The 230,686-nt window shown below is 53.0% G+C and carries 181 protein-coding genes, 2 tRNA genes and 5 pseudogenes (2 of these 188 cut by a window edge); 114 read left to right on the top strand and 74 right to left on the bottom strand.

Annotation, left to right across the window (positions count from 1 at the left end; genetic code table 11):
- The 3 genes from N909_RS0108255 to N909_RS0108245 all read left to right on the top strand — a co-directional run.
- Positions 1 to 500: the 3' end of a tetratricopeptide repeat protein gene (locus N909_RS0108255; protein WP_029913961.1), read on the top strand. Its footprint begins 823 nt before the window's first position; 500 of the gene's 1,323 nt are visible here — the last part of the coding sequence; its start codon lies off the left edge, out of view; its stop codon occupies positions 498 to 500.
- Between the two features lie 775 nt (positions 501 to 1,275).
- Positions 1,276 to 1,416: a hypothetical protein gene (locus N909_RS25930; protein ID WP_169739559.1), complete on the top strand. Its 141-nt coding sequence runs from the start codon at positions 1,276 to 1,278 to the stop codon at positions 1,414 to 1,416.
- Between the two features lie 94 nt (positions 1,417 to 1,510).
- Complete coding sequence (locus tag N909_RS0108245; RefSeq protein ID WP_245613585.1) at positions 1,511 to 2,455, top strand: DMT family transporter; 945 nt, start codon at positions 1,511 to 1,513, stop codon at positions 2,453 to 2,455.
- A 70-nt stretch (positions 2,456 to 2,525) separates the two neighbouring features.
- Here N909_RS0108245 and ppc read toward each other — a convergent pair whose 3' ends face one another.
- From ppc to N909_RS0108200, 9 genes are all read right to left on the bottom strand, one after another.
- Positions 2,526 to 5,162: a phosphoenolpyruvate carboxylase gene (gene ppc, locus N909_RS0108240; RefSeq protein WP_029913957.1), complete on the bottom strand. Its 2,637-nt coding sequence runs from the start codon at positions 5,160 to 5,162 to the stop codon at positions 2,526 to 2,528.
- A 179-nt stretch (positions 5,163 to 5,341) separates the two neighbouring features.
- A complete protein-coding gene (locus tag N909_RS0108235; RefSeq protein WP_029913955.1) occupies positions 5,342 to 6,361 on the bottom strand; it encodes an ATP-binding cassette domain-containing protein in 1,020 nt (339 codons plus the stop codon).
- Positions 6,358 to 7,044 carry a GTP-binding protein gene (locus N909_RS0108230; protein ID WP_029913953.1) on the bottom strand — a complete coding sequence of 229 codons (687 nt, stop codon included), beginning with the start codon at positions 7,042 to 7,044 and terminating at the stop codon, positions 6,358 to 6,360. The genes N909_RS0108235 and N909_RS0108230 overlap by 4 nt, the downstream gene beginning before the upstream one ends.
- Entirely contained in the window at positions 7,041 to 8,276 is a 1,236-nt protein-coding gene (locus tag N909_RS0108225; protein WP_029913952.1) for an ABC transporter substrate-binding protein, read from the bottom strand. Before N909_RS0108225 ends, N909_RS0108230 begins: the two co-directional genes overlap by 4 nt.
- 118 nt (positions 8,277 to 8,394) lie before the next feature.
- Positions 8,395 to 8,604, bottom strand: a complete 210-nt coding sequence (locus tag N909_RS0108220; RefSeq protein ID WP_029913950.1) for a TOBE domain-containing protein — start codon at positions 8,602 to 8,604, stop codon at positions 8,395 to 8,397.
- A gap of 262 nt (positions 8,605 to 8,866) precedes the next feature.
- Positions 8,867 to 9,916, bottom strand: coding sequence for a molybdenum ABC transporter ATP-binding protein (gene modC, locus N909_RS0108215; RefSeq protein ID WP_029913948.1), 1,050 nt, complete (start codon positions 9,914 to 9,916; stop codon positions 8,867 to 8,869).
- Positions 9,913 to 10,599, bottom strand: coding sequence for a molybdate ABC transporter permease subunit (modB, locus tag N909_RS0108210; RefSeq protein WP_029913946.1), 687 nt, complete (start codon positions 10,597 to 10,599; stop codon positions 9,913 to 9,915). The genes modC and modB overlap by 4 nt, the downstream gene beginning before the upstream one ends.
- Positions 10,596 to 11,363: a molybdate ABC transporter substrate-binding protein gene (modA, locus tag N909_RS0108205; RefSeq protein WP_029913944.1), complete on the bottom strand. Its 768-nt coding sequence runs from the start codon at positions 11,361 to 11,363 to the stop codon at positions 10,596 to 10,598. The genes modB and modA overlap by 4 nt, the downstream gene beginning before the upstream one ends.
- A 322-nt stretch (positions 11,364 to 11,685) precedes the next feature.
- On the bottom strand, positions 11,686 to 12,447 hold the full coding sequence (locus tag N909_RS0108200) for a TOBE domain-containing protein (RefSeq protein WP_051689611.1): 762 nt from the start codon (positions 12,445 to 12,447) through the stop codon (positions 11,686 to 11,688).
- 302 nt (positions 12,448 to 12,749) lie between these two features.
- Between N909_RS0108200 and N909_RS0108195 the strand changes: the two genes are divergently transcribed.
- Positions 12,750 to 14,510, top strand: a complete 1,761-nt coding sequence (locus N909_RS0108195; RefSeq protein ID WP_029913940.1) for a hypothetical protein — start codon at positions 12,750 to 12,752, stop codon at positions 14,508 to 14,510.
- A gap of 70 nt (positions 14,511 to 14,580) precedes the next feature.
- Here the strand turns inward: N909_RS0108195 and N909_RS0108190 are convergent, their stop codons facing one another.
- Positions 14,581 to 15,666, bottom strand: coding sequence for a lipid A deacylase LpxR family protein (locus tag N909_RS0108190; RefSeq protein ID WP_084167595.1), 1,086 nt, complete (start codon positions 15,664 to 15,666; stop codon positions 14,581 to 14,583).
- 349 nt (positions 15,667 to 16,015) lie between these two features.
- Here N909_RS0108190 and N909_RS0108185 point away from each other — a divergent pair, with 349 nt between their 5' ends.
- Entirely contained in the window at positions 16,016 to 16,660 is a 645-nt protein-coding gene (locus N909_RS0108185) for a YceH family protein (protein WP_029913936.1), read from the top strand.
- 71 nt (positions 16,661 to 16,731) lie between these two features.
- Here the strand turns inward: N909_RS0108185 and N909_RS23755 are convergent, their stop codons facing one another.
- The 11 genes from N909_RS23755 to N909_RS0108130 form a co-directional block, all read right to left on the bottom strand.
- On the bottom strand, positions 16,732 to 17,679 hold the full coding sequence (locus tag N909_RS23755) for an ABC transporter substrate-binding protein (protein ID WP_029913933.1): 948 nt from the start codon (positions 17,677 to 17,679) through the stop codon (positions 16,732 to 16,734).
- A gap of 15 nt (positions 17,680 to 17,694) precedes the next feature.
- Positions 17,695 to 18,477, bottom strand: a complete 783-nt coding sequence (locus tag N909_RS0108175; protein ID WP_029913932.1) for an ABC transporter ATP-binding protein — start codon at positions 18,475 to 18,477, stop codon at positions 17,695 to 17,697.
- Between the two features lie 2 nt (positions 18,478 to 18,479).
- The gene (locus tag N909_RS0108170) at positions 18,480 to 19,346 is read right to left on the bottom strand and encodes an ABC transporter permease (RefSeq protein WP_084167593.1); all 867 of its coding nucleotides are present in this window, start codon (positions 19,344 to 19,346) and stop codon (positions 18,480 to 18,482) included.
- Positions 19,343 to 22,372: a DUF5714 domain-containing protein gene (locus N909_RS0108165; RefSeq protein ID WP_051689609.1), complete on the bottom strand. Its 3,030-nt coding sequence runs from the start codon at positions 22,370 to 22,372 to the stop codon at positions 19,343 to 19,345. Before N909_RS0108165 ends, N909_RS0108170 begins: the two co-directional genes overlap by 4 nt.
- A 10-nt stretch (positions 22,373 to 22,382) precedes the next feature.
- Entirely contained in the window at positions 22,383 to 23,342 is a 960-nt protein-coding gene (locus tag N909_RS0108160) for an ABC transporter substrate-binding protein (protein WP_029913926.1), read from the bottom strand.
- A 378-nt stretch (positions 23,343 to 23,720) separates the two neighbouring features.
- Complete coding sequence (locus N909_RS24520) at positions 23,721 to 24,449, bottom strand: TIGR04282 family arsenosugar biosynthesis glycosyltransferase (RefSeq protein ID WP_029913924.1); 729 nt, start codon at positions 24,447 to 24,449, stop codon at positions 23,721 to 23,723.
- A gap of 31 nt (positions 24,450 to 24,480) precedes the next feature.
- A complete protein-coding gene (locus N909_RS0108150) occupies positions 24,481 to 24,855 on the bottom strand; it encodes a hypothetical protein (RefSeq protein ID WP_029913921.1) in 375 nt (124 codons plus the stop codon).
- A gap of 101 nt (positions 24,856 to 24,956) precedes the next feature.
- The gene (gene moaA / locus N909_RS0108145; protein WP_029913919.1) at positions 24,957 to 25,937 is read right to left on the bottom strand and encodes a GTP 3',8-cyclase MoaA; all 981 of its coding nucleotides are present in this window, start codon (positions 25,935 to 25,937) and stop codon (positions 24,957 to 24,959) included.
- A 77-nt stretch (positions 25,938 to 26,014) separates the two neighbouring features.
- Positions 26,015 to 26,611 carry a flavin reductase family protein gene (locus tag N909_RS0108140; RefSeq protein WP_029913917.1) on the bottom strand — a complete coding sequence of 199 codons (597 nt, stop codon included), beginning with the start codon at positions 26,609 to 26,611 and terminating at the stop codon, positions 26,015 to 26,017.
- On the bottom strand, positions 26,608 to 27,417 hold the full coding sequence (locus N909_RS0108135) for an MBL fold metallo-hydrolase (protein WP_029913915.1): 810 nt from the start codon (positions 27,415 to 27,417) through the stop codon (positions 26,608 to 26,610). Before N909_RS0108135 ends, N909_RS0108140 begins: the two co-directional genes overlap by 4 nt.
- Positions 27,414 to 27,902, bottom strand: a complete 489-nt coding sequence (locus tag N909_RS0108130; protein ID WP_029913913.1) for a GNAT family N-acetyltransferase — start codon at positions 27,900 to 27,902, stop codon at positions 27,414 to 27,416. The genes N909_RS0108135 and N909_RS0108130 overlap by 4 nt, the downstream gene beginning before the upstream one ends.
- 779 nt (positions 27,903 to 28,681) lie before the next feature.
- Here N909_RS0108130 and N909_RS0108125 point away from each other — a divergent pair.
- The 13 genes from N909_RS0108125 (at position 28,682) to N909_RS0108060 (ending at position 49,251) form a co-directional block, all read left to right on the top strand.
- A complete protein-coding gene (locus N909_RS0108125; protein WP_051689608.1) occupies positions 28,682 to 30,838 on the top strand; it encodes a sigma-54 interaction domain-containing protein in 2,157 nt (718 codons plus the stop codon).
- 610 nt (positions 30,839 to 31,448) lie between these two features.
- A complete protein-coding gene (locus N909_RS0108120) occupies positions 31,449 to 33,692 on the top strand; it encodes a molybdopterin-containing oxidoreductase family protein (protein ID WP_029913909.1) in 2,244 nt (747 codons plus the stop codon).
- A gap of 1 nt (position 33,693) precedes the next feature.
- Positions 33,694 to 34,236 (top strand): 4Fe-4S dicluster domain-containing protein, encoded by a 543-nt coding sequence (locus N909_RS0108115; protein WP_029913907.1) that lies wholly within the window; start codon positions 33,694 to 33,696, stop codon positions 34,234 to 34,236.
- 15 nt (positions 34,237 to 34,251) lie between these two features.
- Positions 34,252 to 35,178, top strand: a complete 927-nt coding sequence (nrfD, locus tag N909_RS0108110) for an NrfD/PsrC family molybdoenzyme membrane anchor subunit (RefSeq protein ID WP_029913906.1) — start codon at positions 34,252 to 34,254, stop codon at positions 35,176 to 35,178.
- 275 nt (positions 35,179 to 35,453) lie between these two features.
- Complete coding sequence (locus N909_RS0108100; RefSeq protein ID WP_029913904.1) at positions 35,454 to 36,749, top strand: radical SAM protein; 1,296 nt, start codon at positions 35,454 to 35,456, stop codon at positions 36,747 to 36,749.
- Positions 36,750 to 37,775: 1,026 nt separating this feature from the next.
- Positions 37,776 to 40,040 carry a molybdopterin-dependent oxidoreductase gene (locus N909_RS0108095; RefSeq protein ID WP_029913902.1) on the top strand — a complete coding sequence of 755 codons (2,265 nt, stop codon included), beginning with the start codon at positions 37,776 to 37,778 and terminating at the stop codon, positions 40,038 to 40,040.
- Between the two features lie 127 nt (positions 40,041 to 40,167).
- Complete coding sequence (locus N909_RS0108090) at positions 40,168 to 40,503, top strand: 4Fe-4S dicluster domain-containing protein (protein WP_029913900.1); 336 nt, start codon at positions 40,168 to 40,170, stop codon at positions 40,501 to 40,503.
- A 539-nt stretch (positions 40,504 to 41,042) separates the two neighbouring features.
- Positions 41,043 to 41,198 carry a hypothetical protein gene (locus tag N909_RS25650; protein WP_155005899.1) on the top strand — a complete coding sequence of 52 codons (156 nt, stop codon included), beginning with the start codon at positions 41,043 to 41,045 and terminating at the stop codon, positions 41,196 to 41,198.
- A gap of 578 nt (positions 41,199 to 41,776) precedes the next feature.
- Positions 41,777 to 43,117: an MFS transporter gene (locus N909_RS0108080; RefSeq protein ID WP_029913898.1), complete on the top strand. Its 1,341-nt coding sequence runs from the start codon at positions 41,777 to 41,779 to the stop codon at positions 43,115 to 43,117.
- A gap of 616 nt (positions 43,118 to 43,733) precedes the next feature.
- Positions 43,734 to 44,483 (top strand): IclR family transcriptional regulator, encoded by a 750-nt coding sequence (locus N909_RS0108070; protein WP_029913895.1) that lies wholly within the window; start codon positions 43,734 to 43,736, stop codon positions 44,481 to 44,483.
- A 584-nt stretch (positions 44,484 to 45,067) separates the two neighbouring features.
- Positions 45,068 to 47,323 (top strand): molybdopterin-dependent oxidoreductase, encoded by a 2,256-nt coding sequence (locus N909_RS0108065; protein ID WP_029913894.1) that lies wholly within the window; start codon positions 45,068 to 45,070, stop codon positions 47,321 to 47,323.
- Between the two features lie 97 nt (positions 47,324 to 47,420).
- Positions 47,421 to 47,756, top strand: a complete 336-nt coding sequence (locus N909_RS26335; protein ID WP_084167591.1) for a 4Fe-4S dicluster domain-containing protein — start codon at positions 47,421 to 47,423, stop codon at positions 47,754 to 47,756.
- Positions 47,757 to 47,862: 106 nt separating this feature from the next.
- Positions 47,863 to 49,251 carry an SLC13 family permease gene (locus N909_RS0108060; protein ID WP_029913893.1) on the top strand — a complete coding sequence of 463 codons (1,389 nt, stop codon included), beginning with the start codon at positions 47,863 to 47,865 and terminating at the stop codon, positions 49,249 to 49,251.
- 77 nt (positions 49,252 to 49,328) lie between these two features.
- Here N909_RS0108060 and N909_RS0108055 read toward each other — a convergent pair whose 3' ends face one another.
- Complete coding sequence (locus tag N909_RS0108055) at positions 49,329 to 50,009, bottom strand: hypothetical protein (RefSeq protein WP_051689607.1); 681 nt, start codon at positions 50,007 to 50,009, stop codon at positions 49,329 to 49,331.
- A gap of 795 nt (positions 50,010 to 50,804) precedes the next feature.
- Here N909_RS0108055 and N909_RS0108050 point away from each other — a divergent pair.
- The 9 genes from N909_RS0108050 (at position 50,805) to N909_RS0108005 (ending at position 63,142) form a co-directional block, all read left to right on the top strand.
- On the top strand, positions 50,805 to 52,820 hold the full coding sequence (locus tag N909_RS0108050; RefSeq protein WP_051689606.1) for a methyl-accepting chemotaxis protein: 2,016 nt from the start codon (positions 50,805 to 50,807) through the stop codon (positions 52,818 to 52,820).
- Between the two features lie 478 nt (positions 52,821 to 53,298).
- Positions 53,299 to 54,318, top strand: coding sequence for a molybdopterin-binding protein (locus tag N909_RS0108040; protein ID WP_029913890.1), 1,020 nt, complete (start codon positions 53,299 to 53,301; stop codon positions 54,316 to 54,318).
- Positions 54,319 to 54,323: 5 nt separating this feature from the next.
- Entirely contained in the window at positions 54,324 to 55,538 is a 1,215-nt protein-coding gene (locus N909_RS0108035) for a molybdopterin molybdotransferase MoeA (RefSeq protein WP_029913889.1), read from the top strand.
- Between the two features lie 27 nt (positions 55,539 to 55,565).
- Positions 55,566 to 55,928 (top strand): molybdenum cofactor biosynthesis protein MoaE, encoded by a 363-nt coding sequence (locus tag N909_RS0108030; protein ID WP_029913887.1) that lies wholly within the window; start codon positions 55,566 to 55,568, stop codon positions 55,926 to 55,928.
- A gap of 81 nt (positions 55,929 to 56,009) precedes the next feature.
- Positions 56,010 to 56,519: a molybdopterin-guanine dinucleotide biosynthesis protein B gene (gene mobB / locus N909_RS0108025; RefSeq protein ID WP_029913885.1), complete on the top strand. Its 510-nt coding sequence runs from the start codon at positions 56,010 to 56,012 to the stop codon at positions 56,517 to 56,519.
- Positions 56,520 to 56,708: 189 nt separating this feature from the next.
- Positions 56,709 to 59,261 carry a bifunctional lysylphosphatidylglycerol flippase/synthetase MprF gene (gene mprF / locus N909_RS0108020; protein WP_029913883.1) on the top strand — a complete coding sequence of 851 codons (2,553 nt, stop codon included), beginning with the start codon at positions 56,709 to 56,711 and terminating at the stop codon, positions 59,259 to 59,261.
- A gap of 144 nt (positions 59,262 to 59,405) precedes the next feature.
- On the top strand, positions 59,406 to 60,851 hold the full coding sequence (locus N909_RS0108015; protein WP_029913880.1) for a DUF294 nucleotidyltransferase-like domain-containing protein: 1,446 nt from the start codon (positions 59,406 to 59,408) through the stop codon (positions 60,849 to 60,851).
- Positions 60,852 to 60,914: 63 nt separating this feature from the next.
- Complete coding sequence (locus N909_RS0108010) at positions 60,915 to 62,291, top strand: MFS transporter (RefSeq protein ID WP_029913877.1); 1,377 nt, start codon at positions 60,915 to 60,917, stop codon at positions 62,289 to 62,291.
- Positions 62,292 to 62,389: 98 nt separating this feature from the next.
- Positions 62,390 to 63,142, top strand: coding sequence for an NlpC/P60 family protein (locus N909_RS0108005; RefSeq protein ID WP_245613583.1), 753 nt, complete (start codon positions 62,390 to 62,392; stop codon positions 63,140 to 63,142).
- 27 nt (positions 63,143 to 63,169) lie between these two features.
- Here the strand turns inward: N909_RS0108005 and N909_RS0108000 are convergent, their stop codons facing one another.
- Both N909_RS0108000 and N909_RS0107995 read right to left on the bottom strand, forming a co-directional pair.
- On the bottom strand, positions 63,170 to 63,589 hold the full coding sequence (locus N909_RS0108000) for a hypothetical protein (RefSeq protein ID WP_029913867.1): 420 nt from the start codon (positions 63,587 to 63,589) through the stop codon (positions 63,170 to 63,172).
- Positions 63,590 to 63,992: 403 nt separating this feature from the next.
- Positions 63,993 to 64,772, bottom strand: coding sequence for a cytochrome c3 family protein (locus N909_RS0107995; protein ID WP_051689605.1), 780 nt, complete (start codon positions 64,770 to 64,772; stop codon positions 63,993 to 63,995).
- Positions 64,773 to 65,303: 531 nt separating this feature from the next.
- Between N909_RS0107995 and N909_RS0107990 the strand changes: the two genes are divergently transcribed.
- The 7 genes and pseudogenes from N909_RS0107990 (at position 65,304) to N909_RS0107955 (ending at position 74,761) form a co-directional block, all read left to right on the top strand.
- Entirely contained in the window at positions 65,304 to 66,575 is a 1,272-nt protein-coding gene (locus tag N909_RS0107990; RefSeq protein ID WP_029913864.1) for a four-carbon acid sugar kinase family protein, read from the top strand.
- Positions 66,568 to 67,617 carry a 4-hydroxythreonine-4-phosphate dehydrogenase PdxA gene (gene pdxA / locus N909_RS0107985; protein ID WP_036682999.1) on the top strand — a complete coding sequence of 350 codons (1,050 nt, stop codon included), beginning with the start codon at positions 66,568 to 66,570 and terminating at the stop codon, positions 67,615 to 67,617. Before N909_RS0107990 ends, pdxA begins: the two co-directional genes overlap by 8 nt.
- A 380-nt stretch (positions 67,618 to 67,997) precedes the next feature.
- Complete coding sequence (mrcB, locus tag N909_RS0107980; RefSeq protein ID WP_084167586.1) at positions 67,998 to 70,238, top strand: penicillin-binding protein 1B; 2,241 nt, start codon at positions 67,998 to 68,000, stop codon at positions 70,236 to 70,238.
- 59 nt (positions 70,239 to 70,297) lie between these two features.
- Positions 70,298 to 70,636, top strand: coding sequence for a tetratricopeptide repeat protein (locus N909_RS0107975; protein ID WP_051689604.1), 339 nt, complete (start codon positions 70,298 to 70,300; stop codon positions 70,634 to 70,636).
- Positions 70,637 to 70,679: 43 nt separating this feature from the next.
- Entirely contained in the window at positions 70,680 to 71,585 is a 906-nt protein-coding gene (locus tag N909_RS0107970; RefSeq protein WP_029913856.1) for an AEC family transporter, read from the top strand.
- Positions 71,586 to 71,987: 402 nt separating this feature from the next.
- Positions 71,988 to 73,340 carry a type II toxin-antitoxin system HipA family toxin YjjJ gene (yjjJ, locus tag N909_RS0107965; RefSeq protein WP_051689603.1) on the top strand — a complete coding sequence of 451 codons (1,353 nt, stop codon included), beginning with the start codon at positions 71,988 to 71,990 and terminating at the stop codon, positions 73,338 to 73,340.
- Positions 73,341 to 73,597: 257 nt separating this feature from the next.
- A pseudogene (locus tag N909_RS0107955) lies at positions 73,598 to 74,761 on the top strand (IS3 family transposase).
- A gap of 164 nt (positions 74,762 to 74,925) precedes the next feature.
- On the opposite strand, the gene N909_RS0107950 reads toward N909_RS0107955, so the two are convergent.
- The 3 genes and pseudogenes from N909_RS0107950 to N909_RS26030 form a co-directional block, all read right to left on the bottom strand.
- Positions 74,926 to 75,933, bottom strand: coding sequence for an SDR family NAD(P)-dependent oxidoreductase (locus tag N909_RS0107950; RefSeq protein WP_029913848.1), 1,008 nt, complete (start codon positions 75,931 to 75,933; stop codon positions 74,926 to 74,928).
- 58 nt (positions 75,934 to 75,991) lie between these two features.
- On the bottom strand, positions 75,992 to 76,927 hold the full coding sequence (locus N909_RS0107945) for an alpha/beta fold hydrolase (protein ID WP_029913847.1): 936 nt from the start codon (positions 76,925 to 76,927) through the stop codon (positions 75,992 to 75,994).
- Positions 76,928 to 77,027: 100 nt separating this feature from the next.
- Positions 77,028 to 78,095: pseudogene (locus tag N909_RS26030) on the bottom strand (aldo/keto reductase).
- A 228-nt stretch (positions 78,096 to 78,323) separates the two neighbouring features.
- On the opposite strand from N909_RS26030, the gene N909_RS0107935 reads away from it, so the two are divergent.
- Positions 78,324 to 79,304 carry an AraC family transcriptional regulator gene (locus N909_RS0107935; RefSeq protein WP_211253935.1) on the top strand — a complete coding sequence of 327 codons (981 nt, stop codon included), beginning with the start codon at positions 78,324 to 78,326 and terminating at the stop codon, positions 79,302 to 79,304.
- Between the two features lie 163 nt (positions 79,305 to 79,467).
- On the opposite strand, the gene N909_RS0107930 is transcribed toward N909_RS0107935, so the two are convergent.
- Together N909_RS0107930 and N909_RS0107925 are read right to left on the bottom strand one after the other, a co-directional pair.
- Positions 79,468 to 80,199: a transglutaminase-like domain-containing protein gene (locus N909_RS0107930; RefSeq protein ID WP_051689602.1), complete on the bottom strand. Its 732-nt coding sequence runs from the start codon at positions 80,197 to 80,199 to the stop codon at positions 79,468 to 79,470.
- Positions 80,200 to 80,795: 596 nt separating this feature from the next.
- Entirely contained in the window at positions 80,796 to 81,521 is a 726-nt protein-coding gene (locus N909_RS0107925) for a hypothetical protein (RefSeq protein ID WP_155005896.1), read from the bottom strand.
- A gap of 675 nt (positions 81,522 to 82,196) precedes the next feature.
- Between N909_RS0107925 and N909_RS0107920 the strand changes: the two genes are divergently transcribed.
- From N909_RS0107920 to N909_RS0107830, 19 genes and pseudogenes are all read left to right on the top strand, one after another.
- The gene (locus N909_RS0107920) at positions 82,197 to 83,774 is read left to right on the top strand and encodes an AAA family ATPase (protein WP_029913843.1); all 1,578 of its coding nucleotides are present in this window, start codon (positions 82,197 to 82,199) and stop codon (positions 83,772 to 83,774) included.
- A 480-nt stretch (positions 83,775 to 84,254) separates the two neighbouring features.
- A complete protein-coding gene (locus N909_RS26550; RefSeq protein WP_425415850.1) occupies positions 84,255 to 84,404 on the top strand; it encodes a transposase in 150 nt (49 codons plus the stop codon).
- Positions 84,405 to 84,865: 461 nt separating this feature from the next.
- The gene (locus tag N909_RS0107910; protein ID WP_029913835.1) at positions 84,866 to 85,114 is read left to right on the top strand and encodes a hypothetical protein; all 249 of its coding nucleotides are present in this window, start codon (positions 84,866 to 84,868) and stop codon (positions 85,112 to 85,114) included.
- Between the two features lie 339 nt (positions 85,115 to 85,453).
- Positions 85,454 to 87,496, top strand: a complete 2,043-nt coding sequence (zorA, locus tag N909_RS0107905) for an anti-phage ZorAB system protein ZorA (RefSeq protein WP_029913834.1) — start codon at positions 85,454 to 85,456, stop codon at positions 87,494 to 87,496.
- The gene (locus N909_RS0107900; RefSeq protein WP_029913833.1) at positions 87,493 to 88,242 is read left to right on the top strand and encodes an OmpA/MotB family protein; all 750 of its coding nucleotides are present in this window, start codon (positions 87,493 to 87,495) and stop codon (positions 88,240 to 88,242) included. The genes zorA and N909_RS0107900 overlap by 4 nt, the downstream gene beginning before the upstream one ends.
- Complete coding sequence (locus N909_RS0107895; protein ID WP_029913831.1) at positions 88,232 to 89,725, top strand: EH signature domain-containing protein; 1,494 nt, start codon at positions 88,232 to 88,234, stop codon at positions 89,723 to 89,725. Before N909_RS0107900 ends, N909_RS0107895 begins: the two co-directional genes overlap by 11 nt.
- Positions 89,726 to 89,729: 4 nt before the next feature.
- Entirely contained in the window at positions 89,730 to 92,768 is a 3,039-nt protein-coding gene (locus N909_RS0107890) for a DEAD/DEAH box helicase (RefSeq protein WP_029913829.1), read from the top strand.
- Positions 92,769 to 92,820: 52 nt separating this feature from the next.
- Positions 92,821 to 93,588: a hypothetical protein gene (locus N909_RS0107885; RefSeq protein WP_029913827.1), complete on the top strand. Its 768-nt coding sequence runs from the start codon at positions 92,821 to 92,823 to the stop codon at positions 93,586 to 93,588.
- Complete coding sequence (locus N909_RS0107880; protein ID WP_029913826.1) at positions 93,585 to 94,571, top strand: hypothetical protein; 987 nt, start codon at positions 93,585 to 93,587, stop codon at positions 94,569 to 94,571. Before N909_RS0107885 ends, N909_RS0107880 begins: the two co-directional genes overlap by 4 nt.
- A gap of 123 nt (positions 94,572 to 94,694) precedes the next feature.
- Positions 94,695 to 96,166, top strand: a pseudogene (locus N909_RS23740) (type I restriction-modification system subunit M).
- A complete protein-coding gene (locus N909_RS0107870; RefSeq protein ID WP_029913825.1) occupies positions 96,163 to 98,274 on the top strand; it encodes a DUF262 domain-containing protein in 2,112 nt (703 codons plus the stop codon). The pseudogene N909_RS23740 and the gene N909_RS0107870 overlap by 4 nt, the downstream one beginning before the upstream one ends.
- Before the next feature lie 28 nt (positions 98,275 to 98,302).
- Positions 98,303 to 99,218: pseudogene (locus N909_RS26545) on the top strand (IS3 family transposase); the annotation flags it as partial.
- 526 nt (positions 99,219 to 99,744) lie between these two features.
- Positions 99,745 to 100,998: a group II intron reverse transcriptase/maturase gene (gene ltrA / locus N909_RS0107855; RefSeq protein WP_029913820.1), complete on the top strand. Its 1,254-nt coding sequence runs from the start codon at positions 99,745 to 99,747 to the stop codon at positions 100,996 to 100,998.
- 68 nt (positions 100,999 to 101,066) lie between these two features.
- Positions 101,067 to 101,251: pseudogene (locus N909_RS25220) on the top strand (IS3 family transposase); the annotation flags it as partial.
- Positions 101,252 to 101,533: 282 nt separating this feature from the next.
- Positions 101,534 to 103,054 carry a hypothetical protein gene (locus N909_RS0107850; RefSeq protein WP_029913818.1) on the top strand — a complete coding sequence of 507 codons (1,521 nt, stop codon included), beginning with the start codon at positions 101,534 to 101,536 and terminating at the stop codon, positions 103,052 to 103,054.
- A gap of 180 nt (positions 103,055 to 103,234) precedes the next feature.
- On the top strand, positions 103,235 to 105,997 hold the full coding sequence (locus N909_RS0107845) for a class I SAM-dependent DNA methyltransferase (RefSeq protein ID WP_029913816.1): 2,763 nt from the start codon (positions 103,235 to 103,237) through the stop codon (positions 105,995 to 105,997).
- A gap of 2 nt (positions 105,998 to 105,999) precedes the next feature.
- Entirely contained in the window at positions 106,000 to 108,066 is a 2,067-nt protein-coding gene (locus tag N909_RS0107840) for a DEAD/DEAH box helicase (RefSeq protein ID WP_029913813.1), read from the top strand.
- Positions 108,059 to 109,273, top strand: a complete 1,215-nt coding sequence (locus N909_RS0107835) for a GIY-YIG nuclease family protein (RefSeq protein ID WP_029913810.1) — start codon at positions 108,059 to 108,061, stop codon at positions 109,271 to 109,273. The genes N909_RS0107840 and N909_RS0107835 overlap by 8 nt, the downstream gene beginning before the upstream one ends.
- 168 nt (positions 109,274 to 109,441) lie before the next feature.
- Positions 109,442 to 110,119 carry a hypothetical protein gene (locus N909_RS0107830; RefSeq protein WP_029913808.1) on the top strand — a complete coding sequence of 226 codons (678 nt, stop codon included), beginning with the start codon at positions 109,442 to 109,444 and terminating at the stop codon, positions 110,117 to 110,119.
- On the opposite strand, the gene N909_RS0107825 is transcribed toward N909_RS0107830, so the two are convergent.
- The 9 genes from N909_RS0107825 to moaA (N909_RS0107790) form a co-directional block, all read right to left on the bottom strand.
- Positions 110,108 to 111,277: a hypothetical protein gene (locus N909_RS0107825; protein WP_029913804.1), complete on the bottom strand. Its 1,170-nt coding sequence runs from the start codon at positions 111,275 to 111,277 to the stop codon at positions 110,108 to 110,110. The genes N909_RS0107830 and N909_RS0107825 overlap by 12 nt on opposite strands.
- On the bottom strand, positions 111,274 to 112,194 hold the full coding sequence (locus N909_RS0107820) for a protein kinase domain-containing protein (protein WP_029913803.1): 921 nt from the start codon (positions 112,192 to 112,194) through the stop codon (positions 111,274 to 111,276). Before N909_RS0107820 ends, N909_RS0107825 begins: the two co-directional genes overlap by 4 nt.
- Positions 112,187 to 112,924: a PP2C family protein-serine/threonine phosphatase gene (locus N909_RS0107815; protein ID WP_029913802.1), complete on the bottom strand. Its 738-nt coding sequence runs from the start codon at positions 112,922 to 112,924 to the stop codon at positions 112,187 to 112,189. The genes N909_RS0107820 and N909_RS0107815 overlap by 8 nt, the downstream gene beginning before the upstream one ends.
- A gap of 43 nt (positions 112,925 to 112,967) precedes the next feature.
- Positions 112,968 to 113,942: a tyrosine-type recombinase/integrase gene (locus N909_RS0107810; RefSeq protein WP_029913799.1), complete on the bottom strand. Its 975-nt coding sequence runs from the start codon at positions 113,940 to 113,942 to the stop codon at positions 112,968 to 112,970.
- Between the two features lie 129 nt (positions 113,943 to 114,071).
- Positions 114,072 to 114,167 (bottom strand) — tRNA-Sec (locus tag N909_RS25640).
- Positions 114,168 to 114,240: 73 nt separating this feature from the next.
- Positions 114,241 to 115,458, bottom strand: a complete 1,218-nt coding sequence (locus tag N909_RS0107805) for a molybdopterin molybdotransferase MoeA (protein WP_029913797.1) — start codon at positions 115,456 to 115,458, stop codon at positions 114,241 to 114,243.
- Between the two features lie 262 nt (positions 115,459 to 115,720).
- The gene (locus tag N909_RS0107800) at positions 115,721 to 117,112 is read right to left on the bottom strand and encodes an SLC13 family permease (RefSeq protein WP_029913794.1); all 1,392 of its coding nucleotides are present in this window, start codon (positions 117,110 to 117,112) and stop codon (positions 115,721 to 115,723) included.
- A 39-nt stretch (positions 117,113 to 117,151) separates the two neighbouring features.
- Positions 117,152 to 117,586 carry an MOSC domain-containing protein gene (locus N909_RS0107795; protein ID WP_029913793.1) on the bottom strand — a complete coding sequence of 145 codons (435 nt, stop codon included), beginning with the start codon at positions 117,584 to 117,586 and terminating at the stop codon, positions 117,152 to 117,154.
- A 1-nt stretch (position 117,587) separates the two neighbouring features.
- The gene (gene moaA, locus N909_RS0107790) at positions 117,588 to 118,565 is read right to left on the bottom strand and encodes a GTP 3',8-cyclase MoaA (RefSeq protein ID WP_029913780.1); all 978 of its coding nucleotides are present in this window, start codon (positions 118,563 to 118,565) and stop codon (positions 117,588 to 117,590) included.
- Between the two features lie 640 nt (positions 118,566 to 119,205).
- Here moaA (N909_RS0107790) and N909_RS0107785 point away from each other — a divergent pair.
- From N909_RS0107785 to N909_RS0107765, 5 genes are all read left to right on the top strand, one after another.
- Complete coding sequence (locus N909_RS0107785; protein ID WP_342672702.1) at positions 119,206 to 119,463, top strand: c-type cytochrome; 258 nt, start codon at positions 119,206 to 119,208, stop codon at positions 119,461 to 119,463.
- A 56-nt stretch (positions 119,464 to 119,519) separates the two neighbouring features.
- Positions 119,520 to 121,103, top strand: coding sequence for a DUF3373 family protein (locus N909_RS0107780; protein WP_029913775.1), 1,584 nt, complete (start codon positions 119,520 to 119,522; stop codon positions 121,101 to 121,103).
- A gap of 113 nt (positions 121,104 to 121,216) precedes the next feature.
- Positions 121,217 to 122,575 carry a tetrathionate reductase family octaheme c-type cytochrome gene (locus N909_RS0107775; RefSeq protein ID WP_029913772.1) on the top strand — a complete coding sequence of 453 codons (1,359 nt, stop codon included), beginning with the start codon at positions 121,217 to 121,219 and terminating at the stop codon, positions 122,573 to 122,575.
- 270 nt (positions 122,576 to 122,845) lie between these two features.
- A complete protein-coding gene (locus tag N909_RS0107770) occupies positions 122,846 to 124,303 on the top strand; it encodes a TrkH family potassium uptake protein (RefSeq protein WP_029913770.1) in 1,458 nt (485 codons plus the stop codon).
- Positions 124,304 to 124,984 (top strand): potassium channel family protein, encoded by a 681-nt coding sequence (locus N909_RS0107765; protein ID WP_029913768.1) that lies wholly within the window; start codon positions 124,304 to 124,306, stop codon positions 124,982 to 124,984.
- A 74-nt stretch (positions 124,985 to 125,058) separates the two neighbouring features.
- On the opposite strand, the gene N909_RS0107760 is transcribed toward N909_RS0107765, so the two are convergent.
- On the bottom strand, positions 125,059 to 125,409 hold the full coding sequence (locus N909_RS0107760) for a GFA family protein (protein ID WP_029913765.1): 351 nt from the start codon (positions 125,407 to 125,409) through the stop codon (positions 125,059 to 125,061).
- A gap of 236 nt (positions 125,410 to 125,645) precedes the next feature.
- Between N909_RS0107760 and N909_RS0107755 the strand changes: the two genes are divergently transcribed.
- Positions 125,646 to 126,665: an omptin family outer membrane protease gene (locus tag N909_RS0107755; RefSeq protein WP_029913763.1), complete on the top strand. Its 1,020-nt coding sequence runs from the start codon at positions 125,646 to 125,648 to the stop codon at positions 126,663 to 126,665.
- 48 nt (positions 126,666 to 126,713) lie between these two features.
- On the opposite strand, the gene uvrB is transcribed toward N909_RS0107755, so the two are convergent.
- Positions 126,714 to 128,720, bottom strand: a complete 2,007-nt coding sequence (uvrB, locus tag N909_RS0107750) for an excinuclease ABC subunit UvrB (RefSeq protein ID WP_029913760.1) — start codon at positions 128,718 to 128,720, stop codon at positions 126,714 to 126,716.
- 98 nt (positions 128,721 to 128,818) lie between these two features.
- Between uvrB and N909_RS0107745 the strand changes: the two genes are divergently transcribed.
- Positions 128,819 to 129,682: a YitT family protein gene (locus tag N909_RS0107745; protein WP_029913758.1), complete on the top strand. Its 864-nt coding sequence runs from the start codon at positions 128,819 to 128,821 to the stop codon at positions 129,680 to 129,682.
- Between the two features lie 623 nt (positions 129,683 to 130,305).
- Here N909_RS0107745 and N909_RS0107740 read toward each other — a convergent pair.
- Both N909_RS0107740 and N909_RS0107735 read right to left on the bottom strand, forming a co-directional pair.
- Positions 130,306 to 131,166 (bottom strand): M23 family metallopeptidase, encoded by an 861-nt coding sequence (locus N909_RS0107740; RefSeq protein WP_245613580.1) that lies wholly within the window; start codon positions 131,164 to 131,166, stop codon positions 130,306 to 130,308.
- A gap of 15 nt (positions 131,167 to 131,181) precedes the next feature.
- On the bottom strand, positions 131,182 to 134,766 hold the full coding sequence (locus tag N909_RS0107735) for a DUF748 domain-containing protein (RefSeq protein WP_029913754.1): 3,585 nt from the start codon (positions 134,764 to 134,766) through the stop codon (positions 131,182 to 131,184).
- A gap of 422 nt (positions 134,767 to 135,188) precedes the next feature.
- Between N909_RS0107735 and N909_RS24515 the strand changes: the two genes are divergently transcribed.
- On the top strand, positions 135,189 to 136,418 hold the full coding sequence (locus N909_RS24515; RefSeq protein WP_051689599.1) for a GGDEF domain-containing protein: 1,230 nt from the start codon (positions 135,189 to 135,191) through the stop codon (positions 136,416 to 136,418).
- Positions 136,419 to 136,448: 30 nt separating this feature from the next.
- Here N909_RS24515 and N909_RS0107725 read toward each other — a convergent pair whose 3' ends face one another.
- Positions 136,449 to 137,561, bottom strand: coding sequence for a membrane-associated sensor domain-containing protein (locus N909_RS0107725; RefSeq protein ID WP_051689598.1), 1,113 nt, complete (start codon positions 137,559 to 137,561; stop codon positions 136,449 to 136,451).
- A gap of 655 nt (positions 137,562 to 138,216) precedes the next feature.
- Here N909_RS0107725 and N909_RS0107720 point away from each other — a divergent pair.
- The 5 genes from N909_RS0107720 to N909_RS0107700 all read left to right on the top strand — a co-directional run bounded on the left by N909_RS0107720 (position 138,217) and on the right by N909_RS0107700 (position 143,796).
- Positions 138,217 to 139,809 (top strand): ABC transporter substrate-binding protein, encoded by a 1,593-nt coding sequence (locus N909_RS0107720; RefSeq protein ID WP_029913743.1) that lies wholly within the window; start codon positions 138,217 to 138,219, stop codon positions 139,807 to 139,809.
- Between the two features lie 73 nt (positions 139,810 to 139,882).
- The gene (locus tag N909_RS0107715; protein WP_029913739.1) at positions 139,883 to 140,893 is read left to right on the top strand and encodes an ABC transporter permease subunit; all 1,011 of its coding nucleotides are present in this window, start codon (positions 139,883 to 139,885) and stop codon (positions 140,891 to 140,893) included.
- 10 nt (positions 140,894 to 140,903) lie between these two features.
- Positions 140,904 to 141,809 carry an ABC transporter permease subunit gene (locus N909_RS0107710; protein ID WP_029913738.1) on the top strand — a complete coding sequence of 302 codons (906 nt, stop codon included), beginning with the start codon at positions 140,904 to 140,906 and terminating at the stop codon, positions 141,807 to 141,809.
- Complete coding sequence (gene dppD / locus N909_RS0107705; RefSeq protein ID WP_029913734.1) at positions 141,809 to 142,810, top strand: dipeptide ABC transporter ATP-binding protein; 1,002 nt, start codon at positions 141,809 to 141,811, stop codon at positions 142,808 to 142,810. The genes N909_RS0107710 and dppD overlap by 1 nt, the downstream gene beginning before the upstream one ends.
- Positions 142,807 to 143,796 carry a peptide ABC transporter ATP-binding protein gene (locus N909_RS0107700; protein ID WP_029913733.1) on the top strand — a complete coding sequence of 330 codons (990 nt, stop codon included), beginning with the start codon at positions 142,807 to 142,809 and terminating at the stop codon, positions 143,794 to 143,796. The genes dppD and N909_RS0107700 overlap by 4 nt, the downstream gene beginning before the upstream one ends.
- 94 nt (positions 143,797 to 143,890) lie before the next feature.
- Here N909_RS0107700 and N909_RS0107695 read toward each other — a convergent pair whose 3' ends face one another.
- Positions 143,891 to 145,000, bottom strand: a complete 1,110-nt coding sequence (locus N909_RS0107695; protein ID WP_029913730.1) for an ABC transporter ATP-binding protein — start codon at positions 144,998 to 145,000, stop codon at positions 143,891 to 143,893.
- 258 nt (positions 145,001 to 145,258) lie between these two features.
- Here N909_RS0107695 and ugpB point away from each other — a divergent pair, with 258 nt between their 5' ends.
- From ugpB to N909_RS0107675, 4 genes are all read left to right on the top strand, one after another.
- Positions 145,259 to 146,587: a sn-glycerol-3-phosphate ABC transporter substrate-binding protein UgpB gene (gene ugpB, locus N909_RS0107690; RefSeq protein WP_029913727.1), complete on the top strand. Its 1,329-nt coding sequence runs from the start codon at positions 145,259 to 145,261 to the stop codon at positions 146,585 to 146,587.
- Positions 146,588 to 146,687: 100 nt separating this feature from the next.
- Complete coding sequence (gene ugpA, locus N909_RS0107685; protein ID WP_029913724.1) at positions 146,688 to 147,578, top strand: sn-glycerol-3-phosphate ABC transporter permease UgpA; 891 nt, start codon at positions 146,688 to 146,690, stop codon at positions 147,576 to 147,578.
- Between the two features lie 7 nt (positions 147,579 to 147,585).
- Positions 147,586 to 148,506, top strand: a complete 921-nt coding sequence (locus N909_RS0107680) for an ABC transporter permease subunit (protein WP_029913721.1) — start codon at positions 147,586 to 147,588, stop codon at positions 148,504 to 148,506.
- Positions 148,503 to 149,843: an iron-containing alcohol dehydrogenase gene (locus N909_RS0107675; protein ID WP_084167575.1), complete on the top strand. Its 1,341-nt coding sequence runs from the start codon at positions 148,503 to 148,505 to the stop codon at positions 149,841 to 149,843. The genes N909_RS0107680 and N909_RS0107675 overlap by 4 nt, the downstream gene beginning before the upstream one ends.
- 126 nt (positions 149,844 to 149,969) lie before the next feature.
- On the opposite strand, the gene N909_RS0107670 is transcribed toward N909_RS0107675, so the two are convergent.
- The 3 genes from N909_RS0107670 to N909_RS0107660 all read right to left on the bottom strand — a co-directional run bounded on the left by N909_RS0107670 (position 149,970) and on the right by N909_RS0107660 (position 153,335).
- On the bottom strand, positions 149,970 to 150,329 hold the full coding sequence (locus tag N909_RS0107670; protein ID WP_029913717.1) for a nuclear transport factor 2 family protein: 360 nt from the start codon (positions 150,327 to 150,329) through the stop codon (positions 149,970 to 149,972).
- Positions 150,326 to 151,753 carry a diguanylate cyclase gene (locus N909_RS0107665; RefSeq protein WP_051689873.1) on the bottom strand — a complete coding sequence of 476 codons (1,428 nt, stop codon included), beginning with the start codon at positions 151,751 to 151,753 and terminating at the stop codon, positions 150,326 to 150,328. The genes N909_RS0107670 and N909_RS0107665 overlap by 4 nt, the downstream gene beginning before the upstream one ends.
- A gap of 166 nt (positions 151,754 to 151,919) precedes the next feature.
- Positions 151,920 to 153,335: a diguanylate cyclase gene (locus tag N909_RS0107660; RefSeq protein WP_051689872.1), complete on the bottom strand. Its 1,416-nt coding sequence runs from the start codon at positions 153,333 to 153,335 to the stop codon at positions 151,920 to 151,922.
- A gap of 262 nt (positions 153,336 to 153,597) precedes the next feature.
- Here N909_RS0107660 and pyrC point away from each other — a divergent pair, with 262 nt between their 5' ends.
- Positions 153,598 to 154,635, top strand: a complete 1,038-nt coding sequence (gene pyrC, locus N909_RS0107655) for a dihydroorotase (RefSeq protein WP_029913711.1) — start codon at positions 153,598 to 153,600, stop codon at positions 154,633 to 154,635.
- Positions 154,636 to 154,731: 96 nt separating this feature from the next.
- Here the strand turns inward: pyrC and N909_RS0107650 are convergent, their stop codons facing one another.
- Positions 154,732 to 155,373, bottom strand: a complete 642-nt coding sequence (locus N909_RS0107650; RefSeq protein WP_029913709.1) for a LysE family translocator — start codon at positions 155,371 to 155,373, stop codon at positions 154,732 to 154,734.
- Between the two features lie 54 nt (positions 155,374 to 155,427).
- The gene (locus N909_RS23730) at positions 155,428 to 155,655 is read right to left on the bottom strand and encodes a DUF1127 domain-containing protein (protein WP_036682993.1); all 228 of its coding nucleotides are present in this window, start codon (positions 155,653 to 155,655) and stop codon (positions 155,428 to 155,430) included.
- 167 nt (positions 155,656 to 155,822) lie between these two features.
- Here N909_RS23730 and N909_RS0107640 point away from each other — a divergent pair, with 167 nt between their 5' ends.
- The gene (locus tag N909_RS0107640) at positions 155,823 to 157,271 is read left to right on the top strand and encodes an aminotransferase-like domain-containing protein (RefSeq protein ID WP_211253932.1); all 1,449 of its coding nucleotides are present in this window, start codon (positions 155,823 to 155,825) and stop codon (positions 157,269 to 157,271) included.
- A gap of 120 nt (positions 157,272 to 157,391) precedes the next feature.
- Here N909_RS0107640 and N909_RS0107635 read toward each other — a convergent pair whose 3' ends face one another.
- Positions 157,392 to 158,336, bottom strand: a complete 945-nt coding sequence (locus N909_RS0107635; protein ID WP_029913696.1) for an aldo/keto reductase — start codon at positions 158,334 to 158,336, stop codon at positions 157,392 to 157,394.
- A gap of 316 nt (positions 158,337 to 158,652) precedes the next feature.
- On the opposite strand from N909_RS0107635, the gene N909_RS24510 reads away from it, so the two are divergent.
- The 12 genes from N909_RS24510 to N909_RS0107570 all read left to right on the top strand — a co-directional run bounded on the left by N909_RS24510 (position 158,653) and on the right by N909_RS0107570 (position 168,342).
- On the top strand, positions 158,653 to 159,171 hold the full coding sequence (locus tag N909_RS24510; protein WP_051689596.1) for a DUF309 domain-containing protein: 519 nt from the start codon (positions 158,653 to 158,655) through the stop codon (positions 159,169 to 159,171).
- Positions 159,172 to 159,209: 38 nt separating this feature from the next.
- On the top strand, positions 159,210 to 159,410 hold the full coding sequence (locus N909_RS0107620) for a DUF2905 domain-containing protein (protein ID WP_029913691.1): 201 nt from the start codon (positions 159,210 to 159,212) through the stop codon (positions 159,408 to 159,410).
- A gap of 7 nt (positions 159,411 to 159,417) precedes the next feature.
- Positions 159,418 to 159,882, top strand: coding sequence for a pyridoxamine 5'-phosphate oxidase family protein (locus N909_RS0107615; protein WP_029913687.1), 465 nt, complete (start codon positions 159,418 to 159,420; stop codon positions 159,880 to 159,882).
- Positions 159,879 to 160,904 carry a nucleoside recognition domain-containing protein gene (locus N909_RS0107610; RefSeq protein ID WP_029913683.1) on the top strand — a complete coding sequence of 342 codons (1,026 nt, stop codon included), beginning with the start codon at positions 159,879 to 159,881 and terminating at the stop codon, positions 160,902 to 160,904. Before N909_RS0107615 ends, N909_RS0107610 begins: the two co-directional genes overlap by 4 nt.
- Positions 160,898 to 161,413: a dihydrofolate reductase gene (locus N909_RS0107605; RefSeq protein WP_051689595.1), complete on the top strand. Its 516-nt coding sequence runs from the start codon at positions 160,898 to 160,900 to the stop codon at positions 161,411 to 161,413. Before N909_RS0107610 ends, N909_RS0107605 begins: the two co-directional genes overlap by 7 nt.
- Complete coding sequence (locus N909_RS0107600) at positions 161,410 to 162,162, top strand: SIMPL domain-containing protein (RefSeq protein ID WP_029913678.1); 753 nt, start codon at positions 161,410 to 161,412, stop codon at positions 162,160 to 162,162. The genes N909_RS0107605 and N909_RS0107600 overlap by 4 nt, the downstream gene beginning before the upstream one ends.
- A gap of 54 nt (positions 162,163 to 162,216) precedes the next feature.
- On the top strand, positions 162,217 to 163,425 hold the full coding sequence (gene pncB, locus N909_RS0107595) for a nicotinate phosphoribosyltransferase (protein ID WP_029913675.1): 1,209 nt from the start codon (positions 162,217 to 162,219) through the stop codon (positions 163,423 to 163,425).
- On the top strand, positions 163,425 to 164,675 hold the full coding sequence (locus tag N909_RS0107590) for a BaiN/RdsA family NAD(P)/FAD-dependent oxidoreductase (RefSeq protein WP_029913672.1): 1,251 nt from the start codon (positions 163,425 to 163,427) through the stop codon (positions 164,673 to 164,675). The genes pncB and N909_RS0107590 overlap by 1 nt, the downstream gene beginning before the upstream one ends.
- Before the next feature lie 112 nt (positions 164,676 to 164,787).
- Positions 164,788 to 164,862: transfer RNA gene (locus N909_RS0107585), tRNA-Val, on the top strand.
- A 278-nt stretch (positions 164,863 to 165,140) separates the two neighbouring features.
- Positions 165,141 to 165,593, top strand: a complete 453-nt coding sequence (gene slyA / locus N909_RS0107580) for a transcriptional regulator SlyA (RefSeq protein ID WP_051689594.1) — start codon at positions 165,141 to 165,143, stop codon at positions 165,591 to 165,593.
- 15 nt (positions 165,594 to 165,608) lie between these two features.
- The gene (locus tag N909_RS0107575) at positions 165,609 to 166,775 is read left to right on the top strand and encodes an HlyD family secretion protein (RefSeq protein ID WP_211253931.1); all 1,167 of its coding nucleotides are present in this window, start codon (positions 165,609 to 165,611) and stop codon (positions 166,773 to 166,775) included.
- Entirely contained in the window at positions 166,768 to 168,342 is a 1,575-nt protein-coding gene (locus tag N909_RS0107570) for a DHA2 family efflux MFS transporter permease subunit (protein WP_029913666.1), read from the top strand. The genes N909_RS0107575 and N909_RS0107570 overlap by 8 nt, the downstream gene beginning before the upstream one ends.
- A 63-nt stretch (positions 168,343 to 168,405) precedes the next feature.
- Here the strand turns inward: N909_RS0107570 and N909_RS25045 are convergent, their stop codons facing one another.
- The 10 genes from N909_RS25045 to N909_RS0107510 all read right to left on the bottom strand — a co-directional run bounded on the left by N909_RS25045 (position 168,406) and on the right by N909_RS0107510 (position 180,841).
- The gene (locus N909_RS25045) at positions 168,406 to 168,582 is read right to left on the bottom strand and encodes a hypothetical protein (protein WP_063336413.1); all 177 of its coding nucleotides are present in this window, start codon (positions 168,580 to 168,582) and stop codon (positions 168,406 to 168,408) included.
- 316 nt (positions 168,583 to 168,898) lie between these two features.
- Complete coding sequence (locus N909_RS0107560) at positions 168,899 to 171,031, bottom strand: alpha/beta hydrolase family protein (RefSeq protein WP_155005893.1); 2,133 nt, start codon at positions 171,029 to 171,031, stop codon at positions 168,899 to 168,901.
- A 210-nt stretch (positions 171,032 to 171,241) separates the two neighbouring features.
- Complete coding sequence (locus tag N909_RS0107550) at positions 171,242 to 173,293, bottom strand: S-layer homology domain-containing protein (protein ID WP_029913659.1); 2,052 nt, start codon at positions 173,291 to 173,293, stop codon at positions 171,242 to 171,244.
- A gap of 341 nt (positions 173,294 to 173,634) precedes the next feature.
- Complete coding sequence (locus tag N909_RS25635) at positions 173,635 to 173,847, bottom strand: hypothetical protein (RefSeq protein WP_155005892.1); 213 nt, start codon at positions 173,845 to 173,847, stop codon at positions 173,635 to 173,637.
- Positions 173,848 to 174,461: 614 nt separating this feature from the next.
- Positions 174,462 to 175,796: an MFS transporter gene (locus N909_RS0107535; RefSeq protein ID WP_084167573.1), complete on the bottom strand. Its 1,335-nt coding sequence runs from the start codon at positions 175,794 to 175,796 to the stop codon at positions 174,462 to 174,464.
- Positions 175,797 to 175,897: 101 nt separating this feature from the next.
- The gene (locus N909_RS0107530; RefSeq protein ID WP_029913653.1) at positions 175,898 to 176,782 is read right to left on the bottom strand and encodes a helix-turn-helix transcriptional regulator; all 885 of its coding nucleotides are present in this window, start codon (positions 176,780 to 176,782) and stop codon (positions 175,898 to 175,900) included.
- A 209-nt stretch (positions 176,783 to 176,991) separates the two neighbouring features.
- Positions 176,992 to 177,780: an SDR family oxidoreductase gene (locus N909_RS0107525; RefSeq protein WP_029913618.1), complete on the bottom strand. Its 789-nt coding sequence runs from the start codon at positions 177,778 to 177,780 to the stop codon at positions 176,992 to 176,994.
- Between the two features lie 229 nt (positions 177,781 to 178,009).
- Positions 178,010 to 178,897: a fumarylacetoacetate hydrolase family protein gene (locus N909_RS0107520; RefSeq protein ID WP_029913613.1), complete on the bottom strand. Its 888-nt coding sequence runs from the start codon at positions 178,895 to 178,897 to the stop codon at positions 178,010 to 178,012.
- A 12-nt stretch (positions 178,898 to 178,909) separates the two neighbouring features.
- Positions 178,910 to 180,079, bottom strand: coding sequence for a pyridoxal phosphate-dependent aminotransferase (locus N909_RS0107515; RefSeq protein WP_029913650.1), 1,170 nt, complete (start codon positions 180,077 to 180,079; stop codon positions 178,910 to 178,912).
- A 105-nt stretch (positions 180,080 to 180,184) separates the two neighbouring features.
- Positions 180,185 to 180,841 (bottom strand): GntR family transcriptional regulator, encoded by a 657-nt coding sequence (locus N909_RS0107510; protein WP_029913647.1) that lies wholly within the window; start codon positions 180,839 to 180,841, stop codon positions 180,185 to 180,187.
- 405 nt (positions 180,842 to 181,246) lie between these two features.
- On the opposite strand from N909_RS0107510, the gene N909_RS0107505 reads away from it, so the two are divergent.
- The 9 genes from N909_RS0107505 to N909_RS0107465 all read left to right on the top strand — a co-directional run bounded on the left by N909_RS0107505 (position 181,247) and on the right by N909_RS0107465 (position 190,461).
- Positions 181,247 to 182,317: a TRAP transporter substrate-binding protein gene (locus tag N909_RS0107505; RefSeq protein ID WP_029913644.1), complete on the top strand. Its 1,071-nt coding sequence runs from the start codon at positions 181,247 to 181,249 to the stop codon at positions 182,315 to 182,317.
- A gap of 30 nt (positions 182,318 to 182,347) precedes the next feature.
- Entirely contained in the window at positions 182,348 to 182,827 is a 480-nt protein-coding gene (locus N909_RS0107500) for a TRAP transporter small permease (RefSeq protein ID WP_029913641.1), read from the top strand.
- 132 nt (positions 182,828 to 182,959) lie between these two features.
- Entirely contained in the window at positions 182,960 to 184,282 is a 1,323-nt protein-coding gene (locus tag N909_RS0107495; RefSeq protein WP_029913636.1) for a TRAP transporter large permease, read from the top strand.
- A 29-nt stretch (positions 184,283 to 184,311) separates the two neighbouring features.
- Positions 184,312 to 185,670 (top strand): dihydroorotase, encoded by a 1,359-nt coding sequence (locus N909_RS0107490; protein WP_029913633.1) that lies wholly within the window; start codon positions 184,312 to 184,314, stop codon positions 185,668 to 185,670.
- Positions 185,671 to 185,765: 95 nt separating this feature from the next.
- Positions 185,766 to 187,004 (top strand): Zn-dependent hydrolase, encoded by a 1,239-nt coding sequence (locus tag N909_RS0107485; protein ID WP_051689593.1) that lies wholly within the window; start codon positions 185,766 to 185,768, stop codon positions 187,002 to 187,004.
- A 7-nt stretch (positions 187,005 to 187,011) separates the two neighbouring features.
- Positions 187,012 to 187,923 carry a MurR/RpiR family transcriptional regulator gene (locus N909_RS0107480; RefSeq protein ID WP_029913627.1) on the top strand — a complete coding sequence of 304 codons (912 nt, stop codon included), beginning with the start codon at positions 187,012 to 187,014 and terminating at the stop codon, positions 187,921 to 187,923.
- Positions 187,920 to 188,813, top strand: coding sequence for an NAD(P)-dependent oxidoreductase (locus tag N909_RS0107475; RefSeq protein ID WP_029913625.1), 894 nt, complete (start codon positions 187,920 to 187,922; stop codon positions 188,811 to 188,813). Before N909_RS0107480 ends, N909_RS0107475 begins: the two co-directional genes overlap by 4 nt.
- A gap of 20 nt (positions 188,814 to 188,833) precedes the next feature.
- On the top strand, positions 188,834 to 189,499 hold the full coding sequence (locus N909_RS0107470) for an AroM family protein (protein WP_029913623.1): 666 nt from the start codon (positions 188,834 to 188,836) through the stop codon (positions 189,497 to 189,499).
- 62 nt (positions 189,500 to 189,561) lie between these two features.
- The gene (locus tag N909_RS0107465; RefSeq protein WP_029913621.1) at positions 189,562 to 190,461 is read left to right on the top strand and encodes a dihydrodipicolinate synthase family protein; all 900 of its coding nucleotides are present in this window, start codon (positions 189,562 to 189,564) and stop codon (positions 190,459 to 190,461) included.
- Positions 190,462 to 190,672: 211 nt separating this feature from the next.
- Here the strand turns inward: N909_RS0107465 and N909_RS0107460 are convergent, their stop codons facing one another.
- From N909_RS0107460 to N909_RS0107405, 11 genes are all read right to left on the bottom strand, one after another.
- Positions 190,673 to 191,461 carry an SDR family oxidoreductase gene (locus N909_RS0107460; protein WP_029913618.1) on the bottom strand — a complete coding sequence of 263 codons (789 nt, stop codon included), beginning with the start codon at positions 191,459 to 191,461 and terminating at the stop codon, positions 190,673 to 190,675.
- A 151-nt stretch (positions 191,462 to 191,612) separates the two neighbouring features.
- Entirely contained in the window at positions 191,613 to 192,500 is an 888-nt protein-coding gene (locus tag N909_RS0107455; protein WP_029913613.1) for a fumarylacetoacetate hydrolase family protein, read from the bottom strand.
- Positions 192,501 to 192,549: 49 nt separating this feature from the next.
- Entirely contained in the window at positions 192,550 to 193,737 is a 1,188-nt protein-coding gene (locus N909_RS0107450; protein WP_029913610.1) for a UxaA family hydrolase, read from the bottom strand.
- Positions 193,734 to 194,027, bottom strand: coding sequence for a UxaA family hydrolase (locus tag N909_RS0107445; protein ID WP_051689592.1), 294 nt, complete (start codon positions 194,025 to 194,027; stop codon positions 193,734 to 193,736). The genes N909_RS0107450 and N909_RS0107445 overlap by 4 nt, the downstream gene beginning before the upstream one ends.
- Positions 194,028 to 194,171: 144 nt before the next feature.
- Positions 194,172 to 195,440 (bottom strand): nickel pincer cofactor-dependent isomerase, group 22, encoded by a 1,269-nt coding sequence (locus tag N909_RS0107440; RefSeq protein ID WP_029913602.1) that lies wholly within the window; start codon positions 195,438 to 195,440, stop codon positions 194,172 to 194,174.
- A 29-nt stretch (positions 195,441 to 195,469) separates the two neighbouring features.
- Complete coding sequence (ilvD, locus tag N909_RS0107435; protein ID WP_029913599.1) at positions 195,470 to 197,131, bottom strand: dihydroxy-acid dehydratase; 1,662 nt, start codon at positions 197,129 to 197,131, stop codon at positions 195,470 to 195,472.
- 232 nt (positions 197,132 to 197,363) lie between these two features.
- Positions 197,364 to 198,020 (bottom strand): fumarylacetoacetate hydrolase family protein, encoded by a 657-nt coding sequence (locus tag N909_RS0107430; protein ID WP_029913596.1) that lies wholly within the window; start codon positions 198,018 to 198,020, stop codon positions 197,364 to 197,366.
- 202 nt (positions 198,021 to 198,222) lie between these two features.
- A complete protein-coding gene (locus N909_RS0107425; protein ID WP_036682985.1) occupies positions 198,223 to 199,758 on the bottom strand; it encodes a tripartite tricarboxylate transporter permease in 1,536 nt (511 codons plus the stop codon).
- An 11-nt stretch (positions 199,759 to 199,769) separates the two neighbouring features.
- The gene (locus tag N909_RS24505; protein ID WP_051689591.1) at positions 199,770 to 200,279 is read right to left on the bottom strand and encodes a tripartite tricarboxylate transporter TctB family protein; all 510 of its coding nucleotides are present in this window, start codon (positions 200,277 to 200,279) and stop codon (positions 199,770 to 199,772) included.
- Positions 200,280 to 200,334: 55 nt separating this feature from the next.
- Positions 200,335 to 201,318, bottom strand: coding sequence for a Bug family tripartite tricarboxylate transporter substrate binding protein (locus N909_RS0107415; protein WP_029913585.1), 984 nt, complete (start codon positions 201,316 to 201,318; stop codon positions 200,335 to 200,337).
- Between the two features lie 537 nt (positions 201,319 to 201,855).
- Positions 201,856 to 202,779 (bottom strand): 2-hydroxyacid dehydrogenase, encoded by a 924-nt coding sequence (locus tag N909_RS0107405; RefSeq protein WP_029913582.1) that lies wholly within the window; start codon positions 202,777 to 202,779, stop codon positions 201,856 to 201,858.
- 181 nt (positions 202,780 to 202,960) lie between these two features.
- Here N909_RS0107405 and N909_RS0107395 point away from each other — a divergent pair, with 181 nt between their 5' ends.
- Together N909_RS0107395 and N909_RS0107390 are read left to right on the top strand one after the other, a co-directional pair.
- Positions 202,961 to 203,641, top strand: coding sequence for a GntR family transcriptional regulator (locus tag N909_RS0107395; protein WP_029913579.1), 681 nt, complete (start codon positions 202,961 to 202,963; stop codon positions 203,639 to 203,641).
- A gap of 187 nt (positions 203,642 to 203,828) precedes the next feature.
- Positions 203,829 to 204,728 carry a dihydrodipicolinate synthase family protein gene (locus N909_RS0107390; RefSeq protein ID WP_029913576.1) on the top strand — a complete coding sequence of 300 codons (900 nt, stop codon included), beginning with the start codon at positions 203,829 to 203,831 and terminating at the stop codon, positions 204,726 to 204,728.
- 210 nt (positions 204,729 to 204,938) lie between these two features.
- Here N909_RS0107390 and N909_RS0107385 read toward each other — a convergent pair whose 3' ends face one another.
- Positions 204,939 to 205,844 carry an AEC family transporter gene (locus N909_RS0107385; protein ID WP_029913573.1) on the bottom strand — a complete coding sequence of 302 codons (906 nt, stop codon included), beginning with the start codon at positions 205,842 to 205,844 and terminating at the stop codon, positions 204,939 to 204,941.
- A 152-nt stretch (positions 205,845 to 205,996) separates the two neighbouring features.
- Entirely contained in the window at positions 205,997 to 207,223 is a 1,227-nt protein-coding gene (locus N909_RS0107380; RefSeq protein WP_029913570.1) for a hypothetical protein, read from the bottom strand.
- Positions 207,224 to 207,481: 258 nt separating this feature from the next.
- On the opposite strand from N909_RS0107380, the gene N909_RS0107375 reads away from it, so the two are divergent.
- Positions 207,482 to 208,348 carry a DUF748 domain-containing protein gene (locus N909_RS0107375; protein WP_029913568.1) on the top strand — a complete coding sequence of 289 codons (867 nt, stop codon included), beginning with the start codon at positions 207,482 to 207,484 and terminating at the stop codon, positions 208,346 to 208,348.
- A 117-nt stretch (positions 208,349 to 208,465) separates the two neighbouring features.
- Entirely contained in the window at positions 208,466 to 209,086 is a 621-nt protein-coding gene (gene rpsD, locus N909_RS0107370) for a 30S ribosomal protein S4 (RefSeq protein ID WP_029913565.1), read from the top strand.
- A 100-nt stretch (positions 209,087 to 209,186) separates the two neighbouring features.
- Here the strand turns inward: rpsD and N909_RS0107365 are convergent, their stop codons facing one another.
- Positions 209,187 to 209,546, bottom strand: a complete 360-nt coding sequence (locus N909_RS0107365; protein WP_029913562.1) for a winged helix-turn-helix transcriptional regulator — start codon at positions 209,544 to 209,546, stop codon at positions 209,187 to 209,189.
- 151 nt (positions 209,547 to 209,697) lie between these two features.
- On the opposite strand from N909_RS0107365, the gene N909_RS0107360 reads away from it, so the two are divergent.
- The 16 genes from N909_RS0107360 to N909_RS0107275 form a co-directional block, all read left to right on the top strand.
- The gene (locus N909_RS0107360) at positions 209,698 to 210,699 is read left to right on the top strand and encodes a YhdH/YhfP family quinone oxidoreductase (protein WP_029913558.1); all 1,002 of its coding nucleotides are present in this window, start codon (positions 209,698 to 209,700) and stop codon (positions 210,697 to 210,699) included.
- 170 nt (positions 210,700 to 210,869) lie between these two features.
- Positions 210,870 to 211,643 carry a TatD family hydrolase gene (locus tag N909_RS0107355; protein ID WP_029913556.1) on the top strand — a complete coding sequence of 258 codons (774 nt, stop codon included), beginning with the start codon at positions 210,870 to 210,872 and terminating at the stop codon, positions 211,641 to 211,643.
- A 53-nt stretch (positions 211,644 to 211,696) separates the two neighbouring features.
- On the top strand, positions 211,697 to 212,410 hold the full coding sequence (locus tag N909_RS0107350; RefSeq protein WP_029913553.1) for a tRNA threonylcarbamoyladenosine dehydratase: 714 nt from the start codon (positions 211,697 to 211,699) through the stop codon (positions 212,408 to 212,410).
- A 394-nt stretch (positions 212,411 to 212,804) separates the two neighbouring features.
- Positions 212,805 to 213,929: a substrate-binding domain-containing protein gene (locus tag N909_RS0107345; RefSeq protein WP_084167564.1), complete on the top strand. Its 1,125-nt coding sequence runs from the start codon at positions 212,805 to 212,807 to the stop codon at positions 213,927 to 213,929.
- Between the two features lie 15 nt (positions 213,930 to 213,944).
- Positions 213,945 to 216,056, top strand: a complete 2,112-nt coding sequence (locus N909_RS24500) for an ATP-binding protein (protein WP_051689590.1) — start codon at positions 213,945 to 213,947, stop codon at positions 216,054 to 216,056.
- Between the two features lie 318 nt (positions 216,057 to 216,374).
- Positions 216,375 to 217,130, top strand: coding sequence for a sulfite exporter TauE/SafE family protein (locus tag N909_RS0107330; RefSeq protein WP_029913543.1), 756 nt, complete (start codon positions 216,375 to 216,377; stop codon positions 217,128 to 217,130).
- A gap of 164 nt (positions 217,131 to 217,294) precedes the next feature.
- Positions 217,295 to 217,819, top strand: a complete 525-nt coding sequence (gene def / locus N909_RS0107325; RefSeq protein ID WP_029913540.1) for a peptide deformylase — start codon at positions 217,295 to 217,297, stop codon at positions 217,817 to 217,819.
- The gene (fmt, locus tag N909_RS0107320) at positions 217,809 to 218,750 is read left to right on the top strand and encodes a methionyl-tRNA formyltransferase (RefSeq protein WP_029913538.1); all 942 of its coding nucleotides are present in this window, start codon (positions 217,809 to 217,811) and stop codon (positions 218,748 to 218,750) included. Before def ends, fmt begins: the two co-directional genes overlap by 11 nt.
- Before the next feature lie 94 nt (positions 218,751 to 218,844).
- Positions 218,845 to 219,672, top strand: a complete 828-nt coding sequence (gene htpX / locus N909_RS0107315; protein ID WP_029913535.1) for a zinc metalloprotease HtpX — start codon at positions 218,845 to 218,847, stop codon at positions 219,670 to 219,672.
- 605 nt (positions 219,673 to 220,277) lie between these two features.
- The gene (locus N909_RS0107305) at positions 220,278 to 222,770 is read left to right on the top strand and encodes a plasma-membrane proton-efflux P-type ATPase (protein WP_051689589.1); all 2,493 of its coding nucleotides are present in this window, start codon (positions 220,278 to 220,280) and stop codon (positions 222,768 to 222,770) included.
- Between the two features lie 72 nt (positions 222,771 to 222,842).
- Positions 222,843 to 223,292 carry a universal stress protein gene (locus tag N909_RS0107300; protein ID WP_029913524.1) on the top strand — a complete coding sequence of 150 codons (450 nt, stop codon included), beginning with the start codon at positions 222,843 to 222,845 and terminating at the stop codon, positions 223,290 to 223,292.
- 199 nt (positions 223,293 to 223,491) lie between these two features.
- A complete protein-coding gene (rsmB, locus tag N909_RS0107295) occupies positions 223,492 to 224,847 on the top strand; it encodes a 16S rRNA (cytosine(967)-C(5))-methyltransferase RsmB (RefSeq protein WP_029913522.1) in 1,356 nt (451 codons plus the stop codon).
- A gap of 108 nt (positions 224,848 to 224,955) precedes the next feature.
- A complete protein-coding gene (rpe, locus tag N909_RS0107290) occupies positions 224,956 to 225,630 on the top strand; it encodes a ribulose-phosphate 3-epimerase (RefSeq protein WP_029913520.1) in 675 nt (224 codons plus the stop codon).
- Between the two features lie 12 nt (positions 225,631 to 225,642).
- A complete protein-coding gene (locus tag N909_RS0107285) occupies positions 225,643 to 226,062 on the top strand; it encodes a hypothetical protein (protein WP_029913517.1) in 420 nt (139 codons plus the stop codon).
- Between the two features lie 237 nt (positions 226,063 to 226,299).
- Entirely contained in the window at positions 226,300 to 228,324 is a 2,025-nt protein-coding gene (locus tag N909_RS0107280; protein WP_029913514.1) for an FAD-dependent oxidoreductase, read from the top strand.
- 92 nt (positions 228,325 to 228,416) lie between these two features.
- Positions 228,417 to 230,686, top strand: the 5' portion of a protein-coding gene (locus N909_RS0107275) for a molybdopterin-dependent oxidoreductase (RefSeq protein ID WP_029913511.1). It continues 277 nt past the right edge of the window; only the first 2,270 of its 2,547 coding nucleotides appear in the window; it begins with the start codon at positions 228,417 to 228,419; the stop codon falls past the right edge of the window.

The raw sequence follows: 230,686 nt of genomic DNA, 5'->3' as shown, positions 1-230,686 counted from the left end.
AAGAAGCCCTGGCGGCATTGACCATTTACCGGTTTCTGTCCCCGTTGTCCGAAAATGAGAAAAAACTTTGGGCTGATCTCAATCTGCAGCTGAATATTCCCAGCCAGGCCTTGGCGGAATATCACCGTCTGCTGGATGAACAGCCAGATCCGAAAATTCTTCGTAAGCTGGTTCTGGCCTATCGGCAGCTGGGCCAGGAGACCCGTGCCTTGCAACAATTACAGCACTATGCTCCCACCACTGAAGATGGTGATTTACTGATGGCAAAAGCGGACCTGCTGTATTCCCTGGGACGCTATGCCGAAGCGGCAGCCACTTACCGGCAAGTTGCTCGCCAGCAGGGCCAATATGTCGGCCAGGCCTGGCTGATGGCCGGTTATGCTGCCTGGCAGAGCGAAGATCTTACGGCCAGTTTGAGCGCATTTGACAATGCTGCCGCCAATAAAGATCAACGGCAGGCGGCATTGGCCGCAATAAGTAAGCTGCAGGGGTTGAATTGACGGCATTGTGATGGTTCGGGACGGAATGCGCTGGCAAAAGCGGGGCGACCAGAGGCGGCCAGAGCAAACTCAAAATGAGACGCTGCTGCCCTTTCGTCCATATATGAAATTGGTTCAGGGGTAGGGTTGACCGGTGTGAAGGAAAATATCGTTGCAGGGGATCCAAGTCCAGTTGAAAAAGGTTTGCTGGCGTACCGGACAGCTCCTGGCTCAGTTTGGATCGAACCCTGTAAGATGCTGAATAATAATGAGAAAAGATCTGTTATGCGGTGGTCTGAACGACCTGTCCGGACTTGGGCTGTTAAGACGGGGGCATCCGCTTTGAAAAATGATGAAAGCCGTCCTTTTTAGGATCGTCCGGGTATTGTGGCATTCTATTTGCTTTATAGGGATGGCATGTTGTCGTGTAATCCGCCGGGGTTTTGGTTTCCTGTCGGATTTAACTGGTTTTCATCCGGAAACGGCCCTTTTCCGCTGTGGCGGTGCCAATCTGCGGGTTTTCTTGCCACAACGAAAAAGTGCTCGTTTCCAATCTGAGAACTTAGCCGTTGCCCTTCGGCAGTTTCCGGATGGCAACTAACTGGGATGTTTTTTGGAGTGAATTCCGGGATCCTTCGAGTCCGCCGAAAGATCTCGGAAATCGCAGGTTGTGACTGCCCGCTCCGAACCGCTTTCTTCTCTCGCTACCACTACACAGAGAGCGGGCAGTCACGCTTATTTTCATCAATCGATCGAATCGATTGCAATCTAATCGTTATCAGCCAAGGAGATCATTATGTGTTTTCGCCCAGGTGGAGTTGAGAAGGCCCAGGAATGCCCTAAATGTGGAAAGAAACTTGCTTCTTTAGGTGGCGTGAAGCAAAAGATTTGCCCGTTCTGTAAAACCCCTCTTGATCAGAAAAAAGAAGACAAATAATCTCGAGTGGATGAATTCGGGAATATGAAAGAGGCCACCCTGAGAGCATAGCGGGGTGGTCTCTTTTTTTCTGTATTGGCTCGGAGGATGGGGTATGCGGCGGCACACCGAAATGAAGCTGGTCGGCAGGGACGGGATGAATGTTGCCTTTGGCAATCGGTTCTGCGGCAGTGCCGGTGGCCCCTGGCTGGTGCTGGCGGCAGCGATGCTGTGGGGAACCACGGGAACGGCCCAGGCGCTGGCCCCGCCAGCAAGTACCCCGGTGGCGATTGCCGCGCTGAGAATGAGCGTGGCCGGGCTGGCTTTGTTGAGTGGCTCCCTGTGGCGCGGTGGCATCCAACTGCGTTCCTGGCCGGTGCGGATCACCCTCTCCGCGGGCCTGTTCATTGCCCTTTATCAGCTCAGCAGCTTCTGGGCGATGAACGCGACCGGCGTCGCAGTCGGGACCATTGTCGCCATGGGCTCGGCACCGGTCTTTGCCGGCTTGCTCGAGTACCTGCTCTGGCGGCGTACTCCGGAGCGGCGCTGGTATCTGTCGACCGCCCTGGCTTTCAGTGGTTGTCTGCTGCTGGTGCTGGACTCCGGCAACCTGCAGGTTGAAGCCGTGGGTGTGCTGGTTGCACTGGTGGCGGGGTTTTCCTATGCGTTTTATACCCTGCTGATGGGGCTATTGGTGCGGCGGCAGGCTCCGGCCGACGCGACTGCTGCGGTGACCTGCCTGGGAGCTATTTTTTTGCTGCCGCTGCTCTGGCAATGTGATCTGCAGTGGCTGATCCAGCCGAACGGCTGGCTGGTGATTCTTCATTTAGGTTTGATTGCAACGGCTTTGTCCTATTGGCTGTTTGCCAAGGGGCTGGCCGGGGTGAAAACCTCGACAGCGGTGACTCTGACCCTGGCCGAACCGCTGGTTGCAACCCTGCTGGGAATTCTGGTGGTTGGTGAACGGATGACGATGCTGGTGAGCTGTGGCCTGGTGCTGATTTTTGCAGCGCTGGCACTGCTCCTGTTTCCCGCTACGAAACGCTCTGCCGGGCAGTAACCTTTGGGCCTGATTTTATTACGTCCGGGCAGGCGGCCGAGAACCGCCTGCCCGGAGGATGGAGCACCGCTTAGCCGGTATTTCTGACCCCTGCGGCAATGCCGGCGATGGTGATCATCATCGCCTGGGTCAGGATGTGCTGATTGTCCATTTCGGGGACCGCCCGGTAGCGTTTGAGCAGCACGATCTGCATCATGTGCAAGGGGGCCAGGTAAGACGCCCGCCGTCTGATGGAGGCCAGATTCCAAGGTGCGTCATGCATCAGTGAATCGCGGCCGGAGAAGTTGAGCAGAAAATCGAGATCCGCTTGATATTGTTTACGCAGGGCCGCGCCGATGTCATGCAACGAGGCTTCAACCAGGTGCTTTTCGTAGATCGCCGAAATCGTGATATCGGCTTTGGTCAGAACCATTTCCAGCATGCTCAAACGGCTTGAAAAGAACGGCCATTGCCGAGTCATCTCCTGAATAGTCTGCCCTTCCCCTTCCGCGTCCAACTCCTTGATCGCCTGAGCTGCTCCCAGCCAGGCTGGCAGGACCAGCCGGTTCTGTGCCCATGCAAAAATCCACGGAATCGCTCTCAGGCTTTCAATACTGTCATCTTTTTTCCGCTTTGACGGACGGCTGCCGAGGGGCAGCTGGGCGAGCTCCTGCTCTGGGGTGGCCTGGCGGAAATAACGGACAAAGTCCTTGTTGTCGCGGACATAGCTGCGGTAGTGCTGGCAGGCCTTGGCCGACAGCTGCCGCATGATCTGACGCCATTCCGGTTTGGGCTGCGGGGGCGGCATCAACAGCGCTTCAAGGATCGCATCGGCATACAGCGCCAGACTCTTCTGCGCAACTTTGGTAGTGCCGAATTTCATTCGGATGGTCTCGCCCTGCTCGGTGACCCGGAAGCCACCCTTGAGGGAGCCGGGCGGCTGCGACAAGATCGCCGAGTGGGCCGGGCCGCCGCCGCGGCCGATGGTACCGCCGCGGCCATGGAACAAGGTCAGTTTGATGCCGTGTTGGGCACAGAGTCGGACCAGGTTCTCCTGGGCTTCATACTGGGCCCAGGCTGCTGAGAGGACCCCGGCGTCTTTGGCCGAATCGCTGTAGCCGACCATGACATACTGGTGTTCCCCCATGTAGGTCTTATAGTCGGGGCAGGCAAACAGGTCGGCACAGACCTGCTCGGCATGGTTGAGATCGTCCAGGGTTTCGAAGAGCGGGGCAATGGGCAATTTGAAAGGGACCCCGGCCGCTTTGAGGAGCAGCTGCACCGCCAGCACATCGGAAACTTCACTGGCCATGGAGATGATGTAGATTCCCAGGCATTCCCGGTCCTGGTGGGCGAGCAAGCGCAGGGTCTCAAGAACTTCACTGGTTTCCGGGCTGGGCTGCCAGTCGATGGGCAACAGCCGGCGATTGCTTTTCAGTTCGTTCTTCAAAAATTCCTGCTTCTGCTGTTCGTTCCAGTCCAGATAACGTCCCAGGCCGATAGCCTGAGTGATCTCATCAATGGCCTGGGCATGCAGTTCCGAATGCTGACGGATGTCGAGACGGACCAGGAAAATGCCGAAACAGCGGGCGCGAATCAGGGTGTCGAGGAGGCGGCCGTTGGCGACCGGGGCCATGTTGCATTCAATGAGGGAACGATAGAGCAGCTCCAGTGGCTCAAGGAGCTGGGCGTTACTTTTAATGACCAGGGATTCATCCCATTCGCCGGTTTTCAGTCTTTTTTCCAGTTCATTGCGGCTGTCGTTCAACAGGGTTCTGAGCTGTTTAAGGACATAACGATACGGTTCTTCGGCCTGCTCGGTTGCGGCGATGAGTTCCGGGCTGGCCTTGGACATGGACATTTCGTCGATGAGCAGGCGCAGGTCGCGCAGAAAGAGTTCGGCCGCCTGCCAGCGGGCGCGCAACAAAACCGTTTCGGTGGCTTTGGCGGTGACAAAAGGATTACCGTCGCGGTCGCCGCCCATCCAGGACGAAAAACGGATCGGACAGAAGCTTTGCGGCAGGCTGATGCCGAGTTGTTCATGAATCTTGTTTTTGAGCCCTTTGACAAACCGTGGCACGGCATTCCAGAGCGGTTGTTCGATGACGGCAAAGCCCCACTTGGCCTCATCCACCGGGGTCGGACGCTGGGAGCGGATCTCGTTGGAATACCAGCTCTGGGTCAACAGGTCTTCCAGTCGCCGGGTGGTGGTCGGATTACTGGTGCCGAAGGGTTTTTCACGCAGGCAGTGGTTGATCTCGTTGTATTTCTGGATCATGCTGCGGCGGAGGATCTCGGTCGGGTGGGCGGTCAGCACCAGGTCGATATGGAGGTCCTCAATGGCCTGACGAATCCGCACCGGATCGATCCCGCTGCCTGTTAATTTGCTGATCAGCCCGGCGCCGAAGACATTGGCGTCATTGGTGCTGGCCAGCAGCTTCTCCCCCTCATCAGTATTGAAAAATTCCTGTTCGGCAATATTGGCCAGGTTGAGAAATTTGGAGAAGGCCCGGGCGAACACAAACAGATCCTCATCGCTGCTTGCTTCGAGTTTTTGCAACAACGGCTCAAAGGCTTCAACCTCTCCGCTGCGCGAGGATTTTCCCAATTCCCTGATCTGTTCTATTTTTTCAACCATGTCCCGGGTTTTGTCGCGGGCGATGGTTTGCCCCAGCAACGCTCCCAGCTGTTGAATCTCCTGGTGTAAAGGGTCCGGCGATTTGAACATAAAAAGCATCCTTCCTGTTGGTGATGAAGATAAAACCAGTCCAGACGGTTCCGGGGGTGGTGGTCATGCGGTTGTTCCCCGAAGGAGTGTTGTACCGATAAATTATGGCACAAGTGGAAGAATGATGGGGGCAAAACCCATATTTAGGGAAAAGCTGGAGGGAGCAGCAGTTTTCCGGATCAGTTGCCGAGTTCCTGGAGGTCGAAGACGATCCGCTCGCCATGCCGGACCTGGTTGCGCAGGCGGGCCAGCTTCCGGTCGAGGGCCTGCAGCTGGGCAACCCCGGCTCGTTCCTCGGCACTGGTCGCAATAATCGCGGCGATACCGCCGTTGCGGATGACCAGGCGGCGATCTCCGGACAGGGCCAGGAGCGGGTCGTGGGTCGCCATCAGCACGATCTTTTCTTTTTTGACCAGCAGTTCCAGGGCGCGTAGCCGATCCACCCCGGCATTTTCGATTTCATCAATGAGCACAATGGGCGAAGCGCTGAGGCAGGCGACATCGGCGATCATCAACGCTCGCGATTGACCGCCGGACAGGGCGGTCACCGGCGTGTCCAGGGTAAAGGGCTCCCCGGCCAGGTCGACGGCGGTGGTGAAGATCTGCTCAACCCGGTCGGCGACATCAGTGATCAGCCGGCTTTCCGCGTGCATGGTGATAAATTCCCGAACCGTTAGATCCATGACAAAGTTCATGTTCTGGGATAGCTGGGCGATCAGCTGCTGTTCTCCGGACAGGCGCAGCTCTTCGTCGGGAACCGCCCCATCAATGAGGATCTGGCGGCCGGACGGGGTATCCCGTTGCGCCAGGCATTCGATGTCGGCGAGCAGGCGGCTCTTCCCCGAGCCGGTCGGACCGACCACGCAGACCACCTCGCCGGCCTGCAGTTCCAGGTCCTGCTGCTCCGGACAACCGCTTTTGTCGCGACCGGCCTTGACCGTGATCCGGCGGATGCCGGCCTGCTCCTGTTGTTGCAGCTTCTCCATCTGGACAAGAAAATCGAGGCACTGCTCGCGCAGGGTTTCTGGAGTCAGGGCGAATTCCGCCAGATGATCCATGGACTGGGCGGCCAGAAACTCATCCAGGCAGACCTCCTTTGCTGGCAGCGGAATCGCCAGGGCAGCGAAAAAATCGTGCAGATAGGGGCGTTCGCTGAGCAACTGCTGCAGTGGTTGGTGAAGCAGGGCAGTACGGTTCATGAGAAATCCATGGTTTTGATGTTGCCGATCTGGCAGTCGGGGCCGATGCGGGTTTCGCCGAGACAGTAAGAGCAGAGCGCTGCCGGCATGGTAAAGCGCAGCCGCATATCGGTCAGGGTGGTGGTTTCGGCAGCGTTTTGGAGGTGGCGTTGGAGCAGCAGGTTGCCCTGCCCGGTCAGCCCGTTGACCGGCAAAACCGCGGCCTGGGGATTGACCTGGCGGACCCGGAAGGCGAAGACTTCGCGTTCGGCCTGGGAAACGATGTCCCCCTTGGTCAGGACCACGACATCGGAATTTTTCAGCATCGGGCCGATTTTTCGCGGGGTATGGACGCCGCTGAGATGATCGATGACGCAGAGGGCCAGAACCCCTTTGATGTGCGGCGAGCAGCGGTTGCAGAGGCCCGCACTTTCGCTGAGCAGCAGATCGAAGCCTTGGCGCTGCCCCCATTGGACGGCTTCTTCGATATTGGCAATGAAGAAATGATCAGGGCACAGCCCTCCGGCCAGTCCGGTTTTGACGGTAATGCCGGCCTTGCTGTAGCGCAGGTGATCGTCGCTGCTCAGGCAGTCGAATTTGATCACCCCGATCTTCATTCCTGCCGCCCGTAGCGGTTCCAGAGTGCGCAGGATAATCGAGGTCTTGCCGCAGGACGGTGGTCCGGCAACGGTCACCAGTTTCATTGTGCCGCAGCTTTCTGCAGCACGCTGCCGACCAGGGGCAGAAAGACCCGGTCGATCTCCGCGTTGACGGTCAGCAGATCATTGCCACGTAAGAAATCCCAGCCCAGCCACTGCAGCGGTTGTTCCTGAACCTCGCCGTCGATCTGTTTGAACGGCACCGGGAAGCGGGCTCCGTTTAAAGCTGCGGCCAATTCCGGGCCGGTCAGGTAGTCAAGCACCGGTTGCAGGTCCGCAACCCGTGAGCGTTTGACCTGCAGGGTAACCGGACTGGCCAGGGCGCCGTCAGCAGGCCAGATAATCTTGATACGTTGCTGATTCTTCACCCGATGGGCAAAGAATTCCGGCATCACATAGATGGCGCCGGGAGCACCGGCATCGATCTGTTTGACCATTTGGGCTGGGTGCAGGCCGCGCAGGACATTGGCGGCCAGCTTCCTGAGGCCCGCCTCCCCATGTTTTTGGTAAAAGGGAAGCAATACCGCGTGGCAGTAGAAATCATTGCTTCCACGCAGGGTCAGGCTTTCATTCCAGCAGGGTTCGATAAGATCCTGCCAGGCACTTGGCAGAGGGCGATCACCGATTTCATCAAGGTTGGCGACCATGACCAGCGGGTTGACGCCCAAAACCGCATATTCCCCCAGCGGATCAAGGATAGCGGCCTGCTGAAAAGCGGCCCCGGGGTCGGGGGTGCCGTAGCCGACCAGAGTTCCATCAGCAACGAAGCGCTGATAAAAGCGCTGCCCGTAAAAAGCGTTGAAGTCGGCGGAGACGATGATGTCGGGCAGTTCGTCGACGGTTTCCAGGGTATTGATGTACGGGTAGTAGGAGAGTTCCTGGTTGACGTTCCCCTCGACAGCATAGCGGATCGCAAGACCACGGGTCTGTTTCAGCTCGGTCAGAAAAGCGCTGATCGCCCGTCCGAAGGGGACTTTGAGTCCGCAGGGCATCAATGCCAGCAGGGTCAGTTCACCCTGTTCGGCAACCGAGTCGAGGCCGGGTGCTTCAAGGGGCTGTTCAGCCTGGACGGCTTCCTCCAGCAGCTTGAGAAAAGCCTGCTGATCCATGCCGCGGCTGCGCAGAGCGGTGGCCAGGGTTAAAAAAGGGGCCAGCACGCGCAGCCCTTCTTCACTGACCAGTGAGGCAAGGCCGTGGGCCGTGAAGACCTGCCGGGTGGCCGGGTAATGGTCGATGATTTCAGCAATTTTCAGATCCATGCCGAGAGCCGGTTGCATAGTTTTCTCCTCTTCACAAAGGGTGATACGGTTAGGTTGGACGGCGTCAAACGGCAGGAGCACTCCCGGTTCGGCCCCTTGGCGGGGTGAACCGGGGGTGCGCATGGCTTCAATCGGGTCAGTCAGTTCCCAGCATGACGTTCGATGCTTTGATAATGGCGTAGGCTTCTTTGCCAACTGCCAGACCCAGGCGTTCACAGGACTTCTTTGTCAGGATTGAGGTGATTTCCTGCCCGGGCGCGATTTCAATGGTGACTTCGACATTGATGGCGCCGGTATCGATGGCTTTTACGGTTCCTTTGATAACATTACGTGCACTCAGTTCCATAACTTATACCTCATCTTTCGGTTGGGTTGAAGTCACTTGTCTGTGCTGACAAGTTATTGAAAAAGCCCATCCCTGGTCTTTTTCAAGCCCGGTGGAGAAAAGCGCTGTTTCCTCCACCTTGCAAAATCAATAATTTAGGAAGGCGTCATTGATTTTGATCGCCCATCCATGGGCTCGGAAGGCTGTTTTTCAACCGCCTGCCAAAGCAGCGCGACAAGTGAAAATGAACTACTTTCTTGGAAAAATCCGCCTTCGGCAGCGCTCAGAAGGTCATGGAAACGGCCTTGACCAGCAAGAAAACGTCTTTGCCGATGGCCAGTTGCAGTCGATCGGCGGAGGCTTTGGAAATGCGCGCGGCAATCGGAATCCCGGCGTCGGTGTGGACCAGAATGCTGCGTGTGGTCGATTCTTCCAGCTTGACAATCTTGCCGCAAAAAATATTCCGGGTGCTGATTCGGCTCGGTTTTTCCAGGGAGACGGTGACATCCGAAGCCCTGATCGCCGCGCGGATGGTTTTTTCGACAGGTCTTTCTCCGGCCAGGATGAAGACGCTGCCGCCGGGAAAATCAGCCTTCACCACGCCATACTCGGGGTTGTAGTCAGCGATCCGGCATTCAAACACCGACAGGTATTCCCCCTCGGTTTCAGCGGTCCCCAGGCCCAGGTATTCCCCGGTCGGTTTGCCGGAGCTCTGGATGCGCCCTTTATCGATCCGGATCAACTCGTCGCTCAGGCGGAGGATTTCACGCCGCGAGTGGGTGACATAAAAGATTGGAATATTGAAATGCTCCGGCAGCCGGGCAATATAGGGGAGCAGTTCGTCCTTGCGTTGCGGATCGAGGGACGCGAGCGGTTCGTCCATGAGCAGGACTTCCGGGCGCATCAGCAGGGCGCGGCCGATGGCGACGCGTTGTTTTTCACCACCGGAGAGTTTGCCCGGCATCCGCTCCATCAGGTGGGCGATGCCGAGTAGCTTGGCGATTTCCGGTAACCGCGCAGAGTCGCTATTCTTGGCGTAGAGCAGGTTGCGCCGCACACTCATATGGGGAAACAGCCGACCGTCCTGAAAGATGTAACCGCAGCGGCGCTGCTGGATTGGGCAATCGACCTTGGTGCTGGAATCGAAAAGTAGCCGATCATTGATGAAAATATGTCCCGAATCTGGTTTGCTCAGACCGGCAATCATATTGATGATACTGGTTTTTCCAGAGCCTGAGGGGCCGGCCAGAACAGTAATGCCGGTGGCTTCAGAGGTAAAGGCGACATCAATGTTGAACGCGCCGAAGTCTTTTTTCAAACTGACATCGATCATCCGCTGATCCTTTTGGCTGCCCGGCGTGCGATGACCTCGGAACAGGCCAGGGCAGTGACGGAGATGATGATGGCGATGACACAAAGGCGGGCGGCCATCCCCTCGCCGTCCGGAGTCTGGGTAAAGGAGTAGAGGGCCAGCGGCAGGGTCTGGGTTTCGCCAGGGATATTGGAAACAAAGGTGATGGTGGCGCCGAATTCGCCCAGGCTGCGGGCAAAGGCCAGCACGCTGCCGGTGATGATACCGGGAATCGACAGCGGCAAGGTGATGGTCAAAAAAATCTTTAAACGGCCCGCACCAAGGGTGCGGGCCGCTGATTCAAGACCGGTGTCGACGGCTTCGATAGAGAGTCGGATAGCGCGGACCATCAGCGGAAAGCTCATCACCAATGAAGCCAGGACCGCGCCTTTCCAGTTAAACGCAAATTGCAGACCGATGGCTTCGAAGAATCCGCCGAGGACGGTATTCCGGCCCAGGGCGATAATCAAAAGATAGCCGGTCACGACCGGTGGAACCACCAGCGGAAGATGAATCGCCGCATCGACCAGGGTTTTGCCCTTAAAACTGCAGCGGGCCAGCAGCAGCGCACAGAGCACTGCGGGAATGATTCCCATGGCGACGGCCCAGAGGGCAACCCTGATACTCAGCCAGATGGCATCCAGTTCTTCCGCTGATAAGGTCATTGAGCGACAAATCCGTACTTTTCAAGAATTGATTTGGCTTTGGCGGTTTTCATGAACTGCAGGAACTTTTCCGTTTCAGCAGTTTTTTTGTCTTTAATCGCGCAGATCGGGTAACGGATCGGCGTATGGGATTCAGGGGCGAAGGTATAGACGATCCGCGCTTTTTTCGACTGCATGGCGTCGGTTTTGTAGACGATCCCGAAATCGGCCTGGGCGGTATCAACAGCGTTCAAAGCAACCCGCACGTTGGGATATTGCGCCAGCTTTTTGCGGATTTTATCCCATAACCCGTAATAATCAAGGGCTTCTTTACCATACATGCCTGCGGGGACGTGGGTCGCATCGCCCATGGCCAGGTACCCTTTGTCCAGCAAGTCCGGTAGCTGCTTGATGTCGCTGACGGTTGCGTGGTTTTCCGGCCCGGCGATCAATACCAGGGCATTGGCCGCCATGATGGCATCCGTTCCCGGTTCGACCAGTTGTTTCTCTGCCAGCCATTTATACCATTTGACGTTGGCTGAGATAAAGATATTGGCATCGGCGCCGGCATCGATCTGACGAGCCAGGGTCGAGCTTGACGCAAAAGAGGTCAGGAACTCGGCGGTCGTGCCACTCTCCTGGCGATAGGTGGCGATGAGTTCCTGAACCGCATTGGTGGTAGACGCAGCGGCAAAGACGTAGACTTTTTCCTGAGCGTAAAGCGGAGAACTGCAGAGCAGGGTCAGTAAGGCGGTCAGCAGCAGGTAGCTAAGTTTTCGAAACATTTCAAGGCTCCATTTCAGGTTTGATGGCTACAGAGAATTTCGATATTTCGAAAGGTATAACGTCAAGAATAGCGATGTCAATAGAAATGTTGTTGTTTCCAGGGTGCTCAATCCCATGAAAAGGGTCGGCAATAAAAACCTAATAAAAAAAGATAATTGGAAGGATGTTACCAGAGGGTCCGGCAGTCGCGGTCACAGAACCCCGCGACCACGCCGGGCGGAGTTTCCGGGGCGAATGAGCTGGAATGGGAGGCCACTTTGGCCGGGGAGCAATAGCGGCCGCCGAGGAGGCTGCCAGCAGCGGCTGTTGGCAGGTGGCGGTCTATTTGAGAATCATGACGTTTTGGGCTTTAAACAGCGCCGTGACCTCGTGATCCTCCTGTAGATCCATGGAGTCGATGCTGGCTGCGGTCATGGTGATATAGATGTTCTGACCGCCGGGCAGGCGGATTTCGACTTCGGCGGAAACGCCGGCGGAGGTGATCCTGCTGACTTTGCCGAACAGCCGGTTGCGGGCGCTGACCGCAAGGTTGCGGCCATCCCCTTTGAGCAGGGAGATACTGCTTTCATGGACCAGAGCATAGGTCCGATCGCCCTGGTTCAGGCCCAGTCGCTTGACGCTGTCCCGGGTGACGACGGCCGCGAGCATATCCCCACCGCGTAATTTCAGCCCCACCGTGGCGTTGACATCGCCGGACACAATCGACTGAACATGACAGCTGAACAGGTTCTTGGTGCTGGCCATGAAGAAACTGATGCCGGTGCGTTTTTCGTCTTCCAGCTGTTCCAGGGTCCGGTCCCGGGCCTCGGCCAGGTTGTAAAAGGTTTTGATCAGTTCCCGGGCAAACGGGGTCAGGGTCGAGCCGCCCCCCTGCCGGCCCCCGGTCACTTTGATCACCAGCGGTTCTTCGGCCAGGTTGTTCATCTTATCGATGGCATCCCAGGCTGCCTTGTAGCTCATACCGACCACCTTGGCAGCTTTCGACATGGAGCCGGTTTCCTCGATTTTCTCCAATAATTTGATCCGTTTGGCATCAAATGAGCTGTATTCGCTTTTCAGCCAGAGTTTGACGTCAGTTTTCATGAACACTCCTGCAACAGTATTGATCCGGCGCTCGAAGAGACGATCTTATCATGTTGAGGCGAAAACGGAAGCCCTTGATTCGCAGTGTTCCAACTGCGGCGGTTGCCGGAAAACAAACAGAATCCTCACCGAAACCTCACAAAAACCCTCCATACAGGCCCCACCATTGTGACATTGGCTTGTTTATTTTACCTGATTAGCACTGATCTCCCGTTACAGAAGAATCTCCCCTTTTGCAAAGGGGGAGCCGACTTTGCGGAAGATTCGTATTAATCAGTTTATTATTTGCTGGAGAAAACGTTTTGCCGAATCAGCTTGCTGATCAGAATACCGTTGCGCAACGCGATCTGTTCATGATTGATGGTGCTGCCCCCTTCTTTGCTCCTTTTATCGATGGGACCAGGAAAAACTGGTCGAAAGCTCCGTTACATGCTCTGCAGCAGCACGGTCAGATCCCGGCTGAAATTGCCGAGCGAATCTGCACTGAGCTGACCGGTTATTGTCAGCGGGTGCGCGAGATCGGCTATACGGCCATCACCTTTGACGATCTGGCTCATCTCACCCTGTTCGATTTTTATCCTTACCTGCTCAGCCGGACTGTCCATGCCTACCAGCAACTGTTCCGGCGGGTATTTGCCATTGCCCGCGCCGCCGGGTTGCAGATTTTTATTACCACCGACCTGATGTTCTGGAACCGTTTTATCGAAGCCCGGGTCCGTGGTCGCGGGGCTGACCGGCGTCTGCGCGAGCTGTTTGTCGAAGCGCTGGAGCGCCTGTTCGACCTGTTTCCCGAGGTGGCCGGCGTGGTGACCAGGATTGGCGAGGCGGATGGTGTCGACGTGGAATCGCTGTTCAAAAGCCGCCTCCATATCCGCACTCCTCGGCAGTGTAATCGCTGGCTGAAGGAAGCGCTGCCGGTTTTTGAAGCGCACAATAAATTACTCGTTTTTCGAACCTGGGGCCTGGGAGCCTATGCCATCGGCGATCTGATCTGGAATGAAACCACTGAAAAGCGCGCGTTCGCTGCTATCGATTCCCCCGCGTTCGTGGTCTCGCGCAAATTCGGCACGGCCGATTTCTTCCGCTATCTGCCCCTGAATCCCCGCATTGTTGAATCGCAGCATCAGCAGATTATCGAGCTCCAGGCCCGGCGTGAATATGAAGGGTTCGGCGCCTTCCCCAATTACGTCGGTCACCAGTATCAGGCCTACCGGGATCAACTGGCCCGGTGCGAGACCCTGCGCGGGATCAGCGTCTGGTGTCAGACCGGGGGCTGGTCCCACTTTGACCGGCTGACCTTTCTGGAGAATTCCTCCCCCTGGAACGAATTGAATGCCGTCGCCGCCCTGCAGTTGTTTACTTCTTCGGCATCGGCAGAAGAGATCCTCCGGCGCTTCTGTCAGCAGCGTTTTCCCGTCCAGGATGTCGAGGGGGTGATCGAACTGGTCGGGCTGTTTGATCAGCTGCTCGACCAGCTCTGGTACTTTGCCCCCTTTGCCTGCAAACCAATCTGGTTCCGGCGGCTGCGGGTGCCGCCCTTGCTGTGGATTTTCTGGGATACGGTGATCGTCAACCGGGCTTTGAGGCTGGTGTTTCGGGCCTACCTGGACGATCCCGAAGAGATCCGTCGCAGCGATAAACAGCAGCGGGTCCTGATCGGTCAGATGCGCCAGTTGATCAAGCAGGTTGGCGTTGAGCAGGACGGGCTGCAGTTGGGAGTGGACAGCCTGCGGATGCTCTATACGTTACGCCGTTTCTACCTTGGCAAGGGGGGACCCAAGCGAGAGCAGAAGATCGCTGCCCGGTTGCAGAAATATCACGCTCAGCATCCGACCGGTTTGCAGGTGGAATGCGACTTTTCCCCTTTCCGGCTGCGCTGGGTGACCACCGGCGCCCTGTTCGGTACCTTCATGCGGCGCCAGGCCCACTATCGGCTGGTTGATCGGCTCCTCCTGATTCCCCTGACCGGCTGGTTCTTCCCGGTTCTCAAGCGTTGGCAGCGCCACAGGATTCCCGACCTTGCCGATCGCCAGGCTTTGGGTTTGGAACTATTCTTTCGCTAGGCGAATCAGCAGCCATGCTCATGAATTTTTGGCCAGGTTTTGCCCGGCTTGAGCTGAAGGTCATTACTGACTAACAAAAGGCCCAGGAAACAGTCAGCGAACCGTATCTTGGATTATCTTTCTGAGTGGTAAATTCTTTACTTCGGTAGACATAAGCATAGGTCACTCTGGCTCTTCCGACCTGCCAGGAAAATCCACCTGTGAATTCGGTCACAAAATTTTTCTTGTCGACGCTATGACTGTTCCGGAATGTGTTGCCGTCAAGAAAAATATCCCGGGCAACGGCTTTTCCGTCCACAGTGATGAAAAAATGGAAGCGGTTTGTCTGGGGAGCCGACAGCGTTGAGGTGCTGTCGATCTCGCAACCCTGCCCGGCGGATGGGCAGCTGGCAAAATTATTGGCGAGGTTCCAGCCCAACTGCAGCTCAGTTCCGGCATTAAGATAGGTTCTGACTGTGCCGAGTCGAACTCCAGCGTGGGGAATCAGAGCGACGCCGAGAGCATGGGCGGGGGCACATGACCAAAGCCGCCATTGACTTTCGAAGGCTGCATCAACGGTGACTTCATTGCCGAGTTGATGGTCCCAACCCATGGTGCGGTCGACACCGAGCAAGTCATGAGTCATGTTCTGAATGTCCTCGGCCTTTGATGCCGGTCCGATGAGGCCGAGGATAAACAACCAGGAGTCTTTACGCTCCGCCCTGCGGGCATGAAAGCCGGCACTGAGGTACGTAAAGCCGGCGTATGGTCGGTCATCCTTGATCAATTCGCTACGGTCGGTATCGTCAGGATTGTAAATCTCCTGTCCGATCGCCAGGCTCAGTGCGCGCTGGCCTCCTGCAGTTCTGAGTACCGGAAGATGTTCGAAAACCGGATAGCTCCAGGGGGGCAGGCTGGACTCTTCCAAATGACCAAAAGGAGTGCTCACGGCCACCTTGAAGCCGTTGGTATAATCCTTGTCGGTTCCGACCACCGCATCGTTTTCCCAATTGACAGACCAAATATCGAAGTAATCGTAGTGTTGCAGGGGGGCACGCCGATTTGCGGCCTGTTGGTCCGGCTCTGCTGTCGCAGCCCATGTCATGGCTGAAAAGACACAACAAAAACTGGCTGCGACGATGGTTCTCCGGATAGCGCTGCGAACTGGAAACATCATTGCTCTCCATTGAGTAAAGCCTCTTTGCTAGGAATTATAACTGTCTTTGAGTCATAATCAGAGCTTTGGTTGAATTATTGGCAGTTTCTTGAAAAAGCCTATCCTGGAACTTTTTCAAGCATGATGAGGAAAACGCGATTTTCCCATCTTCACAAACTCAGTAAGTTAGAAACGTGTCATTGTCTTTGATCGCCTGCCGATGGACTCAGCAGGTTGTTTTTCAACAACCGATTCGGTGAACTTGTGGCTGCTAAAGGACATGTTAGGTAGCGCTTTAGCTAAAATCCAAGCTATTGTAAGGCATAATAACAGTTTCAGTTGTCACCATATTGTCACAGGGAGGTTTGCCATGGACTATGATCTTTCCCCCCATGCGGCCCGGGTGCTGGGTTGCCTGGTTGAAAAAGAGCTGGCCACACCGGAGTATTATCCGTTGACCCTCAATGCCCTGGTCAGCGCCTGCAACCAGAAATCGAATCGTGATCCGGTGCTGAGCCTGACCGATGACGATGTGCTCGCTGCGTTGGAAGAACTGCGCCAGGAACAGCTCAGCTATAAATCTTCCGAGGGGGTGCGGGCGGTCCGTTTTTGCCATAACCTGCCCGGGGCGCTGAAAGTAGAGGAGGAAGAACAGGCGATTCTCGCGGTCCTGCTGCTGCGCGGCCCGCAGACCCCGGGCGAACTGCGGACCCGCTGCGACCGCTTGCATAATTTTGCGGATCTGGCCGCTGTGGAAGCGGTGCTGCAGGGGCTGCAGGAGCGCACCCCTGCGCTGGTGATCCAGCTGCCGCGTCAGCCCGGGCGCAAGGAGCATCGTTACGCCCAGCGGCTCAGTGCGCTGGAAACGCTGCCGGAAAGCCAGGTTGCAGGGGACATCGTGACCGGCAGTCGGCAGGACCGACTCACTGAGCTGGAAACGGAACTGGCCGCGGTGAAAGCGGAACTGGCGGACCTGCAAGAGCAGTTTGCCCGCTTCCTGGCCCAGTTTGAATAGGCCGGCCGGCTGGAATAATCACCAGCCGGTCGGCACTGGTGGCGCGTGGGTTAAGCTCTGGCAAGTGCCCGCTATAAAGCGGACTGTTGGTGTGCCGCGGCCAGATATTCCTGAGCGCTGCGTTTGATCAGATCCGGCAGAGCGGGTATCTTGCCTGCATTGAGCAACATCTGGCCGGTTTTCTTGAGACTGGCCAGGGTGTTCGTATCCAGCTTCAGTGCATAGACGTGTCTTTGCATCGCCCGGTCGGTCAGCTCTTCGCTCAAACCGGTTTTGCGGGCGACGATGGTGGCCGCCTGGCGGGGATTGTTGTTGATAAAGTCGACGGCTTTGGCCATGGCCCGGAGAAAGTTGGCAATTTGCTGCGGGTGCCGGCTGGCATAGCTGCTGCTGGCAAGCAACAAAATGGGGTAGTCGTTGCCCAGCCCGGCGAGATCGTCAAACGCGTGGCCGCCTTGCTGCTCAGCCAAAGACGGTGTCGGCTCGCTGGCACAGATGATGTCCACCGACCCTGCGGCCAGAGCCGGAGCCATCTCACTCGGTCGCATGTCGACCAGTTTCAGCGAACTTAAGGGGAGCTGATGAGCCTGTAGATAGCTGAGCAGACCACCGTAGGTTGAAGTGCCTTTTTTGACTGCCAGGGTGAGACCGGCCAGTTCCGCCGGGCTGTGCAACTGCAGGTCGGCACGGGTGACAAGCCGATGGCGGCCTTCGCCGCCGCCATGGCTGGCCAGAATCGTCAGGCCGGGATTGCGGGCCAGCAGGATCAACGCGGCGGTGTCACCCATGGTGCCGATATCGGCCGCTCCTGAATAGAGGGCTTCTGCGGTGGCGGCGCCGCTGGAAAAGCGGTACCGCTGGATAGTAACGCCGAACTCTGTGAAAAATCCCTGGTCGACCGCAATGATGCTGGCGGCATCGGCAATGCGATCCTGATAGGCAAAGCCCAGTTCTTCAGCGGCCTGGGCGCTGTGGAGCAGGCCGAGACTGAGCAGCATGGTTAACAACAAACGTTTCATTTCAAAAATAACCTTTCAATAATCTGTTTCTTTTTGTTCCGGGACAAACCTCGCCAATTCCTTGAGGGTGGTGCGCAGGCGGAGAATGGTCATGCTCAGCTCTTTGGCCGTCCGGCTGCGCGGCTGGTCGCGCGGGATACTGACTTCGCTGTAGAGGCTGGCTGGAGGTTGGGCCATGATAATGACCCGATCAGCCAGGTAGGCGGCTTCCTCCACGCTGTGGGTGACGAACAGGACCGTCTGTTGCTGGTTGGCGCAGATCTGCAGAAGCTGGTCCTGAAGGTGCTCGCGGGTCTCGGCATCGAGGGCGCTGAACGGTTCATCCATCAGCAGCAGGCGGGGTTTGAGGGCCAGCACCCGGGCCAGGGCCACTCGCTGCTTCATGCCGCCGGAGAGTTGATGGGGATAGGCCTCCCCGGAGCAATTCAGATCGACCTGGGCCAGGCTGTCCGCGACGATCTGCTGGTGCCGGGCGCGCGGAATGCCGGCGGCTTTCAGTCCCAGTTCGATATTCTGGCGGATATTCAGCCAGGGGAACAGGGTTGCCTCTTGAAAGACGACGCCGCGCTCAGGACCCGGGGTGCGGACCGGCTGCCCGGCGAAATTAATTCTCCCCCGGTCCGGTTGGATGAATCCGGCAATCAGGTTGAGCAGGGTCGATTTGCCGCAACCGCTCGGGCCGAGGATACAGACGAACTCCCCTGCGGCGATGCTGAAGGAAATGTTTTCAATGGCTGGCGCCGGGCTGGCTTGCTGCTGCGGATAGGCTTTACTGACGTCAGCGACCTCAATCAGCATGTTCAGCTCTCCCTTTTCAGTCCCCAGAGTTCAACAGTTCTTTTCTCCAGGGGGATAAACAGCACGCGTTCGACGATCAACCCGATGGTGCAGATCACGGCAATGCAGACAAATGCCCCGGCATAGTCGAGGGTCCAACGCGACTGGATGATGGCGTAACCCAGGCCGGTGCCGCTGCCGACAATCATTTCCGCTGCAACCAGCACCCGCCAGCTGTTGCCCAGGCCGATGCGCAGCCCGCTCAGAATATGCGGCAGGGCACCGGGCAGCAGAACATTGAGAAACAGCATGCGATTGTTCAGACCGAGCATTTGTGCGGCGCGGATATACATCTCATCGACCCGTTTGACACCGCCGGCCACGTTGATGGCGACCGGCGCCAAGGCGGTGACCGCAATCATGAACAGGGTGGCACCGTCACCGAGGCCGAAGATGAGAATGGCCACGGGAATCCATGCCAACCCCGGAATTAACTGCAGAACATGGATCGCCGGCATGAACAGCCGTTCAACCGCATCCCACCGGCCGCAAGCCATACCCAGCAGTGCTCCGCTGCTGCCGCCCAGCAGAAACCCGCCGATCCAACGGGCCAGGCTGGTGCCGATATGGCTGTAGATGGAATGATCGAGAAACGGCTTTCCTGCCAACATGGCGAATAACTTCAGCAGGGTCTCGAGGGGAGTGGGGAACGGCACCCCGCGCAATCCGGTCACCAGCAGGGCAACGGTTTCCCAGCTCAATGCCACCAGCCCCAAAGCCGCGCAACTGAACAGCAGGTTCCGATAAGAGCATCGGTTGCTCGGCTTTGACCGCTGCAGCGTCGGAACCTGCAGCAGCCCGCCGGGAGTTTTGTCGCCGACCGTACTCATGGGAACAGCGGGCAGCGTTTGCCGGCGCAGTGATCCGTGTTTCTGAACTGTTCACATTGCAACACCGCCTGGGCGGGAATGGGGTGTTCCAACATCTCCCCAGCGATCAGTTCCGCCTCCTTGAGAGCCGTCCAGCAGTCGCGCTGACAACAGCGGCTGAACGGCTGCTCGGCGATTTTCTGCGCAACCCGGATAACGATTTTCTGCACCGCCTGGCGGGTTTCTCCTTTAAACGGAGACGCTTCAATAATCACTGAAAATGCAATCCCGACCCCTACGGCGGCACCGTCAACGCCGAAGAAGGAGCAGGACGCACCCGGAACCAGAATTCCGCGGGAAATCCCGGTGATGATCTGTTCGTCGCTGATCTGGCCACCGTTATTGCGATAAGCGGCCAGCAGGATCCCCGGAATCATCGGGTGATGATGGGGGCCATGGGTCGGAAAATCAGGATGGGCGCGCAATTCCTTAAAAATGGCGATGACATCCTTCTCTTTGGTGGTCAGGCAGGCCTTGGTGATAATATCGGCAGCGGCATGAATATGGCACTGATCGCAGACGAAATGACCGTCTTCGCAACAGCTCTCCACCCGTTTTTCCTGGCCGCAGTACTGGCAGGCCAGGACCTTCGGCTCGGTCAGAATCACGATCGGTTTGCCGCAGATCATACAGCCGGACTTGTGGCTGCTTTTGACCTCCGGCCGCGACGTGGTCGCAGCGTTGCAATCGGGCAGACAGCAGCAACTCATCTCCTGTTCCAGGTTGGTGACCCGGCCTTTATCATCCAGCAGCATGAAGTCATCGCTCAGCCGGGTGTGGGGGGCCAGTTCTACCCGAGTGGTCTGGCCGCGGCTGATCAACTGGCCGCTGTCGGTGACCACCCCGGCAAAGGGGCCACGATAAATCAGGCTGGTTGCGGTACTCGGCCCCGGTTTGATCGCCTCATAGGTCAGGGAATAAAACGGGTAGCCTTTGACTTCGCGATAGAGGAAACGTTTGACGATTCTGACCTCTGTAAAGCCGAAGTCGCTGAGGATTCCGAATAGATCATTTTCATGCATGGCGCCGCCGATACATTCGCCGCGCAGTTTCTCGTTGATACGGATGTGCAGGGGGATATCGGTCGCGGTGACGATGTCCGAGATCAGGATGCGTCCGCCGGGTTTGAGAATCCGGAAGATTTCCTGGAAGGTGCGGCGTTTGTTGATAGACAGGTTGATGACACAGTTGGAAATCACCACATTGCAGTGCTCAGCGGGCAAGGGGATCTGCTCCAGAAAACCTTTTTTGAATTCGACATTGGCATAACCCAGATTTTCGGCAACCTGCCTGGCGGCACTGCGCGCCCGGGCCAGCATGGTGTCGGACATATCGATACCGTAGACTTGGCCGGTTGCGCCAACCTGGCGGGCGGCAATAAAACATTCCACGCCGGTTCCCGAACCGAGGTCGACCAGGGTTTCCCCGGCCTGCAGGCGACTGTCCATGACCGGGCTGCCGCAGCCGTAACTGCGTACCCGAGAACTTTCCGGGATATGCTCGATCAACTCGGTTTCATAATGAACCGGGTTAACGATATCTTCATTTACCTCGTCCGCGGCCTGGGAATAAAAGGATCTGATCGAGGCATGGCCGTCACGGTCCGAAAGGGAGAGCACGCAGTTGGAATGGGTCAGGCCGACTTCGGAGCCGCTTTCGTCGCATTCCTCGATCCGTTCTCCCATCCGGGCGAGCAGACCGATGGCGCCAGCGGCAGCGCTCTGTTCCGCCTCCCGGCTGAGCAGGTACAGGGCCAGCTGGCGGTAGAGGGGCAGGTAGGGATCCTGGCCGACGAATTCTCCCGCGTAGATATAGCTGTGATCCAGATCGCCGCCGCCGATCAGGAACCTGAGCGGATCGTCGGCCAGGCTGTTGCAATTGACCACGGACAGGGCGCGGATCTGCTCCATGAGCGGGCTTTCCGTCCATACCCGGCGCAGGCCGTCGGCCAGGCGGCCGCAGCACAGGGAGGATTCATAGACGCTGGCCGGGGACGGATAGATGTTGCCATCAGGCCCGACGGTCAGGCTTTCCCAGCAGGAATTGCTCAGATCCATGCGGATGCCGGGAAAATTGAAAACCTGGCTTTTCATGATATCGAAATTGTCGATGGTAACGTCCAGCCTGGTCGCCAGTTCGTAGGCGGCACAGGCGTGACGGAAAATCTCCTGCGGTGGCACAAACAGGCTCTGCTCCGCCTTCCCCTTGATGAACAGCCACATGAAATGCAGGTTGCTGATCCCGTGTTCGGCCGCAAAGCGGACGACTTCGACCATCTCCTCAACATTATTGCGATTGACGGACATGGACAGGGTTGCGTTGAGCCCGGTTTGCTGCAACTGGTGCAGGGTCTGCTCCAATTCGGCAAAGCTGCCCGCGCCACGCAGGGCTTCATGGTTTTCCCGCAGGCCGTCGATACTGATCTGAAAATGCAACCGGGTGCGATCCTGGCGCGAAAGCCAGGAGTCCAGGGAAGACAAGGCCCGCCCGTTGGTGAGAATGACGATATGGCAGGCGGCATCTTGCAGAATCCGTTCGCAGATCTCGCTGAAACGGGGGTAGATGAGGGGCTCGCCGCCGGTGAAATAAAAAATCCGGCAGCCCAGAGCATAGGCCTGATCGACCGCCGCACACAAATCCTCATAGGGCAGTTCGGCAGCATCTCCGTCGCCGGATGCGAACAGGCAATGGCTGCACTGCATATTGCAGCGATTGGTGATATGCAGCCAGCATTCTTTCAGCTCCGCCAGTTGCTTGACCTCGGCCCGGCCGCGCAATGGAGTTTGCTGCTGGTGGGAAAAGCGTTCCTGCAGCTGGGCAAATGCATAGCTTTGCGCCTGATCCAGGACTAACGGCTGCTGCTCCAACTCAGCACTGATGGCTGCGGTCGCCTGCTCGGACGCGATAAACCAGTCCGGTTGCAGCGGGTCGACAAAGATGGTTGTCCCCTCGAATTCAAGGGGTTGATAACGGGAAAAATAGCTCATGGTCTGATCCTTACGGTTGAGCTGCGGCGGTCTGTAAGTAGGCGCTGATTGCAGGAATACGATCGATTTTGCCCAGGCTTTTCAGATCGCGGGCGGTCATCAGCAAGCTGTTATGATCCTGTTGGGTGAAGCCAACCCCCCAGGCCAGCTGATAGGTACAACGACGTTGCTGGGGCTCCGGCAGGCCAATGGCGGCGGCGAGGATTTTGACCGCCTGGTCCGGCTGCTGTTCCATGAAACGGACCGCCTTGGCCAGCGCCCGCAGCAGGGCATCCAGATCATCCCGGCGTTGCTCCAGGGCGTTTGCCGAAGCGGCCACCAGCAGCGGAAAGCTGTTGTGCAGAGCACTGAAATCGGTCAGTTCATGAACTTGAGCGCCGGCCGTGGCTTCGACATTGCTGGGCCAGGGTTCGCTGCCGGCCATGGCATCGAGTTGTCCGGTCTGCATGGCCTGGGGCATATCCAGCGGACTTAAGGACACAAAGTGGATTTTGCCCGGTTCCAGCCCGACCTGTTGGCACCAGGCCAGAAACGCTCCGTAGGTGCTGGAGCCCATCTGAATGCCGACCCGGGCTCCTTCCAGCTGCTGAATGCCGGTGATGTTGCGGCGGGCGATGACCCGGTGCATTTTACTGCCACCGCCATAACTGGACAGCAACCGGACAGTGTTACTGCGGGAGGCGGCGATCAGAAAAGGAGCATCGCCCATGGCGGCCACATCCGCGGAACCGGTCAGCAGACTTTCCGCCGCCAGGATGCCGCCGTTGACCAGTTTAACCTCGACCTTGAGCCCCTCTTCCGCAAAATAGCCGTTGGCCTTGGCAATAATGAAGGGTTCGTAACAGACTTTGTGGGAATAGACCAGTCTTAGCGCTTTTGGGCCTGTGGCGGCACGGGCGGCTGGCGGGGTGCCGGTCAGGAGTATCCCGAGCAGGCCGGCAAAAAGCAATAAATAGTGTGAATTTTTCATGGCGTATCCTTTTCAAGGCGGTTGTGACTGCTATTGCGCAACCGGTTCGCAGAATCGATAAGTCGGCTGCGGCCGGCCGGGGCTAGTCTGCACCCGCGTATTCAAGATCAGCATGGCGCTCGCTGAGTTTTCAACCTGGCCTTGGGTTCGCTGCCGGTGAATTTGGCGACCAGGGCCTGCTCGCCAGTGCGGGTCATGAGCGTGACGTGACCGATAGCTGGTTGCTGTTCACTGAAGAGTTGCTGCAATGGCCGTTTAGGTAAACGACGGGCTGCTTGCGCGCACTCATCCGTTTGCCGCAGACCGTTGCAGGCACTCTCCTGGGCAAACTTTAAACAGGGCGCAGGGCGGGGAAACGGATCCGCGGCAGAGAAAATTTCAGTGGGGCAAAAAGTTCAGCGCTGGTGGTGGGAGGGAACTGAACAGCGGTTCGGGAATGCGATTGGGAGGAAACAGGGTCTGGTTCAAGGCATGGCACCGCCGGCGATGTGCAGCTGCGCCACACCACTGGCGGACCAGACGGATGAGCAGGCTGGCGGTCCGTCGTGCATCGGCGATGCGGTCGATATCACCGCGCCTGGTCAGCTGGTAGGAAGGCCGGGCAGAGGTCTGCAGCCTGTTCAGCAGTTGTTCGAAAAGATTGGGCTGCCGCCAGGGGAGGTGATCGAACAGGGGGATATCTGCCCGGGTCAAGGCGGCCAGGTAAAAACCGCCGTCAAAGGTCGGCCCGATAACCAATTCTTCCCGCGCCAAAGCCTGGCGGATATCGCCAGCCGTCAGGGTTGGGATATCGCCCCCGACGGCGACAATCCGCTGGTAGCCCAGCGCAAAAGCGTCCTCCAGGGCATATTTGAAGCGGCTGTTAAAATCATGGCCGCGTTCCGGCAGATCAATGGCGTTGTCCAGGAGCGGGACCGTGCCGTTCTTGACGACGAGGATATCGACGTCTTGGAATTCGCGCACCACAGCAAAGGTCCGGGACAGCAGCGCTTGATGGATGGAACGGTCCATCTGGCTGCCGAAGCCGAAACGTTTCCGCTCCTTGCGATACTCCTGAACGAACAGCAGGATCGCTTGGCGGTTGGTCACTGGGTGCTGAATGGACATGTGTTTGCCGATCCGTGTCTTCCTGATGCAATCAGTTCAATTTTGACGGGTCGACAGCAGGTTGCTGGTTCGGTTCGGCACCGGACTGAGCCAGATTCACCTTGGAGCCTTTGGGCATGCTCGGCATCTCTTTCGGAGTCATTTTGTTGAGATTGACATCCAGGACGTCGATATGGACTTTTTTGGCTTCGTGATCCCAGGTAATGGTGATGTCGATTGTGGCCTGAGTGTCTTCGTTTTCCATCCGCAGTTCGGTGTCTTCCCTGGTGACCAGGAGCTTCTGGGCAAAGCTTTCGATCAGACGGAAAACTTCGACGTAGTTGATCCCGTTCTGGGTGAGCTGTTCAATGGTTTCTCTCTTCATTGAAATATCGACTTCGTTGTCCTCAAATTTACTTTTAAACATCGACTGTCCTTTCTTAAGGCTGCGAAGAATAAGCTAACAAAAACTCTAGCCGGCGGCGAAACCAACTCTTGCTCCGACTGTTACGGATGGTTGAGGGGGCATCAGCCCCCGATTTGTGACATGGCAAAATTATGGTGCTCATACCCTTCCAGGGACATGCCATGCTGTTTCGGTTTTTTCAGGACCGATTCTTCCAGCAGGTGGCTGATCATGGCGCGGTCGCCCCGCTCAAGCCAGGGATTGAGGTCGATTTCCTGGTCGGAGAACAGGCAGCCCTTGGCCTTGCCCGTCGAGGTAATTCTGATCCGGTTGCACTGGGCACAGAAATGTCCGGAGACGGCGGTAATGATGCCGATGGTCCCTTTTGCGCCGGGGATGCGAAAATCCTTGGATGGCCCGGCGTAGGCCCCTTTGTCGGCTTCTTCGAGGGGGTAGCGGGTGGAGATCCGATCAAGAATTTCCTGGCCGGAGATCCATTGCCGCTGCCAGCCGGGTTGCTTCAGGGTCGGCATGTATTCAATAAAGCGGATGGAATTGCCACGTTGCCGGGTCAGTTCCACAAAGTCGAAGATCTCGTCGTCGTTGATGCCGCGCATCGCGACGATATTGATTTTCGGTGCCGGGAAACCGGCTTTTTCTGCAGCATCCAATCCTTCCAGCACCATTTTCAGTTTGCCACCGCGGGTAATGGTTGCGAAACGGTCGTCCTGCAGGGAGTCAAGGCTGATGTTCAAGCGTTGCACACCCGAAAAATAAAGATCCCTGGCCATTTTGGGCAACAACAGGCCGTTGGTCGAAATGGCCAGGTGATTCAAGCCGGGGATGCCGGACAAGCGGGCTAAAAACGGCACGATTCCTTCCCGGACCAGCGGCTCTCCGCCGGTAATCCTGATTTTTTCAATTCCCAGACCGACGGCGGCTTCGGCAATGAGGTGAAGTTTTTCATAGGAGAGGATGTCGTCATGACTGCACGCGCCGACCCCGGATTCCGGCATGCAGTAGAAGCAGCGCAGATTGCAGCGGTCGGTAACAGAAAGGCGCAGATAGTTAATTTGACGTCCGAAGGAATCGATCAGTTTCATGTTGTACCTCTTTTCATGCTGCGGCCCGACGGGAATTGGCGAACGAGCCGACCGAGAGAGGAAAGGTTCAAATTATTTCAATCATTCTCTTCTTCCAGCTGTGGCTCCAACAGACTGCCACCGAGCAAACGGGTTTCTTCCAGGTACTCACCGAGGGCGTAGTAGGCTCTTTCGCAGGCACTCCCGATCAGCGGATCGATTTTTTGTGCGCAAGGGAGGCCGTTCTCGCCAAGGGTATGTTCATCCGCTTTGACATCCAGAATCTGCCCGATGAATTGGGTATGCGAGCCGATGTCGAGCATATGCAGCAGCTGGCATTCCAGAATCAGGGGAAAGTCCTGCACATAGGGAGCATTGACCACGGTGCTGTGCGCCGCGGTCAGGCCGCTCGCGGAAAATTTATCGGCCGTGATCCCTGATACCATCCCGGCAAAGTCGGTTTCAACCAGGTGGTCGCGGGAGGGAACGCTGATGGTAAAGGCTCCGTGATCCATGATATTGGCGTAAGTGGCACGGGTCTTTTTTACCGAAATGGAAATGCAAGGTGGCGTGGTGCAGCAAATCGCTCCCCAGGCGACAACCATGATGTTGGGTTGTTCATTGCTGCCGTAACTGCCGACAACCCAGACCGGAGAGGGGATTGCCAGCGCTTCTGCTCCAAGAGATATCTTCATACGCCCTCGCTTATCGGCTCAAACTCAAAGGTTAAGCCATCGGTCGCCAGCCGGACCTGAGGCTCGGCAGCGATCAGGCTGTTTAAATCGCTGGTGGTGACCGGTTGACTGTAATGCATGGCCAAATGGGTCAGGACGGTTTCTTGGGCGCCAAGATGATTGCCGAGAGCGATCGTCTGCGCCAGCGACATATGGCTGTCCGGAAACCAGTTTTCGTGGCTGAACGTGGCATCGCAGACGAACCAGTCGAGGTTGCCCAGCAGCTTTTGGGGTGTATCATCTAGACCAGCGGTGTCAGGGAAGTACGCCAGTTTGCGTTGCCCGCTTTCGATCAGAAAACCGGCGGTTTCAATACCATGCCGTGCCGGCAGGGGGGTCAGCGTGAAATCGGCAAAACGACAGGGCTGGTAAAATTGCCAGGGGGTGACCGCAAAGATCTCCTGAATGTCGGGAAAAGCCTCGGAGAATCTGCTGACCGCGCTTGGCGGCAGATAGAAGGGGATCGGCTCTTTGCGGTCGAGTTTGACATAATATTCCAGTTCGCCCAGACCGCCGAAGTGATCAAAATGCCAATGGGTCAGAAAAATCGCATCGATGCGGACGATCTGTTCCCGCACCAGTTGGCTGCGCAGGTCCGGAGAACAATCGATCAAGGCACACTGGAGCCCGGAGCGCAGCAACGCGCCGCTACGGGTTCTGGTCAGGTCCGGATTCTGCCTTGCTTCCCGACAGGCACAACAGTCGCAGAAAAAAGAAGGTACGCCTGGTCCGGCACTGGTGCCGAGAATGGTTATTTCATTGTTCATGCTGTTCCCGTTGTTGTGCTGTTGTCGTGAACAAAGATCATTGCTGCGGACTGGCAGCTGCTGTCGTCCGGACAGCTTTGACACTGGCTTGCAAAGGGCTGCTGCAGCTCCCTGAAGGAGCAGGTTGAAAAGCCGTTTTTCAAATAAAAGTTTCGACTGCTGCCCCGGGCCACGGTGGTGACCCGAAAGTGGGCGGTGTCCGGTTTGCTGCCGCCGTAGCAGTATTGCCAGGGTTCGTGCAGTAGCCTCTGCAGCAGTCGGCTGCCGAGGCCGGCACTCCGTTGACTGCCGTTGACCGCAATGGTCAGCAGATGGAACAGGTCATGGTCCAACTGATAGAGCAACGCGCCGCCGTACAGTCTGGTTGCATCACGGATGATGACGTGGTCTTCGATATCGCCGACCAGATCCATGTCGCTGGCAAGCATTATCTCCTGAAGAGGGAGTTCGTCATCGTTGTCAGCCAGTTTTATTTCATAAGCCATATGCTGATTCCGTTGTTGGTGTCTCATCAATACCAGCGAATGTCGCAACCTGCGATCATTCTCAAGCCGCCTGTCTGCTCCGGTTAGATCGCTTAACATGCTGATAATAAATGTAAAAAATCGTCCTTCCCGATTGTTCCATAGGTTTCGGCCAATGTTCATGGAGATTGATTCAGCAAAAACGGTGCCACTGTCTGCAGGCACAATGTAGACAGTTGCCTGGAGAGGTCTAGTCGCTATGGAAATCGTTTCCCGGAGATCGGGCTGAGGCGAAAACGGCGGGGGATTTTGTATTATTTTGAGACGTTCCTGATGCTGAAGTGTCAATTTGCAACGTTGTGACCCGTTGGTGGATTTGCCTGGGGCCAGGCAAAAAGCTGGTCCAGCTGTCAGCTGTTCGGGGGAGAATTGTCCTGGGCGGCGTTGCAACGGTTTTCATCGGGGATCTCCGGCCGGCTGGTGCTGTTCGGCCATGGCGGCTACCTTAAACAATGGTTGAATTCAGGGCCGACAGGAGGCGTTTTCGCACAAATAGAAGTGTTACTTTTCTTATTTTGGTATAGAATTCCCGATATGATATGATGTCACGCGAGTTAAGGTATAATGTTTGCTTATGAGTATATCTCTTTTACTTATTTTATTTGGTTGAATGTGTTGTTGGAGGGAGGCTGGCTAGGCGCTGCTGTTGGTGCAGATTCCAGGCGTGATGTTTGCAATTAGTTGAATAGGTGGGATCAAAGGCGAAACCCAAGCGCTTCATAGCGGAAGGAGAGCTGCAAATGGATTTGAAAGAACAGATTTCTGATATCCTGGGAGCGCAGATTCTTTTTGCTCACGCCGGCAGGGAAAAACTGACCAAAGAGCGATGGCAGGCGATTCTGCGTTGCAAGGAGGACTTCTTCAACAACCGCATGGATGATCCCAGTCAGAACCCCTGCATGGATCAGGAGGTCGCCGCTTCGTGGATGCGTTCCCGCAAGCTCGGCGTCAATCCGCATAAAGTTGCAACCATTCCCTGTACAGACAAACTCTCCCCGGTGCAGGACAAGCATCATCAGCTTATCGACGTCACCAGTTCCCTGATTGATCCCTTTAAAAAGCAGATGACCGATTGCGGTTATCTTTTTTACCTGTTCGATAAGTCAGGGCTGATCCTTCTTCATGAAGGGGTCTGGGCGGAAGAGCCGGAAATCCTGGCGACCGGGTCGCGCATCGGCATACTGGCCGATGAAAAGAACGAGGGCACTTCGGCTCATGAACTGTGTTTTCGTCTGAAACGGCCGGTCCAGTTGCTGGGGCCGGAAAATTACTGTATCCCGCTGCAAAACCGCATTGCCTCCGCAGCGCCGATCATGGAGGCGGACGGAAATGTCGGGGCGGCTCTGGTGATCTTGAGTCCGCCCCTGATCGACTCTTTGGACGACGACAATATCAACCATCTGTATCTGCATACCCTTGGTTTGATTGCGTCCCTGGCGTCTTCGGTTGAGACCAAGCTGAAGCTGATCAATACCGGCCGGGAATTCGAGAAAGCCTGTCATGATATCGATCGCTTGAAAGACAATCTGCAGACCGCCAAGGAGAAGATGGTCAGTGTCCACAAAACCCTGACCGCGTCCTTCGCTTTTATTGACGAAGGGATGGTGGCGGTCGATAAAAACGGCCGGATTCTGCAGATCAATAACGAAGCGATTCGGATCTTCAAGGTGCGGCCGGAAGATATCGGCAATCGTAACATCAGCGAATTTTTAAGTCCGGAATCCTCCATCATGGAGCGCTCCGCCAAGGGTGATAATTTCACCTTGGAGGAGTGCGTCAAAGTCGGCAATAACAAGGCCAAAGCCTACCGTATTTCGGCACGGCCGGTATTGAATCAATATACCAAGAAGCTGGACGTGGTCATTCTGAAGTTTATCAGCTGTGAAAAATTGACCAACCAGCTGAGCAACCGGACGGGGCGCACCGCGACCTATACTTTTGAGGATATCCTCGGGCAAAGCCCGGAAATTAAAAATGCGATTGGCCAGGCTCGGCGCTTTGCCGAATCACCGGAAAATATCCTACTGATCGGTGAAAGCGGCACCGGCAAAGAGTTGTTTGCCCATTCGATTCATAACACCTATCGTCCCAACGGACCGTTTATGGCCGTCAACTGCGCGGCCCTGCCGCGGGAGCTGGTTGGCAGTGAGTTATTCGGCTATGAAGGGGGCAGTTTTACCGGGGCCGAGCGCTGCGGCAAGGCCGGTAAGATTGAATTATCCCATGGTGGCACCCTGTTCCTGGATGAAATCGGCGATATGCCTTTAGAACATCAGGCTATTTTGCTGCGCACGCTGCAGGACAAAAAGGTCATGCGGGTCGGTGGCAACCGCTATAAGGAAGTCGACTTCCGGCTGCTTGCGGCCACCAATAAAGATCTGATGAAAATGGTTGAAGAGAAGACTTTCCGTGAAGACCTTTATTATCGGATTTCGGTGCTGACCGTTTATATCCCTTCCCTGCGCGAACGGCAGCGGGATGTTTCCATGCTGGCCCATGTGTTTGTCCAGAATTATTGTCAGCGGCAAAATTGGGAGGTTCCTGAAATCAGCCCGGAAGTCGATAGGATCATCAATGAATACCGCTGGCCGGGCAATATCCGCCAGCTTCAGAACGCCATGCATCATGCCATCAATACGGCCTCCGGGAAAAGGATCGAACCGCATAATCTGCCGCGCTATGTCCTGATGGACTCCAGTCCGGTCAAAGCCGAGGAAATCGCTCGTTTCGGTGGTTTCGGCAACGATACGCTCTGTTTGAAAAATATTGAAAAGGCTGCTATCGAAGCGGCTTTACTGCGTGCCAACAACTGTATTCCGACGGCTGCGGAAATGGTCGGTCTGAGCCGTTCGACCCTGTATCGAAAACTCAAGGAGTATAAAATCGAGGTGGTTTAGGCCGATTTTCTTTTTTGCAACTCACACTTTTATTAAATGAGTCAACCCCGTTTAAGCTTTACGCTTCGGGGTTTTTTGTTTTTTGTGGAAAGCCTCTTTGCTGGGCTCCGTCATTCTGTTGCGGCGCGAAGAGGGAGACATAAGGCAATGATATAACTACTGAAATTTTGCGATTGTTGAATTTATGAGAAGGAGCCCAGGTTTTTCACCGAAGTCTTTTCCGGCAGGCTTGATAGTTCTCAAAATGAAACTTTGATCGCAAAAAAGGATTTTTTAGCGAGACCTCCGTCACCCCTCCTTTGCTTCCTGGCGAGGTTCTCTTGTCCCTTGCGGAAACTTCCGGAACGGCTTTTCCTCCGCTGCAGAACGGCTTTGGCGTTCTTGCTGAAACCGATCTCAAAAACCTCAAATCAGTTTGGCCTGCATGTTGCAAAAATTAGCTGCTCGGCGGGTCGAAGACGCAGCTGAATGATCTCCGGCCCTTATTTTGGGACTGTCGTTTCTCCCCAATTTGTTGGTTTTTAAATGGGAACTTCCTGGCGTCTCGAGTTTGCGGCGAACAGCGAAGGATCATTTTTTATAGAAACCGGATGAGCTGAAGAGAGGGCCTATGAGTACAAAAATCGATTTGGATCAAGAAGGCGTGGAAGTAAAAAAGTCGGCTTGTTATTTCTGCCATCAGAACTGCGGGGTGCTAGCCTACGTCAAAGACAATAAAGTTCTGAAAATTGAAGGTGATCCCGAATTCCCAACCAACCAGGGCGGACTCTGTTGCCGGGGGAATATCGCGCTTAAACACCTGAATCACCCAGATCGGGTCAACTATCCGTTAAAACGGGTCGGGAAAAAAGGTGAAGGCAAGTGGGAACAAATTCCCTGGGATCAGGCGATCTCGGAAATCGCCGCGAAACTGTCGAGCATTCGTGAACAGTTCGGCGCGGAAGCGGTGGCCACGGCCGGCGGAACCCAGCGTACGGATGACTGGGCGCGGCGGCGGTTTATGAACCTTTTCGGCAGCCCGAACGGTTTTCACAATGCTCATCTGTGCTGGATTCCGACCTTCATGGTCGAAACTGCAATTTATGGCTGGTGCCCCTTCGACCTCGACCTCGGCATGAGCCGCTGTATTGTCCTGTGGGGACAGAATCCCGGTGCTTCGGGAATGCCTGAGGCTCACCATATCCACGAGCTTCAGGAAAAGGGCTTGAAGGTTATTGTAATCGATCCGCGGTTCACTGAAACGGCAGAAAAAGCCGATCTGTGGTTGCCGCTGCGGCCCGGTTCCGACCTTGCCCTGGCGCTGGCCTGGCTGCATGTCATTATCTATGATGGCCTGTTTGATCAGGAATTCGTCACCGAATACTGTGAAGGTTTTGGCGAACTGGCGGATCATGTCGCCGAGTTCTCTCCGGAATGGGCGGCACCGTTGACCTGGCTGACTCCGGAGCAGATCCGGGCTGGCGCTCATATGTACGCTATGAACAAGCCCGGGAACATTCAGTGGGGAACCTCTGTCGACCAGATCGGCCGGCCGGCTGGCGCCACCATGCACGCTCGTGCGCTGCTGCGCGCCCTGACCGGGAACCTGGACTGCCCGGGAGCCGACCTGCTGACCGGGCCTTCGCAGGATTATCTGACCGACGAAGAGCTAGAAGGGAATCAGTTCCTGCCGGAGGAACAGAAAGCCAAACAGATCGGTTCCGACCGCTTTAAACTGGTGACCTGGCCGGGCTATTCCAAAATCTCTGAACTGACCAAAAAAACCTGGGGCAAGGCACCGACCGCAGAATGGATGTGCGAAGCCCACCCGCCATCAGTATTCCGGGCCATCGCGAATAGCGATCCCTACCCGGTCAAAGCCCTGCTGATTGCAGCGACCAACCCGCTCGCTTCCTACGGGGAGACCCCGGTGGTTCTGGAAGCACTGCGCAAGGTCGAGTTCATGGTGGCCTGTGACTACTGGATCACCCCTTCGGCAATGTTCGCTGATTACATTATGCCGATTGCCGGTGCTCTGGAACGACCGATTATTACCAACAGCTACGGTTGTGCCGACTTTATGCTGGCTTCGCAAAGGGCGATCCAGCCGATGTTCGAACGGCGCAACGATTTCAACTTCTGGCGTGATCTCGGCGTGGCCCTCGGGCAGGAAGAGAACTGGCCCTGGAAAACCGTCGAAGAAGCTTATTTCAGCGCTATCGCGCCGATCGGCTATGATGTCGAAAACTTTGATGAGTTCGTGGAGCGTTATCGTTTCCACTTCCCGGAGCGGGAATATTACAAATACCAACGGCAGGGCTTTGCAACACCATCCGGGAAGGTCGAACTTTATTCAACAACACTGAAAGACCTTGGTTATCCGCCCTTGCCGGAATACGTTGGTCCGACGGAGAATGAGATCGATCATCCGGAACTGGCTGAAAAATTCCCGCTGGTGCTCACCACGGGTGGCGGCTTCATGCCCTTCCACCATTCCGAACATTACCAGATCAAGGATATGCGTTTTATCAAGCACTCCCCCTATCTGGATATCAATACCCGGACCGCAGCGGAAATGGATATTCATGATGGCGACTGGCTCTGGGTTGAAACGGCACGTGGGCGTATGAAACAGCGGGCCAACCTGACCGAGGCGATTCATCCCAAGGTTATCTACACCCAGCGCTGCTGGTGGTTCCCGGAAAAAGATATGCGCGATATCCCGCTGGGCGGCGAACTTGGCGGTGCATTGGAGTCGAATGGAAACATGCTGACCAGTACCGCTGATGAGCATTGTGACCCCTATAGCGGGTCCTGGGCTAACCGCGGTCTGCTGTGTCGTGTCTACAAGGTTGACACTAAGGAGGTGAAATAAAATGGCTCGCTACGTCATTGTCATGGATACCCGGCGCTGTATTGGTTGTCACTCCTGTACTGTCGCCTGCAAGGTTCATAATGAACTGCCGACCGATATGGTTTACAACCCGGTTGTGCAGGATGGCCCCCATGGGACCTTTCCTAATCTGCACTCACGGTTTCTGCCGCTGATCTGCATGCACTGTGATAATTCTCCCTGTGTCGATGCCTGTCCGACGGGGGCCTCTGTCCAGCGTGCCGACGGGATCGTTCATGTTGAGGACAAAAAATGCGTTGGCTGTTTGTCCTGTGTCATGGCTTGCCCCTACGGCGCTCGTTACCATAACCACGAAACGGGTGCGGTCAACAAGTGTAATTTCTGCATGGACCGGGTTGACCAGGGAATGGTTCCGCACTGCGTAGCGACCTGTCATCAGAAAGCCCGGATCTTTGGTGATCTGGACGATGAAACCAGTGAAGTCTACAGGCTGATTAAAGAGAACCAGTATATTCAGCTGTTACCTGAGCTGAATACCGAACCTGCTGTTTATTACCTTATTTAATAGAGGAGATTCGCGATGAGCGAGAAACATCAAACCTGGGGCTGGATGCTGGCCGTCGATTTCTTCTTTGCCGGTATGGGTGGTGCGATGCTGGTCATTGCCGGATTGACGGATCTGTTTATGGGGCCTGAAACGTCATCATTGCTGGGCAATATCGTCGGACCGTTGTGCATGTGTGTCGGCTGTGGTTTTCTGATTCTTGAGTTAGGCCGCCCTATGCAGGCCTGGAGAGTCTTCATGAACCCCAAAGCGATTCTGACCTTTGGGGCCTGGATGATGACCTTTGCCATTATCTCCGGTCTTGTTTATGCCTCTTTCGGGATTCCTTCCGAGCTGATTTTCTGGCGTGATTGGAGCGGTTTGCGCCATCTGCTGGTGATCGTCAATATTGTTACCGGCCTGGTGGTTGCCACCTACCCCGGGGTTCTGCTGGCCCGCCACAAAGGGCGGCCGTTTTGGACTGGCCCCGGCCTGATGGGGCTGTTCTTGCTGTCCTCGCTGGTGACCGGTTTTGCTGGTCATTTCCTGTGCGGACTGATCCTGCCGCCGGCTGCTGCCACAGTACAGGGCCATTTGCCGGTCGTGCTGGCTGCTTTGCTGGCGGCCCAGGCGCTGCTCTGGATCGGCTATCTCTGGATCAAACGGACCGGGACCACAGCTGCCGAGGCGGCCAGCGCACAGCGTTGGATTAATGGTGACCTGTCGGGAGCCTTTAAAATCGCCTTTATGGTGCTGGGGACCGTGGCAGCGTTGATCATGGCCCTGATTCCGGTTGCTGTTTTTCAGGGGATTGCTGCCGTCCTGGCTCTGTTCGGCGGGGTCACCATGCGGATGCTGACCGTGCGCAGTGGCACCGACCGGACTTTCCTCCCCGGCGAGCAAAAGTATCGTTCCCGGTTGCCGCAGGGAGAAGAGAAGTTCCTTAAGAAAATCTGGCTGTAAACTGTTTCATCTTGCCGGGGACGACTGGTGTTCTGTTTCCTGAGAGCATCTACCTTACGGAGCTCAGTCGTCCCCGGCAAACCTCTCAGGCTGTTGAAAGCAGTCTGCTAAGCCCATGGCTGGGAAATCACAATCAATGTTGACCTGTGATTTATCGATTTGTGAGATGGGGAGAATCATCTTTGTCTTGCCCTGCTTGAAAAAGTCGCGGAAAGGATTGTTTTCAACAATCCGCTCTTGCGAAGAGTCTTTACCTTGCTGGAAGTAAAACGGAGATCAATGTGAAGCTGCTGGAAGCGACCCAGAGCGTTTGCCCGACATGTCTTGAGGTTGTCGAGGCGCGTATTGTGGTGAATGACGATAATACTGTCTCTATGGAAAAGGAGTGTCCCCGGCATGGGTCTTTTTCCTGCTACCTGTGGCCTGATGCAGCACATTATCGCTGGCTCAAGGATTTCAAGTTTCCTCATCTTCGTCCCAAAGTCACTCACTGTGTCGATCGTGGCTGCCCTGACGATTGCGGTTTGTGCGCCAGCCACCGTCATCATCCGCGGCTGGTTGAACTGGAGTTGACGCAACGCTGCAATCTACGCTGTCCGGTCTGTTTTATGGCAGCGGACGATAATCAGGAAAATTATTCGACCGATCTCAGTTTGGACGATATCGCCCGACGCCTGGAGACCATTCTGGAACAATGCGGGCCACAGGTCAGCCTGCAGTTGACCGGCGGCGAACCCACTGTTCGTAAGGACCTTCCCGAAATCGTCGCCCTCTGTCGGCAGGCCGGATTCAGTGCCATCGAGGTCAATACCAATGGTGTGGTCATCAGCCGTGATCCGCAGTTTCTTGAGCAGTTGATCGCGGCCGGCATCACCGGGATATATATGCAGTTTGACGGGCTGTCCGATCCGGTTTATCAGCAGATTCGCGGTGCCAACCTGCTCCAGACCAAACTGCAGGCGATTGAGAACTGCCGGGCCGCCGGCGTGCAGGTGGTTCTGGCCATGGCGGTCATCCAGGGGATCAATGAGCATCAGCTTGGTGATCTGCTTGATTTTGCCCTGGATAATCGGGATGTGATTGTCGGGGTCGCTTATCAGCCGGCCTTCGGATCGGGGCGTTTTGACGTCGCGGGAAACCAGCCGCTGACCATGGGCAATGTGATTTTCAAACTTGCCGAACAAAGTCATGGAATTCTTAAGCCCTATGATTTCTGGCCCACCGGATGTTCACACGCGCTTTGCGATGCAACCACCTATATCGTACGGCAGCCACGGGGGGATGAGCCTTTGAGCCGGACAGTGAGTGTTCAGGATTATCTCCACCATTTTGATCCTTCCAGTCCACAAGGGTCGGTGCTTCCTGATCTTGCAGCCAAAATCTATCCCGAGTTGGACCCGGGGCTCTCCATTCTGATCATGAACTATATGGATGCCATGAGCATGGATCTTAAACGGCTCAAGCAATGCAGCATGACCGTATCCGGTCCTGAGGGGCATTTGATCCCTTTCTGCTCCTATCAGCTGACCAATTGTGATGGCCGTAAAAAAGCTGATTTAACCTTCAGCTAGTTGGCATCCGGAAACTCCGGATACCAACGCATAAAGTTTTCAGATTGGAAACGAGCAATTTTTCGTTGTGGCTAGGAAATCAAGGGCTTCTGCGGAGGCGTAGTTCTTGACGCCGCACAAATAAGCCCGCAGATTGACACCACCACGGCGGAAAAGGGCCGTTTCCGGATGATAACCAGCTAGAACCGCCGGCAGGATGGCAGAAAAGGTCATCCTGAACCAATTTCAAGCAAGCTCTGGAAGAAGATGATTGACCCGACCCTGATGATTTGGCATCGGCCATTGATTCTTGCCATCTACGGACACAAGGGGAGGACTCAACTTTTGAGCCCGGCTTGCCTCCGCTTGACGGGTTGATAACCGGCTGTTTCCTTGCCAGGATTTTGCATAGCCCCATCGGGGTGATGAGATAGCGCAGATTTTGTAAAACCAACCAAGTTATAGCTTGGCGGATGATCCTCTCCCCGGATTGATTTTTGCGGCAGCCTTTCCAACCTCTCCCGAGTTTATTCAGTTCCGTTCAAGACGTCATTTTTTTGCCTCCAGCTGGGTTCTTCCCGGTTTTTGGGGAGGCGTCCCGAGGGTTTTTGCGCAGATTTTTTTTGTTCCTAAAATGATACCCAGTTTAAAAATAAGAACTCAGTCATTTCAGTATGTTGTGCCTAATAGCCGGTTGTTGACCTATGAATCCCATCCCAAAAAGAGAATTATCACCGATTTTTAGTAAAATGGAAAAAATCATTAAAATTAGATAGTTATGAGAACGTGTGAGTTTTATTTGAGTTGGCACACAAGTCGCAGAAATATCGATCAGACATAACCGGGGCAGTGTTGTCCGCGCGCTGCTGCCTGCCGAAGAACCGAACAACAAGCAGGCGTGAATCAACAGCTGCAACCCGAACAAACAGAACAAAAAAAATAATTTTCTAGAAGGAGGTGCGAAAGAGAAGAAAGACAGCGGATTGTTTTTGTGTATTCACATTCGAGAATGAAAGGATGGGTAATTCAATGGCAATGGAAGATCGAATGAAGAAAGAATGGAAAACAGAAAATGAAGACGGTTCCGTTACAATAAGAACTTGTGGTTGGTCGCCTCCAGGAGACCACCCGGTTGGCTGTGGTATGAAGCTGACCGTCAAAGGCGGAAGACTGGTTGAGGTCGAAGGTGACGAAGAACATCCGATTACCAACGGCCGTCTGTGTGTCAGATGCCTTACCCTGCCTGAGTATGTGCACCACCCCTCGCGGATCACCACCCCGATGAAACGGGCTAAAGAAGATCGCGGCAAAAATAAATGGACCAAGATCTCATGGGACGAAGCATGGGATATCATTGTTCCGAAAATCAAAGAATTCAAAGAGAAACATGGTGCCGAATCAATCATCGTGTTCGGTGGTACCGGTCGCCAGGCCTGTCTCTATTACTATCCGCTCGGGTTTGCCTCAATCGGCACCCCGAACGTCTGCTACCCCCTGAGCGGTTGGTCCTGTTACGGACCGCGCTGCGCTATCACCGACTATATCCTCGGTGCCGGATACCCGGAGATCGACTACGCCGGTTACTTTGAAAAACGTTATGACGACCCCGGGTTTACCCTGCCGGAAGTTATTGTTGAATGGGGTAAGAACGCTCTGTATTCAAACCCCGACGGTTTCTTCGGCCATGCTTTGATCGATATGATGAAGCGTGGGACCAAAATCGTTCACGTCGATCCGCGGATGACCTGGCTTGGTACTCGTTCAGAATATGTCTGCCAACTTCGCCCCGGTACCGACTCTGCCCTGGCCCTGGCTTTCCTCAATGTCATTATCAATGAAGAACTCTACGATAAAGACTTTGTTGAAAACTGGACCTATGGTTTCGATGAGCTCAAAGAGCGCGTTCAGGAATACCCGCCGGCCAAAGTTGCCGGGATTACCTGGGTTCCGGAAGAAACCATCATTGCTGTCGCTCGTCTCATCGCCAAAGCGAAACCCTGCTCCATCCAATGGGGCCTGGCAACTGACGAAAACCCCAACGGCGTGCAGATGGGCCATGCCATCCTGTCGATTGCCGCAATCACCGGCAACCTTGACGTTCCGGGTGGTATTACCCTTGGACCGCCGGCTGCCCTGCTGGGTAAATGGCGGGTTGAAACCCGTCGTAACCTGTCTGACGAACTGTGGGACAAGCGGATCGGCGCCAAGGAATGGCCGGCCCTCAGTACTGCTCTGGCAACCACCCACCCGGATGAAACTCTGGACACTCTGGAAAGCGGCAAGCCGTATCGTCTGCGCATGGGCTGGTTCAACAGTAGTAACTTCATCACTCCGACCTGTGCCGTTCAGTGCGACCGCTGGTATCATGCACTGAAAACCCTCGAGTTCAACGTCGTTCAGGATTGCTTCATGACCCCGACGGCCATGGCTTTTGGTGATGTGTTCCTGCCGCTGCCGACCTTCGCTGAACATGATGGCGTCGTCATCACTCACTTCGGGCGTAACTCGGTGACCCTCGGACCGATCAACCAGGCGCTGCGCGTTGGTGATACCCGTTCCGATATCGAAGTTTGTATCGAATTGGGTAAAAAACTGCACCCGGACATGTGGCCCTATGACAATGTCCAGGATTTCTTCAGCCAACAGCTTGAGCCCGAATTGGGTGTCGACTTCAATGGTTTGAGAGAAATGGGTGTCTACACTCCGAAGTATACCTATAAAAAATATGAAAAAGGTATGCTGCGGGGTGATGGAGAGCCCGGTTTCAACACTGTTACCGGGATGGTTGAATTGTCTTCGACCCTCTTTGAAGCTTGGGGCGATGATGCCCTGCCGTACTTCAAAGAGCCCCCTTACAGCCCGGTCAGTACTCCGGAGCTGTGGAAGGAGTACCCACTGGTGCTGACCACTGGTGCTCGTAAGGTGACTTCGTTCCACTCCGAACACCGCCAGATTGCCACCTTGCGTGAGATTGACCCCGATCCGGTTGTCGAGTTGCATCCGGAAACCGCGGCAGATCTTGGTATCAAAGAAGGCGACTGGGTCTTGCTTGAGAACATGTTTGGCAGGGCTAAAATGCGCGCAAAAGTGACGCCGACAATCCATCCCAAAGTTGTTCATGCAACTCACGGTTGGTGGTTCCCCGAGCAGAATGGCGAGGAGCCGAACCTGTTCGGTGTGTGGCAGTCCAACGTTAACAACATGGTGCCCCACAAGCATATCGGAAAACTTGGTTTCGGTGCTCCGCTCAAACAGATGATCTGCAAAGCTTCGCGCTTGCAGAACTTTGATGACGTTGTCATCACTGCTTGATTAAGGAAGTCGCTTAGCAAATGAAAGGCCGGTCACAGACAATTGTCTCGTGGCGCTGTGACCGGCCGAGCTTGGGGTATGCGAAATATATTCGCAGCCGAAATCAATGAATGATTGGAGGAACGAAATGTCCAAAAACGGATTGTTGATTAACTATCAATACTGCACAGGCTGCCATAGCTGCGAAGTTGCGTGTAAAAACGTTCTGAAGCTTCCACGTGGCCAATGGGGCATCAAGCTGCTTGAAAATGGTCCCTGGGAAGTGACTCCGGGCAAATTTGAATGGGATTACATCCCAACTCCGACCCAGCTCTGCGATCTTTGTGCAGATCGGGTTGCTGCAGGTAAAAAACCGACCTGTGTCCACCACTGCCTCAGCCAGTGTATGGAATACGGGCCGCTTGAAGAACTGGCCCAAAAAGCGTCAGAGATGGGCAAAAAAACAGTCATCTTCGTCCCTTAACGGGGCATTGACCTGGAAGCCCCAAGGGGCTTCCAGGGTCTTTTTTTGCTGACAAAAAGGGCTTTTTCAGGATCTTTGAAAATTAGAATTATTTTGAATGTTAAATCCTGTCCGAACATAAAGGAAGGGTTCAATCGACCGGGGTGTGCCATCTGCAGTAAGGATGAGCTTCTTGGTCCGGCGTTTTTTTATGACGCTGGCATGGATTGGCGCACATCTGGCCAATGTAAAGGCACATGACCGGTTTTGGTGGCTCTCTTTCCGGTAAAAGTTTTTTGTATTTTCTGCAGTTTTTCAGATCAGAGAAGTTATAGGTGCCACAGTGCTCACATTTAAGCGGTTTCGGCTTAGGCGGTTTACATCAGCCACAATAGGGGTTACATGACCAGCACATTATATTTCTCTTGAAAACTGTATATGGTTTTGTATCTGACAATAAAATAACTACTCAAGATACAAAATAAACTTTTTATTTTTATATTTTTAAGTTTCTTAGTTTGTAAAAAAATAAGCTACCGATCAAAAAAAGGAGATTAATCATGTCAGAAGAATCTAAACCAAAAAAAGTTAAAAAACCTATCGATCCCCTTGCAATGAAACCTGGTCAAAACTATGGATCGACAAAATTTAAACCTTCAAAAGAATATGATAAAGGGAATATCACATTCAAAGAAGAAGATAAAAAAGATAATTAATATAACACTTATCCCTTGAGGATGTTATTTCCAGCCTGAATGAGCAGTTTTTCTGATCTGGCTTTCTGTTAGCTCAGGCTGGAGATTTTTTTACAGTACGAAGCTTGATACTTTTTTTTGGACAGGATTAGTTGATATTTTTACTGGGGAAATGCTGGCGATGCCGGAGAGATATTTAATGCTATTTCTTTTTTATGAAATTTTGAGTAGCTGTTTCTAGATAATAGAAAATTTTTAAAAGAAGGTTTTTAATTATATTTAAGAGAACAGTTTTGTTGAATATTTCTATTACTTTTTGAATCATTAATATTTAATATTGAGTTCTCATTTTAATCTCGAAGATGAGATTTATACAAATGATTATATTAAATTCAATTTTGCTCATTTTTTAGGGCTTCCTGCTGGTGATTTATGAAAACCTTCTGAGCTGGTTTTTCTCGGTCAAAACGGTTCTTATTCGACCTTGAAAGAAAAGAAATTGATTCAGGTTATTTCTTTATGCAATAAGAAATTACTTTGGCTTCAGTTCGCTCATTCAATGAAATGAAGTCCAGCTCTCAACCCAAGGAGGTTTGAGTATGAGTGTAAGTAAGACCCTTGATGTCAATGAAGTCTTCGATGATCTTCCCTTTTCTGCCTATCAGATCGGTATTTGTGTTCTTTGCTTTATAGTCGTTTTTTTTGATGGATTTGATTTGACTGTTATTGGCGTTGCTATTCCGGGGATGATGAAGCACCTGGGCGTGTCGCCAGCTGAGATTGGAGCTGCCGTCAGTGCCGGCCAGTTGGGGCCGATGATCGGAGCTGTTGCCCTGGGGATGGTTGCCGATAAATATGGACGTAAGAAAACCATGTTCGCTTCTGCCCTTGTATTTGGCTTTTTTACTTATATGACCGTCCATATTAGCAGTTGCACAGAGTTGGGTGTGTATCGATTCTTGGCCGGTCTTGGCATGGGAGGTGTTATCCCTAATGCCTTGGCGTTCGGGAGTGAGTACGCACCTTCACGCTTACGTGCAGGACTGTCCCTCTATATGTGGGCCGGAATGCCTACAGGTGCAATGATCGCTGCCTTTGCTGCATCTTATCTGCTGCCTCATTGGGGATGGCAATCGGTATTTTATGTCGGCGGTCTTGCTCCGGTAGCGATTGCCTTTTTGGTCCTGATAATTCTCCCTGAATCTATTAGCCATCTTGTCAAAAGTGGAAAACCTGAGGAAGCAAAACGAATAGTAAGAAAAATAGACAAATCTTCAACTCTGGACCTTTCTGCAGACCTGCGGGTTCAGCACCAGGGCAAGGAAAAAAGCGGTGGCGTGAAATCCTTGTTTTCAGGTGATTATGCCAAAACCACTTCTCTGCTCTGGCTGTTGTTCTTCTTGAGTTTCTTCCTTCTCTGGATCCTTTTTTCCTGGGTTCCGACCTTGCTTAAGCAGGCAGGAGCAACAACCGAGCAGTTCAGCATTGGGTTTGCTTTTATTCACATGGGATCTGTTATCGCTTGTCTCTGTATTGGCACATTGATGTCAAAATTCAATAAATTGAATGTTGTCAAGTACTTGTTCCTTGGCGCTTTTGTTGCGATGATCGCGTTTGGATACTTTGCTACCCACGCCTTTACCATCATTCTTCTTGTTTCGATTTTTACCGGTATGCTGGTTAATGGTGGAAACTCTTCTTTGATGGGGCTGGCCTCAGCCGTCTACCCTTCTGAAATGCGTGGTAGTGGTATCGGTTGCGCTTACGGAATAGGGAAAATCGGAACCCTGATTGCTCCGTTGGTTGGCGGATTATATCTGGAGTATGGCTGGAGTGTCCTGAAAATCTGTGCAGTCAACAGTGTGAGTGCCTTGATTATCTTTGGAATCGTTATGATCCTGCAGAAACATATGCGTTCATCTGCAGGAGGCGAAGTTTAGTTTATTTCGTTCATTAATGTTTTTGAAAGCCTCGAAGAGATTCGAGGCTTTTTTTTTACCAAAACTGACCATTTTGCTATTAAAATGAGCCTTAAGCATCATCTGTTACGATTGTCTAAGTTAGTTGTCATCCGGAAACGCTGGATGGCGATAACTAAGTTTTTAGCTTGGAAACGAGCAGTTTTCCGTTGTAGCAAGGAAATCAAGGGCTTGCGCGGAGGCGTACACCGTTACGCCGCACAAGTAAGGCTGCAGATTGACGTTGCTACAGCGGGGAAAAGCCGTTTCCAGATGGAAACTAAGTTAAAATCCGGCATAGAAAGCACCCCATGCCCGAATGGCGCTAGCGCTGGCAGCAAAACCGGGACTGTCCCCGCACGGGGGCTGTCCCAGGTCTTTGCGGTGTTAACCGCGACAGTTTCATGGCTCGCAAACTCTTGGGACAGCCCCCGATGACCCTGGGGACAGTCCCGAGTTTACTGCAAAGTTGCTTAAACTAGCGCATTCCCCCACGGCCACCTCTGCAGGAAGCAGGGAACAAAGAGTTGCTGGGAACGTTTGCCATTGCTCAAAATTATTGAATAAATACCTGTATGTGCAGGAGAGGAAATAAATTATGCCCATGTCGTCTTCGGAGAAACTGCTCAAGGTCTTGGAAAAGTTGTGTCTTGACGGACCGGCAAAAGCTGTTTCTTTGAGCCATGAGTTGCATTTGAATAAAAGTTCTGTCCATCGGTTTTTGAATACCCTGATAAGCCTTGGTTATATCAATCAGAATCCTGAAACCGGTTTTTATAGTGCAGGACTGAAGGTTTATGAAATGGGCGTCCAGGTCAAAGGGCGGTTGGGGATTGCCAAAATAGCAGCTCCGCTTTTGAGGCGCTTGCAAGTTGAAGTCAATGAGGCCGTCAATCTTGGTGTTTTGCATAATAACGAAATGTTGACCATTGAACGGTTTACGCCAGATGATGAAAATATCAAAATTGTTGTTAAAACCAAGCTACCCGCCTATTGTACCGCGCTGGGAAAGGTTTTGCTGGCGGGGCTCGATCAGCGCAGTTTTGAACGCTATCTCACTGAAACGAAATTCACTGCATTTACCTCCAGAACCGTCACTGACCCGGCAGCACTCAGACGTATGATTATTGAAGTTCGAGAACTTGGTTATGCTATTGATGACCGTGAACTTGATAATAATATCCGCTCTGTCGCGACCCCTCTGCACGATGACAGCGGGATGGTGGTGGCAGGAATTTCAGTCAGTGCCGCAGTCACTCGTTTGGATGAAGAGCGTCTTGATGCTGCAAAGCAAATGCTATTGCAGGCCACCGAAGATATTGAACTCGCACTGGGGCACAAGTCTTAAACGAAATCCTCTTCCTTGAATTCCCTTCTCATTCTGATCCGTGGAACCTTGTGTTCTTGCCACTGAAGTATCTATCTTTTTCCCATGTCTGCTGATACGAACGACCCACCAAACTATCCGATCAAAAGTTCTTTCCAGCAAAATTGATGATCGCCTAACGCTCAAATGATCTGAAAATCGACGGAGTGTTCTTCCTGCCGAATTTCACATTGAGAAACCTGTCTAAAAATAAGATTCGCCAACTCCTCCTTAATGGCTCCTGATCTGCGACCAATTCAATTGTTATTGAGAATCAATTTGAGATGACAGGTGGGCCCTAGCGCGCCGATCTCTTATTTCAGATTTCAATGAAATCAGTATGTTGAAGATTATTCGTCTTGTGGAAGTGTTGGCTTGCTTGTTGCAGTCCAATATATAGACTGACGATTCATATAGTGAACTTGGACCCATCCTTGATCTCGAATATTTATGAAACCAACAGAGTCATGCTGGGCACCGATATTCTGTTTTCGGCAGGGACAGAACGCGTAACTCAGCAATGGGTGATCTTTGGCCTTCAAACAATAGGGGAAGGATAAAATCGTATGAAGAAAGAATGGAAAAGCAAAAACGCAGACGGCTCATATACGGTAAGAACCTGTGGTTGGTCACCTCCGGGTGAGCACCCGGTTGGCTGTGGAATGAAGCTCACGGTCAAAGATGGTCGATTGGTGAATGTCGAAGGGGATGAAGAGCATCCCATCACCAATGGTCGACTTTGTGTCAGATGTTTATCTCTGCCTGAGTATGTCCACCATCCGAAACGCATTACGACACCGATGAAGCGAGCCCGCGAAGACCGTGGTCAGGATAAATGGGTACCCATTTCTTGGGATGAAGCCTGGGATATTATCATTCCCAAAATCAACCAGATTAAGAAAGACCATGGCGCTGAATCGATCATTGTTTTCGGCGGGACCGGCCGCGAGGCATGTCTCTATTATTACCCGCTGGCTTTTGCGTCAATCGGAACTCCAAACGTCAGCCAACCGATCAGCGGATGGTCATGCTATGGACCGCGTTGCGCTATCACTGATTTTATTCTGGGTGCCGGTTATCCGGAAATTGATTTTGCCGGGAACTACCCCGATCGTTATGAAAACCCCAACTTCAAACTTCCTGAATACGTGGTCACTTGGGGTAAGAATCCTCTTTACTCCAATCCCGATGGATTTTTTGGTCATGCCATCATTGACATGATGAAGCGCGGCACAAAAATCATCTGCATTGATCCGCGGATAACCTGGCTGGGAACCAGAGCAGAACATGTCTGTCAACTGCGGCCTGGCACCGATACCGCTTTGGCTCTCGGGTTTCTTAACGTCATCATCAATGAAGATTTATACGATAAAGAGTTCGTTGAAAAGTGGTGCTACGGCTTCGATGAGCTTAAGGAACGCGTTCAGCAATATCCGCCGGACAAGGTGGCAGCCATTACCTGGGTGCCAAAGACCCTTATTATTGAGGTCGCCCGCAAGATGGCGTTGGCTAAACCGACTTCGATTCAGTGGGGCTTGGCTGTTGACATGAATCCGAACGGAGTCCAGCTGGGCCATTCGATTCTTGCTCTGACCGCAATTACCGGCAACCTTGATGTTCCGGGTGGTTTGACTCTGGGACCACCCTCGTCCCTGCTTGGCAAGTGGCGGATGGAGACCCGTCGCAACTTGACTGATGAACTTTGGGAAAAGCGGCTCGGCGCCAAAGAATGGCCGGCTGTCGGTGCTGCAATGGCAACGACCCATCCGGATGAAACCCTGGATACTCTTGAGACAGGAAAACCCTATAAAATTCGTATGGCCTGGATCAACAGTACCAATGTTCTGGCTCCTTCAAGTGCGGTCCAGCCTGCGCGTTGGTATAAAGCATTGCAAGAGATGGAGCTGATTGTTGCACAGGACCTGTTCCATAATCCGACCACCATGGCCCTCGCCGATATCTTTCTCCCGTTACCGACATTCGCTGAGCACAACGGCGTTGTGATTACCAATTACGGACGCAATGCCATAACTCTGGGCGCCATGAACGAAGCGTTGCGGGTTGGGGATACCAAATCTGACCTGGAAGTCTGCATGGAGTTGGGAAAACGTTTGCATCCTGATATGTGGCCTTTTGAGACAGTTCAGGATTTCTTTACCAATCAGCTCAAACCGGAACTGGGAATAGACTTTGAAGGGCTGAGCGAGCTCGGCGTCTATCAGCCGAAATATACCTATCGCAAGCATGAAAAAGGCCTGTTGCGGATGGATGGTGAGCCTGGCTTCAATACCGTCACCGGGCTGGTAGAGCTTTCATCCACCCTGTTCCCCAATTGGGGTGAGGATGCGCTTCCCTATTACCAGGAGCCCCCCTATGGTCCGGTTTCAACGCCTGAACTGTTTAACGAATATCCGCTGATTATGACTTCAGGAGCGCGTAAAACCACCTCGTTCCACTCCGAACACCGACAGATAGACTCCTTGCGTGAGATTGACCCTTACCCGGTCGTAGAATTTCACCCAGAAACAGCGCAGAAGTTGAATATTAAGGAGAAGGACTGGGTCGAACTGGAAAACATGCTGGGCAAATGTCGGATGCAGGCACATTTGACCCCGACGATTCACCCCCGGGTCTGTCATGCGACTCATGGGTGGTGGTATCCGGAGAAAAAAGGTGAAGCACCAACCTTGTTTGGTGTCTGGGATGCCAACTTAAATACCATGATTCCTCACAAGACAATTGGAAAATTGGGATTTGGTGCACCTTATAAACAGATGATCTGTAAAGCCAAACGCGTTGAAAGTTCAACGATAGAAAATTGACGTGTCCGCACTGCGATTCGGCAGAGATTCTCTGCCGAATCGCTCATTTCTAAAACCAAAGATTTTTTATCTGGGTTTATTCGATAGAGAGGAAGTCATGGCTAAAAACGGTTTACTTATCAATTACCAGTACTGCACTGGCTGTCATAGTTGCGAAGTCGCTTGCAAAAATGTTCTTAAACTTCCGCGTGGACAATGGGGAATCAAGCTCTTGGAAAACGGTCCATGGGAGGTGACTCCGGGCAAATTTGAATGGGATTACATCCCGACACCAACCCAGCTCTGTGACCTTTGTTCCGATCGGGTTGCGGAGGGTAAAAAGCCCACCTGTGTCCATCACTGTCTTAGCCAATGCATGGAATATGGGCCAATTACGGAGTTAGCGGAAAGAATGTCCGAATTGGGCAGTAAAACCGCTTTGTTTATCCCTTAAAGAAATGAGCCCGGCTCGTTGAGGATGTCACATGTGGGATGTCTTGAAGGCAAAACTCTTGCGCTAGGTTGACAACGAAAAATCAACGGAATTAAGAGGATTTCATATGAATAATAAGAAGTGGGTTGGCCTGATAGCCGCAATCTTGGTTGTTGTTCTCGCTTATTTTCTGCCAACAGGGGCAAATCTTTCGCAGCCTGGCAAAATGTCTTTGGCGATTTTGGTTGCCGGAATTGTTCTCTGGGTTATGGAGGTCATGCCGCTGGCTGTGACAGCCTTTTTGCTGATGGTGTGTCTGCCTTATTTTGGAATACTCGATTGGCATACAACCTGGGCGAAATTCATTAGCCCGGTTATCTTTTTTGTCATCGCAACCTTTGCCATAACTGTTGCGCTGCTAAAAACCAATCTGGCAACCCGTATTGCCGGCATCCTCATCCGCTGGTCCAAAGGGGAGTCAAAAAAGCTCGTGCTTGGATTTATTGTCGGAACCGCATTGCTTTCGTCCGTCTGTAACAATGTGCCATCGTGCTCGCTGTTTATGGGACTGGCATTATCGATTCTGTCGGCAAATGGCTCTTCTCCCGGGCAAAGCAATTTAGGCAAATGCTTAATGATTGGTGTCCCGTTCGGCGCTATGCTGGGAGGCGCCATGACCCCGGCAGGAACGTCCATCAATATTATGGCGATGGGGCTTTTGAAACAGGGCGTCGGGATAGACATATCCTTTCTTGACTGGATGCTTTTCGGGGTTCCATTCGCGATTCTGATGATTCCTTTTTGCTGGCTGTCTCTGGTCCTTATTTTCAAGCCGGAACCGGTCAGCAAAGAAGCGATCGATTCAATCAATGAATTGGTTGCCAAGACCGGGAAATTAGAGAAAAACGAGAAAAAAATTCTTGTCATTATCATAGCGTTGCTGGTGCTCTGGATAGCAAGCACATGGATTTCCTGGCTTGATGCGACCGGGATCGCGGTGATGGGCCTGGTTGCCATGTTCTTCCCTGGGATCGAAGTGATTACCTGGGATGAATTCGTCAAGGGCGTTTCGTGGGAAGTAGTGATTATGATTGGCGGTGTCCAATCGGTGGCATCCGGGATTTTGGCGACAGGTGCCGCATCCTGGCTGGTCCATACCGCCCTTGCTGATTCCGCCGTCTGGGGTGGAACGATACTGGCAGGGGCCGTTGCTACTGTTGTGAGTATTCTCCATGTCGTGTGTCCGGTCGGGCCGGCCATTGCCGGCATGGCAACCGTGCCTATCGCGGAGCTGGCGAAACTGGCTGGAGCTAGCCCGATCGTATTTACGGTCATCGTTGGTTTTGGTGCGGCAATAACCTTTATCCTGCCGCTGGATTGTGTGCCGCTGATCACTTATGGAAAAGGTTATTATCGGATGGGAGAGATGGTCAAGGCAGGTCTCTTCCCAACCCTCTGTCTGATTGTCATCAGTGCGCTGCTAATGCCGCTGATCGGGCAGATGGTTGGATTATAAAATTGTGACGATAAGGTTGCTGATTATCCGCGCCGGGAATAAATCCGGCGCGGAAATTTTCAGGAATCTGTTTGGCTTTAGGCCGCTTCGCTCTGAACCGTGGCATTTCCACGGGTTTTCAGCTTACTGGCTCCGGCCAGAATCAAGCCGAGGAAGATCGACATGAAGGCTGCGCAGAGAATGCGGTATTCAGCCGGGACCATAAAGGTAATGAAGTTCGCGAAGATCCAGAAAAAGGTCAGGGTCTTTACCATGACAAAACCAACCAGATTGACATAATCAATTTTGGTCAGAACTTCTGTCAACGAGAGGCTGATTTTCTTGGGTCCGAAACGATGATCAATATAGGTATCGGTGCAGCGATGAAACAGCATAAACGTAGGACCAAATGCATAGGTTGCAATAAAACTGGTGTAAAAGGCTTTGAGAACTTGAGAGCCTTCGCCAGGGAGGATGCCTGACTTCATGAGAAATATCGTTCCTGCAACAAAAACATTAAACATGACCATCATGCAGATGCCGATGAAGCCCCAGACGCAGATTCGTGCCGTAAGACCATCAGGTTTGATCCAGTCTCCAGCCAGAATTCTTCTTCCCAGAAGTTCACCCATGGTTGCCAGAAGGCCATACTTGATAAAAGACATGATGTAGGGATGGGCGTGGGTCGTATTGACGAAAATTGCATTGGTGTTGGGAAATAGTAAAAACAAAATGACGCCAGCAATAATTAAAATCCAGATAAAATCACCTTTTTTCATTCATTCCTCCCTGTGGCTTAGATAATTAAACGGGTGTATGGAGCAAAACAGTTTCATCTTTATGGAAACAGGTTGTTGGAAGATTTAGCTGGTTTGGCAATCAGGGTTGTGATTCTGTGGAATCACTAAATTCAGGCCCTTCTTCAGCAATAAAAATGCCATTTGACTCTTCCATACGCTGAATTTTTCTGAAGGATAAAAGTCTCTATATCCTGAATAGGGAGTTTTCATCTGAAACAACTCTTTTCCGTTGTCGTGACGTCAATTGGCAGGCTTTCTTTTGCGGTGAAACGGTGTACGCTTCTGCACAAGTTCTTGATTTCCTTGCCACAACGAAAAATTTCTTGTTTTCAGTCTGAAAACTTAATGATCGCAGCAAGAGTTTGAGGATGGGCAACTCGGGAGAATTCTTTTGGGAATTTGTTGGCGCTGCTTTCAGGTGGGATGACCAGCGGCATGTAGTAAAAAAAGATTTTTGATTTTTGTTTGTTTCAGAATGAGAAAAATCAGGCCTTTGGAAAAACCTCCGAAGAGGTGAATGAATGGTTATTATTATTTATAAAATTTAATTGACAAAAACTATATTTTCTTCTAGGCTGAACTCCTCTTTCTGTCGGTTTCCATCCTTTCATTCCGCCCAGAAACGTTGCTGCGGATCCGTGTGTCTTTTCTCAGATACCAAAAATAATCATCTGAAAATCAGCAAATAGCTCAATTTGATACCGGCCATCGGCTATTGGATATGGCGGATTTGAACGCATTTTTGCGTTAACCAGCATTGCAAGGAGATGGAAGATGAGATTGAAATTAGGTATTCGAAATAAATTACTCCTCCCGATAACCTTTATCATGATTGCCGGAATGTTGATTTCGGCGATCATGTCTTACAATTATACGAAAAACGCCATCACCTCGGCCGTGGGCGCAAATATGCTTGATACCGTTGATTCCAGCCGGAAGCAGGTGGCTGCCTGGGTTTTGAATTTGGAATCTGATTTGCACACCTTTTCCTTGAATCCTCTGTTTGAGCAAGTGCTTGATGATCCGAGCCTGGATACCAGACTGAACAAAATCCTTCAGCAGATCAAACAGGTTGCGCCCCAGTATGAAAATCTGGGATTGCTGGATCACACCGGGTTGCTCATTGCCGGCAGTAACCCCGCCATTGTTGGCAAATTAAGGTTGAACGAACGGGATTACTTTAAAGGTGCGATGAACGGAAACGCTGTGATTTCCCAGCCGGTTGTCAGCCGTGATACGGGGAATCCGATTTTTGTCGTATCGGTTCCACTGAAAAAGGATGGGACGATTCAGGGTGTCCTCTTTGCAGCTGTTGATTTATCCGGATTTTCGAAGACTTTTATCGATCCAATAAAAATTGGCGAAAAAGGTTATGCTTTCGTGACAGATAAAAGTGGTGTGCTGATCGCCCACCCTGACAAAAAGCGGATTCTCAAGGTTAATACCCGTGACTACACCATCGGCCAAAAAATGACCGACAAAACGAGTGCCAACAAAATCGTTTCTTACATTCTGGATGGAGAAAAGAAAATTCTGGCTTTTGCCGTTGATGAGATCACGGGCTGGACGATCGGAGTGACCGCTTCTCCTGAAGATATTTATTCGGCAGTGCTGAAAATACGCAATGTGAACGTGATCATGACCATTATTCTGGTGGTTGTCATTGGTTTGGTTCTTTTTATTCTGGTGACCCCGATTGTTAACGCCTTAAAAAAAGGCGTTGCTTTTGCTGACGCGGTCCGCTCTGGCGACACATCCATGCGGCTGGGAATGCAGCGTTCCGATGAACTTGGTCAGCTTAGTTCCGCACTGGATGCGATGGCCGATGGATTACAGGCCCGTGCAGAAAGGGTCGAGCAAGTCGCTGATGGGGATTTGAGCGTGAACATAGCCCTGCAGTCCGACCACGATACCCTTGGTCATGCACTGGTCAAGATGATCAAAAATCTCAATCAAAGCCTGGCCGAGGTCAATATGGTTGGTGAGCAGGTTGCTTCGGGAAGTACCCAGATTTCAGGAGCCGCACAATCGCTGTCCCAGGGTGGTTCGGAGTCGGCTGCGTCTCTGGAGGAAATCACCGCATCGGTGACGCAGATGGCCTCACAAAGCGAGGCCAATGCTGAAAATGCCTTGCAGGCGAAGAAGCTTTCCGCTTCCGCACAGGCATTTGCCGATCAGGGGAATAGTCGAATGAAAGATATGGTCCAGGCCATGACGAAAATTCAGGGGTCGAGCCAGAACATATCTAAAATCATCAAGACCATCGATGAGATTGCCTTCCAGACCAATTTGCTGGCGCTGAATGCGGCAGTTGAAGCGGCTCGGGCCGGTCAGCATGGCAAGGGTTTTGCCGTGGTTGCGGAAGAAGTCCGTAATCTTGCCGCACGCAGTGCCAAGGCCGCCAAAGAAACCGCCGAACTCATCGAAGGTTCGGTGACCTTGACGACAGATGGAGCGAATATCGCAAATCAAACCGCGACAGAGCTGGAAAATATTGTCAACGAAGTTCACAAGGTTACTGATCTGGTCACGGAAATTGCGGCGGTTTCCGAAGAGCAGGCGCAGGGGATCAGGCAAGTCAATGTCGGCCTTGGACAAATCGATGCGGTGACCCAGCAGAATATGGCTATGGCCGAAGAGAGCGCAGCATCTGCCGAAGAACTGGCGTCCCAGGCCGATCGTTTGCAGGCCATGTTGAGGCAGTTCCGTTTGACGGCCATAGAAGAGCAAAATTCAACCCGCTTGGGTGGTGGGGCATTAACGAAATCCGTGCAAAAAAGCATCGCATGAGCATAATATTGCAATAACCAATGGCGTTCCGTGTCCGCTGTCGATGGATACGGGACGCTGCCTTCTGCAGGCCGGTCTCAATATGCTACAGCACGTTTTAAATTGAGAGTCATCCCGGCAGGCTGGATTTCTTTCTTCCCTGTCCTAACCGTCGCTTCCATTTTGTTCCAATCACAAAGGCGATGATAATCGGCCCTGATAGCGGCGCTTTTGCCGGGTAAGCCCGTCGGCAATGAGCGGATTCCAGAGTTGGCATGTTTATCGCTTTATTCCCGGTTACGGAAAATACACTCCCGGGGTTTTTGCCAGGACTTGAGCGACAATGATAAGAATCTGTCGTTTTGCCTTTACGATCAGCAGTCTGAAGGAGGGTTTTGGCGTGACCGATTCAGGGCTTCGCGGACCGAAAAATGTTTGCCAGATGATTCTTGGCCCGGTGAAACTGATTATTCAATGGTGATTTGTCAGGAGCAGCGCGATGATCAAAGTTCCTTTAGGAGAAGCAGAAGGCCAGGTTCTCGGTTATGACATAACCGTTGTCGATGTGCAGAAAGGGCTGAAGGGAGTTGCCTTCAGTCGCGGCCATACGATTCGCAAGGAGGATCTGGCCGTTTTGGAACGCCTTGGAAAGCAGAACATTTATGTTTGGGAAGGCAGCGAAGAAGAAATCCACGAGGAAGAAGCCGCGCTGACCGTGGCACCGCTTATTGCCGGCCCCAATATCCGTTATGACGAGGCTCCCAAAGAAGGGAAGATCGGCTTTTATGCAACCTGCGCCGGGCTGTTCGAAGTTGATGTCGAGCGGCTGGAGCGGATCAATCGGCTGGCTATCCCTTCACTGCCGACCATTCATACCCACTTTCCCGTCCAAGCCAACAAACTGGTTGCCGCTTTCCGGATTATCCCGCTGACCTGCAAGCGCAAGCTGCTGGAACAGATCACCGCTGAACTGGATCGCCCCCTCTTGCGCATCAAACCCTATGTTGTAAAAAACGCTGCAATTCTGGTGACGGGAAGCGAAGTTTATCATCAGCGGGTCCGCGACGGTTTTACCCCCAAACTGACCGCAAAGCTTGCTGCCCTGGGAATCTCAGTTACCTCTGCCGAGGTTCTTCCCGATGATAAAATGATGATCAGCCGGGCGATTCGGGCTGCGGCGGAGAGTTGTGAACTGTTGTTGATCACCGGCGGGACCTCGGTCGATCCGGATGATATTACAACTGTGGCCATGCGTGAGGCCGGGGTGGTCTTCCCGCAGAAGGGTAATCCGGTTCAGCCGGGGAACAACCTCACGATCGGCTATGCCGACCAGAGTACGGTTTGCGCCATTCCGGCTGCGGCATTGCATTATGCTGCAACCGCCTTCGATATTTATCTGCCGCGGCTGGCCGCTGGGCAGCGGATCTTACCTGAAGAACTGGCTTTGACCGGTCACGGAGGGCTCTGTCATTTTTGTCCAGTCTGCCATTTTCCGATTTGTCCGTTCGGGAGAAACTGATTGCCATGAAGCGAGAATGTCAAAATTTATCCTGTTCCGAAGCCCTTGATCGCCTGTTGACAGTGGTCAGCCCGGTCAAAACCCAATGCCTGGAGATTGCGGAAGCCTGTGGTCATGTTCTGGCGGAAACAGTCAAAACGCCCCGTCCTTTTCCAGATACCCGGCGGAGCGCGGTCGATGGCTATGCTCTCGGGTCGTTGGCCGCTGACGATTTTGCATTGGTCGATACCTTGGCGGCTGAGGATATTCCACGTTCGGCGCTAAGTGGCAATGCTGCCGCAGCGGTCATGACCGGCGCGACCGTGCCGGCAGGTGCGCAGACCGTTGTTCGGGTGGAAGACGTGTTGCTGAAAGGGCATCAGGTCGAGCCAAAAGTCGAATTGGTTGCCGGTGCCAACATCAACGGGATCGGTGAAGAGGCCGAAAAGGGGCTGCCGGTTCTGGCCGCAGGGGAGCGGATGAACGCGGTTTCCCATAGTGTGCTGTGCTACCTGGGGGTGGACCAGGTCCAGGTCTTTCGGCGACCGCGCATCGGCATTTTGATTACCGGCAATGAGCTGCTGCGGCCGGGGCAACAGCACCGACCGGGGATGGTCTATGAGTGCAACAGTTCCCTGTTGCGGAATATGCTGAACAGAATGGGCATCGATGTTGTGGTCCGCGGACCGGTGGCCGACTCTCCGGAGGTCTTGTCCAAGGTTCTCGACCAACTGGCCTGGCAAAACGATCTGGTGGTCACGTCCGGCGGGGTGTCGATGGGGAAATTTGATTACATCCGGCCGCTGCTCAAGCAGAGTGGCTTTGAATTACTGGTCGATCGAACCAAAATAAAGCCGGGTCGACCGATGTTGGTCGCCCGTCGGGACCAGCAGCTGTTTTTCGGCATGCCAGGTTATCCGGCAGCCTTCCTGGTCAACCTGTTTGTGTATCTGGTCCCGGTGCTGCGCAAGCTGAGCGGTCTGCGCTCTATTCATCCGAGCTACCGTACTGCCCGCTTGAAAACAGCCGTGACTGGTCGAACCGGCCGGAGCGATATGATCCGCGTTCAGTTGGAGCAAAATGGTTCGGTGACTGAAGCAACCCCGTTGGAAAGTCAGTTAACCTCACACTTTATCAATATGGCCGACTGCAACGGATTGGTGGTTCTTGATGAGGATTGCGCAGGGCTGGCCGCCGGGACGGAAGTTCAGGTGCTGGACTTTGCTGCTGTTATCGGTTGAATTGCTGAGCTATAATAAGGAGCTACTATGAATATGCAAGAGCAGATCAACACCTGGAAGAAAGATCCGGAGTTTGTCAAAAGAGTCGGTATGATTCTTTGCCACAATGGAATTGTGCGTGGAACGACCCGTGAAGGGGGGAAGCCGGTCACTCGGGTCAGGGTCACTCCGGATCAGGACAAGATTGCCGTCCTGCGCGCCGAATATGAGCAGGCGCCGGGTATTTATCGGGTTGCCGTTGAGGCCCATGGCGGTGAATTGAACCCCGGTGATGATTTACTGTTCATTCTGGTGGCTGGCGATATTCGTGAGAATGTCAAGGCAACCCTGGCAGAATTGCTTGATCGCATCAAATCGGAAGCGGTTAAAAAAGAAGAATTTCTCGCCTGATCTGCGCGCTCGGCATGGGGATCTTGTGTTCCCGTGCCGGCTGGCTTTTTTACCTGGCAGCAGGCCCAACAGGAAATCTGTATGAGCAAAGCGATTGCTTTTGTCGCCCGTTTGTCGGGGACTGGCAAAACAACCCTGGTCGAAGCGGTCATTAGAATCCTGGCCGCACGCGGCTATCGGGTCGGGGCCATCAAGCATGACGCCCATGATTTTGAAATCGACAAGCCGGGTAAGGACAGCTACCGTTTTACTGCGGCCGGTGCCGCAACGACGGTGGTCGCGTCCCGCCGAAAAACCGCCGTAGTCAGGCAGAATCCGGATGCTCCCAAACTTGAATTCCTGCTCGACAGTTACTGTCGTGATTTGGATGTCGTCCTCGTCGAAGGGTTTAAGGGAGGATCTCTGCCCAAGATAGAAGTTCACCGGCAAGGGTTTTCCCCATCCCCAACCCTTGCCGAATCAGGCGCTTTGAGTCAGGTCGTCGCCATTGCCTGCGATGGTGATTGTAGCGAAACCGGTTTACCTCATCTGGATCTGAACGATCCCGAGGCGGTAGCGGATTTTGTCCTGCAACATGCCAGGTTGATTTAAACCATTTTTACCCGCCTTTTTACCGCCGGTTCTCGCTGATTTTCAACCTTTTTCAGCCTTATTCGACTGCAATGTCCTGCCTTTTGCCCTGCCCGGATCGAGCCTTTGTCATTGACTGACAGAGGATTTACGTTAAAGTGGCAGCATTGAAATAATCCCTTTAGTAAGCAAATGTTATTGAGAAAACTGATGTCGAAATTCAATTCCCGGATTTGGGGCTCCTTGTTGGCCGTCGCTTTGTTTGGCGCCGCACTGTGGGTGTTGCATCGTTCCCTTGGTGCGTTTCATTATCAAGATATTGTCCGCCAGTTGCATACCATCCCTGCAAACAGCTTGATGATGGCGCTGGTGCTGACCGGCTGCAGCTATCTGGTGTTGACCACTTACGATCTTTTGGCCGTCCGCTATATCAACCGCAAGTTGGCGATACCGAAAGTGATGCTGGCTTCCTTCGCGAGCTATGCTCTGAGTAACAATATCGGCCTGTCTCTGTTGATGGCGGGTTCGGTCCGCTACCGCTTTTATTCGACCTGGGGTTTGTCGGCCGAAGAGATTTTGCGCCTGGTCGGATTTACCGTGGTGACCTTCTGGATGGGCCTCTTGACTGTGGGCGGTGGGGTCTTTGTTTTCAGTTCCCTAAGCTTGTCACAAGTGTCAGGTTTGGCATTTATATCTGTCCATGCGCTGGGCTGGATCTTTCTTGCTTTGGTCTTTTCCTACCTGCTGGTCCTTAAGGTGCGAAAAACTCCGCTCCGTTTGCGATCCTGGATCTTCAGTTTGCCGACCTTCTCTCTGGGGGGAGCCCAACTGGTCATCGGAACCCTTGACTGGATTCTGGCCGGCAGTGTCCTTTATGTGCTTATTCCGCCTTCCTCACCGGTGACGTTTGCCCAGTTTCTTGGGGTTTATCTGCTCGCTCAAATTGTGGCTCTGATCAGTCATGTGCCGGGTGGGTTGGGGGTGTTCGAGTCGGTTATTTTGCTCTTTCTCCCGGGAATTCCCGCTGCTGCGCTGCTTGGCAGTCTCCTGCTTTACCGGGGTATTTATTACCTGCTGCCGCTGGCGCTGGCCACTCTGGTCCTGGTCGGCACGGAAATGTACGCTCGGCGGCGCGTTGTCAGTCGCCTGGTGAAGGCTGCTGGTCAGTGGGGCGGGCTGATGGTTCCTCAGCTGCTGGCTCTTTCCACCTTTGTTGCCGGGGCGATCCTGCTGTTTTCCGGCGCGACTCCGGCGGAACCCCAGCGACTCCACTGGTTGAAGGAATTTTTGCCACTCCCGGTCATGGAAATTTCCCACTTCTTAGGCAGCCTGATCGGGGCGGTCCTGCTGTTGCTGGCCAGGGGGATTCAGCGCCGGCTGGATGCAGCGTATTTGTTGACCGCGGGATTGCTCGCGGCCGGGAGTGTGTTTTCACTGCTCAAAGGAGTGGATTACGAAGAGGCCTTACTGCTTGGAGGGATGCTGCTGGCACTGCTGCCCTGCCATCGGTATTTCTACCGCAAATCTTCGCTGCTGGGGGAATCGTTCAGCCTGGAATGGATCGTGACCATCCTGATCGTGTTCAGCTGTTCGGCCTGGCTCGGTTTTTTTGCTTACAAGCACGTCGCCTATTCCCATGAACTATGGTGGCACTTCTCCTTCCACGGAGATGCGCCCAGGTTTCTCCGGGCGGTCGTCGGGGCCGGCGCCTTTCTCCTTCTGTTCGGCCTGGTCAGGCTGCTCAAGCCCGCCAAAGTTGAACCGCAACTGCCGGATGCGGTAGGGTTGGAGCAAGCCCGCCAGGTTATCGACAGCGTTCCCGAGACTGCAGCCAACCTGGCCCTGCTGGGAGATAAAGCTTTGCTGTTCTCAGCGCAGCGGGATGGTTTTGTCATGTATGGCATTGAGAAACGCTCCTGGATTGCCCTTGGTGACCCGGTTGGATCTCTTGATGTGGCCCGTGATTTGGCTTGGCAGTTTCGTGAGCTGGTGGAACAAAACGGTGGGCAGACCATCTTTTACGAGGTCGGTCCAAAGCTGATGCATATCTATCTGGACATGGGCTTGATGCTGTTCAAGCTTGGCGAAACCGCCCGGGTCCCCTTGGCCGACTTTTCTCTGGAGGGGAAAAAGCGCAGCAGTCTGCGCTACACCAAACGGCATCTGGAAAAAGAAGGGTACTGTTTTGAGGTTATTCCGGCTCCGCCAAGCGGCGCACTGCTGACTGAAATCAAAGCGGTGTCCGATGCCTGGCTCGGGACCAAGAATGTCCGTGAAAAAGGGTTTTCCTTGGGGTTTTTCGATACTTCTTACCTTGCTAATTTTCCCCTTGCCGTGGTCAGGCGGCATGATGAAATCATTGCTTTTGCCAATTTATGGCCCGGGCCCGACCAGGAAGAATTATCCATCGACCTGATGCGCTTTCGCCCGGAGAGCCCTAGTGGGATCATGGATTTTCTCTTTGTTAATCTGCTGCTGTGGGGGCAGGAGCAAGGTTATCGGTTCTTCGATCTGGGCATGGCTCCTTTGTCGGGGATGGAAAATCGCCCCTTTGCACCGGTCTGGCATCGGATCGGCGCTTTTGTTTTCAGGCAGGGCGAGCATTTTTACAATTTTGAAGGCCTGCGCGCCTATAAACAGAAGTTCAATCCGCTCTGGGAGCCGCGCTATCTCGCCTGTCCGGGCGGACTGGCGCTGCCGCAGGCGTTGCTGAATGTGTCCACGTTGATCAGCGGAGGGATCAAGGGGCTTATCGGCAGGTAGCCAGGAAAATCGTGCCGGACACGAATGATGGACAACTTGGGTAAAATTGATAAGAGCCAGGTGCAATCGGGTTGCTGAAATTATTTGTGCATTGCTCTTTTATCGCCAGGGCTGCTGCCGGAAGCTATTGCAAGGGAGGTCTCTATGTCCGAAGAATCGATTTTTTTTCTGCCGGTCAAGGACTACTGTCACCGCGGTTTGATCACCTGTCAGCTCACTGATCGAGTGGTTGACGCTGCCCTGATGATGCGCAGCAAAGAGATCTCCAGCTTGATCGCTTGCGACGAGCATGGGCAACCGATCGGAATCATGACCGACCGCGATCTGCGCAGCAAAGTGGTCGCCGAAGGCAAGGATCCTGCCACCTTAACGGTTGCCCAGGTCATGACCGCTCCGGTGATCTCCGTGACGGAACACGACTCCCTTTTTGACGTCCTCTATTGTATGTCCCGGCACCGCATTCACCGGGTTGGGGTGGTCGATCAGCACAATACCCTGGTCGGGATCATCAATGAATCGGATATTATCCGCCTGCAGAACCGTTCCCCGCAACGTTTGCTGCGGGCCATCGATGAAGCGGGAAAGATTGCCGAACTGAAGACCATTCATGGGGAAACGCAGCAGCTGGTGGTGTTTTTAAGCCGCAGCGGGGTGCCGACCAATCAGCTGATCCGGCTCATTTCACTGTTGAACGATCAGTTGTCCGACAAACTGGTCAAACTGCTCAAACGCGGCCGTTTCGCAGAGATGGGGCGGAACAGTGCCTTCCTGGTTCTGGGCAGTGAGGGGCGGCGTGAGCAGACCCTGAAAACCGATCAGGACAATGCCATGATCTATGCCGATGACGTCACGGCCGAAGAACTGACTGACATCGAAGCGTTTTCCCATTTACTGATTGATGCGCTGATCGAAATCGGGGTGCCCGAATGTCCCGGCGGAATCATGGCGCGCAATGACTTCTGGCGGCGTTCGCTCAGCCAATGGCAGGATGCCATCGACGGCTGGATCGCGTCTCCCAGTGGCAAAAATATCCTCAATTTCAGCATGTTTTCAGATATGCGGACTCTCTGTGGTAATGTCGCCCTGGAGCGGGATTTGCGCGCTCATGTGATCCGCAGGGCTGAAGAAAATACCATTTTTCTGGCCCGGATGGCCGCTAATGTCTGCCGTTTTGTGCCGCCCCTCGGCTGGTTTGGACGGATCAAGACCGAATCCGGTGGGAAATATGCCGGCCAACTCGACCTGAAGAAGGCGGGGATTTTTGCCCTCACTGAAGGGGTTAAGACCCTGGCCTTGAGCATTGGTGTCCTGGGCGGGAATACCCATGACAAATTATTGCTTTTACAGGACCGCGGGGTTCTCAGCCAGCAGCAGGTTAACGATATCGATGCCAGTTTTTATTTGCTGACTTTTTTACGTCTGCGCAGCCAGGTTGCGGATCATGTCGCCGGGCGGGAAATCAGCAATCATATTTTTCCTGCGGCCCTGGATCGGGTTGAGCAGGGCCGGCTCAAGTTGGCCCTGGAGGTGGTCGATTCTTTTGAAGGCATGCTCAAACAACATTTTCAACTCGATATGCTCAGAGGGTAGTGTGCCGGGCATTCCCGCCTTGTCGGGAATCCCCTGCATGTCTCCTTCTGGCTGCGACCAGCCATGAGCGATTTATCCAAACCGCCATTTGCCATCCGTAACGTCCGTTTGTTCCTCGCTTTTAGGGTGCTGTTCAACGCGCGTTTTTACTATCCGGTCTTCTCCGTCCTGTTTCTCGATTTCGGCCTCACCCTGGCCCAGTTTGCCCTGCTGAATGTGGTGTGGGCGGTCAGTATTGTGGTTTGTGAGGTTCCTTCCGGGGCTCTGGCCGATATCCTCGGTCGCCGAAATCTGCTCGTCCTGGCTGGCGGGTTGATGGTGGTCGAAATCATGCTTTGGGCCTTTGTTCCGCGTGACAATCTGCACCTGCTGTTCTGGGTGTTCGTCCTTAATCGGATCTTGAGTGGAATGGCCGAGGCGGCGGCTAGTGGTGCCGATGAAGCACTGGCTTATGACAGTTTGGTCCGCTATGGCAATCCGGCCGATTGGAGCCGGGTTCTGGAACGGCAGATTCAGTTGCAGTCCGCAGGGTTTGTCATGGTCATGACCCTGGGGGGCTTGGTTTATGATCCGCATTTTGTGCAAGGGGCTCTGCACCTGGTCGGTTTTGATGCGACCGTCACTCGGGCCGCGACGTTGCGGTTACCGATTTATCTGACCTTGGCGACGGCCGTACTGACCTTGCTGTCCGCGCTGGGGATGCAGGAGGTGTCCGACTCTCAGCAGCGAGCGGCGGCAAGCCCGTCCCTGCTGGCCGAGTCATTGAAGCTGATCTGGCAGGCTGCCCGCTGGATCTTTCGAACGCCGCTGGTTCTTGGGCTGATGCTGTTTGGTTTGTTGTATGACAGTGTGGTGCGGATGCTGCTGACCATGGCCAGTCAGTATTACCGTCTGATCGGGGTTCCAGAGGCCTGGTTCGGAGCGCTGGGTTCCCTCCTTGCGCTAAGCGGTCTGGTGATGCCTGTTTTGGCCAGACGGCTGGTCACCAGGTGTTCCCTGGCTTTCAATCTGCTGCTGATCGCCGGAATCATCCTGGCTGGGTTGGTCGGGATGGCGCAGCTGCAAAACTATGCCGGTCTGGCGCCGGCGCTGTTGCTGTTTGGCAGTTTCAACCTGGTGGGGTTTTTCTTGAGTTACTATCTGAATCGCTTGACTGACTCAGCGCAGCGGGCGACGGTCCTCAGTTTCAAAGGCTTGTTTCTGAATCTTGGCTATGGGATGATCGGGCTGCTTTATTCTTTCCTGCTCGCTTTGTTGCGCGGGCAAGTTCCGCCAAGCGTTGGCGCTGTTCAGGAAGAGCTGCTGAAAAACCGGATCTTTGCCGAATCATTACCCTGGTTCGGCTGGTATTTCGGCATTTGTTTTTTGCTCTTGCTCGGCTGTTTTACCAGGACTTTTTATCGCAGCCGGTCTTTTCGCGAGGCCTTGAAAAGACCCTGATGTTAAACACTCATCGCGATGCCCGGGTGAGGCTGATGATGTCCCAATGTAGCTCTGTGCTTCTACGTGTTGTTTTATTTCTATTTGGAGCTGCCTGTGTGCTGCTTCCTGCCTGTACTCCCCCCGTGGAGACCTCGGCTCCTGAGCCGGTGGCCGACCCGATTGCGGCATTGATCGATGAGCCCGCTCAGGTGCAGCCATCCTTACGGCATATGGGGTTTTCCGTGCAGGTCGGAGCCTTCAGCCAACAGGAAAATGCGGTCCGTCTGGAGCAAGCTCTCAAAATGCAGGGTCTGGACGCTTATTCCTTTCTTCACGAGTCGGGCCTCTACAAGGTCCGTTTCGGTGATCAGCAGGATTATCAGTCGGCACGGCAACTCGCCGAAAAAATGCGCGATCAGGGGATCATTGAGCGATTTTTTATTGTTACGCCGGCAGATTATTCCGTGGCCCGGATGGGGGCCGATAAACCTGATGCGTTGCGCCTGGAATTGGTCCGCACCGCGAAGCGATTTCTCGGTGTTCCTTATCGCTGGGGCGGCGAGGACAGTACCAATGGTTTTGACTGCAGCGGGTTGACCATGGTCAGCTATCGCCTGAACGGCCTGGATTTGCCACGCAATTCCAGGGCTCAGTTTCAAGCCGGGCGAGCGGTTGAGAAAGCTCGCTTAAAGCAGGGCGACCTGGTGTTTTTCGCGACCAAGGGCGGGACACGGGTGACTCATGTGGGGATGTATGTCGGGGATGGAAAATTCATTCATGCCCCCCGCACCGGACAGACGATTCGGATCTCCAGCCTGTCCAGTCGATATTTCCGACGGACCTATGTCGGCGGACGGACATACCTGTAGCCAGCAGTGGGTTTGGCTGGAATCGGTTTAAGGGTAGGCCTGTACCCAGGCCACAGCCCGCTCCAGGTCTGAAAACAGCCTGATGTTGAGCCCTTTATCGAACAGAATCTTTTGCAGCAGCAGCTCATTCCTTTGGTACGCTATGGCTGTGACCAGCGCCATTTTGCGCAAGGGCGAGCGGTTTTTGTAGCGCAGGATGGTTTCCGCGACCAGGTCCAGACTCATTTTCTCAGCGGCACAGGAAATCCCCCGTTTATCAATGACCAGCCCGGTACACTGGGCATCTTCCAACTTGCTCAGGATGGGTCGGTAAAGGCGATCAATGCATTTTTCGCAATGGGACGTGCCACTGCAGGTGACAAGCATGCATTCATCCAGGATTTCGTAGCGCCAATGGAAGGAAGGATGGCCTTCGTTGGAGGTATCTGTCTGCTGAGAAATATTCATGAGGAGTTCTTTCCGATCCGCATGGCAATAATTCTTTCCCTCGCCTGATAGCCTTACTCCTGAAATATAACTGAGTTTCCGAAAAGACTACAAGAGCTTGCCTGCGCGGAGAAAAGGGAGGTTTTCTCTTTTCAGGCTTGAGTTCCTGGTGGGGAGTGCTCGTTGTTCCAGCGGTTACTATAAAAAGCACTGTGAAAATAATCATTTGTGGTTCGGTTTTGGATTCGTCGGCGGTGTTTCCAAAAACTCCATATCACACAGTTATCAGGTGCGCTAATCAGGGTATTAGAAACTTTCGTTAAAAACCTGCAGGCAATGTCAATCGAGGGATTCAGAATGGGACGGAGGCTCGCTATCACGGTGACGTCCGGAGCTGTTTGAGCAGCTCCGGACGACGCAGGTATTACTTGAGATTGTCGAGATCATGGGCCGTGTTATGACAGTTTCCGCACAACGGGAATTTGGCGTGAATTCCCGGCGCATGCGGGGTACCATGACAATCACTGCATTGCGGGGTGGTCTGATGCTTGTCCTGGTGGCATTCGACACAGTTGAGACTGTGATGTTTGGTTTTGGTTGCCATGAGCTGATCATAGGCATTGCTATGGCAGGCCGCGCAGAGAGTGCTCGGGGTTGATTCCGGGTAAGCCAGGACAGTCGGAGCGTGAGCCGCATGGCAGGTCGCACAGTCGGCCTGGGCCATCTCTGTGGAATGCGGGTCGTGACAGGACGTACAGGCGGGAATTTCACCATGTTTTTCGGCATGGCAGAAGTTGCATGAAAACTCGCTGTGACGACTGGGGTTGGCCTCCATTTGCGCATTTTGTTCGCTGTGGCAGGTCAGACATTCGGCTTTCAATTCTCCGCTGAGGTTGATCTGGAGCGGCTGGTGCGGGTTATGACAATTGCTGCATTCCGCCAGGGCATAATGATCACTCCCCTCATGACATTGGCTGCACGCCGGAATGTTGTTGGCGCTGGCCGGTCGGTGACCGCTGTGGCAGTCGAGACAGTCCACCTGCTTTTTGTGGGCAGCACCGGCGTCAGCGATTTGTTGTGATTCAACCTCATGACATTTGCCGCAGTCGTCAACGGAAAGGGTCGGGGCTGCAGCAACCGGATGGCCAAAGCCGAATAGCAGGGCTGAGCTTAGAATGAACAGGGGCAGGCAGCGATTTTTCATTTCAAAGTCACCTCCAGGTTGGGAATATGGCAATTTGGCAGCTTAGTATTTTTGCTGCATCACAGTTGACATGGTCCTTCAGGGGGAGGTGGCCAAAAAACAGAAATAGCAATCACCCCGGCCCTCGAATAAATGAAAAATTATTGTTATCTGCAAGAAACAAACCAAGGAGGATTGAGAAAAATATCAATGATATTAGTATATTGAATCCATGATAATGGAGTTTTTCTGAGTGTTTTCCCGGTAACTATGGATATGGCCAGATCGGACCTGGTAAAATCCCCAGAGAGAGAGTTATTTTTTCAGGTATGATTAGTGTTGGATTGATTGTCGGGCGGTGGGTTATTGTCCTGCCATGGTTGTGATGAGATGGGGGTAACCACAATTCGATTTCATTGGCAAGGTTGTCCTTTGTTCTTGTGCTCTTCTGACCCTTAGATCTGTGGGGCTATAGCAAGCCGGCACAATCTGGAGGTGTGATCTTTTACCGATTGTGTTGCTCTTTTTACTACGGTCTTTGCGGATAAAAAGATGAACAAGTTTGCAATAATCGCTGACGATCAAACCGGGGCAGGCGATTCCGGCGTGCACTTTGCCCTGGCTGGCAAGCCGCTGGCTTTGATTCTGGATTTTGCGGCTATGGAGGGGGAGTTAGCCGCCTTCAACAGGGTTGTTATCTCGACCGACAGCAGGTTTCTGGATGGTGTGGCTGCGGCCAGGCAGGTCGAGACGGTTGTTAAACGTTGCCTTGCGGCCGGTTTTAACAAATTTTTCAAGAAGATCGATTCAACCATGCGTGGCAATACCGGCAGCGAGATCACGGCAATGCTTGCTGCGACTCAATGCACTGCCGCCTTGATTTGCCCGGCAATTCCAAAACAAGGGCGGATCTGTCGCAATGCCGAGATCCTGGTTAATGGTCTGCCTCTGGCTGAATCCGCCATGGGACAGGATCCGTTTCATCCCCTGACGACTTCGGCCATTGCCGAGTTGCTCGGCCGGCAAAGCAATTTACCCAGTTGTCACCTCTCGCTGGCGGATGTTCGCGGCAGCGTAGAAGCATTACTTGCCAAAGTGGATAGTGCTCTGGCCCGCGGTTGTCGTTTGCTCATTGCTGACGCGGTGGAGCAAAACGACTTGCACAAATTGGCCGAACTGCTGGCAATTAAGACTGAATTGTTGCCGGTTGGAGCGGCGGGATTGGCTGAGGCGATCTCGGCGCAGGAAATAAGCGCGGGCTGCATAGCGGATTGCGCGGAACAAGCCGAAGGACGAATGCTGGCAGTGGTCGGCAGTTTGACGGATATCTCCAGAACTCAGGCAGATATTGCCGGCACCAGCGGAGCTTTTCAGGTGCTTGAGTTTGATGCTGTTGCTGGCCGGGCCGACCTGGACAGGGAAATAAATCGTTTAATCGCTGAAATTCAGAACGCCCCGCGAAAACATCTGTTGTTGCGGACTCAACGCCCGAATGGCAAGGAAGGCCAGACGACAGTGGACGGAGAACTGGTTGCCGAACTGCTGGGGCAGGTCGCCCGGGCAATCTGTCTGCAAGGGGCCTGTCGCATTGTCTTCGCAACCGGGGGGAGTACCAGTATGGGGGTCGCGAAAGCGTTGGGAATCAATGCCGTGACCATTGAAAGAGAGTTGTTGCCGGGGGTTGTGCTCGGCTCCTGTCGCGCTCCGGGAATGCAGGTGCGTTGGTTTATTACCAAATCCGGCGGCTTCGGCCATGGCCGAACCTTGCAAGAGTTGGCGGAGTGTTTTGTACTGCAGACTGAGGATAAAAATAACCATGAGTAGCAGACCCAGATTGGGAATTACCATGGGTGATCCCGCCGGGATCGGCCCGGAAATTATTGTCAAGGCCCTGAGTGAAAAACGGATTTATGATCTGTGCGCACCGATCGTGATCGGTCATCCGGACATTCTCCAACTGGCCGTTTCTGACGTGGTTAAGGCCGACCTGCAGATCAATGTCATCACTGCGGTGGAACAGGCTCGTGGAACCTTTGGCACCATTGATGTCTTGCCGGTAGGTCGCCTTGAGCTGGCTGAATTTGTTTACGGCAAGCTCAGCGCTCAGTGTGGCGAAGCAGCTTTTCGTGCGGTGGAAACGGTTATCCACCTGGCCCTGGCTGGGAAACTGGACGGCACGGTCACTGCGCCGTTAAACAAAGAAGCGATGAATCTGGCCGGCCATCACTATGACGGGCATACTGAAATCTACGGGAAACTGACCGGAACCGACAAATATTCGATGATGCTTGCCGATGGGGATCTGCGGGTCGTTCATGTGACTACCCATATGCCCCTGGTCAAGGTTAGCGAACAGCTCACCATTGAACGGATTCTTGATGTCATTCGCCTCGGGCATAACGCCTGCCGCCAGCTCGGTTTTGCCAAGCCGCGGATCGGCGTCGCTGGATTCAATCCCCATGCCGGGGAAAATGGTCTGTTCGGTCATGAAGAACAGACAGCTATCGCTCCGGCGATTGAGACGGCCCGTAAGGAGGGGATCGATGCCCAGGGACCGTTTCCACCAGACACGGTTTTTTGCAAGGCTGCCGGCGGCGGTTTTGAACTGGTCGTTGCCATGTATCATGATCAGGGGCACATCCCGCTGAAAATGAAGAGTTTCATTTACGACGACAAAACCAAAACCTGGTCCGGGATGACTGGGGTCAATGTGACCCTCGGCTTGCCCATTGTCCGTGCTTCGGTCGATCACGGGACTGCTTTTGAAAATGCCGGAAAAAATATCGCCAGCGCCCAGAGTATGATCAATGCGATCGAATATGGAGCCATGATGGCCAGAGGGCGCCAAGCTGAGAATTCAGCTTAACCAGGTGTCTTAAAATATTTTCTTAATTGAAAGCCTGGTTCCCTGGTAGGGCATAACTAAGATCTTTTAGATCTTTTTTTGTGCCGACTATTTGGGGCGTTCTGATCGCTCGGTGGCCCGGCCATTGGTCAAGGGTTGGATGTGATCCCGATTGGTTATAAGGTACGCTCCGTTTCTGTACCGCTTTGCTGATAATGTCCCTCCGCTTGTGATTAACTTCTGACAGTTCATCATTTTTTCTGTTAAAATCACCGTTTGCAAGTTCGTCCAACAGAGCTGAATGCTGTTTATGAAATGAAAAGAGACCAGTTGTGAAACGTCGAAAAAAGTCTAAAAAAGTTAACCGGTTTCCTATAAAGAGAGTGCTCCTTTTCGGGACAATGGTTTTTCTCCTGGTTGCCGTTGTCTACACTCTTTACCTCGATTATTCCGTCCGCTCTCGGTTTGAAGGTAAGCGCTGGAAAATACCGGCCAAGGTCTATGCCCGGGATCTGGAGCTTTACCCGGGCCAAGCTTTGAGCAAAGCGGCTATGAACGCCGAGCTGGCGCTGCTCGGTTACAAAGATACTGCTGAGCCGCAGGCTCCGGGAACCTTTCACTGGCAAAACCGGACCCTGGATCTGGTGCTGCGCCCCTTTACTTTTGGGGATGGTTTTCGTGATCAAATAAGTTTGCGCGTGACTTTTGCCGATAGCCGGGTGCAGACCCTGGAACAGAGTGCCACGGGGAAGGATCTCAGCCTGGTGCGTCTGGATCCCCCGTTGATCGGCGGGATTTATCCAGGGAAGAACGAAGACCGGCTGCTGGTGAAATTGGCAGAGGTCTCCCCCTATGTGATCAACGGATTGCTTTCCGCCGAAGACCGGCGTTTTTATTCCCATCACGGCATTGACCTGCGCGGCATCGCCCGGGCGTTGATCTCAACCCTCAGTGGCGATGGGGTTCAGGGAGGCAGTACCCTGACCCAGCAGCTGGTCAAAAATTTTTACCTGAGCCCTGAACGCACCCTGCGCCGTAAATTCACTGAAATGGTGATGGCCCTGTTGCTGGAGCTGCATTACGATAAACAGGAGATCCTCGAAACCTATCTGAACGAGGTCTACCTTGGTCAGGATGGCAATCGCAGTATCAACGGGATCGGCCTGGCCAGCAGGTATTTTTTCAACAAACCGGCTAGCCAGCTGGATCCGGCCGAAGCGGCTTTGCTGGTGGGAATGCTCAAAGGGCCATCCTATTACAATCCCCGCACTCATCCCGAACGAGCGTTGGCCCGGCGCAATCTGGTTCTGGAGCAGATGGCGGAAGAAGGGTATCTCAGCCCGCAACAGCTCTCCGCTGCGCAAGCGGAACCTCTCGGGGTGATTGAGCGACCACCGCGGGGAACCTCGCCTTACCCGGCTTTTCTAGCGCTGGTGCATCGGCAGTTGCGGCAAAATTATCGTGAAGAGGACCTTCGCTCGGAAGGGCTGCAAATCTTTACCACCCTCGATCCGCAGGTTCAGCATGCGGCAGAAAGCGCACTCAGCCAATCCCTCAAACAGTTGGAAAAAGACCGGGGCATGCCGGCGGAGGTGCTGGAGGGCGCGGTGCTGGTGACCAGTGCCCAGAATGCCGAGGTCGAGGCCGTGGTGGGGGGGCGTGATCCTCGCTTTAAAGGGTTCAATCGGGCGCTGGATGCGTTGCGCCCCATCGGTTCGCTGATCAAGCCCATCGTTTATCTGACCGCACTGGAACAGCCGCAAAAATACACTCTGGCCACCCAATTGGATGACAGCCCTCTGCTCCTTGAGCAGCCGGGGACGGCGGACTGGGCTCCGGAAAACTATGATCACCAGTTTCACGGGGAGGTTCCCCTGTTGACCGCGCTGGCGGATTCCTACAACGTCGCGACGGCGCGGCTGGGGCTGGAGCTTGGGGTCGACAGGGTTATGACCAATCTGCAACGGCTCGGACTCAGTCGGGACCTGCCCGAATTTGCGGCCAGTTTGCTTGGTGCCAACAGCCTGTCCCCCCTGGAAGTGACCCAGGTTTATCAAACCCTGGCTGGTGGCGGGTTTCTCACCCCGTTGCGGGCCATTCGGGAAATCCTGACCGCCAATGGCGAGCCGTTGCAGCGTTATCCACTGGACGTTAAACAGGTGGTCGATCAGGATGCCGTTTATCTGACCACCGCAGCCATGCAGGAAGTGGTACGCCGGGGAACCGGCAAGGGGCTCTCCGCCTATCTGCCGGAAAACCTGGCTGTCGCCGGGAAAACCGGAACTACCGATGATTTTCGCGACAGCTGGTTTGCCGGGATGACCGGCAACCGGGTGGCGGTGGTCTGGGTCGGCCGGGATGATAATCAACCGACCGGCCTGACCGGCGCGAGCGGAGCGCTGACGATCTGGGGTAAGATGATGGCGCAGCTGAGCAACGAACCGTTGCTGTTGGCGGAGCCGGATAATATCGAGCAGGTCTGGATCGATCCGGATTCGGGGCTGCTCAGTGCAGAAGGCTGCCGCAATGCTGTTCAGCTGCCATTTATAAGCGGATCCGCACCCACGGAGTCGGCCCCCTGTGGCCCGAACTCGGTCGGCGGATCGATCAAAGGCTGGTTTAAGAGGTTATTTGGAAAATGAAAGAAATGCGCTGTACTATCGTTGTTTGCTTGCTTCTGCTGATGTCTGGATGTACGGTCATGACCTCCGCCCCCTCGCGGAATCCGGCGGTGACCGCCCTCCTTGAAAAGGCCGAAGTGCAAACCTCTGCCGGGCAATTGAATCAGGCCGACGCCTCGCTGGAACGAGCCCTGCGGATCGAGCCCCGCAACCCGGTCCTGTGGCAGCAGTTGGCGCGGCTCAGATTTGAGCAGGGATTATTTTCCCAGGCCGAAAACCTGGCCCGTAAATCCAATTCCCTGGCGGCTGGTAACCGGCCGTTGCGCAAGGAAAACTGGAACATCATTGCCCAGGCGCGACAGGCTCTTGGTGATGTGCAGGGGGCGCAACAGGCCTGGGACAGGGCGGCTCGGGAATGAGCGCTGGAGCCGTTAAGAATTTTGCAAAAGTAAGGATGTTGTTGTGGATCTCAATGTAATCAATCAGGTTTTCAGCCTATTGCTGATGATGGCGGTGGGCGCACTGCTCAGAAAAAGAAAAATTGTCAATGACGCTGTGCTCAAGGGGTTTTCCGAAACCCTGATGTTTGTCACCCTCCCTTTCATGATCCTTTATTCCTTCAACTTTTCCTTTTCCAGGGACATGCTTGCCAATGGCATCGTCATGTTTTGCTATTCCGTTGCTGCGCATCTCTTTCTGATCCTGCTCAGCCAATTGCTGTACTGGAAGTTTGATGCATCGAAAAAGTACATTTTCCATTTCTCCACGGTTTTTTCCAACTGTGGTTTTATCGGTTTCCCGCTGATCTTCGCCCTGTACGGTAAAATCGGGGTTTTCTATACGTCGATCTTCGTGATCGCCTTCAACCTGTTTGCCTTCACCTATGGCATCATGCTCTTTACCGGCCGAAGCAGTATGAAAAATATGCTGAAAAGCTTGGTCAATCCGCCACTGATCGCCACTTTTCTGGGCCTTCTGATCTTTCTGTTTTCCATTAAATTGCCGAGTCCGATTCTGAACACTCTGGAAACGGTCGGCAGCATGACCACTGTGCTGTCCATGTTCATCATCGGGGCAATGCTGGCCGATGTCAGCCTGAAAGAGGTGTTCAAAGGCCTCGATGTCTATTATCTCAGCCTGATAAAATTGATTGTTGCGCCATTCCTCTGTTATTTGCTGTTTGTCCCCTTTACCACTGACACTCAGGTGCTTGCCATTGCGGTGATTCTGGTCGCCATGCCGACGGCGTCACTGGGCGGGGTTTTTGCCGAAAAGTTCAATGGTAACCGGGCGGCTATATCCCGCTGTACCTTTCTGACCACGGTGCTTTCCATGCTGACCATTCCCCTGGTGGTTTCCGCTTTATAAGAGTTCTTGTCTGAGCGGCGGTTGATTGTTTTTGGGTCGTGATCAACCTCTCCGAAACCTGCCCCTTGCCTCACGCATACCAGCGAAGATTGGGCTGGCCACCTCTTTAGGGAAGGCTTCGGGGAGTTTGGATCTTCAAATTCATCTTCAGCATCTTTAACACCAGACTTGAAATTCCTCAGACCCTGTCCCATTGCAATACCAATCTGCGCGAAAAGTTTTTTTGCGCAAATTTTCAACTTAAAAAAGACAGAATTTTATAAAATTTCTACCCACTTTCTTCATTGTTTTTGAGTAGAAAAGTGGAATTTTATTTTTTATAAAAGATATTTACAAGAAATATATCTATGATAGTATCTACCCACTATCTATTCATTTACTGCGTATCTACACGAGGTCATTATGAGTCGTGCAGAAGGTCAAGACACTCAACTTCGACAGATACTGAGCATGGGGAGCCAAACAAGCTCCTTCCTTCAACAGCACCTTAACCTCAGTCAGTCTGCTATCTCTCGGGCAGTCGAAAGACTTGCGCCTGACGTTATTCTTTTGGGGGCAGCCCGATCTGCCAGGTATGGCCTGAAGAAACAAGTCCATCCGAAGCTTGAGACTGAAATTTCCCTTTACCAGGTAGATACCCGCGGCGATGTTAGCCCTTACGGGAAACTTTTTACTCTTGCAGCCAATGAATACGGCTTACAACTTCATGAAAGCTCTAAAATCAATTTTCTTGACCACGTACCCTATCCTATTCAAAACATGAATCCTGAAGGATTTATGGGTCGCTCATTTGCTCATAATTATGCAAGAGAGCTAGATCTGCCAAAAGACTTAAATGTATGGACTGACGTGCATGCACTGGTGGCCCTAACATCTCGTGGTGAAGATATGCCTGGATGTTTGATAATCGGACAAGGATCACTTGAACGCTATTGGGAAGAAGTGGCAACTGATCCGACTATTCTATCATCTGAAGACAGATTCAAAGCTTATGATGACTTAGCAGCCATGGCGATTGAGGGAGAAGCCCCCGGGTCCTCTGCCGGTGGAGAACAACCCAAATTTACAGCTATTGTCGAGGGGCCAGATGGGCCTCATCGAGTTATCGTCAAATTTGCTTCAAGAAATTCAGATGAAGGAATAAGGTGGTCAGATCTGTTAATTTGCGAAAGCATTGCATCAGAAACCCTCTTCAATAACGGGTTCAACAGTGCTGTCACCAGAGTTTTACAAACTGAAAATTGGACCTTCTTAGAATCGGCAAGATTTGACAGAACAGGACTTTGGGGTCGGATTCCTCTTTTCTCAATGAAGTCCCTGGAAGCGGAATTCATTGGCGGTTGTGATACCTGGACGGAATGCGCAGAAGAGTTCAATAGAAACAAGTATATATCAGATGAAGATAGGACCCGTATTCAGCAGCTTGAGGGCTTTGGAGCTTTGATTGGAAATACCGATATGCATTTAGGAAACTTGTCATTTTATCCAAATATTGGCGGGTTTGACTTAGCACCGATCTATGACATGACACCGATGATTTACCGGCCAAGGTCTGGTGGCATCATGTCTTCTGACCCCATCAGCTTTAAGGGCCTCCCGCCGACCGCCTCTTCCAAGGGGATAAGAGCTCTTGCAAGGAAGTTTTGGGAACGTGCTGCAAATGAAGAACTTTTGTCAGATGACTTCCGAGAATTATGCAAAAGAAATCTAAAAACATTTCAAAACCTCGAAAATCGTCCAGTTTTGAAAATGTAATTTTAAATTCCCTTTTTCTACAAGAAAGAGGGGATTTCTTTGAACTAGGAGATAATAAAAGTCAGCGAGCAGCGTCTTCGCATGCTTCGAATGTTTTGACTTGTTTCGGCCCACCCCGACGTCTGATTTTAACCCGTCACTGATACGGTCCGCATTTGTTGATGCCAAAATACTCTCCCTGAAAAACAGAGGTGGTCCCCAGAATTCGGACAGTGTAGTAAGGTGGATAGCCGTACACTGACAAAGGAGAATCACCCATGAGCAAAACCAAGCGGAAGCGGTATTCAGCAGAGTTCAAAGCCAAGGTTGCCCTCGAAGAGATCAAGGGCGAGCAAACATTGGCGGAGCTGGCAGCAAAATACAGCCTCCATCCGAATATGATGACCCCCTGGAAACGGCAGGCCATCGAAAACATGGCCGTTGCTTTTTCCAGCAAATCTGAGCGTGACACCAAGGCTGACGAGGCTCAGATCAAGGAACTACACGCCAAAATCGGCCAGCTCACCGTCGAACGCGATTTTTTGGCCAAAGCCTTCGGTCGCTGAGCCACGCTCGAAGGAAAAACCTGGTCGAACCCGGCCATGTCGCTGGCCCCACGCATTGCGAGACAATGCGAACTGTTAACCGTCAGTCGCTCGTCCTATGACTATGAAGCGACCGGCGAGAATCCGTTCAACCTGGAATTGATGCGCCTAATTGACGAGCAGTTTCTCGAAACACCTTACTGCGGAGCCCGGCAGATGGCATGCCATCTACGCCGCCAGGGCTACGCTGTCAGTCGCAAGCGGATTGGCCGACTGATGAGGCTGATGGGCCTTTCGCCCATCTTTCAGAAGCCGAACACGTCGAAACCGCATCCACAGCACAAGGTTTATCCTTATCTGCTGCGGGGGCTGACAATTGATAAGCCGAATCAGGTCTGGTGCACTGATGTCACCTACATCCCGATGCGGCGCGGCTTTCTGTATCTGGTGGCAATCATGGACTGGGCCGCCCGCAAGGTTCTCTCCTGGTGGCTGTCCAATACCCAGGATGCTGATTTTTGCGTTGCCGCCCTTGAAGAAGCATTGCAGCGCCATGGCAAGCCCGATATCTTCAACACCGATCAGGGCAGCCAGTTTACCAGCTATGCGTTCACCAGCGTGCTGAAGGATGCCGACATTAAAATCTCGATGGACGGCAAAGGACGCTGGATGGACAACGTCATGATCGAGAGACTCTGGCGGTCTCTCAAATACGAATGCATCTATCTCAACGCATTCGAAACAGGAAGCGAGGCAAGGGCCGGAATCGGCCGCTGGATTGATCGTTACAACAGCCAGCGCCCCCATTCCAGTCTGGACGACAGAACACCGGATGAGGCATATTGGCAAAAACCCCGGCCCGGCTACGCCGGACCGACCATCCGACTGGCGGCATAACCATGAAGGCTTTCCACCTTATTTCCGCCGCCAACCTGTCCAGTCAACGGGGCCACCTCTTTCCGATACGACCAGCGCAGAGGTGCCGAGGCGGCGCATTTTCATCTTCCTACTCCTTTCACAAAGAGAGATATAAAGGCAAAGTTATCGTGCCACCCTTGGCGTTAAATGCAAACGTTGGTCATTTCCTCGCTCCTGCGCCAGAGTTCTTTCGCCGCGGCCGAGTCGATGGCATAGGCCTCAACGCCAGTAAGGCGGCGGCTGCGATCCTCGGTGGATAGATCAACGCCGTTCCCCTGCGGCAGCACGGGCGTGATGTCGGAATCGGCGCAAAACACGCCACCCTTACCGTCGAGCTGTGGACTGACTGCGCACCAGACATGGGTGGCTGCGCCCTGCGGCACCGATTTCAAGTCCCTGTCCAAATCGACGATCGGTCGGTCGTTCTCGTCAACGAACCCGGTCTTTTTCAACATGTCCAGACCGACGTGCGCGCCGAGATTCGTGCCTGCGATACCACCGGGATGGAGCGCGAACGCGCGAATACCTTCGCCCTTGCCCCGTTGGTCAAGCGCGACTGTGAAAAGGACGTTGGCCGTCTTCGATTGTCCATAGGCTAGGAAGGGATCATAGTCGCGGCGCTCGAAATTGATGTCGTCGAAAACGACCGGCGAGAAGCGGTGCCCAGCGGACGAGACCGAGACGACGCGCGCACTACGGGCCCGTTGGAGCGCTGACCAAAGTCGCAGGGTCAACCGAAAATGGCCAAGGTGGTTGGTTGAAAACTGTAGCTCATTGCCCTGCGCGTCGCGCTTCAGTTCGGGCAACGCCATAATGCCGGCATTATTGATGAGCATATGAAGTGGCAAGCCTGTCTCAACGAAGTTACGGGCGAAATCATCAATCGAACGGGGATTGGTGAGATCCATCGTTTTAACCTCCATACCACTGCCTGCTTCGGCAATGGCATTGCGCGCACGTTGAACGTCACGCGCGGGCACAATGACGCGCGCGCCAGCTAAAGCGAGCGTCCGCGCGGCTTCAAGACCTAAACCCGAGTGGCCTCCCGTAACAATCGCCACTTTACCGACCAGATCGACCCCCCTGATGATGTCGGAAGTCGTGGAGGCTCGGCTGAAACCTGAACCGATGGGTGTTTGAGCAGTACTCATTGCTATCTCTCCTTTTTCTGAATCGGAGTAAGTTTGCGGCTATTTAATGGATAGTTTTCTAACTGATTGCATCCAGAAAACCGAGCAGCGCGGCATTCGTCTGTGCGGCGGCTTCAAGTTGGGGCCAGTGGCCGATGCCCGGGAGCTCGACGAACCCTCGCAAATCCGCGAGGACACGTCGCAGGGCTTCCTCGGTGACGGGGTGCAGTTCATTCAGACCATCCGCCGCGCCGACCATGAAGAAGGACGGTACTTGAATCCTGCACCCAGTGAAGGCAGAGGCCATGTTGAGAGAGGACTCAAGCGCACGGTAATAGTTAAGGGGACGGTGAAATCCGTTACGTTCAAATTGACCGACCATGACATTGAAATCGGCGGAATCCACAAAACTTGGTGGTCCGGATGGCACGGGCCGAAGCAGGCCAAGATTGATATCCATCGGATGCCAGCGTTCTTCCTTGGGAGCTTCCCCGGACGTCCAGTAGAAAGCCGCCGGGAGCGTTTTTCTCGCCTCGGCCCACTCGTCGTCAGCTGCCGGTCGCATCTGTCTAAACATATAGAAGTCGTACTGACCTCTTTCCCGCAAATCCGTCAGGAAGTTCCCGGCACCGAATTCAAACGGCGGCACGCTCAAACCGAAGACCGCACGGAATCTGTCGGGTCTTGTCAGGGCTGCGATCCACGCGGCTACTGCGCCGAAATCATGGCCGACAAGTATCGCCGTATCGCAACGCAAGGCATTCAGGACGGCGACAAGATCGCCCACGATATGAAACATCGTATATTCGCCCGCACCGTCCGGGCCGGAGCTCTCGCCATACCCTCTGGTGTCCAATGCGATCGCACGATAGCCCGCATTGGAAATAGCCTTCATTGGACTGCGCCAGCTACGCCAAGTGTCAGGGAACCCGTGACAGAACAGCACCGCAGGCCCTTCGCCACGCTCAGCAACATGCAGCGACACGCCGTTGGCGACGATATTGTGTTCCTTCATATTATTTCTTTCATTTGGGGTATGTTATAAATGATCGTTTAGCGCAGCCTCGTTCTTCAGCTTGCGAACGCTCCTCCACCGGCTTACCTGCCTGCTTTACTCAGGTAGAGAGCCGCGCCTGTGAAGGAGCTGTTTTGCCGTCAATCGTCATGCCGGGAAAACCGAGCATAAGCCCCAGGGTCTCGTTGTTTTCGGCCGGGAAATTCAGCTTTGGCCTGGAGACGTCGCTGAGCCTTCCGATCTGCTCGGCAGACAGCGTCACTTCAAGGGAATCGAGATTGGCTATGAGCTGATCAATCCGCCTGGCACCAATTAGAGTGGAGCTGACGCCTGCCTGCGACCTGACCCAGGCCAGCGCCACCGTCGCGGGGCTCACGCCCAGTTCCGAAGCGACGTCCACGACGACTTCGATGATGTCGTAGTCCGCTGCGCTCGGAAGGCCGACCATGCCTATGCGCCTGGTATCGACATTGCCGTCGTCGTTGCGTCTGAACTTGCCGCTCAAAAATCCGCTTTTAAGCGGCGACCACGGCATGACTCCCATTCCCATCGCTTGTGCCATCGGAAACAGTTCACCCTCACTGGTCCGCTCCAGGAGTGAATATTCGAGCTGCAGCGCGATAATCGGCGTCCAGCCGCGGAAGTGTGCGATCGTCTGCGCTTCGGCTGTTTTCCAGGCGGGAATATCGGAGAAGCCGACGTAACGGATTTTGCCGGACGCGACGAGATCGTCGAGCCCCCGCAGGGTCTCCTCTATCGGCGCTGTCCGATCCCAATTGTGCAGTCAGTAAATGTCTATATAATCGCTCTGAAGCCTGTTCAAAGAGGCTTCGCATTGCTGGATGAGGGCCTTGCGTCCTGCTCCACCGCCGTTCGGGTCGCCAGGAAACAGGTTGCAATAGAACTTTGTGCTCAACACGATTTCATCACGCCTGACCTTGTTCTGCTTGAGATAGTCACCGACAATCTGTTCAGAATGGCCCGCGGTATAGATGTTGGCCGTGTCCACGAAGTTTCCCCCGCGACTTCGATATTCGTCGAGCATGGCGAACGAATCTTCAGGGCTTGCGCCCCAGCCGAAATCTTCGCCGAAGGTCATGGTTCCCAAGCAATACGGGCTGACACGCAAACCGGAACGGCCGAGGGTGACATAGTGATTGAGAGGCATTGGTTTCTCCTGATCGGGTTAGAGGGCACTCGAAATGTTTTCCAGTGAATTGTTTGCCTTTTGCCATGGACGACAGGCCGCGAATAGCTTCCTCAGCGGTGAAAGCCACACCGAAACTTGAGTCGATAGAGGGTTGAGGGGTAGGCGTGGTGGTTCTCCAGGGCACATCGTTTTAAAACATGGTATATTACATAGGATGTACAATGAAGATGTCCCCGTTCAATTTTTATGCGTGATAGTTCAAATATGCTCGTTGATCCCTTGTCAAACCTGCTCGACTTCCTTCAGGTGCGATGTGACTTGTCAGGACGATTGGTAGCTGGCGGTACATGGGCTCGCCGGTTCACTAATCTGGATGCGATAAAATTTTGCGCAGTAACTGAGGGGGGCTGTTGGTATTCTCTTGATCGCATGTCTGAGCCAGTCCGAGTGGACGCTTGCGATGTTCTGATCACCAATGGCACACGCACACTGACGCTGGCCAGCGCCGCAGACTTGATTCCTGGCGCGACGACCTCGCCAGCCGTTCGGGACAGCAATGATGTATATCAGCTTGGCCAAGGCTGCGACTTCGCCATGCTGGGGGGCATAGTGCAAATCAATGCTGACCGGAAAGCGTTGCTCTTGAATGGCCTGCCGCCGCTCATCCATGTACGGGGAGCCACAGACGAAGCCGAGCCGATTTCCTGGGTGCTTAAACAACTGGTGACGGAAATGAAAGGCGGACGACCTGGGCGGGCTGTTGTCATATCGGGGCTGACACAATTACTATTCGCTCAGACATTGCGGGCTTATTTGGCTCATGCACCGAACGGCGATGAGGGGTGGTTGAAAGGCTTTGGCGATCAACGGTTGGCCATCGTACTCAGTAGCATTCATGGTGAACCATCTCGGAATTGGGGCCTAAAAGAACTCGCAAAAAAAGCAGGGATGTCGAGAACATCGCTCGCGATTCAATTCCGTGAAATGATGGGCATTCCTCCTCTCGCTTATTTGACCCAATGGCGGATGTATCTGGCGCAACGTGAACTTCGAGCGGGTGCTTCGGTTTCGGAAGCTGCATCTGCGGTCGGGTACTCTTCCGAGAGTGCTTTCAGCAGCGCATTCAAGCGCATAATGGCTATTGCGCCCGGTCAGTATCGACGGACTGTGCAAAGAGGGGCTGAGGTTCCACAGGCATCCAGCAAATCCGACACGCACGACTTCTAAGTGAGCAGCGGGGCGATGGGGCGGAGACATTCTATAATTTTTATGGCAACTTGGGCACAGCTAACACCAAGTTGATATCAAGCTGGCAAGTTTATTCGGCCGCTCCGCGTTTAAATTTGGAACGGAACTTTCTTCTCTTTGAGATAGATATTCTTTGCGCCAATTATAGGCTTTTTTGAAGTGTCTGTAAATTCGAGGAAGTCCCCTCTTCACCCTCGAAAATACGTGTAGAGATCGGCCCCCTCCTCTTAGAGAATAAGCTACTTGGATAGACAGCGCTAAAATCATTTACCACACGTGCGAACGGGAAGTCAGACCAAATGCCGTGGTCAACAAGATATTCCATATGACGGCGATCCAAATTGTCGTATTCTTGGAACAAGGCATGATTTTGACCATCAAATTCAGTTGGTGTCACTCCAAAGCGATTACATAATTTAATATTAAATGCAGGTGCAGCCTTGACCCATTTCCCATCGATATACAACACAGCATAGCCATGATGGTGAAACACTTTATTTCCCCCCATTTTTTTCCTTAAGCCCTCAGAACAAAGGTGATTAACCACGTCAGAGAGACCGATCCCAGCAGGAATCCCCACCGCACGGGCTGATGCGATAAGCAAATTGGCCTTTGGTAAGCAAAATCCCGCTCCAACAGTAAGAAGATTGCTAGCATGGTAGACATGTCGATCGAGACTCACACGATACGGATCATACATTATAGAATCACGCACAGCGTAGAAAAGACAGACACTTTTCTCTACATTTGTTTCAGCATGCTCAACACACTTCTCTGCAAAGGACTTTACTTTTGGATTATCCCAGTCGAAAAATTCAGTCGGCTCCAGATATCGCTCCGAAAGCTCCGGCACTCCATCTTTTGTATGCTCCACCGAACATTCCTTTCCATAAATGCCATTAACTCAAAATCTTTACCTGAATTTCAATATAACACAAAAGCAAACAACGTAAGATAATGTTCAATTCCAAAATGGGCCAAGTTGACTAACAACCTTGAAAGCTAAACTGGCACCACTTGGCACCACTTGCCGCCAGTTGGCACCACTTGGTGACACTGAATGAAAAGACAAGGAACATCGAGGTTTATCTGAGGATTTGTGATGGCAAGACAGGCCCTATCGATCTCAAACACGATGCCTCTGAAGTCAATACACTGAAAAATATAGGTTTTTTTACTATCGAACATTTAAAGGTCTACTTAAATTGACCGATCTTCACTTTGAAAGTATCCCGGAATACCCGTTTATGGGCTGGCAAACATCGCTTCAAAAAACGGCACGAAAAGTCATGCAGTAACACTTTCGACGTTGTTAAAAATCACCTTCATTTTTCCATGCAGTAACATGGGGAGTCGGTATAGTTCCTACCGAAAAAAAAGTCATGCAGTAACACTTTGGAACATGCACAGCTTCCGGCATACAAACGAGCCGACTCCCCATCATCTGGATCACCTATAACTTTGGCCGATCTAATGACCATATCGGTCAATCACCTTCGTGATCGAGGTGGTCACTTTATCGTAATAGTTCTTCGCAACTTTCGGATTTTCGACAGCATAGATTCCGACAACGAAACCGGTAATCACGCCGACGACAGCACCGAACAAAATCATTTGAGATGCCCAGATGGTTACTTTGGTGATCCAATTCCGTTTGGCTTTGCCGGCCACCTCCACGAGTTTCTTGGTGATCCTTTTTTGTTTGGCCTGACTCAAACCGGAAAGGATCGAATCGATCTCTTGGGCATAAGCCCTACGAGTATCGATGTTCAAATTTTCCAGTTGGAGTCGATTATTTTTGGCAATAATCTGCGGTTCCTTATCGTAGTGATTGACCGGAGAGGTCTTGTACTTTTTGTCCAGATCCTTGAGTTGATCCGTAAGAGTTTTCTTGCTGGCCTCGGCATTTTTGAGGGCAAACTTATCGGCCCCCCCAGCTTTAAGTTCATCCAGAAAGAGTGTAGAGTCGGTCAAAGTCTTGAGTATGCGGAATTGCTGAATATGAGCAGTCGCCGGGTACAAGATTTTATTGGTATCAGGATTATAGGCGTCCCATAAGGTATCGCATCCGACCTCATCCACATTGAAATCCCGACACATATCGAGATAGACAAACATTTGGTGCATCACCATGAAAGGGGCAGATACTAAATTTTTCCAGTTTGCCCCCAGGTATTTGATATAGACCTTCTCCAATTTAGGGACCACCCTTTCGAGCTTACCCTGAATGGAAATTTGGACACCCAAGAAAGTAAAGTCCTTCGGGACGATCTTTTTGTAAAAGATGTTCCTGTCGGTAATGTAGATCCGATTAGGGTCTCTTTTTGGGGGAATAAATTTTGAGTGTGTAGAAATGATTTCCTCCTATTTAATTTTTAAAAATCCTTAAAAATATAAAAAATTCTTTTTAGATAGTTAATTGTAATTTTTTATTTTGAAATATGCCAATAGGTAAAATAAGAAAATATGATGTTATTTTAAAAAAACAGCCATTGAAATTATTAATAATACTTTTTGAGCAACCTAATTTTGAAAAATCACTAATTTTTTGAGATAAGTTTTAACTTTGGTGATTAAATCATTCTTCTGAAGTTAACTTTTACGCATTTTTGAGAGTGTTTTTTAATCTTTAAGTAAATTAGTTATTTAAAAAGATGTTCTCCACAGTGGATTAATAATTTAAATATTCTTTCTTTGATAACGGCAAGTTCTAGGAGTGTAATTAAAAAAATAATGAAATTTTTTGATTTTCAGTAAAAAAAACAATCTCCACGACTAGCACAAACAGGATTTGTGCCTCACAATGGATCATCAAGCGCTATCCAAAAAGTAAGTGCCGCTAGGTAATTTGATCCAATAGTGAGGGAACGTATGGACGACTTTTCTCAAAATGTAGTTGGCCGAATAATCAACGTTATTAAGCACCTTCCACCTCAGTACAGGGTGCATGAAGGGGAGGTCTATAAGAGGACTGTTTGGACCGAGTTTGTTGCGTGTGCTCAGCAAAACCAGTTGGGTGAAGAAGTCTTTTGCGTAAACATTGTCAAGGACGTCATTGCGGAGGGTTTAAAAAAACTCAGACCAGGTGAGATCAGGGCCGTAATGACAAACATTAGCCCAATTGGGAGGGCCCCTGTCGATTGTGCCTGTGAGTCTATTTTTGAACAAATCGCAAGGATTGCTGCTGCTAAGCGGTCCCAAAAACCATATGTCAGAGTCCGTGCACTGAAGGATTTAGATTTTTTGAAAAGGGCACTTTCTGATGACTGGAAAAGCAAGTGGGACTGGCTTGTACTTGATGAGTCTGGAAGAATTGTTTTTGAAGTTGATCAGAAATCCGAATGTAGAAAAGCGTGCAAGGGAATTTTGCAAGAGGCTATGCTGCCTCAAGTCATCGAGAAAGCAATAAATAAAGCCCAGCAAGCTACAGATTTTAAAGAAATAGTATCATTCGTGAAGGAATTTTATCGAAGCAAAAAGTTTCTGGAATCCAAAAAAGATATGGCTGGTTTATCCGAGGAGCTTGCTAATATCGACCCCGCATTATTTTTTTCATTTGCTCGTAAATCGATCCTGACCAATGATGATGCAAATGAATTTGTCGAGAGAGTATACAGTATCTTGACGAAAAAATGCCCTAATCGTGAGACTCCTATTGCTGAATTGCTACTGACTGTTGTTCGCCGCCTTTTGGGTGACCAGGATGCAGTTTATCCTCTTTTGTACGGCCCCCCAGGAACAGCCAAAACATTCATCCTTGAACAGCTTTGTGATGTATTCAATGAAGCAGGTATTAAGACAAATTATATCTTGCAGGCGATGACGCAGAATGGTGGATATTCTCTTCAAAACAATGAAGTGGCCATGAGTCTTCAAGGAATAAGCAGTAAATGGGGGACTGGCAGAAGTGGTCTGATTTATGCGAATTCCTTTCGGGAAGATGTCGATTTGACTCTGGTTGCTTTGGATGAGGTTGACAAGTGTGGACTGCAGGATTATCTGGTGACTTTGCTTGACCCACGGCAGCCGCTTCAGGACAGCTTTTGGAGAGAATTGGTACCAAGTATCGATATGCGATCAAAGGTATTGTTTTTCGCAACCTGCAACGATGTTGAGATTATTCGAAAGGGTGGCAAATCGGCATTGTGGTCCAGGATGACTCCGGTTGAAATGGATGGCTACAGTCATAAGGAAAGTATCGACCTTGTATCCAACCTGGTTGGGAATAGAACTGTTGCAGGAAAAGCTGCGTCACCAGATGAGATTTATAAAATAACTGCTCAGGTTGTCAATAAATATAGACATCGGTCTTTGCCAAGTATCAGGAGTTTGATTGATCAGGTGAATCGGCAGCTTTATGTAAAGCGATTCCCGTCTCTGAATAAAGTATTGGGCGAAAGTCAGAAAGAGTATTGTCTGGCCCCGGGTATTGGGTTTGGGGCACAATAAACTTTAGCTTTCACCTCTGATATTAAATATCATGACGAAATGAGACAGTTTTTCGGCCATTTTCTGCACTACACTTCCCCTCTTGTTGAAAGAAAGGTTAATTTTATTAGTTGTGACCAACTCACTATCAACTTTTGAGGTGGTTTGGCTCAGCGGGAGTGAGAGCTTCTTTTCGGATGTACTACATCAGCTCTCTAAGCTATTAAAGATCTTGGGGATGTCTTGGGTAGCCTCAAGAATCAAACGAAAGATGCAGTTGCTAAGGGCGGCTCATGGGGATGGGCGCAAACCAGTTGAGTGCAGATGAGTTTGCTGGAAAGGTCGCCCCGATTATCTATAGCCTTGCCTCTGAAGGCTTGAACCTGAACCAGATTGCAAAGGGGCTGAACAAGGCCAACATGCTGACTACGAGGGGGCGGGCTGATAGCTTGGCCCCTCTATGTCTTAACATCGATGTCGCCTCAACTGATGAAGGAATAGATAAGATACACACGCGCAGTCAAGGTTGGTGTCTTGCCGTCTGAGAATCGAAGCATACCGGAGGTCGGTCGAGACATAGGAGTTAATGATCAAGCAATCAGGAATTGGATTAAGCGGTATAAATCTGATGCTTTTGACGATGTGAACTAAGAAAGTTGCCCTCGTTTCATGGCGGGCAAGGAGATGTGTCAAATTCTTCTCGATGTTTCAGGACCGGATGAAGACGAGCGTGGTGGTTATCTGCGTGAGCGGGGAATCAACTCGGAACATCTCGTCGAATAGGACCAGGAGATGCGTTAGATAATGGTCAACAAGCCTGATCCAAAGGATCAAGAGTTTCGCGAACTCAAAAGATTTTCAGAGAGGACCTCAGCGAGAAGAAAATGTGTGGCGAAAACTCGTTTGCCTTGGACAGCTACTTTCTGGAAGATGAAGCTATTATCTAGGGCGCTCTTAGTCTACCCGACCCATCCAGCGAATTCGATAAAGACGTTATCATGGGCCAGGAGTTAGGACACCCGGTGAGTCGGCAGTTCTTCATTTTGCAACCGGGAGCAGAGAGGAAATACTTACAACCTGGCAGAACGGCTATCAGAGAGTGAGCGCTCTCAATGCATAACGTGCAAGTTGACGTTCATGACCTGGGCGGCGAGACGCGCCGTCGTTGCCGTCGCTTGCGCTCAAAGAGTCAGGAATACCAAAAGAAAAACCTCCTGCAGAATATCGCCAAGAAACGGACAATGCCGATCCACAACTGGCGATCGGCACTGAATCAATTTTCGATTATGTTTGAAGAACATATGCCATTTTTTTGGCCGGCGGGTTATTTACACAATCTTCTTTACGGGACCGCTCGTTGATTTGGATAATTACTGAACTTGTTCTGTTTTGCTTGACTGTCGTAATGCATTAATTTTACTAGAAAGGTTTGTCAATTTTCGGTATCGTAAAACATATAGCATCATGGAAGGGGTGGGCTTTGATGTTTTTTACTACTTGCTATCTCCAATTCCCCTTTCTAACTGATTAAATTCTTTAAGAACCAACCTAAAAATTATTCCAGTTGGCATATGTCAACTGGAGTTTTCATAAGCCGAAGATGATAGGAGCATTCGTTGGATCATATTTGGAGACTTTGAAGATTCAAACGGAGCCATAGAAAATTTTAGCTGCACCATAAGGTTAGCTTGGAGGGTTATATGCAGGAAAATATCTTCAGTCTCGCGAGGCTTATTCCTGATTTTTCAGAAATATTTAAAGGCAATATAGATACGCCTCATGGACTAAGTGCTTTTATTGTGGCGATATTAATTGTTCTTACTTTTGGCTTTCTCTTCTTTTCAATTTCGAAATATCTACAAGCTAAAAGGCATATCAATTTTTATACAAATTTATTGGATGGCATAACACAGGATGATTTAGCCAGTAGACAAAGGGATATCACTCAAAAAGCTCTTGAGCATAAGTACTTCGGTAAGCGATGGAAAGAATTTGATGAGACACTCGTTCTCTCGACAGACGGAGAGAAGCTTTATAATACTCTTGATGCAGAGCATTTTTTTAATACTTCGACTTTATCGCGTGGACTTACTGAGAATCGTTTGCTCGCAGCAGTTCCTGGTTTTTTGACAGCAATTGGCGTTATAGGAACATTTGCAGGACTTCAGATGGGCCTTGCTTCCTTGGAGCTTAGTCAAGACGCTGGCGTCGACGTTTTACGACAAGGGATTGGTAACATAATTAGTGGTGCTTCAATCGCTTTTTTAACTTCAGTGTGGGGTGTTTTTACCAGTGTAAGTTTTAATTTTATTGAAAAGTCGCTTGAAAGAGGCATCCGAAGGAGAATTGTTAATCTTCAAAATCATATCGATTATCTTTATCCACGTATTAACCCAGAACAATCGCTTGTCACCATAGCTGATTTGAATCGTAGTTCAAATGAGACACTTCAGGGTCTTGCAGAGAAAATAGGCGATCGACTACAAGAGGCTCTTGTTCAAACAACGAATTCTATACGCACTGGTTTGGAGGATAGCCTGAATCAAATTATGGCTCCGGCCATTCAATCTTTGGTTGATAATGCGCAAACGGGTTCACAGCAAGCATTGGAAAGTCTTCTGGACAGATTTCTTGCTGGAGTCGGTGATGCCGGGAATGCGCAGAAAGAGATGATGCAGAGTGCCTCGAATGATGTTCGCGCTGCGGTTAGCGATCTTGGCCAACAGATGACAGGGTTTCTTTCTCGCATGGATGAACAGTCTAGGCAGTCAGATTCAGCAGCAAGGGAGCGACAGCAGTTGCTTGAAAAGCAACTTGAATCTTTAGGTGCAGAGCATCAGGGCAGACAGAAAGAACTCAGCGCAACTTTTCAGACCATGTTTGAAAAGCTGGTTGGCCAATTGGGAGCGCAGCAGCAAACGGCTGATCTTAGAGAACAGACTCGGGCAGAGAAGTTGGATGAGCAATTAAATAGGCTGTCTGCTCGTAATAATGAAGTGGTTAATTCGATTGGGCAGAGTGTTAGTCGGCAACTTGAAGACCAGCAAAAAAGAGACGAAAAAAGACAGCAATACTTCTCTGAGAGTATCGAAGGGCTACAGTCATTACAAGGGGACTTAGCCGTTCGGGTCGAAAGTTTGATGTCTACTCAGCAGCAAACTTTCGACTCCATGCACCAGAAGTTTACATCTTTACAAAATCAATTTGAGGCTCTTTCTGTTGCTAATGGGAATGCTGGTAAAGAGATCTCCCAGGCTGCAAAAGAGATGCAAAGTGTTTCCAATCAATTGGGAATTCTTTCGATGAACATAAAACAAGCTGCTGAGAAATTGGGTGAGGATGTTTCTGCCGCTGCCAAGGCAACCGTAACTTTGGCAGAAGATAATCGTCTGGTTAGTTTGGAAATGCAGGATGCTTTGCAAGGCTATCAAGCGTTACGAAACGATATGTCTAAGTTGGTAGAGGACCTTAATAGTGCAACACAACATGCTGAAAGTGGATTTTCGGCTGTCCATAAACATCTCAATGCTTTCCAGCAGGCACTCAAAAATAACATACAAGAACTCGAAGACCAACTGCAAAAATTGATGAACAGTTACGCTGACCAAGTTCAGAGTCAGACAGAACAACGCCTTGGTGTTTGGAATGTAGAAACTAGCAATTATATATCTCAAATGACAAACGCTGCTCGTGCGATGGCGAATGTTGTCAATGAGATGGAAACAAAGTGTAGCGTCGCATGAGACGATCTGGTTCTGTAAGAAAATCAATACAGGTGGATGAAGAGAACCCTTATTGGATTTCATTCTCGGATATTATGTCTGGTTTGTTGGTAATCTTCATCTTGGCATCTTTGGCTTTAATTCTTGAACTTACACACACCAAAATGGAGGTCAATGATGCTATTCGAGAAATTGCCAAAGCCGAACAAGTGCGCAGGGATATTTTGCGTGAGGTTGAAACCGAGCTGAAAAATAAAAACATTCCAATAGAAATAAGCGACAATGAAACTGTTTTGCGAATCCCAGAAACCCTTTTGGCCTTTGAAACGAATCAATATCGAATTCCAAATACTAAGGAAGTTTCAGAATCAGTCCTTGAGATTGGTCGAGTTTTACATGATGCAATCTCTAAAAAAGAGCGGTGGAAGTATCTGGACACTATTTTTGTGGAGGGGCATACGGACAATCGTTGGAGTTCACGAAATATGGGCAATTGGGGCTTGTCCACATTTCGAGCAATTTCGGTGTGGAATTACTGGAACAAGCACCTTCCAGAAGAAGAAAGTCTAGAGCGCCTTGTGAATCATGACAATAGGCCTCTTTTCTCCGTGAGTGGATATGGAGAAACACGTCCGACACAACTTGTGCAAAAGACCGAGGAGGATTACCAAAAAAATCGCCGCATTGATATCCGTTTTACTGTACGCAGGCCGGCTCTTGAAGAATTCGAGAATGTTAGAAAGTTGATGGACAAGAATGAGCCTTAGAAAACTTGGACATATTTTGTTTGACCTCCCTGAATGGACTAGTGCTGATTTCGCTGTTATCAGGAAGAATCAAGAAGAAATTTCTAAGTTAGCATCCAGAGCTGCTAATAGCTCTGATCGTTTCAAAGATGCATGTCACTTGTTATGGCGACTTGCCAAAAATGGGCAATCCCATGCCATCTCCGCCGAAATTAAAAGCTCTATTGAGGTTCGAGCTCTTTCTTTTCTCCTCTGTAATGACATGTTTCTTGAGCATGTATCATTTACGAAAGAGCTGCTAGATAGTCTTTACAAGCCTAGCTCAAAACTTGGCAGGTTGAGCCTGCTGCAGTTAGTTGAGGCTTTTTTTAAGCAATTTGACAAGCTGGGGGAGGGAGAAGACCTTGAATATTTTGCAGGTTTGATTCGTTTTGAGCTGCAGCGTGTTAAGGGGAGTGATAGCTCTGATGAGTTGACTCGGCTAGGGCAACACCGAGACATGTTGTTTGCACTCAAGGGCCCAAATAATGTCGTTGATTTTGCACGCAAAAAAAAGCTAGATCTTGATCAGGCTCTTGACACACTGGCCTTGCATGGCTTTCACGGTGGCAGGTTTCAAGAACTTTGTCGCTATTATTATTACCTCGAAACCCTACGCGCACTTCCCGTCGGGAAAGATCACCCTGTCCTATCAGAAGTTTGCAAGTCAGATGTCTATAATGCTCCCTCAAAAGACGGTCGTCTTATGGGGCATGATATTCTCCAAATTCTTATAGATAAAGCGTCTCAACAGGAAATTTCAGACCCTTGGCGACACGTCATAATGACCATTGCTGGCGACCCACGTGTTCCTAAATCAAATCGCAGATATCAGCAATGGTGGTATCTTCTTGGAGAAAAACGCATTCAAAAGGTTAGAGGTTGGCTTTCTCGTGTCGATCTTCTCTTGTTTCTTGATATCCTTGAGGATTATGGCAGATCAACCGGGCAAGATGATTTAATAAGAATGTTTCCTGCTCGTAAAGCTTTTCTCGAAGGGCTTCATCGGCAAGGGCTTATTTACGAGTCTAGACTCTTTATTAGCAATAGTGCGGAAAGGTATGTCAGAAGGAAATACCAAAGACAGGACTTGCCTGAATACGCTAGGGTTAATGATTCCTACCGATCTATGATTTACCTTAAAGTTGGTGACTTTCACATAATCGAAGGAAGCCACAGCTTCAAATTTTGGATATTTAGGGATATCCCATCAGAAGCAAGCATTTTTGATTACGCAGTTAAACGATTTACAACTCAAGAGCTGAGCTCAGATTTAAAATACTTGAGTTTGAAAGAAGCTCCAACCTACGGGCAGAGACCTGTAAGTATTAGGCACAATCCTCATGGCTTTGCTTGGCAAGCAGAGGCCATTGCTGCGTTACGTCGGCTCGGGCTGCGTCTAGACTTAGAGCAATTATTCTCAGCCGCGGATTACCGTGGGTATAAAATGAGACACGGGCTTTAGCGTTATGGCAGTTTCCGATTTTATCAAAAATCTTATTTCTAAAAATGAGCAAGAGAAACGCTTCGAGTTGGTTATCGACCGCGATGGTCTGAACTTTGTATTGCCTAAGAGCGAGTTCGCACTTTGTGAAAAAGGCGAGGGTAGTGGCTGGTTGCTACATCAGTATGTTTGTTTGCAAATGTTGGAAGAGCAGGGTTTTGCTTATCGTATTGTAAATGGGTTTACTGTTCCTTCTGAGAATGCCGTTCTTCTTGAGCCAGATATTCACGCTCTTCTGGAACTGCCTCCCAGCTATCAGGGCCGTTTCGAAATTAAGGTCGATGGTCAAACCGGGCAAAGTGCTTTTTCTGTGAAGCTTATTCCGGTTTTACCCGGCGGTGATCGGGTTCCTCTCTACCAGTTAAAAGGTCCTTGCCTGCAACTCAGTGAGAAGGAGATTTTCCTTCTTAGTTCATCAGAGTTGACGGGCCTCCAAGCTGTTGAAAATCACCACAATCTTAGTTCGGAGGATAAGTCCGAACATCGAAACATCAACCTAGTTGGTTGCTTACAGCACTCTCAAAAAGAAGGCATGCAGGTTGATCTGGCACATTTTAATAAATTGAGAGTTGTTCAACCTGATAGCGTTGGCCTTACAGCTACGGAGCAGTCTGACGGTAGTCTCTTATTGACTCCCTCCTACGGAACAGGTGCGGCTCCTGATGATATTAACAATCGTCTGGGGCAATTGAATGGTGTAAATGATCTTGGCACATTGCGTATCAAGGATCAGATTGTGGTCCTTGACGAAAAACGCTTGCAAGCGACACAAGAAATATTAACCAATCAGAGAATACCGAAAAGCCAAGTCCAGGAATTTCTCAAGGCTCCTTCAGCCTTTATCGATGCCTCTCTGGTAGATCTTGATACCGGTTTTTCTATCAGGGTTAAAGGGGCAACTCGCTTTCAGTTTATGCAGTTTGGTGAAACCGATGCTTCAGGGATCGATTGGTTTCAACTCGGGTGCGCTCTCGCTGAGAATAGTAATGTGATCAAAGAGGTTGTCGTCAGTAAGGAAGATCTGGCGGCTCTGCGCGAAAAGATAGCTTCAGCTCAGAAGCAGGGAGCTGAAATCGTTACCTTTGAAGGCAGAGTGATAGACATCTCGGACCCCTTAACGGTTGAAAAAACTTTAACTGAAATCGAATCCACGTTAAACGATGCGCAATTACCGCACCTCGAAGAGAATGAACCGATTGTAGAAAAACCAGAAGCTAAAGAAGAGCGGTCGACCGTTTCACTCGATGAAGTTACAGATAGCAGTGACAATCTTTTGAAAATCGCAGAAGTGTCTGATTTTTCTGGCCAGATAGACTTCGCTGCCTATTTACGCCAGCCATATCCCCATCAGGATGAAGGCATTCGATGGATGCTCGGTTTAGCTAATATGGGTTTTGGCAAGGATATTCAAGAGGTTGGAAGCATTCAGGGCGCATTATTGGCTGACGATATGGGTTTGGGGAAAACCTATATGGCTTTGGTCGGCATCGGTGAATATTACAATCGAATAAAAGATAAGGGGTTAACCGAAAAGCCAGTATTGATCGTCGCGCCTCTCAGTCTCATTGAAAATTGGGAAGATGAGGTCGCCAAGACTTTTGCAAAGAGTCCTTTTCGCGACATTGTTGTTCTGCAGTCTGGTCGTGACCTCAATAAATTCAAGATTAGCGGTGCCCAGCCAGAAACCCGGCAAAGTCTAGGTGAGCAGGAACTGCTAGATGCAGATGCCATCCGATATGCATTGAAAATTGGCAAGACTTATGGTGCTGACCGTCTTGATATGCCACGTAGGCTGGTTTTGGTGACCTATCAAACGCTACGTGATTATCAGTTTTCCATGTGTCGAGTTGACTGGAGTGTGGTCATTTTTGATGAGGCTCAGAATATCAAGAATCCCAATACCCTTCAAACTCGTGCCGCCAAAGGTCTTAAAGCACATTTCAAATTGTTGGCGACTGGAACCCCAGTGGAGAACAGTTTAGCCGATTTTTGGTGTTTGATGGATACGGCTCAGCCGGGGTTGCTAGGAACCTGGGCGCAGTTTCGAGACCAATACGTTCGACCAATCAACCAGGCCTCTGTCGAAGAGCAGGCAAAAGTTCGGTTGGAGGTTGGTCAACAACTGCGGCTGAATGTCGGCAAATTCATGTTGAGACGTCTTAAAGAAGACAACTTAAAAGGTTTGCCTGCCAAGAGAATTTACACCGGTGTGCCAGTTGATTCTCAGGATAATTGGTCCTATTTGCCAGAGATTGCCAGCCAGATGCAATCCCAGCAACTAGCAAAATACGATGAAATTATAGAGAGCTACAATAGCGAACGACAAGCAAGTCAGGGACGTGGTCAAGCGCTTGGTGCACTAATGCGGCTCAGAGAAACTTCATTGCACCCCAGTCTAAGCGATGAACAAGGGTTGTTTTCCAAAACCAGCAAAGAAGCGATGAGTATCCTCTGTCGTTCAGCCAAATTGGAAAACCTGGTTGCAATGTTGGAAATGATCAGACGGCGACAGGAAAAAGTTATTATTTTTGTGATGACCAAGAAACTGCAAAGGTTTTTGAAGATTTGGTTTGAGCAAATTTTTGCAGTCAAAGTCAACATCATCAACGGTGACACCAAAGCAGTAGCCAGTAAAAAGGATTCGCTTACACGCAAGGGAATTATCGAGAATTTCGAAAGCCAAGCAGGATTTGCAATTATTATCATGTCTCCGGTCGCTGCTGGTGTCGGTTTGACGGTAGTCGGAGCCAATAACGTTATCCACCTAGAGCGACATTGGAACCCTGCCAAAGAAGCCCAAGCAACAGATCGTGTCTACCGAATTGGTCAAAAGAAGGACGTAAATATTTATCTACCTGCGTTGCATCACCCAACACTGACTTCTTTTGATGTCAATCTAGACAGATTGTTGCAGAAGAAAATGACATTGAAAGATGCGGTGGTTACTCCTCAGGCAGTGACTGCTGAAGAAATGGAAGGCCTGTTTGTCCAGCCGGTTAACTGAAATACCCTTGTCGCTCGGCGATGGATATGACGTAGCAAAGGGAAGCTTATAAATGTTCTGGAAAAAAAAGCAGAATAAGAGCCTCACTGGTCATCTTGAAAAAGAGAACAGAAGAGTTCCATCTCCAGAGCAGAACCTTTTAAATCTCAGCATACGTCGCCAGATACTAGATTGGAAAGATAAGCATTCCACTCAAGTCGAAATGCATTTACGGCGGGAGCTTTCCACCCTATTGAATGCAATGGACAAGGAGTTGGATAAGTTGAGTTTGCTTGAAGGAACCTTCAGGATTAAAAAGATTACAAACGAGATTATACGACCTATGTATGAGAGCTGGGCCTTACAGGAAAGTAGTTATCTGATGCGTGAGGCACAGGCTGAGTTACTGTTAATTAAGGATGTTGCTATAGAGCAAGCAAATAATGTAGGAGATATTGAGAATCCATATAACGGCGGTTACATATTGGATGCCTTTTCTGCTACGACCTTAAGTGTGATTGGTCTTGCTGTTATACCCACTGTCGCGTCTACTGCTGTTGTCTCTACAGGGGGGGTGATGGGCTTGTTAGGGATAACGACAGTTAGCTTCCCGGTCTTGCTGACCGGTTTATCCATTATTGCGATATCAGTTTCTATTGGTGGAGTCAGGATGAGAGGCGTAAAAAAGCGCGCCATCAAGCGATATCGCGAGAAATTACATAAGTTGATCTATGAGACAGTTCTTAGTGATCCTGATAACAGTAAATCCTGTCTATGTGATCAGTTACAGAATGTTATTTTTCAAACCTGTAATGGCATTATAAGGGAGATAACTGCGTGACAGGACCTATCCCATTTTATGTTCCGAATGAATTTGCCGCTGGTATTGCAAATCATAGTCTAAATCGTGTCGGCACTCTGATAAAAGATGCGAGCAGCGGCCGAATTGTCGCCCATGTTCAGGAGACTGGGTTAGCACAAAAAGTTGTTGGCAGTGCCATCAACATTCCCTTTGCTCCGCTATCTACAGTCTCTTCCGTTGGTGCAAATATACAATTGACAGTGCTTCAGAAGATGATGGTGACTATGCAGATTCTGCAGTATGCAAGCCTCGGCGCGACCCTCGTCGGTATAGGAGTTAGCGTTGTTGGTTTCAAGGTCATGGTTGGCCGATTTAATCAAATGCAGTCACAGATTGACGATCTGGCCAACACTATGAATCAGCAGTTTCGAGACCTTGAAGCACGCAGTTTGAGAGAACATCAATCCCGCGCTGTTTCACTATTTGACGAAGCTGAAATAGCGAGTTCCTTCTCTAGCCCGAGAACCGAATGGATAAGGCTTTCTCATTCCTTGGCAGAAGAAGCCGCCTTTTACCGCGGGGAGGTTGAGTACCAATTATCCTTACCGCAATTCAATAATCGAGCATTTCTGCCTCTCGTTCAGTTATACGCCGGATGTAATTCCGCTCGCGTTAAATGTCTTATGTTGGCCGATGAGCTGTCTGCTGCACAAGAGGTCTCTTGTTTAATTGCTGATAAATACAACGCGTTGTTTGATCCCTTATCACCCATTACTCTAGCAAAGAAATTTGTGAAAGAGGAGGGACCAGATCTGAAAGAGGCAGCCAACACAGACCATGCGCTAAGAGAAAATTTGGAGCGGACCACACCATTGATTGCAAGTCTAAGAGATGCTCAAGAAGCCGCACAGACGAGGCCAATGCTGATAGATACCTTGATCAAAAAGGGCATTTCAGGCAGAGATTTTATAAAAAGGTTAGAGAGTGAAAAAGAGCAACCAATCCTCTGCCTGGTCCCATGAAATAGCCGGGTTTAAATTGTTATTCCAAGGTTGCCAGTAAAAATACAAATCAAAATCGCTTTTAAAAATAACGAAATTAGACGTTTAAGTGATACTGCTCAAGAAATACATTGAAGGAAAGAAATGACAATTAGAAAAGTAACACTCTCCCAACTAGAGCAATATTTGTCGAAAGCCGCGTGGATTTTAAAAGGTCCAGTTGATGCATCTGACTTCAAGGTCTATATCTTCCCGCTATTGTTCTTCAAGCGGATCTCTGATGTTTACGACGAGGAATATCGAGTCGCGCTTGCGGAATCAGGAGGTGACGTCGAATATGCCTCTCTGCCGGAGATGCATCGCTTTGAGATCCCGGAGGATTGTCACTGGCAAGATGTGCGGGAGAAGACCGTCAATGTTGGCCAGGCGATCGAGCATGCATTGCGTGGCATCGAGCAGGCCAACCAGCAATATCTCTATGGAATCTTCGGTGACGCTCAATGGAGCAACAAGAACAAGCTCTCGGATCGGTTGCTGATCGATCTTATCGAACACTTCTCTCAGTATACGCTGGGCAACGAGAATGTCGATCCCGACATGCTCGGCAATGCCTACGAGTACCTCATCAAGCACTTCGCTGATTTGACCAACAAAAAGGCGGGCGAGTTTTACACGCCGCGTTCGGTTGTCCATCTGCTTGGCCTGATTCTCGACCCGCATGAGGGCGAAACGATCTACGATCCAGCTTGTGGTACAGGCGGTATGCTGTTGGAGTGTGCCGGTCATCTCAAGGACAACAAAGAGGATTACCGGACACTCAAACTGTTTGGCCAGGAGAAGAACCTGACTTCCAGCGCAATTGCCCGGATGAATATGTTCCTGCATGGGATCGAGGACTTTCAAATCGTTCGTGGTGATACCCTGCGAAATCCGGCCTTCTTTGAGGCGGACGGCTTGAAGACCTTCGATTGTGTCATTGCCAATCCCCCGTTCTCGCTCAAAAACTGGGGGTCAACGACCCCTATGGTCGGAACATTGCCGGTGTGCCGCCTCAGGGGAACGGCGACATGGCCTGGGTGCAGCACATGGTCAAGTCGATGAATAGTACGGGCCGGATGGCGGTCGTGTTGCCGCACGGAGCGTTGTTCCGAAAGGGGGCCGAAGGAAAGATCAGGCAAGCTCTGCTGGAGATGGATCTGCTTGAGGCCGTCATCGGTCTTGGTCCAAATGTCTTCTATGGAAGTCAGCTCGCCGCCTGCGTCATGGTCTTTAAGCAGAACAAGGAGCCGGAGAAAAAGCGGAAAGTTCTCTTCATCGATGCCTCTGAGCAGATCTGGGTGGGTCGGGCGCAAAACTATCTCGAACCGGAGCATGTGCAGCAGATCTTCACCTGGTACCGGAATTACGCCGACGTTGAGAACTACGTCAAGGTCGCCAGCATGGATGAACTGAAGGAGAACGATTTCAACCTCAACATCCCGCTTTACGTTGAGAAGATCATTGAGGACGACCTGCCGAGCGTTGAAGAGGCGATGGCCGATCTGAAGCAGGCCTGGCAAGAGAGCCTTGTGGCGGAAGAAAAATTTAAAACGATATTGAACGGGTTTATCTCATGAAAGAGCTACAGTCGCTAGACGACGTCTTCAATAAGAGAATATTCAGAATCCCAGATTACCAACGAGGTTATGCGTGGGGTGAAAAACAACTCATAGAGTTCTGGGAAGATTTGGTGAGCCTCGATAAACATCGGTCGCACTACACTGGTGTCCTATCAATAAAAAAAGTGCCAGAAGATGTTTGGTCATGTTGGCATGAAGAGAAGTGGTTGATCGAAGGTAGAAAATATACGCCGTTCTTTATCGTTGATGGGCAGCAACGCGTTACCACGGTGTCCATCTTCCTACAATGTCTCATTGATGCGGTAAGCAGGCACCCCGATCATAAGGGTATGAACAAGAGAGATATCTATCTTGGGGCCTATGGCATCGATGAGATAATTGAAAAATATATAGTCATCGATGAACCAAAGCACCGCACAATTAATACATATAAGTTTGGCTATGAAGTAGACAACCCATCCTTCAAGTTCTTGCGGCACCGCATTTTTGATGAACCCAATGAGGGGACTCTTGGCGAAACTTTTTATACCCTCAATTTGGAAAATGCGAAAAAGTTCTTTGCAGATAATATAGCCACATACGTTGCTAAGAACGGACTAGGTGCCCTCGAAATAATCTACGAGAAATTGACACAGAGATTTCTATTTAATCTCTATGAAATAGATGACAATTTCGATGTTTTCGTTGCCTTCGAGACTATGAATAACAGGGGGAAGAAACTTTCTGATTTGGAGTTGCTAAAAAACAGACTTATTTATCTAACAACACTTTATCCACCAAATGAAGTGGCTGAAGACGTTAAAGAGTCGACTAGAATCAAGATTAATGAAACATGGGGTGAGATCTACAACCAACTTGGACGGAATAAAAAATCCCCACTAAATGATGATGAGTTTCTTAGAGCGCATTGGATTATGTACTTCAAGTACAGTCGAGTTAAAGGGAATGATTATATTCGCTACCTTTTGGACGACTACTTTTCGCCCAAAAGGATATACGAGAAACTAGAAGTCAGTGTTAGTCATGTTGACCACGTTGAGGAACTGATTGATGACGTAGATTTTGAAGATGACGAGGCCGTAGAGACAGAGGTTAGCAATAACATTCGCTCAAAACGGTCTATTAATGAAATTTGCGCATATGTAGATAGCCTGAAGGCTTCCTCCAAGGTATGGTATTCTACTTTTTTCCCGGCAGAAAGTAATGATCTCACTAGTGAAGAACAAGTGGCGATGGACCGTATTAATCGCGTTAAGATTGCCTACTTTAGGCCCTTGATAATGGCAGCGCTGATTCAGTCGAAGCCCGGGGACTCGGATAGGCTCCAACTTCTGAACGAAATTGAGAGGTTTATTTTCATCTGTTTTCGCATGTGCCGCACTCAAGCAAATTATGGGAGTAGTCACTTCTACCGATCAGCAAGGGGGGTCTACCTGGGTGAAAAATCGCTTGGGCAGGTAACGCAGGAACTCATTGAGTCCCTGGAATGGGCATTTGAGGACGATGATGTTTTGGCCGTAAGTTCTTTTGACGATTTTATATCGAAAAAATTTAAATCGGATGGTGATGGTTTTTATGCCTGGAATGACTTGAAGTATTTTCTCTTTGAATACGAAGAGGAGCTTAGGAAATCTAGGGGGAAGGCGAAGCTGGGGTGGAGCAACTTCGTGAGGAATCCAAAAGATAACGTTTCAATCGAACATATCTACCCCCAGACCGCAACCGACAAATACTGGTCACAGAAATTTAAAGGATATTCAAAAAAAGAAAAAAGATGTTTGCTTGGATCTCTCGGCAATCTTTTAGCGCTGTCGTCCAGTATTAATTCCAGCCTGCAAAACATACCGTTTCCAGACAAGAAGAATGCAGAGAGGTGTTCCGGAGATAAATTGACAGGTGCAGGGTACGAAAATGGGTCCTATTCTGAGTTGGAAGTAGCGAAGAACAAAGATTGGACGCCGCAGAGTATTAGGGAGCGAGGCTTGAGAATGTTGGGCTTTATGGAAAAGAGGTGGCGGCTAAAGTTGGGGGCTGAGGAAGATAAGTTGGCTCTGCTGCATTTGTCTTTTATGGATGAAAAACAACGATCAAGGAAAGCTGGCTAGCAATTACAATCATGATGACCCAACAAGAATGATAGCCGACAGTGACCATTCTGTGACTGAGGTGGCCAGAGATCTGGAGATCCACTCCAACACGCTGTATAAATGGCTTCAGCAGTACAGCGAGAATCCCATGGAGGCCTTTCCAGGCAAAGGAAAGCAAGCCTCCGAAGCGGATGAACTTAGTCGTCTCAAGCGTGAAAACCAACGATTGCAAATGGAGCGCGACATCCTAAAAAAAGCAATGGCCATCTTCTCCAACGACCCGAAGTGATCTTCCAGTTTATGCAGCAGCATCAAGGGGAATTTCCTATCGCGGTTATGTGTGATGTTCTGTCAGTCTCTCGCAGTGGCTATTATGCTTGGCTGAAAAAGCCTGAGTCCAAGCGGCAACAAGCCAACAACAGACTGCGCCAGAAGATCCGGACGATCCATCGCGACAGCGATAAATCATACGGCAGCCCCCGTGTTTATCGGGAACTCAAAACGCAGGGGGAATCCTGCAGCGAAAATCGTGTTGCCCGTTTGATGCGAGAAGATGGCCTACGCGCGAAAACCAAGCGACGCTTTAAGGCGACCACCAACTCGGAGCATAATTTGCCCGTCGCACCGAACCTGCTGGATCGGAACTTCTCACCAGAAGCACCGAACCAGGTCTATGCGGGCGACATCACCTACATCTGGACCTGTGAGGGCTGGCTTTACTTGGCGGTGGTCATCGACCTGTTTTTCCAGGTTGGTTGTGGGCTGGGCCATGCATAAACAGATGACCCGGCAGTTGGTTATGAATGCCCTGACGATGGCGGTGCAAAGGCGCAGACCGTCCTCAGGTGTCATCTTTTCATTCTGATCGCGGCTCACAGTATGCCAGCGGCGACTTTCAGAAGCTGCTGACCAAGCACGGCATGCGTTGTAGCATGAGCCGCAAGGGCAATTGTTGGGACAACGGTGTGCCACGAACACCGTAAGGTGATGCTCTGCAAGAGATGAGAGTTTGGCCTCTCGGAATCGGGTTGCAGGACCGGGTTCCAAACCACGCCGAGCTGCCAAGGTAAAAAGTCTTGGTGGTGAGCGTCGGCGAAAAAGGCGTCATAATAGGCGTCAGGTGTGAGATAGGAAGACGAACGCGAGTGAACTACTGATGACGCATCGAAAAGCAATTCAACCGACATCAAAACCGAGCAGCGTTGTTGGCTCGGGACAAGTCCAGACGCAACCTGTTTACGGGCTGGGCGGTGTCCGGTGTGGAGGTGGCGTGATCCTATTTCAGGCTCTTGCAGGGAACGTGGGAACCTGTCGCTTCGATGCTAAGGGAGAAATCCGAAGGAGTAGCTCTCCGAAGGAAAAGAGTACCAATGCGAAGCACAGGGACGGAGTAGCCCGTAGTAGCGTTGAAGCAGCCGAAAGGTTGTGGAGCAAAGGGGCTGCGTCATCCGGTCGGATTGATATGTCAACCCGTGAGGGGAGGAGCGTATGAATTCGGCGAAAGCTTTTACCATACCAAAGGCTCTTATCTGGGATGCCTACCAAGATGTCAAGAAAAGTCGAGGTGGCTCCGGTGCCGATGGGCAAACGATGGAGGATTTTGAAGGAGACCTGAGGAATCAACTGTATAAGATCTGGAATCGGATGTCGTCAGGAAGCTATTTACCCCCACCCGTTTTGCGGGTAGAAATACCCAAGGCAGATGGGGGCACAAGGCAACTTGGGATACCGACAATTGGTGATCGGATAGCTCAGGCAGTAGTCAAGAGGTATCTGGAACCACAGGTAGAACCGTATTTTCACGAAGACTCCTATGGGTATCGACCTGGACGATCCGCTTTGGATGCAGTAGCAAAGGCTCGTCAGCGTTGCTGGCGCGATAGTTGGGTTCTTGATCTGGATATCAGCAAGTTTTTCGATACGCTGGATCATGAGCTTGTCATGCGCGCCGTAAGGCGCTTCACCTCTTGTAAGTGGGCTCTACTTTACATCGAGAGATGGCTGAGAGCAGATGTGGTGCTAGAGGACGGGACTTTGCTACACCGAGACAATGGAACGCCGCAAGGCGGAGTAATCAGCCCTCTGCTCGCGAATATTTTTCTGCACTTAGGTTTTGACCAGTGGATGAAGGAGCAATATCCTCACATCCACTTTGAACGATACGCTGATGATATTGTGGTGCATTGTCGGTCACTCCAGCAGTTGGAAATGATCAAGCAGAAGATTGAACTTCGTCTGGAACTATGCAAGTTGCGATTGAATCCTGAGAAGACACGTGTTGTTTACTGTAAGGATTCCAATCGCTCAGAAGACTGGCCTTGCTATAGTTTTGACTTCCTGGGCTATACGTTTCGGCCGCGCTCCGCACGTAACAAAAGGGGAGAGTTCTTTGTCAGCTTCAGCCCTGCCATCAGCCAAAAGTCTGCACACAGACTAAGGCAGGTAATCAGGCGGAAATGGAAGCTTCAAGGGAAAACACATTTGAGCTTGGAAGATCTGCTTCAACGAATAAACCCTGTGGTCACGGGTTGGGTCAATTATTACGGAAAATTTTGCAGATCAGCTCTTCACTCCGTTCTTAACCATGTCAATATGGCATTGGTAAAATGGGCGATGCGAAAATTCAAACGACTTCGGCGGCGGAAAACGCGCGCACATGCGTGGCTCAAAGGAGTTGCCCGTCGAAGCCCGCAGCTATTTTCGCATTGGCAGCATCAAAGCTGGATGACAAGAGCCGTATGAGTCGAGAGGCTCACGTACGGTTCTGTGAGAGCGTAGCGGTGAGATTCCTCTGCGCTACTCGACCCCTGGTTGAAAGTTTCTTTGGCAGTTTGAAGCAGGAACTGGTATTTCATCAAAACTATTCGACCCGCTCCCATGCTCGACAGAGTCTCTTTGAATACATCGAGCGATTTTATAACCGCCGTCGCCTTCACTCAACTCTGGGCTATACCCGGCTGATTACGAGGCGACCTATTTCAAAGTTGTAGCTTAACCCGGTGTCCACGAAACCGGGGGAACGTCAGCTGGACTGTTGTATGAGTTGTAAATAGTCCTTTAGCTGAACTGGTTTTCGAGAAAAGGTTTTGCGTCAAATGGCCATTGTGAAGCCTGCGGGCTCCTCAGTAAAATGCTTGATTTTGGGTATAATTGTGCGGTTTCTCAATTCTTGTTTTTTTGTACGATATCGTTGTTTTTACCTCTAATTAACTGATAATATTAGTTTTACCCCGAGGGGGATAGCTCTTGAGCTTAATTGGATAGACAGGGGGATCTAATGTATGACCTCTTAATGACTATAGACAAAAACACCGTCATATTAAATAAGGGTCGTCGATTAAATATTAGTTCAACAAATCTGCCCCTAAAGGATGGCCTTTTTTCTGGAGAGTTTTATTGGAAAGCAAGAGTCATTTACGCAGATGAATCTCGAGGGGTTCTTTATGCTGAGTTTGAAAATTACACTTCAACAGAAGTGGAATTTTATCAAGCACTAGACCTTCCATATGCGTTCAATCAAATTGAATTCTCAAACATCGATAATAAAGAAATTAGTCGATATTTTAAACCGAATCCAAATTTCTTCATTAAAATAGGTGAATCCTGCCAAGGGTTTTATTTTGAAGATGGTGTTACAGTCGACATCCAAATAACTAATAATTGTTTTTCATTATCTGGCAATGATTTGTACCTCAACGCTATTTATAAAGGAGAAGAAATTCGATTTTTTCTTGGGAATTATAGTCCAACTCTCAGAAATGATCGATATATTTTTCTCAAAAGCCATGTTCAGCGAGTGCTTGGTAAAGAATTGTTTGATATCACAGTAATGATGAAAAATGGCAGTTTGTACATTCAATCAGAAGATGTGAATAAAATTTTGACTCTAGACTGCAATGATTCAACACCCGAAAAAATATCTGTTGATCATGTTCACGAGGTTGTTCCGAGTGAGCCTCAATTGTCTTTAGTCGAAAAGCAGATAACACTGCCTATTAAAATATCAAGCTTGGATTTCCAAGATGGTAAGGTCGCCTTTTCTCTGAAATTCAAAAAATATCCTAAAAGTTTTAATGTAGAAATACCAAATACTTATCTTGTTCACGAGTTTAACTATATAAAATCATATTTTTGCACTGCACTAAACAAGAAATCAATCATGGCCGAAATTGATTATCGAGGGAAAGTCGATGAGTTTGGTCTGGCGCATGAAATCGAGATTCTTGCCGCGCGATCCAGTGATATCGACAAGATAGATCCAAATATCATTAAAGAGGCTCAAAAGCTATGCTGTGTTGAGCATCTTCTTGCTGCGCAAAAGGAACCTCTGGCTGACATCAAGGAGGGACTCGAAGGTGTCATTGATAAGGATCTTCTGGAACCAGCAATTTTGATTGATACCCTCATTGAGGTTTTGGAGGTAGTCAAGCATGCTAAGGAATTGAAGTACCTAGCAAGTCGGCACCTCTCTGATTTTTCCCTAAAGTTTGGCCGAAATATTGGCGTCACATCCTTCTTGTTTCTTGTTAAAGGGGCTCATACGTTTTTTTTCATTCTTGAAGCGGTCGATCAGGAGCTGGCGACCTATATCTGGAAGTGCCCACCGACCAATGAAGGGCTTATTGAAAAGGCAAAGGAAGTCGAAAGTCTGGTCGCGTCTTTTGAGGAAAATAAACGAATGAAATATATTCAATCTACACCCGAAGATTTCTACCGGATCAACCATAGATACCAAGATGGAGATCAGGGTTTTCTGGATTGGCAAAATAAGCTGTCTGATCTCCTACAGATATCGTAACTGAGCAGTTATCGGAATTAATATAGAAACTATGGGCTTGGTCTTCTCTTCAGGCTCCAAGGTTGCCCTCCCCTCCGCAGCTTTGGAGCCTTTTTATTTGTTGGTTGCTGAGTTGATTTGTCATATCTTGTAACGTTGATATCCAGTGATAATTTGAGTTTTTAGGAAGGGTCTGCGATTTTGAACGCCGTTGAAATAGAAGAAGCCATATCCTTGTTAGCTGAGCAGGAATTTGATCCTGCTGAGTTTCCGTTTGCTTTTTTGGAGGCATTTGGTAACAAGAAGGCGACGATTGATCGTTTAAGAAGGGGCAACACCAACTCTTCTGATATTGAAGGTGGTTTGCTGCAACGTAACAACATTCACCTGGCTGTTTGTGCCGAGGGGAAGGTTGGTGCCACGCTGGCCGCGCTTCGTGAAAGTTCTGCCACGACCAGGGGGAAAGCCAAGTTTATCTTAGCGACCGACGGGATCACTCTGGAGGCTGAGGAATTAGGCTCCGATGTCGCGCCTATTGTCTGTGCCTATAAAGAATTTCCCGATCATTTTGGTTTTTTCCTGCCCCTGGCTGGTATCTCTACCGTCAAACAAGTCCGCGAAAGTGCCTTCGATATCAAGGCGACCGGGCGGCTAAATCGTCTTTACGTTGAGCTGTTGAAAGATAATCCGGACTGGGGTAAGGCGAGCCGTCAGCACGACATGAATCATTTCATGGCAAGGCTGATTTTCTGTTTCTTTGCGGAAGATACCGAGATCTTCAGCGGGGTGGATCTGTTTACCAGTACCATTAATCAGATGAGTGACCGTGATTCCTCTAATACCCATGAGGTTCTTGGTGAACTCTTCCGGGCGATGAACACCAAATATGCTGATCGTGACAGCGCTAAAATTCCCCGGTGGGCGGATGCCTTCCCCTATGTGAACGGTGGTCTGTTTGCCGGAAGCACAGAGGTGCCGCGGTTCAGTAAAATTGCCCGGTCCTATCTTCAGAGTATTGGCAATCTGGACTGGAAAAAGATCAATCCGGATATCTTCGGCTCAATGATTCAGGCCGTAGCCGATGACGAGGAGCGTGGCGCATTGGGGATGCACTACACGAGCGTTCCCAACATCCTCAAGGTTCTGAATCCGCTCTTTCTGGATGACCTGCGCGAGCAGCTGGAAAAGGCGGGAGACAATGCCCGTATGCTGCTCAATTTACGCAAGCGCATAGCAAAAATCCGCGTGTTTGACCCGGCCTGTGGCTCCGGAAATTTTCTTGTTATTGCCTACAAGGAGATGCGGGCGATTGAAGCGGAGATCAACCAACGGCGCGGTGAATCTCACCAAAAAACTGAAATTCCGATAACCAATTTTCGTGGGATTGAGATAAGAGATTTTGCCGCTGAAATTGCCAGGCTCGCCCTTATTATTGCTGAATATCAGTGTGATGTTCTTTATCGTGGCCAGATGGAAGCTTTGGCAGAGTTTTTGCCGCTAGGTGCGGAGAACTGGATAACGTGCGGTAATGCTTTACGGCTTGATTGGTTGGCTATCTGTCCTCCGAGAGGGAAAGGTGTCAAGCTCGCCGCCGATGATTTGTTCAGTACGCCACTAGACCAAGCAGAAATCGATTTTGAAAATGAAGGTGGAGAAACGTACATCTGCGGCAATCCGCCGTACAAAGGTGGCACCGAACAGGGCGCAGCGCAAAAAGCCGACATGCAGATTTTGTTCAGTGATGATTTCAAAACATGGAAATCTCTTGATTATATCTTGGGTTTTTTTCTGAAGGCACGACGATTTCTTGATGTTGCCAATGCATCAGTAGCTTTTGTAACAACGAACTCTGTTTGTCAGGGAGAGCAAGTTTTTCGTTTCTGGCCGAATATTATTAGGGAGTCTGTTCGAATTAATTTTGCCTTTACCTCTTTCAAATGGAAAAATCTTGCATCTCGAAATGCCGGCGTTACGGTCTGCATTGTAGGGCTATCAAAAAAGAACGGGGCTGTGAAACTATTTGATGGTTATTCCGGCTTGGTTCGTGAAGTAGACAACATAAACGCGTATTTAGTCCCCTACTATGATGTGTACATACAGAATTCAACCAAGCCTATTCAAGGATTGGAACCCGTTGTAAATGGGAGTAAGCCCGCAGACGGAGGGGGACTGGTCTTTTCTGCAGAAGTGGCTAGAAATTTACGAGACAAAGTTACGGACCGAAAAAACGTTATCCGCCCTTTTTTTGGTGCGCATGACGCGATGCATGGGGTGGGTCGATACTGTATTTGGGCAACGTCTGAAGATTACAAAGTTTTGCGAGAGATACCAGCGTTTCAGAGTCGGTTCGCAATTGTTACTGAGATGAGAGAGAAGAGTAACAAAGAACTCACGAAGGAAGGCGCATCCGTTCCATATTCTTTTCAGCAAATTAGGCAAAGTGGAGGGGAAGTCGTTTTTCAGATTCCCAGACATTCTTCCGAGGAACGTGTGTATTATCCTGTCGGGACTCTTCCAGAAGGGGCAATAGTGGGTGACGGTGGCTTTGCTTTCTTTGATCCGCCTCTTTGGAACATTTCAATTTTGGTTTCAAAAATAGCTTTGTGTTGGATTGGAACTGTCTGTGGAAAGATTAAGACAGACTACCGGTTTTCCAACACATTAGGGTGGAATACTCTTCCGGTTCCAAAATTGACTGAAAAGAATAGGGCTGATTTGTCCCGTTGTGCCGAAGATATCCTTTTGGCTCGCGAAGCTCATTTTCCGAAAACGATTGCTGAACTTTACGATCCCGAAAACATGCCAGATGATCTGCGTCGAGCTCATGAACGTAATGATGAAGTTCTCGAACGCATCTATATTGGGCGGCGGTTCAAGAACGATACAGAACGGCTGGAGAAGCTGTTTGATCTTTATACTAAAATGACGGCGGGGAATGCTCCTGCCAAGAAGGGGGGAGCCTGAGCATGGCTGAGTCCAAACATATCCCATCCGTTTCTGTAAACTATGCCTGCAATGGCAGTTCAAAAAAATCCAACGAACTTGGAATGCGGGTGATGCAAGAGCGTGCTTATGAAAAGCGTGGTGAGCAGTACCTGTTGATCAAATCGCCTCCGGCTTCGGGGAAGAGCCGTGCCTTGATGTTTGTTGCACTGGACAAGCTTAACAATCAGGGGGTTAAACAGGCCATTATCGTGGTGCCGGAAAAGGCCATCGGGGCCAGCTTCAATGATGAGCCTTTGTCTAAGTATGGTTTTTATTGGGACTGGGCCGTGCTGCCGAAATGGAACCTGTGTAATGCTCCGGGGGAAGACGGCGGTAAGATCAATTCCGTCAAAGCTTTTCTCGACGGTAGCGATAAGACGCTGGTCTGTACGCATTCTACCTTCCGTTTTGCTGTTGATCGTTTCGGTGTCGAGGTCTTCGATAATTGCTTGGTTGCCATTGATGAATTCCATCATGTCAGCGAAAATCCGGATAATAAGCTGGGAGCCCACCTCGGCCAGTTTATTGCGCGGGGAAGTGCGCATCTTGTGGCAATGACTGGCTCCTATTTTCGCGGCGATGCGGTGGCGGTGCTGGCACCGGAAGACGAAGCAAAGTTTGAGACGGTCACCTATACCTACTATGAACAGCTCAATGGCTATGAATATCTGAAGAAGCTGGATATCGGCTATTACTTCTATTCCGGTTCCTACGCCGACAGCATTCTGGACGTGCTCGATCCGAGCGAAAAGACCATCATCCATATTCCCAATGTAAACTCGCGGGAAAGCACCAAGGACAAGCACAAGGAAGTGGATCATATCATCAATGAACTGGGCTCCTGGCAGGGCGTGGATGAAGATACCGGCTTTCACCTTGTTGAGACTGCTGAGGGCAAAACCTTGCGCATTGCCGATCTGGTGGATGACGAACCGGCGAAGCGAGACAAGGTTGCTGCCGCACTGAAGCGTCCGCAAGAAAAGAACAACCGGGATCATGTTGATATCATCATTGCGCTGGGCATGGCGAAGGAAGGCTTCGACTGGATCTGGTGCGAACATGCGCTGACGATCGGCTATCGTTCCAGTCTGACGGAAATCATCCAAATCATCGGGCGGGCAACGCGGGATGCCAAAGGGAAGACCCATTCCCGCTTTACCAACCTGATTGGCGAACCGGATGCCTCAGAAGCTGCGGTAACCGACGCGGTTAATGACACATTAAAGGCAATTGCCGCCAGCCTGTTAATGGAGCAAGTTCTTGCGCCACGCTTTAACTTCAAGCCCAAGAAGGCTGAATCCGGCCCGACCGAAGGGTTCGATTATGGTGAGGCTGGCTATGACCCTAAGACAACCAATGTCGGGTTTAACGAAGCGCAGGGTGTCTATGAGATCGAAATTAACGGCCTGTCCGAACCCAAGAGCCCAGAGGCTCAGCGGATTTGTCGGGAGGATTTGAACGAGGTCATTACCTCCTTTGTTCAGGATAAGCCCGCTTTGGAGCGCGGCCTGTTTGACAGTACAGAAGCGGGCGGCGAAACCTTGCCGGAAGAGTTGACCCAGGTGCGTATGGGCAAAATCATCAGGGAGAAGTATCCGGAACTTGACGATGACGATTTGGAAGCCATCCGCCAACATGCTATTGCAGCAATAAACCTGACCCAGAAGGCCAAGGGAATTATCAATAAAAACGGCGACGGTGAACCGGGAGCGAATACCGCACTCATTGACGGGGTGCGCAAGTTTGCGATGGATGTTCGCGAACTCGATATCGATCTGATCGACCACATCAATCCGTTTGGTGAAGCCTATGCCATCCTGGCAAAGGCTATGAGTGAAGACAGCCTGAAGCAGGTTGCTGCCGTCATTGCGGCCAAGCGTGTCAATCTGACTCCGGAAGAGGCGCGGGACCTGGCACGGCGTGCTTTGAAATTCAAGCAGGAACGGGGCCGTCTGCCGTCTTTGACTTCCGCCGATGCCTGGGAGAAACGTATGGCCGAAGGGATTGCGTTTTTGGCGCGTATGAAGGCGGAGGCCGGCAATGGCTAAGTCTGTATTTACTGACGAAGATGACGCCCTCTTAGCTGAACTTGGCGTTGAGGTTGAGACAAAAAAGGTTGCGGCTCGGACTCCCCGGGAAGAGCGAATTATTGCCGGGTTTGAAGAGATTCAGCGCTTTGTTGAACAGAACGACCGCTTGCCTTCTTCAACTGAAGGGAATGATATCTTCGAGAGGATCTATGCAACGCGCCTCAATCAGATCAGGTCTCAACAGGAATGCTGTGATCTTCTATCCGAGTTCGATCACCAGGGCCTGCTCGATGGTGATTTTCAGAATGAAGATGTAGACAGCTGCGAACTGACAGATGACGAATTGCTGGAAGAGCTTGGTGTTTCCGTGGGGGCAGAGAGTGACATAACGAAGCTCCGGCATGTGAAGTCCCAGGCAGAGAAGCAGGTCGCTGAGGAAATTGCTAATCGAACGATTTGCGAAGACTTCGACACGTTTAAAAAGCTTTTCGACGCGGTTCAGCAGGATCTGGACACGGGAGACCGCAAGACTCTGAAATTCAGAAAAGATGCAGGGTTCCTAAAAACAGATATAAAGCAGGGTCAATTTTTCATCCTTGGCGGGCAGACCGCGTATGTGGCTGAGGTTGGCGAGCCCATTAAGGCCCCAAATGGGGAGTTTGATGCTCGATTGCGTGTGATCTATTCGAATAAAACCGAAAGCGATATTTTGCTACGCTCAGTTGTCCGGGCTATGTACAAGGATGAAGCCAGCCGCTTGATTTCAGAACCCAACGCGGGGCCGCTATTCTCTGATCTTGCTGAGGATGAAGACCTTGCCAGCGGAACCATTTATGTTCTGAGAAGCAAGTCTACCCATCCGGTCATTACAGAGAATAGAGATGTGATTCACAAGATCGGCGTAACCGGAGGGAAGGTTGAAAAGCGCATTGCTAACGCAAAGCTGGACCCGACCTACCTAATGGCTGATGTCGAAATAGTGGCAACCTACGAGCTTTACAATATCAATCGAACCAGGCTGGAGAAGCTTCTGCATAGGTTCTTTGAAAACGCCAAACTGGACATCAAAATCAATGATCGGTTCGGCCATCCTATTAGTCCTAAAGAATGGTTTCTGGTTCCTCTGTTTATTATTGATGAGGTAGTTGAAAAGATTAAAGACGAGACTTTGGAACAGTTTAGGTACGATGCGGAATCGGTCAGCTTGGTAGCGTTCTCCGGATAAGGTGCGCTAACCTGGAATTTGAATACGAAAATAGTCGGTAAGGGTAAGGAGAGGAAAAGTTTTGTCGACGAAAAAAATGCTTGAGCTGTATCTAAAAATATAGATTTTGGATTATAATTTTATTACAGTTCTGAGTCCTCGAAAATAGCTTATTATGATGGAACGACGATGCCAAGGTCTGAAAAAGAACTCTTAAAATCATTTAGATTAAAGACAAAACCCTTCTTAAATAAAATAGAAAGGAAACTTTCTAATAGTTATGATTTTGTTTTGGAAGAATTTGATTCCTACAATGGTATCCCAGATATGGTTCTTGGGAGCTTTAGTCCGAAGGTTAAGTCAAGGCTTGAAAATAGTACCGTTGATTATAATTGGGTAGGTCCACTTACTAGCTTTAGAAAAAAAGATATTGTCTCAATCTGTGAATTTTCGGAAAAATTCGGTATAAGCAAAAGGAAGGCAACGCAAGTTATTAATCAGTATCAAGTAGCTGGTTATCTTGAGAAAATAGAGTCTTCAACATTTGAGGTTATTAGGGAATATGAGATAATGGCGAAAGCCATTATCTCAATAGAAGGAAAACTAAAAAACTGGCGTAGGGCTGTTTTTCAAGCACAGCGATATAAAAGATTTTCAAATCTTTCTTTTGTTTTGTTGGAAGGGAAATATTCTAACCCTGCTATAGAAAATATTGATCTGTTTAAAAGCGCTAATGTCGGCCTTATAACAATGGAAGACGACAAAGTTGATATAAAGTTCATCCCTGAGTGGGAAGACCTTAGGTTGTCACAATATACAGCAAGAATTCATGAGGCTGCAGTTTCTTCTATTGCTTCAAATGGATAGCTTGTTTAGTAATCTGTTCCATATAGGCAAGTGGTCACTTTTACAATTGATATCGAAAAACATGACTCCTGCATTATCGATTTTTTGGTAAAGGCTCATGGCTTCTGATATCCATTCTTTCAAAGTAGCAACCCGCTGGGCCGTTTCAGGAATAGCGTCTAAAGTCTTGTATTGCTGATACTTGAGAGCAAAGTGTGCTTTGTATAAATCAGGTTGCGAAAAATGGGGTCTTCTTCCTGCCATTAAGACCTTGTCTGAATATTCATTTTGAGTGTATATCTCGCTCCAAATTTTTGGGTGATCATCTTTTATTTCTATTGCGGTGTCATATCTGACCCAATTGAGTAGTCTCGGGAAGTACATCCTTGGGGCAGGGCCTCTCCTCGTTTGGTCGTCGTCTAGAAATTTATCGATAGAGAATCCTCTTGTGTTTTCATACGCTCCGACAGTTATTCTATCAACCGAAATCGCACTAAAAAGTAGTCCTTCTGTTCCAGCATAGCCGCATAAAACCTCTAAGCCTGTTTCCTTCAATTCTTGCACAAAACTAAAATGTGCATACAGTTTTTCGAAATTCATTATCTGTTTAGTTGTTTCGTTATGACTTACTAATAGATAGATTCCGCTGATTTCTGGATAGCTTGTGACCCAGTTAAGCAGTTGCGTTCTGTATTCGACATCAAGGGCCATAGTTGAAGTTATTGGCAATGTTAAAAAAATTGGGTTAGCCAGTTTTTTCATGTTGATAACTTCAAGAAACGGTTCGACAGTGAACGCTTTCTGCTTCTCAATATAGTCGGTTAGTAAGTCGTTATGAAAGCGAGCAGGTATTATTATGCCTTCAAAGCCATTTATGGTTTGGAAATCAATGCATTGTTTAGCAGATTCGTGTGCAATAGACGCATAGTCAATTGTGGAAAATCCATCCATTAAAGTTTCTGGAAAGAATGGATAAGTGGTAAATTTCTTTTTTTGAGAATCTGGGACGTAGAATTGAGGATCAAATAAACTATTTTCCTTTATGGCTTTATTTGTTGATTCTATTGTTTTTTTTGGATAATGGACAGGGCTGAATATAATACCGTCTCCTACTTGGTCCTTAGTAATGCTTTCTATGTTCCAGTTAGTGTTGTGTCCGGCTTGATGATAGATTTTCATATTGCCCCCTTAGCAGTTTTTAGCTGTTTTATAATGTCCTCTGCTATTCTAAATCTCTTATAAGGTTGTATTTCGAGAAGCTTTGAAATTAGCGTAAATATTTGACCATTGTTTATGCAGGATGCACTAAAATCAATGGTACCTTTTGAATTCATTTTTCTTATCACAAAGTCTAGACCGTCGACCTCGACATCTCCATATGGATATCGTCCTGTCAGGATTAGGTAGCCGATTACGCCAATAGAAAACTGATCAGATTTGTAGGAAATTTCAGTTTTTTTGTTTAGTAGTTGCTCTGGTGCAGCAAATCTTGGCGTGCATGGCGTGTGAAAAAATGGCGATGTTATGTCTCTGGTGCCTGGGTTGAGGCTTTTTGCTATGCCGAGATCAATAATTGTTGGAGTGAGATCTTTCCTGATCAATATATTGTCTGGTTTTAGGTCTCTATGAATTATTTTCTTTTCCCATAAAAGAGCAAGCCCTATTACTAGATTATTGAGAAAATCTATAAAGATAGGCTCTTCTCTTAGTTTTGGGAGAACCACCTTCCATGAAATATTTTCAATATACTCTTCGACGGTATAGATAAAGGGAGTAGGGTTCAACTTAATAAATTCAGCAGCTTTGGCGGCGTCTTCGCCAATGAGGTGGTCATGATAATTTTCAAGGTTCTCTCTTGTTATAAAAGATATCTTATGGATTTTTGGAAATAATGGTGAGTTTAAACTGGATAATATTTTAAATTCTCTTTGAATTCGAGCTACATTTGATTCAATAGCTGGTGTTATTTTTATAACAACTTTGGTTCCTTTTTGATCTCCAAGATAGGCAGTTCTTTGTCCTGAAGTTTTTAATTTATTTATTATTTTAAAGTTGAAACCAAAATAAACTAAAATATCATTTATATGTTCATCCATTATAATTCCTTATTGAAAAAGACATCATCGTACTATCATCATCAACACCTTTTATTTCAAGATAAGATTTTATTGTTTCTGATAGTAGATTTGAAGATTCACATATTTTACATAAATATTTAAATTGATCATTTTCTAATGATTTATAGACTCCATCAGTTACCAGTATTAGGGATTCTATTGAGTCTCTTTTTACTATATTGTTCTTAATTTTAAGTTCTCTATTTGAAATTATTGCAGATGTAATAATATTTGCGTGATCTTTAATTCCATATTGACTTGAAAGTGTTTGGTCTGTTGTTTGAAAAAAAATATCTTTTTCTTTAAATAGGAAAAGACGAGAATCTCCAGTGTGAAATATATTTATAAATTCATCATCAATAAAAGCAACTGTTAAAGTAGTTCCAATTTCGCTTTCAATATTATAATATTTTTTTATTTTTTCAAGTCTACTTCGAATCTTTGGAAACGTATTCAACACGTCATCTTTAGAAATATTCCCATCAAGATTTATCTCTGCTAGGCAATCAATTGCAGCTTGTGAAGCCTTTGTCCCAAATGGTAACCCCCCTATCCCATCAGCGACAGCTAATAAAAATTTATTTTTAAAAGATGAAAAAATGTAATTATCCTGATTTGGGTCGTTCGAACTTATAGAAAAACAACCAAAATCATACTCGTTTAATATTTCATCTAAAAGCGTGGTTTTATTTCTGGAAATAGTTTTCATTGTGCTTTCCATTTAATTTTGGTGAATCTATTGGTTAGATTGTTTATCCAAGTTTTCTTGCAAGATCCTCTGCCTTCAAATGGGTGTATCGCTTCAGCATTTGAAGGGTTTTGTGGCCGGATATGCTTGCTACTTCCATAGGATTTAATCCTTTTTCAAATAGCCTGGAACATGCTTCATGTCTTAAATCATGCCAACGAAGGTCCTCAATTTTTAACTTTTCGCATGTTTCACGAAAAGTTTTACTGACATGAGCACCAGTGACTCCAAAAACTTTACCATCAATTCTGCGAGGAAGTTTGCTCAGTACGTTGACTGCTTTAGATGAAAGAGGAACATTTCGAGGTTCACTATTTTTGGTTTCCGGCAGATAGGCAACCCGGCGAGTTAAGTTAACATCCCTCCATTCAAGAGAAAGTAGCTCTCCTTGCCTCATTGCGGTTTCCAAGGCAATTTGAAACAATGGCTTCAAGGTGAGCCCTAAGGAAGCTAACAGCAGTTCTTCTTCGCCAGGAAGTAAGCGACGATCACGCCCTTTGGGCATTTTGGGACGAGAGACTTTGGCGATTGGATTGTCGAGTGACTCCATCCCCCATTCCTTATGGGCAACATTGAACAGATTTGACAGGAGAATCAATTCGTTGTTGACGGTATAGGGGCTTTTTCCTTCTGCAAGGCGGCGATCGCGATATTTTGCAATATCGGTGCTGCGGATGGTAGACAGAAAGCGGCTGGCGAGGTTGGACCGTTTGAATAGGTTGATCCGGTTTGTTTCCTGTGCGGCACCTTTTTTGTGTGGGGTTTTTTCACGCAGATAGCGATCCAGGGCCTCATCTAGGGTTGTGTTTTCAGCTTCCTTTCTTGAAACGAAAATACCGTCATCCATTTCCGTTTCGATCTTCCTGGCCCAACGAGCAGCGTCTTCGTATGTTTCGAACGTTTTGACTTGTTTCGGCCAGCCCCGACGTCTGATTTTAACCTGCCACTGATACGGTCCGCGTTTGTTGATTGATGCCAAAATACTCTCCCTGGAAAACTGCGAGTGTCCCAAAATTGTCCCAATTATGTCATAAAGGAGTACCTTGTGCTAGTAGGAAAAACAAAAGGTTACAGCCTTTTAGACCGTAACCTTTTGTTTTTATTGGCTTGGCGGAGGTAGATGTGAATCGAACACACCAGGGACGGGATACGCCCCCCATCGGTTTTGAAGACCGTGAGCCTCACCAGAGGGCTGACTACCTCCTTAGCACGATCATTGGGATACTACGGGCAATCAGTAATTTTCTCAATACGCAAATTTTTGTCGATTTGTTTGCTCAATAGCTGAGAGCAGCTCCGGGGCCGAGGATTTGGACATCGATCCGTTCGCCTTGGTCGAAGTCGCTCTTATCTTCTGGAAGTATGGTTAATCCCTGGGTCGCTGCCAGAGTACTGAGAATCCCGGTCCTCTGGTCACCGGCTCCGGTGGCACATAATTCACCATGCTCATTGATGCTGAGAAGCAGGCGAATAATCTGCACCTGGCCGACTTTTTTACTGATGGGAGCGGTCAAGCGGGCTTTGAGGGTGGTGCGGAACAGTTGTTTGTGTCCCATCATCTTCAACAACGCGGGGCGAACCAGAACTTCGAATAGCAGCATGGTCGCAACGGGGTTTCCGGGCAGAGAAAAGACCGGGGTCTGGTCGGCCAGGCCGAAGGCGGTCGGTTTGCCGGGGCGTACTTTAATCTGCCAGAATTGCTCTTTGACGCCGCATTCGGCCAGAACTTCACGGACCAGGTCGCGGTCACCAGCCGAGACGCCGGCCGAAGTGATCAGTGCGTCGGCTTTGAGCCCCTGGAGGATTTTTTCTTTCAGGCTGTCTTTATTGTCACGGGCAATCCCGAGTAGCAGCGGGATGGCGTGGATTTCCTTCAATGCGGCTGCCAGTCCCCAGGTGTTGCTGTTGACGACCCCGCCGTTGAAATAAGGCTCTTCCAGTTCCTGCAGTTCATCGCCGGTGGCCAAAATAGCAACCCGGGCACGGCGGTGAACCGGGAGGGAGGACATGCGCAAGGCGGCCAGCAGATTGACCTGGGCCGGGCTTAACACCGTACCTGCGGACATAACTTTCTGGCCGGGGAGGACATCTTCACCCTGGCGGCGAACATTGGCGCCGGCCTTGACCGCTTTGAGGATGGTGACCCGCCCGTCCTGCTCGCGACAGTTTTCAATCGGTACAACCGAGTCCGCACCTTTCGGCAAGGGGGCACCGGTCATGATTTTGCAGGCTGTTGCCGGACGAAGTTCGGCGCCGGGAATTTTCCCGGCCGGGATATAATCGCTGACGGGCAGGGTATCGGTGCCGCTGATATCGGCATAGCAGAAGGCAAAACCATCCATGGCTGAATTGTCAAATGCGGGTAACGCATGATCGGCGATCAAGTCATCCGCGACCGCCCTGCCGACCACGTCCAGCAGCGGGTCTTTCTGCGCTGGCAGGGGGGCAATGGTTGACAGTACGTGTTGAATTGCTTGTTCAAGGGACAGCGACATGGTGGCTCCTGCGGTGGGTGGAATTACGCTTTTTAAAACTGTAACAAATTGAAATCTGCCCTGGATATTATCAGAAAATATGCTCAAGCGGCCACGATAACTTGTTCTTTTGGCAGGCTGTTGAAAAACGTTTTGCTGAGCCTATGGCTGGGGCAGCTCAAACTCTGATTTGTCAGGACGGGAATCGATTCCTCCAGGCCAGCGGGTTGTTGCAACCGCAGCGAGCCACGCGGGAGTTGCACCGGGTTACAGTGGGGTGGCGTTAAATCCAGCCGAGGACTTTCCACCAGAAATAATCGAGTGGCAACAGCACCAGCAGTGTTGCCAGCACAATGATGAGCAGCGGTTGGACCACCCTGGCCATGCGTTCTCCGGACAGTTGCATGGCGACGACGATCGGCGGTGCCTGGTAGGGCAGAAGGACCGTGGAAAAACTGATCACCTGCATCATCAGCACGGCCTTGATGGAGAATCCGGTCGCCTGGGCGATTTCCCCGGCAAGGGGGGTCATGACCGCCGGGATGCCCGGGAGAGTGGTGAACAGGCCGACCGTAGATGAGGCAAAAACAAGGGACAGGAAATTGACAAAAGGGCTGCCGCTGTCAAGGGGCAAGGCCGCAATCAGCGCGTGGCCGAGGGTGTTGCCGAGTCCGGAATCGGCAATCAGGCTGCCCAGACCGAGAATCCCGGCAATGAAAAACAGCGAGGCATAATTGATCTGGGTGTTGAAGGATTTTCCTTCCACAATACCGACCTTGGGCAAAAGCAGAAAAACCGCCCCAACCAGAGCCACCCAGGCCGGTGAGATATGATGGATAAAGTCGCTGGCCCAGAGCGCCACCAAGACCGTCAGAGTGACTGCCAGGATGCGTTGGTTAGAGGTCAACCTGCTTTGCCCCGCTGCGGACTGGCTTTCGGGGACGGTCGGGAGTCTGTCCGGATACAGGCGCAGAAGCGTGACACTGATAATCGCCAACTTGAGCAGCCCGAGGATAGGGAAATGGAGCAGCAGGTACTCACCGAACATGATCTTTTCATGAAACTGGGTTTCGGCGAGGCCGGACAGCACCATGTTAGGAACATTGGCGGGGAGAATGGAAAAAGCGGGGATAAAAGAACTGAACACGGTCGATAAGAAGATAGCGGTACGGCCATTAGAGCCTTTTTTGAAACCAAAATGATCGGCCAGTGCCAGGGCAATCGGGGTGAGCAGGATGATCCGGCCCATGGAAGACGGCATGATAATGGCAAACCCGAAGCCGACCAGACCCATTCCTAAAATCAACAGTGTGTAACTTTGGTTCAGCTTGCGACTCAGCCGTCCGGCAATCAGTTGCCCCAGGCCGGTTTGACGGATGGCCACCCCCAGTATCAATCCGCCGAAAACCAGCCATAAGGCTGTTGACTGGAAACCGGAAAAAATGACCTCCGGAGCGGAAATTTTGAATAGCATGGCGAGCAGGAAAAATAGCAGCGCCGTCAGATATTCGGGCAGTCCTCCCGAAGCGAACAGGCTGATGGTAATCAGTGCCAGCCCGGCCGCTTTGCTCTGCTCCGGGGTCAGAATCAGAGTGGGGAAAAGAATCAGCAGCGTACCGCAGAGCAGCGTTGGGATAAGCAGGAGTCGGATGAGATCCCGGGGGGACGGCTTCATGTCTGTCTCTCGTATTGAAGAATTGCTGCTCGAGTATGGTCAGTTAATAAGCTCAATCATATCGCCTGGCTGGAGAACGCCACCTTCCAGAACCTTGGCAAAGATACCTTCCTTGGGCATGACGCAATCGCCCGCTTGATAATAGATTGCGCAGCGGTTATGGCATTCCTTGCCGATCTGGGTGACCTCAAGCAATGCTTCGCCGATCCGCAGTTGCGTGCCGATGGGCAGATGGGGCAGGTCGATCCCTTCCGTGGTCAGGTTTTCGGCAAAATCGCCGTTGTCCACATCCAGGCCCAGCGCCCGCATTTTATCGATGCTCTCCTTGGCCAGCAGACTGACCTGACGGTGCCAGTTCCCGGCATGGGCGTCGCCGACAATGCCGTGATTCGGGCGCAATTCCACCTGGGGAACTGGAGTTTTGCGTTCACCTTTGTTGTGACTGACACAAACCGCGCGTAGTTGCTGAAGCATTTCATCCTCCGATGCTTGCCATGCTGAATGGGCTTTGGGAAGGCTCATCAATGGCAAAATGATGTTGTGATGGTTTCTCGTTGATAACGTCATGTAAAATTGCCCGAAGCTGTGAAACCGGCAGTTGCAGGAAGGGTTTCAGATCGACGGCCCGTTCGCTGAGCAGGCAGCTTTTAGCCAGACCGTCGGAGGTGACTCGAATTCGATTGCAGGAACCGCAGAAGTGGTCGCTCATGGGGGTGATAATACCGAGGGTTCCTTTGGCCCCGCGGATCCGATAGGGTTTGGCCGGTCCGCAATAGCGGCCGCCGGACAGTTCCTCCAACTGGTGATGCTTGCCTAACAGCGCCAGGATATCCGCCCCGCTGACCAGGTGCTTGCGCCAACTGGTTTCCCTGATGGTCGGCATATATTCGATAAAGCGGATCGACCAGGGGTTTCCCAGTCCCAGCTCGGCGAATGTGAGAATCTCCTGGTCATTGACTCCGCGCATAACGACCATATTCAGTTTTATTTTGAGCCCCACAGCCTGAGCCTTGTCCAAACCGAGCAGGACCTGGCTCAGGGAGCCGCCGCGAGTGATGGCGGCAAACGTGTCCTCCTTTAGGCTGTCAAGGCTGACGTTCAGGGTATGGATGCCGGCCTCTTTTAACGCGGCTGCGTATTTGTGCAAGAGAAGGCCGTTGGTGGTCAGGGCTACCTCCTCAATGCGAGGCAGTTGTGCCAGACGGCCGATGAAATCAAGAGCACCTTTGCGCACCAGGGGCTCGCCGCCGGTCACACGAACTTTGCGAATTCCCAGCTCGGTTGCCGCAGTGACGATGTGCAGCAACTCTTCATAACTGAGAGTTTCGCTGTGGGATTGTTCCGGAACTCCCTCTGCCGGCATGCAATAACGGCAGCGGAGATTACAGCGATCGGTAATGGATAAGCGCAGATAATTAACTTTGCGCCCATATTTATCCTGCATCTCGGCCATCTGCTTTCAAACCTTCCTTCATCAAAATGAAAAGGCTCTGCAATGTTCGCTTTCCCCCGGTTGCCAAGGCCGATAGCGAACTGCGGAAAAAGAGACGATCAGCGGATCATACATCGATTCCCGCTGCTAGCCAAGATCTGATCATCCCCTGCGAGATGGCCCGAGGCATGTTGTTGGGTGGCGCTCATCAGGATTCCTTATCGCATAAGAGCTTTTGGGGATAATTTATTGTTCCTTAGTCATAAGAGAAATTAATAAGGCCTGTTCATGATCTGTTTTCTCTGCCCTGATTATTCGTTAATTACAGCTATAAATGCGTCATTTACGGTCCTGATTTTACCTTTCAAAAACAATGTAACATATTGGAAATAATACCAAACATTGCATATAAGAAAATCTTATGAGGGTATGAGTTTTGTATATAATCGTTTTTTCTGAATATTACGGTAAAAAGCTATTGAAATGAAATTGATGCAATGATACAGAAAGATCGATATCTGAATATTTATATCACTAAAGATATTAGAAGACACATGTCTTGTGTCGAAAATCCATCAATGGAGAAGGAGTAGTGACCATGAACTGGAAAAAGATTTTGCTGGTAAGTTTGATCCTCTCTGCTTTTTGCATCAGCAGTGTTATGGCTGTTGAGGGAGGCAATTCCCGTAAAGGCAAGCACCTGTTCAAAAAGAACTGTAAATCCTGCCACGATACCGGCGGAGAAGGCGGTGCACTGACTCCGTTGACCAAAACCATGGGGCAATGGGATCGTTTTTTCGAAAAGCAGGACCATCCAGGCGATTTGTTCAAATCGATGTCTGAAAAAGATCTCAAAGATATCAACCAGTTCCTTTATGACCATGCGGCTGACTCACCGTCGCCTGAAACCTGCGGCTAATTTCAGGGTTTAAGTCTCTAATCTTGCTTTTTTATTTTCATTTGGAGGATTTCTGCATGAAGAAGAGTATCTTAGTACTGCTGACGATCCTGCTGGTCGTACCCAACATGTTGCTGGCTGCCACGCCGACGATCGAGGATCTCCAGAAACAGATTTCCGATATCGCTAAAGAACTTGATGAACTCTCCAATCGGGTTGATAAGCCGGAGCGTCACGCCGCTCTCGACCGGATCAATTTCTATGGTGATTTGCGCAATACCGTTGATAGTGTCCATTACAAAAATCTGGTCTATAGCCCGGGGATCAAGATGAATTACCCGGGTGCCGGGATCATCAATGTCCCGATGTCCGCTGGACCGAAAGAGTCGGATCTCAATAACGATGTCCTTTATACCACTCGCCTGCGCCTTGGAATGAAAGCCAAAATTGCCGAGAATATGAATTTTTCCGGTCGTTTGACCATGTACAAAAACTGGGGAGATTCAACGACTACCAAGGTTTTCGATTCCTGGAATGCTTTCACCATGGACGGGACAGACAGTGGCAGCACTTCCGGTGACTGGCTGCGGGTAGAACGGGCCTTTTTCGACTGGAAGGATATCGGCGGCAGCAATTTCTATCTCTCCATTGGTCGCCGGCCCTCAACCTACGGTCCGCCGACCAACTTCCGTGAAAATGAGCTGCGCGGCGGAACACCAAGTGGTCATCTGGTCAACTTTAACTTTGACGGTGTGACGATCGGTTATCATTTGAGCGAGCTCACCGGTGTCGAAGGTCAGACCGTGCGGTTCTGTTATGGCCAGGGCTTTGAATCCGAATTGGGTAATGGCTCCCTGTTTAATGATGATATTACCGCCAATCTGGAAGATACTCATTTAGGCGGCTTCAACATCGATGTGTTTAACGATGGGCAGACTTTTGTTCAGGCCACTTTATTCCGGGCTCAAAATGTTGTTGACGGCTTTAAGGGTACTTTTGCTTTCCCGACACAGATGATGGCGCAATTTGCGCCGACAATATATGGAGATGGGCAAAATTTTAAAAACATGAACTTTGAAGTTCGTTACACCCCGACAACGGTTATCGGGGATATTAACCTGGCCGCATTAGGTTTTAGCCGTGAAGAAGACAACGGCTTCGTCTGGTTTGGTTCTCTTGCTTGGACGCAACTTAATCCTAATGGCAAGGCAGGAATGTTCGGCGGGATGGGGACTAGCGCAGTTTATACTTTTGATGGCGACGGAAACATCGACTCAATTACCGCTGAAGACGATAAAACTCAAAACGGCTACGGTGTCTATGTCGGGATCCAGGTGCCGGCACCAATGGGCAAATTCGGTTTGGAATACAACTATGGCTCAAAATACTGGACACCCTTTACCCAGGCCCAGGATGATGTGGTTGGCAGCAAGCTGGCAACCCGTGGCCATGCTGGCGAAGCATACTATATCTTTGATATCAACAGTAATGCCTTCCTGAGAATCGGCGCCATCTATTATGACTACCAGTATTCGGGGAGCGGCTCTCCGGTCGGCAAACCGGAAAAGGTTTCCGATATTCAGGATGGAAAAGCCTACTCCCTGCTGCCCGTGGCTGACACGGCCTGGGATGCCTACGCCAAGCTGACCATGAAGTTCTGATATTCGGGTGACCGATGCAGCTTGAGGGGAGATGGCTCCGACTTTCTCCCCTCTTTTTAGAACTTAATATATCTTAAAGTCTGAATATTTGATTAATCATATAAGGGTGGATTATGAAAAAGATATTACTCGCAATTTCTGCCATCATGCTGCTCAGTGTCACGGCATATGCGGCGGACCATAGCAAATTTCTCAAAGGGGATTTTAAAGACGCGACCGAGGTCACCAAAGCCTGCCTTAAGTGTCACAAGGACGAAGCCGTTGATTTCATGAAAACCCCTCACTGGACCTGGGAGCGTGAGCAGGTTGTTGACGGCAAGAAGGTGAAGCTCGGCAAGATCAATGCGATCAATAACTTCTGTACCACCACCTCCAGCAACAGGGTTCATTGTAGCGAATGTCATGCCGGCTATGGCTGGAAAGATGAAAATTTTGATTTTGCCGATAAGACCAGGGTCGATTGCCTGATCTGTCACGATACCACCGGAACCTATCACAAAGACGGCGACAATTCCGGCTGGCCGAAAGAAGAAGTCAACCTGGGTGAAGCCGCCCGGAGCGTCGGCTTGCCAGTGCGCCAGAACTGTACTTCCTGTCATGCTCTTGGTGGCGGGGGGAATAATGCCAAGCATGGCGATATCGGCCTGGTGCTCGATTATCCGGATCGCTCCATTGATATCCACATGGACTCTGACGGCAATGATTTTCAATGCCAGACCTGCCATGAAACCCAAAAACACAATATTACTGGCGCCAACATGGCGACGTCTCCTGATGGCTTCAATGCGATCGGTTGCGACAAATGCCATGGTGAAGAGCCGCACAAAGAGTCACGGCTGAATGCCCACACCGCACGGGTGGCCTGCCAGACCTGTCATATCCCTTATTACGCCAAGGAAGATGCGACGCAAATGGATTGGGACTGGTCGACGGTTGGTCTTGACAAGGCCCCTGCCGGAGTGGATGGCAAAGTCGTCAGATACAAGAAATCGGTGGGTACGCAAATTTGGAAAACCGACCAGGTGCCGTCCTATGCCTGGTTCAACGGCAAAGCCGGAGTTTCTCTGGTCGGCGATAAGATCGATCCGAATGTGGTGACCAAGTTGGCTTATCCGCTGGGCGATATCAACGATAAAAGCGCCAAGATTCACCCCTTTAAAATTCATACCGGCAAACAGGCCTACGACACCAAATATAACTATTTTGTTGCGACCCATGTTTATGGGGAAGACGGCCTGTGGAGCACCTTTGATTGGGATAAATCGATCAAAATCGGGATGAAGGTCAAAGATATGCCTTACAGTGGCAAGTACGGTTTTGCCCCGACCGAAATGTACTGGCGCATCGACCATATGGTCGCTCCGGCTGATCAGGCACTTGGCTGTCTTGACTGCCATGGCGACAACGGCCGCCTCGATTGGACCGCCCTGGGTTATCCCGGTGACCCGATGAGAGGAATGGCCGCTAAGTAGGTTGTTGCAGGACTGGAGAGAGAAAATAGGATTGATTGTTATGGCAGGGCCGTTTTTGACGGCCCTGTTTTTTTTTGGCTGATTGCCCCCATAGCAGTGACTGTTGCCTGCCGAACTGCCAATGCCCCCTGCAACCGGCTCATCAGCAAAGCTGCTATAATTAAAAAATAGTATGTGCGATCAACTCATTGAGAGTCCGGATGATCCATAAGACTTCAGAGAAGGAGTCGGTTTGCTTCCCGATCCATCCATTCATCATAGGCTGCGGCCATGAGCGGTCCGAAATACGAACTGTTCTTTGCGGTTCGGCTGCGGCTGCTGGGGCATTTTCTTGGCCTCTTCCTGCTGGTCACTGCCACCCTCACCCTGGTGCCCTTTCTGGTTGCCCTGGTTGTTGGCGAATACCATATCGCTTTTAGCTATGGTGTCCTGACCGGGGTATTGCTGACAACCGGAATCTTGATGCAGAAGATGCGTTATCAAGGGCAAATGCAGCTGAACGAGGCCATGGTTCTGGTGGCATTGATATTCATTCTCCTGCCTGTGATCATGACCGCGCCCCTGGTTGCCCAGGGAATATCCTTTGCCGACGCGCTGTTTGAAACCATCTCGGCGGCGACAACAACCGGCTTAAGCACCCTGGGCGCGATCGAGCAGTACCCGGCCACCTTCCGTTTTGCGCGGGCCTGGATGCAGTGGTATGGCGGATTGGGAATCGTTGTTTTCTCGCTGGCCCTGATCGTACGGCCGGGAATGGCGGCTTTACGGCTGTCCAGCCTGGAAGAGCCAGACGATCTGGTCGGCGGCACACGTGCTCATGCCCGCCGCGTCCTCAAGGTTTATGGAGCGTTGACGGCAGCCGGGCTCATTCTTTGGCTCATTCTCGGTGGTGAGCCGTTTCCCGGGCTCCTGTATATCATGTCGGCGGTTTCAACCGGTGGTTTTGCCCCGACAACAGGCAGTCTGGCCGATTTGGATCACCTCCGCCTGGCCTGGGTGGTGACCCTGGGCAGCCTTGCCGGCGCCATCCCGCTGGCCCTGTATCAGCAGTCCTTGCGAAAAGGCTGGCGGGCCCTGCTGCAAAATTTGGAGATGCAGACATTGCTTGCGGCAGGGGTAATATCTTCCCTGGTGTTGGGACTCTCCATGCTGGGGCAGGGGATGCCCATCGATTTCGCGGCACGGCATGCTCCCTTGATGGCTTTTTCCGCACAAACCACGTCCGGGTTTTCCAGCATGGATGTCGCTGCGTTGAGCACAGGGGGGAAGTTCATCCTGATTTTGACGATGTCACTCGGCGGCAGCATCGGCTCAACGGCAGGGGGCTTCAAACTATTGCGGCTGCTGATTCTGGTCGGTGTGATCTTTCATGCCGTTAAACGGATGACTGTTTCTCGCCATGTCGTGACGGAACAGCGCCTTGGTGGCGAGCGTCTTGGCCTGCCTGAAATTCAGGATGCCCTGATGATTATTCTCCTTTTTATCATCACCGTCCTTCTGTCCTGGATACCGTTTCTGTTGTATGGATATTCTCCCCTGGATTCACTGTTTGAAGTCGTCTCTGCAACCGGTACGGTCGGCCTGTCGAGTGGCATCACCAGCAGCTCGATGCCGGATTTTTTGAAGGGAATTCTTTGCCTCGATATGCTGCTGGGGCGCTTGGAGTTTGTCGCTTGGCTGGTCTTTTTCTATTACCGGACCTGGTTCGGAAGAAAGCGAGAACAATAAATGAGAATTGTGTTTATCGGTGCCGGAGAGTTGACCGTGGAAGCCGCGACTTTATTAATTGGTCGTGGTCATGAAGTTATTATTATCGAATCCGATGAAGAGCGGATCAAGGAGCTGAGTGATTCTCTCGATTGCAGTTTCCTGCATGGCGACGGCAGTAAGCCGAATATCCTTGATGAGGCCGGACCTGAGCACGCCGATTTTCTGTTCTGCCTGACCGAGAACGATCAGTACAATATTATTGCCGCCCTGGTTGGTCGTTCGCTGGGTTATGGTCAGGTGGTGGTGCAGATCAGGGATACCGACTATCTCAATATCTGCCAGGAACTCGGCCTGGAGCATAGTATTACCCCTTCCAGAACCATTAGTCGCTATCTTGCCGACATGGTTTCAGGGGTCGATATCCTGGAGTTGTCTTCGCTTATCAAATGCGAAGCCCGCTTTATGATGATCAGCGTCGATAAGCAGACCAGGGGCCGGGTCGAAGAACTGGAACTCCCCGCAGAAGCACGGGTGATCGGCATTTATCGCGCTGGCCAATTCATGCACGCAGACCCGGAAACCACCTTGAAAATCAATGATGAGGCTTTGATCCTGACCCACAGCAAACATTTGCCGGAATTGACGGAACGATTCCAGGCTGAAGCCTCAGAAGGGCATGACTTGGAAGAGAAAAAATAGCCGAAGCACAGTGGCTGGTTGCATCCGCTGTGCTTCAGCATTCCTGAACGGCCCCCTGGCTTATTGTCCTGGCCTCAGGACAACGCAGCACCATCAACGAATCCCACCTCCATGCTCAGTGGGTCGACCCCTTCCAGGCAGCCAGCGTTGACCCGGGTCGCCGCTGGATTGGACCGCGGATTGTGATGAGTATACACGCCACAGACTTTGCAGAAATAATGGTTGGCTGTCATGGTATTGAACTGATAGCGGGTCAGGAACTCTTCCCCGCCGGTGACTTTAAACTCTTCGGTCATCACCATGGGAAATCCCTTCCGTTTGCACAGACTGCAGTTACAGCGCACTGCCGTGGCCAGATCGGCCTTCACTTCAAACGTCACTTGGCCGCAATGGCAGGAACCCTGGTAGGTTTTTTTAGCATCCATGTTGATCTCCTGGGAAAAAGTGGGGGGTACCGCGGCCAACAGCCACGTCCCGGACTTCACTCGACTAACCGGACAAAGATGTTATTTTAGCATTTTTTTCGGCTGATTGGGCAAGCGACGGCCCAACTATCGGTTGACCCTGTCTGGTTACATCAGTAGCATGAGCGGGTTGCCTGCAAACCGCTGGCAGAGGCCAGGGATGTGCTTTTACAACCCACCCGCAGGTGCGGTTGCAGATGTCATGTTTTTGCCCGTTTCCAGACGAAGCCGAAGGGAATAACCTGATGCCGACCGCCAGAATGCTGCTGCCGATCCTGTCCGTTTTGCTGCTGATCTCTTTCCCGGCCCGGGCGGATGTGGATGTTTCTTTTGGCAACGGATTCTTGTGGGGCTACAGTCAGTACCAGATCGGCGGGCTCGTGCATGAGAAGAGCGGCAGCACAAAATACCATTTCCCGATCAGTGAACTGAGATTCCCCCTGGATGCCGTGATGTTCAAAACCACGGTCAGGGCAGATGTCGGTAAAAACTGGCAGTTCAGTATCAGCGGCGAAACCAACCTCACTGAAGATACCGGCAAGATGGAGGATTCGGACTGGGGTTACTATACCGGCTCGCCTGCCGATCAGCTGGATATCTATTCGGAGAGCGATACCGATATGGAGGCCTGGCTGTTTGACGCCAAAGTTGCCTACACTTTTTTTACCAGCTCAAGACAATGGCCGGCTGCAGGGCCGGGAACGAATCCGGCCGAGCCGTTTTTCTCCTCGGCGATCGGGCTCGGCTTTAAATACCAGAAGTACGATTTCGACGTCCATGATCTCGATCAATGGTACCCTTCGACCCCTCATGCGCCCCATGACCTGGTCTCCGGACTGGTGTTGACCTATATGGCCGAGTACCAGATCCCTTATCTGGAGTTGAGCATGAAAATGCGCCCGGCCACCGGGCTGTCCTGCTCCCTCAGCCTGGCTTATGCGCCGCTGCTTAATTTTCAGGATGAGGATCATCACCTGCTGCGTTCCAAGGTCCTGAAGGCGGATCATGACTGGAACGGTCATGGTGGCTTTGTCCAGTTGGCCGGAACCTATTGGCTCCCCCGGAACTGGTTCTTGCAGGCGGAGATCGAAGGCCAGTATCTCAAATCGAGCGGCCGGGCAAACGGTTATGTGGATGGCGAATGGGCCTATTCCATCGAGCAGAAAGTCCAGAGCGAGCAGTATCATGCCCTGGTTCAACTGGGCTATTCCTTCTGAGTTGCTGACCGGCCGGCACTGGTTTGGCGACGGTCACGAAGGTACAGCTCAGGAGGTGGTTTCCCGAAGCAGCAGCTCTCTCTTTTCCAGCACCAGCATCTGGTCGCGCAGTTCGGCTGCCCGTTCAAAGTCGAGATCGGCGGCTGCTTCAAGCATCTGCTCTTTAACGGTGGCGATCTGTTTCTTTAACTCATCAGGATGGAGGTATTCCGCCTGCCCTTCGGCAACCATGGGCAGGTCGACATAATCCTTGCTGGACAGGTCATCCAGAATGGAGCGCAGCGATTTTTTGATCGACTGCGGAGTGATCCCATTCTCCTCGTTATAGGCCAGCTGTTTTTCCCGGCGGCGAGCCGTTTCATCAAGGCAGGCCTGCATGGACCGGGTGATCTTGTCACCGTACATGATGACCCGCCCGTCGACGTTACGCGCGGCACGGCCGCAGGTCTGAATCAGGGAACGTTCACTGCGCAGAAACCCTTCCTTGTCGGCATCAAGGATTGCGACCAGAGAGACTTCGGGGATGTCGAGGCCTTCCCGCAGCAGGTTGATGCCGACCAGGACGTCAAATTCCCCCTCTCGCAAACCGCGGATAATCTGCATCCGTTCGACTGTGTCGATGTCTGAATGCAGGTAGTTGACGCGGATATCAAGCTCCTGCAGATAACCGGTCAGATCCTCGGCCATCCGTTTGGTCAGGGTCGTCACCAGGACCCGGGATTTCTTTTCAATCGTTATGCGGATTTCATCGATCAGATCATCGACCTGCTCGGTGGCCGGACGGATTTCGATGGGCGGATCGACCAGCCCGGTCGGCCGGATCACCTGTTCGACAAAGACCCCGTCAGCTTTTTCCAACTCGTAATCGGCCGGGGTTGCCGAGACATAGACCGTCTGCGGTTGGCGTTCGACAAATTCTTCAAACATCAACGGCCGGTTATCCAGGGCGGAAGGCAGGCGGAAGCCGAAATTGACCAGGGTTTCCTTGCGCGAACGGTCGCCGCGGTACATGGCGCCGACCTGGCTGACGCTGACATGACTTTCATCGATGAACATCAATGCGTCATCCGGCAGGTAGGAGAGCAAGGTCGCCGGCGGATCGCCGGGCTGGCGACCGTCCAGAAAGCGCGAATAGTTTTCGATCCCCTGACAGTAGCCCATCTCCTCGATCATTTCGATATCGAATAGGGTGCGCTGTTCGATCCGCTGGGCTTCCAGCAGCATGTTGCGTTCCTGGAAATAGGCGATGCGCTGCTGCAGTTCGTCCTGGATCTCCTTGATCGCCCGCTCCAGGGTCGGCTTGGTGGCCACGTAGTGACTGGCCGGGAAGATCGCGGTCCGCTCCAGGCGGTCGATAACCTGGCCGCGCAACGGGTCGATTTCGCTGATGGCATCGATCTCGTCGCCGAAAAATTCGATCCGCAGAGCGCGTTTTTCTTCGTAGGCAGGGAAAACCTCGACACTGTCGCCACGAACCCGGAAAGTGCCGCGGTGAAAGTCGATATCGTTGCGCTCATACTGAATTTCCACCAGGTTGTGGAGGAATTTATTGCGATCCAGCTCCATACCGGTCTGCAGATTGACGAGCATACCGTAATAGGCTTCCGGTGAACCGAGGCCGTAAATGCAGCTGACCGAAGCGACAATCAGCACGTCCCGCCGAGACAGCAGTGAACGGGTGGCGCTGTGGCGTAGCTTGTCAATCTCCTCGTTGATGGAACTGTCCTTTTCGATAAAGGTATCGGTCGAGGGGACGTAGGCTTCGGGTTGATAATAATCGTAATAGCTGACGAAGTATTCGACCGCATTGTTGGGAAACAGTTCTTTGAACTCCCCGTAAAGCTGGGCCGCCAGGGTTTTGTTGTGGGCCAGGACCAAGGTCGGTCGTTGCAGACGGTTGACCACGTTGGCCATGGTGAAGGTCTTTCCGGAGCCGGTTACCCCGAGCAGAACCTGGTGCCGGTCGTTACGCAGGATGCCTTCAGTCAACTCATCGATGGCCTGCGGCTGGTCGCCGCGCGGCTGATATTCTGAATTCAGTTCAAATCGGGCCATGTGTTTTCTGTCAGCGTAAAAAAATTGGAAAATGTCTTGAGGAAATGCTGGTCCACGTGTTTCACTTTCTGCTGATCATCTCTTCAGGAGGATAAGGCATGACTGAAGCAAAAATCAAATTCGCCTACACGGTTTTCTGGAACAGCGGACTGATCATTCTCGGTTCCCTGATTCAGGCGATTGCGTTGAAAAGTATTTCGACCCCCCACGGTTTTGTCCCTGGTGGTATCTTCGGAGTCGGTTCACTGCTCTACTATATCACCGGCTGGCTCAATCCCGGGCTTTTTTATCTGTTCCTGAATATTCCGCTGTTTATCCTCGGCTATATTTTCATCTCTCGGCGCTTTCTCTGGTACAGCGCGTTGGCCATGGGGGTGATCTCGCTGTTCTACCAGCTGGTTCACTTTGAGATCCAGATCGGCAATCAGCTCTATGCCGCGCTGGTTTTTGGCGTACTGTTAGGCACCGGGGCCGGAATGGTGTTGCGCTCGTTGGGGTCTAATGGCGGGCTGGACGTTATCGCCATTATCCTCAATCAGAAATACAACCTCGGCGTCGGCAAGATTTATTTCATGTTTAACGTCCTGCTGTTTTCCATCAGTTTCATCAGCTTGGATAATGACCTGGTCATCGCATCGATGATTTCGGTGTTTGTCTGCTCAATCAGCGTCGATTATGTGCTGTCCATGTTCAACCAGCGCAAATTGACATTCATTATTTCCGGCAAGCCACAGGACGTTGCCGATGAGGTCATGGCCAAGCTGAAGATCGGCACCACCATGCTGCCCGCGATCGGCGCTTATCATAAACAAAACCGGACCGTATTGATGGTGGTGATCAATAATATTCAGCTCAAGCGGTTGGAAGAGATTGTTTTTACCCAGGATGAGCACGCTCTGTTCATTGTGGAAAACACTTTCAGCGTGCTGGGGTCGACCTTTTCGCGGCGCAAACTTTATTAAATTGTTGGAAAAAGCCGTCCTGGCTTTTTCCAAGCCCGGTCGGGAAAATGCGATTTCCCCGACCTCACCCGCTTTGCAACAGCAACCTGTTGCCAAGCGGGGTCGCCCATCCCTGGGCTCCGCAGGCTGGAGAGATGTCACGCCTGCTGTTGTTGGAAAAAGTCGTCCTGGCTTTTTCCAAGCCCGGTCGGGAAGATGCGATTTCCCCGAATGGCGCTAGGGTAAGCAACTTTGCAGTAAACTCGGGACTGTCCCCAGGATCATCGGGGGCTGTCCCAAGAGTTTGCGAGCCATGAAACTGGAGCGGTTAGCACCGCAAAGACCTGGGACAGCCCCCGTGCGGGGTCAGTCCCAGTTTTGCTGCCATCTCCTCTTAATCTAGTGTCCCGTGCGGTTAGTTCTCTATTCCAATTTCGGTCCTTTTTGCCGCTGTCTACGTTCTGCCTTCTCGGCTTAGCCTAAGCTAGGCCTGCGGCGGCACGCCTTGACAGCAACAAAAATGACTCAAAATTAATACAAATAATTAACTGAACGGGACACTAGCGTCATTCATGCGATTTTCCAGACCTTACCGGCTCCGCAACAACACCCTGTTGCTGAGCGTGGGGCTCCGCAGGCTGGTATTACTTCGTGGGCATGGGGGGGACCAGCAGGGCCGGGTCGAGATGCTGTTCGAACCAGTTGATGCGCCAGTCCAGGTGCGGTCCGGTCACCCGGCCGCTGGCGCCAACGGTGGCGATGGGCTGCCCCTGCTCGATCCGGTCACCCGGCTTGACGAGAATTTTCTGTAGGTGGAGAAAGCTGGAAAACAGTCCCAGCCCGTGATCGATGATCAGGGTCCGCCCGGAAAAGAACATGCCCGGATGGGCCAGGCGAACGATCCCCCCGGCCGGTGCCCGGACCGGCGTTCCTGCCGGAACGGCAATATCCACCCCGTAGTGAGGCCGGCGCGGCTCGCCGTTGTAAATCCGGCGACTGCCGTATATCCCGCTGATCCGCCCGGTGACCGGCCAGCGGAAGGTCTCCAGAAAATTGCTCTGGCTGCCGGTCTGTTGTCGAGCTGTGACAATCAGCTCTCTTTCGTGGGCGATCCGTTGCAGGTCTTCCGCGCTGGGGTGCATCAGCTGTGGACTGATGCCGTCGACGTGCTCAACCTGGTATTGCCTGGAGGTCAATAAAATTTCCTGGTGTTGTTCAGAGCCATCTCCGGTAATAATTTTCAGCTGGTGTCGCAGTTGTGCGTCGCGACCGAAGCCGATGATGAAGCTGCCGTCCCGGGTGACCTGGAGCGGTCGTTGGTCCAGCCAGAGCCGGCTGCCGGGGCTGACCTGACCGATCAACAACCCGCCTTGTGTCGCCTGGCCGGTCAGCCGGGCCGTGGCAAATGCTGGCGAAACGATGGTCGTGCTGAGCAGCAGGGCACAAGCCAAGGCGGTGATGGCCTTCCGCACGCTCGGGCCTGGTTTCTGGAATGAAATAAACAACCGCGTGTCCCTCCTTTATTTGGTGCTGATGCCGAATTCAACCCGGCTGGCCGGGCCGCTTTTCGGGCTCTGGAAAATATCTGCTTCCTTTAAAAATATTCTCGGTTTCAGCGCCTCATCAAGTTTAATCAGAGCATCCTGTACCGCCAAGGCCCGATGACGGGCCAGTGCCGCGAGCTCTTCATTATCGGCGCGAATGTTGGCGAGTAACAACTTTTCCATCTCTTCCGGTGGCAGATCCTTGAGCATGCCGACAATGTTGCGCGGTCTCGGGAAATCGGCTTCCTGGTAGACGGTTTTTAACAGTTCCGGATACTCTTCCGGGGATATCTGGAGTTCATCCCTGGGGATTGCAGGTGTTCCCTGCTCGGTCAGCTGCCGCCATTTAAGGTCCAGCAGCAGTTGTTTGAGGTGGTTTTTACGATAGGCTTCCGGATCTTTGTCTTTATCGGCAAAACCGCTGACCTCAAGAATCAGCCCGGGACGGTTGATCAAGACATCGGCCAGTTCCTGCAGTTTGCGGTTCTGCTCCTCGGTGATTATCGCGGTCCCCAGGGGGAATTCGATACTGCTGAAGTCCTCATTGCCGCCCAGCATGGAGGCCAACAGGGAAAACGGTGAGGTCGCGGCTTTGACCAGCAGGTTGCGCAATACAGTGAAAACAGTGCCGAATAGGCTGAAATCGGGGTCGTTTAAATTGCCCGAGATCGGAATGTTCAGATGGATTTCGTCGTTGCGGTCTTTAAGCAGACTGATGGCCAGGGCGACGGGTAAGGATGTTGCCTGCTTGCTTTGCACCGTGTCACCGAAGGTGAATTGATCGATCATCACCCGGTTGTCGGCACTGATCTGCTGGTGTTCGATATGGTAGTTCAGATCGAGATACAGTTTCCCCTTGGCAATGGCATAGCCGAGATAGGTGCCGGAATAGGGAGTCAGCGGGGACAGATCAATATCTTCAAAGCGGATCGTCAAATCGGCAAACAGGTTTTTGCTTAACGGGTTGATCTTTCCACTGACTGTCAACGGGGAATGGTTCTCCAGCTGGCCGCGCAGATCGACATCGGCCTGCATCTGCTGGTCGGAAGACATGCCGGAGACCCGGCCGCCCAGCTGATACATGGTGGTGGCAAAGGTGCTCGGTAAATGGCGGTCGGTAAAGGATACGGTTCCGCCCTGCAGCGTCAACGCGTCAATGCGGATGTCCGGCACTGGTCCGGCAGACGTTGCGGCTGAGCTGTTGGATGGCTGTGGTTTGGGAGGCTGGTCTGCAGCCGCAGGGGCGCCTGCTGGTGATTCCGCAGTGACACTGGTCAGGTTGACCTGTCCGTCTGGGGTGATTTCGATATTGGCCAGGTAATTGCTGAGCGCCACATCTTTGATATGCAGGGCAAATGGAGCCAATGTCCCGTCGATACCGGCCAGGTTAAGCGTATCCCAGGTCAGTAGCTTGCCATCACTCAACGGGTCGCGCAGGCTGAAGCCGGTAACATTGAGGTTGCCCGCAAAGTTCCCAAGCAGTTCCTCGTTCTGCTGGGTCAGGGTCAGGGCCAGATTTGAGTTCAGTTGCCCGGAGGTCAGCCGCAGGTTGAGGCCAGCGGGGATGAAATTGTTGAAATCTGCCAGCGCCAAGCCCTGGATGCGTGAATTGGCCTTGACCTGCAGCGGCGTATGGACGGCACTTCCCCCCACGCTGATGTGTCCCCTGTTGCCAACCTTGGTCGCCAGCTGAAAGGGGCTTTTTTGTGCCTCTGGATAATGAATGTTTTCGCTGTGGAAGTGCAACTCGGTGAGGTTCAGGGTCGGCTTCCGGTCCAGAGCCTGATCCTGGAATTCGATGTTGAAATGAGCGAGATCAAGACTATCGAGTTGTACCGTCCATGGCGAGGCCGCCGGAGTCTCTTGCGCTGCAGCTGGCGGGGGTGCCGGCTCCGCATGTTCCGGGGCGCGCAATATCCGCAGCGGGGTGAGGGTTCCATCAGCCAAACGGGTCGCTTTGATGCGGCCTTTGTCCAGGCCGATAGCGCCCAGATTGACCTGTCGCCGGTTCAGATCAAAGGAAGAGCCGTTCATGTGGAACTCGGCCAGGCTGAAGCGGTCTTCTCCGCCAAAGGGGATCAGTAGGTCGCGCAAGGTTAGCTGGGTTTGTAGAAGTTGCACATTGCCATCTGCCGTGTATCTCAGTTGGCCGGCGAAATTGGCCCGCCCCTGGATCGCTTCGGTCAGCACCGGCTGCAGGTAGGGATAGTAGGGTTGCAGGGGCAGGCCGTTGGCAATGAGATCAAGCTGTGCGCTCAGCGGCGCAATCCCCAGGGTCCCGGCCACGGAAAGACTTAGTTCGCGATCGGTGAGAAGGCTCAGGTTCAGATCCGCCAGCTCTTCCGGGTGGGTGGACAGGTTGTCGAGGGTCAGATTCAGATGACGGAGGTTTTCATTGACCGGCGTTGCAACACTCTCATCCCGAAAATGAATTTGCCCTTCGTGGATTCTGGTGTTTTCAATCAGCACCAGAGGGAGCTTGGAAGGCTCCGATGTCTTGGGCGGCGGTTCTGCGCCGGGCGCTGCACTGTCTGCGGACGGACTGAACAGTTCCACCAGATTCCACTGGCCAGCCGGGTTGCGGCTGATGGACAGCTGCGGTTCATAGAGTTCTATGGAAGAGAGATTGAAGTCCTGCTTGAAAACATCCGCCCAGCCGAGGCTGACCAGCAAGGTTCCTAAACTGAACAGGGGCTTGCCGTCGGGTTCGCGCAAATCAAGGTCGCTGACGGCAAACTCCCCCCCGAGCATCAGCTTCGGTTCTTCACTGCGAGAGATCCGGTACGCCAGATCGAGCTGAAAATCAAGGGTGCCCTGGGCAACTTCAAGGGGGAGGGTCACGGGCAAATGGGATGCATAAAAAGGCAGATCAACCGCGTGGATCGTAAAAAACAGATTGGTTTCAAGGGAATTGTGAAATGGTTTCATCCGACCGTTAACGGCTAGCTCGGAGCCGTTGAGCAGCAATGACAGCTCGGGCTGAACAAAGTCGTCCATCATGTAGGGGATGTTGCCGATGGACGGAACCGTCAATAAGAGCTGACGGATTTGATGGTGAGAGTGGTTGGCCGATGCCAGGTCGCTGAAATCAACGGCGCCGTTTTTCACCCTGATGTTGTTCAGAGAAAAATGAAAGGTACTGGGGGGGCTTTGCGGCGTGGTCTCGGCGGTATCGCCTGTGGATTGGAGAAAGTCCGCGAAGTTGAATTGCCCGGGAGCGAGTAGCTCGATATTGACGTAAGGATCATCCAGCTCAACGTGGTCAAGGATCAGGGCTAATTCCGGGAGGGAACGGATGCTGGCTGACACCACCAGCTTGGAAAAAGAAACGAACGGTTGGGAGCTGTTCGGTTCGGTCAGTTTAGCCCCTGAAAGTTCCAGAGTCAGGGTGAACGGATTGAAAAAAACTTTCTCCAGGGTCAGAGTCCGTTTGGTATTTTCGGCGATCCAGGCCTGCCCCTGTTTTTTGACCTGCCAGGGGACAATCAGCATGGATAACAGCATCAGCAATAAGATAACACCAGCGACAACCAGCGATCTTTTCAACCAGCGTGACGACATAGTGGCTCCTCCGAATGGCGCTAGTTTAAGAGGAGATGGCAGCAAAACCGGGACTGTCCCCGCACGGGGGCTGTCCCAGGGCTTTGCGGTGCTAACCGCGACAGTTTCATGGCTCGCAAACTCTTGGGACAGCCCCTGATGACCCTGGGGACAGTCCCGAGTTTACTGCAAAGTTGCTTAAACGAGCGCTATTCGCGGCTCCTCCCTAAACATTCGAAAGTTTAGCATAAGGTCTTTCTGAGGTCTTTTGAAGAAGCTGTTTTGAAAAGGGCGGATAACGCAGGAGATTTTTTAATACTTCCGCTCTTCAGGCCGACAAAGGGCTGAAATAAGGCCAGGATGGCATAATTTTCCTTTGCCTTGAATGGGGCCTTGGGATAATCTTGGTCTAAATTAATTTTTTGGAGAACGGGGCGGTGCTCATGGAAGAAAACAACCTGCCAGTGCAGAAAAAGAGCAAGGGGAATTATCGAATTTTGATAATTACTCTGCTTCTGGCTGTCCTGCTGAGCAGTGCCCTGCCTGTTTATAATGCCATGGTTTCTTACCCGGCCATGGTCAGATTCATGCAACAGGGGGTTGAACAGGGTGCACTCAATGCCGCACGCCATATCGTGACGGAGTTTTTGGGATTCAATTCGGAAACCTTTACGGAACAATTGTCCCCTGCGCAGGAAAAATCGCTGCGCACCTTTGTCTCCCAGTATGGAATGATCAGGGCCAAAGTCTACAGCCCGACCGGACAGATCATCTTTTCCACCCGTCAGGAGGATCTTGGCACCGTCAATAAGAACAGTTATTTTCGCGATGTGGTCGGTGCCGGCCATCCCCTGACCAAGCTGGTCAATAAAAAACAGCGCTCGCTGGAAGGGGATGAGCTGTCCATTGATGTTGCGGAAGTTTATGTTCCGGTCATGCTCGACGGATCTTTCTGCGGAGCTTTCGAGTTTTATTTTGATGTCACCGGACAGAAAAAACAGATTGATGCTGTTTCCGCGTCCTCACTGCGGGTGTTTCTGTTGACCAATCTGGGTTTTTTGATCCTTTTCATTGTTGTCGCCTTCAGAATGAGGCAGGCGATCCAGAAACAGCAGGCTGCCGAGCGGGAAATCATCCTCATGGCCTATACCGATACCCTGACCGGGCTGCCAAACCGGCGGTTGCTCACCGACCGGATTGACCAGGCGCTGAATCGGGCCAAACGGCACAAGCTGATGCTGACCCTGCTGTATATCGATGTTGACAATTTTAAGACGATTAACGATACCCTTGGGCATCAGCAGGGGGATGAATTGCTGCAATATATTGCCGAGCAGATCAGGCAGCATATTCGCAAAAGCGACACCCTGGCCAGGATCGGCGGTGACGAATTCGTCCTGTTGGCAAGTGATTTAAGCAGTGCAGAAGAGGCCAAAGTGGTGGCGCAGACCATCAGCCGGATTTTCGAGACCCCTTATCTATCCAGGACCGGGCCGGTCTCCGTCTCCTTGAGCATCGGCGTGGCTGTCTTCCCCAAGCATGGTCAGGACTCGGAAACCTTGCTGAAGAATGCTGATACGGCGCTGTATGAGGCGAAAAATAAAGGGCGCAACACGTATGCTGTCTATCGGCCTGCAGAGGCTGTAACGAACAAGGCAAAGAGAACCAGCTAGTTGCCATCTGCAAACTCCGAAGGGCAACGGCTAAGTTGCTTGCTTGTGGTCGGGCAAGCGGCCGTGCTGATACCATTTCTGATCACCGTACATTTTGTCGGCGCAGGTCCGGCAGAGTCCATGGCTGAATTTGACATCGGCGTGTGTCTCAATATAGCGTTCCAATTGATTCCAGGCCCCTTTGTCGTCTCTGATCTGTTTGCATGAAGAGCAGATCGGTAAGATTCCCTGCAGCGATTTTATCTCGCGCAACGCCTTTTTCAGTTCCTCAATCAACTCCTCGTTTTTTTTCTGAATGTCTTCTTTTTGCCTGATCTCCTCCACCAGTTCGCCGTTGGTCCGCTTAAGGTCGGTGAAGATCAGTCGATAGGGTCGTTCTATCCCGGTTTTGATAATGCACAGATAAATCAGGTAAAAACTGAAAATTTTAAAATAGTGACCAACTAAATTCGATATTCCGTAATTGCTGATATAGAACGTGAAAGCGAGTTCGGAGATGATCGTGCAGATGATGGAGAGCAGGATGAGCCGGTAAATTTTCTGTTCAAAAAATGACTTATTAAGGTGGAGAAAAAATATTGCTGCCAGCAAAATCAAACAGATCAGGTATTCGCTGTATTTTTTGAACGGAGTGAGGCCGCTGCCATCGACAAAACACACCGGGAAAATTTTCCACTGAAAAATGGCCGCAATGATGAGATAAGTCACAAGGGCATAAGCGGGAATAATATAGGCAACTTTCAGCGGCTTATTCTCTTTCAAAAAGAGAAATGCCAGGGCCAGGGTAACACTCTCCATGTAGCGCGCGCCGATCCATAATTGATTGGCATAGTAGTCGTAATCGGTAAAGATGGGCATTCCTTTGTAAGACAAGGTATGCAGTAGATCAAGCAGGGAGATGAACAGATAGGCGATACCAATGAATAGCAGGTAGGGGTTCTGAATGTAATGTCTTGAATGCCAGGCGATGACAAAGATCGTGACCGCAACCACGATACTGAAAAATTCGGCAAGGGTGTGAAACAGCAGGTAATTGACCCAGCTGGTGAAATAGAGTCCCAGGAGAATCAACAATAAGCCGCAACCCTGGATCAGCGGCTTGTTTTGTCCGGGCGGATTGAGAGTGTCGAAAATCTGAGGCATGATCAGCACAATTCCATTTCATGGCGACAGTTTTTGTTTGCCCGCTCCGAAACAACTCCTGGAGCGGATTTTCTGACCCGTCGAATTTAACGCACAAGCTCCGTTAAAAATCAAGGTCTCACCCCACCCTGCCCAGTGTGGTTTCGGCTTTTTTGTTTTTTTGTACGACGGATTGAGACCCTGATTCGTGGGGCGCCTTCTCGTTGAAGTCGGACAATAAGCAAACTTTTGCTGAATTTAATTATGGGGAAATGATCTGGACGCTTTCCCAACTCCTGACGATTCATTAAAATTGTGCTAAGCTCTTAATTTATGGGGTAGTTAGCAGGCTGGTGCGGTGCAATGGCAGCGTGTTGTGTTTGCTTGAGGAGTTTTTGAACATCTGCGGATTTTGGGAGTCGGCAGCTCATGTCAGCTTAGACCTGGGCTGGACTAATCCGTGGCTGTAACACAGTTGGCAGTCGCCCGGACCGGAGTGAACGAATGGCATCAAACAGGCGCAACCCTGGCAAGAGGTTGGCCGGGGATGGCTATTGCGCTATTGACAATTGATTTGCCTTTACTATAAGTTTTTTCACTTGGGTCAAACTCGCGGAATTGGTGACGGCAATCGGGTTTGGCTTTTCTATCCTTAACGAGACGGAGGCTTCAATCTATGCGAAAACGACTGCTCCCCCTGTTTGCAATGTTGCTCCTGTTCATGTTTTTTGGTCAGGCTCAAGCCAAAACCCTGGTTTATTGTTCGGAAGGAAGCCCTGAAGGGTTCAACCCGGTTTTTTATACTGCCGGAACAACGTTCGATGTTTCTTCCAAGAATGTGTTCGAGGGGCTGACCCACTTCATTCGCGGGACCACTGAGCTGGAGCCCGGGATGGCGGAAAGTTGGACCATTTCTGACGACGGTAAAGTGTACACCTTTCATTTGCGCAAAGGGATTAAGTTTCATTCCGCCAAGCATTTCAAGCCGACCCGCGATATGAACGCGGACGACGTCATTTTTACCTTCGAACGGCAGTGGAAAAAAGACAATCCTTACTATGCGGTTTCCGGCGGCAACTATGAATATTTCAACGGCATGTCCATGCCGGAACTGCTCGATCGTATTGAAAAGGTCGACGACTATACGGTCAAGTTCTACCTGACCCGGCCGGAAGCACCGATGCTGGCGAACCTGGGGATGGATTTCGCAGTCATTCAGTCAAAGGAATACGCCGACGCAATGTTGAAAGCCGGTACCCCGGAAGAATTTGACCAGTGGCCCATCGGCACCGGACCGTTCCAATTTGAAGGTTATAAAAAGGACGCTCAGATCCGTTATACTGCCTTCAAGGATTACTGGAAGGGAAAAGCCCCCCTCGACAAATTGGTTTTCTCCATCACCCCGGATGCTTCGGTTCGCTATGCCAAGCTTAAAGCCGGCGAATGCCAGGTGATGCCGTTCCCCAATCCGGCAGACTTGGCGGCCATGAAAGCGGATCCCGATATCAACCTGATGCAAAAAGAAGGGTTGAACGTCGGTTACCTGGCCTACAACACTCAAAAAGCTCCGTTTGACAATGTCAAAGTGCGCAAGGCCTTGAACCACGCCATCAATAAACAGGCGATCATCGACACCGTGTTCCAGGGCGCCGGCAAACCGGCCAAAAATCCGATTCCGCCGACCATCTGGTCGTACAACGATGCCGTTGTCGATGACGCTTACGATCTCGATCTGGCCAAAAAACTGTTGGCCGAAGCCGGTTATCCGAACGGTTTCGAGATGAAACTCTGGGCTATGCCGGTACAGCGTCCCTACAACCCCAATGCCCGGCGTATGGCTGAAGTTATGCAAGCAGACTGGGCCAAAATAGGGGTCAAGGCTGAAATCGTTTCCTACGAATGGGGTGAGTACCTCAAGCGTTCCAAGGATGTCAATCGGGATGGCGCTGTTCTGCTTGGCTGGACCGGCGATAACGGTGATCCGGACAACTTCCTGGCCGTATTGCTCGGTTGTGACGGCGTCGGTGGTTCCAACCGTTCACAATGGTGCTACAAGCCGTTTGAAGACCTGATCCAGAAAGCCAAAGCGGTGTCCGACATCAAGGAACGGACCAAGCTCTATGAACAGGCCCAGGTGGTTTTCAAGGAGCAGGCACCCTGGGCAACCATCGCCCACTCCTTGGTTTTTGAGCCGGTTACTAAAAATGTTGTCAACTACAAAATCGACCCTCTTGGCGGCCATATCTTCTATGGTGTCGATCTGAAGTAATTCACTAGCGAATGTTCTCTCCCGGCCGGGAAGGTTAGTCTTCCCGGCCGTTTCTCTGCGGTCTAGTTAGCCTATGTTGAAATTTATTCTGAAGCGGATCAGCGTGGTGATTCCGACCTTTATCGGTGTCACCCTGTTGACCTTTGCCCTGATCCGGCTGATTCCAGGCGACCCGGTCGAACTGATGGCTGGCGAGCGCGGCGTTGATCCGATCCGTCATGCCCAGCTGCTGCATCAGATGGGACTGGATCAGCCAATCCTGGTGCAGTACTGGGATTACCTGGTCGGAATTTTTCATGCTGATCTGGGGACCTCGGTGGTGACCAAGGCTCCGGTGATCAAGGAGTTTTTTACCCTGTTCCCGGCGACCCTGGAACTGTCCATCTGTGCCATGATTATTGCGGTGGTCGTCGGTCTGCCGGCCGGGATTATCGCTGCGGTGCGGCGCGGCAAGTTCACCGATTATTCGGTCATGGGCCTGTCCCTGACCGGTTATTCCATGCCGATTTTCTGGTGGGGATTGCTGCTGATTCTGTTGTTTTCGGTCAGTCTCGGCTGGACTCCGGTGTCCGGACGGATTTCCGCGACCTACTGGGTCGACGAAGTGACCGGATTCATGCTCATCGATTCCCTGCTCTCCAATGAGGCTGGCGCTTTTCTGTCCGCAGTGCAGCATCTGATTTTGCCGTCCATTGTGCTGGCGACCATCCCCCTGGCGGTGATCGCGCGGATGACCCGCTCGGCAATGCTCGAGGTGCTGCGTGAAGACTATGTTCAGGTCGCCCGCGCCAAAGGGTTGGCCATGCCGCTGGTGGTCTGTGTTCATGCTCTGCGCAACGCGCTGATTCCGGTGATCACCGTCATCGGCCTGCAGGTCGGGGTGCTTATGGCCGGAGCCATCCTCACCGAGACGATCTTTTCCTGGCCGGGCATCGGTAAGTGGCTGCTAGACTCCATCTACCGGCGCGACTACCCCGCTGTGCAGGGGGGAATTCTGCTGGTGTCCTGTATTGTTATTCTGGTCAACCTCACGGTCGACATTTTCTACGGCGTGGTCAACCCGCGTATCCGTCATAATCGTTAGGAGGCCGCTGATGAGCGAACCAATTCAGGCGACAGCTGCCATTGACGAGATTTCCCCGCCCGGCCCCTGGCGCGAATTCTGGAGTTATTTCTGTGAAAACCGCGGCGCGCTGATCGGCTTCGGATTCATTGTCCTGGTCTTGCTGGCCGCCCTGTTTGCACCACTGTTGACCCCTCATAGCCCCTTCGAACAGTACCGTGACTACATTCTCACGCCGCCAGCCTGGCAAGACGGTGGCCTGTGGCGTTTCCCGCTGGGGACGGATGAAGTCGGACGGGATATCCTGACCCGCTTGATCTATGGTGGCCGGCTGTCCCTGTTCATGGGCATGATCGTCGTCTCCATGTCCCTGGTGATCGGGACCCTGATCGGCTTGATGGCTGGTTATGCCCGCGGTGTCACCGATACCCTGGTGATGCGGGCCATGGACATCATCATGGCTCTGCCCAGTCTGTTGCTGGCCCTGGCCATCGTGACCATTTTAGGGCCGGGTTTGATCAACGCGGCTATCGCCATCGCCATAACCTACCTGCCCCATTATGTGCGAATCACCCGGGCTTCGGTGATGGCGGAAAGCTCCAAGGACTACGTTATTGCTTCTCAGGTTAGCGGTGCCGGCGTGATGCGGCTGGTGTTTATCACCATTTTGCCCAATTGCATGGCTCCGCTCATAGTCCAGGCTTCCCTCGGCTTCTCCAATGCCATTCTTGATGCAGCTGCCCTCGGCTTTATCGGCTTGGGGGCTCAGCCGCCGAGTCCGGAATGGGGGGCCATGCTCTCCGGGGCTCTGGAATTTATCCAGCGGGCCTGGTGGGTCGTGACTTTCCCCGGACTGATGATCCTGCTGACCGTGCTGGCCTTTAACCTGATGGGCGATGGATTGCGCGACGCCCTCGATCCGAAGATGAAACGCTGATGTCATTATTGGAAATTAAAGATCTGACCGTAGAGTTCGGTAGTGAGGCGCGGCCGTTCCGGGCCGTGGACCAGGTTTGCCTGAGTATCGACAAAGGCGAGGTGGTTGGCGTGGTCGGCGAGTCCGGTTCCGGTAAGTCCGTCACCTCCAAGGCGATCATGGGTTTGATCGATTGGCCCGGCCGGGTTTCCGCGTCGCAACTCGAATTTGCCGGCCAGGATCTGTTGACCCTGAGCGACAAACAGCGCCGACGGATTACCGGGCGCGACGTGGCCATGATCTTCCAGGAGCCGATGACCAGCCTTAACCCCTGCTTTACCACCGGTTTTCAGATCTCCGAGGCGCTCAAAATCCATGAGGGCGGCAGCCGGGCAGTGCGCCGGGCGCGGGCCCTGGAACTGTTGGAACAGGTCGGCATCCCCGATCCCAAAGCCAGACTCAAGGCTTTTCCTCATCAGCTGTCAGGCGGGATGAGTCAGCGGGTCATGATTGCCATGGCCATTGCCTGCAATCCCAAGCTGCTGATCGCCGATGAACCGACCACCGCCCTCGACGTGACCATTCAGGCGCAGATCCTCGACCTGCTCCTCGACCTGCAGCGCCAGCGCAACATGGCACTGATGTTGATCACTCACGATCTGGCCCTGGTTGCCGAGGCAGCCCAGCGGGTCGTCGTCATGTACGCCGGGCAAGTGGTCGAGACCGGGCCGGTCCCGGCAATTTTTGATCATCCGCGCCATCCCTATACGGCCGCTCTGCTCGAAGCCCTGCCGGAGCGTTCGGTCGGCCATGAGCGCTTGCAGACCATCCCTGGCGTGGTGCCGGGTCTGTTTGACCGGCCGAGCGGCTGTCTGCTCAATCCGCGTTGCAAGTTTGCCACCGACTACTGCGGGCGTGAGGCTCCGCTGCTTGAGACTCTGGCTGATGGCCGTCAGGCTCGTTGCCATTACCCGCTGGACGAACAAGGACAACCGCAGAGAGAAGGAAAACCCCAGTCATGAGTGCCGTGCAACCGATCCTTACCGCCCGCAACCTGACCCGTTTTTACGAAGTGTCCCAGGGTTTATTTCAACCTGCAGCTGTGGTCAAGGCCCTCGACGGAGTCAGTTTCACGGTCGCTCCCGGGAAAACTCTTGCCGTGGTCGGCGAATCCGGCTGTGGTAAATCGACCCTGGCCCGCCAGGTTACCATGATCGAACGACCCACCGGGGGGGAGCTGGAATTTGACGGCTTTGATCTGGTCCAGGCGACCGATCATGAACTGAAAGCGGCCCGGCAGCGGGTGCAGATGATTTTTCAGAACCCCTTCGGGTCCCTCAATCCGCGCAAAAAGATCGGTACTATCATTGCCGAACCCCTGGTTATCAACCGTGACCTGCCCAAGGCCGAACAGGAAGAGCGGGTTCGGGCGATGATGGACAAAGTGGGACTGCGCCCCGAGTATTACAACCGCTACCCGCATATGTTTTCCGGCGGTCAGCGTCAACGCATCGCCATTGCCCGGGCGCTGATGCTGGAACCCAAGCTGGTGGTGGCCGATGAGCCGGTCTCGGCCCTGGATGTTTCGGTCCAGGCCCAGGTCCTCAACCTGCTCATGGACCTGCAGCAGGAAATGAACCTGGCCTACTTGTTCATTTCTCATGATCTGTCCGTGGTCCGGCATATTGCCGACGAGGTCATGGTCATGTACCTGGGCAAGATTGCCGAATATGGTACCGCCGAGCAGATCTTCTCCCGCCCGCGCCACCCCTATACCCAGGCGTTGCTGGCTTCGACCCCGCATCTGAACAGTGCCAACCGGCAACAGCGAGTGACCTTGAGCGGGGAGTTGCCCTCACCACTGTCACCACCGAGTGGCTGTGTTTTTCACACCCGCTGCCCCTTTGCCAAACCGCGCTGCGCCGAGCAGATCCCGGCGGCCGAAGAGTTTGACGGTCGCTTGACCGCCTGCCTCCGGGCGGCTGAGATCGCTGCCGAACAAGATTGAGCAAAATGCCCGGTCAGCTGCATGCTGACCGGGCATTTTGTTTTTTTTATTGAATCTTTCCCTGCTGACTATGTCGGCTCTTTTGGCCAAACAGTCAATAGATCGATTGTTCACTGGCCGCATCAAAAATATGCAGGTGGGTCAGGTTGAGAACCATCGCCAGTTGTTCCTCCGGGGCAAACAGGCGGCGGCCTTCGACTTTGGCGACCAATGCCGCGCCGCACAGGTCCAGATGCAAGTTGGTTTCATTTCCGAGGGGCTCCACGATCCTGACCGTGCCCGGCACGGCAAAGCTAAAAGGGGTGCCGTGCGGCTGCGGCTGAGTGCCGTCGGCAATTGCCAGATCTTCCGTGCGCAGCCCCATGAGGACCTTTTGACCGTCGCTGAGGGTGGCTGAACTGCGTTCCGGAATCGGAATCTCGAGCTGTTCACTCAGGCGCAGTTTCTGCTGGTCTCCACCATTGACAATAACCGCGGGAACCAGGTTCATGGGCGGGGAGCCGATAAATCCGGCCACGAACGAATTGGCCGGTTTCTGGAAGATCTCCAGCGGGTTGCCGACCTGCTCAATATAGCCGTCCCGCATGACTACGATGCGATCAGCCAGGGTCATCGCTTCGACCTGGTCATGGGTGACGTAGATGATGGTGTTTTCAACCTGTTGGTGGAGCTGCTTGATTTCCAGGCGCATCTGGGTGCGCAATTTGGCATCGAGATTGGAGAGGGGTTCGTCGAACAGGTAGACCGCCGGGCGGCGGACAATGGCCCGTCCCATGGCAACCCGCTGGCGTTGGCCACCGGACAGCTCATGGGGCTTTCTGTGCAGCAGTTCCTGCAACTCCAGGATCCCGGCGGCCTCCTTGACCCGTTGGTCGATCTCATCTTTGGGCATCTTGCGCAGGGTCAGGCCGAAGGACATGTTCTTGTAGACGTTCATGTGTGGATACAGGGCATAGTTCTGAAACACCATCGCGGCATCGCGATCCTTCGGAGCCAGCTCGTTGACCACCCTGTCGCCGATTTCAATCGTTCCGCCGGTGATCTCCTCCAGCCCGGCAATCATTCTCAGTACCGTTGATTTACCGCACCCGGAAGGGCCGACCAGGACGACGAATTCCTTATCGATAACATTCAGGTTGATACCGTGGACAACCTCCAGCTTGCCATACTTTTTGACAACGTCGCGCAGAATCACATTGGCCATGAGGATCACTCCAGTGGAAGCGGGGAGAATGAATCAAACCGGTTTTTATTATAGCTTAATCAGGTGCTAATCCCTTAATCTATAGCGGGTTGTTTTTTTTCTGAAAGACCGTTGACGAAGCTTTGCTCTTGGTCTTTACTTGAGATGGAAAAACAAGAGTTCAAGAATCTTGAAATCATCTCACTGTGCCTAATCCATCCGCAGCTTGCAAGTATTTTGTGTTTGAATGCAGGACCAAACAACTTCGAGGAGGTCAACATGTCAAAGGCGAAATGTTTATGGCTTTTCCTGGGTTTCTGTATGCTGATCGGGTCGGCAAATTCCGTTTTTGCCAAGCCGATCGAAATTCACTGGTGGCATGCCATGCGCGGGGCCCGGGGGGAGACGGTACAAAAGATTGTCGACAGCTTTAACAACTCCCAATCCGAATATAAAGTCATCCCCACCTACAAGGGCGAATACGATGAGGTGGTCAACGCCGGTATCGCCGCGGTACGGGCCGGAAAACAACCGCACATCCTGCAGGTCTTTGAAGTTGGTACCCAGACCATGATGCTGTCCGGGGCCATTTATCCGGTTTATCAATTGATGGGCGACCAGGGCTATAACATCGACTGGTCCCAGTATCTGCAACCGGTGCTTTCCTATTATATGAACGCGGACGGCAAACTGATGTCGATGCCGTTCAATTCCTCCACCCCGGTCATGTATTACAATGTCGATCTGTTCAAGAAGGCCGGTCTGCCGCTGCTCTCCAAAGATAAACCGGTGACCTGGGATGAAATGGGCGAAATCACCGCCAAGCTGGTTGCTTCCGGGGTCGAAGGCGGGTTGGTGACCGCCTGGCAGTCCTGGACCCAGGTGGAGAATTACAGCGCGATTCACAATCTGCCGTTTGCCAGCAAGGCCAATGGCTACGAAGGTCTGGATACCGAACTGCTGATCAACAACGATAAGGTGGTCAACCATATCGCCCGGCTGAAAAGCTGGATGGCCGATAACCGCTTTTATTACGGTGGTCAAAAATACCAGGGACCCAAATCGGAGTTCATTGCCCAGAATGCCGGGCTTTACATCGATTCCATCAGCGGGATCGCCAAGCTGCAGTCTGCGGTCAAGGACTTCACTTGGGATATCGCTCCGCTGCCCGTTGAATCCTGGATGAAAGAACCACAGAACAGCATCATCGGCGGTGCTTCCCTGTGGGTATTCAAGGGCCTGCCTGAAAAAGACTATGCCGGAGTGGCGGCGTTTTTGAATCACCTGGCCGGGACCGAATCACAGGTGCTCTGGCATAAGGAGACCGGTTATTTCCCCATTACTCTGGCCGCGTACCAGCAGCTCAAGGCAGACGGCTACTACAAGGAGTATCCCTATCAGGAAGTCGGCATCAAACAGCTGACCCGGCGGGAGCCGACCAAAATCTCCCGCGGCTTGCGGCTGGGCTACTTCATTCAGATTCGCAATATCATCAATGAAGAGCTGGAACTGGTCTGGAACGGGACCAAGACTCCGCAAGCGGCGATGGACAGCGCCGTGGCCAGAAGTAATGAAAAATTGCGTGAATTTGAGCGAACCTATAAATAGAGGCCAAAGAGCTGTAACGATCCATCTCTTCTGCTGTTAGACCGTCCCGGGACCGCCGTGAAAACAGCGGTTCCGGGCAGAAAAGCGGATTCTCCCCATGATCAAAAAACGCTCCTATTTCAAAACCCGGTCGCTGCCCTATCTGCTGATTCTGCCGCAGATTCTGATCACTGTGACTTTTTTCTACTGGCCTGCATTGCAGGGCCTGGTGGCCTCTTTCCAGTTGAGCGATCCGTTCGGTTTGCGGACCCGCTTTGTCTGGTTCGACAACTATGTGGCCTTGTTCACCGATCCCCTCTACCTGAAATCGATTATGACCACGCTGCTGTTCAGCGGTTCGGTGGCGCTGGTCTCCATCTGTGTCGGATTGTTCCTGGCGACCATGGCCAACCGGGCTTTGCGGCTGACCGCCGTGACCCGGACTCTGCTGATCTGGCCCTATGCCATCGCTCCGGCCATCTCCGGAATCCTCTGGCTGTTTCTGCTCCATCCTTCCTATGGGGTGATCGCGATCTTTCTGGAAAAATGGTTCGGTCTGGCCTGGAACCCGCTTCTGGAAGGCTCCCATGCCATGCTGATGATCGTCCTGGCCAGTTCCTGGAAGAACATCAGCTACAATTTCGTTTTTTTCCTGGCCGGACTGCAGGCGGTGCCGCATTCCCTCATTGAAGCAGCAGCCATGGATGGGGCCGGGCCTTTCCGGCGCTTTTGGACCATCACCTTTCCGTTGTTGTCGCCGACCATGTTCTTTGTCACAGTGATGACCATTATCTTTTCGTTCTTCGAGTCCTTCGGCATCATCCATACCGTGACCCAGGGCGGGCCGGGCGGGGCAACCAATATTCTGGTCTACAAGGTCTACCAGGATGGCTTTGTCGGTCTGAATCTCGGCTCCTCTTCGGCCCAGTCCATTGTGTTGATGGCGCTGATCATTCTGATTACCGTTCTGCAATTCAAATATGTGGAACGAAAAGTCCAATATACCGGGTAACGCTATGATGGTTGAAAAGACACCGGCCCTTGACCTGTTCACCTATGTGGCGTTGATTGCGGGAATTGCCGTGGTTGGCTTCCCGATCTTCTATGCCATTATTGCCGCAACCTTGCCCCTCGAAGAGGTTTCGCGAGTGCCCATGCCGTTGATTCCGGGGGATCAGCTGTTTGCCAACCTGGCCACGGCCTGGAACCGCGGCGACCTGGGGACGCAGCTGCTGAACTCCTTTATCATGGCGGGCGGTATCACCTTCGGGAAAATCGTGGTTTCGCTGTTCGGCGCTTTTTCCATTGTCTATTTTGATTACCGGCTACGCGCGGTGGCCTTCGCGACGGTCTTCTGTACCCTGATGTTGCCGGTGGAGGTGCGCATTCTGCCCACTTACGAAATGGCTGCCAACCTGTTCGGTCCCCTCCAGCCGCTCTGGGATGCCTTGGGTTTGAACGGACTGGTCAGCTGGTTCGCCGGACATGATATTTCGGTCAAGCTGGAATTCAGCCTGCTCGATAGTTATGCCGGGTTGATTCTGCCGCTGACCGCGTCCGCCACCTGTACCTTTCTGTTCCGGCAGTTTTTTCTGACCATTCCGGAAGAACTCTGCGAAGCCGCTAAGATGGACGGTGCCTCGCCGATGACCTTTTTCTGGAAAATCCTCGTGCCGCTGTCCAAAACCAATATTGCCGCCCTGGTGGTGATCGAGTTCGTTTACGGCTGGAATCAGTATCTTTGGCCGTTGCTGATCACCACGGACCCGAAGATGACCACGGCGGTGATCGGCCTGAAACACCTGCTGCCGTCCCCGGAAGATCCACCAGACTGGCATATCGCCATGGCTGGAGCGCTGATTGTGGTGCTGCCGCCGGTGCTGGTGGTGCTGGTGATGCAGCGCTGGTTTGTCAAAGGTCTGGTGGAAAGGGAAAAATGACGATGGTCAACATCAATAATCACCCCTTTATTATCGACCCGCACACCGGGCTGAGCGGTTGTACCTGTGGAAAGCCGCATCCCGCGCCGACCGCAACCCTTTACTTGGGTGTCGATGCCGCACGGGTCATGGCCGACGATTGCCGGGCGGTTTTTGCCGACCAGCCGGTTTTGCTGCTCAGCGATCCGGATGTTCAGCGCGTGGTCGGTCATACCCTGGAGGAGCAGCTGCGGGCAACCGGCGTCAATCTGACCAGTTTCCTCCTTGACGCCGACCCGGTGGCCGATGATCAAACCGTTGCCAAGGTCCGCATGCTCAGTGCCGACAAGGCACTGGTGATTTCGGTCGGCTCCGGAACCCTCAACGACCTGGGAAAATATGCGGCCAGCGCAGACGGCAAACCGTTCTGGGTGATGCCGACGGCACCCTCCATGAATGGTTACACCTCCGGGATCGCCGCGATCAAGGTCAAGGGGGTAAAACGGACCCTGCCCGCGACCCCGCCGGAGCGTTTGTATGTCCTTCCAGAGGTGATTCAAAACGCTCCCCTTAAGCTGCGTCAGGCGGGTTTTTGTGATGTCCTGGCCAAAGTGGTGTCGGATATCGACTGGCAGGCGGAGTCCCTGTTGTTCAGTCAGAGCTATTGCGGTTTGCCGGCGGCCATGATGGCCGGAGTGGAAAAGGATTACAGTGAGCAACCCGAAGCCATCGGCCGGGGGGAAGAAAAGGCGGTCATGGGGCTATTCCATGGGTTGCTGATTTCCGGTGTGGCCATGAGTCTGGCCGGGTCCAGCGCTCCGGCCTCGGGCGGGGAGCATCTGATGTCGCACTTCTGGGACATGCGGGAACCCTTGACCGGGCGCGTACCGGAACGGCACGGCCTACAGGTCGGTCTGGGGATCATCCTATCTGCGGCCTGTTACCAGTTACTGGCCGGGCTGGACAAAAAGGCTCTGGCGCCCCGTGCGGAAGCGGAATTTTCCGCCACTGCTGCGCGTATCCCGGAGATCTGGGGACCTTATGCCGCTGAGGTTGCCGGCCAGTTTGCCAACAAGCGGGACGCTTTGGCTGCCTTTGATGAACAGTTGCCACGGTATTGGGAAAAACTTCGCCCGCTGTTCGGACAGGTGCGACCGCCGGAATATTTTGTTGAGCTGTTCTCCAGGGTTGGTGCGCCTTTTGGGCTTGAGGCGTTCAGGTTGTCGGTGGATGAATTCCTGCTGGCGGCCATGAACAGCCGCGCCATTCGGGAGCGGATCACCGTGCTCGATTTTGCCGCGCATGCCGGTATCCTCGAGCAGGCCGCCGCGCGCGCGCTGGCCTTGATTCGTACCTAGCAAGGGGGAACGACGGGCAGCTCAACAAACATGTTGAGCTGCTGACGTGTTGGCTTGGTGAAGGGAGGAAAAGGATATTTTTCCTGCTTGAAAAATTCTCTGTCCGACCTTTAAAACCTGAAAGGACTACTCGGTCGGCAACGGCAAGCCGTGCTGACGCAGGAATGAGAGCTTGTCCCAGTAGCCGCGTTGAATAGCGATCTTGCCCTGTTCGATACGGAAAAATCCGCAGCCGCGCAGGCCGAGGGGATCTTTCCATTCAAGAATCGCCCAGTCGCCGTCGGCAAACAGGTTTTCGACCAGACAGGTCATGTCGGCCCTGGCAAATTCACGGGCGAACATCTCTGCGATGGCCTGGCGGCCGACCACCGGCTGCTCGGCAACCTGGTGATTGACTGCATCCTCGCTATAGAATTCCGCCAGGCGCAACACATCCCCGGCGTTGAACGCCTCTACCCACTGTTCGATCAGTTCCTTCGGAGTCATGATGACTGTCCGGTTGCGGTTTCGACCCGGTTGCGGCCGCCGTGTTTGGCCCGGTAAAGAGCCTGATCTGCCCTTGAAATCAGCCGGTCCGCTTCTTCATCCACTTGCAATTCGGCCGCTCCCAGACTGACCGTGACCTGGATGGTCGCTTCGCCGCGATAAATCGCCTGCTCCTCGACCCTGCTGCGCAAGCGTTCCGCCAGAATCCTGGCCTGGTCAATACTGCAATCGGAGAGCAGGGCCAGAAACTCTTCGCCCCCCCAGCGGAACAGCATATCGTCGCCGCGCAGGGTTTCCGCGAGGGCCTTGGCCACCGCCTGCAGCACCTGATCACCGGCCGGATGGCCATAGGTGTCGTTGACATGTTTGAAGTGGTCGATATCGATGATCAGGATGGACAGCGCGGTTTTGCGGCGCAGATTGGCTTTCCAGGCCTGTTTGTAGAGGAAATCGAACATTTGCCGATTGGTCAGCCCGGTCAGTTTGTCAGTGGTGGCCATGGCTTCCAGGCGCTTTTGGTAGTTGCCGATGGTGATTCCGGCGATGATCAACACCACCGTGGTGATAGCCAGGCTGATGGCGATGTTGATCAGCAGGGTTTTCTGGATGCGCGCTTCTCCCGCCGTCTCTTTTTCCAGGACGATCAGATACCAGTTGAAATCTTCCACCAGGCGGCTGTTGAAATAATAGGTATGGTTGTCCTGCTGATAGGTCAAGGAGGTACTGGGTGACGTCAGAATCTGGGTGGCGTAGATATCCAGCCCGGGGATATCCCTGAGGCTATTCGGCCCGTCGTATTGACTGCCGACCAGAGCGACCTTGCCCTGCCGATCCGTGAAAAATATGGTCCGGCCATAGCGTTCCTGGTAGGTTTCGATGAGCCCTTTGACCGATTTAACCCCAAGACCGACTCCGATGGTGCCGATGTAATTGCCGAGGTAATCGTAGACCTTGTAGTTGATGAATACGGTCATACTGGTCAGGTCGGAGGTGTCGCGATCGATATTGACCTGATAGTCCTGCAGCACCTTGGGCATATTGAAATACCAGCGGTCCTGCGGGTCATCCGGGGAGACTGTTTTCAGCACGCCGCTGGAATGATAGTAGTGGTGGCTGTATTCGGAGACGAAAAAACTGGTCACCGTGCCGTAGCGCTTTTGGATTTCCCGCAGGTAACGAACCATTTTGTCGGGGTCGGTTTCCCCGGCCAGAACCCAGTCACGGACGAAGGTATCATGGGCCATCAGAGAAGAGATAAAGATCGGCCGCAGCAGATCCTGTTGAATTTCGGAGTAGATATTGTCGCTGGTCAGGGGCAAGGTGCTCCCGGCAATCTGCTCCGCCAGGGTTTTCTGGGCGACAAAATAACTGACAATGCTGGTAAACAGAAAGCCGACCACCAGCAAAACGGTCAGAATGCTCATGAAACGGAATTTGCGGTTCACTGTCGACAGATCCTTCCTGATGTCCTCAAGCCCATAACTGGTCGATCAGTGAGATTAACAAAATCTAGTTTTTTGGCAAGTACCGAAAAGCAAAAGGACCAGTTGGGAGCAAAAAAAACATCAATCCGTAGCGCGTGGGATCCTGTCAGCTTGCCGCTTCAACCCGGTTGCGACCGTTGCTTTTGGCCTGATAGAGAGCCCGGTCAGCGCGCGCAATCAGGGCCTCGGCCGATTCGTCCGGCTTCAGCTCCGCGGTTCCCAGGCTGATGGTGACCTGAAGAGCGGTTTCCCCTTGGGAGATGGTCAGGTCCTGGATTGTGCTGCGCAGGCGGTCTGCCAGGATCATCGCCTGTGCGGCATTACAATCGGACAACAGGGCCAGGAATTCTTCTCCGCCCCAGCGGAACAGGTAGTCATCCCCGCGGATGATATCCTGCAGCGTTTTGGCGACCGTTTCCAGGACCTGGTCTCCGGCCGGGTGGCCGTAGGTGTCGTTGACCCGTTTGAAATGGTCGATGTCGATGAGCAGAGCAGAAAGGGCGGTGTTGTGACGGTGGCTGGCTTTCCAGGCCTGCTGATAGAGGAAATCGAACATCTGCCGGTTGGTCAGGCAGGTCAGTTTGTCGGTGGTGGCCATAGCCTGCAGTTTCTTCTGATAACTGCCGATGGTCATCCCGGCAATGATCATCGCGATGGCGGTAATACCGAGGCTGATGGCGATGTTGATAATCAGAGCCTTCTGGACTCTGATTTCACCGGGGGTTTCCTTTTCCAGGACGATCAGATACCAGTCGAAATCCTTCACCAGGCGACTGTTGAGGTAGTAGGGATGATTGTCCTGCTGAAAGGTTAACGAGGTGCTGGGAACGGTCAATAGTTGGCTGATGTGGCTGGCCAGGCCGGGAATCTTTTTGAGGTTGTCCGGTCCCCGGTACTGGCTGCCGACAAGGGTGATCTGGCCCTGCCGGTTGGTGAAGAAGATGGTTCGGCCGTAGCGTTCCTGATAGGTTTCGATGAGTCCCTTAACCGAGGTCACCCCAAGTCCGACCCCTATGGTGCCGATATAGTTGCCGGCATAATCATAAACCTTGTGGTTGATGAACACGGTCATGCTGGTCAGGTCGGCGGTATCCCGGTCGATATTGATCTGGTAATCCTCGATCACTTTCGGCATATTGAAATACCATTGGTCCTGCGGATCGTCCGGGGAGACGGTTTTCAGCACCCCACTGGAGTGGTAATAATGATGACTGCTGTCGGAGACAAAAAAACTGGTGACCGTGGCATAGCGCTGCTGGATTTCCCGCAGATAGCGGACCATTTTGTCGGGGTTGGTTTCGCCGGCCAGGACCCAGTCGCGGACAAAAGTGTCGTGGGCCATCAGGGAGGAGATGAAAATCGGTCGCCGCAGGTCCTGTTGGATTTCGGAATAGATGTTGTCACTGGTCAGGGGCAGGGTGCTGCCGGCAATCTGTTCGGCCAGGCTTTGCCGGGCGACGAAATAACTGATGATGCTGGTGCACAAAAATCCGACCACCAGCAACAGGGTCAGAACTGACATAAAACTGTATTTGCGGTTCACTGCAGACCGATCCTTTCAGGTGTTTACAGGTGTTTGGTCGGTTTTGATGACGGGAAGAACCTGGATTTTCAAGGAATCCGGAAATAATGCCAGCAACGGAATGGAAACTCCACAAAAAAGATGTATTTCCACGATTCTAGCTGAATCTTCCAGCCAGCCCGACAGGCGTTGACGATCAAACCGGGCTCAGAGGAGAGGCGTTGGTCCGCCAATGTCCAGCAGTGATGAGGTTTTGACAATGATTGAGCAATTGAGTATTCGCACGCCGGACGACTTCCATGTGCACTTTCGCGATCAGGAGATGCTGCCGGAAACCGTTGCAGCCAGCGCCCGCTGTTTTGGCCGGGCCGTGGCCATGCCCAACCTGGTACCGCCCCTCACCACGGCAGAGGCTGTTCTCTCCTACCGCAAACGGCTGCGTGGCTCCCGCCCGCAGGGGAGCTCTTTTGAACCATTGCTGACCCTGTATCTTACCGATCAGACTTCGGCGGAGACGGTTCGGCTTGCACAGCAGGCCGGGGTTGTCGCAGCCAAGCTTTACCCGGCCGGGGCAACGACCAACTCGAACTCCGGGGTGACCGCTCTGGAAAAGATCTATCCGGCCCTGGAGGAAATGGCTCTGCTGGCCATGCCGCTACTGGTCCATGGTGAAGTGACCGCTGCCGAGGTGGATGTTTTTGATCGCGAAAAGGTGTTTATCGAGGGCGTCCTTGGCCCCTTGGTTAAGCGCTATCCCGAGCTGAAGGTGGTGATGGAACATATTACCACGGCGGATGCCGCCCAGTTTGTGTTAGCCGGCAACGCGCGCATTGCGGCAACCATCACCCCCCAGCATCTGCTGCTCAACCGTAATGACTTGCTGGTTGGCGGCCTGCACCCGCACAACTATTGCCTGCCGGTGCTCAAGCGCAACACCCATCAACAGGCCCTGCGTCAGGTGGTGAAGAGCGGCTCGCGTAAATTTTTCCTCGGCAGTGATTCCGCTCCCCACGAACGGTCCCGCAAAGAGTCGGCCTGCGGCTGTGCCGGTTGTTACAGCGCCTGGTCCGCTTTGGAGCTTTATGCGCAGGTGTTCGATGAACTGGAATGCCTGGACAAGCTGGAAGCCTTTGCCAGTGAAAACGGGGCGGATTTCTACGGTTTGCCGCGTAATCCGGGAACGGTCACGCTGCGCCGTGAACATTGGACCGTGCCGGAGCAGATCATTTTGCCCAACGGGCGACCGATTGTGCCGTTTTTTGCCGGAAAAGAGGTCAGGTGGAAGGTCCAGGCGGTTTGAGGGGACTTAAGTCGGAATCGTCTTGCGGGAGCGCAGCCTTTGAAACGGCTTTGGTCTTTCCTGCCATGCTCTCACCAGCGGAGCGGGATCATGTTTTCAGATTGCTTGTCGTGAGGACAACCGAAGAAGCCCGACTCCCAGCGCGATGAATACCCCTCCGGTCATACGATGAAACCAGAGCATCCTATTGTGACCTGTTAGCCAAGTTTTAGATTTCTTTGCAGTAAATCCATAGGTGCATAATGAACTGAAAGATATCGTTAAGAATATGCTCGTCATGATAACGAATTGCGGCAGAATATCGGCCTGCAGGTCTAAAAACTGGGGAAATATTGCCGTAAAAAACAAGATTGGTTTGGGGTTGGTTACAGCAAGAAAAAATGCTTCGTAAAAATACGAAGTTCTGCTTTTTCCCAAGTTCTCAGTGTGAAGTGATTTTCCAAGACTCAGCCCTCGACCGTTCAAGATACATTTGATGCCAATGTATATCAAATACAGGGCGCCAACTGATTTGACGACCATGAAGATCAGTGCGGAGGTGGTCAGCAAAACGCCAAGCCCGGAAATAGATGCTGTCGACAGGAGAAGTAACCCAATAATGTTTCCCAGCGAAGCAATGGCAACAGTTTTCATATCTGCTCTGATGCCGTTTAGAATGGCCAGTACAATGGCAGGCCCAGGACTGGTGATGTAGAAAAATGCAACGACGGCATAAATCAGTAACGTTTCATGTTTCATGTCAGGGGGGCGACCTTTCGGGATAACTGATCCACGTTAGTTGAATCGAACGATTTACTGCCAGAATTTCTTTTTAACTTCTTCGCGGACCTGATACTCGCTCAGGCCGATATCCCGCAGCAGGTATTCCGGTAGCGCCGCCAGCTGTTTTCTGGTCTTGGCATTGTGGCGCCATTTCTGGATCCAGAACAGTAGACCCACGACATAAAGGCGGATGTTCAGGCTGCGGCTGCCCCGGGCAGCATCGCTCCATTGACCAATCAGTTGGGTTTTTCTCATCATCGTTGCGCTCCAGTGCTTGGCATTCTGATAGTGCTTATGCTACATCTTTTATCTGGACCGAAACAGATTCAGAATATTACTTTCTTGATAGGAACAGATTGAGAAACTATTGAACTGTACTGGTGGTTTTTTAAAAATCTGTACTGGTGGACATGATGGAAAACCTGTTGTATACGCAACTTGCCGATAAAATGACCGAGCAGATCCGGGCCGGGGCGATCGCCGTCAACGAACGACTGCCCTCGGTCCGGCAGCTGTCCAAACGGGAGAAGGTCAGTGTTTCAACAGTGCTGGCTGCCTACAACCTGCTCGAGGAGCAGGGCTGGGTGGCGGTGCGGCCGAAGTCGGGCTACTACGTGCGCCGACGGGTTCGCGAATCCCTGGCTGTGCCCAACCCCCCTGATTCGCAATCCCGGCCGGTCCTGGCCCAAACCTCGCAACTGGTCATGGAGGTGCAGCAGGAGGGAACCAATCCCCAGGCGGTCAGTTTCTGCCGGGCTGTGCCAGCGACGGATTTTCCCATCATCAGGCATGTCGAACAGACCTATACCCGCCTTTCCCGGACCCGGAAACACCTGGGGCTCGGCCATACCAACCCGGAAGGGCCATATGAGCTGCGCCAGCAGATTGCCCATCATGCCGTGGATGCCGGGGTGGCGGTTTCGCCGGACAGTATTGTCACCACCGCCGGTTGTCTGAATGCCATGGGCCTGTGCCTGCAGGTGCTGACCCGCCCCGGCGATGTGGTGGCGATCGAGTCTCCCTGCTATTACGGCATCCTCCAGTTGATCGAAGCCTATGGCCTGAAAGCGATTGAAATTCCGGTTCACCCGGAAACCGGCCTGAGCCTGGAAGCCCTGCGGCTGGCCCTGGAGCAATGGCCGCTGCGGGCAGTGCTAACCGTATCAAGCTTTTCCAATCCGCTGGGCTGCAGCATCCCGGATGAGCGGAAAAAAGAGCTGGTGGCCATGCTGGAACAGTACCAGGTGCCGCTGGTCGAAGATGATATCTATGGCGATCTTTACTTTGGCGAGAGACGCGGCAAAGCGATCAAAGCGTTTGACACCCAGGGGCTGGTGCTGCTCTGTTCCTCGCTGTCGAAAACCATCGACCCGCTGCTCCGGGTCGGCTGGATTCTGGCCGGTCGTTATTACGATCAGCTGCTGCATCGTAAATACGTGAATATGCTGGCGACGCCGCTTTTGCCGCAACTGGTCGCGGCGGAGATTCTCGGCCAGGGGATCTATGAGCGGCACCTGCGCCAGGCCCGGCAAGCGTATCGCCAGCGTTATCTGCGCCTGGTCGATCTGGTCACGGAACATTTTCCTCCCCAGACCCGGATCAGCCGTCCCCAAGGCGGGCTGGTCGCCTGGCTGGAACTGCCGCGAAGTATCGATTCGACAGAGTTCTATCATTATTGCCGCGAGCACGAGATATTCATTGCCCCGGGAGAGATGTTCTCCTTTAGCCAGCAATTCAAGAACTGTTTCCGGTTGAATTTTGCGCCCCGCTGGACTCCGCAACGGGAACAGGCACTCCGCCACATGGGGGGCTGGTTGGCGGAGCGGTTGGGCCAGGAAAAAACCGCCGGCGGGGACGAGCAGCTTTTGCGTTGAAGGTCCCCTTGACCTCACGCAGGCGTCAGCCCCGGCTGCCCAGCCATGGGCCCGGCAGACTGTTGAAGACAGCCTGCCAGGCTGGGTTATTCTTGTTCCTGCTGAAGCTTTGCTCAGGGGTTATTCATCTTGGAACATCTTATCGATGGCCGCAATATCCTCCTCGGCCAGCTGCAACTCGAGAGTCTGCAGATTTTGCAAAGCCTGCTCGGCCCGCTTGGCACCCGGAATCAGCACGTCGATGGCGGGTCGGGTCAGATACCAGGCGAGGACCAGGTATGGAACGTCGGTGGCATAGCGCTCGGCCAGTTCCCTGAGCTGGTCGACCTTGGCGATGATGGCGGGGAAGACCTCCGGCTGAAACAGGGGGCGCTTGTTGCGGTGGTCGCCGGCGGGCAGGACCGTGTCCTTATGGTATTTCCCGGCCAGGATGCCCATGGCCAGCGGGAAGTATGGCACAAAGGAGATCTCCTGCTCCTCGCAGTAAGGGAGAATATCCTGCTCAACGCCGCGGGTCAGCAGGTTGTAGTGCCCCTGGAAAACATCGATCCCGCCGTACTTATTCCCCTGCTCCAGTTGGCCGAGAGAGAAGTTGGACACCCCGATAGCCCTGATTTTTCCGGCCTGTTTGAGTTCTTTGAGCATGCCGACCGCTTCGTCCTTGGGCGTGTCCTCGTCCGGATAGTGGATATAGTAGAGGTCGATATAGTCGGTCTGCAGCCGCTGCAGGCTGCTGTCAACAGACTGTTTGAGAAATTCCGGCCGGTTGTTGAATTTGACTTCGCCGCTGGACAGATCGTGGGCGCCTTTGGTGGCGATGACGACATCGGCCCGGCGGTGCTGTGTTTTGATGACCTCCCCGATCAGTTCTTCGGAACGGCGCGGCCCATAAATAAAAGCGGTGTCGATGAAGTTGATGCCGCCAGCCAAGGCCTGCCGGACCAGCTCGCGGCCAACCTCTTCATCCAGATCCGGATAAAGATTATGCCCGCCGACGGCATTGGCCCCCAGGCCGATGGGATTAACGAACAGGTCGGTTTTGCCGATACGGACTGCTGTGTTCATTGTGCGCGTTCCTTTGGATGAAGTTTGTTTGAAGGTCGTAAATTTCCATGGACGATGAGGCAGAATATTCAAAAAAGGATACCATCTTCCCTGGCAGCTGGAAACCGCTGCTGATTCCGCAAGCTTTGCCCAGATCGATCATTCATCCGCAAAACCGCCTGCCGCCGGTCTCTCGACTTTCCTTGCCGCTCACTGTATTGTGAACTTTTACAGAAAAAATTGCCGAACAGAAACCTCAGGAAAAGCATGCTTTCCGGCTGAGTGAGTTAGGTTTTACGCCGGAAGACAGGGTGGGACTTGATCAACGGAGTTGCTGATGGAGCCTGTATTTGCTGACTTGGGCGTTCCCCGCTATAGTAAAAGAGATTTGCCGGCATATCGACATCTGCCGTTTTGGAACCCGAACCCGTTTCATGACCGGGACGGACATTCCTATGGTGAAAAACTTTCGCCACCGCAGTCGTTTAATGTTGAAACCTGGTGGGATTGCGATGATTATCTATACAGTGTCGATCTGTTCAACAACGGGTTCTGGTGGGAGGCGCATGTGTATTTCAAACAGCTGTGCCTTGCCGCCGGGCAGAATTCCCAGGCGGGCCGGTTTATTTTGGGGTTGGTGCTGATTGCCGCGGCAATGCTCAACTATTACTTGGCGGAACCCGAAAGCGCAGCGGTCCTGGCCCAGCTGGGACTCGATAAACTGCAAAGCGCTGAGGATGATTATCTCGGCATCGATGTCGCCGCATTGATTCAGGACATGCAACAATGCCTGCGCAGCGATTTGCCGGAATATCCGCGGATCAGACTGACCTGGAAAACCGGCCTCGGCAGCTAACCGGGGTGCTTGTTAAAGAAAGGTGCCAGTTCGCAATTATGCAGAAGACTTTGCTCGTTACCGGGTTGCTCATCGTTCTGGCCGGAGTGCTCTGGCCGTGGCTGGGCAAACTTCCTTTCGGCCGGCTGCCGGGCGATATCATGATTGACAAACCCGGCTTTAAACTGTTTTTCCCCATTACCAGTATGCTGCTGGTCAGCGGCTTGATTTCATTAATCCTGTGGCTCTTTAAAAAGTAGGTGAAGCGTGCGACGTTCAGAAAAACAAATTACGGATAAGCGGCAGATTGAGGAGATCCTCCGTGCAGGCAAGGTCTGTCAGCTGGCATTCAATGCCGAGCCCGCACCTTATATTGTCACCCTCAACTACGGGTACCATGGCGGTGCGCTTTATTTTCATTCCGCCGCGACCGGGCGCAAAATGGAGTTGATGACAGCCAATCCCATGGTGGCCTTTACCGTGGCCATAGATCTGGGGATCGTGACCGGCAAACTGGCCTGCAACTGGAGCAACCGGTTTCAGTCCGTGGTTGGTCACGGGCGAATTCATTTTCTGAAGACCGATGTGGAGAAACGCCAAGGCCTGGACCGGATCATGGCCCAGTACAGCGATCAACCGTTCAGTTTTTTGCCCGACTCAGTGGCTGCCACCGAGGTCTATAAGCTGGAAATCCTCAGCATGACGGCCAAGCAGTCGCGGGTAGAAGCATGACCGAAAGTTCGCCGGAGACGTTTTTCGGCCTTATCTTCACTGGATTGCGCCATTCCTTTAAAGATGCCCTGGCCATTGCCTGGGAACTGTTCCGGATCATTATCCCCATCAGTATTCTGACCCGTCTGCTTCAGCAGGCCGGAGTGATCGATCATATCGGCCATTTTATCGGCCCGCTGATGCATCTGGTTGGCTTGCCGGGCGAAATGGGGCTGGTCTGGGCGACGGCCATGGTGATCAATATTTATTCGGCCCTGATTGTTTTTGCCTCCCTGGCGCCGGGGCTTGGTCTGACCATGGCTCAGGTGACGATTATCACCACTATGATCCTGATTGCTCATGCTCTGCCCGTTGAGTTGCGCATTGCCCAAAAGGTCGGCACTCGTTTCCGAGCCATGTTGCTGTTGCGGGTTGGCGGCGCTTTCCTGCTCGGCTGGCTGCTGCATGTGCTTTATCAGGCGTCCGGCACCCTGCAGCAACCGAGTCAGGCACTCTGGAGCCCGCCCGCCGCCGGACCATCCTGGGGCTCATGGCTGCTCGCCCAGGGGCAGAGCCTGGTGGTGATCTTTGTGATCATTTTTTCCCTGGTGATGCTGCTGGCGATCCTGAAAAAATGCGGTTTCAGCGATCTGATGACCCGTCTGCTGGAGCCGCTGCTGACCTTTCTCGGCATGAGCCGCGAAGTCGCCCCCCTGGCCATTATCGGCATGACTCTGGGGATCAGCTACGGCGGCGGTTTACTGATCCGCGAAGCGGAAGCGGGCTATCTGTCCAAAAAGGATATTTTCATTTCCCTGGCGCTGATGGGACTCTGCCACAGTGTCATTGAGGACACCCTGGTCATGCTGGTGTTTGGCGCCCATCTCTCGGGCATTCTCTGGGGCCGTTTGGCGTTCACCCTGCTGGTGGTGTTCCTGTTGGCCCGTCTGATCCGGTGGGTTCCGCAGGTTGTTTTTGATCGCTATCTGGTGCGGAACATTGCTCCCAGGAATAGTGATCCGAAAGGGGTCTCCTGTTGCTGATCTCGTTCATCGTGGCGATGGCCCGCAACCGGGTCATTGGGCGGAACGGGCAGCTGCCCTGGCAGGTGCCGGAAGATTTGCAGCGTTTCAAACGACTGACCATGGGGCATTGTCTGCTGATGGGGCGGAAGACTTACCAGTCCATCGGCCGCCCCTTGCCCGGGCGGCGGACTATCGTGGTCAGTCGGCAAGCGGGGCTGAGGTTGCCCGGCTGCACCGTCGCCAACACTCTCAGGCAGGCCTTGACCCTGGCGGAACCGGCCGAGGAGCTGTTTATCTGCGGTGGCGCGGAAGTGTTTCGCCAGACCCTGGCTTGGGCCGAGCGCATTTATTTGACCGAACTGAACCTGGCCGTTGCCGGGGACAGTTTCTTCCCGGAATTGCCGGAGGGAGCCTTTCAAGTGCTTTGGCAAGAGGATTTCCGAGCCGAAATTGATTATCGCTTCTCAATTCTGCAACGGCCGGAAAACCCTTTGGCGTTGACTCAAATGGTAAAGGATAAGCTATGAAATACAACTATCTGTGTGCTTTGTTCGTCCTCTTTACGCTGACCGCCTGCGTCCCACAGCCCGTTTTCTATGGGACCGGCAATCCGCAACCCGTTCCGCAACTGGTGGTGCAGGCCGATGCCGTCGTCGAAGTGATTCCCGATCAGCTGGAACTGCGGCTGGGGGTGGTGACGCAACAGGAGACTGCCGGACAGGCGTTGCAGGATAATAACGAGCGGATGAGGGCGGTCATGAAACAATTGGCAGAGATGGGGATCGCCGTCAACGAGATGCAGACCGGGCAGTTCCAGATTCGGCCGGAATGGAGTGTCCCACCGCGACCGACTCCGGCCAACTGGCAGCGGCGGATCGTCGCCTATCAGGTCAGTAACGAGCTGCAGATCACCACCACCCGCATCGACCTGGCCGGGGAACTGCTCGGGATAGCGCAACAGGCTGGTGCCAACCAGATCGGCAACCTGCAGTTCTCTCTGGCCGATCCGGAGACTGCGCAGCTCAAGGCGATTGATCTGGCGACGACCAAGGCTCGCAACAAGGCCCACACCCTGGCCACGGCCGCCGGGGTACGCTTGGGTGAACTGCTCTCCTTATCCCTCGATAATTCCACCGCGTTTGCGGCCCCTAAAATGATGTTCGCCGAAGCCCGGACCGCCGTTGCCGATACGGTTCCGGTTGCCACCGGCAAGGTCGACATCCAGGCCGCGGTGACGGCAATTTACCGGCTGCAGAATGCTCAGCCAGCACAATGACAAAGGATATTTCAGCAATGAAAGACAAGCATAGTCGGACGCAAGCGGGGCAACATGCACTCAGCTCTTGAACATCCTCTTATCAGCAGCCTGCTCGACACCGATCTTTACAAGATCACCATGCTGCAGGCCTATTACCATGCCCCCGAGTTCCGGTCTGTCCACGTGGAGTGGAAGTTTGCCTGCCGCAATCGCAACGGTTTCAATCTGGCCGCCCTGATTCCGGCCATTCTGGAGCAGCTTGAGCATATTTGCACCCTCTCTTTCAATGATGAAGAGCTGCTCTACCTGGCGCGATTTTCTTTTTTTAAGCCGGATTTTATTGAGTTTTTAAGAATTTTTCGGCTCGACATGCGGTTTGTTCATCTGCAGGCCGACGGGGATGATATCGATCTGCGTTTTCGCGGGCCGCTGATTCATGTCACCCTGTTGGAGATCTACGCTCTGGCCATTATCAGTGAGCTGCATACCCGGATCAACTGTGGTGGCATCGATTTGAATGTCGCTCGCGGCCGGTTGCAGGAAAAGATCGAGTTTCTGCGCAATGAAGGCGACCTGCCCGGTTTCCGGTTTACCGATTTCGGCACCAGGCGCAGAGCCAGCCAGGCCTGGCAGGAAGAGGTACTGACAACCCTGGTCCGGGAAATTCCCCAATACCTTTTCGGGACCAGCAATCTTGATCTGGCCCGGCGCCATAAGCTGATGCCCATCGGGACCATGGCCCATGAATGGTTCCAAACCTGGCAGGCCGTGACTCGGTTGAGCGAGGCTCAGAAAGCGGCTTTGGAAGGCTGGGTGCGGGAATACCGTGGCCGGCTGGGGATTGCCCTGACCGATTGTTATTCCATGGATTCCTTCTGCCGCGATTTTTCCGATCCCTATTTTGGCAAACTCTACGACGGGCTGCGGCACGACAGCGGCTCCCCTTTCGAGTGGGGCGAGAAGGCCATTACCCTGTATGAGCAGATGGGGATCGACCCGGCCACCAAGACCCTGATTTTCAGCGACAGCCTGACCTTTCCGCGGATGATCGAGATTTACCGCTATTTCAAGGGGCGGACTAAAATTTCTTTCGGCATCGGCACCAACCTCACCAACGATGTCGGGAACAGGTCTCTGGATATGGTGATCAAGCTGGTCTCGGCCAACGGCAAGCCGGTGGCCAAGATCTCCGATGAACCGGGCAAGAGCATGTGTGAAGATCCGAGTTACTTGAAATATCTGGCCTCGGTTTACGATATTGATCTGCCGGCGACTGTCTGATGAAACACTTTGATGTCATTGTTGTGGGCGGCGGACCGGCCGGGATGTTTGCTGCCGGTTTTGCGGCGTTGCAGGGCGCACGGGTGCTGCTGCTGGAAAAGAACCGGCGTTGCGGAGCTAAGCTGTTGATCACCGGCAAAGGGCGCTGCAATTTGACCTGCGGGGAAACCGATCCACGCAAACTCAGTGAGCAGTTCGGCGCTGCGGGCAAGAGCCTGCTGACCGCGCTCTACGCCTTCGGGGTTGAGGATACCATTGCTTTTTTTGAACGGCATGGTCTGCCGACCAGGGTGGAACGCGGCGGCCGGGTTTTCCCGGCTGGAGGTGACGCTGCTGCGGTGCAGAAGGTCCTGGAACAGTTTCTCGCCGACAGCGGCGTGGAACTGCGGAGCGGCTGTCGGGTTCTCTCCTTAACCCATCACGACGGCCAACTGCAGAGCCTGGTCACCAGCCAGGGGGAGTTCAGCGCCACAACCTTTGTCATTGCCACCGGTGGTCTGTCCTACCCGGAAACCGGTTGTACCGGTGACGGTTACGCTTGGGCTGCGGCCAGCGGACACCAGCTGGTCAAACCGCAACCGGCCCTGGTGCCGGTGTTCCTGGCCGAAGACTGGACTGCGGAGATGGTTCATTTCAACCTGAAGAATGTCCGGCTTGAGGTCCGCCAGCAGGGGCGTAAGCTCGACGAGCGTTTCGGGGAGGCTTTTTTTACCCGCAACGGGATCGGCGGCCCCATCGTCCTGGACATGAGTGCCGCCATCGGTGCCGCCCTGGAGCAGGGGCCGGTCACTTTGGTGCTCGATCTCAAGCCCGCCGTGGACCGGGAGCTGTTTGATAAACGCCTGCAGCGGGAGCTGGCCGCGCATAACAACCGTGCTTTCGCCAATGCCCTGGGCGGGCTGCTGCCCAAGGATATGATCCCGGTTTTTATCCGGCTGTCCGGAATCGATCCGGCAAAAAAATGCCATTCCGTGTCACGGCAGGAACGCGGCCAGTTGCTGAAGCTGTTCAAGGAGTTGGCGATGACGGTGACCGGTATCGGCGATTTCAAAAAAGCCATCGTCACCGCCGGTGGGGTCGCCCTGGGGGATATCGATATGCGGACCATGCGGTCCAAAAAAGTGGCCAATCTGTTTTTTGCCGGGGAGATGATTGACCTGGACGCCCCGACCGGTGGCTACAACCTGCAGCTGTGCTGGTCAACCGGCTATCTGGCCGGCACCTCAGCCGCCCAGGCCTCCTTTGGGTGAGCTGCCGAGAGGATTGTTTGCAGCATCGGTAGGGCAATTTTTGAGGATTTTTCAGTAAATAACTTGACAGTTGGCGCGCCAGTTTGATAGAAGAAGCGCCGCAGTTGATTGCAGGCACGTAGCTCAGTGGGAGAGCACTACCTTGACACGGTAGGGGTCGGCGGTTCAATCCCGCCCGTGCCTACCAGCTGATAAGCTGGATAAGACCACCATTAAAAGCACCCTTGGGTGCTTTTTTTTGTTTCAGCTGACTCCGCTTTCCGTGACCGGAATGGCTTTCGACCTGCGTGCATTCAAGGAGCCAGCGCCCTAGAGTCCTCCTCAGTTCTGCTGAGGTTCCTCCCACCCGTTTTTAAACCCGACCGTAGCAAAAGTTCCCCGCCATTGCCTCTTGACAGCTGATGGATTATTTTATTAGATAGCTATCTAATAGTTGGCTATCTAAATCTACGAAGGATATTGATCATGACTATTCCCAAGACAGAACAGGAACGGTTCGGTTTTTTGATGGGGCGGATCGTGCGCCATTGGCGTGCAGAAATCAATCGCCGCTTGGCCCCCCATGGGCTGACGGAATCGCGCTGGATGACCCTCTTGCACCTCTCCCGGCTGCCCGATCCCGTGACCCAGACAGAGCTGGCCTGCTCCGTCGGAGTCCAGGGGCCGACCCTGGTCAAGACTCTTGACTGGCTGGAGGGCGAAGGGTTGATAGAGCGGCGGGCGCTGGCTGCCGACCGCCGCGCCAAATCCATTCATTTGCAGGATAAAGCGGCCTGCAACCTCAGTCAGATCAAAGATGCGGTCAAAGGTCTGCGGGCTGAAATATTCGCCGATATCGATGATGCGGAGTTGGAGGTCTGTCTCCAGGTTTTTGCCAAGATCAATAAAAAATTAAATACCCTGCACGGCTTTCAATAAGCGAGGATTATTAATTTGCATCAGGAAACCGATTTTAAAAACACGCCTCCGAACCGGGAGCAACCGGGGCGGACTTCGCAGCGCCGAGATGGGAACAAAGGGCGTCTGCTGCGGGTAAAGCGTTCTGTGCTGCTGGCCGTGGCAGGGGCGCTGATTCTGTGCGCCGGCGGCTGGTGGCTGGTCCAGCAATTCACTCATGTCTATGTCAATGACGCACGCATCGCGGCGGACATGTTGGTGATCAGCAGTCGGGTTCCCGGCTGGATTACCGGACTTCCGGTCGATGAAGGGAACAGCGAACCAAAAGGAGCCGAGCTGGTGACCATCGACAGTCGTGACAGTCAGCTCAAGGTTCAGCAGCTGGAAGCCCGCCTGGCGGGGATTGCGGCGCGGAAGGAGGAGCTGTTGGCCCGCAGCCACATGATCGACCGCCAGACGGCCAGCAGGATTACGGCGCGGCGCGCGGCCGTGAAGGAGGCCGAAGCCGACCTTGCCGTCATTGCTGCGCAGCAGGACTTTGCCCAACGGGAAAACCGCCGCGCCGAAGAGCTGGCGCCCATCGGCGGCATCGACCGCTCACGGCTTGATCAGACCAGGACCAGCCTGAGGGCGCTGGACCACAAAATAGAAAGAGCCGCAGCCGCTCTTGATGAGAGCCGGGCGGCGTTGGCCCAGGCTGAATCCGAGCGAGAAGAAATCCAGGTCCTTAACCAGCAGCAGGCTGAGCTGGGTCCTGAGCAAGACCAGCTGCAGGCCGAACTCGCCAGCGCCCGCCTCGATGTACAGGACCGGGTGCTGACCATGCCCTTCGCCGGCGTCATCGACCGGGTGTTTGTCGAAGAGGGCGAGTATGTCACGCCCGGCCAGCGGCTGATGATGGTTCATAATCCGAACCGGGTCAGGGTCGAGGCCAATGTCAAAGAGACCGATATCCGTTATTTCAAGCTTGGCAGGGCGGTAACGATCACCATTGATTCCTTGCCGGGGAAAACTTTTAGTGGTCTGGTCGAGAGCGTCGGTCAGGCCGCGACCAGTGAATTTGCCCTGTTGCCCAATCCCAATCCGAGCGGCAATTTCACCAAGATCGCCCAGCGCCTGCCGGTGCGGGTGAGCGTGGAACAGCACAACGGCCAGCTCAAGCCCGGTATGATGGCGGAACTGGAAGTCAGCGCCTATGACTGAGCCGGCGGCAGTCAGTCACACCGACCGGCTGTTTGAGCGTTTTGGGCCAGCGTACCGCTGGTATGTCTCCGGCACGGTCATGCTGGGCACCATTTCCACGGTGCTGACCGCGACCATTGTCAATGTCGCCCTCCCCGATATCATGGGGACCTTCGGGATGGGGCAGGATGTCGCTTCGCTGCTCTCGACCGGGTTTCTGGCCGCCATGACCGGAACCATGTTGCTCAATGCCTGGATGGTCGAGTCCTTCGGCCAGCGCGCCACCTTCATCTCGGCCATGAGCTTGTTCCTGCTGGCATCGATCATGGGCGGACTGGCCCCGGGGCAGGAACTGCTGATCCTGTCCCGGCTGCTGCAGGGGGCTGCGGCCGGCATTCTGCAGCCCCTCTCCATGCAGGTGATCTTTCAGGTCTTTCCACCGGAAAAACGCGGCTCAGCCATGGGGATCTATGCCCTTGGGGTGGTCCTGGCGCCGGCCTTCGGGCCGACCCTGGGTGGGGTTATGGTGGATGGCTTCAGCTGGCGCTACGTATTTTTCCTCTGTGTCCCGCCCGCCCTGCTCGGACTGCTGCTGGCGACGTTGTTCATGCCCGGTCGGGCTGCCGGAGCCCGCATCAAGCCGTTCGACTGGATCGGTTTCGGGCTGATGTCCTTGTTTTTGATGAGCCTGCTCAACGGCCTGTCCAACGGTCAGCGTTACGGCTGGCACTCTGACTGGATCGTCGGCCTGTTGGTGCTGGCCCTGGTCTCGGCCTGCGCTTTTCTGCTCTGGGAACTGTGCCACCCCGCGCCGATGCTCAATTTGCGCCTGTTTCGCTCGCGGGGGTTTGCCGGGGCCTGTCTGGTGGCGCTGATTTTCGGCGCCGGCAATTACGGCACCGCCTACCTGGTGCCCCTGTTTGTCCAGACTATTCAGGGCTATACCCCGACCCGTTCCGGCCTGCTGCTGATGCCGGCCGGACTGATCCTCGGATTGGTGTTTCCCATCTCCGGACGACTGGCGGATAAAATCCCGGCTTATCTCATGATCATGGTCGGACTGGGCCTGTTTGCCCTGTCCTCCTTTCTGCTCACCGGGGTCGATGTGCAGAGTACTTTCTGGGCTCTGGCCGGCTGGATCATGATCGGCCGGATCGGCTTGGGAACCATGATTCCAAGTCTGAACGCGGGAGCGTTAAGGGCTTTGCCCGCTGCTTGGATCGGCCAGGGCTCGGGAACGATCAATTTTGTCCGCCAGTTGGGCGGAGCCTTCGGGGTGAATCTGCTGGCGGTTTTGCTGGAGCGGCGGACCCAGCTGTATGTGGCTGCTTTGACCGCCACCCAGGATGGCAGCGGCGCGGCAACTCGGAGTCTGCTGCAGGGGGTTGGCCAGCTGCTCAGCAAAGCCGGGTTGCCCACCAGCCAGTTGCGCGGCGGAGAGCTGAACTATCTTGGCCGGATGATCTATGCCCAGGGCAACCTGCTGAGCTATCGTGACAGTTTCATGCTGGTGGCGGCGATTTTTATGCTGGCGTTGCTGCCGGCGCTGCTCATGCGGCAGACGCTTGGTGAGCAGAGGTTGAAGTAGCACAGAGGGATAATGCGGCAGCCCGCCGCATCCGGAGAGCTGCCCGGGGAGTTATCTGTAGCGTTACGCCGGACTCCAGTAGCAGCGTTTGGGCGAAACAATCTTCCCATCCGCTTTTAATTTTTTCATCGCTTTATCGACTTCCTTGCGGTCGATGCTGCCGAGTTCGGCGATCTTGCCGGCGTTGAGCGGTTCGCCGGCGGTCTGCATAACTGCCAGAACTTTGTCTGTCACTTCCATGGGATCCTCCCGGATGCAATAGGTTAACGGGAAACATTGCTGAAAATATTCGGTCAGTTTAGCAGATTTTTTAAGACTGGTCCGGTCGGTGCAGAAAGTTGCTGTGGTTTTTTGGCCAGGCAGTGGCGATCTGAAAGCCGGCATTGCTACTTTCAGATCGCCACCGAAGGGACTTCTTGCTAAGGATTTAACCCGGCTTTGGCGCGGATCTCGGTGCAAAGAAGTGTTGGTAGCTTGTCGCCCTCGACCAGTACTTATCAGCTTCCCTTTGGGTATATTGGCCGCCGGCAGTCAGTTTTTTGTCGAGCTCGATCTTTTATGGTGTACTGTCTTTGACTATTTGAATTTCATCAGCAAGGAAGAATCCCGAGTTGCTGAAATAGCGTGCCGTAACATTGCCGCCTGCATTTCGCTCAAAGCTGTAATGTTTAAGGTATTCCCAAGCCAGAACCTGTTCTTCAGGGATACAGTTGTGCTCGCGGGCCAGGGTATAGGTATATTTCACCAGCGGAATATTCTGATTATTGCTCCAGATATAATCCTGAAAACGACCGATGGTATTAGAAAGATTGAAACTGTTGATGTCCGTATCCAGGCCGTTGGCATTAAAAAAATCCTGTGCCCATGCTTGCATGGGAGCTGCGCCCCACAGATCCGGCATCTCGAAAGGCAGGTCGCTTTGGCCGTGCTGCAGATAGATCGGTATCATTTCGCCGGTTTGCCCTGCAATCGGGGCACCGTCAAAATTCATCGACGGGAAAGATGTGCTGGCGACCGCCGCGAACAAATCAGTATCAGTCAGGGCAAGCGTCTGGACTGTTTTTGACCCCAGTGAATGCCCGCCGCCGTAGACTCTGGTGAAGTCCAGCGGAACATAATCTGTCGCGATGGAATTCTTCAAAATGTCGGCAAGCACATAGTCGAAATTTGCACTTTGCAGACCATTCGGCCAGGTTGCGCTGGTCGCTGATCCGTACATTTCGCCAACAATCGCGATGACACAGCCTTCATCATCAGCCACTTGCCACCACATAGCGCAGTCCATGAAGACGCTGGCGGTTTGAGTGTTGCCTGGATGAACAATGACAATCGGTGCTCCCTGGTCGCCCCAGATTTCTTTGGCGCTATCCGGGATATAGATCAGGTAATCACGTGGATCAAGTACGCCGTCCATGTTGTAATCGTCAAGTGCAAAAATGCCTGCGATCATGGTCCCGGAGTCGGGATCGTTATATGCGTGAACCTGCGTCGCAACCTGCGCGTATACTTCATAGCCGACTGTTGAGCCATCGACTTTGGTGACCAGATTGGTCTCTTTGACACCGGTTGCAGCTTCGGTTTGCGCTGCGACCATCATTTCAGCATAGTCGAGGCGGTATTCCAGATTGTTGCTGTAGGCGAAGGTGTTGGTATATCTAGTAAAGATGGAAAGGAAATCGTAAATTTCACTGGCGGTCATAGCGGTTGAATTACTGACTTTGACCTGGGAAATGCCATACAGCGCCAACGGGTTATCGTTCAGGATACAATGATTGGCATATTGGGTTTGCCATGCATTGGAATGAACATACTGTCGGTAGACATCGCCATCGGGCTCGGCTAAGACATCGTTAGCTGCTTTCCAATAAGTGAGGCTGTAGTCATTCGGATCATAACCAGCGAACAAGGTTGGCACAGGAACGTCGCTGTGGGTAATAAAGGTTCCGTCGTAGCCCAGCTGCATCAAAGTGTTCATAAAAACATTATCATCAGGGCCGGGATTGTAGCCGCCGGTGTTGTGGCCGTCATACTCTTGAGCGCCGACAGTGTCCAAGTAGGCCTGACCAGCACCAGAGCCAGCGATATAGGCCTGGCTGATGACATAAATCGGATACTCCGCCGCCCATGCCTCCAGGGGAGAGCAGCCAGCTTCATAACCGACCAGGTAAAACGTGCTGAAGGTTGAAGTGACGGATATGCCGTTATCATTATTTGTCGTCATTAAAAACGTCATCGCCTCGGTGACATAGTCCTCTTCATCTGCAACGCTTCCCCACCCGTTTGCACTTGGTTCAAGCGCCAGAATACTTTCTCCCCGCTTATCGGCTAAAGAGATCCAGCCTTCTTTGTGCAAGAATGTGTAGGTTTCCACACCGTCCGGAACAGCGACAACGGTCCATCTGGAACGTAGCGGCGCATTTTCAGAAACGTACACTTTTAAGGTCCTGTCCGTGCCGACTGCTTTGGAAAAGTAACCCGTCAGGGGCAGCTGTGCTGCTTGACTGTAGTCGATTTCAAGGGCCTCCGTATAGTCGTTCAGGTTGGTCGCTTCAGGAACGACAACCTCGGGTTCAGATGATGAATGATGATTGTCAGAATCTGAAGAACAGGCGCTGAGAAGCAATGCTGTCATAGCCAGGATGGCCAGCCATAGGGGGATATACTTAAATCTGTTCTGGATTAACATCATTTTTCTCCTCAAAATAGGAAATTAGACCTCAAAAGAATCAGAAAACAAATGACTGACCGTTATGAATCCCCATTCAGTTATTTCAATGAGTTCATTGTAAATGGCAAAGGTTGTACGGAAAACTCAACTCTGTATAGGGCAGAGCAAGGTTAAATACTTTCAGAGTTGCCTGCTGATTGAGCAGACAACTCTGAAAATTGTTACGGTCGATTAATATTTAGCAACTGTAAACGTGTAGCTGCTGGTGGTTTCATTATCCGGAGCAACTACATCGATGGTGATTATGCTCCCATCGTTGACGTTCACTGTGTTGTGTGAGCGGTAGCCGACCTCTTCACCATTCAGCTTAATAGATTGGACCTTGGTCGACATGGTTGTCGGAATAACTGTAAGAGTGCTGTTCTCTTGTGGAACTTTGATGGTGTAGCTGTAAGTCCATGGATCGAACTTGTTTGGCAGGGAGTTTTCTACAGTAATTTCCTCTCCGGCCCAAGTGAAGGTTGCCGGATCGGCCCAGGCGACGTCGACTCCTTCAAGTTCGCCCCCTTCGATTTCGATGTTGGAGAGGACCGAATAATGGGTGAATCCGTCAGCTCCGTTGTAATTGACGGCCGTAGTGGCACCGTCGGCATTGACCGGCGTGTTGGTCAAATATTCGTAATCATCCCCCATGTTCCCACCGATTATCAGGGCGATCCAGTTGGTGCCATCATGCCACATGTCGCCAATCAGGGTGGTCCGGGCGGTGACGTCGGCATTGGTGGTTCCGCGCAGCGTTGGTGAGCAGGCGGCTTCACCGTTGTCAATCACTTGTTGCAAGGCTTCTTCAAAGATATGCAGGTTGATATCGGCTAAGGCCGTCTCATCATGACCGGTAAAGACCATATCCGTTCTGCCGTTGTTTTTGAGATAATTGGTGTAGGTTTGCTGGGCAAATGAGAGCAGGCGATCGACTTTCAGCCCAGCAACATTGACATTGTCGGCGGAGCCAGCTCGGGTACAGCCGTAGATATCCGTGGCAAAAATCAGGCCGTTCTCCTTATCCTGAAGGATAACCAAGCTGTCTTGGTGTCCGGGCAGGGCGTAGACGTCCAGGGTACAGTTACCCAGGTCAAAGGAATCACCTTCGTCGACATTTTTAATCGCGGACTGTTGGGCTTCGGTATAATAACCTGCTCTACTCGACCAGCCTCGCTCATTGGCGTAAATATCATAACCGGCCTCTGCAAAATTGCGGGCCTGGGCATCGTGATCGGGGTGGGCATGCCCAACAACCAGACTGAGTTTTTTACCAACAGGAAGAAGGTTGTCTCTCACATACTGGGCCAGGTTCGGGTTATCATCCGTAATCTGGGTGAAAAGGGCATCGAAAACAATGGCTTCGCGGCTCCCTTCGATATAATAAGCCATGGGGCGTAAGGATTCAGCGTCATTGTAAATCTGGTATACGGTCGGGCGATTCTCGGTCCCTTGCACCATTAATTTGGCGTTATAGGGAGAGTAACCGAGACGGTGAAGGTGCCAGGTAAAGGCCTGGATCGGGCTGGAGATCGATCCTTCTTTAACAGTCATGGCTTTGTAGGTAATGTAGCTGTCGGTATCCTCGGACAGGAAGAATCCAAGAGAATGGTTGATATGTCCCTTGGTTGCAACTGTGTAGACAGCGCTGTCAGTGGTCGGTTCAGTGCAATCATTACTGGTCGGATCGGAACTTTGGCACCAGGTATAATAGATGGTGGCGCCCGGGGTCGGGGTGTACATTTTGACATAGCGGCGTGGAGCTGCGTGGGCTTGCCTTGGCAGGGCGTAGGGTGGCGCAACAAAAGTGTTTTTAATCGTGCTGAAAGCCGCTTCGAAATCCGCTGTTGATAAAGTATTTTCACTGTCAGCAGTGGTGTAGTTTGCACCGCCTATATAGGGAGCAATGGTGTCCTCCGGCTGTTTGAAGGCTTCAGCCATAATCTCAATAGCTTCCCCGTAGGTGATATTGCTGTCAGGGTTGAAGTTGCCACTGTCATCTGCATTGATAATGCCTTCTTCATAGGCGGCTTCAATCAGCTTGCCATATTCATCGGTTGTTTTGACATCATTGAATTTTTTCGGGGGATTTCTCCAGACATCATTGTAATCATCAGGGTGCGGCCATTGGAAATAATCCGAGATTTCTGCAACGGCTTCGGCTTTAGAAATTTTATCATTGTTTGAAGTTTTGTTATTATCACTATCTCCGCATGACCAGATGAACAGACATAATGAAAACATTAGTAGAGTTAATCCAAATTTTCCTCGATGCACGTTTTCCTCCCTAGTTCGAATGAAGAGCCGTATGGCAAGTCAGGATCCATTAGTGGGATCCCTAAAAAAATTTAAAAATCATCTTTTGTGCTTGAACGTGGAATCAGTAATTTTGGAAACTTTAAATTTTTTCAACCTTTTTCATTTACCTTTCTGTCTTGTTTCCTCTCCTTGGAAAATAGTGAAATAAGGTATTGTTGAAGTTCTTTCCAGGTGTCAAAGCTCCTTTCTTTTAGCGGTTGTCTTGAGGACATTAAATGAAAAAATAGGCCAATTTTGTTCTATTTGGAAGGATGGCTTGTTGCTTGTCAGTATAGAAGAGAATAGCTTTCTAACGGATTTACTTCTTTCATAAAACAATGATTTTTTATCAAAAACCATGGATTATCTTTTGGGTGTCGATCCCAAACGAGGGCAAAAACAAACTGGCTGTTGATTTTTTCGCGTAAGGGGCCTGCTTTTTTTTCTGTGCATGATGCTGACATTTCTCGGCGTTGTATCATTGACACCAGCTTCAGCATCAAGCATCCCATTCAGCGTTTGCTCTACGGTACTGCGGACAATATTGTTCCAGATGATTTCTGACGGCAGTTTCATTCTGTTGAATCAATTTTTTTCCGATTTTGAGTAATGATCTTTGTCTTGAGTGAGGGTTTACGTCTGAAAACGCTATGCTAACCAATGCTAATCAGAGTGTTCATGGTCCTCGCTCAACCACATGGCGACATCTGACCTTTTTCAGTATCAGGCCTTTATGCATGCAGTCCCGGGGTTCAAATGCGGAAAGGCCAAGCGTGCCAGTTCCCGGCAGTGGTTTCAGCCTCCTGATGGACGCCCTGTTTGTTGTGCTGGCGAAACAGGTGCCTGTCCATCCCTTGATCCAACTCCTTGGGTTGTACGACGGACAGAAACTGAATCGATTGCTGGTGCGATAAATTTTAGGTAGCAAAAATTACAGGCTTGCAGATAGATAGGTTATGCCGTTAACAGGTTGTTGGAAAATATGATTCCCCTCACCTTACAAAATCAATAAGTGAGAGAGTCTCTTTTGATTTTGATTGACTATTCATGGTTTCAGGGGGGCTGTTTTTTAACAGCTTGCTGGACCGGTGGCGCGGATATATTTGAAATGGTTTCACTGTTCGGCATGGGACCCTAGTTCAACCCGTTTGATGTCTCCGATGATAAACAAGTAGGAGCATAGGCCCAGAATGGCCATGATGCTTACATACATCAGAGCATAATGAAATGACCCCGTTTTGGAAAAGATAACACCGATCACAATCGGCGTGGCTATGCCAGCGATATTCGATGAAAAATTACAGATTCCCCCGGTTAAGCCGACCAGGTTTCTGGGGGCGATATCGGCGACCAGCGTCCAGCCTAATGCAGACATTCCCTGGCCGAAAAAAGCGATGGAGAGGATAACGATCACCAAGCTATTGTTTTCAGTATAGTTGGCCCACATGATGTTGGACGCAAGGAGTAGGCCCAGCAGGATCGGAAGTTTGCGAGCAACATTGGCAGGTTTATTGCGAGCCAGGAGATAGTCCGACAGACTGCCACCAACCATGACTCCGACTGCTGCCGCCAGAAAAGGGAAAATTGCAAAAAAACCGGTTTGAATCCATTCCATATGGTGTTCTGTTGCCAGGTAGGTTGGGAACCAGGTCAAAAAGAATATGAGAACCGTATTCCCTGAAAAGCCTCCCAGACTCATGCCTAAAACTTGACGACATTGCAGCAACTTCAGAACCTCAGCTCTTGAAAACGGCTTGGTCGAATAGTTCTGCGAAGAGATTTTTTTTTCTAAATGAAGGCCGTGGTCTTCGGTTTTGACCTCGCTTATGACCGGGCAAGGATCAGAGTAAACTCGATGCCAGAGAATGCTGAACAATAACCCCGCAACACCAACAATAAAAAACAGTGAGCGCCACCCCATTTCAATGAGAATCCAAAAAAGTAAGGGCGAAAAACAGGCAATCGAGATAAATTCACCGACTGTGAAAATCGCTGTGGCACGTGCCCGTTCGTGCCTGGGAAACCAGGCGCTGAGAATACGTGCATTGGCTGGGAAACAGGGGGCTTGAGCCAGACCTAATCCAAACCGGTAGAACAGTAATGATTTCAGACCGACAGCGCTGGCGTGCAAGGTCGTAAAAAGCGACCAGATCGTGACAGAGATAAAGTAAGTGAACTTGGTGCCAAAGCGATCGAGGCAGGCTCCGCCAGGGATTTGTGCCATTGCATAGGTCCATGAAAAAGCGGCAAAAACAACTCCCATCATGGTTTCATCAATTTGAAAATCCTGGGCAATTGCCGGTGCCGCAATACCCAGAACAATCCGGTGAAGATAGTTGATCATCGTTCCGAAAGTCATCAGGACCAATATGCCAACTCGGCAAGGGAGGCAGCGACTGGCGGGCGTAAAATGGGGACTGGTTTTAGTCGTAAAATATATGTGTTTCATTGATGCCTGTCGGGAGAATGCTCGAAAAGAAGAAATCCCTCAGCAGGAGAATCCTTTTTAGCGGAGACAAACAAAGCAAAAGAAAAAGTCATCATGCTGACTTAGCCGGTCTTCCAACAAGCAGGTGTCTGCTTCATGTAACGCTTGAACGCAAAAGTCATATGGGCTTGACTCGAAAAACCTGTTGCTATGGCGATGTCCATAATTGAGCGCTCTGGTTCTGCACGCAATAAATAGGCTGCCCTGTCAAGGCGTCTTTTCATCACATACTGATGGGGTGGAACGCCGAATGATGAGCGGAAAAGTACGGAAAAATGACTGGGGCTGATGTTTAGCTCCGACGCCATTCTCTCAATGGTCAAATCAGATTCCATGGCCATCTCGATGAAATCCCTTATTTGCATCTGTTGTCTGGGAGTGAGTTTTTGAGGAACCTTAGAAATATTTTTCTTGATGGCGTAGTGCTTGTTCAGCCAGCCAAGAATCGACAAGGACAATCCTTCAGCATAAAGGCTGCCATTACGGTGCCCTGATTTAAATTCGTTAGCCAGTAAAAGAACAGTGTCTCTTAATGGTTTGTCAATATTCAGGTAGCTTGTTTCCAGATCAAATTGGAAGGATTGTTCTGGCAGATAGCGCTGCAGAACTGACGGCGTTAAGCTGAGGCGAAGGCATGACCCGGGCTCATTCTCCCACCTAGCGTAGTCCCGCTCGTAGGTTGCCCCGTAAATATCGAATTCAGGAACCCCGGTATGCAGGGTAAGTTTTCTGCTGCCACAACGATACCAGCGCTTGGCTGATCCTTTCAGGCCGAATACCAATACCGGCATACCTGTGTACTGAGGGCCGCATTCTGCTATTTTGGGAACGATTGTTTCTTCAATGGAGATACCCTTCCAGTTGTCTGGCATGCGGAGTACTGGAAGGCCATCTGAGCCTAATATTGATGGACAATGACTCCCTAAATGTACCCTTTTGGTATTCATCGGCTCATCCTTAATTATGTCCTATAGGATAGGCTATATTTATTGTAGAAAAGGATACATTGGTGTTTGTCTTCTGTCAAATTAAAACATTGTTTAAGCTCGGGGTGAGCATCGGTCGATTTGCTAGGTTATGCTGGTCGAGGGGACATCAAACCGAAGGGCACATCCGCACATGACTTGGCTTTCATGTGCGGATGCTTATTGACCGATTACAGGGCCTTGACCAGCCCCCCGTCGACCAGGACCGACTGGCCGGTGATGTAGGTGTTGGCTTCGGAACAGAGGAACGCCGACAGCTTGCCGTACTCGGCCGGTTCACCGTAGCGTCCCAGCGGAATGGTCTTGAAGGTGTTCTGTTGCAGCTGCTCCACCGAAATTCCCGCCTTGTCGGCGCGGATCTGGTCGAGCTGGTCGATCCGCGCGGTGCCGATCCGCCCCGGGGCGATGACATTGACCAGGATGCCGTCCTTGCCCAGTTCCTGGGAGAGGGTCTTGGCCAGGCCGACGACGCCGCTGCGGAAGGTGTTGGACAGGATCAGGTTGTCGAGCACCGCCTTGATCGATGACGAGGTCGAGCAGAGAATCCGCCCCGTGCCCGCGGCGCGCATGTGCGGCAGCACTTCGCGGACCGCGCGGACATAGGAGAGCAGGGTCAGCTCATAGGCTTTCTGCCAGGTTTCGTCGTCAAAGGCATCAAAGGTGCCGGCCGGCGGACCACCGGTGTTGTTGACCAGGGCATAGACCCCGCCGAATTTGGCCACGGTGGTGGCGACCAGCTGTTTGATGTCCTCGGCTTTGGTGATATCCCCGACAAAGTATTCCGGGGCGTTGCCGGTTTCCGCCTTGATCTCGGCCTGGGCTTCTTTGAGCTGATCCTCAAAGGGGCTGAACAGCATGACCTTGGCCTGTTCGCGGGCGAATTCGCAGGCGACCGCCTTGCCCAGTCCCGAACTGGAGGCCATAACAATGACCCCCTTGTCTTTCAATCCTAAATCCATGAGTTTTTCTCCTTTTATTGAGTGATGTCCGGAATGGCCCTCGTTTAAATAACTTTGCAGTAAACTCGGGACTGTCCGCAGGGTTCTCGGGGGCTGTCCCAAGAGTTTGCGAGCCATGAAACTGGTGCGGTTCGCACCGCAAAGACCTGGGACAGCCCCCGTGCGGGGACAGTCCCGGTTTTGCTGCCAGCGACTCTTAAACGAGCGCCATTCGAGTGATGTCCGGGGGCTAACTGTCCCGGAGGGTTTTCTTATCGATGACCGGGCACTCCAGCGGTGCGAAGCCGTCGATGCGGCAGGCGACCTGATCGCCATGACTGATATGGACCGCCCGCGGGGTGCCGGTGGAGATGATATCGCCGGGGTACATCTTCATGACCTGGGAATGGAACGAGACCAGGAAATCCGGCGGGAAAGTCATGTTGGCCACCACATTCTCGGCATGGACCCGGCCGTTATGGATGGTCGCCACCTTGAGCTGCATGACGTCCTCGATCTCATCCGGGGTGACCAGCTGGGGCCCGAAGCTGAAGAAGCTCTCGAAGCTTTTCGACAGAGTCAGGTAGCGCGGGTTGCGGCGGAGGATATCCTCGGCGGTCATATCGATGATGGTGGTGAAACCCGCAACCACGCTCAGCCAGTCGGCGCGTTCGACATCGACACATTCCTTGCCGAAGATCACGCCCAGTTCCGCCTCGGCCGTGGTGCCTTCGGACTGCAGCGGGATTTTGATGGCATCGCCCGGCCCGATGATGGTGGTATCCGGCTTGAAGAAGCTGGCCGGCTCAGTGCTCGGGGCCTTCTCCGCCAGGTCGGCGGCATGGTCGACATAGTTCAGGCCGATGCCGAAGATCTTTCTGGGGGTACGGTAGAGCGGAGCGAAGCTGGCCTCGGCCAGGGGAATGGCGTGCCCGGACAGGGCGGCGACCTGGTCCCGGCCGCCGGCGCGATACCAGGCGTTCAGGGGTGCAAGGCGGTCCTGCTGGAGCAGGGCGAGGATGTCGGTGGGCCAGTCTGAGCCGAGCTGTTCATTGATGCTGGCCAGGGTGGTGACCAACTCGTCCTGGACGATGGCCGCGGTCTCCAGGCCTTTGATTCTGATGGTGGCTAATCTCATCGGTTCTCCTTGTCAGTTCAGTTCTCGCAGTGCCCGACTCATTCGGTCGACAGCAATTTCGAGATTTTCATAAGAGTTGGCGTAGGAGATGCGCAGGCAGCCCTCGCCAAAGCGGCCGAAGGAGGATCCGGGAACCACAGCGACCCCGGCTTTCTCCAACAGGTGCATGGCAACCTCTTCGGAACTGCGACCCAGTTCCTCGATGTTGACAAACAGGTAGAACGCCCCGCTGGGGTGGACCGGGCGCACTCCCGGCATCTCCTGCAGCGCCTGGTAGAGGAAATTGCGCCGGCGTTTGAACTCGGCCACCATCTCTTCGGCTGGTTGCTGGGGGCCGTTCAGGGCAGCGACCCCTCCCCACTGGGCAAAGCTGGTGGCGCAGGCCATGGTGTTCTGATGGATGCGGATCATGGCATCGGTCAAGGGCCGGTCCGCAGCGGCGTAGCCCAGCCGCCAGCCGGTCATGGAAAAGATTTTCGACATGCCGTTGATGATGACGGTCCGTTCGCGCATGCCCGGAAAGGTGGCGATACTGACATGACGGGCACCGTCGTAGATGATCCGCTCGTAGATTTCGTCGGAGAGCACATAAAGATTGTGTTCGACGGCCAGCTGCGCCAACTTTTGCAAGGTTTCGGGGCCATAGACCACGCCGGTCGGGTTTTGCGGAGTGTTGATGACCAGCATGCGGGTCTTCGGGGTAATCTGTGCGGCGATATCTTCGACCTGGGGGACAAAACCCTTGGCAAAATGAAGTGGAACCGAAACCGGGGTGGCCCCGGCCATTGTAGCGCAGGGATGATAGGCCACCCAGCAGGGATCCGGAATCAGCACTTCGTCACCGGGGTTGAGCAGGGCCATCATGGCGATGAACACCGCTTCGTTGGCGCCGGCGGTGACGATAACTTCCTGTGGTGCATAGGTCACCCGGTTCTCGGTCTCCAACTTGTTGCAGATCGCCTCACTCAGTTGGCTGATGCCGTAATTAGAGCTGTAATGAACCTGTCCGTTGTTCAGCGCTTGAATAGCGGCATCTTTAATATGCTGCGGGGTGTCGAAGTCGGGGCGGCCGATTTCCAGGCGAATAATGTGACGCCCCTGTTTTTCCAAAAGGTTAACTTGCTCAAGGATTTTCCGGATTCCGGAAAAGCGGATTTCGGCCATTCTGTCTGCGATCTGCATTGCTTGTTTTCCTTTGTACGATGATATTGCGGCGGGCATGGCGCGCGCCGGACGGCTGCTGATTCAGTCAGGCCGGACGTCTTTGGCCGGTCTCGGAATTGTCTGCTAACGACCGCTTTCGAGCAGCCGCTCCTTCCCTTCCAGAATGTGATTTTCGAACACCCTGGCGGTCTCTTCGGGACGCCCTTCGGCGATCAGGTTGATGATCTCCAGATGCCGAGTGTTGGAACGCCTGAGAATGACCAGATTGCACATCTCCTGATGCAGATAGAGGCTGAGTTTGCGTTCGATCGTATGATTCATGGTGATCAGCGGTTGATTTCCGGTGATCTCAAAAAGCAGGGCATGAAAACTTGCATTGATGCGGTAAAAACCGCGGACATCCTCTGCCGTGAGGAGTTTTTCCATTTGCCCGTGCAGCTGGCGCAGCTCCTGAAGCTGGGCAAGGCTGATCCGAAAGGGGAGCAGTTTGCCCGCGGTATAAGCCAGCCCGCCGCGCACATCATAGCAATCAAGAGCCTCCTTGACAGACAGGCTGCTGACAAAACCACCTCGGTTCGGAATACTCTCAATCAGTCCCTCGTGGCGCAGAGCATTCAGTGCTTCCCTGATCGGTCCCCGACTGATCTGTAACTCATCGGCCAGGGCTTTTTCATTGACCTTATCCCCTGGTTGCAGTGCCCCGGAAAAGATCCGCTCTTCGATAATTTTCTGAACATCTCCGGCTCGTAAAGGAGACGGGCGATTGTTGTTTTCAGTCACGTGGGCTCTCCCTGATGGGTCTCTTTTGCTGTGTACAATAGTTAAAAGATTGTCGACAATCTTAGAATTGTCAAGTTTCTTTTCTCTTTTATTCTGCATATAAAATAAGCAGGGAAGCTGTTTTTGCTCAAGTAATGAGCATCCACAAGGGTTTTAAAATACTTATATCTATATGATTATTCGTTGATTTTTATTTTCTGACAAAGTTAAAAAAGTCATTGACAGGTATCTTGCGTGAATGATAGAAAAATTGCAGATACAAAATAAATTGATTTTTTTATTGCAATCGCGATGAGGCGAATTCGCAAACAGGATTCAGGCAAAGAGGCCTTGCAGGAATCTTCGGTCAGGTATTTTGCCTTGCCGAAGCAACGACCCGTCAACTTTGGTTCTGGAGGACCGACAATGAATTGCCTACAAGCTTCATCGCGAAAGTTTCTGATTTTTTCCCTTCTTATGGCCTGCCTGGTGGTGCTGAATGTTGCCAGTGTTGAGGCGGGCAGCATTAAATTAAAATATTCCGATCATGATCCGCCCAATGGCATGCGTACGGGTTTTGTTGAAAAGGTCTGGTTGCAGGAAATTCAAAACCAGCTGGGCGATAAAGTGAAGATCCAGGATTTCTGGGGTGGCACCCTGCTTGGAGCCAAAGAGATCCTGAAAGGGGTCGGCGATGGCGTTACGCAGATGGGTTTTGTTTACCCAGGTCACTATCCTGGTCAGATGCCGGCCCATACCATTTTCAAGCTGTTTCCAAGGGGGCCGGTCAAATTTGAGGATATGATTTGGTTTTACCGCACGGTTTACAAGGAAGTTCCCGAATTTGAGGCCGAGCTGAAAAAAGCCAACGTCATGACCATGGTCTTTACCGCCGGTCTGCCGGGCGCCTTTGTCGGCAAGAACCCGCTTAACAGCCTGGCCGACATCAAAGGGGAAAAGTGGCGTGCCGGAGATAAATGGAGTCTGCGTTTTCTGGAAAATGTCGGTGCTTCTCCGGTTTCCGTGCCCTGGGGCGATGTCTATATGTCTCTGCAGACCGGGACGATCGACGGATGTTTCACCAACTATGACGGCCTGCACCTGATGAAATTTGACGAGGTCGCTCCTCATCTGCTGGTGTCCAAATCCCTCTGGTACGGAATGCCGTTTCTGCACATGATCAATCGCAGCACTTTTGAAAAACTGCCGCAGGATGTTCAGGCCGGGCTGCTGAAAGCTTCGGAGATTGCCGAACAGAAATTCGCCAAGGTTTACGACGAAGCGTTCGATCAGATCAAAGCCGAGGAAATCGCGGCCGGGGCGCAGGTGACGGAATTGTCCACAGCCGATATTGACCAATGGGCCGATGCTGACAATCTGGCCAAACTGCAGGCTGTCTGGGTCAAGGAAGCCGAGGACGCCGGTCTGAAAACCGCAGCGACCGTGCTGGAAAAGGTCAAGGCGATTCATCAGCGGGCCATGGCGAGAGAGCTTTAATCAAGGCAGACAGCAGAGCAGGGGAAGCGTATGACGGCGATTATTGAAAAAGTGAACCAGTTTCTGTCCGGGTTCTGTGGTTTTCTGATGCTGGGGATGATGCTGCTACTGATGGCGGATATTGTTTTCCGGGCCTGTGGTATTCCGTTGCAGGGCATGGCAGAACTGTCGGTTTTTGTCATGATCATTGTGATCTATCTTGGCCTGGCCCGCTGTGAACAACATGGCGAGCACGTCAGCCTGGAACTGGTCAGCAATGCCCTGCCCAGGCGGATCCGCCATGTCGTGATGATCATTGCCCAACTGTTGGCCATCGTGACCATCGCCATTCTGCTCTATGCCGTATTTGAGAACACCCTCGATTCCTATGCCAATAACGAATCGCTGGAAGGAACCCTGGGGTTGCGGATTTGGCCGGTCAAAGCACTGATGGTGTGCGGCCTGGTCTGCTTTCTGCTTCAGGCGGGCAGTAATCTGGTCAAGCTCCTGAAGAACAACAGCGCGGCCTGAAGGCCCGGGCAGCCGGTGCCGTTGGCACCGGCTGCTGCGCAGGGCTGACCTGCCGACGGCGCTGTGCAGCGCCACAATCGAAACCACCTGAACCACCACGGAATTCATCAAATCTCAGCTTAGGTCGTTGCTATGGATTTTATAACTGCCGGAATACTCTGTATCTTTTTATTGCTGCTGCTGATGGGCCTCGGTCTGCAGATCGGCTTGTCCTTTGTGCTCAGCGGCATTGTCGTCAGCACTCTGCTCCTCGGCTTTGACAGTTCGCTGTCCTTGCTCGGCCAGGCGGCCTATTTTTCGATTGCGACTCCGACCTGGGCGTCAATTCCCCTGTTTGTTCTCATGGGCGCCTTCGCCGCTGGCGGCGGTCTGGCCCGGCGGGCCTATACCGGGGTCTACGCCATGAGCCAGGGACTGAAGGGCTCGTTGGGGATTGCCACCTGTTTCAGCTGTGCGGTGTTCGGCGCGGTGTCCGGTTCCTCCATCGCCACAACCGCCATTTTTGGCAAGATGGCCCTGCCGGAAATGAACCGGTTGAATTATGACAAGTCTTTTTCCGCCGGGTGCATCGCTTCGGCCGGGACATTCGCGTCGATGATTCCGCCGAGCATGATGATGATCATCTACGCTCTGTTTACCCAGCAGTCGGTCGGCAAGCTGTTTGCCGCCGGCGTGGTCCCCGGGCTGATGACCGCTTTCACCTATGTGGCCATGATTCTGTTTCTGGTCAAGCGCAATCCGAAGATCGCCCCGGCGGCGGCCGAGCGCTACCGGAGCTCTGCCGAACGCTGGAAAGACGCCGGGCAGATCTGGCCGGTGGCGATTATTGCCGGTGTTGTCCTGGGCGGAATCTATTCCGGCTGGTTTACGCCGACTGAAGCGGCTGCGGCTGGCTCGCTGATCACCCTGGTGTTCGGCTGGATGCTCGGCTCCTTTCGCAAGTTCAGTGAAGTGACCCTGGCCATGAAAGAGTCGGCGAATACCACGGCCATGCTGTTTTTGATCAATATCGGCGCGCTGTTTTACAGCCGGATTCTGGCTGTGACCCGGCTGCCCACCGAGTTGACGATGATGTTGCAGGGGCTGGAAGTGCCGCGCGTCGTCATTCTCCTTGGCATCCTCGCGGTGATGTTCCTGCTCGGCATGATCATGGTGCCGGTGGGGATTTATGCCCTGACCCTGCCGATTGTGTTCCCGATGCTGGTTGCGCTGGGCTACGATCCCATCTGGTTCGGCGTCATCGCCCTGAAATTGACTGAAATCGGTTCGATCACCCCGCCGGTAGGGCTGAATGTTTTTGCCATGAAGGGGGTCATCCCGAAAGAGATGAAGATTTCCATCGAAGATATCTTCAAAGGGGTGTGGCCGTTTTGTATCTGCGACCTGATTGTTTTGACGTTGCTGATCATTTTCCCCCGTATTTCGCTCTGGCTGCCCAACCTGCTGTTAGGGTAGCCGTACCAAGAACCAGAAGGAGTTTGTTTATGTCTTCATCCTCAGTGGATTTATTGATTAAAGGGGATCTGGTCCTGTCCGACCGGGTCCTGAAAGAGTCCTGTGTCGGGGTGGTTGCCGGAAAGATTGTCGGCATCTATGCCGTGGAGCAAGCTCCGGCCGCGACGGAAACCATCGATGCGACCGGGAAGCTGGTGTTTCCGGGGATGGTCGATGCCCATGTCCATTCCTACAGCAACCTCCACGAACAATTTGAAAATTCCACGGCTGCGGCTGCGGCAGGCGGGGTCACGACGATCATCGAGATGCCCTACGACCAGGGGGCGCCGGTGTTTACTCCGGAGATCTATCGGGAGAAGATCGGCTGGATCGCTGAGAAAGCCAAAGTTGATGTTGCCCTGCTGGCCACCCTGAAGAAAGAAGGGAATGTCGAGGCGATTGCGCCGCTGGCGGAATTGGGTGCCTGCGGGTTCAAATTGAGCGCGTTTGAGACCGACCCCTACCGCTTTCCGCGGATCGACGATAATGTCCTCCTTGAGGTTCTGCCGGAGTTGGCCAAAACCGGTCTCACCGTTGGGTTTCACGCGGAAAATGATGTTATCATTGAAGCTTTGATCAGCCGTTACCGGGAGCAGGGTAAGACCTTCCCCAAAGCCCATTGCGAAACCCGCCCGCCGATTTCCGAAACCCTGGCGGTCGGCAAGCTCCTCGAATTCGCCTATTGGACCGGGGCGGCTCTGCATATCTATCACGCCTCGCACCCGCGTTGCATCGACATGATCGACTGGTATCGGCAGCAGGGCGTCAATGTCAGCGTGGAGACCTGCCCCCATTACCTGATCCTGACCGAAGACGATATGGCAGAGAAAAAGGCTTTTGCCAAGATCAATCCACCGATGCGCAGTGCCGAAGCGGTCGCCGGGATGTGGCAGGCGTTGCTCGACGGCCGGATTGACTGGGTTGCTTCAGATCATGCCCCCTGGCCGCTGGAGAAAAAGAACAACCCGGATATTTTCAGCAACGGTTCCGGAGCGCCGGGAGTGGAATCGATTCTGCCGCTGCTCTTCAGCGAAGGTGTGGTCAAGCGTGGTCTGGGTGTGGTGAGGCTGGCCCAGCTGCTGGCCCTACGCCCGGCCGAGCGCTTCAAACTGGCACCGCGTAAAGGGGCGATCAGCGTTGGTGCCGATGCTGATTTCGCGATTCTCGATCCGACAGCGGAATGGGTTTTTGATGCCGCCGCTACCCAGTCATCGGCCAAATGGTCCCCCTATGACGGCATGCGCGTGCAGGGCAAAGTGGTGCGGACCGTATTGCGCGGCAAAACCATTTTTGCCGACGGCAAGGTCCTGGCCAAGGGCGGCGACGGTTGCTACGTCCCGGCGGTCTGATGGCTTCAGCGGTCGCCGGGAGGTGCTTCCGGCGACCGGTTTAACCCGCCATTCCCGCTCTGGCAGCGGGGGTGTTCACAAGGATGCAAAGGCTTATGCAAAGAATAACAATCAATGGGGAGCGGCTCTGGGCCGATCTGCTGGAACTGGGCCGGATCGGTGGCCTGCCGAACGGCGGGGTGACCCGCCCCGCGCTGTCCGCAGTGGACCAGCAGGCCCGCCTCTGGCTCATCGATAAAATGACCGAGGCCGGGCTCGAGGTGCGTGTGGACGGCATCATGAATGTCATCGGCACTCTGCAATCAGGGCATCCCGAGAGGAAAAAAATAGCCTTGGGCTCCCACCTTGATACCGTTCCGGAAGGGGGCCGATTTGATGGCGCCTACGGGGTCATCGCGGCCCTGGAGTGCGCGCGCAGTCTCCGCGAGAGTGGTTTCTCCCTGCCCTGTGATCTCGAGGTAATCAGTTTCTGTGACGAAGAAGCCGCCCATAATGCCGGCACCGTGGGAAGCCGGGCGATGATGGGGCAGCTCAAGGGCGGAGAGCTCTGTAAAGCCAAAAATGAAGGGGCCGAACCCTTTATCCAGCATCTGCTCAAGCTCGGCCAGGACCCGGAGCAGATCGCTTCAGCCCGGCGCGATCCGGCCGAACTGGCCGCTTTCCTGGAACTCCATATCGAGCAGGGGCGGCGGCTGGAGAGCGAACAACTGCATATTGGGGTGGTCACCGCTATTGTCGGAGTTTATCGCTATATCGTCACGGTCAGTGGTGAGGCGGCCCACGCCGGGACCACGCCGATGGCGCTGCGCAAGGATGCGTTGGTCGAGGCCGCGCCGGTGTTCACCCTGTTGCCGCAGTGGGTTGCCGAGCAGAACCCGGAAATGGTCGGGACCATCGGCCAGGTTACGGTCGCGCCGGGCGCCAGCAATGTTGTTCCGGCTCAATGTCGTTTTCTGGTTGAATTGCGTTCCCAGCAGCCCGAAGATATGCAGCGGGTTCGTGATCGCTTGCTCGCCTATGCCGCCGAGCGACAGGGTTGGAACATCGAAACGATCTATGAAAAGGATAGTGTCCGGTTGGCTCCCGAACTGATCGAGCAGATCGCCGCCGCGGCCGACCAGGAACAGCTGTCCGCGACCTTGATGCCCAGTGGCGCCGGGCATGATGCCCAATCGCTGGCGCCTTTTGTCCCTACCGGAATGATTTTTATCCCCTGCCGTAACGGAGTCAGTCATAATCCGGCTGAAGAAATTACGCCGGCGGCGGCCACCGAAGGCTGCCAGGTGCTGTTAACCAGCCTGCTGCGGATTGCCGCGGCGCAGACCGAAGGGTAAACCACCGATGATGGATCATCCCAAGAATCGTTTCGCCGAAAAGATCAGCAGAAATTCCGACAGTTTTACCCCCAGTGACCGGATGATTGCCGATTATCTGCTGCGGGTCTATCCGTTGGGATTGCTGCAGAATGCGGCCGAGATCGCCGAGGAACTCAAGATTACCGCGTCCACGGTGACCCGGTTCTTTCCGAAGATCGGTTATGACAACATCAAGGAAGCGCGCGCCGATTTTCGTGAAGACATCCGTTTTTTGATCAATTCGCCCATGGACCGCGTCCATGCCCATTCCAGTCAGGCGGACAACAACAATGTCTTCTCGAAAACCCTGGAACAGGATCTGGCCAATATCCAGGATACCATGTGTTCGGTGGGAACCGAGACCGTGGAGCGATTTTTCGAGCTGTTCGACGATCCGCGACGGGTGGTGTACGTGCTGGGAACCCGCAAGGAAGTTTCGCTGGCCCATTATTTCAGCTACCAGATCGCCAGCTTCCGGCATGATACACGCCGCATCGAACCGTCCAATCTGGTCGATCAGCTGGCCAACCTGCAGCCTGACGATGTGTTGGTGGTGTTCGATTTCCGCCGCTATTCCCGCAATCATCTCAAGGCCTGTCAGTATGCCCGCGATGTCGGGGCCAGGGTGGTGGTGTTCGCTGACTCGCCCATCGTGCCGACCGGAACCTGGGCCGATTGCCTGTTCCTGGTCAACACCACGGGGCTGTCGGCTTTTGACTCCTATACCGCCGGCATCTCCCTGATTAACGCCCTGCTTACCATCATGGTCGAGCGCAAGGAGGCGGCCCTGGCAGCCAAGTACGATCGCCTTGAACTGCTTTATAAACGCTTCGACACCTTTATCTATCAGAACAGTGACGGGGCCCAGGGTTCCGGCCGCGAGGAGAGCGACGGATGAAAATCGGCTTTATCGGCCTTGGTATTATGGGGGCGGGAATGGCCGCCAACCTGCTCAAGGGTGGGTTTGATGTGCGGGTCTGGAACCGCAGCGCCGAAAAAACAACCGCCCTGTTGAGCCAGGGGGCGGTCCCGGCGGCAACCCCCGCGGCGTTGGCCGCGGACTCGGATGTCGTCATCCTTTGTGTCAGCGATGCCGCAGCCGTTGCTCAGCTGCTGTTTGCCGAGCAAGGGGTGGTCAGCGGAGCGCAGCCGGGCTTGCTGGTCATCGACATGAGTACCATCAGCCCGCGTGACAGTCGCGCTCACGCCGAACGACTGACCGCTCAGGGGCTGCGCATGCTCGATGCCCCGGTCAGCGGCAGCCGCGAAGGAGCCGAACAGGGAACCCTGTCGATCATGGTCGGCGGCGACCCCGCCACCTTTGAAGAATGCCGGGCCATTTTTTCCGCCATGGGCACGACCCTGGTTCATGTTGGCGAGCGTTGCGGTGATGGCCAGACCGTCAAGCTGGTCAACCAGCTGCTGGCCTCCGGGCATACCCTGATCATGAGTGAAGCGTTGCTGTTTGCCCAGGCCGGCGGAGTCGATCTGGAAAAGACCCTGGCCGCGGTCAGCGCCGGGGCGGCTGGCAGCTGGATGCTCTCCAATCGCGGGCCACAAGTGATCCGCCGCGACTGGACACCGGGGTTCACCATCGACCTGCAGCTGAAAAGCCTCAGCGCGGTGTTAAGTGCTGCCGCCGATCACGGTGTGCCGGTTCCGACCACCGCCCAGCTGTATCAGTATTATCGGGCGCTGCAGGCCCAGGGGTTGGGTGAAGAGGGGCATCATGCCCTGATCAAGGCGCTGGAAGGGCTGGTCGGGTTCAGGGTTGGCGTGGCAGAATAACCAACAGCAAAGGATTGAGCATGGCAAAGTTAGGAATTCTGGTGCTGGGGCAGACCCCACGGCCGGATATTGAAGGGATCTATCGGCATCATCTCCCGGCGGCAGAGCTGCTGACTGGGGGAGGGCTTGATGGCATGAGCACCGCGCAGATCGATGCGCTGGTTGAAACAACACCGGAGTACCCGCTGTTTGTGATCCTGGCGGATGGCAGCACGCGGGAAATCTCAATGCTTCGGCTGATTCCCCTGCTGGAACAAAAAGCCGCTGAACTGGCCGCGGCCGGAGCCGAAGTGATTGTGTTGATGTGCGCCGGGAATTTTCCGGACCTCAACTCTCCGCTGCCGGTCATCTATCCGGGGCGAGTGGTCCCGGCAGTGGTCACGGGGCTCAGTGCCCGGAAAAATATCGGCATTGTCTCGCCCAATACCGGGCAGCTGGAACCGGCTTGCCGACACTGGCGGGAAAAAGGTTTCAGCGTGGTCGGGCAGGTGGCAGCCCCCATCGATATGGAAGCGTTGCAACGCGCTGCCGCTGCGTTCAAGGACACTGGCGTCGAGCTGGTGGTGCTCGATTGTATGGGCTTTAAACCGGCTGCGGTCGAGGTGTTCAAAAGTGTCTGCAACCTGCCGGTGATCTGTCCGCAGCGACTGGTCGCCCGGATGACGGCAGAAATGGTGGGCTGCTGACGCTGGCTTGCTGATGATATTTTTTCGGCGGTCATGGACCGCCGGTTGTTAAGGAGCTGAACATGGAACTCAAAGGAATCTATCCGATTGTCCCGACCCCGTTTCTGGATGACGGGGCGGTCGATTACGCCAGTATCGAACGTTTGATCGACTGCATGGCCGAAAAAAAGGTCCACGGCCTGGCCATCATGGGCGCCCTCGGCGAAGGGCCGAAAATGACCGACGACGAACGCACCGAAATCATCAAACTCTACCGGAAACGGATGCCCGCCGCGATGCACCTGGTGGTCGGCACCCGCGCTCCGGCCACCGATCCGGCCAAGCTGCAGGCCGCCAAAGCCCGTGATCTGGGGGCGGACGCCCTGCTCCTCGGACCCCACGGTATTCAGAAGGACAAGCCGCTGCTGGAATACTACCAGCAGGTCTCGGCAGCCGCACAAATCCCCTGCATCATCCACGACTACCCGGCGGTGACCGGCATCACCATGTCCGTGGAGCTGATCACGCAGATGTTTGCCAGTGCCGAATATGTTCAGTACATCAAGCTGGAAGATCCGCCGACCGGCGCCAAAATGCAGGCCCTGCAGCAGAGCGTCGGTGAGCCCCTCAAGGTGTTCGGGGCGCTGGGTGGCAACTATGCCCTGGAAGAACTGCAACTCGGCGCAGTCGGAATCATGACCGGGTTCGTCTATGCCGAACTGCTGGTGCGCCTTTATCAGTATGCCCAGGCCGGGGAATGGGAGGCGGCCAAGGAGTTGTTCTACGATTTCCTGCCCCTGACCCGCTGGGAGTTCCAGCCGGGGATCGGCATTTCCCTGCGCAAGCACCTGCTCAAACGGATGGGCGTGTTCAGCACCACCAAAGTGCGCCATCCGGGGATGAATGCCGATGCCAAAACCGTGGAGCAGATGCTGCAGATTGTCGAATACCTGAACCGGAAAGGGTATGAGCTGACCCTGTAAGCGGGGAGCGACTATCTGTAACTGCAGGTTGCAGACCGGTTGGTCCCAAACCATGCGGCTCTGAGGCCGTCCTTTCCCCCTCAAAAGAAACCGAGCTGAACGCTGAAACGGAAAATTTCAGCATTCAGCTCGGTTTTTAATTTCCATCCTGACTAAATGATTGCTCTTTGCGATCTGCTCACCATAATCCAGTTCCGACAAAAGCAGAATTTTACAAGGCCTTGACCAGCCCCCCGTCGACCAGGACCGACTGGCCGGTGATGTAAGTGTTGGCTTCGGAGCAGAGGAACGCCGAGAGCTTGCCGTACTCGGCCGGTTCGCCGTAGCGTCCCAGCGGAATGGTCTTGAAGGTGTTTTGCTGCAGCTGCTCCACCGAAATTCCCGCCTTGTCGGCGCGGATCTGGTCGAGCTGGTCGATGCGCGCGGTGCCGATCCGCCCCGGGGCGATGACATTGACCAGGATGCCGTCCTTGCCCAGTTCCTGGGAGAGGGTCTTGGCCAGGCCGACGACGCCGCTGCGGAAGGTGTTGGACAGGATCAGGTTGTCGAGCACCGCCTTGATCGATGACGAGGTCGAGCAGAGAATCCGCCCCGTGCCCGCGGCGCGCATGTGCGGCAGCACTTCGCGGACCGCGCGGACATAGGAGAGCAGGGTCAGCTCATAGGCTTTCTGCCAGGTTTCGTCGTCAAAGGCATCAAAGGTGCCGGCCGGCGGACCGCCGGTGTTGTTGACCAGGGCATAGACCCCGCCGAATTTGGCCACGGTGGTGGCGACCAGCTGTTTGATGTCCTCGGCTTTGGTGATATCCCCGACAAAGTATTCCGGGGCGTTGCCGGTTTCCGCCTTGATCTCGGCCTGGGCTTCTTTGAGCTGATCCTCAAAGGGGCTGAACAACATGACCTTGGCCTGTTCGCGGGCGAATTCGCAGGCGACCGCCTTGCCCAGTCCCGAACTGGAGGCCATAACAATGACTCCCTTGTCTTTCAATCCTAAATCCATGAGTTTTTCTCCTTTTATTGAGTGATGTCCGGAATGGCCCTCGTTTAAATAACTTTGCAGTAATAAACTCGGGACAGCCCCCGTGCGGGGACAGTCCCGGTTTTGCTGCCAGCGACTCTTAAACGAGCGCCATTCGAGTGATGTCCGGGGGCTAACTGTCCCGGAGGGTTTTCTTATCGATGACCGGGCACTCCAGCGGTGCGAAGCCGTCGATGCGGCAGGCGACCTGATCGCCATGACTGATATGGACCGCCCGCGGGGTGCCGGTGGAGATGATATCGCCGGGGTACATCTTCATGACCTGGGAATGGAACGAGACCAGGAAATCCGGCGGGAAAGTCATGTTGGCCACCACATTCTCGGCATGGACCCGGCCGTTATGGATGGTCGCCACCTTGAGCTGCATGACGTCCTCGATCTCATCCGGGGTGACCAGCTGGGGCCCGAAGCTGAAGAAGCTCTCGAAGCTTTTCGACAGAGTCAGGTAGCGCGGGTTGCGGCGGAGGATATCCTCGGCGGTCATATCGATGATGGTGGTGAAACCCGCAACCACGCTCAGCCAGTCGGCGCGTTCGACATCGACACATTCCTTGCCGAAGATCACGCCCAGTTCCGCCTCGGCCGTGGTGCCTTCGGACTGCAGCGGGATTTTGATGGCATCGCCCGGCCCGATGATGGTGGTATCCGGCTTGAAGAAGCTGGCCGGCTCAGTGCTCGGGGCCTTCTCCGCCAGGTCGGCGGCATGGTCGACATAGTTCAGGCCGATGCCGAAGATCTTTCTGGGGGTACGGTAGAGCGGAGCGAAGCTGGCCTCGGCCAGGGGAATGGCGTGCCCGGACAGGGCGGCGACCTGGTCCCGGCCGCCGGCACGATACCAGGCGTTCAGGGGTGCAAGGCGGTCCTGCTGGAGCAGGGCGAGGATGTCGGTGGGCCAGTCTGAGCCGAGCTGTTCATTGATGCTGGCCAGGGTGGTGACCAGCTCGTCCTGGACGATGGCCGCGGTCTCCAGGCCTTTGATTCTGATGGTAGCTAATCTCATCGGTTCTCCTTGTTGCTAATACGCTATGATACCGGAAGGGCAGTCGGCTTCATGCCGCGTTATTGGTATTGCCCAGGGCTCGTGCCACGCAGAAGAGTTCGTATGAGGACAACTTTTCCGCTGCGGTGAGCCGGCCATTGGCGACCGCCATGACCATCTCAAAAAGCTGTTGCCCCTTCTCTTTGATGGTGGCTTCACCGCTGATGACATCCCCGGTATTAAAATCGAAGTTTTCGTTCATCTTTTCAAACATGAAACTGTTGCCGGTCAGTTTGATCACCGGGGCCAGGGGAAAGCCGGCCGGGGTGCCACGGCCGGAAGTAAAGGCCACCAGTTGAGCGCCGCAACCGATCATTCCGGTGACCACCTCGCCATCATGGCTCTCATAATTCATGAGAAACAGGCCTTTCTGGTCCGGGACTGGTGGAATGGCGTATTCGAGGACATCCGTCACCGGGGCAGTGCCTCCCTTGTAGACGCCACCAAGGGCCTTTTCGACAATATTGCTGACCCCACCATCGTAGTTGCCCGGGGAGATCAGTTCATTGCGGCCAGCATAGCGTTCATCGCAACCGGACCGCAGCTTGTCTTCGATTCCATAGATAGCGGCGTAGACTTTGGCGGAGATTTCCGGGGTTATGGCCCTGCCCGCCAACATGTCTTCAGTGCCGATCAGCTCATTGAGCTCGGACAAGATGGTGCTGCCGCCCTGAGCGACCAGCAGGTCGGACATGGCGCCCACCACCGGATTGGCGGCCAGGCCGCTGGTGGCGTCTGTTCCACCGCATTTCACGGCAATCGTCAGCTCTGAGATATCGCATTCGACGCGCGGGCGATCGGTCTCCTGCTGCACAAAACGGCGTGCGATCTCGACCCCTTTGGCGATGGTCCTGGACGAGCCGCCTTCCTCCTGAATCACCAGCATTTCAACCGGTTTGCCGGTTTTTTTGACGGCCTCGTAAAGTTCCGTCGGTTTGAAGCGCTCACAGCCCAGGCCGATGACCACAACCGCCGCGACATTGGGGTGATTCCCCATGGCAATCAGGGTACGGGCGGTTAACTCTAAGTCAAAACCGACTTGAGAACAGCCCACCGGGTGGCGCAGAGCAACGGTTCCCTCGACCTGGCGGGCAATGTTTTCCGCCACATTATTGGCGCAAAAGACCGAAGGGATAATGGCGATATGGTTTCTGATGCCGATTCTGCCATCAGCACGGCGATAACCCATGAATTTCATTTGATCAGCTCCCTTCTGACTTTTCCCCGGTCGCAGCCCATATTGTGGCCATGGATCCAGTAGCCTTTAACAGTGTCCGCCAGCATATAACCGATCTGTACCCCGTATTTCATGACCGGACCATTTTTTACGGTATCTTTAATCAGAACTTTATGTGCAAAATCAATATCTTCACGAAGCTCAATCTCTTCGCCCGCCACACTGATTTTATCGCCCTTACTCCCTTTTTCCAAAAGAACGGCGACGGAATCTTCCGGATTGAGGACAAGGGACCTTAGTAATTTTCCCATTGGATGAATACTCCTGTTCACTTTATGGAGAAGACAAGAACGCTCAATAAGTCAATTCTTGTGTTCTTCGTTAACTGCTCCGTGTCCCGGCGCTGACTCCCTTGCAAACGAAAACCGCTGGCATGGTTTCGAAAAGGCGGGGCGCTAGAACAGATTGCCATTTGTATCGAATGACAGAGGATATGGCTCCGATATGATTTCGATGAAGGGGCTGTCTGCGGCCTCCTTCATCAGGCTTGTGGAGATTTCAACCTCGTCCATTTCATTGGTGTTTTTGATTCTCATCAGTCTGACCTGGCTTTGATCGAAAACATTACTGGTCCTGATTGCGGCCTGGATGGCATGACGATCATTTTCCAGCACCATGGGGATCATAACGCTCAAGGGAACGGTGGAGGTCAGTGCGTTAGGATAGGTTTTCTCAAAGCTGAATTTTTTATACGCCCGCCTGGTGGTCATATCGACGATTCCCAGTCCGTTGCCATTGCCATGACTCCGGGCCGTGATATCGAGAACCGCCACCCTGGTGATCCGCGGGCCACCGCTGATGAACGGCGTGTGATAACGGCCAACGATATTGGTATCGAAGCCGGTTCCGCTGATATCCTTGCCGATTTCATCCATGATCAGCACATCCAACTGGTCGAACGCCAATCTGGCACAGAGCTGCTTGGATTCTTCCTGCAGGGCCGGCTCCCGGTCCAGTATATCCGCAGTCGGGATCACTTCGATCCGGGCGGTTTCGTGGTAGGCATTTTCGAGCAGACCGATGCCAAACAGAATATTCGCTTCGGCAATGACTTTTTTGGCGATAAGCGGGATATTTTCGGCCATTTTCCCGAAGCCCAGGCGATGGCAGGCTTCAGCTCCGCGCTGCTTGCCCAGGCCGATGGTGATCATTTTGGCCAGGCCGCTTTCATAGGGACCGCGAAATGAACTGTGCGGTTTGATCCGATTGATAATGATGATGCCGTCGGCTTCATGGGCGAATTTGTCAATCTGCGCCGGCAATCCGGGAGCTGCTTCACCCAGAACAACCGTTTCCATCGTTGCTCTGATCGGGGCGCCCATCGCTGCGGCGGAGACCCCCATCCCTTCCAGCATCTCCTGCTGACCAGGGGCGGTGGCCCCGCCATGCGAGCCCATGGCGGGGATGATAAAGGGGCTGGCGCCGAGCTTTTTAAGTTCGGCAACCAGGGCTCTGACCAAGAGTGGCTGGTTGCTGACTCCCCGGCTGCCGACCGTAATGGCAATCGACATTCCGCTTTTGACACGGCTGAGGACCCCGCTACGGTGCAGCTTGTCCAGAAACTCCGCCTCGGGATCGCTGGACACCGGTCGCGGATAGGTTTGTCTGGCCCTGACCATCTTCGGAATGGGAATCGGATCGAGCAGGGTATTGAAAATATTCATGACAGATTCCTCACACTCTTGACCTGCCGTTACCGGAACAGCCAGGCGGCTCCTTCTTCCGAGCCGGCAACTCCCTGGCGATAAGCCTGCAGCGAACCTTTAACCTCCCGTTGCGGCTTAATGACTTTTTTCAGCCGTTCGGCAATTTCTTGTTCCGGCACATGCAGAGTGATGGAGTTCGTGTTGAGGTCGATCTCAATAATATCGCCATCTTCGACCGCAGCTATCGGTCCGTTGTCCCAGGCCTCTGGAGCGATATGTCCAACGCAGGGGCCTTTTGATGCGCCTGAATAACGGCCATCGGTAATCATGGCCACCGAGGTATGCAGCCCCATCCCGACCAGCATCGCGGCCGGAATCGACATTTCCCGCATGCCGGGTCCTCCTTTCGGGCCTTCATACTTGATCACCAGCACCGATCCCGGCTCCACTGGTTTGGTCAGCATGAAATCCCGGACATCTTCCTCCGAATTGAAGACCACGGCCGGCCCCCGGTGATGATACATCTTGGGATCAACCCCGGTTTTCTTGACCACTGCGCCCAGCGGAGCGAGGTTGCCGAAGATGATGGAAAAACAGCCCCCTTCAGCGAGAGGATCGCTGATGTCGCGGATGATCTCCCGATTGACGGGGCCCTGGACACTATCGACAACCTCTTTCAGGGTGGTGCCGTAAAAGGCCATGTCGGTAGCGAGGTTTAAAAAGCCCTGAATCGTCTTCAGGACTGCGGCAACCCCGCCGGCTTCGTCATAGTCATTGATATTGTATTGGGACGATGGCTTGAATTTGGCGATGACCGGGACCGAGGCCTGAACCTCGTCAAATTTATGCAGCGGCAAAGAGGTTTCCAGCGCTTTTGCAACCGCAATCAGGTGCAGGATGGCGTTGGTGGAACCGCCCGTGGCGGAAATGTACTTGATGCCGTTTTGCAGGGCATCATCGGTAAAGTAGGAGCGGAAATTTTTCTTTTCCTTGACCAGATCGACAATCCGTTCCCCAACCCCGCGTGCCTGCCAGACCTTGGCGGAAGAGCTGAACAGCATGGTTGATGAGCGCAGCGGGGCGATTCCGGTGCTCTCCAGAAAGGAGCCCATGGTGTTGGCGGTGCCGAACATGGAACAGGTTCCCGAGGAGCTGCACATCCCGGTGATCCAACGTTCCATGGTCGCGTCGTCGATATCACCGACGCGATGCTTGCCCATGGCTTCTTTCAGGTCGCAGGTCACATAGACTTGGCCCTGCTCTTTGTAGGGCTGCATGGCGCCGGCGGTCAGAAACAGGGCAGGCAGATCGATGTGGGCCGCGGCCATGAGCATGCCGGGGACGATTTTGTCGCAGGAGCAAAGGAACACCAGCCCATCAAAGCCGTGCGCTTTGACCATGGATTCAATGGACGCGGCAATCAGATCACGTTGGACCAGAATGTAATGCATGCCGATACCTTGAGCCATTCCGTCACAGGGCGCCGGAACATTGAACTCGACCGGGGTGCCGCCGTTGGCCCAGACTCCTTCGCGAACGTGGCCGGCCAGTTTGGCCAATGGCTCGTGTCCCGGATTGACATCGGTCCAGGAATTGACAATGCCGATAATGGGTTTGTCGATGTCCTTGCGCCTGAACCCGCAAGAACTCATCAGGCCTGAGTAATAGGCCTCGGTAATATTGTTAATGTCGCCGCGCTTACTGGACATGAAAACTCCTCAAAAACAACATCATTGGGTGCCGCTCTTCTGCATCAGGGGCAACGGGATGTCGACCGACGGGCAGAAGTGATGCAGGAGAGCTGACAGTTATCGTGGTTGAATCATCTTGGCCTGTTTCGCGCTGAAAGCCATGACACTGACCACCAGCTCTTGCGCGTAAAGCCATGGATGATTCGCCCTGGATTGCATTGCAAGCTCGGGTGAAGAGCTCTGGACCAGCTCACAGAACCGAGACATTCAGCTCTCCGATCTGGTCGATTTTTGCGTTAATGACATCACCGCTTTTGATCTGGCTGACCCCTGCCGGGGTTCCGGTCAGCACGATATCTCCGGGCAGCAAGGTGAAATACTCAGATGCGGCAGAGATAATCTGGGGGATTTTGCGCATCATCAGTGCGGAAGAGCCGTCCTGACGAACCTCTCCGTTAACGGTCAAGGTCATTTGCAGGTCATGGGGATCGTCGATTCTGGAGGCTGCGACAAAATGGGACAGGGGGCAGGAGGTGTCGAAGCCTTTGGCGATCTCCCAGGGGAGGCCCTTTTTCTTCTGGTTGCTTTGGATGTCGCGCAAGGTCAGATCGATCCCAATGCCGTATCCTGCGACACAGCTCATGGCATCTTGCTCGGCAATTTTTTTTGCGGTCTTGCCAATCAGGACCGCCAGCTCGAGTTCATGGTGGCAGTCTGCGGACCCAGGGGGTATCTCGATCCGGCCGCCTTCGCCAATGATACTTGTCGCCGGTTTGATAAACAGGACCGGCTGCTCCGGGATCTCGTTGTCCAGTTCTTTGATGTGGTCAAAATAGTTTCTGCCGATGCACACGACTTTGCCCAGCGTATAAGTATCTGTCGATCCTTCAGGTTGAACTTGATACATAAGCTCACGTCCTTACCGTCAAATAAGCTTTGAATAAATGCAATTCCGGATCCTGGTCAGGGTTAAGGCTGGCCGGGATTTCAATTCATTGTTTGCTAAAAAGTACCCCGCCGCACGCAGCGGGGCGAGAGATGCCTGATGGCATCACCACAGGTGCTATTCATCCAGCGGGGGGAAGGAATTTGCCCCGCTGGAATTCGGGTTACTCACTGACATCCTTGATTCTTTGTTTACTGGGACGAAACTTCAGCAGCCTGGGGATCCAGGAAAAAAACGGCGTACATTGCAGAATCGAAAGCAGGGCAATGGCCAACAGGGTTGCCGCAATCGGGCTCTGCATGAAAACCATCCAACTGCCACCGCTGATCAGCAGCGACTGATGCAGACTGACATTGAGCAGATTCCCCAGGATCAAACCGACAACCATGGGGGCGGCCGGAATTTTGAGTTTGTCCATGGCATACCCGAGCAGGCCGAACGCGAACATCAGCATGACGTCAAAAATATTATTGTTGATGGAAAACGACCCGATAACGCACATGACGATGATCATCGGCGCCATGATGGTATCTTTGACCTTGGTCACAAAAATACTCATGCGGGTCATCAGCAGGCCGACAACGAACATGGCGATATTCGACAACATGATGGCCCAGATCAGGGTATAGGTGACATCGGCATAGTCGGTCATCAGGGTCGGTCCGGGCATGATGCCATGGACCATCAATCCACCCATCAACACCGCCGCAGAGGAACTGCCGGGAATACCCAACGAGATTGTCGGAATCAGCGCTCCCCCGACCACCGCGTTGTTGGCGGACTCGGCGGCCGCAACGCCCTCCATATAGCCAGTGCCGAATTTTTCCTTATGCTTGGAAAAACGCTTGGCTTCGTTATAAGAAAACCAGCAAGCGGTATCTCCACCGGTGCCGGGAATCAGCCCGGTAAAGATGCCGATGAACCCACCGCGCACCATTGTTACGATCATGCTTTTAAATTCTTTCCAGGTCGGCAGCATCTTGTCGCTGATACTGTTGACCACCGCCTTGCGATTCGGATCATCTTTTTTCTCGATCAGGCGGATCGCCTGCGGGATAGAGAACAGCCCGATCAGAGCGACAACGAAAGATATCCCGCCGAACAGGTTGATGTTGCCGAAAGTAAAGCGTGGTACTCCGGTGATGTTATCCATGCCGACCATGGCGAGCAGAGCGCCCATACTGCCGGAAAGCAGCCCGAGGATCGTTGAGCCGCGGGACAGCGAAGCAATAATTGTCAGCCCCAAAACGGCGACAGCAAAGAGTTCAACCGGACCGAATTGCAGGGCGACCTGCCCCAGGATCGGGGCGATGGTCAGCAGGGCGATACTGCTGATGACCCCGCCGACCAGTGAAGCGGTCAGCGACACTCCCAGTGCCTTGCCCGCCTGCCCGTTCTGGGCCATCGGATAGCCGTCAAGAACGGTTGCTGCAGCGGCCGGAGTGCCCGGAGTACGTAACAGTATCGCGGCGATGGAGCCGCCGTACATGGCGCCCATATAGAGGGAGGCCAGCATGCTCAAGCCCGAAGCGGGTGGCAGTGGAAAGGTCAGCGGCAGCAGCAGGGCAATGGCCATGGTGGCAGAGAGCCCCGGCATGGCCCCGACAAAAACACCGATCATTGTCCCAACCACCACCAGCAGCAGATTGAGGGGGTGAATGACATCCATGAAACCTGTCAGGACGGCATCATAAATCATGACAGAACTCCTTACTCGAACTCAAGCAGTCCCATGGGGACCGGCAGGTTCAGAAACAGCACGAACAGCAGATAGACAAAAATGGTGAAACCGACGGCAATTGCCATGGCCCAATAGGCTTTGGTCGATTTGAGGTAAACCAAAGTGCCGAACAAATACAGCGGGGTGGCAATAAAATATCCCAGCGGCTTGATCGTGAGGATATAGGCGGTCAGGACGCCGACAAAAAATGCCCTTCTGATTTTGCTGTTACGTTGTTCTTCAGGGGTAAGTTGTTCTGCTTTGGCGACTTCGGCCATAATTGTTTCGAGTTCATCTGGTTTTGCTTTTACCGGCTCCCCTTTTCGCAATTTCCAGAGCTGTTCCAGGATCATCAACGTCGATAAAATGGCCAGGGCCAGGAGCAGCAGGCGCGGCATCTGATAAGCCGCTTTGGGCATATGCAGGGTTTGGATGAAAAAGGCCACAATCATCACATCAATCAGTCCTGCAAAGGCAACGTACGGATACAGCTTTTTCATTCAGGTTTCTCCCGAAAGAGTCCCGATGCGGGATTCCCGCATCGGGAAGACATGATTAGTGCGTATATTGGTCTTTGACTTCGTTCCAGATTTCGCCAAACATTTTTTCCTGCTTTTGCAAATAGGCTTCGTAGTCGGGGCCGTATTTCAGGTCCAGGGTCAACGCTCTTTCTTCTGCTGTCTTGTGGAAATCCGGGTTGTCGCCCATGGCTTTAAAGGCCTTGATGAGAGCTTCCTGGGCTTCTGCGGGAATCCCCTTGGGAGCGCTGTAGCCGCGCGAGGAACCGGATACGACATCGTAGCCAAGCTCTTTCAGCGTCGGGACGTCGGGGATATTCGGGTTGCGCTCTTCGGCGAACAGGACTAGCGGGCGCAGGTTGCCGGCTTTGATCTGCGGGAAAGTGATGCCCAGGTTGTTGAAGCTGGCGTCGATCTTTCCGCCCATGGCGGCTTGCCAGGAGGGGCCATCCCCCTGGAATGGGATCATCTGGAATTTCAGACCGCTGGCTTTTTCAACGATCAGGGTGGTAAAAAAGTCGTCGCCGCCGATGCCGGAGTTGCCGACGGTGATCTTGCCGGGATTCTTGCGCGCAGCGTCAAAAAATTCCTGGGCGGTTTTGTAGGGGCTGTCTTTGCTGACGACGACGATGCCGGGGTCGGTGACAACATTGGCGATCGGGGTCAATTCGTTGATGTTATAGGAAATTTCCTTGTTCATGATGTAGTTGGTCATGAGCATGGGGGTGTTGGTGATGGAGATGGTATAGCCGTCGTTGCGGGTTGTTTTTGCCAACTGGGTCCAGGCAATGGCGCCGGTGGCACCGGGAATATACTGATTGACGAAGGTCGTCCCGATCGCTTTTTCCAGGAAGGGCTGGGTCAACTGGGCCAGCGCATCGCTGCCGCCACCAGGCTTGAATCCCTGCATGACATTAATCGGTTTTTTGGGATAACTTGCTGCCATGGCCGTTGTCGCCAACAGCCCGACACTCACCATGACGACCAAGATTGTTGCCAGGATCCGTTTAACTCGACTCATCGAAAAACCTCCTCGTTTGTAGATCTTCGTCATGAAGATCGGGTTGATTCCTTTGCTGCGAAACGCTGGCGAGGCAGAATTTGTCGCAGGGCAGAGGATTGAATTTGAAGCTTTCCTGAACTAATCCTTTAAAAAGAACAGCAGCTCCGAATTTTTACTTTTCCTTTCATGGCAGGATGGAAAAATTGAATTCGGCTTTATCTGCTTGCAAAAGTTTTCAAAGGCTCAAGACGAGCGCTCTCTTCCTGAACAACGGGATAATCTGTGCGATGGTTTTCGATTGATGCTGCGAACACTCCTTGCATGACTATGATGATTGAACCCTAACTAACATGGGGTTGAAATCATGTCAATGAAATTATCAATAATCTTCTTGATAAGAATGTCGACGGAATTCTCAGACCTTTACCGCCTGTTTGATGAAATCTGGGACGGGCGATAAAAACCAATCGAGACTCTTTAACTTATTGATTTTCAGAGATGAGGAAGGCGTATTTTTCTCCGCCGTGCACCTCAACATCTCGGTCTTTTAGACATTCAATAAACGGGAGTGAGAATTTTCCCGGTTGCGAAAAAGGCTTCCAGATTGGTGATAGCCAGCTGAATCATGGTTTGACGGGTTTCTGTTGTTGCGCTGCCGGCGTGGGGGGAGAGCAGGACATTGTCGAGGTTCAGAAAACGCTGATTGATGGCTGGTTCACTGGCATAGACATCCAGAGCCGCTCCAGCGATTTCACCTGTTTCAAGTGCAGTGAGCAAGGCCTCTTCGTCAACGACTGAGCCACGCGCGATATTGACAAAATAACCTTGCGGGCCAAGGGCTCTCAAAATTTTGGCATCAATCATATGCCTGGTCTCTGCTCCACCGGGAACCACTGCGATGAGAATGTCAGAAGCATTGGCGAGTTCGGTCAGCGATGGGGCATAGTGCCAGGGCAGCGGTTTCCGCTGGCGGGAGAAATAAGCGATGGTGGTTCCGAACGGCTCCAGCCTGAGCCCGATTTCTTTGCCGATCCTGCCCATGCCGATAATGCCAACCCGTTTGCCGGCCAAGCCTCTGGTCAGCGGATAGGCCTGCTTTAACCACAGGGATTTGCGCACAAATTGATCCGCTGTGTGAAGCTGCCGCAGCAAGCCGATCAGCATGCCAATACAGAGTTCTGCCACCGCGGCATTCAGAACCTCGGGCGTATTGCTCACCACAATTCCCCGGTCGCGTGCAAAGGAGACCGGAATGAGATCATAGCCGACACCGCAGGAAGCGATGATGCGCAGGTTGGGTAAAGACCTGATTAATTCTTCGCTGATCCGGATGTTACTGCGGGTAATCAGCCCTTGTACCTGCTGTTTCAACTCAGGCCTGGCGGCAAGGTCCTGTTCTGTCCAGGGGATGACCCGCTCGGTGACCTCGCGCTGCATCAGCGCTGGGAAAGTGCCTACTTGAAGGATGTTTGTCAGCATCGTGACTCCTTGCGGTGAAACATTCTGCCGGGGTGCTGATCTTTCTGCTTGACAATATTTCAGCTAAATTTAATATTGTCAATTATATTATCAATAATATCAGTGCCCCTGTTTTATTTACCTGACGGAGGGATCATGTTAATTAAGAAGGAAAATGAAAACTATGAGGGGAGTTCACAGTATGACGTTTGCGGCTCAAAAATCTGAACCATCCGTTGCAGAAGAAAAGGTGACCCGGGTTGAACAATTGACCAGCCAGTTGGAAGAGGATATCGCTCTTGGCCGGCTCAAGCCACGGGAGCGACTGATTGAAGATGAACTGATGGTACGGTTCGACGCCAAACGCAATGTGGTCCGCCAGGTGCTGTTTGAACTGGAGAAGTTAGGGCTGGTGGTCCGAGCCAAAAACAAGGGGGCTTTTGTCAAATATTTTGAGCCGCGGGAAGTGGAAGATATCTATGTTGTCCGGGAGTTGCTCGAAACCAAAGCCATCGAGTTGATTCCTCTGCCGGTTTCAAAAGCCATGATCGAAGAGCTGAAGGTGATCCATCGGGAATACATGGACGCCAAGAAAAAAGGGGTTTTGTCGGTCGTTTTCAGGAAAAACATCGCCTTCCACAAAACAATCTACCGGGCCTGCAATAACCCCGCCCTGTTTGAAGCTATTGAATTGTATATGATGAAGTCTCACGCGATTCGTTCTTACACATTTATCAATCCACAGTTGGTCGATCAGATGGCAACGGAGCATTTAGCCATGATTGAAGCGCTGGTCAACGGGGATCTAAAGCTCTTGAAAAATCTTATGTTGGAGCACCTCAAACCGGCCCGAGAGACGTACTATCTGCTAAATAAACTGTGAAAAACTAACCACCCGGACAATTCTTTTTGCTGTGACCGCTGTTCCGCATATATCTGGCCGTATCCCATTCCAGGACCCGGCGCCTTGCTGCTGCCTGTTAAGCTACCCAGCATCACGCTGGTGACTTGCGGTCGTCCTGGTCACCTTATCGTTGTTTTTCTGTCATCATTCAAGGAGCAATTTCCCCATGGAACTCAAAGGAATCTATCCGATCGTCCCGACCCCGTTTCTGGATGACGGTGCGGTCGATTACGCCAGTATCGAACGTTTGATCGACTGCATGGCCGAAAAAAAGGTCCACGGCCTGGCCATCATGGGCGCCCTCGGCGAAGGGCCGAAAATGACCGACGACGAACGCACCGAAATCATCAAACTCTACCGGAAACGAATGCCCGCCGCGATGCACCTGGTGGTCGGCACCCGCGCTCCGGCCACCGATCCGGCCAAGCTGCAGGCCGCCAAAGCCCGCGATCTGGGGGCGGACGCCCTGCTCCTCGGCCCCCACGGTATTCAGAAGGACAAACCGCTGCTGGAATACTACCAGCAGGTCTCCGATGCGGCGAAAATCCCCTGCATCATCCACGACTACCCGGCGGTGACCGGCATCACCATGTCCGTGGAGCTGATCACGCAGATGTTTGCCAGTGCCGAATATGTTCAGTACATCAAGCTGGAAGATCCGCCGACCGGCGCCAAAATGCAGGCCCTGCAGCAGAGCGTCGGTGAGCCCCTCAAGGTGTTCGGGGCGCTGGGTGGCAACTATGCCCTGGAAGAGCTGCAGCTCGGCGCAGTCGGAATCATGACCGGGTTCGTCTATGCCGAACTGCTGGTGCGCCTTTATCAGTATGCCCAGGCCGGGGAATGGGAGGCGGCCAAGGAGTTGTTCTACGATTTCCTGCCCCTGACCCGCTGGGAGTTCCAGCCGGGGATCGGCATTTCCCTGCGCAAGCACCTGCTCAAACGGATGGGCGTGTTCAGCACCACCAAAGTGCGCCATCCGGGGATGAATGCCGATGCCAAAACCGTGGAGCAGATGCTGCAGATTGTCGAATACCTGAACCGGAAAGGGTATGAGCTGACGGTGTAAGAAATTTCTGAAAGTTCCGGCTGTTTGTTTGTCCGGTCGGGAAGGTGTCGCCGCTGTCTTTTTTGTTCCAAAAGGAAGGATGGCGGCGATTTTTTTGCTGCAAGGCAGACTGTTTCAAATCACAAGTCACACGCGAATCCATGGTTCAGGGGAGTGGACGGCGGTGGCAAGGATTTTTCTTGCGTTGGGTAACCTCGGTATGGCGTTGGCTCAAAACAACATCATAATGAACGGTAACGTGACCAGACTGGTCAGGATGGAGAAGAGGACCGAGGCATTTATGAAATCGGGCGCGATATTGTTCTCCTTGGCAACAATGGTTGCCATAATAGCCGTTGGCATGGCGATTTGAAGAATTCCTGCCGCATATTGGTAATGTGGCAGACTGAACGGGATCGCAACGATAAAAGCCAAAGCCGGCGCCGCCAGCAGCCGGATGCTGGAGGCCAGCAGCACATCACTTGAAAAGTGGATTTTCTTCTGTTCAAGCAATTGTAACCCCAGTGTGAAGAGCATGGTCGGAATCATGGCCCCGGCCAGTAGCCCGATCATGCGTGATAGCACCAGGGGAACTGTCACCCCACTACTCGAAACCAGAATCGCCGGAATGACCGCCAGAATTGCCGGTGTTTTGAATAGGTTGCCCAGTGCCCCGCGCCCGCCACCACGGGCCCATCCCGCAGCTCCAATGCCGATAACAAACTGGACGATGGACATGACGACATAATAGATGGTGGCCGGAGCGAGAGCCGGATCGCCGAATCTGAAATGAATCACGGCGATTCCGTAATTCCCGACATTGGCAAAAACAGCGACCATGATGTAGGCGGCGATCATCTCCCTGGTTCGTCCCAGCAGTCGACCGACAAGGCCTGCAGTAACAGCAGCCAGAGTCTGCGCCAAAATGATAAAACCGATCATTTTCAGGGTGTCGTCGAGGGCAATATTTGAGCTGCCGACCGCCTGGAAAATGTAAGCCGGGACAAACACATAGTAAGCGGCGCGACTCAGGGTCCGCGCTTGCAGTTCGAGCCGTCCGCCAATCAGGTAACCGATGATGACAATGCCAAAGACCGGCAGCACGACATTGAGGAAGATGGAAAGAAAATCAGTCATGAGGTTGTCCTGTCTAGTTGAACGGAGTTTTGATGAATAGGAATTTCAGCTTAAGGAAGCACCTTCGACAAGTAAAGTTTTTCCTTTCCGCAAAAAAAAGATTTTTTACCTTAGCGCCTGGGAAAAGGCATATCAGTGGTGGGGTAAAAGAATCACTCCGTGGAACTCAGACTGTGCAGAATCCGTTCATAGGGGAGCTGCTGGAAGTCGATACTGAGCCGCTGGCGGGTTTTGCGCAGGGTAAACCCTTGCTCCAGCAGGGCCTGTTCCAGACCTTTCATATGCAGGGCACCCCAGGGGATCAGCAAAGTGTCGTAGCGTTTAAGGGCCTGTGGAAGGTAACTGAGCAGAGCCCGGTTCCGCTTGTCGAGGAGGTCGTTCATGATGATTTTATCGATATTGGCCGAGGCGTTTTCACTGGCCCAGCGGTTGAAGGCGAAATACCCCTGCACCGGAGATGGAGCGTTCAGAACTTTCTCGGCCAGGGTATCAAGGACTTCAATGGTCCGGGGATCGAATTCACTCAGATCGATATCCGCGCGCATGATATCCGGTCCGCTTTGTACCGCCGGGGCCGGCTCGGCCAACTCGGTCGGGTCGATGACCCGCCCCGGCAACTGCAGCGCGGATTGCGAAGAGAGCCCGAGAAACTCGGCCAGGTTTCCATAGTCAAATCTGTTTTTCAATAAGCCCTGCTTGTCGGTGACCCCCTCGGCCAGGATCAGCGTCCCGCTGCGGGGGATGGAATCGACCAACTCCGTATAGTAATCCTGGCTGGCCAGATGCACCATGGCTGCCAGCCGAATCTCTTTGTCCCCCCGCCGGTAAATCTTTTCACTCATGTAGATCCCCCGCGGTTGCAGATCTACAAAACCCGCCGTGGCCTGCGTCACAAAGCGGTCGGCCGCGGAATAGCCGAGCAGAAGCAGGGCGACCGGCATGATGAAGATATTCAACGCGATGAAGATCAGCAGGTTGCGGGCGCTGAAGGACGGTCCGGTGAACTGGCTCGGAACCAGCCAGGGGCTGACCTCGTTGTCCCGGCGGATGTGGCGAAGCAGAGCCAGAATCAACAGCAACTGAACCAGGCCGATGAGCAACCGGGCAGAACTCCCGAGCAGGTCCGGCACTGGCCAGTAACCGAGCAGGTCCCAGAACAGCCAGAGCAGCAGGGGCAGCAACACCCGTTTGGGCAGATGCCGGTTGAAGGCGAGGGAACAGTACAGCACTACGCCGAGGATCAGGCAAATGCCGTGCAGCATGGGCCAGAACGACAGCAGGCCGGGCAGCGGGAGGGCCAGATCGCCCAGGCCGAGCAGAATCGTGGCCAGGGCCAGGAGCAGGAACAGGGCCAGAAACAGGTTGGTCAGTTGTCTCATAAATCTCTTCGGAAGATGGCGGTGCCAGGGGCGTTACCGCCCGGTGATATTGAGTTTTCGGTATTTTTTCTATAGCTCCAACCTAGGGATATTCCCTCGGCTTGTCAATTGTCGGATGCGTGCAGCTGGTATTTTCCCGGCGCTAAGGGCGGTTGCAGAGCGCTGACAACAGGATATGCTTATTCACAGACAGTTGAGTTGCAGCAGATTGTGACATCACGTTCCGAACTTTCTCAGCACCTGACAGCGGAGGAGAGCATGAAAGCATTGTTGAAGCTGATAATCGGCCTGCTGGTCGTTGTTGTCATCGCGGTTGGTGGGGCCTATTTTTATCTTGATTCGATTGCTAAAAAAGCCGTCGAGCGCGGTGGCGAGATGGCCCTCGGGGTTCCGACCACGCTGGACAACATCCATATTTCACTGTTGGGCGGCGAGGCCTCCTTGAGTGGTCTGCGAATCGCCAACCCGGCCGGATTTTCCGCCCAGACCTTCATGGGGCTGGGCCAGGGGGATGCCGCAGTATCCCTGAATTCCCTGCTGAGCGATACCATCGTTGTACCCCGGGTGCGGTTGAGCAATATCCAGGTCAACCTGGAGCAGAACGGTCAGAAGAACAATATCCAGCCGCTTCTGGCCCGGGCCAAGAGCATGTCCGGTCAGGGCCAGGGGAAAGAGGCGCAGCCCGTTGCAGGTTCGGAGAGCGGCAAGAAATTCATTATTGAATATTTTTCCCTGAATGATGTGCAGGTCAATGCGGATCTCAAGTTGCTCGGGGAAACCTCCAAGGTCAACATGGTGCTGCCGCAGATCGAGTTGCGCAACCTGGGGAGTGCCGAAGGCGGCCTACCCATGCCGGAGTTGATTCAGAAGGTGGTGCAGGCCGTGCTCAGCGCTGCGCAAAACAGTTCTGGCCAGTTTTCACCAGCGTTGGCACAGCTGCTGTCCGGCCAGCTCAATGGTCTGGAAGGGGTGAAGACCGAGGTGGTCGGCAAGGCCAAAGCCGAGGTTGAAAAAGCGGTTAAGCAGCTGCAGGACAAGGTCAATCTGCCGCCGGATGCCGAAAAAGCTCTCGGTGAAAAGGCTGGCGAGCTGATGAAAGGAATTCTGGGCGGCGATAAAAAGTAATTTTGTCAGATCCGGCTGAAAACTTTTATTTTTCAGCCGGATCCAGTTGACACAAGATCTTCTGATGATTAGTATTGAAAATCGTTTTCACAATATTAAAAAGGAGAGTGTCAACAGATGGCAAAATATACCGGACCGAAGGGAAAATTGGTACGCCGCTTCGGAATCAATATTTTTGAGAATCCCAAATATGACCGTTTATTGGAAAGGCGCAGCAATCCTCCGGGCCAGCATGGTGAAAAGCAGCAGCGCCGGAAAATATCCGATTACGGTTTGCAGCTGATCGAGAAACAGAAGCTGAAAAACAGTTACGGGCTGCTGGAAAAGCAGTTCCGCAACACCTTTAAAAAAGCCGCGCAGAAAAAAGGGGTCACCGGCGACAACCTGATGGCCCTGCTCGAAGCGCGCCTCGACAACGCGGTGTTTCGGGCCGGCTTCAGTATTTCCAGGATGCAGGCTCGCCAGTTGGTCAATCATGGCCATATCCGGGTGAACGGGAAACGGGTGGATATCCCGTCATATCAGGTGCGTAGTGGCGATCTGGTCAGTGTCAAGGAGACGGAGCGCTCACGCAGCATGGTGGAAAAGAACCTGGCGGAAAGTCCGCGTTTTCAGCATGCCGGCTGGCTCGCCGTCGATACCCAGGCTTTGAGCTTCAGTGTGCAGCATCTGCCTGAGCGGGATGAAATCAGGTCTGAAATCAACGAGCAGCTGATTATCGAGCTGTATTCGAAGTAGGCTGTCGCAATCGCCACCCGAACACCCGACGGGAAAACCCCGGCAAGTCATTGCATACAAAATGCCGCTCGGAGGGAGGGGGGGAGCGGCATTCCTCATCTCATCCGGCTTGTTGATCCTCTGGCGGAGCCGGGCTGGTTTGCAGGAAGTCCTTCCCCCACTGACACATCAATTGCAGGATCGGCACCACGCTCTCGCCCAACTCCGTGAGTGAATACTCCACCCGCGGCGGCACTTCGGCATAGACCTGGCGATGAATCAGGCCGTCCCGTTCCAGTTCGCGTAATTGCTGGGTGAGCATCTTCTGGGTGATTTTGGCCAGGCGGCGTTGGAGCTGGCTGAAGCGCAAGGTCTTGAAACTCAGCTGCCAGAGAATCAACGATTTCCATTTACCGCCGATAATCTCCAGAGTTACCGAAACCGTGCACCGATAGTTTTCCCGATCATTCATTTGCATCATCTTCTTTCAATAGTATCCTTTCAGATACTACAGTACAAAAAAGTGGGTACTTGCACTTTGCGATGGTAATGGCTAGTTTTAGGTCCATTGCATGTGAATGTCAACTTTTCCCATTCCCGGACCGCTTGCTGCGGGAATAACGGAGGTGTAAATGGCAACAGAATTCAAGGCTCTGCTGGTTGAACAGCCCGAGAAAAAAACCTTCACCCGTTCCATTGTGACGCGCAGCCTGGATGATCTGCCGGCTGGCGAACTGGTTGTCAAGGTGCATTATTCGTCCCTCAATTACAAAGATGCCCTGTCCGCGACCGGCAATCCGGGGGTGACCCGGAATTTCCCCCATACCCCCGGGATCGATGCCGCCGGCGAGGTGGTCTCCTGCAGCGACGGCAGCTTTGCGCCCGGCGATCAGGTCATTGTCACCAGCTATGATCTGGGCATGGAGACCGACGGCGGTTTTGGCCAGCTGATCCGGGTGCCGAGTCAGTGGGCGGTGCGGCTGCCGGCCGGACTCAGTCTCAAAGAGAGTATGATGTTCGGAACCGCCGGGCTAACCGCAGCTCTGTCGGTGCAGGAACTGGTCGAAAGCGGGGTCAAACCGGCGGACGGACCGGTGCTGGTGACCGGCGCCACCGGTGGCGTTGGCAGCCTGGCCGTGGCGATTCTGGCGACCATCGGTTTTGAGGTTACAGCAGTTACCGGCAAAGAGCAGGAAACCCCCTACCTGGAAAAGCTCGGTGCCAAGCGGGTGATCAGTCGGGAAACCCTGCTGACCGGCAATGAACGGCCCCTGCTGAAAACCACCTGGGCCGGGGTGGTCGATTGTGTCGGCGGTGACCTGCTTGCCGCGGCCCTCAAATCGACCAAATATGACGGCGTGGCCACCTGCTGCGGGCTGGTCGCTTCAGCGGATCTGAATATCAATGTTTTCCCCTTTATTCTGCGCGGTGTCCGGCTCATCGGGATCGATTCCGCCCAGTGTTCCCTGGAGCGTAGAACCCGCGCCTGGGATCATCTGGCCGGAGATTGGAAAGTTGCCGGTCTGACGGAAATGGTTGAAGAGGTCACCCTGGCCGGGCTGGAAGAGAAGATTCAGCTGATCCTCAAGGGCCAGCTCAAACGCCGCGCCCTGGTCAACCTGCTGGAGAGCTGAGAAACTCCGGTTCTTAATCATCTCCGTCTTGACTTTCACTAACAGGTTGCTCTCCTTCCCCCTTCGATGGGGGAAGGTCGGCATGGGGGTGAAAAGAGCCAACCCCCACCCTGCCCCTCTCCGTCCTATTTTGCTATCCCCCGCCTGGAAACTTTTGCTACCATGCGGCGATGCTGCCGCTGATCGATACTCACATCCATCTTGATTTTCCGGCTCCGGCTGCTGCTGAGGCGGACCGACTGGCTGCGGCCAGGTCCGGCGGGGTCGAGGGCTTTGTCATCCCAGGCGTCAAACCCGCAGGCTGGGCTGGCATTGTTGCGCTGGCCGAGCAACAGAGCGATGTTTATGCCGCGCCCGGGCTGCATCCGGCCTATGCTGAACAGTGGAATGGGACGGTGGCAATGGAGTTGACCCGATTGGCTGCACAGGAACGGGTGGTGGCCATCGGTGAGATCGGCCTGGACGGCGCTGTCGGCCCTGCCTTTGAGATTCAGGAGCGGGTCCTGCGGGAGCAGCTAGCCATCGCCTTGAAGATGAATTTGCCAGTGCTGCTGCACGCGCGCAAGGCCACCGGGCGGTTGCTGGAGATTCTCCGCGAACTTCAGGTGGGTCCCCGGGTCGGCGGCATCTGGCACGGCTTTTCGGCCAGTTTGCAGGTTGCCCGGCAACTGGTTGGCGAGGGGTTTTTGATCGGTGTCGGACCGATTCTGCTGCGGGAGAATGCTCGTAAATTGCCCCAGGTTGTCACCGAGTTGCCTTTGAGCGGGCTGGTCCTGGAGACGGATTACCCGGATATGACCGCCGATCCGGCAGTTTTGTTGCAAGTGGCGGAACGCATCGCCGTGCTGCGTGAAGAGCCATTGAAGATGGTCTTGACTGCGACCACCGCCAATGCCCGACGATTGTTGGGGGTTGTCCTCGTTGCCGGGGGCGCTGGACAATAACTTTTACTTATATGGAAAGCTTGGCAGCCAATGCCGAGCTCCTTGGATCAGGTATGACCGAATTACACAGATTGACCCGCATGGAACTGCTGCTTGGCAGCGCAGGAATCACTAAACTCGCCAACGCCTCGGTTGCGGTGTTCGGGGTCGGTGGGGTCGGCAGTTATGCTGTCGAAGCCTTGGCCCGGGGCGGGGTCGGCCGCTTGACCCTGGTCGATTTCGACACTGTTTGCGTCTCCAATATCAACCGTCAGATTCATGCCCTGGAGAAGACCGTCGGTCGGGTCAAGGTCGAGGTCATGGCCGAGCGCTGCCGCGAGATCAATCCGCAGATCGAAGTGATCGCCAGGCATGCTTACTATGAGGCAGACACCGCCGCGGAACTGCTCGCCGAACCCTTCGACTATGTGCTTGATTGTATCGACAAGATCACCTCGAAGATCCACCTGATCCAGTATTGTTATGAGCATGGCCTGCCGATTATTTCCTCCATGGGGGCAGCCAACAAGCTTGACCCGACCCAGGTGCTGGTCAGTGACCTGGCCAAGACCGAAAAATGCCGGCTGGCCAGGACCATGCGCCGGGAACTGCGCAAACGTGGCATCAGCAAAGGGGTCAAGGTGGTTTATTCAACCGAAGAATTTCGACCCCTGACCGGTCCGGACGCTGATGCGCGCAAACCGGTGCTGGGCAGCTCCTCCTATCTCCCCCCCATCTTCGGCCTGACCATGGCCGGCGAGGTCATCCGGCAGCTGAGCGGCTGCTGAAATCACACACTATTCTTCAACCAGATCCTGCCTGACGCAGGCTGTTGAAAAAAAAGCCTGCTGAATCCAGGAATGAGCGATTAAAATCGGCGTTGATCTTCTGGCCTACTGATTTTTAGAGGTTTTATAAATTTCATCCCTCTCCACCAAGCATTGATAAATGCCCCAAGATGGGCATTTCCTCTAGTCTGTTCACCCTGACTTATTTTGGTGCTAGAAAGACCGACTATTTTACGCATGTTTCTTTACAAAAAGCCGTTAGTTGATATAGAATTAAATAATTAAAAACTATAAATTTTAGTGCAACGAGTTACCGCTTCGGTTTTTTGGGGGGCCTTCGGGCTGAGCCGGACCCGACAATTCCCTTCTTCAAGGGTAAGAATGGAGAGTTGTGATGCGCAGCAATAGTCACTTGCGACGTTTAACGGGGATCATTTTTGTGGGATTGATCCTGTCATTGTGTAGCGCAGAGGCTGGGTTTGCGGCAGCTGACCGGTCGTTGGCTGCGTTGCAACAAGAGGTCGCTGAGGCCGGCAGGATAAATCCGCCTTGGGGCGGTCCCCGCAACGGTCCGTCCGGGCAGCGGGACAAAAGGATTGCCGTCCTGTGCGAGGACCTGCGTAATGGGGGAATTTTAGGCGTCGCCAGGGGGATCGAGGAAGCGGCCAGGGAACTGCGCTGGCAGGTTAAGATTTATGATGCCGGCGGCAGCCCGTCCGGCCGCAATCAAGCTGTTGCCGCGGCCTTGGCGGCAACCCCCGATGGTTTGCTTCTGATCGGCACCGATGCGGCGGCCTTGACAAAGCAACTGCGGCTTTTTGAGCAGCGGAAGATTCCGGTGGTCGGCTGGCATGTTGCTGCCGAAGCCGGTCCGCTCCCCGGAACCCCGGTGGCCATGAATGTTTCGACCGATCCCCTGGCGGTTGCGCGGGTGACCGCAGCCGCTGCGGTGGTTGCTGCCCAGGGACGAGCCGGAGTGGTGATCTTTACCGACTCGAACTTTGCCATTGCCACGGCCAAGGCTGATGCCATGGCGGCAGTGATTCGTGACTGTCCGGATTGTTCCTTGCTGGAGATCCGCGACCTGGCGATTTCCGACTGTGCCGAACAGATGCCGAGGGCAACCAGCCAATTGCTGAAAGCCTATGGGCCGCGCTGGACCTATGCCCTGGCCATCAATGATATTTATTTTGACTACGCGACCCCGGAACTGATTACCGCCGGGGAACTTGCGGATAATCTGCGTTTTCTGTCGGCCGGAGATGGCAGCAGCGCTGCCTTCATGCGCATTGCCAGCGGGATTTACCAGGTTGGCACCGTGGCAGAACCCCTTAATATGCATGGTTGGCAACTGGTGGATGAATTGAACCGCTTGTTGGCAGGACAGCCGGTCAGCGGCTACATCTTTCCAGTTCACCTGGTGACACCCGAGAATGTCGAATTCGATGGCGGAGCGCAGTACCATTTTGACCCTGATAATGGTTACCGGGATATTTATCGGCAGATCTGGCAGCACTGAGTGCAAGGATAAACTATGTTCCTGTTCTGGAAACATCTGCCCAGGCCTAAAACCCTCAGACAAAAGTATTCCCTTGCCTTGTGGCTTCAGGCGTTGCTGGTTGTCGCTGGTGCTTTGACCGCGGTTTATTCGTTGCGCGTTTCCGCTGAGCTCAGTAGCCGGTTGGCCGGTGAGCGGCTGGGCCAGTTGCAGATGGCCCAGGAGCTTGTTGAAACCACCCTGCTGATCGAGCGTGAATCTTACCGGTTGCTCAAGGCAGGTTCTCTTGCTGAAATGCATACTGGCTATGCCGAAGCTCTGACTCAGGTTGAACGGCTTGATGGGCTGGTGGAAAAGCTCGGCCGAACGAGTAGCGACGTTCAGGTTCTCGCCTTGCATGAGTCCGGGCAACTGTTTCGCAACAGTTTGAATATATTAGTCAAATTGTTGGAAAAGACGCTGCGTTCCGCCCCCCCTGCGGGGAGTCGGAACGTCATGCAGAGCCAGTTGCACCGCCTGCATGAGCAATTACAGGAGCAAGCCGTCAACATGGTCGGGGCCGCGCACCACCTGTCGGTCCGTTTTGCCGCCAGCTTTGATCAGACCGTTGAGGAGCTTAATGCCGCCTCAAAAAAAGAGCAGAGAGTCATTCTTGCTTTGCTGATCGGCAGCTTGCTGCTGGCCTGGCTGGTTGCGAGGTTTTTTTTCGGTCACCATGTCGTCAGGCGATTGTTGCAGATCAGCCATTATCTGCGTTCCGGGAAAAGTGAGGGGCTGTCACCGCAGATCCCGGTTCGGGGCAATGATGAAATTGGCGAGATGGCGCGGGTTGTTGAACAGTTCCTTGAGAATCGCAGCCAGCTGGCATCAACCAAGGACTCCCTGCGGCAGAGCGAGGAGGTGCTGCGCACACTGATTGATTCGGCACCGATCGCCATCGTTGGTCTTGATCTGGAGGGGAAAGTTGAGGTGGTTTGGAGCCGGGGAGCCGAGCAGATGTTCGGCTGGCGTGCCGAAGAGGTCATGGGCAAAATCCTGCCCACCGTGGCGGAACACAATCTGGCTGAATTCAGAGGCCTGCACGAACAGGTTTGCAGCGGGGTGGTTCAGGACGGGATTGAAGTCCAGCGGCAGCGGCGCGACGGGTCACGGATCGATTACAGTATCTATGGCGGGCCACGACGGAATGCCGGGGGAGAGATTATCGGTACGATAGCCGTTTTTGCCGATATCACGGCACGCAAAAAACTGGAAGAAGAGATTGTTCAGCGGAACAGCGAACTGGAGCGCAGCAACGCCAAGCTTGAGCAGGCTTATACCGAACTGAAAGCGACCCAGTCGCAGCTGCTCCAGCAGGAGAAGATGGCTTCCATCGGCCAACTCGCTGCCGGCGTGGCGCACGAGATCAATAATCCGTTGGGGTTTATTCTCAGTAACCTGAGGAGCCTGGAGCGGTATTTTGCCAAATTGAACGAGTACCAGCAGGGCCAGCAACTGGCCTTGGACCAGGCTGCCCGGGGGAGCATGGACCTTGCGACAGCCTGCGCCGAGGTCGCCGAGTTGCGCAAGCGTTTGAAGATCGATTATATCCACGAGGATCTCACGGATTTAATCCAGGAATCCATCGATGGCGGCCAGCGGGTCAGGAAAATTGTCCAGAACCTGAAAGGCTTTGCCCGGATTGACGAAGAACAGTGGCAGGAGGCGGACCTGAATGAGGGGTTGGAGAGCACTCTCAATATTGTCTGGAACGAAATCAAATACAAGGCTGATGTTCACAAGGATTATGGACAATTGCCCCTGCTCTCGTGCAATGCCGGGCAACTGAATCAGGTGTTTATGAACCTGCTGATCAATGCGGCGCAAGCGATTGAGGGACAGGGGGAAATCCGTATCGTCACCCGTTGCGACGGAGAGGAGATTCTGATTGAAATTTCCGATAACGGCTGCGGCATCCCAGCGGCTGACCTCAGCCATATCTTCGAACCGTTCTTTACCACCAAAGAGGTCGGGGCTGGGACCGGCCTGGGATTGTCCATTGCCTATGATATCATCACCCAGCATAAAGGGCAGATTGCCGTTGCCAGCGAACCGGGCAAAGGGACCAGTTTTACCATCCACTTGCCCCTAGCTCAGGCAACTTGTTGAAAAAGTCCATCTCCGGCCTTTTCCACGCCCGATGGAGAAAAGAGCGATGTCCTCCCCTCCCCCCCCTTGCAAAATCAATGAGTTAGAAAGGCGTCATAGATTTTGATCGCCCATCCATGGCCTCAACGGGCTGCCAGCTTTGTCGTTTCCGTAGTGCAGCCCGGTGTGCCGCAATTGGAGAAAACGGCTCTTGGCGTAAAGCGTTACAAGGGGCTCTTCGACAACATTATTGGTCTGGACGGCCGGTTGCGGATAAGGCATATTAGCGCCTTTAATCGTTAATTTTTCATTGACCAGAGAGTCGCTGAGAGGTTTTTCATGGACGCTTATGTATGGCAACTTCCGCTTCTTTTCGCCGTCGGTATTCTCGCGGGTATTCTTAACGTGCTTGCCGGCGGCGGCTCACTGATGACCCTGCCGTTGCTCATCTTCATGGGCTTGCCCAGTGCCGTTGCCAATGGGACCAACCGGATTGCCATTTTCTGCCAAAACCTGTTTGCCGTCCGTGGCTTTCGTAAACGCGGAGTGATGCCCCTGGATCTGGCGCTGCTTTGTACCCCGCCGGCATTATTGGGCAGCTGGCTGGGGGCGAGCCTGGCCGTTAACCTGGATGATCAGGTCTTTAACCGGTTACTGGCAATCATCATGTTGGGAGTCATGGTTTTTACCGCTCTTGATCCGATGAAGCATTTTCGCCGGGATAATGTCGTGTTCGGTTTCTGGCGCAAGGTGGTGCTGGTGATCACCTTTTTCGGGGTCGGCATTTACGGTGGTTTTGTGCAGGCCGGGATCGGTTTTATCGTTATCACCGCGTTGCTGGTTCATGGACTGGATCTGGTGCGGATCAATGCGGTCAAAGTCTTTGTTATTTTTTCCTATACCATCATCGCTTTGGCCGTATTCATCTACCATGGCCAGATCGATTATGTGCTGGGGATCGCCCTGGCGGTCGGCAACTCCATCGGGGGCATGCTCGGACCGAAACTGGCGGTGGCCAAGGGGCATGACTGGATCAAGAAGATGGTGACGGTCACGGTGTTCGTGTTCGCCCTCAAGCTGTTGCTGTTCCCGTAAGCGGCCGATAGCGTTTGCGGTGTTTGCCGAAACACGAACCCGGTCCGAGTTTCGGCCATTGGTTGACGGTACAATGAATCACGGGTTAATATGAAAAGAGCCTTCTCCTGAAGGCCTTTTCTATATCAATAAACCATGACAGGACGACTGTCGGAGAGTTGAGAATGGCATTACGAAAAATAGTACATTATCCGGAACCCTTGCTGAAACAGAAGTCGGCTCCGGTGACGGAGTTCAACGATGAACTCAAGCAACTGGCAGACGACATGGCAGAAACCATGTACGCTGCTCCCGGGGTCGGTTTGGCCGCCCCCCAGGTCGGGGTACTGCAACGGCTCATCGTGCTCGACTGTTCCCCCAAAGACGCGGAAAACGATCTGATTATCGCTGTGAATCCGGAGGTTATCTCCGGCTCGGGGGATTCCCTCGAAGAAGAGGGTTGCCTGTCCGTGCCCGGTTACTACGCCAGCGTCAAACGCTACAGCGAAGTGACCATGCGTTATCAGGATACCGACGGCAATGTGCATGAGCGGCAGGCCGACGGACTTCTCGCCATCGGCATTCAGCATGAAATCGATCACCTCGAAGGAATCCTCTTTGTAGACCGCCTGTCACCTTTGAAACGGTCGATGTTCAAGAAAAAATACCTCAAGATGCTGAAGGAGCGGGAAGCGGAAGATGTCGCCTGAAGAAATACGGACGGTTTTTATGGGAACCCCGGAGTTTGCCCTGGCAACTCTGGACGGATTGATCGCAGCCGGGTGCCAAATGGTCGGGGTTTATACCCAACCGGACCGACCCAAAGGGCGGGGGAAAAAATTGGCCGCTTCGCCGGTCAAGGAACGGGCGCTGGCCCATGATATTCCGGTTTTTCAGCCGCTCAAACTGCGTGATCCGCAGGCGGTTGCCGAGTTGGAGGCGCTCAAGCCGGACCTGATCGTGGTGGTTGCCTACGGGCAGATTCTGCCCAAGGCAGTGCTGGAGATTCCCCGCTACCACTGCATCAACGTACACGCTTCGCTGCTGCCCAAATATCGCGGCGCCGCACCCATCAACAAGGCGATTGTCGATGGCGAAAGCGAGACCGGGGTGACCACCATGCTCATGGATGTCGGCCTCGACACCGGCGATATGCTGGTCAAACGCAGCCTGGCCATCGGCCCCGACGAGACCGCCGGACAACTGCATGACCGCTTGGCACTGCTTGGCCGGGAAGCCATGGAAGAGACCCTGCGCCAGCTCTGCGCTGGAACCCTGGCACCGGAAAAGCAGGATGATGCGCTTAGCTGTTATGCGGGAATGATGAAGAAAGAGGATGGTCTCATTGACTGGTCGCGGTCCGCGCAGGATATTCATAACCAGGTCCGGGGGCTGGATCCCTGGCCGGGTGCCTATACTTTCCTGGAAGGCGAGGTCCTGAAGATTGCCGGGACCAGTCTCGACCAGACCCTCACCGGTGAACCCGGAACCATTTTGCAGGCCGATAAGAGCGGGGTACGGGTAGCCTGCGGCCAAGGGGCGCTGGTGATCAGTGAACTGCAACTGCCGGGCAAAAAACGCCTGGCAGCGGTGAATTTCCTCAGTGGTCGACCGCTGTTCGGCGGTAGCAAGCTGGGCTGAAACAGGTCCGCAGCCCGGGGGAACTGTGCTCCGGACCGGTTGTCGCCAAATGGCGGCAACCTTTTCAACCTGATATAAAGGAAGAACGACAACCATGAACACGATGCGTACCGTGCTGTTAATGACTTTGCTGACCCTGGTGCTGGTCGGTGCCGGGGGTGCCCTCGGTGGACAGGGCGGGGCGTTGTTTGCCCTGATCATGGCCGGGGTTATGAACCTCGGCAGTTACTGGTTTTCCGATAAAATCGTCATCAAGATGTATCGCGGCCAGGAAGTGCAGAGCGGCCAGCTTTATGAGGTGGTCAGCGAACTCTGCCAGCATAACAATCTGACCATGCCCAAAGTTTATGTCCTGCCGCAGAGCACGCCCAATGCTTTTGCGACCGGGCGTAATCCGCAGCATGCCGTGGTCGCCGCGACCCAGGGAATCATGCAGATTCTCAGCCGCGAAGAACTCAAGGGGGTTATGGGGCATGAACTGGCCCATGTGCAGAATCGTGATATCCTGATCGGCTCCATTGCGGCAACCTTTGCCGGAGCCATCAGCTATCTGGCCCACATGGCGCAATGGGCGATGATTTTCGGCGGCCGTGACAATGAAGACCGTAACCCGCTGGCGATGATCGGGATGATGATATTGGCGCCGATCGCTGCCATGCTGGTGCAGATGGCGATCTCCCGGTCACGGGAATATGGGGCCGATGAAAAGGGCGCGCGGTTTGCCGGAAATCCCCATTATCTGGCCAGTGCGCTGCGTAAACTTGAGCTGGCGAACAAACGCGCACCGATGACGCAGGTCAATGAAGCGACGGCCCATATGTTCATCGTCAGCCCGTTAAGCGGAAAAAACATGGCCAACCTGTTTTCCACTCACCCGGCCGTTGAAGAGCGGATCCGCAGGCTGGAGAGCATGCAACTCTGAGACGTTGCCGCAACTGCCGCTCTGGTCCATGATTGGGAGAGACTAAACCAGGAGCACAGCAATCCCGATTTGTGTGTTGCAATCGCGCGTTTGTGAAGCAACCAGCGCACAGCCCAGCAAGGACTTTAACGCCAACTCGGGAGGCCGGCTTACAGAGAGTCGGCCTCTTTTTTTGTTGTTCCAGTGCGCCCGTTCAAAATTATGGTCTTTCAGATTCTATGAATTGAGTCCTTCCCCCTTTGATGGGGGAAGGTTAGGATGGGGTGGAAATGCTGGCCTGTTCCTCCCCCTCACTTGCTCTGTCTGCGAAAACTTTGCTAACCCATCCTAACCTCCCCTTGCCTCGTCCGGCACAGGTACAGAAATCCCGCCATAATGACAACCCTCCGGCCGCATGTCCCACAATATCCATGATTTGAGCATATGTCCGAATCAGAACTGTGCTTTCCCGTACTTGACGGCACCCCCTTTCTGCGATTTGTTTTAATGAGCAAAAAGAAAATCTTTCGAATAAGCGAAATGATTTTTATGGGCTTTTTGATTGTTGCAGGTCAGCCCTTTAGGTACGGCAAACGTGCAAAAGGCAGTTCCATTGAGGTAACCATATGAGTGTCACAAATTTAACAGAAGAGGTGGTTCGGGATACCACCGCAACAGAGCTTCTCAACCAGCTTGAAACCGGCAGCCAAGGTTTGTCAGCTGAAGAGGCGACCCGGCGGCTGGAGCAGTTTGGCCCCAATACCCTGGAGGAAAAAAAGGAAAATTTACTGCTCAAGTTTTTGAGCTATTTCTGGGGGCCGATCCCCTGGATGATCGAGGTGGCAGCCATCCTTTCCGGAATTCTCGGCGAATGGCAGGATTTTGTCATTATCCTGGTCATGCTGATATTCAATGCCGGGGTGGGGTTTTGGCAGGAATTTCAGGCGGCCAATGCCGTGGAAGCGCTGAAAGATCAGTTGGCTTTGTCGTCACGCTGCATGCGGAACGGCGCCTGGCAGACCGTTCCGGCCGCAGAATTGGTTCCGGGCGATGTTATTCGCCTGCGCGGCGGGGACATTATCCCGGCCGACGTAAAACTGTTTCAGAGCGGCTACCTGAGTATCGATCAGTCGGCCCTGACTGGCGAATCGCTGCCGGTGGATAAAACGGAAAATGACGTCGCCTACTCCGGGACGATCGTCAAGCAGGGGGAAATGTTGGCCTTGGTGGCGGCAACCGGCAACCGGACAAAATTTGCCAAGACCGCCCAGTTGGTCGAAAAGGCCGGGGCGGTTTCCCATTTCCAGAAGGCGATCATGCAGATCAGCGATTACCTCATTTTTATCAGTCTGGGGCTTGCTGCGGTGCTGGTCGTCGCCCAGTTGATCAGGGGTGATTCATTTTTGACGGTTTTCCAGTTTGTCCTGATTCTGGTGGTCGCGGCGATCCCGGTGGCGATGCCGGCGGTGCTGTCCGTGACCATGGCCCTTGGCGCCAAGGCGTTATCCGACAAAAAGGCCATTTTGACCAAACTGCAGTCGATCGAGGAAGTGGCCGGGATCGATATCCTCTGTTCCGATAAGACCGGCACCCTGACCCAGAACAAGCTGACTTTGGGGGAACCTTATCTGGTTGCCGCCCAGACCGCCCAGGAACTGATCCTGGAGGCTGCGCTGGCTTCAAAAGAGGAAAATCAGGATGCCATCGACCTGGCCGTGATCAATGCCCTGGAAGATAAAGGGACTTTGACCGCTTATCGGCAGCTTGATTTTCAGCCTTTCGATGCCGTCAGCAAGCGGACCGAGGCCAGCATCCAGCAGGACGGCAAAGCGTTCAAGGTAACCAAGGGCGCGCCGCAGGTCATCATGGCGCTCTGTCAGCTGGATGAAGCGCAAAAACAGCAGCTGGACCAGGCGGTCAACGATTATGCCCGCAAGGGCTTTCGGACCCTGGGCGTGGCGCGGCAGGATCAGCAGAACGCCCAAAACTGGGTCTTTCGCGGAGTGCTGCCGCTGTTTGACCCGCCTCGGGAGGATTCGGCGGAAACCATTCGTCAGGCTGGCGAACACGGCATCAATGTAAAAATGGTCACCGGCGATAATCTGGCCATTGCCCGGGAGATTTCCGAACAGCTCGGTTTGAAAAACAATATTCAGCCGGCTGAAGAGATGCTGGCGAAGCAGGCCAACCTGGATCGGCTCGATCCTGAAATTGAACGGAAAATCGAAGCGAGCGATGGCTTTGCCCAGGTTTTCCCGGAACATAAATACGCCATTGTCAAGGCTCTGCAGCATCGCGGCCACCTGGTGGCCATGACCGGAGACGGGGTCAATGACGCGCCGGCACTGCGTCAGGCGGAAGTCGGGATCGCGGTCTCCGGCGCCACCAGCGCCGCTCAGGCGGCCGCCAGTCTGGTGCTGACCGCGCCCGGGCTGTCGGTCATTATCAATGCCGTTGAAGAGGCTCGGAAAATTTTCGAGCGGATGAACAACTATGCCGTTTACCGGATTACCGAAACCATCCGGATCATGATTTTTGTGGTGCTGGCCATGGTGGTTTATAATTTTTACCCGATCTCCACCATCATGATCATTCTGCTGGCCCTGCTCAATGATCTGCCGATTCTGACCATCGCTTACGACAACGCCCCCCTTGCCCAGAATCCAGTGCGTTGGAAAATGCACCGGGTGCTGACGGTGGCCACGGTCCTCGGCGTCATCGGTGTGTTTGAAACCTTCCTGCTGCTGATTCTGGCTGAGAACTTTGTCCACCTCAGTCCGGCCCAGCTGCAATCGCTGGTTTATCTGAAGTTGGCAGTATCAGGGCATTTGACCCTGTTTGTGGTGCGCTCCCGCAAAGCCTTCTGGGCTCCGCCATATCCGGCCAAAGTTCTGTTCGGGGCCATTTTGGGAACCCAGATTCTGGCTGCAGCCATTGTCGGTTTCGGCTTCCTGGTGGCGCCGGTGTCCTGGACTTTAATCGGTTATGTGTGGATTTACTGCCTGTTCTGGTTCCTCGTCGAGGACCGGGCCAAACTCTTTTTGTATAACCGGCTGGACGCGGGACAGCAACGTTCCACAGGGGTTGTCGGGAGTCCCAGGGAACATTTTTCATCCTGACCAAGCAATGAGCCGGAGCCTGCGCTCTGCTCTGATACGGCGCAGGCTCCGTAACTGTTATGGAGGAATATTATGAATGAATTAAAACAAGTCTTAGTCGTCTGTCAGTCAACCCAGGAATGTCGTAAGGCAGTCCGTTTCGGCACCATGATGGCGGAAAAATTCGGCTCGGAACTCTCGGTCCTGCATACCTATCATAATGTGTTCGGTCTGGAAGGCTGGAACCTGCCGATCCCCAAGCAGATGGTGGAAGATGGCTATCAGCAAATGCTTGACGAAACCAAGAAGAAGATCGGCCAGATGGTCAAGGCGGCCCGGGAAAAGGGAATCAAGGTCGAGGTGCTGGTCCGCGAGGGTAAGTTGATTGATGAGCTGTTCAAGCTGGTCGAAGCGGAGAAGATTGATCTGCTGGTGCTTCCTTCCCATCCGGAATGGCGCCTGGAACACTTCTTTTTCGGGCGTGAGAATGAAGCTATCCTGCGCAAATTGCCCTGTTCCGTTACTTTTGTGAACGAGCAATAGGCCTTTGAATGATGGCTTAAAAGACGACTTGCCGCTCTGCTGAGCGGTTTCGGAAAAAATAAAAGAACCCTGGCCGGCAAAGCTATCGGTTCTTTTATTTTTTCTGTTGCTGTGGTTAACTTCAGGACACTTTCGCCAGGACAGTATTCCGGGAAGATTTTCAACCCTTTCGGTAGCAACCAATTGAGAAGAAAAACCATTGACTTTACGACCTGATGACAGCCCGCGACGGGCAGCGTATGAAATTCTCCTCCGGGTGGCCGACGGAGCTTATGCAGACATGGTGCTGGATGCGGCTCTCAACCGTTCCACTTTGGACGGGCGTGATAAACGCCTGCTGACTGAACTGGTTTACGGGATTCTGCGTTTGCAGGGGCGGCTCGATTTCGCCCTGGCTCAATTCTGCAGCCAGCCCCTCAAACGTTTGCAGCCGGAAGTGTTGTGGCTGTTGCGGCTGGGCAGTTATCAATTACTGGAGCTGGACCGGGTGCCGGCCCATGCAGCGGTCAGCTCCACGGTTGACCTGGCCCGCGAAGTCGGTTTTGAGCAGGTGACCGGGTTGGTCAATGGGGTTTTGCGTGCCCTGGAACGGGGGCGGGCGGAGATCCCCTGGCCGCCGCCGGCCAAGATCAAGCCTTATCTGCAGCATGTCTGCAGTATGCCGGTCTGGCTGACCAAAGAGGTCATGCGCCAGCTGCCGAACGCCGAGGCGCAGGCGTTGGGGGAAAGCCTGACCGTCGCGCCGCCGCTGACCCTGCGGGTGAATACCCTGAAAATCGACCGGGATGCTTTTCTGCAGGCCTTGCAGGCCGCCGGGCATCAGGCGCGCCCCTGCCGTTATGCCGGCGCCGGGGTGATTGTCGAGCAGCGCGGCGAACAGCCGCTGCCGGGGGATGAGCAGGGTTGGTATCAGGTGCAGGATGAAGCGAGCATGCTGACCGCCGAACTGCTCAATGCCCGGCCCGCTCAGCGCATCCTCGATGCCTGCGCCGCACCGGGCGGGAAAACCACTGCGTTGGCCGCTTTGACTGACAACCGGGCCGAAATCATCGCGCTGGATAAATATCCGCAGCGGGTTGAACTGATCCGTCAGGGGGTGGCAAGGTTGGGCTGTCCGACGGTGACCGCGGCCGAATGCGATCTGACCCGGTTACCGGAATTCCTGGAGCCGCAGAGTTTTGATCGGGTCCTGCTCGATGCCCCCTGCAGCGGGCTCGGGGTGCTGCGGCGTAATCCGGAAGGGCGCTGGAACAAATCCTCGGCTAACCTCAGGGACCTGGCTGCGTTGCAGCAGCTGCTGCTGAACAATGTCGCCACCCTGGTCAGACCGGGCGGGTTGCTGCTGTATTCGCTCTGTACCTTCAGCCACTGTGAGACGGATGAGGTGGTGGAAGATTTTCTCGTCGCGCATCCGGACTTTGCGCTTGAGGATCTTCGTACCGAGTTTCCGGCCTGGCAGGACCTGTTTACCACAACGGGGACCATGCGGACTTATCCTCACCGTCACGACGGTATGGACGCCTTCTTTGCGGCACGTTTTCGGCGTTGCAATTAACGCCCTGCGCGCGGTAGAAATAGAGTTGTGCCTGGATCGTTTCACCTGATTGCGGGCCCCGGGTCCGCCGCGGTCGGGCCGCAGACACTTTTTCAATCGGATAGGCTGATGATTAAAATAGCTCCTTCTATTCTTTCCGCTGATTTCGCCCGACTGGGGGACGAGATCAAGGCCATTGACCGGGCTGGCGCCGATTATGTTCATATCGATGTCATGGATGGTCATTTCGTCCCGAATATCACCATTGGACCGCTGATTGTCGAAGCTGTCCGGCCGGTGACCGAACTGCCCCTTGATGTCCACCTGATGATCGAAAATCCGTCCCGCTATATTCCTGATTTCGCCAAGGCCGGCGCGGATCTGATTGTCGTTCATGCTGAAGCTGAAAAGCATCTGCATCGCACCGTGCAGCTGATCAAGTCCCTCGGCAAGAAAGCCGGGGTGTCATTGAACCCGGCCACGCCGCTCTGTACTCTCGATATGATCCTGCCCGATCTGGACCTGGTGCTGTTGATGACCGTCAATCCGGGCTTTGGCGGACAGTCGTTCATCGACAGTTGCCTGCCGAAGATCGCCCAGCTGCGGCGTCGAATCGACGAGCTCGGACTGGCTATCGAGCTGGAGGTGGACGGCGGCGTCAAGACTGATAACATTGGCAGCATTGCCGCCGCCGGGGCTGATGTCTTCGTGGCCGGCAGCGCCGTGTTCAACAGTGCTGACTACGCGGCCACCATTCATAGCTTGCGAACTTCCGCCGAACAGGAACATCCCTGCCGCGGCTGACCAGGAGATCCGATGTCTTTGCGCCATGTTCTGTTGTTATTGCCGCTGCTGCTGGTGGTGGGGTGTCTACCTGCACCTAAAATCGGCGCCGATCTGCCGAACCTGCTGAAGGGGTTCAGCGAGTCGATGCGCTGGAAAGATTATCAGACGGCGGCAGGCTATCTGGCTCCATCGGCCAGGGAGGCGTTTCTCAACGACTTTGTGGATGACAAGGATCTGCAGGTGGTGGGCAGCGAGTATAAAAATGTCAATATCCAGGACGATGATCAGAGTGCCCTGGCCACCTACGTGCTTGAATATTATCACCTGCCGTCGCCCCGCCTGCAGGAGTGGCACTGGCGGCAACATTGGATACATCTTCAGGAAAAGGGGGGTAAATCAGGGACTTGGGTGATCGAAGAGGCCCCTGACGAGCTACCTTGGAAACGCTGATATTGTCCTGGGTTTGAACTCCTAACAAGTTGTTTTTTCTTATCTTTATTCGTTTTTAGCGGGGTCCGTTCGGGGAAAAAATAGCCTTGATTTAAAACCTTTGTTTGTGGTATCTACCTGCATACTGTATACGATCCTGAACGCACTAAAATTGCCAGAGTATCTGGTTGATCTCCCCGTTTGGGGAAATTTCGACCTTCCTGCCGGGAAGGTCGAAGCAGGTCAGAGGAGGCCGGTTTGTCACAAGTTGCATTTTCCAGTTGGGGACGGCAGGTTATCGATAATCGTCAGGGCGGCACGGCTGAAGTCGACGTTGCCATGAAAAAACTCCCGGTGACCTTTGACGGCGAAAAGCAAATTGCCGCTTTCATGGGTTGGGACGGACTTATTCTCAATGATCCGTCCGTCGATGTTGTGGCCATGGCCGCTGAATATGCCCGCCGGGTCCAGGAAGATTTCTGCTGCGCAAAATGTTCACCGGGAAAAAAGGGCACCCGCGTCATGCAGGATACCCTGGCGCGGATCGTTGCCGGAGAAGGCACCGAGCACGACCTGGAGATCATCGAGAATATTGCCGAACTGCTGCAAAATTGTAAGTGTACCCTGTGCCAGACCTCGGCCGTGCCGATCATCGATACGGTCAAGCACTTCCGGGACGATTACCTGATGTATATCAACGGGACCCCGGAAGAGGCCAAAGCGGTTGATTACAAAGTTAAAATGACCGCACCCTGCCAGGATAAGTGCCCTGCCCATATTGATATCCCCGCCTACGTGGAAGCGATCAAGAATCGCCGCTTTGATGAGTCTCTTTCCATCATTCGAGAAAGCATGCCTCTGCCCGCGGTTTGCGGCCGGGTCTGTCCCCACCCCTGCGAGACCGCCTGTCGGCGGGCCAATGTCGATGAGTCGATCAATATCATGGTGCTCAAACGGACTGCGTCCGATTACGAATGGCAGCACCATCATCAGCCGCCCATGCAGCCGAAACCGAAAAAAGACAAGACTATTGCGATTGTCGGGGCCGGTCCGGCGGGACTGGCGGCGGCTTATTACCTGGCGATGGAAGGCTACCCCTGCACCATCTATGAAACCTTGCCGGAAGGTTTCGGCGGCGGCATGATCGCCGTTGGCATTCCGGCCTACCGGATGCCGCGGCATATCCTGCAGCGCGATATCGACATTATCTGTTCCCTCGGGGTGGAGATCGTTTATGACACCCGGGTCGGCAAGGATATCGGCCTGCTCGAATTGAAAGAAAAATATGACGCCGTGCTGGTCGCTCCCGGGGCGCACAAATCCAAGCCGATGGGGGTCGAAGGGGAGGACGAAGGCTATCAGGGCTTTTTGGCCGGTGGGATCGAGTTCCTCCGCGAAGCCTACATGGGTAAACCGACCGGGATGGGCAAGAAGGTCTGCGTCGTCGGCGGTGGTAATACCGCCATCGACTGTGTCCGGGTGGCCCTGCGCGAAGGGGCGGAGGAATCGGTGCTGCTCTATCGCCGGACCCGCAAGGAGATGCCCGCTGATACCTGGGAGATCGATGGGGCCGAGGAGGAAGGTGTCCAGTTTGAATTTTTGGTCCTGCCGAAGAAGATCATTGTCAACGAACAGCGCCAGGTGACCGGCGTTGAATGCGTGCGGATGGAGCTCGGTGAGCCCGACGACTCCGGGCGGCGGCGGCCGCAGCCGATCCCCGGCAGCGAGTTCATCGTCGAGTGCGACACCCTGATTCCGGCCATCGGCCAGGATCCGGATCTCTCCTTTATTACTGAAGAGAGCGGCATTTCCATCACCCGCTGGAATACCGTCGTCACCAAATTTGTGCCGTTGAAAAACGCTGCCGACCGCAGCCTGAACGATGTCATGGGCAATCCGCTGTCACGGACCCTGATGACCGATCGGGACGGGGTCTTCGCCTCCGGGGATGCCGAAATCGGCCCGTTGACGGTAGTGGCCTGTGTCGGCAACGCCCATCGGGCCGCCCGGGTTATTCAGCGCTGGCTGGAGGAGGGTGAAGCCTACCTGACGGACGAGGATTTTCACGAGGACATTCTCAGCCACCTCGGGGTTTACGACAAGAATGAGCCGGTCTCCTGGCTGGATGCCGTGCAGCGCTTCAATCAGAAAGAGGTCCATGGCAAGGAGCGCGCCAGTAAAGGAAATTATCGCGAAGTCGAACTCGGCTTCAGCGACAGCGAGGCGGTGCGGGAAGCTGAGCGTTGCCTGCGTTGCTATCGGGTGTCGATGATTGCTGTTTAACGGGATGAAATAATATCAAGAGGTTGTATCTGCAGTTGTTGTCTGCAATGGTCTTAAGACCGGATTCAGCCAGGATTTGAGGTGAGAGGAATATGGTCAACCTGACGATAGATGGCAAGACGATAAGCGTCCCCAAGGGAACCACAATTCTTGAGGCGGCACGGCGCTTGGATATTCATATCCCGACGCTGTGCTGGCTGGAAAAGATCTCGACGACCGGGGCCTGCCGAATCTGTGCCGTGGAGATCGAAGGCGTCGACCGGCCGATGACGGCCTGCAATACCCCGGTCAAAGAAGGCATCAAGGTCACCACCCAGTCCGAGCGCCTGACCAGAACCCGTAAGCAGATCATGGAACTGATCCTGGTCAATCACCCCCTTGATTGTCCGGTCTGCGACGCCGGCGGCGAATGTGATCTGCAGAATACCTGTTTTGAGTTGAACGTCACCCGCCAGGAGTTCAGCGCCGAAGATGTTCAACCCGCGCCCATTGACCATTGGCCGTTGATTCAGCAGGTTCCTTCCCGCTGTATTCTGTGTGAAAAATGCGTTAAGGTTTGTCACGAAATCGTCGGTGCCGACGCCCTTTTTGTGAATTCGAAGGGGGACCGCGCCTATGTCGATAAAAACCTGGACAAGTGTATCTTCTGCGGCAACTGCGTGGCGGTCTGTCCGACCGGCACCATGATCTCCAAACCCTTCAAATTCAAGGCGCGCCCCTGGACCCTGCGCAAGGTTCCATCGGTCTGCACCTATTGCCCCAGTCAGTGTGAAATCGATATCAATGTGCAGCACGATGAAGTCTATCGGGTGACCTCCACGGACGGCGAAACGACCAACAACGGGACCCTCTGTATTGGTGGCTTTTTCGGCCATGACTACATCAACAGCAAGCAACGGCTGCGCGAGCCCAAAGTGGAGCAGCAGCCGACCAGCTGGGACAACGCTTTTGACCGGGTGGTCAGCGAGATTCGGCGGATTACCGAGGAAAGCGGCGCCGGGGCGATTGCCGGACTCGCTTCGCCGCGGCTGAGTAATGAGGAAAATTACCTGTTCCAAAAACTTTTCCGGGCGGCTATCGGCAGCAACAACATCGATAGCGAAGCCCGTTTCGGCGCCATGCGGGCGTTGCGCGCCCTGGATAAGGGGCTCGGTTTGCGCGGTGCCAGCAATCGGCTGGACGCCATCGGCAGCGCTGATGCGATCCTGTTGTTCGGTGCCGATCCGACTGCGGAAGCACCCGCGGTCGAATGGCAGATTCGTAAAGCGGCCGAGCACAACAACGCCAAGCTGGTGGTCGCAAATATGCGGCAGATTCACATCAGCCCGCTGGCCAATACCCAGTTGACCTATCGACCAGGGAGTGAAATTGCGCTGGCTGCAGGCTTGGGACGCTTACTCATGGACCGCGGTCATCTCGATATGGCGGCCCTGGAAGGGAGTGTCAACAACCTGGCCGAACTACAGGTGGATCTGGCTGCTGTCGACCTGGAGAATGTGGTTGCCGTAACCGGGCTCAATCTTGCGCTGTTGACTGAAGCGGCCGATCTGATTGGCAATGGCAAAAAAGTCGCGGTTGTTTTCGGGGCGGATATCTGCAAATCCTCTTTTGGGACCTCCACTTCGGCAACGATGGCCAATCTGGCTATTCTCAGTGGTGCCTTGCATGGCGGTGGCGGGATTTACCCCCTCGCTGAAAAGGGCAACACCCAGGGCGTACTCGATATGGGGGTCTATCCCGAGTCCCTGCCCGGCTATTTGGACTACAGTGACTACAAAGAGCGTTTCGGGAAAGCCTGGGGCTGTGAACTGCCGGCCGGCGGACTTGACGCCGATGGCATCCTGCAGGAGATCGAAGCGGGCAAGATCCGGCTGCTCTATCTGGCTGCAACCAATCCGCAAAGCTTTCCGAACAGCGGGCGCTGGCTCAAAGCCCTGGAAAAGGTCGAAGTCCTGATTGTTCAGGATATCTTCCCGACCGAGGTTGCCCGGCTGGCAACGGTGGTGTTGCCGGGTACTTCTTTTGCCGAAAAGGCCGGCAGTTTCACGTCCCTTGATCAGACGGTGCGGCGGACCTCCCCGGCCATTCGCCCCGTCGGTGAAAGTCGGGAAGACCTGGATATCTTTGCCGAGCTGTTCGGGCGGTTGAGTGGTTCCCGCGTTTCCCTCAGCGGAGCGGAGATTTTCAAGGAGATCAATGAACTGACCAACCTGTACAGTGGCGCCGAAGTGGTCAATGACGAGCGGCGGACCTGTTATAAAAAGGCTTATACCGTGCCTGCGGGCGGTCTTAAATACCAGCTGATCAGTGTCAGTGAAGAGGCCACCGGACTGCAGCTGTTGAGCGGTCCTTCGCGGAATCA

The organism is Pelobacter seleniigenes DSM 18267 (assembly GCF_000711225.1).
Classification (GTDB): Bacteria; Desulfobacterota; Desulfuromonadia; order Desulfuromonadales; family Geopsychrobacteraceae; genus Seleniibacterium; species Seleniibacterium seleniigenes.
The sequence above is the reverse complement of the archived record's forward strand: the minus strand, read 5'-3'. Positions and strand labels throughout refer to the sequence as shown.

Coding starts and splice junctions, on each gene's coding strand:
- N909_RS0107465 (WP_029913621.1), top strand. CDS start 189,562: ATGGAACTCAAAGGAATCTATCCGATTGTCCCGACCCCGTTTCTGGAT.
- N909_RS0108175 (WP_029913932.1), bottom strand. CDS start 18,477: ATGCTGATTGAGGTCGCTGACGTCAGTAAAGCCTATCCGCAGCAGCAA.
- N909_RS24505 (WP_051689591.1), bottom strand. CDS start 200,279: ATGAAAAAGCTGTATCCGTACGTTGCCTTTGCAGGACTGATTGATGTG.
- N909_RS25650 (WP_155005899.1), top strand. CDS start 41,043: ATGTCAGAAGAATCTAAACCAAAAAAAGTTAAAAAACCTATCGATCCC.
- N909_RS0108030 (WP_029913887.1), top strand. CDS start 55,566: ATGAATATGCAAGAGCAGATCAACACCTGGAAGAAAGATCCGGAGTTT.
- N909_RS0107995 (WP_051689605.1), bottom strand. CDS start 64,772: ATGAAAAATCGCTGCCTGCCCCTGTTCATTCTAAGCTCAGCCCTGCTA.
- N909_RS0107610 (WP_029913683.1), top strand. CDS start 159,879: ATGACCGAAAGTTCGCCGGAGACGTTTTTCGGCCTTATCTTCACTGGA.
- N909_RS0107935 (WP_211253935.1), top strand. CDS start 78,324: ATGCGTGATAGTTCAAATATGCTCGTTGATCCCTTGTCAAACCTGCTC.
- N909_RS0107560 (WP_155005893.1), bottom strand. CDS start 171,031: ATGATGTTAATCCAGAACAGATTTAAGTATATCCCCCTATGGCTGGCC.
- N909_RS0108015 (WP_029913880.1), top strand. CDS start 59,406: ATGTCCGAAGAATCGATTTTTTTTCTGCCGGTCAAGGACTACTGTCAC.
- N909_RS0107375 (WP_029913568.1), top strand. CDS start 207,482: ATGAAAGCATTGTTGAAGCTGATAATCGGCCTGCTGGTCGTTGTTGTC.
- N909_RS0107825 (WP_029913804.1), bottom strand. CDS start 111,277: ATGAAAATCTATCATCAAGCCGGACACAACACTAACTGGAACATAGAA.
- N909_RS0107440 (WP_029913602.1), bottom strand. CDS start 195,440: ATGAATATTTTCAATACCCTGCTCGATCCGATTCCCATTCCGAAGATG.
- N909_RS25045 (WP_063336413.1), bottom strand. CDS start 168,582: ATGGAAGTGACAGACAAAGTTCTGGCAGTTATGCAGACCGCCGGCGAA.
- N909_RS0107795 (WP_029913793.1), bottom strand. CDS start 117,586: ATGCTTCAGCAACTACGCGCGGTTTGTGTCAGTCACAACAAAGGTGAA.
- N909_RS0108000 (WP_029913867.1), bottom strand. CDS start 63,589: ATGAATATTTCTCAGCAGACAGATACCTCCAACGAAGGCCATCCTTCC.
- N909_RS0107570 (WP_029913666.1), top strand. CDS start 166,768: ATGACTGAGCCGGCGGCAGTCAGTCACACCGACCGGCTGTTTGAGCGT.
- pdxA (WP_036682999.1), top strand. CDS start 66,568: ATGAGTAGCAGACCCAGATTGGGAATTACCATGGGTGATCCCGCCGGG.
- N909_RS0107710 (WP_029913738.1), top strand. CDS start 140,904: ATGAGCGAACCAATTCAGGCGACAGCTGCCATTGACGAGATTTCCCCG.
- N909_RS0108120 (WP_029913909.1), top strand. CDS start 31,449: ATGAGTACAAAAATCGATTTGGATCAAGAAGGCGTGGAAGTAAAAAAG.
- N909_RS0108055 (WP_051689607.1), bottom strand. CDS start 50,009: ATGAAAAAAGGTGATTTTATCTGGATTTTAATTATTGCTGGCGTCATT.
- N909_RS0108040 (WP_029913890.1), top strand. CDS start 53,299: ATGATCAAAGTTCCTTTAGGAGAAGCAGAAGGCCAGGTTCTCGGTTAT.
- N909_RS0107535 (WP_084167573.1), bottom strand. CDS start 175,796: ATGAAACACATATATTTTACGACTAAAACCAGTCCCCATTTTACGCCC.
- N909_RS0107835 (WP_029913810.1), top strand. CDS start 108,059: ATGGCTAAGTCTGTATTTACTGACGAAGATGACGCCCTCTTAGCTGAA.
- N909_RS0108235 (WP_029913955.1), bottom strand. CDS start 6,361: ATGAACCGTACTGCCCTGCTTCACCAACCACTGCAGCAGTTGCTCAGC.
- N909_RS0107990 (WP_029913864.1), top strand. CDS start 65,304: ATGAACAAGTTTGCAATAATCGCTGACGATCAAACCGGGGCAGGCGAT.
- uvrB (WP_029913760.1), bottom strand. CDS start 128,720: ATGGCCCGATTTGAACTGAATTCAGAATATCAGCCGCGCGGCGACCAG.
- N909_RS0107760 (WP_029913765.1), bottom strand. CDS start 125,409: ATGGATGCTAAAAAAACCTACCAGGGTTCCTGCCATTGCGGCCAAGTG.
- zorA (WP_029913834.1), top strand. CDS start 85,454: ATGCAGGAAAATATCTTCAGTCTCGCGAGGCTTATTCCTGATTTTTCA.
- N909_RS0108185 (WP_029913936.1), top strand. CDS start 16,016: ATGGACTATGATCTTTCCCCCCATGCGGCCCGGGTGCTGGGTTGCCTG.
- N909_RS0107680 (WP_029913721.1), top strand. CDS start 147,586: ATGGTTGAAAAGACACCGGCCCTTGACCTGTTCACCTATGTGGCGTTG.
- N909_RS0107360 (WP_029913558.1), top strand. CDS start 209,698: ATGGCAACAGAATTCAAGGCTCTGCTGGTTGAACAGCCCGAGAAAAAA.
- slyA (WP_051689594.1), top strand. CDS start 165,141: ATGACTATTCCCAAGACAGAACAGGAACGGTTCGGTTTTTTGATGGGG.
- N909_RS0107515 (WP_029913650.1), bottom strand. CDS start 180,079: ATGCAGATCGCAGACAGAATGGCCGAAATCCGCTTTTCCGGAATCCGG.
- N909_RS0107660 (WP_051689872.1), bottom strand. CDS start 153,335: ATGTCAGTTCTGACCCTGTTGCTGGTGGTCGGATTTTTGTGCACCAGC.
- N909_RS0107380 (WP_029913570.1), bottom strand. CDS start 207,223: ATGAGACAACTGACCAACCTGTTTCTGGCCCTGTTCCTGCTCCTGGCC.
- N909_RS0108190 (WP_084167595.1), bottom strand. CDS start 15,666: ATGATGTTTCCAGTTCGCAGCGCTATCCGGAGAACCATCGTCGCAGCC.
- def (WP_029913540.1), top strand. CDS start 217,295: ATGGCATTACGAAAAATAGTACATTATCCGGAACCCTTGCTGAAACAG.
- N909_RS0108150 (WP_029913921.1), bottom strand. CDS start 24,855: ATGTTTAAAAGTAAATTTGAGGACAACGAAGTCGATATTTCAATGAAG.
- N909_RS0108130 (WP_029913913.1), bottom strand. CDS start 27,902: ATGGCTTATGAAATAAAACTGGCTGACAACGATGACGAACTCCCTCTT.
- N909_RS0108115 (WP_029913907.1), top strand. CDS start 33,694: ATGGCTCGCTACGTCATTGTCATGGATACCCGGCGCTGTATTGGTTGT.
- N909_RS0107530 (WP_029913653.1), bottom strand. CDS start 176,782: ATGAATACCAAAAGGGTACATTTAGGGAGTCATTGTCCATCAATATTA.
- yjjJ (WP_051689603.1), top strand. CDS start 71,988: ATGAGTCGTGCAGAAGGTCAAGACACTCAACTTCGACAGATACTGAGC.
- moaA (WP_029913780.1), bottom strand. CDS start 118,565: ATGGCCGAGATGCAGGATAAATATGGGCGCAAAGTTAATTATCTGCGC.
- N909_RS0108090 (WP_029913900.1), top strand. CDS start 40,168: ATGTCCAAAAACGGATTGTTGATTAACTATCAATACTGCACAGGCTGC.
- N909_RS0107715 (WP_029913739.1), top strand. CDS start 139,883: ATGTTGAAATTTATTCTGAAGCGGATCAGCGTGGTGATTCCGACCTTT.
- N909_RS0107725 (WP_051689598.1), bottom strand. CDS start 137,561: ATGCCTCAGATTTTCGACACTCTCAATCCGCCCGGACAAAACAAGCCG.
- N909_RS0107430 (WP_029913596.1), bottom strand. CDS start 198,020: ATGTATCAAGTTCAACCTGAAGGATCGACAGATACTTATACGCTGGGC.
- N909_RS0107480 (WP_029913627.1), top strand. CDS start 187,012: ATGATGGATCATCCCAAGAATCGTTTCGCCGAAAAGATCAGCAGAAAT.
- N909_RS0107385 (WP_029913573.1), bottom strand. CDS start 205,844: ATGACTGATTTTCTTTCCATCTTCCTCAATGTCGTGCTGCCGGTCTTT.
- mrcB (WP_084167586.1), top strand. CDS start 67,998: ATGGTTTTTCTCCTGGTTGCCGTTGTCTACACTCTTTACCTCGATTAT.
- N909_RS0107590 (WP_029913672.1), top strand. CDS start 163,425: ATGAAACACTTTGATGTCATTGTTGTGGGCGGCGGACCGGCCGGGATG.
- N909_RS24510 (WP_051689596.1), top strand. CDS start 158,653: ATGGAGCCTGTATTTGCTGACTTGGGCGTTCCCCGCTATAGTAAAAGA.
- N909_RS0107785 (WP_342672702.1), top strand. CDS start 119,206: ATGGCTGTTGAGGGAGGCAATTCCCGTAAAGGCAAGCACCTGTTCAAA.
- N909_RS0108035 (WP_029913889.1), top strand. CDS start 54,324: ATGAAGCGAGAATGTCAAAATTTATCCTGTTCCGAAGCCCTTGATCGC.
- N909_RS0108010 (WP_029913877.1), top strand. CDS start 60,915: ATGAGCGATTTATCCAAACCGCCATTTGCCATCCGTAACGTCCGTTTG.
- N909_RS0107285 (WP_029913517.1), top strand. CDS start 225,643: ATGTCTTTGCGCCATGTTCTGTTGTTATTGCCGCTGCTGCTGGTGGTG.
- N909_RS0107870 (WP_029913825.1), top strand. CDS start 96,163: ATGAAAGAGCTACAGTCGCTAGACGACGTCTTCAATAAGAGAATATTC.
- N909_RS0107805 (WP_029913797.1), bottom strand. CDS start 115,458: ATGTCGCTGTCCCTTGAACAAGCAATTCAACACGTACTGTCAACCATT.
- N909_RS0108080 (WP_029913898.1), top strand. CDS start 41,777: ATGAGTGTAAGTAAGACCCTTGATGTCAATGAAGTCTTCGATGATCTT.
- N909_RS0107755 (WP_029913763.1), top strand. CDS start 125,646: ATGTCATGTTTTTGCCCGTTTCCAGACGAAGCCGAAGGGAATAACCTG.
- N909_RS0108245 (WP_245613585.1), top strand. CDS start 1,511: ATGCGGCGGCACACCGAAATGAAGCTGGTCGGCAGGGACGGGATGAAT.
- nrfD (WP_029913906.1), top strand. CDS start 34,252: ATGAGCGAGAAACATCAAACCTGGGGCTGGATGCTGGCCGTCGATTTC.
- N909_RS0107425 (WP_036682985.1), bottom strand. CDS start 199,758: ATGATTTATGATGCCGTCCTGACAGGTTTCATGGATGTCATTCACCCC.
- N909_RS0107600 (WP_029913678.1), top strand. CDS start 161,410: ATGAAATACAACTATCTGTGTGCTTTGTTCGTCCTCTTTACGCTGACC.
- N909_RS0107675 (WP_084167575.1), top strand. CDS start 148,503: ATGACGATGGTCAACATCAATAATCACCCCTTTATTATCGACCCGCAC.
- N909_RS24515 (WP_051689599.1), top strand. CDS start 135,189: ATGGAAGAAAACAACCTGCCAGTGCAGAAAAAGAGCAAGGGGAATTAT.
- N909_RS0108135 (WP_029913915.1), bottom strand. CDS start 27,417: ATGAACAATGAAATAACCATTCTCGGCACCAGTGCCGGACCAGGCGTA.
- N909_RS0107820 (WP_029913803.1), bottom strand. CDS start 112,194: ATGGATGAACATATAAATGATATTTTAGTTTATTTTGGTTTCAACTTT.
- N909_RS0107450 (WP_029913610.1), bottom strand. CDS start 193,737: ATGAAATTCATGGGTTATCGCCGTGCTGATGGCAGAATCGGCATCAGA.
- modC (WP_029913948.1), bottom strand. CDS start 9,916: ATGATCGATGTCAGTTTGAAAAAAGACTTCGGCGCGTTCAACATTGAT.
- N909_RS0107800 (WP_029913794.1), bottom strand. CDS start 117,112: ATGAAGCCGTCCCCCCGGGATCTCATCCGACTCCTGCTTATCCCAACG.
- N909_RS0107890 (WP_029913829.1), top strand. CDS start 89,730: ATGGCAGTTTCCGATTTTATCAAAAATCTTATTTCTAAAAATGAGCAA.
- N909_RS0107815 (WP_029913802.1), bottom strand. CDS start 112,924: ATGAAAACTATTTCCAGAAATAAAACCACGCTTTTAGATGAAATATTA.
- N909_RS0107945 (WP_029913847.1), bottom strand. CDS start 76,927: ATGAAGGAACACAATATCGTCGCCAACGGCGTGTCGCTGCATGTTGCT.
- N909_RS0108095 (WP_029913902.1), top strand. CDS start 37,776: ATGAAGAAAGAATGGAAAACAGAAAATGAAGACGGTTCCGTTACAATA.
- N909_RS0107345 (WP_084167564.1), top strand. CDS start 212,805: ATGCGCAGCAATAGTCACTTGCGACGTTTAACGGGGATCATTTTTGTG.
- N909_RS25635 (WP_155005892.1), bottom strand. CDS start 173,847: ATGCTGAAGCTGGTGTCAATGATACAACGCCGAGAAATGTCAGCATCA.
- N909_RS0107665 (WP_051689873.1), bottom strand. CDS start 151,753: ATGAGCATTCTGACCGTTTTGCTGGTGGTCGGCTTTCTGTTTACCAGC.
- N909_RS0108200 (WP_051689611.1), bottom strand. CDS start 12,447: ATGAAAACTGACGTCAAACTCTGGCTGAAAAGCGAATACAGCTCATTT.
- N909_RS0107355 (WP_029913556.1), top strand. CDS start 210,870: ATGCTGCCGCTGATCGATACTCACATCCATCTTGATTTTCCGGCTCCG.
- N909_RS0107485 (WP_051689593.1), top strand. CDS start 185,766: ATGCAAAGAATAACAATCAATGGGGAGCGGCTCTGGGCCGATCTGCTG.
- N909_RS0108125 (WP_051689608.1), top strand. CDS start 28,682: ATGGATTTGAAAGAACAGATTTCTGATATCCTGGGAGCGCAGATTCTT.
- N909_RS0107765 (WP_029913768.1), top strand. CDS start 124,304: ATGAGAATTGTGTTTATCGGTGCCGGAGAGTTGACCGTGGAAGCCGCG.
- N909_RS0108225 (WP_029913952.1), bottom strand. CDS start 8,276: ATGCAACCGGCTCTCGGCATGGATCTGAAAATTGCTGAAATCATCGAC.
- N909_RS0107840 (WP_029913813.1), top strand. CDS start 106,000: ATGGCTGAGTCCAAACATATCCCATCCGTTTCTGTAAACTATGCCTGC.
- N909_RS0107460 (WP_029913618.1), bottom strand. CDS start 191,461: ATGGATTTAGGATTGAAAGACAAGGGAGTCATTGTTATGGCCTCCAGT.
- N909_RS26335 (WP_084167591.1), top strand. CDS start 47,421: ATGGCTAAAAACGGTTTACTTATCAATTACCAGTACTGCACTGGCTGT.
- N909_RS0107505 (WP_029913644.1), top strand. CDS start 181,247: ATGAATTGCCTACAAGCTTCATCGCGAAAGTTTCTGATTTTTTCCCTT.
- N909_RS0108140 (WP_029913917.1), bottom strand. CDS start 26,611: ATGAAGATATCTCTTGGAGCAGAAGCGCTGGCAATCCCCTCTCCGGTC.
- ppc (WP_029913957.1), bottom strand. CDS start 5,162: ATGTTCAAATCGCCGGACCCTTTACACCAGGAGATTCAACAGCTGGGA.
- N909_RS0107500 (WP_029913641.1), top strand. CDS start 182,348: ATGACGGCGATTATTGAAAAAGTGAACCAGTTTCTGTCCGGGTTCTGT.
- dppD (WP_029913734.1), top strand. CDS start 141,809: ATGTCATTATTGGAAATTAAAGATCTGACCGTAGAGTTCGGTAGTGAG.
- N909_RS0107395 (WP_029913579.1), top strand. CDS start 202,961: ATGACGTTTGCGGCTCAAAAATCTGAACCATCCGTTGCAGAAGAAAAG.
- N909_RS0107910 (WP_029913835.1), top strand. CDS start 84,866: ATGCATAACGTGCAAGTTGACGTTCATGACCTGGGCGGCGAGACGCGC.
- mprF (WP_029913883.1), top strand. CDS start 56,709: ATGTCGAAATTCAATTCCCGGATTTGGGGCTCCTTGTTGGCCGTCGCT.
- N909_RS0107490 (WP_029913633.1), top strand. CDS start 184,312: ATGTCTTCATCCTCAGTGGATTTATTGATTAAAGGGGATCTGGTCCTG.
- N909_RS0107950 (WP_029913848.1), bottom strand. CDS start 75,933: ATGAGTACTGCTCAAACACCCATCGGTTCAGGTTTCAGCCGAGCCTCC.
- N909_RS0107780 (WP_029913775.1), top strand. CDS start 119,520: ATGAAGAAGAGTATCTTAGTACTGCTGACGATCCTGCTGGTCGTACCC.
- N909_RS0107975 (WP_051689604.1), top strand. CDS start 70,298: ATGACCTCCGCCCCCTCGCGGAATCCGGCGGTGACCGCCCTCCTTGAA.
- N909_RS0107525 (WP_029913618.1), bottom strand. CDS start 177,780: ATGGATTTAGGATTGAAAGACAAGGGGGTCATTGTTATGGCCTCCAGT.
- N909_RS0108060 (WP_029913893.1), top strand. CDS start 47,863: ATGAATAATAAGAAGTGGGTTGGCCTGATAGCCGCAATCTTGGTTGTT.
- htpX (WP_029913535.1), top strand. CDS start 218,845: ATGAACACGATGCGTACCGTGCTGTTAATGACTTTGCTGACCCTGGTG.
- N909_RS0107365 (WP_029913562.1), bottom strand. CDS start 209,546: ATGATGCAAATGAATGATCGGGAAAACTATCGGTGCACGGTTTCGGTA.
- N909_RS23730 (WP_036682993.1), bottom strand. CDS start 155,655: ATGATGAGAAAAACCCAACTGATTGGTCAATGGAGCGATGCTGCCCGG.
- ilvD (WP_029913599.1), bottom strand. CDS start 197,131: ATGTCCAGTAAGCGCGGCGACATTAACAATATTACCGAGGCCTATTAC.
- N909_RS0107635 (WP_029913696.1), bottom strand. CDS start 158,336: ATGAACACAGCAGTCCGTATCGGCAAAACCGACCTGTTCGTTAATCCC.
- N909_RS0107745 (WP_029913758.1), top strand. CDS start 128,819: ATGACTGAAGCAAAAATCAAATTCGCCTACACGGTTTTCTGGAACAGC.
- N909_RS0107330 (WP_029913543.1), top strand. CDS start 216,375: ATGGACGCTTATGTATGGCAACTTCCGCTTCTTTTCGCCGTCGGTATT.
- N909_RS0107735 (WP_029913754.1), bottom strand. CDS start 134,766: ATGTCGTCACGCTGGTTGAAAAGATCGCTGGTTGTCGCTGGTGTTATC.
- N909_RS0107520 (WP_029913613.1), bottom strand. CDS start 178,897: ATGAGATTAGCCACCATCAGAATCAAAGGCCTGGAGACCGCGGCCATC.
- N909_RS0107695 (WP_029913730.1), bottom strand. CDS start 145,000: ATGGCCAATGTGATTCTGCGCGACGTTGTCAAAAAGTATGGCAAGCTG.
- N909_RS0107415 (WP_029913585.1), bottom strand. CDS start 201,318: ATGAGTCGAGTTAAACGGATCCTGGCAACAATCTTGGTCGTCATGGTG.
- N909_RS0108065 (WP_029913894.1), top strand. CDS start 45,068: ATGAAGAAAGAATGGAAAAGCAAAAACGCAGACGGCTCATATACGGTA.
- N909_RS0107920 (WP_029913843.1), top strand. CDS start 82,197: ATGGACGACTTTTCTCAAAATGTAGTTGGCCGAATAATCAACGTTATT.
- N909_RS0107390 (WP_029913576.1), top strand. CDS start 203,829: ATGGAACTCAAAGGAATCTATCCGATCGTCCCGACCCCGTTTCTGGAT.
- N909_RS0108170 (WP_084167593.1), bottom strand. CDS start 19,346: ATGAGTACGGTCGGCGACAAAACTCCCGGCGGGCTGCTGCAGGTTCCG.
- N909_RS24520 (WP_029913924.1), bottom strand. CDS start 24,449: ATGTCCATTCAGCACCCAGTGACCAACCGCCAAGCGATCCTGCTGTTC.
- N909_RS0107850 (WP_029913818.1), top strand. CDS start 101,534: ATGTATGACCTCTTAATGACTATAGACAAAAACACCGTCATATTAAAT.
- ugpB (WP_029913727.1), top strand. CDS start 145,259: ATGTCAAAGGCGAAATGTTTATGGCTTTTCCTGGGTTTCTGTATGCTG.
- N909_RS0107470 (WP_029913623.1), top strand. CDS start 188,834: ATGGCAAAGTTAGGAATTCTGGTGCTGGGGCAGACCCCACGGCCGGAT.
- N909_RS0107770 (WP_029913770.1), top strand. CDS start 122,846: ATGAGCGGTCCGAAATACGAACTGTTCTTTGCGGTTCGGCTGCGGCTG.
- rpsD (WP_029913565.1), top strand. CDS start 208,466: ATGGCAAAATATACCGGACCGAAGGGAAAATTGGTACGCCGCTTCGGA.
- N909_RS0107475 (WP_029913625.1), top strand. CDS start 187,920: ATGAAAATCGGCTTTATCGGCCTTGGTATTATGGGGGCGGGAATGGCC.
- N909_RS0107350 (WP_029913553.1), top strand. CDS start 211,697: ATGACCGAATTACACAGATTGACCCGCATGGAACTGCTGCTTGGCAGC.
- rpe (WP_029913520.1), top strand. CDS start 224,956: ATGATTAAAATAGCTCCTTCTATTCTTTCCGCTGATTTCGCCCGACTG.
- N909_RS0108050 (WP_051689606.1), top strand. CDS start 50,805: ATGAGATTGAAATTAGGTATTCGAAATAAATTACTCCTCCCGATAACC.
- N909_RS0107895 (WP_029913831.1), top strand. CDS start 88,232: ATGAGCCTTAGAAAACTTGGACATATTTTGTTTGACCTCCCTGAATGG.
- N909_RS24500 (WP_051689590.1), top strand. CDS start 213,945: ATGTTCCTGTTCTGGAAACATCTGCCCAGGCCTAAAACCCTCAGACAA.
- N909_RS0108220 (WP_029913950.1), bottom strand. CDS start 8,604: ATGGAACTGAGTGCACGTAATGTTATCAAAGGAACCGTAAAAGCCATC.
- N909_RS0107455 (WP_029913613.1), bottom strand. CDS start 192,500: ATGAGATTAGCTACCATCAGAATCAAAGGCCTGGAGACCGCGGCCATC.
- N909_RS0107405 (WP_029913582.1), bottom strand. CDS start 202,779: ATGCTGACAAACATCCTTCAAGTAGGCACTTTCCCAGCGCTGATGCAG.
- modA (WP_029913944.1), bottom strand. CDS start 11,363: ATGTTTCGAAAACTTAGCTACCTGCTGCTGACCGCCTTACTGACCCTG.
- modB (WP_029913946.1), bottom strand. CDS start 10,599: ATGACCTTATCAGCGGAAGAACTGGATGCCATCTGGCTGAGTATCAGG.
- N909_RS0108230 (WP_029913953.1), bottom strand. CDS start 7,044: ATGAAACTGGTGACCGTTGCCGGACCACCGTCCTGCGGCAAGACCTCG.
- mobB (WP_029913885.1), top strand. CDS start 56,010: ATGAGCAAAGCGATTGCTTTTGTCGCCCGTTTGTCGGGGACTGGCAAA.
- N909_RS0107495 (WP_029913636.1), top strand. CDS start 182,960: ATGGATTTTATAACTGCCGGAATACTCTGTATCTTTTTATTGCTGCTG.
- N909_RS0107830 (WP_029913808.1), top strand. CDS start 109,442: ATGCCAAGGTCTGAAAAAGAACTCTTAAAATCATTTAGATTAAAGACA.
- N909_RS0107775 (WP_029913772.1), top strand. CDS start 121,217: ATGAAAAAGATATTACTCGCAATTTCTGCCATCATGCTGCTCAGTGTC.
- fmt (WP_029913538.1), top strand. CDS start 217,809: ATGTCGCCTGAAGAAATACGGACGGTTTTTATGGGAACCCCGGAGTTT.
- N909_RS0108070 (WP_029913895.1), top strand. CDS start 43,734: ATGCCCATGTCGTCTTCGGAGAAACTGCTCAAGGTCTTGGAAAAGTTG.
- N909_RS0107720 (WP_029913743.1), top strand. CDS start 138,217: ATGCGAAAACGACTGCTCCCCCTGTTTGCAATGTTGCTCCTGTTCATG.
- N909_RS25930 (WP_169739559.1), top strand. CDS start 1,276: ATGTGTTTTCGCCCAGGTGGAGTTGAGAAGGCCCAGGAATGCCCTAAA.
- pncB (WP_029913675.1), top strand. CDS start 162,217: ATGCACTCAGCTCTTGAACATCCTCTTATCAGCAGCCTGCTCGACACC.
- N909_RS0107900 (WP_029913833.1), top strand. CDS start 87,493: ATGAGACGATCTGGTTCTGTAAGAAAATCAATACAGGTGGATGAAGAG.
- N909_RS0107650 (WP_029913709.1), bottom strand. CDS start 155,373: ATGAAACATGAAACGTTACTGATTTATGCCGTCGTTGCATTTTTCTAC.
- N909_RS23755 (WP_029913933.1), bottom strand. CDS start 17,679: ATGAAACGTTTGTTGTTAACCATGCTGCTCAGTCTCGGCCTGCTCCAC.
- N909_RS0107700 (WP_029913733.1), top strand. CDS start 142,807: ATGAGTGCCGTGCAACCGATCCTTACCGCCCGCAACCTGACCCGTTTT.
- N909_RS0107670 (WP_029913717.1), bottom strand. CDS start 150,329: ATGACTCCGAAGGAACTGATCGAACAGTGGGTAGAGGCGTTCAACGCC.
- moaA (WP_029913919.1), bottom strand. CDS start 25,937: ATGAAACTGATCGATTCCTTCGGACGTCAAATTAACTATCTGCGCCTT.
- N909_RS0108160 (WP_029913926.1), bottom strand. CDS start 23,342: ATGAAAAATTCACACTATTTATTGCTTTTTGCCGGCCTGCTCGGGATA.
- N909_RS0107300 (WP_029913524.1), top strand. CDS start 222,843: ATGAATGAATTAAAACAAGTCTTAGTCGTCTGTCAGTCAACCCAGGAA.
- N909_RS0107305 (WP_051689589.1), top strand. CDS start 220,278: ATGAGTGTCACAAATTTAACAGAAGAGGTGGTTCGGGATACCACCGCA.
- N909_RS0107885 (WP_029913827.1), top strand. CDS start 92,821: ATGTTCTGGAAAAAAAAGCAGAATAAGAGCCTCACTGGTCATCTTGAA.
- N909_RS0107445 (WP_051689592.1), bottom strand. CDS start 194,027: ATGGGAAAATTACTAAGGTCCCTTGTCCTCAATCCGGAAGATTCCGTC.
- N909_RS0108165 (WP_051689609.1), bottom strand. CDS start 22,372: ATGAGCTATTTTTCCCGTTATCAACCCCTTGAATTCGAGGGGACAACC.
- N909_RS0107620 (WP_029913691.1), top strand. CDS start 159,210: ATGCAGAAGACTTTGCTCGTTACCGGGTTGCTCATCGTTCTGGCCGGA.
- N909_RS0107550 (WP_029913659.1), bottom strand. CDS start 173,293: ATGTTTTCATTATGTCTGTTCATCTGGTCATGCGGAGATAGTGATAAT.
- ltrA (WP_029913820.1), top strand. CDS start 99,745: ATGAATTCGGCGAAAGCTTTTACCATACCAAAGGCTCTTATCTGGGAT.